General features: G+C 68.1%; 233 protein-coding genes, 8 tRNA genes, 1 other RNA gene and 1 CRISPR repeat array (2 of these 243 only partly in view). Of the genes, 127 read left to right on the top strand and 115 right to left on the bottom strand.

Annotated elements, in window-relative coordinates; all coding sequences use genetic code 11:
- Positions 1–95, bottom strand: partial view of a hypothetical protein gene (locus ACZ48Y_RS01540; RefSeq protein ID WP_464741483.1) — the start only. It extends 247 nt beyond the left edge of the window; only the first 95 of its 342 coding nucleotides appear in the window; its start codon is at positions 93–95; the stop codon falls past the left edge of the window.
- A gap of 49 nt (positions 96–144) precedes the next feature.
- Here ACZ48Y_RS01540 and ACZ48Y_RS01535 point away from each other — a divergent pair, with 49 nt between their 5' ends.
- The gene (locus ACZ48Y_RS01535; protein ID WP_464741481.1) at positions 145–465 is read left to right on the top strand and encodes a tRNA-binding protein; all 321 of its coding nucleotides are present in this window, start codon (positions 145–147) and stop codon (positions 463–465) included.
- Here the strand turns inward: ACZ48Y_RS01535 and ACZ48Y_RS01530 are convergent.
- Entirely contained in the window at positions 462–1,610 is a 1,149-nt protein-coding gene (locus ACZ48Y_RS01530; protein WP_464741479.1) for an aminotransferase-like domain-containing protein, read from the bottom strand. The two genes, ACZ48Y_RS01535 and ACZ48Y_RS01530, sit on opposite strands and share 4 nt — an antisense overlap.
- A 10-nt stretch (positions 1,611–1,620) precedes the next feature.
- Positions 1,621–2,382, bottom strand: a complete 762-nt coding sequence (locus tag ACZ48Y_RS01525) for an exodeoxyribonuclease III (protein WP_464741477.1) — start codon at positions 2,380–2,382, stop codon at positions 1,621–1,623.
- A 32-nt stretch (positions 2,383–2,414) separates the two neighbouring features.
- Between ACZ48Y_RS01525 and upp the strand changes: the two genes are divergently transcribed.
- Genes upp through wecB form a run of 3 tightly spaced genes read left to right on the top strand, consistent with a single transcriptional unit; the run spans position 2,415 to position 5,259 of the window.
- Positions 2,415–3,047, top strand: a complete 633-nt coding sequence (gene upp / locus ACZ48Y_RS01520; RefSeq protein ID WP_464741475.1) for a uracil phosphoribosyltransferase — start codon at positions 2,415–2,417, stop codon at positions 3,045–3,047.
- Positions 3,048–3,061: 14 nt separating this feature from the next.
- On the top strand, positions 3,062–4,147 hold the full coding sequence (locus ACZ48Y_RS01515) for an MraY family glycosyltransferase (protein WP_464741473.1): 1,086 nt from the start codon (positions 3,062–3,064) through the stop codon (positions 4,145–4,147).
- Between the two features lie 41 nt (positions 4,148–4,188).
- Entirely contained in the window at positions 4,189–5,259 is a 1,071-nt protein-coding gene (wecB, locus tag ACZ48Y_RS01510; protein WP_464742764.1) for a non-hydrolyzing UDP-N-acetylglucosamine 2-epimerase, read from the top strand.
- Here the strand turns inward: wecB and ACZ48Y_RS01505 are convergent.
- Genes ACZ48Y_RS01505 through ACZ48Y_RS01490 form a run of 4 tightly spaced genes read right to left on the bottom strand, consistent with a single transcriptional unit; the run spans position 5,240 to position 9,891 of the window.
- Positions 5,240–6,439 carry an MFS transporter gene (locus tag ACZ48Y_RS01505; protein ID WP_464741471.1) on the bottom strand — a complete coding sequence of 400 codons (1,200 nt, stop codon included), beginning with the start codon at positions 6,437–6,439 and terminating at the stop codon, positions 5,240–5,242. The two genes, wecB and ACZ48Y_RS01505, sit on opposite strands and share 20 nt — an antisense overlap.
- 9 nt (positions 6,440–6,448) lie before the next feature.
- The gene (locus ACZ48Y_RS01500) at positions 6,449–8,437 is read right to left on the bottom strand and encodes a TRAP transporter permease (protein ID WP_464741469.1); all 1,989 of its coding nucleotides are present in this window, start codon (positions 8,435–8,437) and stop codon (positions 6,449–6,451) included.
- Entirely contained in the window at positions 8,428–8,922 is a 495-nt protein-coding gene (locus ACZ48Y_RS01495) for a DUF1850 domain-containing protein (RefSeq protein ID WP_464741467.1), read from the bottom strand. The genes ACZ48Y_RS01500 and ACZ48Y_RS01495 overlap by 10 nt, the downstream gene beginning before the upstream one ends.
- 3 nt (positions 8,923–8,925) lie before the next feature.
- The gene (locus ACZ48Y_RS01490) at positions 8,926–9,891 is read right to left on the bottom strand and encodes a TAXI family TRAP transporter solute-binding subunit (protein ID WP_464741465.1); all 966 of its coding nucleotides are present in this window, start codon (positions 9,889–9,891) and stop codon (positions 8,926–8,928) included.
- A gap of 82 nt (positions 9,892–9,973) precedes the next feature.
- On the opposite strand from ACZ48Y_RS01490, the gene ACZ48Y_RS01485 reads away from it, so the two are divergent.
- Positions 9,974–11,131, top strand: coding sequence for an acyl-CoA dehydrogenase family protein (locus ACZ48Y_RS01485; protein ID WP_464741463.1), 1,158 nt, complete (start codon positions 9,974–9,976; stop codon positions 11,129–11,131).
- On the opposite strand, the gene ACZ48Y_RS01480 is transcribed toward ACZ48Y_RS01485, so the two are convergent.
- Entirely contained in the window at positions 11,128–13,326 is a 2,199-nt protein-coding gene (locus ACZ48Y_RS01480) for an HD domain-containing phosphohydrolase (RefSeq protein WP_464741461.1), read from the bottom strand. The two genes, ACZ48Y_RS01485 and ACZ48Y_RS01480, sit on opposite strands and share 4 nt — an antisense overlap.
- Positions 13,327–13,357: 31 nt before the next feature.
- Between ACZ48Y_RS01480 and holA the strand changes: the two genes are divergently transcribed.
- Both holA and ACZ48Y_RS01470 read left to right on the top strand, forming a co-directional pair.
- Complete coding sequence (holA, locus tag ACZ48Y_RS01475) at positions 13,358–14,236, top strand: DNA polymerase III subunit delta (RefSeq protein ID WP_464741459.1); 879 nt, start codon at positions 13,358–13,360, stop codon at positions 14,234–14,236.
- The gene (locus ACZ48Y_RS01470; RefSeq protein WP_464741457.1) at positions 14,233–15,216 is read left to right on the top strand and encodes a dipeptidase; all 984 of its coding nucleotides are present in this window, start codon (positions 14,233–14,235) and stop codon (positions 15,214–15,216) included. The genes holA and ACZ48Y_RS01470 overlap by 4 nt, the downstream gene beginning before the upstream one ends.
- A 49-nt stretch (positions 15,217–15,265) precedes the next feature.
- On the opposite strand, the gene ACZ48Y_RS01465 is transcribed toward ACZ48Y_RS01470, so the two are convergent.
- Genes ACZ48Y_RS01465 through ACZ48Y_RS01425 form a run of 9 tightly spaced genes read right to left on the bottom strand, consistent with a single transcriptional unit; the run spans position 15,266 to position 23,572 of the window.
- Positions 15,266–15,889, bottom strand: coding sequence for a V-type ATP synthase subunit D (locus ACZ48Y_RS01465; RefSeq protein ID WP_464741455.1), 624 nt, complete (start codon positions 15,887–15,889; stop codon positions 15,266–15,268).
- A 9-nt stretch (positions 15,890–15,898) separates the two neighbouring features.
- Complete coding sequence (locus ACZ48Y_RS01460; protein ID WP_464741453.1) at positions 15,899–17,308, bottom strand: V-type ATP synthase subunit B; 1,410 nt, start codon at positions 17,306–17,308, stop codon at positions 15,899–15,901.
- Between the two features lie 9 nt (positions 17,309–17,317).
- Entirely contained in the window at positions 17,318–19,054 is a 1,737-nt protein-coding gene (locus ACZ48Y_RS01455) for a V-type ATP synthase subunit A (RefSeq protein WP_464741451.1), read from the bottom strand.
- A 13-nt stretch (positions 19,055–19,067) separates the two neighbouring features.
- Positions 19,068–19,394 (bottom strand): V-type ATP synthase subunit F, encoded by a 327-nt coding sequence (locus tag ACZ48Y_RS01450; RefSeq protein WP_464741449.1) that lies wholly within the window; start codon positions 19,392–19,394, stop codon positions 19,068–19,070.
- Positions 19,391–20,368 (bottom strand): V-type ATPase subunit, encoded by a 978-nt coding sequence (locus tag ACZ48Y_RS01445; protein WP_464741447.1) that lies wholly within the window; start codon positions 20,366–20,368, stop codon positions 19,391–19,393. Before ACZ48Y_RS01445 ends, ACZ48Y_RS01450 begins: the two co-directional genes overlap by 4 nt.
- A gap of 2 nt (positions 20,369–20,370) precedes the next feature.
- Positions 20,371–20,937 carry a V-type ATP synthase subunit E gene (locus ACZ48Y_RS01440; RefSeq protein WP_464741445.1) on the bottom strand — a complete coding sequence of 189 codons (567 nt, stop codon included), beginning with the start codon at positions 20,935–20,937 and terminating at the stop codon, positions 20,371–20,373.
- A 35-nt stretch (positions 20,938–20,972) separates the two neighbouring features.
- The gene (locus tag ACZ48Y_RS01435; protein WP_464742762.1) at positions 20,973–21,269 is read right to left on the bottom strand and encodes a F0F1 ATP synthase subunit C; all 297 of its coding nucleotides are present in this window, start codon (positions 21,267–21,269) and stop codon (positions 20,973–20,975) included.
- A 21-nt stretch (positions 21,270–21,290) separates the two neighbouring features.
- Positions 21,291–23,261, bottom strand: a complete 1,971-nt coding sequence (locus ACZ48Y_RS01430) for a V-type ATP synthase subunit I (RefSeq protein WP_464741443.1) — start codon at positions 23,259–23,261, stop codon at positions 21,291–21,293.
- The gene (locus tag ACZ48Y_RS01425) at positions 23,258–23,572 is read right to left on the bottom strand and encodes a V-type ATPase subunit subunit G family protein (protein WP_464741441.1); all 315 of its coding nucleotides are present in this window, start codon (positions 23,570–23,572) and stop codon (positions 23,258–23,260) included. The genes ACZ48Y_RS01430 and ACZ48Y_RS01425 overlap by 4 nt, the downstream gene beginning before the upstream one ends.
- Positions 23,573–23,687: 115 nt before the next feature.
- Here ACZ48Y_RS01425 and ACZ48Y_RS01420 point away from each other — a divergent pair, with 115 nt between their 5' ends.
- Genes ACZ48Y_RS01420 through ACZ48Y_RS01385 form a run of 8 tightly spaced genes read left to right on the top strand, consistent with a single transcriptional unit; the run spans position 23,688 to position 31,039 of the window.
- Positions 23,688–24,833, top strand: a complete 1,146-nt coding sequence (locus tag ACZ48Y_RS01420) for a class I SAM-dependent rRNA methyltransferase (RefSeq protein ID WP_464741439.1) — start codon at positions 23,688–23,690, stop codon at positions 24,831–24,833.
- 4 nt (positions 24,834–24,837) lie between these two features.
- A complete protein-coding gene (locus ACZ48Y_RS01415; protein ID WP_464741437.1) occupies positions 24,838–25,050 on the top strand; it encodes a DUF3248 domain-containing protein in 213 nt (70 codons plus the stop codon).
- Positions 25,050–25,484 (top strand): DUF3809 family protein, encoded by a 435-nt coding sequence (locus tag ACZ48Y_RS01410; RefSeq protein WP_464741435.1) that lies wholly within the window; start codon positions 25,050–25,052, stop codon positions 25,482–25,484. Before ACZ48Y_RS01415 ends, ACZ48Y_RS01410 begins: the two co-directional genes overlap by 1 nt.
- 32 nt (positions 25,485–25,516) lie before the next feature.
- Complete coding sequence (locus ACZ48Y_RS01405) at positions 25,517–26,194, top strand: metal-dependent hydrolase (RefSeq protein WP_464741433.1); 678 nt, start codon at positions 25,517–25,519, stop codon at positions 26,192–26,194.
- Entirely contained in the window at positions 26,191–27,042 is an 852-nt protein-coding gene (locus ACZ48Y_RS01400; RefSeq protein ID WP_464741431.1) for a serine/threonine-protein kinase, read from the top strand. Before ACZ48Y_RS01405 ends, ACZ48Y_RS01400 begins: the two co-directional genes overlap by 4 nt.
- Positions 27,039–28,970 carry an AMP-binding protein gene (locus tag ACZ48Y_RS01395; protein WP_464741429.1) on the top strand — a complete coding sequence of 644 codons (1,932 nt, stop codon included), beginning with the start codon at positions 27,039–27,041 and terminating at the stop codon, positions 28,968–28,970. Before ACZ48Y_RS01400 ends, ACZ48Y_RS01395 begins: the two co-directional genes overlap by 4 nt.
- Complete coding sequence (locus ACZ48Y_RS01390) at positions 28,967–29,410, top strand: DUF123 domain-containing protein (protein WP_464741427.1); 444 nt, start codon at positions 28,967–28,969, stop codon at positions 29,408–29,410. The genes ACZ48Y_RS01395 and ACZ48Y_RS01390 overlap by 4 nt, the downstream gene beginning before the upstream one ends.
- Before the next feature lie 9 nt (positions 29,411–29,419).
- Positions 29,420–31,039 (top strand): dynamin family protein, encoded by a 1,620-nt coding sequence (locus tag ACZ48Y_RS01385; protein ID WP_464741425.1) that lies wholly within the window; start codon positions 29,420–29,422, stop codon positions 31,037–31,039.
- A 39-nt stretch (positions 31,040–31,078) separates the two neighbouring features.
- On the opposite strand, the gene ACZ48Y_RS01380 is transcribed toward ACZ48Y_RS01385, so the two are convergent.
- Genes ACZ48Y_RS01380 through sdhC form a run of 4 tightly spaced genes read right to left on the bottom strand, consistent with a single transcriptional unit; the run spans position 31,079 to position 34,299 of the window.
- Complete coding sequence (locus ACZ48Y_RS01380) at positions 31,079–31,780, bottom strand: succinate dehydrogenase iron-sulfur subunit (protein ID WP_464741423.1); 702 nt, start codon at positions 31,778–31,780, stop codon at positions 31,079–31,081.
- 8 nt (positions 31,781–31,788) lie between these two features.
- A complete protein-coding gene (gene sdhA, locus ACZ48Y_RS01375; protein ID WP_464741421.1) occupies positions 31,789–33,528 on the bottom strand; it encodes a succinate dehydrogenase flavoprotein subunit in 1,740 nt (579 codons plus the stop codon).
- 10 nt (positions 33,529–33,538) lie between these two features.
- Positions 33,539–33,934 carry a succinate dehydrogenase hydrophobic membrane anchor subunit gene (locus ACZ48Y_RS01370; RefSeq protein ID WP_464741419.1) on the bottom strand — a complete coding sequence of 132 codons (396 nt, stop codon included), beginning with the start codon at positions 33,932–33,934 and terminating at the stop codon, positions 33,539–33,541.
- 5 nt (positions 33,935–33,939) lie between these two features.
- Entirely contained in the window at positions 33,940–34,299 is a 360-nt protein-coding gene (sdhC, locus tag ACZ48Y_RS01365) for a succinate dehydrogenase, cytochrome b556 subunit (protein ID WP_464741417.1), read from the bottom strand.
- Between the two features lie 291 nt (positions 34,300–34,590).
- On the opposite strand from sdhC, the gene speD reads away from it, so the two are divergent.
- Entirely contained in the window at positions 34,591–35,031 is a 441-nt protein-coding gene (gene speD, locus ACZ48Y_RS01360; protein ID WP_464741415.1) for an adenosylmethionine decarboxylase, read from the top strand.
- Positions 35,032–35,073: 42 nt separating this feature from the next.
- Here speD and ACZ48Y_RS01355 read toward each other — a convergent pair whose 3' ends face one another.
- The 5 genes from ACZ48Y_RS01355 to gmk are packed head-to-tail and all read right to left on the bottom strand — an operon-like array spanning position 35,074 to position 38,390.
- Complete coding sequence (locus ACZ48Y_RS01355; protein WP_464742760.1) at positions 35,074–35,661, bottom strand: MarC family protein; 588 nt, start codon at positions 35,659–35,661, stop codon at positions 35,074–35,076.
- A 35-nt stretch (positions 35,662–35,696) separates the two neighbouring features.
- A complete protein-coding gene (gene argR / locus ACZ48Y_RS01350; RefSeq protein WP_464741413.1) occupies positions 35,697–36,155 on the bottom strand; it encodes an arginine repressor in 459 nt (152 codons plus the stop codon).
- Positions 36,156–36,190: 35 nt separating this feature from the next.
- On the bottom strand, positions 36,191–37,384 hold the full coding sequence (coaBC, locus tag ACZ48Y_RS01345; RefSeq protein ID WP_464741411.1) for a bifunctional phosphopantothenoylcysteine decarboxylase/phosphopantothenate--cysteine ligase CoaBC: 1,194 nt from the start codon (positions 37,382–37,384) through the stop codon (positions 36,191–36,193).
- A 3-nt stretch (positions 37,385–37,387) separates the two neighbouring features.
- Entirely contained in the window at positions 37,388–37,687 is a 300-nt protein-coding gene (gene rpoZ / locus ACZ48Y_RS01340; protein WP_464741409.1) for a DNA-directed RNA polymerase subunit omega, read from the bottom strand.
- A complete protein-coding gene (gmk, locus tag ACZ48Y_RS01335) occupies positions 37,668–38,390 on the bottom strand; it encodes a guanylate kinase (protein ID WP_464741407.1) in 723 nt (240 codons plus the stop codon). The genes rpoZ and gmk overlap by 20 nt, the downstream gene beginning before the upstream one ends.
- Positions 38,391–38,529: 139 nt before the next feature.
- On the opposite strand from gmk, the gene ACZ48Y_RS01330 reads away from it, so the two are divergent.
- The 3 genes from ACZ48Y_RS01330 (at position 38,530) to ACZ48Y_RS01320 (ending at position 43,914) form a co-directional block, all read left to right on the top strand.
- Entirely contained in the window at positions 38,530–41,427 is a 2,898-nt protein-coding gene (locus ACZ48Y_RS01330; protein WP_464741405.1) for an adenosylcobalamin-dependent ribonucleoside-diphosphate reductase, read from the top strand.
- A 94-nt stretch (positions 41,428–41,521) separates the two neighbouring features.
- Positions 41,522–43,810, top strand: coding sequence for a glutamine--tRNA ligase/YqeY domain fusion protein (locus tag ACZ48Y_RS01325; protein WP_464741403.1), 2,289 nt, complete (start codon positions 41,522–41,524; stop codon positions 43,808–43,810).
- 27 nt (positions 43,811–43,837) lie between these two features.
- A tRNA-Trp gene (locus ACZ48Y_RS01320) sits at positions 43,838–43,914 on the top strand.
- A 50-nt stretch (positions 43,915–43,964) separates the two neighbouring features.
- On the opposite strand, the gene ACZ48Y_RS01315 is transcribed toward ACZ48Y_RS01320, so the two are convergent.
- On the bottom strand, positions 43,965–44,330 hold the full coding sequence (locus tag ACZ48Y_RS01315; RefSeq protein WP_464741401.1) for a HesB/IscA family protein: 366 nt from the start codon (positions 44,328–44,330) through the stop codon (positions 43,965–43,967).
- 78 nt (positions 44,331–44,408) lie between these two features.
- On the opposite strand from ACZ48Y_RS01315, the gene ACZ48Y_RS01310 reads away from it, so the two are divergent.
- On the top strand, positions 44,409–45,545 hold the full coding sequence (locus ACZ48Y_RS01310; protein ID WP_464741399.1) for a M24 family metallopeptidase: 1,137 nt from the start codon (positions 44,409–44,411) through the stop codon (positions 45,543–45,545).
- Here ACZ48Y_RS01310 and ACZ48Y_RS01305 read toward each other — a convergent pair.
- Together ACZ48Y_RS01305 and ssrA are read right to left on the bottom strand one after the other, a co-directional pair.
- Complete coding sequence (locus ACZ48Y_RS01305; RefSeq protein ID WP_464741397.1) at positions 45,505–46,848, bottom strand: APC family permease; 1,344 nt, start codon at positions 46,846–46,848, stop codon at positions 45,505–45,507. The genes ACZ48Y_RS01310 and ACZ48Y_RS01305 overlap by 41 nt on opposite strands.
- A gap of 48 nt (positions 46,849–46,896) precedes the next feature.
- Positions 46,897–47,246, bottom strand: a transfer-messenger RNA (tmRNA) gene (ssrA, locus tag ACZ48Y_RS01300).
- Between the two features lie 102 nt (positions 47,247–47,348).
- On the opposite strand from ssrA, the gene ACZ48Y_RS01295 reads away from it, so the two are divergent.
- From ACZ48Y_RS01295 to ACZ48Y_RS01280, 4 genes are read left to right on the top strand one after another with little or no spacing between them, the layout of a single operon-like run.
- The gene (locus ACZ48Y_RS01295) at positions 47,349–48,368 is read left to right on the top strand and encodes a homoserine dehydrogenase (RefSeq protein WP_464741395.1); all 1,020 of its coding nucleotides are present in this window, start codon (positions 47,349–47,351) and stop codon (positions 48,366–48,368) included.
- A gap of 1 nt (position 48,369) precedes the next feature.
- The gene (gene thrC / locus ACZ48Y_RS01290) at positions 48,370–49,440 is read left to right on the top strand and encodes a threonine synthase (protein WP_464741392.1); all 1,071 of its coding nucleotides are present in this window, start codon (positions 48,370–48,372) and stop codon (positions 49,438–49,440) included.
- Between the two features lie 3 nt (positions 49,441–49,443).
- Positions 49,444–49,752, top strand: coding sequence for a hypothetical protein (locus ACZ48Y_RS01285; RefSeq protein ID WP_464741390.1), 309 nt, complete (start codon positions 49,444–49,446; stop codon positions 49,750–49,752).
- The gene (locus ACZ48Y_RS01280; protein ID WP_464741388.1) at positions 49,749–50,075 is read left to right on the top strand and encodes a hypothetical protein; all 327 of its coding nucleotides are present in this window, start codon (positions 49,749–49,751) and stop codon (positions 50,073–50,075) included. Before ACZ48Y_RS01285 ends, ACZ48Y_RS01280 begins: the two co-directional genes overlap by 4 nt.
- On the opposite strand, the gene ACZ48Y_RS01275 is transcribed toward ACZ48Y_RS01280, so the two are convergent.
- Both ACZ48Y_RS01275 and ACZ48Y_RS01270 read right to left on the bottom strand, forming a co-directional pair.
- Positions 50,002–50,997 carry a S41 family peptidase gene (locus ACZ48Y_RS01275; RefSeq protein WP_464741386.1) on the bottom strand — a complete coding sequence of 332 codons (996 nt, stop codon included), beginning with the start codon at positions 50,995–50,997 and terminating at the stop codon, positions 50,002–50,004. The two genes, ACZ48Y_RS01280 and ACZ48Y_RS01275, sit on opposite strands and share 74 nt — an antisense overlap.
- Positions 50,994–52,430 (bottom strand): ATP cone domain-containing protein, encoded by a 1,437-nt coding sequence (locus tag ACZ48Y_RS01270; protein WP_464741384.1) that lies wholly within the window; start codon positions 52,428–52,430, stop codon positions 50,994–50,996. Before ACZ48Y_RS01270 ends, ACZ48Y_RS01275 begins: the two co-directional genes overlap by 4 nt.
- Positions 52,431–52,490: 60 nt before the next feature.
- Here ACZ48Y_RS01270 and ACZ48Y_RS01265 point away from each other — a divergent pair.
- Both ACZ48Y_RS01265 and ACZ48Y_RS01260 read left to right on the top strand, forming a co-directional pair.
- Positions 52,491–52,565 (top strand) — tRNA-Cys (locus ACZ48Y_RS01265).
- 8 nt (positions 52,566–52,573) lie between these two features.
- Positions 52,574–52,650: transfer RNA gene (locus ACZ48Y_RS01260), tRNA-Val, on the top strand.
- Between the two features lie 39 nt (positions 52,651–52,689).
- Here the strand turns inward: ACZ48Y_RS01260 and ACZ48Y_RS01255 are convergent.
- Positions 52,690–53,181 carry a hypothetical protein gene (locus ACZ48Y_RS01255; RefSeq protein WP_464741382.1) on the bottom strand — a complete coding sequence of 164 codons (492 nt, stop codon included), beginning with the start codon at positions 53,179–53,181 and terminating at the stop codon, positions 52,690–52,692.
- Between the two features lie 120 nt (positions 53,182–53,301).
- On the opposite strand from ACZ48Y_RS01255, the gene ACZ48Y_RS01250 reads away from it, so the two are divergent.
- The 6 genes from ACZ48Y_RS01250 (at position 53,302) to ACZ48Y_RS01225 (ending at position 60,072) form a co-directional block, all read left to right on the top strand.
- The gene (locus ACZ48Y_RS01250) at positions 53,302–54,855 is read left to right on the top strand and encodes a S8 family peptidase (RefSeq protein ID WP_464741380.1); all 1,554 of its coding nucleotides are present in this window, start codon (positions 53,302–53,304) and stop codon (positions 54,853–54,855) included.
- 60 nt (positions 54,856–54,915) lie between these two features.
- Complete coding sequence (thrS, locus tag ACZ48Y_RS01245) at positions 54,916–56,865, top strand: threonine--tRNA ligase (protein ID WP_464741378.1); 1,950 nt, start codon at positions 54,916–54,918, stop codon at positions 56,863–56,865.
- Positions 56,866–57,633 (top strand): PaaX family transcriptional regulator, encoded by a 768-nt coding sequence (locus ACZ48Y_RS01240; protein WP_464741376.1) that lies wholly within the window; start codon positions 56,866–56,868, stop codon positions 57,631–57,633.
- Positions 57,634–57,674: 41 nt separating this feature from the next.
- The gene (locus ACZ48Y_RS01235; RefSeq protein WP_464741374.1) at positions 57,675–58,055 is read left to right on the top strand and encodes a MerR family transcriptional regulator; all 381 of its coding nucleotides are present in this window, start codon (positions 57,675–57,677) and stop codon (positions 58,053–58,055) included.
- 1 nt (position 58,056) lies between these two features.
- The gene (locus tag ACZ48Y_RS01230) at positions 58,057–59,664 is read left to right on the top strand and encodes an acyl-CoA dehydrogenase family protein (RefSeq protein ID WP_464741372.1); all 1,608 of its coding nucleotides are present in this window, start codon (positions 58,057–58,059) and stop codon (positions 59,662–59,664) included.
- Positions 59,665–59,886: 222 nt separating this feature from the next.
- Positions 59,887–60,072: a hypothetical protein gene (locus ACZ48Y_RS01225; protein ID WP_464741370.1), complete on the top strand. Its 186-nt coding sequence runs from the start codon at positions 59,887–59,889 to the stop codon at positions 60,070–60,072.
- A 17-nt stretch (positions 60,073–60,089) separates the two neighbouring features.
- Here ACZ48Y_RS01225 and gcvPB read toward each other — a convergent pair whose 3' ends face one another.
- The 5 genes from gcvPB to ACZ48Y_RS01200 are packed head-to-tail and all read right to left on the bottom strand — an operon-like array spanning position 60,090 to position 64,712.
- Entirely contained in the window at positions 60,090–61,541 is a 1,452-nt protein-coding gene (gene gcvPB / locus ACZ48Y_RS01220; RefSeq protein WP_464741368.1) for an aminomethyl-transferring glycine dehydrogenase subunit GcvPB, read from the bottom strand.
- Entirely contained in the window at positions 61,538–62,827 is a 1,290-nt protein-coding gene (gene gcvPA / locus ACZ48Y_RS01215; RefSeq protein WP_464741366.1) for an aminomethyl-transferring glycine dehydrogenase subunit GcvPA, read from the bottom strand. Before gcvPA ends, gcvPB begins: the two co-directional genes overlap by 4 nt.
- 2 nt (positions 62,828–62,829) lie before the next feature.
- Positions 62,830–63,216 carry a glycine cleavage system protein GcvH gene (gene gcvH / locus ACZ48Y_RS01210; protein WP_464741364.1) on the bottom strand — a complete coding sequence of 129 codons (387 nt, stop codon included), beginning with the start codon at positions 63,214–63,216 and terminating at the stop codon, positions 62,830–62,832.
- A gap of 3 nt (positions 63,217–63,219) precedes the next feature.
- Entirely contained in the window at positions 63,220–64,278 is a 1,059-nt protein-coding gene (gene gcvT, locus ACZ48Y_RS01205; protein WP_464741362.1) for a glycine cleavage system aminomethyltransferase GcvT, read from the bottom strand.
- A 17-nt stretch (positions 64,279–64,295) separates the two neighbouring features.
- Positions 64,296–64,712: an acyl-CoA thioesterase gene (locus ACZ48Y_RS01200; protein ID WP_464741360.1), complete on the bottom strand. Its 417-nt coding sequence runs from the start codon at positions 64,710–64,712 to the stop codon at positions 64,296–64,298.
- 50 nt (positions 64,713–64,762) lie between these two features.
- Between ACZ48Y_RS01200 and ACZ48Y_RS01195 the strand changes: the two genes are divergently transcribed.
- From ACZ48Y_RS01195 to mglA, 6 genes are read left to right on the top strand one after another with little or no spacing between them, the layout of a single operon-like run.
- On the top strand, positions 64,763–65,113 hold the full coding sequence (locus ACZ48Y_RS01195; protein WP_464741358.1) for a hypothetical protein: 351 nt from the start codon (positions 64,763–64,765) through the stop codon (positions 65,111–65,113).
- Positions 65,110–66,552 (top strand): 4Fe-4S binding protein, encoded by a 1,443-nt coding sequence (locus ACZ48Y_RS01190; RefSeq protein ID WP_464741356.1) that lies wholly within the window; start codon positions 65,110–65,112, stop codon positions 66,550–66,552. The genes ACZ48Y_RS01195 and ACZ48Y_RS01190 overlap by 4 nt, the downstream gene beginning before the upstream one ends.
- Before the next feature lie 14 nt (positions 66,553–66,566).
- Positions 66,567–67,130 carry a hypothetical protein gene (locus ACZ48Y_RS01185; RefSeq protein ID WP_464741354.1) on the top strand — a complete coding sequence of 188 codons (564 nt, stop codon included), beginning with the start codon at positions 66,567–66,569 and terminating at the stop codon, positions 67,128–67,130.
- A gap of 2 nt (positions 67,131–67,132) precedes the next feature.
- Positions 67,133–67,633 (top strand): preQ(1) synthase, encoded by a 501-nt coding sequence (gene queF, locus ACZ48Y_RS01180; RefSeq protein WP_464741352.1) that lies wholly within the window; start codon positions 67,133–67,135, stop codon positions 67,631–67,633.
- Positions 67,634–67,648: 15 nt separating this feature from the next.
- The gene (gene mglB / locus ACZ48Y_RS01175; protein ID WP_464741350.1) at positions 67,649–68,155 is read left to right on the top strand and encodes a GTPase-activating protein MglB; all 507 of its coding nucleotides are present in this window, start codon (positions 67,649–67,651) and stop codon (positions 68,153–68,155) included.
- Positions 68,152–68,742 carry a GTPase MglA gene (gene mglA / locus ACZ48Y_RS01170; RefSeq protein WP_464741348.1) on the top strand — a complete coding sequence of 197 codons (591 nt, stop codon included), beginning with the start codon at positions 68,152–68,154 and terminating at the stop codon, positions 68,740–68,742. The genes mglB and mglA overlap by 4 nt, the downstream gene beginning before the upstream one ends.
- On the opposite strand, the gene ACZ48Y_RS01165 is transcribed toward mglA, so the two are convergent.
- Positions 68,739–69,719, bottom strand: coding sequence for a tetratricopeptide repeat protein (locus ACZ48Y_RS01165; protein WP_464741346.1), 981 nt, complete (start codon positions 69,717–69,719; stop codon positions 68,739–68,741). The two genes, mglA and ACZ48Y_RS01165, sit on opposite strands and share 4 nt — an antisense overlap.
- Before the next feature lie 519 nt (positions 69,720–70,238).
- Between ACZ48Y_RS01165 and ACZ48Y_RS01160 the strand changes: the two genes are divergently transcribed.
- From ACZ48Y_RS01160 to ACZ48Y_RS01075, 18 genes are all read left to right on the top strand, one after another.
- A complete protein-coding gene (locus ACZ48Y_RS01160; RefSeq protein WP_464741344.1) occupies positions 70,239–71,639 on the top strand; it encodes an HD-GYP domain-containing protein in 1,401 nt (466 codons plus the stop codon).
- A 29-nt stretch (positions 71,640–71,668) separates the two neighbouring features.
- On the top strand, positions 71,669–72,112 hold the full coding sequence (locus ACZ48Y_RS01155) for a DUF5317 domain-containing protein (RefSeq protein WP_464741342.1): 444 nt from the start codon (positions 71,669–71,671) through the stop codon (positions 72,110–72,112).
- Complete coding sequence (locus tag ACZ48Y_RS01150) at positions 72,113–73,144, top strand: isocitrate/isopropylmalate dehydrogenase family protein (protein WP_464741340.1); 1,032 nt, start codon at positions 72,113–72,115, stop codon at positions 73,142–73,144.
- 47 nt (positions 73,145–73,191) lie between these two features.
- Positions 73,192–74,334 (top strand): type IV pilus assembly protein PilM, encoded by a 1,143-nt coding sequence (gene pilM / locus ACZ48Y_RS01145; protein WP_464741338.1) that lies wholly within the window; start codon positions 73,192–73,194, stop codon positions 74,332–74,334.
- Positions 74,327–74,962, top strand: a complete 636-nt coding sequence (locus ACZ48Y_RS01140; protein WP_464741336.1) for a flagellar protein FliT — start codon at positions 74,327–74,329, stop codon at positions 74,960–74,962. The genes pilM and ACZ48Y_RS01140 overlap by 8 nt, the downstream gene beginning before the upstream one ends.
- On the top strand, positions 74,937–75,518 hold the full coding sequence (locus ACZ48Y_RS01135; RefSeq protein ID WP_464741334.1) for a type IV pilus inner membrane component PilO: 582 nt from the start codon (positions 74,937–74,939) through the stop codon (positions 75,516–75,518). The genes ACZ48Y_RS01140 and ACZ48Y_RS01135 overlap by 26 nt, the downstream gene beginning before the upstream one ends.
- Positions 75,515–76,342, top strand: a complete 828-nt coding sequence (locus ACZ48Y_RS01130) for a hypothetical protein (RefSeq protein WP_464741332.1) — start codon at positions 75,515–75,517, stop codon at positions 76,340–76,342. Before ACZ48Y_RS01135 ends, ACZ48Y_RS01130 begins: the two co-directional genes overlap by 4 nt.
- Before the next feature lie 10 nt (positions 76,343–76,352).
- The gene (locus ACZ48Y_RS01125) at positions 76,353–78,320 is read left to right on the top strand and encodes a type II secretion system protein GspD (RefSeq protein ID WP_464741330.1); all 1,968 of its coding nucleotides are present in this window, start codon (positions 76,353–76,355) and stop codon (positions 78,318–78,320) included.
- 53 nt (positions 78,321–78,373) lie between these two features.
- Positions 78,374–79,525 carry a chorismate synthase gene (gene aroC, locus ACZ48Y_RS01120; RefSeq protein WP_464741328.1) on the top strand — a complete coding sequence of 384 codons (1,152 nt, stop codon included), beginning with the start codon at positions 78,374–78,376 and terminating at the stop codon, positions 79,523–79,525.
- Positions 79,525–80,067 carry a shikimate kinase gene (locus ACZ48Y_RS01115; protein WP_464741326.1) on the top strand — a complete coding sequence of 181 codons (543 nt, stop codon included), beginning with the start codon at positions 79,525–79,527 and terminating at the stop codon, positions 80,065–80,067. Before aroC ends, ACZ48Y_RS01115 begins: the two co-directional genes overlap by 1 nt.
- A complete protein-coding gene (locus ACZ48Y_RS01110) occupies positions 80,049–81,071 on the top strand; it encodes a 3-dehydroquinate synthase (RefSeq protein WP_464741324.1) in 1,023 nt (340 codons plus the stop codon). The genes ACZ48Y_RS01115 and ACZ48Y_RS01110 overlap by 19 nt, the downstream gene beginning before the upstream one ends.
- Positions 81,068–81,499, top strand: coding sequence for a type II 3-dehydroquinate dehydratase (gene aroQ, locus ACZ48Y_RS01105; protein WP_464741322.1), 432 nt, complete (start codon positions 81,068–81,070; stop codon positions 81,497–81,499). Before ACZ48Y_RS01110 ends, aroQ begins: the two co-directional genes overlap by 4 nt.
- Before the next feature lie 23 nt (positions 81,500–81,522).
- A tRNA-Asp gene (locus ACZ48Y_RS01100) sits at positions 81,523–81,600 on the top strand.
- A gap of 96 nt (positions 81,601–81,696) precedes the next feature.
- Positions 81,697–84,111: a DNA gyrase subunit A gene (gene gyrA, locus ACZ48Y_RS01095; protein ID WP_464741320.1), complete on the top strand. Its 2,415-nt coding sequence runs from the start codon at positions 81,697–81,699 to the stop codon at positions 84,109–84,111.
- Positions 84,112–84,429, top strand: coding sequence for a divalent-cation tolerance protein CutA (cutA, locus tag ACZ48Y_RS01090; RefSeq protein ID WP_464741318.1), 318 nt, complete (start codon positions 84,112–84,114; stop codon positions 84,427–84,429).
- Positions 84,430–84,496: 67 nt separating this feature from the next.
- Positions 84,497–85,108, top strand: a complete 612-nt coding sequence (locus tag ACZ48Y_RS01085) for a helix-turn-helix domain-containing protein (RefSeq protein ID WP_464741316.1) — start codon at positions 84,497–84,499, stop codon at positions 85,106–85,108.
- Positions 85,109–85,170: 62 nt separating this feature from the next.
- The gene (locus tag ACZ48Y_RS01080) at positions 85,171–86,181 is read left to right on the top strand and encodes an NAD(P)/FAD-dependent oxidoreductase (protein WP_464741314.1); all 1,011 of its coding nucleotides are present in this window, start codon (positions 85,171–85,173) and stop codon (positions 86,179–86,181) included.
- Positions 86,182–86,203: 22 nt separating this feature from the next.
- Positions 86,204–87,673, top strand: coding sequence for a bifunctional metallophosphatase/5'-nucleotidase (locus ACZ48Y_RS01075; RefSeq protein WP_464741312.1), 1,470 nt, complete (start codon positions 86,204–86,206; stop codon positions 87,671–87,673).
- 61 nt (positions 87,674–87,734) lie between these two features.
- Here ACZ48Y_RS01075 and glnA (ACZ48Y_RS01070) read toward each other — a convergent pair whose 3' ends face one another.
- Positions 87,735–89,153 carry a type I glutamate--ammonia ligase gene (gene glnA / locus ACZ48Y_RS01070; protein ID WP_464741310.1) on the bottom strand — a complete coding sequence of 473 codons (1,419 nt, stop codon included), beginning with the start codon at positions 89,151–89,153 and terminating at the stop codon, positions 87,735–87,737.
- 205 nt (positions 89,154–89,358) lie between these two features.
- Here glnA (ACZ48Y_RS01070) and glnA (ACZ48Y_RS01065) point away from each other — a divergent pair, with 205 nt between their 5' ends.
- The 10 genes from glnA (ACZ48Y_RS01065) to ACZ48Y_RS01020 all read left to right on the top strand — a co-directional run bounded on the left by glnA (ACZ48Y_RS01065) (position 89,359) and on the right by ACZ48Y_RS01020 (position 100,712).
- Entirely contained in the window at positions 89,359–90,699 is a 1,341-nt protein-coding gene (gene glnA, locus ACZ48Y_RS01065; protein ID WP_464741308.1) for a type I glutamate--ammonia ligase, read from the top strand.
- A gap of 133 nt (positions 90,700–90,832) precedes the next feature.
- Complete coding sequence (locus ACZ48Y_RS01060) at positions 90,833–92,005, top strand: branched-chain amino acid ABC transporter substrate-binding protein (RefSeq protein WP_464741305.1); 1,173 nt, start codon at positions 90,833–90,835, stop codon at positions 92,003–92,005.
- Positions 92,006–92,111: 106 nt separating this feature from the next.
- On the top strand, positions 92,112–93,269 hold the full coding sequence (locus tag ACZ48Y_RS01055; protein WP_464741303.1) for a branched-chain amino acid ABC transporter permease: 1,158 nt from the start codon (positions 92,112–92,114) through the stop codon (positions 93,267–93,269).
- Entirely contained in the window at positions 93,266–94,543 is a 1,278-nt protein-coding gene (locus ACZ48Y_RS01050; protein ID WP_464741301.1) for a branched-chain amino acid ABC transporter permease, read from the top strand. The genes ACZ48Y_RS01055 and ACZ48Y_RS01050 overlap by 4 nt, the downstream gene beginning before the upstream one ends.
- Positions 94,540–95,322 (top strand): ABC transporter ATP-binding protein, encoded by a 783-nt coding sequence (locus tag ACZ48Y_RS01045; RefSeq protein WP_464741299.1) that lies wholly within the window; start codon positions 94,540–94,542, stop codon positions 95,320–95,322. The genes ACZ48Y_RS01050 and ACZ48Y_RS01045 overlap by 4 nt, the downstream gene beginning before the upstream one ends.
- Positions 95,322–96,035 carry an ABC transporter ATP-binding protein gene (locus ACZ48Y_RS01040; protein ID WP_464741297.1) on the top strand — a complete coding sequence of 238 codons (714 nt, stop codon included), beginning with the start codon at positions 95,322–95,324 and terminating at the stop codon, positions 96,033–96,035. Before ACZ48Y_RS01045 ends, ACZ48Y_RS01040 begins: the two co-directional genes overlap by 1 nt.
- Before the next feature lie 85 nt (positions 96,036–96,120).
- Positions 96,121–97,692: an ABC transporter substrate-binding protein gene (locus ACZ48Y_RS01035; RefSeq protein ID WP_464741295.1), complete on the top strand. Its 1,572-nt coding sequence runs from the start codon at positions 96,121–96,123 to the stop codon at positions 97,690–97,692.
- Between the two features lie 58 nt (positions 97,693–97,750).
- Entirely contained in the window at positions 97,751–98,806 is a 1,056-nt protein-coding gene (locus ACZ48Y_RS01030; RefSeq protein ID WP_464741293.1) for an ABC transporter permease, read from the top strand.
- 9 nt (positions 98,807–98,815) lie between these two features.
- Positions 98,816–99,661, top strand: a complete 846-nt coding sequence (locus tag ACZ48Y_RS01025; RefSeq protein WP_464741291.1) for an ABC transporter permease — start codon at positions 98,816–98,818, stop codon at positions 99,659–99,661.
- A 16-nt stretch (positions 99,662–99,677) separates the two neighbouring features.
- Positions 99,678–100,712, top strand: coding sequence for a protease complex subunit PrcB family protein (locus ACZ48Y_RS01020; RefSeq protein WP_464741289.1), 1,035 nt, complete (start codon positions 99,678–99,680; stop codon positions 100,710–100,712).
- Between the two features lie 3 nt (positions 100,713–100,715).
- Here ACZ48Y_RS01020 and ACZ48Y_RS01015 read toward each other — a convergent pair whose 3' ends face one another.
- The 6 genes from ACZ48Y_RS01015 to ACZ48Y_RS00990 are packed head-to-tail and all read right to left on the bottom strand — an operon-like array spanning position 100,716 to position 106,994.
- Positions 100,716–102,485, bottom strand: coding sequence for an ABC transporter ATP-binding protein (locus ACZ48Y_RS01015; protein ID WP_464741287.1), 1,770 nt, complete (start codon positions 102,483–102,485; stop codon positions 100,716–100,718).
- Positions 102,482–104,203: an ABC transporter ATP-binding protein gene (locus ACZ48Y_RS01010; RefSeq protein WP_464741285.1), complete on the bottom strand. Its 1,722-nt coding sequence runs from the start codon at positions 104,201–104,203 to the stop codon at positions 102,482–102,484. Before ACZ48Y_RS01010 ends, ACZ48Y_RS01015 begins: the two co-directional genes overlap by 4 nt.
- A gap of 11 nt (positions 104,204–104,214) precedes the next feature.
- Complete coding sequence (locus ACZ48Y_RS01005) at positions 104,215–105,060, bottom strand: hypothetical protein (RefSeq protein WP_464741283.1); 846 nt, start codon at positions 105,058–105,060, stop codon at positions 104,215–104,217.
- Positions 105,057–105,344: a hypothetical protein gene (locus ACZ48Y_RS01000; protein ID WP_464741281.1), complete on the bottom strand. Its 288-nt coding sequence runs from the start codon at positions 105,342–105,344 to the stop codon at positions 105,057–105,059. Before ACZ48Y_RS01000 ends, ACZ48Y_RS01005 begins: the two co-directional genes overlap by 4 nt.
- A gap of 4 nt (positions 105,345–105,348) precedes the next feature.
- Entirely contained in the window at positions 105,349–106,344 is a 996-nt protein-coding gene (locus ACZ48Y_RS00995; RefSeq protein ID WP_464741279.1) for a M20/M25/M40 family metallo-hydrolase, read from the bottom strand.
- Complete coding sequence (locus ACZ48Y_RS00990) at positions 106,344–106,994, bottom strand: response regulator transcription factor (RefSeq protein ID WP_464741277.1); 651 nt, start codon at positions 106,992–106,994, stop codon at positions 106,344–106,346. Before ACZ48Y_RS00990 ends, ACZ48Y_RS00995 begins: the two co-directional genes overlap by 1 nt.
- Positions 106,995–107,114: 120 nt before the next feature.
- Here ACZ48Y_RS00990 and ACZ48Y_RS00985 point away from each other — a divergent pair, with 120 nt between their 5' ends.
- The 4 genes from ACZ48Y_RS00985 to ACZ48Y_RS00970 are packed head-to-tail and all read left to right on the top strand — an operon-like array spanning position 107,115 to position 110,054.
- Positions 107,115–107,525 (top strand): double-stranded RNA binding motif domain-containing protein, encoded by a 411-nt coding sequence (locus ACZ48Y_RS00985; protein WP_464741275.1) that lies wholly within the window; start codon positions 107,115–107,117, stop codon positions 107,523–107,525.
- Positions 107,522–108,847, top strand: coding sequence for a tRNA (N6-isopentenyl adenosine(37)-C2)-methylthiotransferase MiaB (miaB, locus tag ACZ48Y_RS00980; protein WP_464741273.1), 1,326 nt, complete (start codon positions 107,522–107,524; stop codon positions 108,845–108,847). Before ACZ48Y_RS00985 ends, miaB begins: the two co-directional genes overlap by 4 nt.
- A 2-nt stretch (positions 108,848–108,849) precedes the next feature.
- Positions 108,850–109,188: a hypothetical protein gene (locus tag ACZ48Y_RS00975; protein WP_464741271.1), complete on the top strand. Its 339-nt coding sequence runs from the start codon at positions 108,850–108,852 to the stop codon at positions 109,186–109,188.
- A gap of 2 nt (positions 109,189–109,190) precedes the next feature.
- On the top strand, positions 109,191–110,054 hold the full coding sequence (locus ACZ48Y_RS00970; protein ID WP_464741269.1) for an FAD-dependent oxidoreductase: 864 nt from the start codon (positions 109,191–109,193) through the stop codon (positions 110,052–110,054).
- On the opposite strand, the gene lon (ACZ48Y_RS00965) is transcribed toward ACZ48Y_RS00970, so the two are convergent.
- The 8 genes from lon (ACZ48Y_RS00965) to ACZ48Y_RS00930 all read right to left on the bottom strand — a co-directional run bounded on the left by lon (ACZ48Y_RS00965) (position 110,055) and on the right by ACZ48Y_RS00930 (position 117,610).
- Positions 110,055–112,424 carry an endopeptidase La gene (gene lon, locus ACZ48Y_RS00965; protein ID WP_464741267.1) on the bottom strand — a complete coding sequence of 790 codons (2,370 nt, stop codon included), beginning with the start codon at positions 112,422–112,424 and terminating at the stop codon, positions 110,055–110,057. It abuts the gene before it with no gap.
- 9 nt (positions 112,425–112,433) lie between these two features.
- A complete protein-coding gene (clpX, locus tag ACZ48Y_RS00960; protein ID WP_464741265.1) occupies positions 112,434–113,642 on the bottom strand; it encodes an ATP-dependent Clp protease ATP-binding subunit ClpX in 1,209 nt (402 codons plus the stop codon).
- Complete coding sequence (gene clpP / locus ACZ48Y_RS00955) at positions 113,629–114,213, bottom strand: ATP-dependent Clp endopeptidase proteolytic subunit ClpP (protein ID WP_464741263.1); 585 nt, start codon at positions 114,211–114,213, stop codon at positions 113,629–113,631. The genes clpX and clpP overlap by 14 nt, the downstream gene beginning before the upstream one ends.
- A gap of 88 nt (positions 114,214–114,301) precedes the next feature.
- Entirely contained in the window at positions 114,302–114,664 is a 363-nt protein-coding gene (locus tag ACZ48Y_RS00950; RefSeq protein WP_464741261.1) for a P-II family nitrogen regulator, read from the bottom strand.
- Positions 114,661–115,959 (bottom strand): ammonium transporter, encoded by a 1,299-nt coding sequence (locus tag ACZ48Y_RS00945; protein ID WP_464741259.1) that lies wholly within the window; start codon positions 115,957–115,959, stop codon positions 114,661–114,663. The genes ACZ48Y_RS00950 and ACZ48Y_RS00945 overlap by 4 nt, the downstream gene beginning before the upstream one ends.
- Before the next feature lie 193 nt (positions 115,960–116,152).
- Positions 116,153–117,370 (bottom strand): trigger factor, encoded by a 1,218-nt coding sequence (gene tig, locus ACZ48Y_RS00940; RefSeq protein WP_464741257.1) that lies wholly within the window; start codon positions 117,368–117,370, stop codon positions 116,153–116,155.
- Positions 117,371–117,406: 36 nt separating this feature from the next.
- Positions 117,407–117,492: transfer RNA gene (locus ACZ48Y_RS00935), tRNA-Leu, on the bottom strand.
- Between the two features lie 41 nt (positions 117,493–117,533).
- Positions 117,534–117,610, bottom strand: a tRNA-His gene (locus ACZ48Y_RS00930).
- Positions 117,611–117,678: 68 nt separating this feature from the next.
- Between ACZ48Y_RS00930 and ACZ48Y_RS00925 the strand changes: the two genes are divergently transcribed.
- Both ACZ48Y_RS00925 and ACZ48Y_RS00920 read left to right on the top strand, forming a co-directional pair.
- Positions 117,679–118,224, top strand: a complete 546-nt coding sequence (locus ACZ48Y_RS00925; RefSeq protein WP_464741255.1) for an apurinic/apyrimidinic endonuclease family protein — start codon at positions 117,679–117,681, stop codon at positions 118,222–118,224.
- Entirely contained in the window at positions 118,221–118,604 is a 384-nt protein-coding gene (locus tag ACZ48Y_RS00920) for a hypothetical protein (RefSeq protein ID WP_464741253.1), read from the top strand. The genes ACZ48Y_RS00925 and ACZ48Y_RS00920 overlap by 4 nt, the downstream gene beginning before the upstream one ends.
- On the opposite strand, the gene mutM is transcribed toward ACZ48Y_RS00920, so the two are convergent.
- On the bottom strand, positions 118,565–119,380 hold the full coding sequence (mutM, locus tag ACZ48Y_RS00915) for a bifunctional DNA-formamidopyrimidine glycosylase/DNA-(apurinic or apyrimidinic site) lyase (RefSeq protein WP_464741251.1): 816 nt from the start codon (positions 119,378–119,380) through the stop codon (positions 118,565–118,567). The two genes, ACZ48Y_RS00920 and mutM, sit on opposite strands and share 40 nt — an antisense overlap.
- 2 nt (positions 119,381–119,382) lie before the next feature.
- Positions 119,383–120,084 (bottom strand): 1-(5-phosphoribosyl)-5-[(5-phosphoribosylamino)methylideneamino]imidazole-4-carboxamide isomerase, encoded by a 702-nt coding sequence (hisA, locus tag ACZ48Y_RS00910; RefSeq protein WP_464741249.1) that lies wholly within the window; start codon positions 120,082–120,084, stop codon positions 119,383–119,385.
- Between the two features lie 23 nt (positions 120,085–120,107).
- Between hisA and ACZ48Y_RS00905 the strand changes: the two genes are divergently transcribed.
- Positions 120,108–120,266: a hypothetical protein gene (locus ACZ48Y_RS00905; protein ID WP_464741247.1), complete on the top strand. Its 159-nt coding sequence runs from the start codon at positions 120,108–120,110 to the stop codon at positions 120,264–120,266.
- Complete coding sequence (locus ACZ48Y_RS00900) at positions 120,263–120,682, top strand: hypothetical protein (protein WP_464741245.1); 420 nt, start codon at positions 120,263–120,265, stop codon at positions 120,680–120,682. Before ACZ48Y_RS00905 ends, ACZ48Y_RS00900 begins: the two co-directional genes overlap by 4 nt.
- A gap of 9 nt (positions 120,683–120,691) precedes the next feature.
- Here ACZ48Y_RS00900 and rocF read toward each other — a convergent pair whose 3' ends face one another.
- On the bottom strand, positions 120,692–121,585 hold the full coding sequence (gene rocF / locus ACZ48Y_RS00895; protein ID WP_464741243.1) for an arginase: 894 nt from the start codon (positions 121,583–121,585) through the stop codon (positions 120,692–120,694).
- 110 nt (positions 121,586–121,695) lie between these two features.
- Here rocF and ACZ48Y_RS00890 point away from each other — a divergent pair, with 110 nt between their 5' ends.
- The 8 genes from ACZ48Y_RS00890 to metK all read left to right on the top strand — a co-directional run bounded on the left by ACZ48Y_RS00890 (position 121,696) and on the right by metK (position 127,859).
- Positions 121,696–122,235 (top strand): YceD family protein, encoded by a 540-nt coding sequence (locus ACZ48Y_RS00890; protein WP_464741241.1) that lies wholly within the window; start codon positions 121,696–121,698, stop codon positions 122,233–122,235.
- Positions 122,236–122,302: 67 nt separating this feature from the next.
- Positions 122,303–122,494, top strand: coding sequence for a 50S ribosomal protein L32 (gene rpmF / locus ACZ48Y_RS00885; RefSeq protein ID WP_464741239.1), 192 nt, complete (start codon positions 122,303–122,305; stop codon positions 122,492–122,494).
- Entirely contained in the window at positions 122,495–123,472 is a 978-nt protein-coding gene (locus tag ACZ48Y_RS00880) for a beta-ketoacyl-ACP synthase III (RefSeq protein ID WP_464741237.1), read from the top strand. It abuts the gene before it with no gap.
- Positions 123,469–124,371 carry an ACP S-malonyltransferase gene (gene fabD / locus ACZ48Y_RS00875; protein WP_464741235.1) on the top strand — a complete coding sequence of 301 codons (903 nt, stop codon included), beginning with the start codon at positions 123,469–123,471 and terminating at the stop codon, positions 124,369–124,371. The genes ACZ48Y_RS00880 and fabD overlap by 4 nt, the downstream gene beginning before the upstream one ends.
- Positions 124,359–125,105 (top strand): 3-oxoacyl-[acyl-carrier-protein] reductase, encoded by a 747-nt coding sequence (fabG, locus tag ACZ48Y_RS00870; RefSeq protein WP_464741233.1) that lies wholly within the window; start codon positions 124,359–124,361, stop codon positions 125,103–125,105. The genes fabD and fabG overlap by 13 nt, the downstream gene beginning before the upstream one ends.
- 32 nt (positions 125,106–125,137) lie before the next feature.
- Complete coding sequence (gene acpP, locus ACZ48Y_RS00865; protein WP_464741231.1) at positions 125,138–125,371, top strand: acyl carrier protein; 234 nt, start codon at positions 125,138–125,140, stop codon at positions 125,369–125,371.
- Between the two features lie 4 nt (positions 125,372–125,375).
- Positions 125,376–126,617: a beta-ketoacyl-ACP synthase II gene (gene fabF / locus ACZ48Y_RS00860; RefSeq protein WP_464741229.1), complete on the top strand. Its 1,242-nt coding sequence runs from the start codon at positions 125,376–125,378 to the stop codon at positions 126,615–126,617.
- A gap of 63 nt (positions 126,618–126,680) precedes the next feature.
- Positions 126,681–127,859: a methionine adenosyltransferase gene (gene metK / locus ACZ48Y_RS00855; protein ID WP_464741227.1), complete on the top strand. Its 1,179-nt coding sequence runs from the start codon at positions 126,681–126,683 to the stop codon at positions 127,857–127,859.
- Here metK and ACZ48Y_RS00850 read toward each other — a convergent pair.
- The 4 genes from ACZ48Y_RS00850 to ACZ48Y_RS00835 form a co-directional block, all read right to left on the bottom strand.
- Positions 127,856–128,932 (bottom strand): GGDEF domain-containing protein, encoded by a 1,077-nt coding sequence (locus tag ACZ48Y_RS00850; RefSeq protein ID WP_464741225.1) that lies wholly within the window; start codon positions 128,930–128,932, stop codon positions 127,856–127,858. The two genes, metK and ACZ48Y_RS00850, sit on opposite strands and share 4 nt — an antisense overlap.
- A gap of 70 nt (positions 128,933–129,002) precedes the next feature.
- A complete protein-coding gene (locus tag ACZ48Y_RS00845; protein ID WP_464741223.1) occupies positions 129,003–130,355 on the bottom strand; it encodes an NAD(P)(+) transhydrogenase (Re/Si-specific) subunit beta in 1,353 nt (450 codons plus the stop codon).
- On the bottom strand, positions 130,352–130,648 hold the full coding sequence (locus tag ACZ48Y_RS00840; RefSeq protein WP_464742758.1) for an NAD(P) transhydrogenase subunit alpha part 2: 297 nt from the start codon (positions 130,646–130,648) through the stop codon (positions 130,352–130,354). Before ACZ48Y_RS00840 ends, ACZ48Y_RS00845 begins: the two co-directional genes overlap by 4 nt.
- Positions 130,648–131,790: a Re/Si-specific NAD(P)(+) transhydrogenase subunit alpha gene (locus tag ACZ48Y_RS00835; protein WP_464741221.1), complete on the bottom strand. Its 1,143-nt coding sequence runs from the start codon at positions 131,788–131,790 to the stop codon at positions 130,648–130,650. The genes ACZ48Y_RS00840 and ACZ48Y_RS00835 overlap by 1 nt, the downstream gene beginning before the upstream one ends.
- A gap of 63 nt (positions 131,791–131,853) precedes the next feature.
- Between ACZ48Y_RS00835 and ACZ48Y_RS00830 the strand changes: the two genes are divergently transcribed.
- Positions 131,854–132,813 (top strand): nitroreductase family protein, encoded by a 960-nt coding sequence (locus tag ACZ48Y_RS00830; protein ID WP_464741219.1) that lies wholly within the window; start codon positions 131,854–131,856, stop codon positions 132,811–132,813.
- On the opposite strand, the gene ACZ48Y_RS00825 is transcribed toward ACZ48Y_RS00830, so the two are convergent.
- Positions 132,785–133,999 carry a CaiB/BaiF CoA transferase family protein gene (locus ACZ48Y_RS00825; RefSeq protein WP_464741216.1) on the bottom strand — a complete coding sequence of 405 codons (1,215 nt, stop codon included), beginning with the start codon at positions 133,997–133,999 and terminating at the stop codon, positions 132,785–132,787. The two genes, ACZ48Y_RS00830 and ACZ48Y_RS00825, sit on opposite strands and share 29 nt — an antisense overlap.
- Before the next feature lie 9 nt (positions 134,000–134,008).
- Positions 134,009–134,941: an alpha/beta hydrolase-fold protein gene (locus tag ACZ48Y_RS00820; protein ID WP_464741214.1), complete on the bottom strand. Its 933-nt coding sequence runs from the start codon at positions 134,939–134,941 to the stop codon at positions 134,009–134,011.
- 71 nt (positions 134,942–135,012) lie between these two features.
- Here ACZ48Y_RS00820 and ACZ48Y_RS00815 point away from each other — a divergent pair, with 71 nt between their 5' ends.
- From ACZ48Y_RS00815 to ACZ48Y_RS00805, 3 genes are read left to right on the top strand one after another with little or no spacing between them, the layout of a single operon-like run.
- A complete protein-coding gene (locus tag ACZ48Y_RS00815) occupies positions 135,013–135,486 on the top strand; it encodes a redoxin domain-containing protein (RefSeq protein WP_464741212.1) in 474 nt (157 codons plus the stop codon).
- Between the two features lie 9 nt (positions 135,487–135,495).
- Positions 135,496–136,524, top strand: a complete 1,029-nt coding sequence (locus ACZ48Y_RS00810; RefSeq protein ID WP_464741210.1) for a zinc-binding dehydrogenase — start codon at positions 135,496–135,498, stop codon at positions 136,522–136,524.
- A 27-nt stretch (positions 136,525–136,551) separates the two neighbouring features.
- Positions 136,552–137,091, top strand: coding sequence for a LabA-like NYN domain-containing protein (locus tag ACZ48Y_RS00805; protein WP_464741208.1), 540 nt, complete (start codon positions 136,552–136,554; stop codon positions 137,089–137,091).
- 43 nt (positions 137,092–137,134) lie between these two features.
- Here the strand turns inward: ACZ48Y_RS00805 and rplQ are convergent, their stop codons facing one another.
- The 35 genes from rplQ to rpsL all read right to left on the bottom strand — a co-directional run bounded on the left by rplQ (position 137,135) and on the right by rpsL (position 156,014).
- Positions 137,135–137,518 carry a 50S ribosomal protein L17 gene (rplQ, locus tag ACZ48Y_RS00800; protein WP_464741206.1) on the bottom strand — a complete coding sequence of 128 codons (384 nt, stop codon included), beginning with the start codon at positions 137,516–137,518 and terminating at the stop codon, positions 137,135–137,137.
- A gap of 2 nt (positions 137,519–137,520) precedes the next feature.
- A complete protein-coding gene (locus ACZ48Y_RS00795) occupies positions 137,521–138,477 on the bottom strand; it encodes a DNA-directed RNA polymerase subunit alpha (protein WP_464741204.1) in 957 nt (318 codons plus the stop codon).
- A gap of 2 nt (positions 138,478–138,479) precedes the next feature.
- Complete coding sequence (rpsD, locus tag ACZ48Y_RS00790) at positions 138,480–139,109, bottom strand: 30S ribosomal protein S4 (RefSeq protein WP_464741202.1); 630 nt, start codon at positions 139,107–139,109, stop codon at positions 138,480–138,482.
- 7 nt (positions 139,110–139,116) lie between these two features.
- Positions 139,117–139,509 (bottom strand): 30S ribosomal protein S11, encoded by a 393-nt coding sequence (gene rpsK / locus ACZ48Y_RS00785; RefSeq protein ID WP_464741199.1) that lies wholly within the window; start codon positions 139,507–139,509, stop codon positions 139,117–139,119.
- 34 nt (positions 139,510–139,543) lie between these two features.
- Positions 139,544–139,924: a 30S ribosomal protein S13 gene (rpsM, locus tag ACZ48Y_RS00780; RefSeq protein ID WP_464741197.1), complete on the bottom strand. Its 381-nt coding sequence runs from the start codon at positions 139,922–139,924 to the stop codon at positions 139,544–139,546.
- Positions 139,925–139,929: 5 nt separating this feature from the next.
- Positions 139,930–140,043 (bottom strand): 50S ribosomal protein L36, encoded by a 114-nt coding sequence (gene rpmJ / locus ACZ48Y_RS00775; RefSeq protein WP_041438733.1) that lies wholly within the window; start codon positions 140,041–140,043, stop codon positions 139,930–139,932.
- A gap of 9 nt (positions 140,044–140,052) precedes the next feature.
- Positions 140,053–140,271, bottom strand: coding sequence for a translation initiation factor IF-1 (gene infA, locus ACZ48Y_RS00770; protein ID WP_464741195.1), 219 nt, complete (start codon positions 140,269–140,271; stop codon positions 140,053–140,055).
- 2 nt (positions 140,272–140,273) lie between these two features.
- Complete coding sequence (gene map / locus ACZ48Y_RS00765) at positions 140,274–141,029, bottom strand: type I methionyl aminopeptidase (protein ID WP_464741193.1); 756 nt, start codon at positions 141,027–141,029, stop codon at positions 140,274–140,276.
- A complete protein-coding gene (locus ACZ48Y_RS00760; RefSeq protein ID WP_464741191.1) occupies positions 141,029–141,604 on the bottom strand; it encodes an adenylate kinase in 576 nt (191 codons plus the stop codon). The genes map and ACZ48Y_RS00760 overlap by 1 nt, the downstream gene beginning before the upstream one ends.
- Entirely contained in the window at positions 141,605–142,924 is a 1,320-nt protein-coding gene (gene secY, locus ACZ48Y_RS00755) for a preprotein translocase subunit SecY (RefSeq protein WP_464741189.1), read from the bottom strand. It abuts the gene before it with no gap.
- 1 nt (position 142,925) lies between these two features.
- Positions 142,926–143,396 carry a 50S ribosomal protein L15 gene (gene rplO, locus ACZ48Y_RS00750; protein WP_464741187.1) on the bottom strand — a complete coding sequence of 157 codons (471 nt, stop codon included), beginning with the start codon at positions 143,394–143,396 and terminating at the stop codon, positions 142,926–142,928.
- Positions 143,393–143,575: a 50S ribosomal protein L30 gene (rpmD, locus tag ACZ48Y_RS00745; RefSeq protein ID WP_464741185.1), complete on the bottom strand. Its 183-nt coding sequence runs from the start codon at positions 143,573–143,575 to the stop codon at positions 143,393–143,395. The genes rplO and rpmD overlap by 4 nt, the downstream gene beginning before the upstream one ends.
- Positions 143,575–144,048 carry a 30S ribosomal protein S5 gene (gene rpsE, locus ACZ48Y_RS00740; RefSeq protein ID WP_464741183.1) on the bottom strand — a complete coding sequence of 158 codons (474 nt, stop codon included), beginning with the start codon at positions 144,046–144,048 and terminating at the stop codon, positions 143,575–143,577. Before rpsE ends, rpmD begins: the two co-directional genes overlap by 1 nt.
- Positions 144,049–144,059: 11 nt before the next feature.
- Complete coding sequence (gene rplR / locus ACZ48Y_RS00735; RefSeq protein ID WP_464741181.1) at positions 144,060–144,404, bottom strand: 50S ribosomal protein L18; 345 nt, start codon at positions 144,402–144,404, stop codon at positions 144,060–144,062.
- An 8-nt stretch (positions 144,405–144,412) separates the two neighbouring features.
- Positions 144,413–144,955 (bottom strand): 50S ribosomal protein L6, encoded by a 543-nt coding sequence (gene rplF / locus ACZ48Y_RS00730; RefSeq protein ID WP_464741179.1) that lies wholly within the window; start codon positions 144,953–144,955, stop codon positions 144,413–144,415.
- A gap of 2 nt (positions 144,956–144,957) precedes the next feature.
- Positions 144,958–145,377: a 30S ribosomal protein S8 gene (gene rpsH / locus ACZ48Y_RS00725; RefSeq protein WP_464741177.1), complete on the bottom strand. Its 420-nt coding sequence runs from the start codon at positions 145,375–145,377 to the stop codon at positions 144,958–144,960.
- Between the two features lie 64 nt (positions 145,378–145,441).
- On the bottom strand, positions 145,442–145,627 hold the full coding sequence (locus tag ACZ48Y_RS00720) for a type Z 30S ribosomal protein S14 (protein ID WP_464741175.1): 186 nt from the start codon (positions 145,625–145,627) through the stop codon (positions 145,442–145,444).
- On the bottom strand, positions 145,628–146,182 hold the full coding sequence (gene rplE, locus ACZ48Y_RS00715) for a 50S ribosomal protein L5 (protein WP_464741173.1): 555 nt from the start codon (positions 146,180–146,182) through the stop codon (positions 145,628–145,630).
- Positions 146,183–146,190: 8 nt separating this feature from the next.
- Positions 146,191–146,520: a 50S ribosomal protein L24 gene (gene rplX, locus ACZ48Y_RS00710; RefSeq protein WP_464741171.1), complete on the bottom strand. Its 330-nt coding sequence runs from the start codon at positions 146,518–146,520 to the stop codon at positions 146,191–146,193.
- Between the two features lies 1 nt (position 146,521).
- Positions 146,522–146,890, bottom strand: a complete 369-nt coding sequence (rplN, locus tag ACZ48Y_RS00705) for a 50S ribosomal protein L14 (RefSeq protein ID WP_464742756.1) — start codon at positions 146,888–146,890, stop codon at positions 146,522–146,524.
- Positions 146,890–147,180 carry a 30S ribosomal protein S17 gene (gene rpsQ, locus ACZ48Y_RS00700; RefSeq protein ID WP_464741169.1) on the bottom strand — a complete coding sequence of 97 codons (291 nt, stop codon included), beginning with the start codon at positions 147,178–147,180 and terminating at the stop codon, positions 146,890–146,892. The genes rplN and rpsQ overlap by 1 nt, the downstream gene beginning before the upstream one ends.
- 3 nt (positions 147,181–147,183) lie before the next feature.
- A complete protein-coding gene (rpmC, locus tag ACZ48Y_RS00695) occupies positions 147,184–147,384 on the bottom strand; it encodes a 50S ribosomal protein L29 (RefSeq protein ID WP_464741167.1) in 201 nt (66 codons plus the stop codon).
- Positions 147,371–147,796 carry a 50S ribosomal protein L16 gene (rplP, locus tag ACZ48Y_RS00690; RefSeq protein ID WP_464741165.1) on the bottom strand — a complete coding sequence of 142 codons (426 nt, stop codon included), beginning with the start codon at positions 147,794–147,796 and terminating at the stop codon, positions 147,371–147,373. Before rplP ends, rpmC begins: the two co-directional genes overlap by 14 nt.
- Entirely contained in the window at positions 147,783–148,523 is a 741-nt protein-coding gene (rpsC, locus tag ACZ48Y_RS00685) for a 30S ribosomal protein S3 (protein ID WP_464741163.1), read from the bottom strand. Before rpsC ends, rplP begins: the two co-directional genes overlap by 14 nt.
- Positions 148,513–148,854 carry a 50S ribosomal protein L22 gene (gene rplV, locus ACZ48Y_RS00680; RefSeq protein WP_464741161.1) on the bottom strand — a complete coding sequence of 114 codons (342 nt, stop codon included), beginning with the start codon at positions 148,852–148,854 and terminating at the stop codon, positions 148,513–148,515. The genes rpsC and rplV overlap by 11 nt, the downstream gene beginning before the upstream one ends.
- A gap of 11 nt (positions 148,855–148,865) precedes the next feature.
- Complete coding sequence (rpsS, locus tag ACZ48Y_RS00675) at positions 148,866–149,147, bottom strand: 30S ribosomal protein S19 (protein ID WP_464741159.1); 282 nt, start codon at positions 149,145–149,147, stop codon at positions 148,866–148,868.
- Positions 149,148–149,156: 9 nt separating this feature from the next.
- Positions 149,157–149,987, bottom strand: coding sequence for a 50S ribosomal protein L2 (rplB, locus tag ACZ48Y_RS00670; RefSeq protein ID WP_464741157.1), 831 nt, complete (start codon positions 149,985–149,987; stop codon positions 149,157–149,159).
- 10 nt (positions 149,988–149,997) lie between these two features.
- The gene (locus tag ACZ48Y_RS00665; protein WP_464741155.1) at positions 149,998–150,288 is read right to left on the bottom strand and encodes a 50S ribosomal protein L23; all 291 of its coding nucleotides are present in this window, start codon (positions 150,286–150,288) and stop codon (positions 149,998–150,000) included.
- Positions 150,285–150,908 carry a 50S ribosomal protein L4 gene (gene rplD / locus ACZ48Y_RS00660; protein WP_464741153.1) on the bottom strand — a complete coding sequence of 208 codons (624 nt, stop codon included), beginning with the start codon at positions 150,906–150,908 and terminating at the stop codon, positions 150,285–150,287. Before rplD ends, ACZ48Y_RS00665 begins: the two co-directional genes overlap by 4 nt.
- Positions 150,908–151,531, bottom strand: coding sequence for a 50S ribosomal protein L3 (gene rplC / locus ACZ48Y_RS00655; RefSeq protein ID WP_464741151.1), 624 nt, complete (start codon positions 151,529–151,531; stop codon positions 150,908–150,910). The genes rplD and rplC overlap by 1 nt, the downstream gene beginning before the upstream one ends.
- Positions 151,528–151,845 carry a 30S ribosomal protein S10 gene (rpsJ, locus tag ACZ48Y_RS00650; RefSeq protein ID WP_464741149.1) on the bottom strand — a complete coding sequence of 106 codons (318 nt, stop codon included), beginning with the start codon at positions 151,843–151,845 and terminating at the stop codon, positions 151,528–151,530. The genes rplC and rpsJ overlap by 4 nt, the downstream gene beginning before the upstream one ends.
- 8 nt (positions 151,846–151,853) lie before the next feature.
- A complete protein-coding gene (gene tuf / locus ACZ48Y_RS00645) occupies positions 151,854–153,071 on the bottom strand; it encodes an elongation factor Tu (protein WP_464740467.1) in 1,218 nt (405 codons plus the stop codon).
- A 7-nt stretch (positions 153,072–153,078) separates the two neighbouring features.
- The gene (gene fusA / locus ACZ48Y_RS00640; RefSeq protein WP_464741147.1) at positions 153,079–155,163 is read right to left on the bottom strand and encodes an elongation factor G; all 2,085 of its coding nucleotides are present in this window, start codon (positions 155,161–155,163) and stop codon (positions 153,079–153,081) included.
- Positions 155,164–155,165: 2 nt separating this feature from the next.
- Entirely contained in the window at positions 155,166–155,636 is a 471-nt protein-coding gene (gene rpsG, locus ACZ48Y_RS00635; RefSeq protein ID WP_464741145.1) for a 30S ribosomal protein S7, read from the bottom strand.
- A gap of 3 nt (positions 155,637–155,639) precedes the next feature.
- The gene (gene rpsL / locus ACZ48Y_RS00630) at positions 155,640–156,014 is read right to left on the bottom strand and encodes a 30S ribosomal protein S12 (protein ID WP_464742754.1); all 375 of its coding nucleotides are present in this window, start codon (positions 156,012–156,014) and stop codon (positions 155,640–155,642) included.
- 267 nt (positions 156,015–156,281) lie between these two features.
- Between rpsL and der the strand changes: the two genes are divergently transcribed.
- Positions 156,282–157,604 carry a ribosome biogenesis GTPase Der gene (gene der, locus ACZ48Y_RS00625; RefSeq protein WP_464741143.1) on the top strand — a complete coding sequence of 441 codons (1,323 nt, stop codon included), beginning with the start codon at positions 156,282–156,284 and terminating at the stop codon, positions 157,602–157,604.
- 57 nt (positions 157,605–157,661) lie between these two features.
- Positions 157,662–158,039, top strand: a complete 378-nt coding sequence (locus ACZ48Y_RS00620) for a type II secretion system protein (protein ID WP_464741141.1) — start codon at positions 157,662–157,664, stop codon at positions 158,037–158,039.
- Here ACZ48Y_RS00620 and ACZ48Y_RS00615 read toward each other — a convergent pair.
- Positions 158,036–158,758: an SIR2 family NAD-dependent protein deacylase gene (locus ACZ48Y_RS00615; RefSeq protein WP_464741139.1), complete on the bottom strand. Its 723-nt coding sequence runs from the start codon at positions 158,756–158,758 to the stop codon at positions 158,036–158,038. The genes ACZ48Y_RS00620 and ACZ48Y_RS00615 overlap by 4 nt on opposite strands.
- A gap of 27 nt (positions 158,759–158,785) precedes the next feature.
- Here ACZ48Y_RS00615 and ACZ48Y_RS00610 point away from each other — a divergent pair, with 27 nt between their 5' ends.
- Positions 158,786–159,823, top strand: coding sequence for a potassium channel family protein (locus tag ACZ48Y_RS00610; RefSeq protein WP_464741137.1), 1,038 nt, complete (start codon positions 158,786–158,788; stop codon positions 159,821–159,823).
- A gap of 23 nt (positions 159,824–159,846) precedes the next feature.
- Positions 159,847–161,337, top strand: coding sequence for an NAD(P)H-hydrate dehydratase (locus tag ACZ48Y_RS00605; RefSeq protein WP_464742752.1), 1,491 nt, complete (start codon positions 159,847–159,849; stop codon positions 161,335–161,337).
- A 118-nt stretch (positions 161,338–161,455) separates the two neighbouring features.
- A CRISPR array of direct repeats spans positions 161,456–162,304; the repeat unit is 30 nt; unit sequence GTTCCCAACGTTCCTTCTGGGATTTGAAAC.
- Between the two features lie 96 nt (positions 162,305–162,400).
- Here ACZ48Y_RS00605 and ACZ48Y_RS00600 read toward each other — a convergent pair.
- From ACZ48Y_RS00600 to ACZ48Y_RS00590, 3 genes are read right to left on the bottom strand one after another with little or no spacing between them, the layout of a single operon-like run.
- A complete protein-coding gene (locus tag ACZ48Y_RS00600) occupies positions 162,401–162,718 on the bottom strand; it encodes a hypothetical protein (RefSeq protein WP_464741135.1) in 318 nt (105 codons plus the stop codon).
- Positions 162,719–162,734: 16 nt separating this feature from the next.
- A complete protein-coding gene (locus tag ACZ48Y_RS00595; protein ID WP_464742918.1) occupies positions 162,735–163,415 on the bottom strand; it encodes an ABC transporter ATP-binding protein in 681 nt (226 codons plus the stop codon).
- A gap of 5 nt (positions 163,416–163,420) precedes the next feature.
- A complete protein-coding gene (locus ACZ48Y_RS00590; RefSeq protein WP_464741133.1) occupies positions 163,421–164,563 on the bottom strand; it encodes an ABC transporter permease in 1,143 nt (380 codons plus the stop codon).
- Between the two features lie 61 nt (positions 164,564–164,624).
- Here ACZ48Y_RS00590 and alaS point away from each other — a divergent pair, with 61 nt between their 5' ends.
- Complete coding sequence (alaS, locus tag ACZ48Y_RS00585; protein WP_464741131.1) at positions 164,625–167,309, top strand: alanine--tRNA ligase; 2,685 nt, start codon at positions 164,625–164,627, stop codon at positions 167,307–167,309.
- Here alaS and ACZ48Y_RS00580 read toward each other — a convergent pair.
- Positions 167,265–167,639: a DUF4388 domain-containing protein gene (locus ACZ48Y_RS00580; RefSeq protein ID WP_464741129.1), complete on the bottom strand. Its 375-nt coding sequence runs from the start codon at positions 167,637–167,639 to the stop codon at positions 167,265–167,267. The genes alaS and ACZ48Y_RS00580 overlap by 45 nt on opposite strands.
- Positions 167,640–167,679: 40 nt before the next feature.
- Between ACZ48Y_RS00580 and ruvX the strand changes: the two genes are divergently transcribed.
- Together ruvX and mltG are read left to right on the top strand one after the other, a co-directional pair.
- Positions 167,680–168,081 (top strand): Holliday junction resolvase RuvX, encoded by a 402-nt coding sequence (gene ruvX / locus ACZ48Y_RS00575; protein ID WP_464741127.1) that lies wholly within the window; start codon positions 167,680–167,682, stop codon positions 168,079–168,081.
- Between the two features lie 97 nt (positions 168,082–168,178).
- Positions 168,179–169,135 carry an endolytic transglycosylase MltG gene (gene mltG, locus ACZ48Y_RS00570; protein ID WP_464742916.1) on the top strand — a complete coding sequence of 319 codons (957 nt, stop codon included), beginning with the start codon at positions 168,179–168,181 and terminating at the stop codon, positions 169,133–169,135.
- Here the strand turns inward: mltG and ACZ48Y_RS00565 are convergent.
- Positions 169,110–169,700 carry a VOC family protein gene (locus ACZ48Y_RS00565; protein ID WP_464741125.1) on the bottom strand — a complete coding sequence of 197 codons (591 nt, stop codon included), beginning with the start codon at positions 169,698–169,700 and terminating at the stop codon, positions 169,110–169,112. The two genes, mltG and ACZ48Y_RS00565, sit on opposite strands and share 26 nt — an antisense overlap.
- A 35-nt stretch (positions 169,701–169,735) precedes the next feature.
- Here ACZ48Y_RS00565 and ACZ48Y_RS00560 point away from each other — a divergent pair, with 35 nt between their 5' ends.
- Both ACZ48Y_RS00560 and ACZ48Y_RS00555 read left to right on the top strand, forming a co-directional pair.
- Positions 169,736–170,812 carry a class II aldolase/adducin family protein gene (locus ACZ48Y_RS00560; RefSeq protein ID WP_464741123.1) on the top strand — a complete coding sequence of 359 codons (1,077 nt, stop codon included), beginning with the start codon at positions 169,736–169,738 and terminating at the stop codon, positions 170,810–170,812.
- A gap of 4 nt (positions 170,813–170,816) precedes the next feature.
- Entirely contained in the window at positions 170,817–172,016 is a 1,200-nt protein-coding gene (locus tag ACZ48Y_RS00555) for a zinc-dependent alcohol dehydrogenase (RefSeq protein WP_464741121.1), read from the top strand.
- Positions 172,017–172,026: 10 nt separating this feature from the next.
- Here the strand turns inward: ACZ48Y_RS00555 and ACZ48Y_RS00550 are convergent, their stop codons facing one another.
- On the bottom strand, positions 172,027–174,480 hold the full coding sequence (locus ACZ48Y_RS00550; RefSeq protein ID WP_464741119.1) for a TRAP transporter permease: 2,454 nt from the start codon (positions 174,478–174,480) through the stop codon (positions 172,027–172,029).
- 106 nt (positions 174,481–174,586) lie between these two features.
- On the bottom strand, positions 174,587–175,576 hold the full coding sequence (locus tag ACZ48Y_RS00545; RefSeq protein WP_464741117.1) for a TAXI family TRAP transporter solute-binding subunit: 990 nt from the start codon (positions 175,574–175,576) through the stop codon (positions 174,587–174,589).
- Between the two features lie 135 nt (positions 175,577–175,711).
- On the opposite strand from ACZ48Y_RS00545, the gene ACZ48Y_RS00540 reads away from it, so the two are divergent.
- Positions 175,712–175,788: transfer RNA gene (locus ACZ48Y_RS00540), tRNA-Met, on the top strand.
- A gap of 40 nt (positions 175,789–175,828) precedes the next feature.
- Positions 175,829–176,545 (top strand): type 1 glutamine amidotransferase, encoded by a 717-nt coding sequence (locus ACZ48Y_RS00535; protein WP_464741115.1) that lies wholly within the window; start codon positions 175,829–175,831, stop codon positions 176,543–176,545.
- Here the strand turns inward: ACZ48Y_RS00535 and ACZ48Y_RS00530 are convergent.
- The 4 genes from ACZ48Y_RS00530 to ACZ48Y_RS00515 are packed head-to-tail and all read right to left on the bottom strand — an operon-like array spanning position 176,542 to position 180,209.
- The gene (locus ACZ48Y_RS00530) at positions 176,542–177,495 is read right to left on the bottom strand and encodes an NAD-dependent epimerase/dehydratase family protein (protein ID WP_464741113.1); all 954 of its coding nucleotides are present in this window, start codon (positions 177,493–177,495) and stop codon (positions 176,542–176,544) included. The genes ACZ48Y_RS00535 and ACZ48Y_RS00530 overlap by 4 nt on opposite strands.
- 36 nt (positions 177,496–177,531) lie before the next feature.
- A complete protein-coding gene (locus tag ACZ48Y_RS00525; protein ID WP_464741111.1) occupies positions 177,532–178,110 on the bottom strand; it encodes a LutC/YkgG family protein in 579 nt (192 codons plus the stop codon).
- Positions 178,100–179,491: a LutB/LldF family L-lactate oxidation iron-sulfur protein gene (locus ACZ48Y_RS00520; protein ID WP_464741109.1), complete on the bottom strand. Its 1,392-nt coding sequence runs from the start codon at positions 179,489–179,491 to the stop codon at positions 178,100–178,102. Before ACZ48Y_RS00520 ends, ACZ48Y_RS00525 begins: the two co-directional genes overlap by 11 nt.
- Complete coding sequence (locus ACZ48Y_RS00515; protein ID WP_464741107.1) at positions 179,481–180,209, bottom strand: (Fe-S)-binding protein; 729 nt, start codon at positions 180,207–180,209, stop codon at positions 179,481–179,483. The genes ACZ48Y_RS00520 and ACZ48Y_RS00515 overlap by 11 nt, the downstream gene beginning before the upstream one ends.
- 153 nt (positions 180,210–180,362) lie before the next feature.
- Between ACZ48Y_RS00515 and ACZ48Y_RS00510 the strand changes: the two genes are divergently transcribed.
- From ACZ48Y_RS00510 to hisH, 20 genes are all read left to right on the top strand, one after another.
- Entirely contained in the window at positions 180,363–181,292 is a 930-nt protein-coding gene (locus ACZ48Y_RS00510; RefSeq protein ID WP_464741105.1) for a sugar ABC transporter substrate-binding protein, read from the top strand.
- 44 nt (positions 181,293–181,336) lie between these two features.
- Positions 181,337–182,359, top strand: a complete 1,023-nt coding sequence (locus ACZ48Y_RS00505; RefSeq protein WP_464741103.1) for an ABC transporter permease — start codon at positions 181,337–181,339, stop codon at positions 182,357–182,359.
- On the top strand, positions 182,356–183,153 hold the full coding sequence (locus ACZ48Y_RS00500) for an ATP-binding cassette domain-containing protein (RefSeq protein WP_464741101.1): 798 nt from the start codon (positions 182,356–182,358) through the stop codon (positions 183,151–183,153). Before ACZ48Y_RS00505 ends, ACZ48Y_RS00500 begins: the two co-directional genes overlap by 4 nt.
- Positions 183,150–185,039, top strand: a complete 1,890-nt coding sequence (gene iolD / locus ACZ48Y_RS00495; RefSeq protein WP_464741099.1) for a 3D-(3,5/4)-trihydroxycyclohexane-1,2-dione acylhydrolase (decyclizing) — start codon at positions 183,150–183,152, stop codon at positions 185,037–185,039. The genes ACZ48Y_RS00500 and iolD overlap by 4 nt, the downstream gene beginning before the upstream one ends.
- The gene (locus ACZ48Y_RS00490) at positions 185,036–185,929 is read left to right on the top strand and encodes a sugar phosphate isomerase/epimerase family protein (RefSeq protein ID WP_464741097.1); all 894 of its coding nucleotides are present in this window, start codon (positions 185,036–185,038) and stop codon (positions 185,927–185,929) included. The genes iolD and ACZ48Y_RS00490 overlap by 4 nt, the downstream gene beginning before the upstream one ends.
- Complete coding sequence (locus ACZ48Y_RS00485) at positions 185,913–186,968, top strand: tartrate dehydrogenase (RefSeq protein WP_464741095.1); 1,056 nt, start codon at positions 185,913–185,915, stop codon at positions 186,966–186,968. The genes ACZ48Y_RS00490 and ACZ48Y_RS00485 overlap by 17 nt, the downstream gene beginning before the upstream one ends.
- Positions 186,968–187,840: a transketolase gene (locus tag ACZ48Y_RS00480; protein ID WP_464741093.1), complete on the top strand. Its 873-nt coding sequence runs from the start codon at positions 186,968–186,970 to the stop codon at positions 187,838–187,840. The genes ACZ48Y_RS00485 and ACZ48Y_RS00480 overlap by 1 nt, the downstream gene beginning before the upstream one ends.
- Complete coding sequence (locus tag ACZ48Y_RS00475) at positions 187,837–188,769, top strand: transketolase family protein (protein WP_464741091.1); 933 nt, start codon at positions 187,837–187,839, stop codon at positions 188,767–188,769. Before ACZ48Y_RS00480 ends, ACZ48Y_RS00475 begins: the two co-directional genes overlap by 4 nt.
- On the top strand, positions 188,766–189,785 hold the full coding sequence (iolG, locus tag ACZ48Y_RS00470) for an inositol 2-dehydrogenase (protein ID WP_464741089.1): 1,020 nt from the start codon (positions 188,766–188,768) through the stop codon (positions 189,783–189,785). The genes ACZ48Y_RS00475 and iolG overlap by 4 nt, the downstream gene beginning before the upstream one ends.
- Positions 189,769–190,578, top strand: a complete 810-nt coding sequence (iolB, locus tag ACZ48Y_RS00465; protein ID WP_464741087.1) for a 5-deoxy-glucuronate isomerase — start codon at positions 189,769–189,771, stop codon at positions 190,576–190,578. The genes iolG and iolB overlap by 17 nt, the downstream gene beginning before the upstream one ends.
- Entirely contained in the window at positions 190,575–191,393 is an 819-nt protein-coding gene (locus ACZ48Y_RS00460) for a DeoR/GlpR family DNA-binding transcription regulator (protein ID WP_464741085.1), read from the top strand. Before iolB ends, ACZ48Y_RS00460 begins: the two co-directional genes overlap by 4 nt.
- 17 nt (positions 191,394–191,410) lie before the next feature.
- The gene (locus ACZ48Y_RS00455) at positions 191,411–192,727 is read left to right on the top strand and encodes an ABC transporter substrate-binding protein (protein WP_464741083.1); all 1,317 of its coding nucleotides are present in this window, start codon (positions 191,411–191,413) and stop codon (positions 192,725–192,727) included.
- Between the two features lie 58 nt (positions 192,728–192,785).
- Entirely contained in the window at positions 192,786–193,679 is an 894-nt protein-coding gene (locus ACZ48Y_RS00450) for a carbohydrate ABC transporter permease (protein ID WP_464741081.1), read from the top strand.
- 9 nt (positions 193,680–193,688) lie between these two features.
- The gene (locus ACZ48Y_RS00445) at positions 193,689–194,516 is read left to right on the top strand and encodes a carbohydrate ABC transporter permease (protein WP_464741079.1); all 828 of its coding nucleotides are present in this window, start codon (positions 193,689–193,691) and stop codon (positions 194,514–194,516) included.
- On the top strand, positions 194,513–195,565 hold the full coding sequence (locus ACZ48Y_RS00440) for an ABC transporter ATP-binding protein (RefSeq protein WP_464741077.1): 1,053 nt from the start codon (positions 194,513–194,515) through the stop codon (positions 195,563–195,565). Before ACZ48Y_RS00445 ends, ACZ48Y_RS00440 begins: the two co-directional genes overlap by 4 nt.
- Positions 195,566–195,573: 8 nt before the next feature.
- Positions 195,574–196,500 (top strand): glycerophosphodiester phosphodiesterase, encoded by a 927-nt coding sequence (locus ACZ48Y_RS00435; protein ID WP_464741075.1) that lies wholly within the window; start codon positions 195,574–195,576, stop codon positions 196,498–196,500.
- Between the two features lie 65 nt (positions 196,501–196,565).
- Positions 196,566–198,983, top strand: a complete 2,418-nt coding sequence (gene lon, locus ACZ48Y_RS00430; RefSeq protein WP_464741073.1) for an endopeptidase La — start codon at positions 196,566–196,568, stop codon at positions 198,981–198,983.
- Positions 198,984–199,055: 72 nt separating this feature from the next.
- A complete protein-coding gene (locus ACZ48Y_RS00425) occupies positions 199,056–200,126 on the top strand; it encodes a pyridoxal phosphate-dependent aminotransferase (protein ID WP_464741071.1) in 1,071 nt (356 codons plus the stop codon).
- Complete coding sequence (hisB, locus tag ACZ48Y_RS00420) at positions 200,107–200,691, top strand: imidazoleglycerol-phosphate dehydratase HisB (protein WP_464741069.1); 585 nt, start codon at positions 200,107–200,109, stop codon at positions 200,689–200,691. The genes ACZ48Y_RS00425 and hisB overlap by 20 nt, the downstream gene beginning before the upstream one ends.
- Before the next feature lie 6 nt (positions 200,692–200,697).
- Positions 200,698–201,300 (top strand): imidazole glycerol phosphate synthase subunit HisH, encoded by a 603-nt coding sequence (gene hisH, locus ACZ48Y_RS00415; RefSeq protein WP_464741067.1) that lies wholly within the window; start codon positions 200,698–200,700, stop codon positions 201,298–201,300.
- On the opposite strand, the gene ACZ48Y_RS00410 is transcribed toward hisH, so the two are convergent.
- Positions 201,297–202,220, bottom strand: coding sequence for a carbohydrate kinase family protein (locus ACZ48Y_RS00410; RefSeq protein WP_464741065.1), 924 nt, complete (start codon positions 202,218–202,220; stop codon positions 201,297–201,299). The two genes, hisH and ACZ48Y_RS00410, sit on opposite strands and share 4 nt — an antisense overlap.
- A 132-nt stretch (positions 202,221–202,352) precedes the next feature.
- Here ACZ48Y_RS00410 and ACZ48Y_RS00405 point away from each other — a divergent pair, with 132 nt between their 5' ends.
- Genes ACZ48Y_RS00405 through cydC form a run of 4 tightly spaced genes read left to right on the top strand, consistent with a single transcriptional unit; the run spans position 202,353 to position 208,016 of the window.
- Complete coding sequence (locus ACZ48Y_RS00405) at positions 202,353–203,741, top strand: cytochrome ubiquinol oxidase subunit I (RefSeq protein WP_464741063.1); 1,389 nt, start codon at positions 202,353–202,355, stop codon at positions 203,739–203,741.
- A 42-nt stretch (positions 203,742–203,783) separates the two neighbouring features.
- On the top strand, positions 203,784–204,770 hold the full coding sequence (gene cydB, locus ACZ48Y_RS00400) for a cytochrome d ubiquinol oxidase subunit II (protein WP_464741061.1): 987 nt from the start codon (positions 203,784–203,786) through the stop codon (positions 204,768–204,770).
- Positions 204,770–206,401: a thiol reductant ABC exporter subunit CydD gene (gene cydD / locus ACZ48Y_RS00395; protein ID WP_464741059.1), complete on the top strand. Its 1,632-nt coding sequence runs from the start codon at positions 204,770–204,772 to the stop codon at positions 206,399–206,401. Before cydB ends, cydD begins: the two co-directional genes overlap by 1 nt.
- Positions 206,391–208,016, top strand: a complete 1,626-nt coding sequence (cydC, locus tag ACZ48Y_RS00390) for a thiol reductant ABC exporter subunit CydC (RefSeq protein ID WP_464741057.1) — start codon at positions 206,391–206,393, stop codon at positions 208,014–208,016. Before cydD ends, cydC begins: the two co-directional genes overlap by 11 nt.
- On the opposite strand, the gene rsmA is transcribed toward cydC, so the two are convergent.
- From rsmA to ACZ48Y_RS00375, 3 genes are read right to left on the bottom strand one after another with little or no spacing between them, the layout of a single operon-like run.
- Positions 207,980–208,810, bottom strand: coding sequence for a 16S rRNA (adenine(1518)-N(6)/adenine(1519)-N(6))-dimethyltransferase RsmA (gene rsmA, locus ACZ48Y_RS00385; protein WP_464741055.1), 831 nt, complete (start codon positions 208,808–208,810; stop codon positions 207,980–207,982). The genes cydC and rsmA overlap by 37 nt on opposite strands.
- The gene (locus tag ACZ48Y_RS00380; RefSeq protein WP_464741053.1) at positions 208,803–209,549 is read right to left on the bottom strand and encodes a metallophosphoesterase; all 747 of its coding nucleotides are present in this window, start codon (positions 209,547–209,549) and stop codon (positions 208,803–208,805) included. Before ACZ48Y_RS00380 ends, rsmA begins: the two co-directional genes overlap by 8 nt.
- Positions 209,546–210,124, bottom strand: coding sequence for a Rad52/Rad22 family DNA repair protein (locus ACZ48Y_RS00375; protein ID WP_464741051.1), 579 nt, complete (start codon positions 210,122–210,124; stop codon positions 209,546–209,548). The genes ACZ48Y_RS00380 and ACZ48Y_RS00375 overlap by 4 nt, the downstream gene beginning before the upstream one ends.
- 56 nt (positions 210,125–210,180) lie before the next feature.
- On the opposite strand from ACZ48Y_RS00375, the gene ACZ48Y_RS00370 reads away from it, so the two are divergent.
- From ACZ48Y_RS00370 to ACZ48Y_RS00360, 3 genes are all read left to right on the top strand, one after another.
- Positions 210,181–210,254: transfer RNA gene (locus ACZ48Y_RS00370), tRNA-Gln, on the top strand.
- 43 nt (positions 210,255–210,297) lie between these two features.
- The gene (locus ACZ48Y_RS00365) at positions 210,298–210,684 is read left to right on the top strand and encodes a response regulator (RefSeq protein WP_464741049.1); all 387 of its coding nucleotides are present in this window, start codon (positions 210,298–210,300) and stop codon (positions 210,682–210,684) included.
- Entirely contained in the window at positions 210,681–212,873 is a 2,193-nt protein-coding gene (locus tag ACZ48Y_RS00360; RefSeq protein ID WP_464741047.1) for a transglycosylase domain-containing protein, read from the top strand. Before ACZ48Y_RS00365 ends, ACZ48Y_RS00360 begins: the two co-directional genes overlap by 4 nt.
- Here ACZ48Y_RS00360 and ACZ48Y_RS00355 read toward each other — a convergent pair.
- Entirely contained in the window at positions 212,830–213,276 is a 447-nt protein-coding gene (locus ACZ48Y_RS00355; RefSeq protein WP_464741045.1) for a Fur family transcriptional regulator, read from the bottom strand. The genes ACZ48Y_RS00360 and ACZ48Y_RS00355 overlap by 44 nt on opposite strands.
- Before the next feature lie 71 nt (positions 213,277–213,347).
- Between ACZ48Y_RS00355 and ACZ48Y_RS00350 the strand changes: the two genes are divergently transcribed.
- The gene (locus ACZ48Y_RS00350) at positions 213,348–213,629 is read left to right on the top strand and encodes an FtsB family cell division protein (protein ID WP_464741043.1); all 282 of its coding nucleotides are present in this window, start codon (positions 213,348–213,350) and stop codon (positions 213,627–213,629) included.
- Positions 213,610–213,885: a hypothetical protein gene (locus ACZ48Y_RS00345; RefSeq protein ID WP_464741041.1), complete on the top strand. Its 276-nt coding sequence runs from the start codon at positions 213,610–213,612 to the stop codon at positions 213,883–213,885. Before ACZ48Y_RS00350 ends, ACZ48Y_RS00345 begins: the two co-directional genes overlap by 20 nt.
- Position 213,886: 1 nt before the next feature.
- Here ACZ48Y_RS00345 and dnaE read toward each other — a convergent pair whose 3' ends face one another.
- On the bottom strand, positions 213,887–217,552 hold the full coding sequence (gene dnaE, locus ACZ48Y_RS00340; protein WP_464741039.1) for a DNA polymerase III subunit alpha: 3,666 nt from the start codon (positions 217,550–217,552) through the stop codon (positions 213,887–213,889).
- 22 nt (positions 217,553–217,574) lie between these two features.
- Here dnaE and ACZ48Y_RS00335 point away from each other — a divergent pair, with 22 nt between their 5' ends.
- Positions 217,575–217,873 carry the 5' portion of a hypothetical protein gene (locus ACZ48Y_RS00335; RefSeq protein WP_464741037.1) on the top strand. 232 nt of this gene lie beyond the right edge of the window, so 299 of the gene's 531 nt are visible here — the first part of the coding sequence; it begins with the start codon at positions 217,575–217,577; its stop codon lies off the right edge, out of view.

Genomic DNA, 217,873 nt, shown 5'->3' with positions numbered 1-217,873 from the left:
TCGATCATCGCCCGCGCCCCGGAGGCCCCCTCCTCGGGACGGGCCTCCAAGAGCCCCCGGGCGTAGTCGACGACCGCTTCAACGGAATCCCTCACCCACACCCCCCTAGGCCCGACGCCACGCCGCGAAGTATACCTAAAAGCGATGCAGCCCCTCGACGCCCTCGACCTCCGCGTGGGGCGGATCCTCCGCGCCGAGCCCCATGACAAGGCAAAGCAACCGGCCTACAAGCTCTGGATCGACTTCGGCCCCCTGGGGGTCAAGACCTCGAGCGCCCAGATCACCGCGCGCTACACCCCGAACGACCTGGCGGGCCGTCTGGTGGTGGCCGCGGTCAACCTGGGCAAAAAACGCATCGCCGGGTTCACCTCCGAGGTGCTGGTGCTCGGGGTCGCCGACGCGCAAGGGCGGGTGGTCCTCCTCGCCCCGGACGACGAGGTCCCCCTCGGGGGGCGGGTCTTCTAGGCCGAAAAGGCCTCCGCGAAGACCCGGGCGAGCCGCCGCACGCCCTCCTCGATGCCCGCCTCGTCGACGCTGGCGAAGGTCAGCCGGGCCGAGGGGTAGCCCCCTTGAGGGAAGAAGGCCTCGCCGGGCACGAAGGCCACCCCGGCGGCGAGGGCCCGCTCGAGGAGGGCCCGGGTATCGGTCCCTTCGGGCAGGCGCAGCCAGAAGAACATCCCGCCCTTGGGCACCGTCCAGCGCACGCCTTCGGGCATGTGTTCGGAAAGCGCCTCGGCCATGACGTCACGACGGCGGCGGTACAGGGCGCGGACACGCTCGGCCTGCGGCGACAGCGCCCCGGCCTCGATAAGCTCGGCGAGGATCGCCTGGCCCAGGATGTTGGTGTGCAGGTCGGCGGCCTGCTTGGCCTTGATCAGGTACTCGAGCAGCTCCGGACGGGCCACCAGGTAGCCGATGCGCAGGCCCGGCGCGATGAGCTTGGAGAAGGTCCCGGCGTAGATCACCGCCTCCGGGTTCCGGGCGAACAACGGGGGCGGGGGCGGCGCCTCGAAGTGGATGTGGCCGTAGGGGTCGTCCTCGAGCACGAAGGTCCCGCTGGCCCGGGCCCAGTCCAGCACCTGCGCGCGCGTCGCCTCGTCCCAGAGCGCCCCGGTGGGGTTTTGGAAGTTGGGCAGGAGGTAGGCGAGCTTCGCCCCCTCGGGCAGCGCCGCCACCCGCGGGCCGCTCGCCCCCAAAGGCACCGGAAGGAAGCGGACCCCATAGGGCCGCATCGCCAAGAGACCGCCCATGTAGGTCGGCGCCTCGACGACCACCGCGTCCCCGGGGTCCAAAAAGACCCGGGCCACGAGGTCGATCGCCTGCTGGCTGCCGGAGGTGATCAGGACCCAGTCCGGCTCGACCCCGAGCCGTTCGGCGACGTAGCGGCGGACGACCGGGTGGCCCTCGGTGGGGCTGTATTGCAGCGCCGCCGGGCCGTAGGCTTCAAGCGCCCGCTGGCTTGCGGCCTTGATCGCGTCCATGGGGAAGGCCTCGGGGGCTGGCACCCCACCGGCTAGGGAGATCACCCCGGGGCGACTTGCGAGCTTCAAAAGCTCGCGGATCAACGAACTTTCCATGCGTTGGGCGCGCTGGGACAGTCGTGGTTGCATCCTCTGCCTCCTAAAGATCGAGCTCGGCCACCGCGGGCACGTGGTCCGAGGCGTAGGCGTCGGTGAAAATATACGCGTTCTTCAGCCGCGGCAGCAGGTCCTCGGAGATGATCACGTAGTCGACGCGCCAGCCGATGTTCTTCTCCCGGGCGTTGAAGCGGTAGCTCCACCAGGTGTAGGCGCCGCTCGCGTCGGGGTGGAGGTAGCGGAAGGTGTCGATCCAACCCTTCTTCAAGAAGGCGTCAATCCAGGCCCGCTCCTCGGGGGTGAAGCCGGCGTTCTTGACGTTCTCCCTGGGCCGGGCCAGGTCGATCTCGCGATGGGCGACGTTGAGGTCGCCGACCAGGATGACCCCCTTCGTTTCGCGCAGGGACGCGAGGTAGGCCTCGATGGTACGGTTGAAGCTGAGCTTGAAATCGAGCCGGGGCAGCCCCCGCCCGGCGTTCGGAAAGTAGGCGTTGACGAGGTAGAAGGCAGGGTACTCGAGGGTCTGCACCCGCCCCTCGGCGTCGAACTCCGGCACCCCGAGGCCATTCTTGACCGAAAGGGGGGCCCTGCGCTCGAGGACCGCGGTCCCCGCGTAGCCCTTCTTCTCCCCCGGGTTCCAGTGCCAGCGGTACTCGGCGAGCTCGGAGGGAATCGCCACCGGCTCGCTGGCCTTGATCTCCTGGATTCCCAGGACGTCCGGGGAGAGCTTGTTGACCACCTCCCAAAACCCCTTGCGCACCGCCGCGCGAATCCCGTTGACGTTCCAGCTGGCGACCCGAAGCATGCCCTCACTATAGGGTGCTAGGCTTTTAGTCGATGGACGCGAAGGTGACCGTCGTCGACCACCCCCTGGTGCAGCACAAGCTGGCGCTTCTGCGCGACAAGCGCACCGGAAGCAAGGACTTCCGCGAACTCATGGCCGAGGTCAGCATGCTCATGGCCTACGAGGCCACGCGGGACCTTGAGCTCGTCGAGACCGTGGTGGAAACCCCGGTGGCCCCGGCCCGGGTGCGCGTGCTCGCGGGCAAGAAGCTCGCGCTGGTGGCCATCCTCCGGGCCGGTCTGGTCATGGTGGACGGGATCCTGCGCCTCATCCCCGCCGCCAAGGTCGGCCACATCGGGCTCTACCGCGACCCCAAGAGCCTCGTGCCGGTGGAATACTACGCCAAGCTCCCCGATGACATCGCTGCCCGGCGGATCTTCCTCACCGACCCCATGCTCGCCACCGGCGGCTCCGCGGTGAAGGCGCTGGACATCCTCAAGGCCAAGGGCGCCCAGCAGATCAAGCTGATGAACATCATCGCCGCCCCGGAAGGGATCGAACGCGTCCACCGCGCGCATCCCGAGGTGGAGATCGTGGTCGCGGCGGTCGATGAGCGCTTGAACGACAAGGGCTACATCGTGCCCGGACTGGGGGACGCCGGCGACCGCATCTACGGCACCAAGTAGGCGCCGGCTTGGGCATGTCTGACCTCCTTCACCAGCTGGGGGTGGCCGATCCCGGGGGAAGCGGCTGGAAGGTCGTCTTGCTGACCTTCGTCCTCGCCGCCTTTAGCACCTGGCGCTTCATCCCCAGGGTGCGGGCCTTCGCCCTGAAAGCGGGCTGGGCCGACGAGGGGGGCGGACGGCGGGTGCACCAGGGCCGGCTGCCCAACGCCGGGGGACTGGCGATCTTCGCCGGGGTGGTGGGCGCGCTCCTTTTTGCCGCGCTGCTCCGGCCGATCGTGGTGGACGACGTCCTGATCCAGCTCCTGGCCATCCTCTTCGGCGGCGCGCTGCTCGTCTTCGTGGGCTTCATCGACGACCAGTACGGCCTCTCGCCCGGATTTCGTCTGCTCGTGCAGAGCGCGGCGGCCCTCCTCTCCTACCTCGCCGGGGTGCGCATCGAGGCCGCGTTTGGCAGCCCCCTCGACCCCCTGCTCTCCCTCGCGCTCACCTGGGTCTGGATCGTCGGGGTGACCAACGCCCTGAACCTCATCGACGGGCTGGACGGCCTCGCCGGGGGGATCGCCTACATCGCCGCCCTGGGGATGCTCCTGGCCTCGGCACGCTACGAGACCCGGGCCGCGGCCACCCTCCTGCTGGCGGCGCTCGCCGGGGCGGCGCTGGGGTTTTTGCGGCACAACCTGCCGCCCTCGCGGATCATCCTGGGGGACGCCGGGGCCTACTTCTTCGGCTACGCGCTGGCCAACGCGGCGATCCTGGGCTACGTCAAGGTGACCACGGTCCTCGCCCTGGTGCCGGCGGGGCTCTTTTTGCTGGTGCCCATTCTGGACACCACCCAGGTCGTCGTCCGGCGGCTCCTGCAGGGGAAAAACCCCCTCGCCACCCCGGGGCAGGACCACCTGCACCACACCCTCTTTCGCCGCGGGTTGGGGCAGCGCCGGTCGGTCTTTGTGCTCTGGGGGCTGACCTTCGTCGCCAGCCTGATCGCCCTGGCCCTCCAGGGGTTGCCCCCGATCGCGCTCGGCGCGTACGCCGTTGGCGTCGTGGCCGGTCTGGGTTTTGCCCTTTGGCGCAGGGAGAAGGCCAGGAGGGAGGGGCGGTGAGGGTCGTCCTGGCCTTCGGCACCCGTCCCGAGGCGATCAAGATGGCCCCGGTCTACTTGGCGCTCAAGCGACGAACCGACCTCACCCCCCACCTCCTGCTCACCGGGCAGCATCAGGAGCAGCTCGAGGCCGCCCTTCGCCCCTTCGGCCTTAGCCCCGACGCCAACCTGAAGGCGATGCGCCCGGAGCAGGCGCTCCCGGCGCTCGCCGGGCGCATCCTCCCCGCCGCCGCCGAGGCGCTCGAGCGCCTCTCACCGGACTACCTGCTCGTTCACGGCGACACCCTCTCGACCTTTGCCGTGGCCTGGACCGGGTTCTTGCTGGGCGTCCCGGTCGGCCACGTGGAGGCCGGCCTGCGCAGCGGGAAGCTCAGCGAGCCCTTCCCGGAGGAGGCCAACCGCCGCTTGGTAGCGGTGATCAGCGACCTCGACCTGGCCCCCACCCCCGGGGCCAAGGCCAACCTGGTTCGAGAAGGAAAGCCCGAGGCACGGGTCGTGGTCACCGGCCAGACCGGGATCGACGCGATCCGGATCGTCGCCGAGCGGGCCCGTCCGCCCCAGGGCCTTGGCGAGGGCCCCTGGGTGGTGGTGACCCTGCACCGTCGGGAGAACTGGCCGGTGCTCGCGTCCCTCGCCGAGGCCCTGGCCGAGGTCGCCCGGACCTTTCCCGAGCGTACCTTCGTCTACCCCGTGCACAAAAACCCCGCGGTGCGCCGCGCGGTCTGGCCGGCACTGGCGCCGCTTCCCAACGTGCACCTCATCGAACCCCTCCCCTACGACGAGATGGCCGCGCTCTTGGCCCGGGCGGAGCTGATCGTGACCGACTCCGGAGGGCTGCAAGAGGAGGCCGCGGCGCTCGGGGTCGGGGTGGTCGTGGCCCGGAACGTCACCGAGCGGCCCGAAGGCCTCGCCGCTGGGGGGCTAGTCCTCGCCGGCAACCAGCCCGCCCGCCTCGCCGCCGCGGTGCGCGAGGCGCTCCGTTCCCCCGGTCGCCTGCGCTGGCGGTACAACCCCTACGGCGACGGCCGGGCCGGGGAACGGGTGGCCCAGGCCGTGGCCTGGCGGCTCGGCCTGGCGCCGCGCCCCGAGGACTTCATCCCCCCACCGGGGTGAGGGTCTTGGGCCAGGGCTTCAAGAAGAAGTACGCGGCGGGGAGTGCGGTCAGCCCCCCAAGGACCAAAGGGGCACTGGCCCCAAAAAGGTCGAAGGCCACCCCGGTCAGGTACATCCCCGGGGGCCCGGACCCCATGAGGACCAGGGAGTAGAGCGCCATCACCCGGCCCCTGAGCGCCTCCGGAACCAGGGCCTGAACCGTGGAGTTGGCGCTGATCAGGGTCACCACCATCGCCATCCCGGCGACGAACAGCGCCAGGGAGGCGGCGAGCGACGCCCGGGCAAAGGCGGTCGCGGCCAGCGAGGCGGCGAGCAACAACGCGCCCCGGGGCACCCACCAGGGGTGGACCCGGGTGGCCAGGGCGCTGATCGTCGCCCCGGCCAGGGAGCCGAGCCCGAGCGCGCTCATCAAGAAGCCGTACCCCTCGGCGCCTAGCCCCAGCACCAGCCGGGCGTAGGCGGGGATAAAGGCCTGGAAGTTGATGCCGAAGGTGCCGACCAAAAAGAGCATCAGCAGCACCCAGCGCACCAACGAGGTGCGGCGGACGTAGCGAAACCCTTCGAGCAACGCGGCCCAGGGGCTCTGGCGCAGCGTCGAGGGCGGATGGGCCGGAACCCGCAAGAGGAAGAGGAGCATGGGCAAAAAGGAAAGGGCGTTGATCAAGAACGCCGTGGCCAGCCCCGCGCGGGCGATCAAAAGCCCGGCCACGCCGGGGGCCAAGACACGGGAGACGTTGAAGGAAAACGAGCCCAGCGCGATCGCCCCGGAGATGCGTTTCCTGCCCGCGAGCTCGACGTTGTAGGCCTGGCGGGTGGGGACCTCGAGCGCGGAGAAGCTGCCGTAGACGAGCGCGAACAGCTTCAGGTCCCCATAGTCGACCTGCCCCCGCCAGACGAGGTAAAAAAGCGCCGCCGAACTCAGCGCCATCCCCAGCTGATAGACAAAGAGCAGCCGGGCCCGGGGAAAGCGGTCGGCGAGCGCCCCGGCGGGCAGGCTGAGGAGCAGCGAGGGCAGGAACAACAGCCCGAGGATCGTCCCCAGCCCCTCGCCGGTGCCGCTGACCTCGAGCGCCAGCCAGCCCAGCGCGGTGGCCTGCATCCAGGTGCCGAACTGGCTGACGAAGAGCGCGAGCCAGTAGCGCCGGTAGGCGGGGTCGTTGAGCAAGGCGAAGGCCGGCACCCCTCAAGCTTAGCGCACGTCTGACCGGCTGGTCACCCAGGCCAGGACGGCCGCCGCCAGGGAGAGCAACCAGGCCGCAGGCTGGGGGAAGAAGGCCAGGACCCCTGCGGCCAAAAGGAGGAGCCGTCCAAGACCGCTCACCGGGCGCAGGATGAAGCCCTCGAGCGCCCCGATGAAGGCCAAAAGCGCGAGCAGGCTCAGGCCCAGGTCGCGCAACACCGCCGCCGGCGAGCCAGCCAGCATCAACCCCGGCCGGTAGACCATCAAGAGCGGGATCAGGTAGAGCCCCTTGGCGTACTTCCAGGCCGCCACCGAAGCCTTCATCGGATCCGCCCCGGCCAGGCCCGAGGCGGCGTAGGCGGCGAGCGCCACCGGCGGGGTCACGTTCGAGTCCTGGCTAAGCCAGAAGACGACCATATGGGCGATCAAGAGCGGCACGCCGAGGTCCTGGAGGGCCGGCCCGGCGAGGATCACCAGCACGATGTAGCTGGCGGTGACCGGAAGCCCCATCCCCAGCACCAGGCTGGCCAGCGCGACGAGGAAGAGCGCCACCAAAAGCTGACCGCCAGAGGCGGAGAGCAAGAGGCCGGAGAACTTGAGCCCCAACCCGGTCAGCCCCACCACCCCGACCACGATCCCCGCGGCCGCGGTGGCCACCGAGACCGGCACCGCCGCCTTGGCTCCGTTGACCAGCCCCTCGATCAGCTGGGGCAGGCGAAAGGGACTCAAGGGCAGCGACGCGGAGACGAGGGCCCCGGCGATCAGGGCCTCGAACTGGTGCCAGGTCATCCCCTGCCGGCTCTGCAGGCCGACGTAGAGCAAGAACCCCAGGTAGGCGAGGTGGTAGGCGTAGTGCAGCGTCCGGAGCCCCGCCGGTCCGGGCCGGGCCCGGAGGTTGGTCGCGGCGATCACCGCGAGCACCCCGATGAAGCCCACCTTCATCGCGGAAACGCCCTTGGCCAGGTAGTAGACGAGGAGGCCCAGGGGCAGGAGGAAGTGCCAGCCCTCCCGTAGCACCTTGACGAGGACCGGCAGCTCCTCCTTGGGAAGGCCCAAAAGGCCCCGCTTGGCGGCGATCGTGTCCACGAAGAGGTAGACGGTCAGGAAGTAGAGCAGCGCGGGGATGATCGAGAGCTTGACGATCTCCAGGTAAGGGCGCTGGGTGTACTCGGCGATCAAGAAGGCTCCCGCCCCCATGATCGGGGGCATGATCTGCCCTCCGGTCGAGGCCGCGGCCTCGACCCCCGCGGCTTCCTCGGGCCGGTAGCCGAGCCGCTGCATCAGGGGAATCGTGAAGGCCCCGGTGGTGACCACGTTGGCGATCGCCGACCCCGAGAGGCTGCCCATGAACGCCGAGCTGAGGACGCTCACCTTGGCCGGCCCGCCGCGGGCCCGGCCGGCCAGGGCGTAGGCCAGGTCGATGAAGAACTTCCCCGCCCAGGTGGCCTCGAGCAACGCGCCAAAGAGGATGAAGATGAAGACGTAGGTCGCGGCCACCCCCAGGGGCAGCCCGAAGATCCCCTCGGTGGTCAGGTAGAGCTGGGTGAAGACGCGCTCCACCCCGTAGCCCTTGTGCGCGAGCACCCCGGGCATCCAAGGCCCGAAGAAGGCATAGAGCAAAAAGACCAGGGCGATCAAGGTCATCGGCCAGCCGATCGCCCGACGCGTGGCCTCGAGGACCAAAAGCGTCGCCACCACCCCCAGGGCGACGTCCGCCGGCGCCCACCAGCCGAACCGCTCCATGATCGCGTCGTACTGGGTGTAGATGTAGCCGATCACCCCCAGGGTGGCGAGGAGAAACGCCCCGTCCACCAGCCAACGCAGCCAGGCCGGGGCCCGGCGGGACACCGGCGTGAGCAAAAAGAGGATCGACAGCACGAAGCCCAGGTGAATCGAGCGCTGGAAGATCGCGCTCACCGGGGCATAACCCGCGGTGTAGATCTGAAAAGCCACCAGCATGAGCGCCAAAAGCGTGGCCAGATGGCGCGCTAGGGACACGAGAACCTCCCGAAGAAAAAGAAAACGCGGGGCCATTTCGCCACCCGCCAGGACAGGTGCCGGTGCGCCGCACAAGCGGAGAGGTCGTACCCCCTTCCCCCGATCACCAGGGTGTGGTGGATCTCCGGCCCCCCCACCAAGAGCCGAAAGCGGTCCGCCAGCTCGTGGATCCCGACCAGCGCCAGGCCGTGCCGCCCCTCGCCGACCAGCCGGCCCCGGCCCGGGACCTCCCCCAGCCCGGCGGCGAACCAGGGATTATGCGACTCCTCCAGCCAGAGATGGCGATCCGCGTAGACAAAAACCTCCCGGACCGGGATCCCGGAGACCGAGTGCACCCAGGTGAGGTGCACCACGCTACCCTCCCGAAGGGGAAAGCGCGCCACCGGCCGTCCGTCGATCGCGAGCAAGAGGCCGGGCTGCGGCCAGAAAAGCCAAAGGAGGAGGCCCGCCCCCAACGACGCCAGGACGAGCCTCCACCTTCGCATCGGTTACTTCTGGGGCTTGAGGTGGTCGGGAACGGTGTAGCCGGCCTCCTCGTAATAGCGGATCGCCCCGGGATGCAGGGGGATCAGCGTGGCCTTGAGGACGTACTCGGGGCTGATCGTCTTCGCCGCGGGATGGATCTTCTGGAGCGCGTCGAGGTGCTCGAAGAGCGCCTTGGTTAGCTGGTAGACCAGGTCCTCATCCATCGAGGCATTGACGAAGAGGACGTTCGGGGTGCCCACCGTAGGACAGTCGTAATCCACGCCCTTGTACGTCCCCGCAGGAATGGTAAAGGGGACGTAGTAGGGATGGGCGGCGTTGACCTTTTGCTGATCCTCGGGGGTCATGCAAAGGAGGACCATCTTCCTGGTGGTGGCGAGGTCGATCAAGGAGCCCGGCCCCAGACCCACCGACCAGGAGCCGACGTCGATCGTCCCGTCCTTCAGCGCGGCGACCTGCTCGGAGAAGGAGAGGTGGAACTCCTTGAAGTCCCTGCCGGGCTCGAAGCCGAGGGTCCTCAGGATGGCCCGGGTCATGACCTTGGTGCCGGAACCCGGGGCCCCGGTGGAAACCCGCTTGCCCTTGATCTCGGGGATGCTCTTGATCCCGGTCTCCGCCACGGTGACGAACTGCCAGGCGTTCGGATAGAGCGCTCCGATGGCCAGGATCGGCTGCGGGCGGCCCTTGAACTTGCCCTCGCCCTTGTAGGCCTGCACCACGACGCCGCTGGTGCCCAGCGCGACCTGGGCCTCGCCGCTCGCCACCAGCCGGACGTTTTCCACCGACGCCCCGGTGACCTCGGCGCTGGCCTTGACCCCGGGAACGTAGTCGCTCCAGATCTTGGCCAGGCCGCCGCCGAGGGGATAGTAGACGCCGCCGGTGCCGCCGGTGGCGATCGAGATCCGCTGGGTCTGGGCTAGGCCGAGGGATAGGACAAACGCGACCAGTGCGAACGCGAACTTTGCTTTCATAAACCCTCCTTTCAGGAAGATATTTTATGCACCAACCCCCACGTGGTCAAAGCGGTCGACGCAAAAGCGTTATGCTGTTCTCATGCTTGACTTCCTCGCCGTCCGCGAGCTCCTCGACGATGAGGCTCGCCAGGTGCAGGCCGCGGCGCGCAAGTTCCTCGAGGCCGAGGCGCTGCCCCACATCCGCGCGTGGTGGGAGGCCGGGCGCTTTCCCACCGAGCTGATTCCGAAGTTCGGGGAGATGGGGTTTTTGGGGGCGAACCTCCCCGCGGAGTACGGGGCCGCCGAGGTCACCAGCGCCGCCTACGGGATGATCATGTACGAGCTCGAGCGCGTCGACTCCGGGCTCCGCAGCTTTGCCAGCGTCCAGGGTGCGCTGGTGATGTACCCGATCTACGCCTACGGCTCGGAAGAGCAAAAGCGACGCTTTCTGCCCAAGCTGGCTTCGGGCAAGCTGGTCGGGGCGTTCGGCCTGACCGAGCCCGACGGCGGCTCGGACCCCGGGGGCAACATGCAGACCCGGGCCGTCCGCGACGGCGACGACTACGTCCTGAACGGCACCAAGATGTGGATCACCAACGGCACGATCGCCGACCTGGCGATCGTCTGGGCCAAGGACGAGGCTGGGGAGGTGCGGGGCTTCATCGTCCCCACCGACACCCCGGGGTTCTCCGCCCCGGAGATCAAGCACAAGCTGAGCCTTCGCGCCAGCGTCACCTCCGAGCTGGTCCTCGAGGACGTTCGCGTGCCCGCCGAGCTGATGCTGCCCAAGGCCAAGAGCTTAAAGGCCCCTCTCTCCTGCCTGACCCAGGCCCGCTACGGGATCGCCTGGGGGGTCCTGGGGGCGCTGGAAGCGGTCTACACCGAAGCGCTTGCGTTCGCCCAATCGCGCCGCACCTTCGGCGAGCCGATCGCCAAGAAGCAACTGGTGCAGGCCAAGCTCAGCGAGATGCTCGCCGACCACGCCAAGGGGCTGCTCTTAGTCTGGCGCCTCGCCCAGCTCAAGGACCAGGGACGACTGCACCACGCCCAGGTCTCCCTGGCCAAGCGTGACAACACCTACGCCGCGCTCAAGGCCGCGCGCATGGCCCGGGACATCCTCGGGGCCAACGGGATCACCCTCGAGTACCACGCGATCCGCCACATGCTCAACCTGGAAACGGTCTACACCTACGAGGGCACCCACGACATCCACACCCTGATCCTGGGCCGGGAGATCACCGGCCTGGCCGCGTTCTAGCCCGACGGGGGTAGCGAAAAGGCGCCGGCGTGCAGGGCCCGGATGAAGGCCTCGACCACCTCCGGATCGAGCGTCTTTCCAGCTTGACGACGCAGCTCGGCCAGCGCCCGCTCCTGGTCCCAGGCCTCCTTGTAGGGGCGGCTGCTCACCAGGGCGTCGAAGACGTCCACCACCGCGAAGATGCGCGCCTCCTTGGGGATTGCCTCCCCCTTCAGCCCCTCAGGGTAGCCGCTTCCATCCCAGCGCTCGTGGTGGTAGCGCACCACGTTCAGCGTCGCCTGGGGCAGGAAGCTCAGGTTCTTCAGCATCTCCACCCCGATCACCGGGTGGCGCTGGATGATCTCCCACTCGTAGTCGAGAAGGCTGCCCTGCTTTAAGAGGATGGCGTCCGGAAGCGCCAGCTTACCCACGTCATGGAGGTACGCCCCCCAGCGCAACGCATCGAGCCACTCCCCGCGATAGCCGAGCTCCCGCCCCAAAACGGTGACCAGGCGCACCACCCGGTCGGTGTGGCCACGGGTCTCCAAGTCGCGGTGCTCGAGCGCTAAACCAAAAGTGCGCAGCACCGCCTCCCGGGTTTCCGCAAGCTCCTTTAAGTGCTCGGCCCGCTCCAGCATCCGCGCCAGGCGCCGACCGGCGAGCTTAAAGACCTCCTGATCAGCGGGGGAAAGGCTGCGTTCGCCGAAGCTCAAGAGCTCGATCGCCCCGTAGGGCTTGCCCGAAAGCCAGATCGGGACCACCCCCACGCTCCTCACCCCGATCCCCTTAAACGCGGGGAGGGCCCGGGGCCAGCTCTGGTAGTCCTCGATCAACAGGAAATGGCCACTGGCCATCGCCTCCCCCACCGCCCCCTGCCCCAGCCGCGGGGCATCCTCTTCGTAGGCTTGAAGCATCTCCTTGGAAAAACCGCCGGTGAGGTACTTCGGTTGCAGGATGCCGTCCGTTACCCGGGTAAAGATCGCGGTGTCGCTCCGGGTCAGCCCCAGGAGGAGCTCGAGGGTCTCGACGATCAGCCGCTCGGTGTCGGTCTCCGACTCCAACACGTTGCTCAACGAAAGCAGCTGTCGGTAGGCGTTGCTCGTCCGCCGGGCACTGTAGAGCGCACGGTTGCGCGCGTGGGCCAGCTTCAGCCCTTCCAAAAAGGCCACGATGAACCCGTGAAAGCCTTCGGGAAAGCGCCCCTGCTTGGGAACGAGGCGCAACGCGTCGCGCGCGCCGGGGGGGCGGAGCAGGATCGTGTGTTCGCTGTAATGGAGACCCTGTTGCGCCAGCACCTCACGCTTCTCCTCCTGCAGGTCGGCCTCGTCGACGCGCGCGACGGCGAGCTCGGGGAACTCGCGCTGGAGCACCTTAGCGCTCCAGCGCAACAGGCCGCCGGATGGCATCCTTTGCAGGGCCTGGCCGATCCGGGCCACCCGCTCGGCCCAGCGGGCGCGCTCGCGCTCCCGCCTGGCGCGCAGCGACCGCTCGTAGACCGCGACCAGGCTCGCGGCCTGGCCGGCGAAGACCTCCGCGGCCTGAAAGGACCGCTCGCCGAACCCCTCGCCGTCCCGGAAGCGGTCCAGGTTGAGGTAGCCGTACACCCTGCCCTGGATCAGGATGGGCACCGAAAGGGTAGCCCGGATGCGGTGTAGCGCGGCTTTTTCCCTCAGCTCTCGGGGCAGACGCGTCGCCTCGGCAGGGGAACGGAAAAGGCGGGGGGCGGGCCCGCTGCCGCCGAACCAGTCCACCTGCGTCGCCTCCGGCACCCAAACCCCGAGAAGCTCGGGGTCAAAGCCCTTGAGCGCGACCAGGCGAAACCCCGAGCGCTCGCGCAGCCAAAAGCTCCCCGCCTCGGCCCCCGGGATGGCCCGAACCGCGGTTTCAACCAGGCCCTGATAGAGGGCCTCCGGGCTCTTGGCCGTGCTCAAGCGCTGGCGGAACTCGGCCATCGCCTCCAAGAGCAGGTCGCGCCAGTCGGTCTGGGGCAGGCGTTGAACCAGGAACACCGCTTTCAAGGGCGACGTAGCCACCGGGAAGAAGGAAAAGCGGTAGCGCTCGTCCCCGTGAAACGCCTCCCACTCCAATCCCCGCCCCTCGCGCAGCTGGGCGAGGCGGCTGCGCGCCTCATGCAAAAGCTCAGGCTTGTCCGCGAGCAAACCCTCCACGGCTTGGGGGCGATCCTCACCCTCGACGAGCACAGCGCGGCCCCACATGCCTCAGCATCTTACCGGTTAGACTGCGGGGATGCTCATCGTCTTCACTGGCGATCCCTACCTCGCCCGGCGGGCGCTGGAAAAAGAACGGCAGCTCAAGGGCCTGCCCCACCGCCTTTCGCCCCCGCAGGACCTGCCCGAGCTCCTCTCCCCCGGCCTCTTCGGGCCGGGCGGCGGGGCCGTCGATTTTCGCGATCTAGACGCGGCCACCTGGAACGAGCTCAAACCCCTGCTCGAGCACATTCCCGAGGCCACGTTGATCCTGATCCTGGACCCCAAGCCAAGCTCCGGGCGCGCCCGCTGGTACAAGCGCCGGGCCGAGGTGCGTCCGTTCCCCACGCCACGCTTTCGCGAGCGCGTGGCCTTCGTCCAGACCGAGCTCAAGCGCCACGGGGTCAAGGCCCCGGCCGCGGTGGCCCAGCTCCTGGCCGAGAGCGAGGCGGACACCGAGGGCCTGGTGCGGGAGGTGGAGAAGCTGGCCCTGGCCGAACCCCCGATCACCCCGGAGAAGGCCGCGGCCCTCCTCGCCGCGCCTCCGGCGACGACCGCCTTCGAGCTCCTCACCCCGTTGGCCCGGGGGGAGGTCGCGACCGCGCTCGAGGTCCTGCGCACCCTCCTGGAAAAGGGGGAGGCCCCGCTGAAGATCCTGGGGGCCCTCACCTGGCACTACACCAAGCTCTACGCCCTCTCCCTCGCAAACGCACGGCCGCGACGGGAAGAGGACGCGGCCCGGCTGCTCGGGGTTTCCCCGTTTGCCGCACGGCGGCTCCTGGAAGCCGCCGCCCGCATCGAGGCCGAACGCCTGGCGAGGAGCCTCGAGGCCCTGATGGCGGCGGAGCTTGCCATCAAGCAGGGGCGGGACCCGCTGCTCGCCCTGGACGCCCTCTTGGTTAAGCTGGCAAGGCGATGACCCCGATCGTCGACGCCCACCTGGACCTCGCCTACAACGCCCTGGAGCATGGCTGGGACCTGACGCTTCCCCTGGCGACGCTCAGGCGGCGGGCCCCGGGCCCCTACCGCCCTACGGTCAGCCTGCCGGCGCTCGAGGCCGCGGGGGTGGCGCTGGTCTTCGCCACCCTCTTCGTCGACCCCGAACGCCACCCCACGCCGGAGGCGTCCCAAAAGGCCGCGCTGCGGCAGCTCGCCTATTACGAGGACCTAGCGAGCAGGGGGTGGCTGCGGTTGGTCAAGGACCGCGCCGGGCTTTCGGCCCACCTCACCGCCTGGACGCGGGATCGGAAGGTGGGGGCGGTGCTCTTGATGGAAGGGTCGGAGCCGATCCGCGACCCGAAGGAGGTCGCCTTCTGGGCCCGGGCGGGGGTGCGCTTGATCGGCCCGGCCTGGAAGGACACCCGCTACGCGGGCGGCACCGGCGGGCAAAAGGGGCTCACCGCGGCCGGAAAGGACCTTTTGGCGGCGATGGCCGAGGCCGGGCTGGCCTTGGACCTCTCCCACCTCAGCGAGGCCGCGTTCTTCGAGGCGCTAAAAGCGTTTTCGGGGCCGATCGCGGTGACCCATGCCAACCCCCGGGCCCTGGCCCCTTCCGGAAACCGCCACCTCAGCGAGGCCCAGCTCGCGGCGCTGAGACCGCGCGACGTGGTCGTCGGGCTGGTGCTCTATAACCGCTTTCTGGACCCCGGCTGGCGCCCCGGCCAGCGCGTGCCCCTCTCCCGGGTTGGCCTGCACGCGGCCCACCTCGCCGAGCGGCTGGGCTGGTCATGGGTGGGGATCGGCTCCGACTTCGACGGGGGCTTTGGCGCCGAGGCCCTTCCCGAGGGGATCTCCGAGCCCGCCGACCTGCGGAGGCTGGAGGATGTCCTTCCGAAGGGGACCTTCGACGCCGTCCTCGGCGAAAACTGGCTCTCCTGGCTGCGCCGAGCGCTGCCCTAAGAAAGGGGGCGGGCCCTAGGGCCCGCCCCCTTGGCACAGGCAGAGGCCGTTAGCCGCGGCTTTGGGCCTCCATCTTGCTCTTGATCTTCTTGAGGCGGAAGTTGTCCTCGCGCTCGCGCTGCTCCAGAACCTGGCGGATGTAGCGCACCTGGTGGTCGAGGTCGGGGATCACCACCTGCTCGAGGGCGTTCACCCGGCGGGTGGTCTTCTTGATCTCCTCACCGATCCGCCGCAGCCGGGTCTCGGTGTTCGCCACCTCGACCAGGGCCTCGGCGAAGGCCCGGAAGGCCCGGGCCGCGGCCAGGGTCTGCCCGCCGGTGGCCACCGGGCTCACCCCTGCCCGCTCCGGCCAGGCGACGCGCAAGCGCGGGACCTTGGTGCCCCAGACGTTCTCCACCTCGGCCTCGACCTTGGAGACCGCGGGCACGCCGAGGGCGACCGCCTCCACCTCCTCCGGACCGTCGAAGGCCTTGGCCAGAAAGAGCGCCAGGTAGGCTTCCTTGGCCGACGCGGCCAGCGCCTCGCGGGCCTTGAGGGTGTCCCCGACCAGCTCGAAGAACTCCGAGACCAGCGCGTCGCGCTTTTTCTTCAAAAGGTCCGCCCCCTTCTCCGCCAGCTTCTTTTGATTCCGCTTTTGGAGAAGGGTCATGCGGGTGGGGCTGATCTGCTCCATACCCCCTCCCTAGGCCTCGGCGATCGCGAAGTCCTCGAGCTTGAACTTGCCGTAGTACTGCTCGATGTATTTCTTCGAGATGCGCGAGAGCGCGGACTCGGGCAGGATCGAGAGCAACGCCCAGGAAAGGTTGAGCGACTCCTCGATGCTGCGGTTTTGCTCCCTTTGGTTGAGGAAGTACTTCTCGAAGGCGTCGGCGAAGGCCAGGTACTTGCGGTCGGCCTCGGTCAGGGCGTCCTCGCCGATGATCGCCACCAGGCGGCGGATGTCCACGCCGGTGGCGTAGGCCGCGTAGAGCTGGTCCGCGACCTGCTTGTGATCGGCGCGGGTCTTGCCCTCGCCGATCGCGTTGTTCATCAGCCGCGAAAGCGAGGGGAGGGGATCGATCGGCGGGTAGATGTTCTTGCGGTGCAGCTCACGGGAGAGCTGGATCTGGCCCTCGGTGATGTAGCCGGTCAGGTCCGGCACCGGATGGGTGCGGTCGTCGTCGGGCATCGAGAGGATCGGGAACTGGGTCACCGAGCCCTCCTTACCCACGATCACCCCGGCGCGCTCGTAGATCGTCGCCAGGTCGGTGTACATGTAGCCGGGGTAGCCGCGGCGGCCGGGCACCTCTTCGCGCGCCGCCGAGACCTCGCGCAGCGCGTCGCAGTAGTTGAGCATGTCGGTGAGGATCACCAGCACGTGGTAGTCGTGCTCGAAGGCCAGGTACTCGGCGACGGTCAGCGCCATCCGGGGGGTGAGGATGCGCTCGATCGTGGGGTCGTCGGCCTTGTTGAGGAAGAGGACGCTGCGCGAGAGGGCCCCGGTGCGCTCGAACTCATTGACGAAGAAGGAGAGCTCGCGCTGCGTGATCCCCATCGCGGCGAAGACCACCGCGAACTGCACGTCCTCGCCGGGCACCGTCGCCTGACGCGCGACCTGCGCCGCGAGCTCGTTCGCGGGCAGCCCCGAGCCGGTGAAGATGGGCAGCTTCTGGCCGCGCACCAGGGTGTTCATCACGTCGATCGCGGAGATGCCGGTCTGGATGAACTCCTCGGGCTTGCGCCGGGCGACCGGGTTGATCGGCTGGCCGATGATCGGCAACCGCGCTTCCGGGGTGACCGGGGGGAGGCCGTCGATGGGCCGGCCGATGCCGTTGAAGCGCCGGCCGAGCATCTCCCTGGAGACGCCGAGCCGGGCCACGTCCTCCACCAGGCTGACCGTGGTCGTGGCCAAGTCCAGCCCAGTGGTCTCCTCGAAGACCTGGATCACCGCGAACTCTTCGGAGACCTCGATGACCTGGCCACCGCGCCGGTGCCCCTCGCCGTCCACGATCTCCACGATCGCGCCGTAAGCCAGGTCCGAGGCGTTTTGCACGAAGAGCAGCGGCCCCGAGATGTAGGTGGTCGAGGTGTATTCCTTTTTCAAAAGGTCCATGCTGCCTCCTTAGGCCGGGGTAGCAAACGCGGACTGGATCTCCGCGAGCACCTCGTCGCGGTAGGCGTCGAACGCATCCTCGGGCACGTAGCGAGCCCGGGCGATCTTCTCCACCACCGGCGACTGGAGGATCTCCTCGACGGGGGTGCCCGCGCGAATCGCAGCCTCCGCCGCCCGGTAGAACTCGAGGATCAGGGTCATGATCCCGTAGGCCTTCTTCAGCGAGCAGTAGGCGTCGACCGGATCGAAGGCGTTCTGCTGCAAGAAGCCCTCGCGGATCAAGCGCCCCACCTCGATGATCAGGCGCTCGGCGTCTTGGAGCGCGTCGGGACCGACGAGCTGGACGACCTCCTGGAGGTTGGCCTCGCGCTGCAGGAGCTCGCTGATCGCGGCCCGTTTCTCGGGGTAGTCCTCGGCGACGTGGGTGCGGTACCAGGCCTCGAGCGCCGGGGTGTAGAGCGAGTAGGAGCCACTCCAGTTGATCGCCGGGAAGTGCCGCCGGTAGGCGAGCGAGGCGTCCAGCCGCCAGAAGGCGCCGACGATCCGGAGGGTGGACTGGGTGACCGGCTCGGACATGTCGCCGCCCGGGGGGCTCACCGCGCCCACGATCGAGACCGCGCCCTGGTCACCGGCCAGGCTGATGGTGCGCCCCGAGCGCTCGTAGAAGGCCGCAAGGCGCGCCGCCAGGTAGGGCGGGTACCCTTCCTCCGCGGGCATCTCCTCGAGCCGCGAGCTGATCTCACGCAGCGCCTCCGCCCAGCGGCTGGTGGAGTCCGCCATCAAGGCCACCGCGTAGCCCTGGTCGCGGAAGTACTCGGCGATCGTCACCCCCACGTAGATGCTGGCCTCGCGGGCGGCCACCGGCATGTTCGAGGTGTTCGCGATCAGCACCGTGCGGTGCATCAGCGGGCCACCGGTCTTGGGGTCCTCGAGCTCGGGGAACTCGACCAGCACGTCGGTCATCTCGTTCCCGCGCTCACCGCAGCCGACGTAGATCACGACGTCGGCGTTGGACCACTTGGCCAGCGACTGCTGGGTCACCGTCTTCCCCGAGCCGAAGGGGCCGGGGATCGCCGCGGTGCCGCCCATCGCTAAGGGAAAGAGCACGTCGAGGATGCGCATCCCGGTCAGGAAGGGCTCGTCGGGGTCCAGCTCGCGGCGCACCGGGCGGGCCTTACGCACCGGCCAGGTGTGGTACATCTTCAGCTCGGTGCCGTCCTCGAGGACCGCGACGACCTCCTCGACGGTGTACTCCCCTTCGGGCTTGACCTCCTTCACCCGGCCGCGGACGCCTGGGGGCACCAGGATCTTGTGGGTGAACTGGAACTCGGGGACGGTGCCCAACACGTCCCCGCCACTCACCTCGTCGCCGGGCTTGACCTTCGGGGTCCAGGCCCAGGTCCGCTCCCGGTCCAGCGCCGGGACGAAGATGCCCCGCCCGATGAAGGCCCCGGTGCTCTCCTTGATCTTGTCCAGGGGGCGCTGCACGCCGTCGTAGATCGAGTTCAGCATCCCCGGACCCAGCTCCACCGAGAGGGGGATGCCCAGGCTCTGTACCGGTTCGCCAACCTGCAGGCCGGAGGTGTCCTCGTAGACCTGAACGAACGCGGTGTCGCCGTCCAGGCGGATGATCTCGCCAAGGAGGCCCTCCTTGCCCACCTTGACGATGTCGTACATCCGCGCCCCGTGCATGTTCTTGGCGATGACCGCGGGGCCGGCGATCTTCTTGATGATTCCTTGCTGCATCGTTCCTCCCATCCTAAAGCTTGACCTCGTAGCCGATCGTGGACTTGACGAGGCGGCGCATGTAGGCCTTCATGTCCTCGCCCTCCTCGCCGAAGGCGAAGCTAAGCGAGGGGAAGGGCAGCACCACCGGCAGGTCCCGGCCGCGCATCTCGCGGGCCACGGCGGCCAGCGGGTCTTTGATCAGGCCCTCGTCCACCGCCAAGAGGACCAGGTCCGTTTCCTGGACCAGGGCCTTCAGCTTCTCGAGCGCCTCCTCGGGGCTCGTGGCCTCGTACGCGGTAATCCCCGCCAGGCGGAAACCGGAGGCGCTTTCGGGATCGGTCAGCACCGCGAGCTTCACGCGCAGGTCACCTCCCCTTCCACCGCGGCCGCGGGCAGGGCGTAGTAGGCCCTGCGGGCCAGGAGCCGGACGCGCGCCCCCTCCCACTCCTTTTGGCGCACGTAGGCCAGCACGAACCCGGGACCCAGGGGGTCGAAGCGTCCCCGGCGCGCGCGCTCGAGCAGAAAGCAGCGGGCGAGCCGCTCGAACTGGGAGAGGTCCGCCACCTCCTGGAACGGGCTCAAGGGGGTGGTCGCGAGCTCGGAAAGCGCCCCGGTCTCCCCTTGCGCGACCCGGGCAAAGAGGGAAAGCCCCACGTAGACCCCGCCGGGCACGAAGTAGGCCTCGGGTTCCTCGGCGATACCCTGAGCCGCGAGCTTGAGCGCGGTGCCCAGGTTAAGCAGATCGACCTCGAGGCGGAAGTACGCGCTCAAGAAGTCAGAAATCCCCTTCGCCTGACGCACGGCCTCGGCGTAGAGCGCGCGGTCGAGGACCACCTCGGCCTTCTGAGGGTCGCCGATCTTCGCCGCCTCGCGGAGGGCCTTGGCCAGGGGGTGGCCCGGCAAGACCAGGAGCTGGGCCATCGTGGCCAGGTCCGGGGCCTCGAGCATGGCGTTGAGCAATACCTCCGGAAGGGTGCCGCCGATCAACCGGGCGCGCGCTTCCTCCGCGGGGCGACCCGCGACCTTGGCGCGCAGGATCGTCTTCAGGTTGAGCAGGTCCGCGCGCAAGAAGAGGAGGCGCACGGCCTCCCGGGCCTCGCCGCTGGCCAGCTTGGGGAGGTCCGCGACCCGCTCGGCGAAGTGGCGGCTGACCGCGTGGTCCACGTCCAAAAGCCCCTCGCCAGCCAGGTGCTGGCCGTAGGGGGTCTCCGCCAGGGAACGTAGAAAGTCCGGGTATTCGGCCCGAAGGGCTTCGCTAAAAAAGGTCTCCGGTAAGAGCTCGGCGCTCCTTGCGCGGACTCGGGCCCCCAAATACCCAAAGTCGTCGGCCACGGCTACCCCCACAGGAGCTTAGCCACCTTGGCAGCCAGCTCGTCCCAGCCCCGCTCAAGGCGCGCGGGGAGGGTGTTTTCCACGTAGGTGTTCGCAGAGGCGGACCAGACACGAACCCCCAAGCGAACCTCGGGGTTCGCCTCCAGGGTCAGCCCCTTGGTCTTCGCCCAGCCCTCGAGCCGGGCGACGTCCTCGGGGTGCGCCTCGACCTTCGCGGGTTCGGAAACGCCCCGCACCGCCTCCTCGGCGAGCTTTTCGAGGACCTCCCCGTAGGCGGGGTCGCGGTCGAAGGCCCGGATGCGCTCCAGGGCCTCTTCCCGCACCCGCTCGATGACCTCGCCCTTGGCCTGCATACGGGCGGTGGTCACCTTGAGCTCGGCGGCGCTTTCGGCCCGGGTCAGCGCCGCGCGGCGCTCCGCCTCCAGCTTGCGCTCGGCCTGGGCGATGATCCGCTGGGCCCGCGCTTCGGCCTCCGCGAGGATCGCCTTTGCCTTTTGTTCGGCCTCCGCGAGAATCGCTTCGATCTCGCGGAGGACCTCTTCCTGGAGGATGTTCTCCAGCTTAGACACGTTCGCTCCTTATGCGGCGCCTGAGGCGCCGGCGATTACATCTTGCCGAGGAGCAAGAAGGCCAAGAGGAAGCCGAAGATCACCAGGGTTTCCGGCAGCAGCAGGAAGATCAGGCCGGTACCGAACATGCTCGGCTTCTCCGCCACCGCGCCCACCGCGGCCGCGCCGATGCGCGACTGCGCCCAGCCGGTGCCCAGCGCGGAAAGGCCGATCGCCAGACCCACGCCGATCGCAATCAAGCCGTTGGAGCCACCGCTCGCCCCCGCGTTCTCCGCAGCGAAGGCCAGCGCACCGAGAACCATCATCCCAAAGAGCACCAAGAACTTTTTCATCATCGTTCCCTCCTTCTTTGCTTACGCACCCGCGTCGTTGCGGACCGACTTGAATGGCCGGTAAGGCCGTCCCGACTCGTCGTAGAAGCCGAACTTGGTGAAGAACTCCACCCAGATCAAACGTACGGGCTGGAGCACGTGGCCGATCAGGGTCAGGGTCAGGACCAGCGCGTGCACCAGCAGGCCGACGACGAGCCCCAAGAGGATGCCGAGCAAGCCAAGCTTGTCGGCAATGGCGAAGCCGAGGTCCGTGGAGAGGTTGGCCATGATGGCCCCGGTCACCCCCACGGCGTAGATACGCACGTAGCTGAGCATGTGACCGCCCTGGGTGGGAAGCTCGGCGACCATCAAGGGCATTCGCGCCAGGACCGCCCCCACCAAGAGCAGGGCGAAGCCCGCCCACATCACCAGCGAGAGCAACGGACCGCTGGCCCCGGTTTGGGACATGTAGGCGAGGACGATCAACCCCACCAACCCTCCGATGTAGCCCACCGCCTCCCAGAAATGACGGGGGTGGTGGTGCCGGTAGCCCAGCTGGGCGCGCACGGCGAGACCAAAGAGCACCATGAAGACGCCAAAGAGGATGCTGACCAGGATCAAGAGCCCGGCGGTGGTGGAAAGGGTCCTGGGCAGCAGGATCGGCAGGAGGCCGGCCTCGCCGTGGCCAGGGACGTAGAAGACACGGAGATGCTCCAGGAAGTTCCCGAAGAACTCGCCGTAGAGCACGCCGAAGACCACCGTCCAGGCGATCATCGGACGGAGGATACGGGTCACCTGATCGAGCAGGCTCGGGGGGAGCCGAAAGCCGAGGAAGTCCACCGCCAAGGTCTCTTTGCGCTCGACGTAGCCCTGTAAGAAGCGGTAGCCGAGGATGAAGAGCAGGGCGTAGCCGATGTCCCCGACGATCATCCCAAACCAAAGCGGGAAGAAGGCCCAAAGCACCCAGGTGGGGTCCCAGGTGCCGTACTTGGGAATGTTGAGGAAGGTGACCAGGAGCTCGAAGGGCTTGATCGCCGGCGGGTTGTCCAGGGTGACTGGGACGCGGTCCGCCTCGTGGTGTTCGTCGACCGGCTCGAAGGCGTAGACCACCTTGTCCTTCAAGCGATCGAGCGCCTCCTCGACCTTGGGCTTAGCCTTGACCGGTACCCAGCCAAAGAGGCCGAGGGAAAAGCGTCCGCTGGCCAGGACCTCGAGCGCCCGCAGCCGGTTGATCTCGTCCTTGGCCCGGGTCCAGATCGCGTTCAGCCGGGAGACCGCCTCCTTGCGCAGCCGCTCGATCGCGGCACGCACCTCTTCGAGCTCAACGGGGACGGCCTTGAGCCGTTCGGCGATCTTCATCTTGGCCTGACGCAGGGTGAGCCCCGCATAGGGCCCGCTCAGCTTGAACGCCGCGAGCCCAAGCTTGCTCAAGGCGCCTCGCGCGGCCTCGGCCTCTTTCTTGAGGACCACCACCACCGCGGCCAAGAACCCGTCAGCGGGGCCGTGGGCGAGGGCGTAGCGTTCGGGCAACGCCTCGTCGAGCGCAGCCTTGAGCTCGTCAAGGAGGGCTTCCTTCTCCAAGAGCACCGGGATCAGGGCCAGCCAGCGGCTCTCGTCCAAGCCCTGGCTGAGGTCGGCGAGCACCTCGACGGGCTTCGCGTAGAGCTGCAAGAACGCCTGCTCTTCCTCGAGCCGTTCCCGCTCGGCGGCCAGCCCCGCGGCCTTTTTTACGATCGGCCGGACCTCGGCCTCGAGGGCTTCAAAGGTTCCGGAAGCGGGCTTGGCCGGGGCGGCCTCCGCGCCGAGGAGCCGCAGCGTTTGCTCGATGTCGGAGGCGAGCCCCTCCCAGGCCCTGAGCGCCCGGCGCTCCTCTTCGGAGAGCCGGTAGCCCTGGAGCGCTTCGAGCCGCAGGGTGTCGAGGTGCACCACCCCGGCCCGCTGCAGCTCCACGAGAAGCTCGTGGGCCAGGCGCCTGGGCCCGGCAACCACCAGCTTCTCCATCGGAGCGATCACGGCAAAACCCCCTCCACCACGGCGTTGACCGCCTCCTCAAAGCGGGCCTCGGCCTCGGCCTTGATCTTCTCCGCCTCTGCCTCGGCCTTGGCCTCGGCTTCGGCGAGGATGCGCTCCACCTGTTTTTGGATCTCGGCGCGACCTTGCTCGAGCAGACGGGCCGCCTCCGCGTTCGCCTCCTCGAGTATGGCCGCGGCCTTCTCCTCGGCCTCGCGCACCTTGGCCTCAGCGGTACGACGGGCCTCTTCTAACTTTTGTTCAAGCTCGCGCTCGCGCTCCGCGAGACTCTTGATAAGTCCTAGGCCATGCATCGGGTCTCCTTCCCGGGCACAGAACCTGGCCCGATACGCCCCGGGGCATAATACTGGGGGCCCTCTTCAAGTGTCAACGCGCACAAGCGTCGTGCGCCGAGTAGACTGGCTCAGCGTGAGCATCGAGGTCAACGCCCGGGGTGCGCGGCGGCTCTTGGCCCGCCATCCCTGGGTCTTTCAAAGCGACGTGATCCGGGGCCCCGCGCGCCCCGGGCTCTACCCCGTTTTCCACCGTGGCCGCTTTTTGGCCCTGGCCCTCTTCAATCCCCAAACGACGCTGCAGGTCCGGGCCTACGCCTGGCGGCCCGGTGACCCCCTCGCGCGCTACCTGGAAAACCTGACCGCGGCCATCGCACGCCGCACCGTGCCCGAGGGTGAGGCCCGGCGCCTGGCCTTCGCCGAGGGCGACTTCGTGCCCGGGCTGATCGCCGACGCGTACGCCGGGCACGTCGTCGTGCAGACCTCGGCGGCGGCCCTCGAGCCCCACGCCGAGGCCTTGGCGAAAAAGATCGCCGAGCTGTATGGCGCCAAAAGCGTGCTTCTAAAAAACGACGCCCGGGGCCGCGCGCTCGAGGGCCTCCCCCGTTACGTGCGGGCGGTGAGCGGCGAGGTGCCGGACGGGGTCTGGGTGCGCGAAGGCACGCTACGCTACCGGGTCCGCCTGCGGGAAGGCCAGAAGACTGGGGCCTTCCTGGACCAGCGGGAAAACCGCCTCTACGCGGGGGCGCTGGCCGCAGCGCGGCGCCCCCGCCGGGCCCTCGACGTCTTCAGCTACGAGGGGCTCTTCGGCCTTCAGATCGCCCGCCACGCCGAGGCGGTCTGGCTGGTCGACCAGTCCCGGGAAGCCCTGGAGAACGCCCGCGCAAACGCCGCCGCCAATGGCCTTGAAAACCTCCACTACGTCGAGGCCAACGCCTTCGACTTCCTTCGCCAGCAACGGGGCCCCTTCGACCTCATCGTGCTCGACCCGCCGTCCTTCGTGCGCAAAAAGGCCGACCTGGAACGGGGCCTTGCGGCCTACAAGGAGATCAACCTGCGGGCCATGCGCCTGCTCGCCCCGGGCGGGATCCTCCTCAGCGCCTCCTGCAGCCAGCACGTGACGCTACCGCTGTTTGAGGAGACCCTGCGCCAGGCGGCCGGGGACGCGAAGCGCAGCCTGCGCCTCATCGCGCGCCGGATGCAGGCCGAGGATCACCCGGTCCTCCTGAACGCGCCGGAGACCGGCTACCTTAAGCTCCTGGTGCTCGAGGCCGTAGGATAAGGCCGTGAAGGCGACGATCGAACAGCTCCTCGAGCTCGGCGAGCATCTCGTCTGGCAGATCGGCAAGGCCGAGTCCGAGGACGTGCTGGTGGTGCGGGTAGGGACCGCTTCGAAAACCCCGAAGTTCGGCGAACTCCCCCGCCTGGCCTCGGTGCCCGAACCCGAGGCCGAGGCCCTCCTGAAGGCAGGGAAGCTTCGGGTGGAGTGGGTCGAGTAATGCGGCTCGAGCACCATTTTGGCTTCGAGGTCGAAGGCCCCGCCGAGCTCCTCGCCGCGCCGGAACGGGTCTTTGCCCGGCTCCCCGGCCTCGCCGACCTCAAACGCCAGGGCGAAGAGGTCTCCGGCAAGCTTTGCGGCGAGGCCCGGCTCCTGGGCAAGTTTTGCTTTCCCTTCAAAAGCCGGCTCGCCTGGGGCGAGCCGGTGACCCTCACCCCCCTCCCCCTCCCCGGCGAGCGATTTTGGGCCGAGCTCGGGGGCGAGGCCCGCGCCGAAGGCAGGCGCCTCGTCTACCAGGTGCGCCTGGTCCTCCACGCCGAGCTCCCCGAAGGGGAGAAATGGGGGGTGCGCGCCTTTCGGCGCATGGCCGAGGCGGCCCTGGAAAACGCCCTTGCACGCAGTTTATCCGCGCTCCCCAAACGCCTTCGGGTCTGATACAGTGCAAGACGAGGCTAAAGGAGGTCGTGATGGTGGAGGTTCGTTTTCTAGGGCACGCGGCGACTTGGATCAAGGGCGCGGGCGTCAACGTCCTGATCGACCCGTTCTTGAACGGCAACCCGGTGGCGGCGATCGGGCCCGAGGAGGTCGAGGCCGACTACATCCTCCTGACCCACGCCCACGGCGACCACTGGGGGGACACCGTGGCCATCGCCAAGCGCACCGGCGCCACGGTGATCTCGACCTTCGAGATCGCCACCTACGCGGCCAAACAGGGCGTCGAGACCTGGGCGATGAACATCGGCGGGCAGTACGCCCTTCCCGAGGGTCGCGTGAAGTTCTTCCCCGCCTGGCACTCCTCCTCCTTCCCCGACGGCACCTACGGCGGCATGCCGATGGGGGTGCTGGTGGAGCTCGAGGGCAAGCGGATCTACCACGCCGGGGACACCGCGCTCTTTTCCGACCTGCGCCTGGTCGGGGAGGAAGGCGTGCACGTCGCCCTGCTCCCGATCGGCGACACCTTCACCATGGGCCCGGACGACGCCCTCAAGGCGCTCGAGCTGATCCGCCCCCAGGGCGTGGTGCCGATCCACTACAACACCTTCCCGCCCATCGAGCAGGACGGCGAGGCCTTCGCTGAACGCGCCCAGGCGCTGGGCTTCGAGGCCTTCGCCCTGAAACCCGGGGAAAGCCTGCACCTGGAATGAGGCGCGACCTTCGCCGCCGGGACTTCCGGCTTGAGATGCTCCTGGGGCTGGGAAAGACCGCCCAGGTCTTCCTCGCCCGGGGTCCCGACGGCGAGGCGGTGGCCCTCAAGATCCCCCGCCGCGAGGTCAAGGAGGACCCCAAGCTGGCCGAGCGCTTCGCCCGCGAAGTGCGGCTTTCGATCGGGCTTTCTCACCCGCACATCGTCAAGGGCCTCGCCGGACGCCCCTACGGGAACGAGGCCTTTTTGGCGCTCGAGTACTTCCCCGAGGGCAGCCTGGAGGACCGGCTCAAGCGGGGACCGCTCTCCCGCGAGGAGGCGGTGCGCGTGCTCAAAGGGGTGGCCGCGGCGCTGAGCTACCTGAAGAAACTGGGCATCGTCCACCAGGACGTCAAGCCAGCCAACCTCTTCCTCGACGGACACACCGTCAAGCTCGGCGACTTCGGGGTGGCCTTCACCCGCGAGGAGATCCCCCTGGAGCGGGCGGGCAGTCCTTTTTACATGGCACCGGAGCTCTTTTTGGGCCAGCAAGCGAGCCCCGCTTCCGACGCTTACTCGTTTGGCGTTTTGGCCTTTGAGCTGCTCGTCGGCCGCCGTCCCTTCTACGGGGAAACCTTCGAGGAACTCAGGACCGCCCACCTCACCACCGTCCCCCGGCCCCCGAGCAGGCTGCCCAGCGAGGTGCAAAGGGCCCTGCTTGGCCTCCTGGAAAAAGACCCCAAGGCCCGGGCCCCGATCGAGGCCTTTCTCGGCGCCCTCAAGGCCCTAGATCAGCCCGCCCCGGCCAAGCCTGTAAACAAGCAACCCGAAAAACGCCGTCGCTTTCGTTTCTTTTGGAGGAAGCCATGAAACCCGTCTGGTACCCCTCGCCGGAATACACCGAAGGAAGTTGGCTCGAGCGCCTGATGCAAGCGCTCGAGGTCCAGGACTACGACGCCCTCTACCAGCGCTCGATCGAGGCCCCGGACCGGTTCTGGCAGGCCACGCTCGAGCAGATCGGCGTCGAGTGGTTCAAGCCTTACGCGCGCTTCGTCGACCTCTCGAAGGGCCCGGCCTGGCCGGAGTGGTTCGTGGGCGGCGAACTCAACCTGGCCCACGTCGCGGTCACCCAGCACCTCAAGCGCGGGCGCGCCCAGCAGCTCGCCCTGATCTGGGAGGGCGAGGACGGCGCGGTGCGGCGCTTCACCTACCGGGAGCTCGAGCTCGCGGTCAACCAGGCCGCGAACGCGCTGAGCAGCCTGGGCGTGGCGGCCGGCGATCGGGTTGGCCTCTACATGCCGATGATCCCGGAGACTGCGATCGCCGCGCTGGCGGTGGCCAAGCTGGGCGCGATCATCGTCCCCATCTTCTCCGGCTACGGGGCCAGCGCGGTGGCCACCCGCCTCGCCGACGCCGGGGCCAAGCTGCTGATCACCGCCGACGGCTTCTTCCGCCGCGGCCGCCCGGTGGAGATGAAGACCGCCGCCGACGAGGCCCGGCGGATGGCCAAAACGCCGCGGGCCCTGGTGGTCAAGCGGCTGGGCAGCGGGGTGCCCTTCGACGGCGAGCACGAAGTCTGGTGGCACGAGGTCGTCGACGGCCAGCCCAAGCGGTTCGAGAGCCGGCGCATGGGAAGCATGGACCCCTTCATGCTGATCTACACCTCGGGCACCACCGGCAAGCCCAAGGGGACGGTGCACTACCACGCCGGCTTCCCCTTGAAGGCCGCCCAGGACATGGCGCACCTTTTCGACCTGCGCCCCGGCGAGGTGATGTTCTGGTTCACCGACATCGGCTGGATGATGGGCCCCTGGGCGATCTTCGGCAGCCTCATCCTCGGGGGCACGGTCTTCCTCTACGAGGGAGCCCCCGACTACCCGGGCCCGGACCGGCTCTGGGCGATGATCGCCCGCCACGGGATCACCCACCTCGGCATCTCCCCCACCCTGGTCCGCGCCCTGATGCCCCACGGCCCGGAGCCGATCGCGCGCCACGATCTCGACGCGCTGCGCGTCCTGGGCTCGACCGGGGAACCCTGGAACCCCGAGCCCTACCTCTGGTTCTTCCGCCACGTGGGGCGGGAGAAGGCCCCGATCATCAACTACTCCGGGGGCACCGAGGTCGCCGGGGGGATCCTGGGGAACGTCGTCTTCCGGCCCATCAAGCCCGCCGGGTTCAACACCGCGGTGCCGGGGATGAAGGCCGCGGTCCTCGACGATCGCGGGCAGCCGGTCGTGGGGCAGGTCGGCGAGCTCGCGGTGCTCGCCCCCTGGCCGGGGATGACCAAGGGCTTTTGGAAGGATCCGGAACGCTACCTCAAGACCTACTGGAGCCGCTTTGAAGGCGTCTGGGTCCACGGCGACTGGGCGATGATCGACGAGGAGGGCCACTGGTTCATCCTGGGCCGCTCCGATGACACCCTGAAGGTCGCGGGCAAGCGGGTCGGGCCGGCGGAGATCGAGTCCGCGGCGGTCGCCCACCCCGCGGTCAAGGAGGCCGGGGCGATCGGCGTGCCCCACGAGGTCAAGGGCGAGACGGTGGTCCTCTTCGTGGTGCTCAACCCCGGGTACACCCCGAGCGAGGCCCTGGCCGAGGAGATCAAGCAAAAGGTCGCCGAGGCCCTCGGCAAGCCCCTCACCCCGGAGCGGGTGCTCTTCGTCCCCGACCTGCCCAAGACGCGGAACGCCAAGGTCATGCGCCGCCTGATCAAGGCCGCCTACCTGGGCGAGCCCACCGGCGACACCTCAGCGCTGGAGAACCCCGAGGCCCTCGAGGCCATCGCCGCCACCCGCGGGTGAGCGCCTACCTCCTGGGCCTGGCGGCGAAGGCGCCCCTGACGCTCTGCTACGGCGCCCGTCAGGAGCGCCTTTCGGCGGGCGAGCACCTCTATTTGGGCTCGGCCCGGCACAGCCTCGGGGCCCGGCTGAAGCGCCACGCCCTGCGCCTCGAGGGCCCGCCGCACCCGCTGCTCGCGGCCCTCCAGCGAGCCTTTCCCACCGCCAGCGCAAAAAAGGTCCGCCTCTTTTGGCACGTCGATCGGCTGACCGAGGCCCCGGAGGTGGCGGTGCTCGCCGCCTGGACGTTCCCGGAACTCGACGAGGCCGCGCTCTATCGCCAGCTGCTCGCGTGGGGCGGGGTCCCGGTCCTTCCTGGGTTCGGGGCCAGCGACCGGCCGGGGCACCGAAGCCACCTCTTCGCCCTGCCCTTCTTGCGGGTCCCCAGGGCGCCGATTGGGTAGGGTAAGGCCGTGGAGACCGTGGAACTCGCCCGCCGGGCCAGGGCCGTGCGCGAGCTGCTCACCTCGGGCCTGACCCGGCTCGCGCAAAGCGGGCTGGACCCGAGTCCCATCGCGCAAGCCCTCGAGGACCTCGAGGGCCCGTTCCTCATCGTGGTCGCCGGGGAGTTCAACGCCGGGAAGTCCTCGCTCTTGAACGCCCTCTTCCGGCGGCCCCTCCTCAAGGTCGGGGTGACCCCGACGACCCAGCGCCTCCTCCTTTTGGAATACGGCGAGACGCTGGAGGAGGCCCCCCTCGACGCGGACCTCGTGCGGCTCACGCTGCCCGAGCCCTTGCTGAAGACCGTGCGCTTCGTCGACACCCCGGGGACGAACGCCATCATCGCCCGCCACCAGCAGATCACCGAACGCTTCCTTCCCCGGGCCGACCTCTTGCTCTTCGTCACCAGCGCCGACCGCCCCTTTACCGAGAGCGAGCGCCGCTTCCTCGAACAGGTCAAGGCCTTCGGCAAGAAGATCGCCCTGATCGTCAACAAGATCGACCTGCTGGACGAAGCCGGCCGGGACGAGGTCGCGGCCTTCGTCCGCGAAGCGGCGGAGCGAACGCTCGGCCTGACCCCCCCGATCTTTCTGGTGAGCGCGAAGACCCTAGAGGGCCTCGAGGCCCTGGAGGAGCACATCCAGCGCCTTCTGGAAACCGAGGCCAGCCGGATCAAGCTGGGCGCCCCGCTCGGGGTGTTGGTCCAGCACCTTCAAGCGGCGGCGGCGCGGCTCGAGCAGCGACGCGCCGAGCTCGACGAGGCCCTCGCCCGCTGCCGTGCCCTGGAGGCCCTCTGGGAGCGGCACGCCCGCCAGACCGAGGAAACCTTCTCGGGGCAGCTGGCCGCGCTTGGCGAGGTCTTCCGCGAGATCGAGGCCCGGGGCGAGCGCTGGTTCGACGCGCACCTGCGCCTTTCCCGGATCCTCGAGCTCCTCAACGCCAAGGCGGTCGAGGCCAGCTTTCGCGAGGCGGTGATTGCCGACGCCGAGGCCCGCCTCTCGGGGGCGATCGCCGAGGCCCTGGCCTGGATGGCCCGGCGCGAGCGGGACCTCTTGGCCGCCGCGCTGGCCTTCCTCGAAACCCAGGCCCCAAGCCCGGACGCCACCGAGCCCGACGCCCTCACGCGGCGGGTGGAGGCGGCCCTCGAGGGCTTCTCCCCGACCAGCGAAGCCCGGCTCATCCAACAGGAGGTCGAGGCCGCGCTTCGCGCCACCGCCCTCGCCGAGGCCGGCGCGGTGGGGCTCGGCGCGGCGATCGCCCTCCTCTTGCACGGCCTGGCGGCCGACGTCACCGGGCTCACCGCCGGGCTGGCCGCCGCGGTGCTCGGGCTTTCCGTGCTCCCCCGGAGGAAGGCCCGGGCCCTGGCGCGCTTCAAGGAGCGGCTTGCCGCCGTCGAGGACGAGCTCCGGCGGGTGCTGCACGCGACCCTCGAGGAGGAACTGAGGCGCAGCAAGGAGCGCTACTTCGCCCTCTTTGCCCCGGTCTGCGAGGCCAAGGCCGCGGAACATCAGGCCCTGGCCGACCAGCTCGCCGCGATCGAGGCCCTGATCCAGCGCGCGAGGGCCTTAAAGGCCGAGCTGGAAAACGCCTGAGGGGCCGGGGCGCTGCCCCGGCCCCTCAGGTCAAGACGGCTACATCTCGCCGAACATGATCGCCCGCTTGACCTCCTCGATGAGCTGGGTCACCGGGATCTCCCGCGGGCAGGCCTCGGTGCAGTTGTAGGCGGTACGGCAGCGCCAGACCCCGCCGGTCGAGCCCAGCGCGGGGAAGCGCTCATAGGCCCCCTGGTCCCGGGAGTCGAAGATGAAGCGGTGCGCCTGCACCACCGCCGCCGGGCCGATGTAGGTGCCGTTGACCCAGAAGACCGGGCAGCTCGTGGTGCACGAGGCGCAGAGGATGCACTTCGTGCCCTCGTCGAAGATCGCCCGTTCCTCGGGGCTTTGCAGCCGCTCCCGCTCGGGGGGCGGCGCGTCGTTGATCAGCCACGGCTTGACCTGGCGGTAGGCCTTGAAGAACGGCTCCATGTCCACGACCAGGTCTTTTTTCACCGGCAGCCCGCGGATGGGCTGGACCTCGATGACGTCGCTGTTGAGGTCCTTGACCAAGGTCTTGCAGGCCAGGCGGTTGACGCCGTTGATCATCATGGCGTCGGAACCGCAGATCCCGTGCCCGCAGCTCTTGCGAAAGGCCAGGGTGCCGTCGGTCTCCCACTTCACCTTGTGCAGGAGGTCCAAGACCCGGTCCATCGGCTCGGCCTCGAGGCGGTAGCTCTCCCAGTGCGGCCGGGCGTCCTTTTCCGGGTTGTAGCGCAAGATCTTGAGCGTAATCTGCATCGCCCCTCCTAGTAGACCCGCGGCTTCGGCTCGAACTTGGTGATTACCACCGGCTTGTAGTCAAAGCGCACCTTACCGTTGCCTTCCTTGTAGACCAAGGTGTGCTTGAGCCAGTTCTCGTCGTCGCGCTCGGGATAGTCCTCGCGGGCGTGGGCCCCCCGGGACTCCGTGCGGTTCTTCGCCGAGTGCACCAGGGCCTCGGCGTTCTCCAGGAGGAACCCGAGCTCCAAAGCCTCGATGAGATCAGCGTTGTAGCGCATCCCCTTGTCCTGGATGACGACGTTCCGATAGCGCTCGAAGAGCTCCTTCAGGATCTCGACCTGCCGCCCCAGGGTCTCCTCGGTGCGGAAGACCGAGGCGTTGTCCATCATCGTCTCCTGCAGGTCCTTGCGGATCGCGAAGGGGCTCTCGCCCTTGGCCCGGGACTTGATGCGCTCGATCTCCTCCTTGGCCGGCTCGGCGGCATCCGGCGGCAGGTCCTCGAAGGGCTCCTTGAGCGCGTGGCGCGCCGCCGCCAGCCCGGCCCGACGGCCGAAGACCACCAGGTCACCGAGGGAGTTCGTGCCCAGGCGGTTGGCTCCGTGAAGGCTGACGCAGGCCGCCTCGCCCGCGGCGTAGAGGCCGGGGATCACGGTGTTCTGGCCGTCCTTGATGACCTCGCCGTCGAGGGTGGTGGGGATCCCACCCATCGCGTAGTGGGCCGTGGGGACCACGGGGATCGGCTCCTTGGTGGGGTCCACGCCCAGGTAGGTGCGAGCGAACTCGGCGATGTCCGGGAGCTTGACCTCGATGATCTCGGGGTCCAGGTGGGTCAGGTCGAGGCAGATGTAGTCCTTGTTGGGACCGCAGCCCCGGCCCTCCTTGATCTCGATGTACATCGCCCGGCTGACCATGTCGCGGGGGGCCAGGTCCTTGATCGTCGGCGCGTAGCGCTCCATGAAGCGCTCGCCGTTGGCGTTGCGCAGGATCCCGCCCTCACCGCGGGCCCCCTCGGTGACCAGGATGCCCAGGCGGTAGAGGCCGGTGGGGTGGAACTGGTAGAACTCCATGTCCTCCAGGGGGATCCAGCCCTTGCGGTAGAGGATCGCCTGGATGTCCCCGGTGAGGGTGTAGGCGTTGGAGGTGACCTTGAACATCCGGCCAAACCCGCCTGAGGCGATGACCACGGACTTGGCCTGGAAGGTGTGGAGCTCCCCGGTGGCGAACTCCAGCGCCACCGCCCCGATCGCCCGGCCGTCCTCGGAGAAGATCAGGTCCAGGACGTGGAACTCGTTGTAAAAGCGAATGCCCTGCTTGACCGACTGCTGGTAGAGGGTCTGCAGGATCATGTGGCCGGTGCGGGCGGCGGCGTGGCAGGCCCGGGCCACCGGGGCCTTGCCCCACTCCTTGGTGTGCCCGCCGAAGCGCCGCTGGGCGATGCGTCCATTGGGCAGGCGGTCGAAGGGGAGGCCCATGTGCTCGAGCTCGATCACCGCGTCGATCACCTCGCGGGCGAAGACCTCAGCCGCGTCCTGGTCGGTCAGGTAGTCCCCGCCCTTGACGGTGTCGAACATGTGCCACTCCCAGTGGTCCTCCTCGACGTTGCCCAAGGCCGCGCCGATGCCACCCTGGGCCGCGCCGGTGTGGGAGCGGGTGGGATAGAGCTTGGAGATCACGCCGACGTCGGCCCCGCGGTGCGCCGCGTAGAGCGCCGCGGTCAAGCCCGCACCGCCGGCCCCGATCACGAGTACGTCGTGTTGGTGCGCCATGCCTTCCTCCTTAGGCCGCGGGGCGGTACTGCCAGCCCCAGAGCGAGAGCGTGCCGAAGACCATCACCACGAAGATCAGCGTGTAGATCACGACCTTCGTCCAAACCCGGGCCCGGGGGCTCGCGACGTGATCGTCGATCACGTAGCGCAGCCCGTTGGTCCCGTGGAGCATGGCCAGCGAGAGCAAGAGCCAGTTGTAGAGCTTCCAGGTGACGCTCGAGAGGTTTTGCGCCACCACGTCGTAGCTCAGGTCGTGATGGAAGTTAAAGAGGACCGCGCGCCAGTAGAGGTGCCCTAGGACCAAGAAGACCAAGAGCACCCCGGAGACGCGCATGAAGACCCACCACGCGAGCTCGAGGTTGCTGGTGGAGAGGCGCTTGGCCTCCTCGAACTTCCGCGCCCGCATCGCCATCACTCACCCCCGGTGAATACGTGTTTGAGCATGATAAAGAGCATTGGAAACCCGATCACCACGTAGAGCGCCCAGACCCCGTACCAGAGCTGGCGCTGCAGGCGCACCCCCCAAGAGGTGAAATCCATCAGGATGATGCGCAGCCCGTTGAGGGCGTGGTAGAGCACCAGCGCCGCCACGCCGACGAGGCCCAGGCCGAAGATCGGGTTGGCCTCGAACGCGATCAGCGCGTTGAACCACTTGGGCCCGAACATCGCGCTGGAGATCTCGGTGACGTGCAGGATCAAAAAGAGCAGGATCGCGATCCCCGAGATCCGGTGCAGGTAAAACGCCCATTGGCCTTCTCTACCGCGGTACATATCGCCTCCTTTTCCGCCCCCTAGTTTAATCACCCTCATGCGAAAAATGTCCCCGACACACCCCGGGGGTGTATCCCGAAGGCCCGGGCAGATTTTTACGGGCCCCCGGAAAAATCTCAAAGCAAAACCGCGGCGGCCTCGTTTCCCGACCGATATCGTTCAAATTGCACTTTTCCTGGCCCCTCGCTCGCGAAGATTTTGACAATCCCGCCCAACGATCTTGACACCCCTACCCCGGGAATCGATAATGGGGTTCTGAGGGGCGACCGGCCCCGGAAGGGAGGCAGCGCGTTGGAGCTCTTTGGCTTCGGACCCCACCTGATGATCGACGGCTACGACGCCAACCCCGAGCGGTTGGCCGACAAGGACCTCATCTACCGGGTCCTTGACGAGCTTCCCGAAAAGATGGAGATGACCAAGGTGCTCCCGCCCTCGGTCTTCGAGTACCCGGGGCAGACCGAGGAGGACACCGGGCTGACCGGCGTGGTGATCATCGCCGAATCGCACATCGCCATCCATACCTTTCCCAAGAAGCGCTTCATCAGCGTGGACATCTTCTCCTGCAAGGACTTCGACCTGAAGACCGCCCTCGACGAGCTGGTCAAGGCCTTCGAGATCGGCCGCTACGAGACCTACCTGGTCAACCGGGGCAAGGAGTACCCCAAGGACGCCCAAGAGGCCCGGATGATCCTGGAAGGGGAGCGGGAGTACCTCGAGGCCCGCGTCGGCTAGCCCACGCGCGCGCCGGGTTGCGGGCCGTCGCGCCCGCTTTTTTTACGTCCAGAGCAGGAGCACCCCGTCGATCACGAACTCCACCGCCAGCGCCGCCAGGAGGATGCCGAGCACCCGGGTGACGACGTTCACCCCGGTGCGCCCCAGGACCCGGGCGATCCAGCGGCTGGCCAGGAGGGCGAGGTAGGCCAGGGCGAGCACCGAGAGCCCCGCCCCGATCACCAACCAGACCCCGAGCAGCGCCCTGCGCGCCTCGCCGGTCAGCACCAGCACGCTGGCCAGGGCACCGGGACCGACGAGCAGGGGAACCGCCAGGGGGAAGACGCTGATGTCCTCCCTGAGCCGGGCCTCGGCCTCCTCCTCCGGGGTTTCCCGCTCGCGATGGGCGAAGACCATGTCCACCGCGATCTTGAGCAGGAGCACCCCCCCCGCGATGCGAAAGGCTTCGAGACGGATCCCCAAATAGCGCAACAGCGGCTCGCCGAAGAATGCGAAGAGGACCAGGAGGGTGGCCGCGATCTGCACCGCCCGCCGGGCGATCTGAGCCTGCTCCCTCGGCGGGCGTCCGGCGGTCAGGGCGAGGAAGACCGGGGCCAGCCCGATCGGGTCCATGACCACGAAGAAGGTCATGAACGCCTTGACGAAGAGACCCAGCGGGTCCAACGCTAGACCATCATCTCGGAGAAGTAGTCCTCAAGGCGGCGGGCGGCCTCGAGGTTTCGCCCCACGACCAGGATCGTGTCCTCCCCGGCCAGCGTTCCCACCAGATCGTCGTTCTCCAGCCGGTCGATGAGGAGGGCGATCCCCGCCGCGTGACCGGGCGCGGTGCGGATGACCAGGATGTTCTCCCCGCGGTCCACGTCGCGCACGAACTCCTTGAAGCGCCGCCGGAGGTCGGCCTCGAGGTCCTCCTCCAGCTGGATCGGGGCCAGGGCGTACTTGTGCTTGCCCCGTCCCAGGGGCACGCGCACCAAGCGCAGCTCGCTGATGTCCCGGCTGACCGTGGCCTGGGTGACGTTGAACCCCTCCTCGCGCAGGCGGTCCACCAGCTCCGCCTGGGTGGCAATCTCCTCCTTGGCGACGATCTCACGGATCTTTTTATGGCGCAGTTCCTTGGTGGTCACGGAGTAGACCCTCCTATCCCGGGTTTTAAACAAGATTATACGCTCCCTTGCATAAGTCTAAGCAGCCGGTCCAAGAGCCAGTGCGAAATTTCGCGCTTCGTGGCCAGGCCCGAGGCCTCGGTCCGCCCGTCGGGATGGATGAGTACGACCTGGTTGGTCTCCCCGCCAAAGGCGGTGCGGGGATCGGTGGGGCGGTTAAGGGCGATCATATCCAGGTGTTTCTTCTTGAGCTTGGCGTAGGCCCGGTCCAGCCCCCGCTCGGTCTCCATCGCAAAGCCCACCAGCTTTTGATGGCGCTTTTTTTCGCCCAACTCGGCGAGGATGTCGGGGTTGGCGACGAGACGGAGCACCCGCGCCTTCCCGCCCTTGGCCTCCTTCTCCGCCGCCGTCCTCTCCGGACGCCAGTCGGCGACCGCCGCGGCCATCAGCACCGCGTCGACCTCGTCGAAGCGTTCGAGCACCGCCCGGTGCATCTCCAAGGCGCGCTCCACGCGCACCAGCTCGACGCCGAAGGGCGCAGGGAGCTGGGTGGGCCCGCTCACCAGGACCACCCGCGCGCCGCGATCGCGCGCAGCCTCGGCGAGGGCGTAGCCCATCTTTCCCGAGGAGGGGTTGGAGAGAAAGCGCACCGGGTCCAGGTACTCCCGGGTCGGCCCGGCGGTGACCAAGAGCGTCCTATTCGCCAGGTCCTTGGGGGTCAGGCAGAAGCGAACGTGCTCGACGAGGGCCTCGGGCTCGAGCATCCGCCCCTCCCCCGGGGCCTCGTCGACCGCGGCCATCGCCCCCACCGTGGGCCCGGCGACGCAGGCGCCGCGGGCCTTCAACGTCGCGAGGTGGGCCTGCACCGCGGAGTGCTGCCACATCGCGGGGTTCATCGCCGGAGCCAAGAGCAGCTTGGCCCGGCCCGCGATCAGGGTCGCCGCGAGGAGGTCGTCGGCGCTCCCCGTCGCGGCCTGGGCCAGGATGCGGGCGGTGGCCGGGGCGACCAGGATCAGGTCCGCCCAGTCGGCGAGCTCGAGGTGCAAAGCGCGCCCTTCCGGGGCGAACCAGCGCACGTCGGTCGCGACCGGCTCCCCCGCGGCCAGCGCCAGCGCGGTCTCGGTGGTGAAGGCCAGGGCCTTCTCACTGGCCAAAGCCCGCACCGAGAAGCCGGCCTCGCGCAGGCGCCGCAGCAAAAAGGGCGCCTTCATCGCCGCGGCCCCGCCGCCGACGGCCACCAGGACCCGCATCGCTTATGCCTCTTCTTCTTGCGGGTAGAGCTGTTCCAAGAGCTTGCTCAGCCGGTCCTCCGGGACGAGGTCCTCGCCGACGACCAGCCGTCCGGTGAGCAGCTCCTTCATTGCCCAGGTCACCGGGTTGGGGTCCGGGACCTCGCCCTCCAGGGTGCGCATCTTCGGCCACTCGCGGGGCTCCAGTACGGTGTTCTTGAAGTTGAACTGCAAGAGCTGCCGCGCCCGCTTGGCGACGACCACCGTCAGGCGGTACTTGGAGTCCACCTGTTCCAGAAGCTGGTCAATGCCCGGTTCCGCCATGTTGCACCATCCACCTTTCCATCTCGATCAGCTCTTCTTCCAGCAAGGGATCGGTCGCAAGGGCCCGATCCAGCCAGTCCGTCCGCTTGCCAAAGCGTAACCGCTCCGCCTGGACCACCGCCAGGAGGTCCGTGAGCGCGTCGTAAAGGACGTCGTTGACCACCAGGTAGTCGAAGCCCAGGGTCTTGGCCTTCTCAAGCTCGGTGCGAGCACGCTCAAGGCGCCGCTGGATCTCCTCGATCGAGGTCTCGTTGAGGACCCGGCTGCGCAGCAGAAGGCGCCGTTTCAGCTCGCTCAGCGAAGGCGGGGCGATGAAGATGAAGGCCCCGTGCCACTTGAGCTCGGCGACCCGACGCATGACCTGCTCCGCGCCCTGGATCTCGATCTCCAAGAGCACGTCCTCGCCGCGCATCAGCCGCTTTTCGACGGGCGCGAGGGGGGTGCCGTAGCGGTGGCCGACGTAGGTCGCGTGCTCGAGGAAGGCCCCGGCCTCGACCAAACGGGCAAAGGTCGCCTCGTCCACGAACCAGTAGTCGATCCCATGCCGCTCCCCGGCTCGGGGCGGCCGGGTGGTCATCGAGACCGAGTAATAGAGCTTGACGCGCTCCATCAACCGCTTGACCAGCGTGCCCTTGCCTACGCCGGAGGCCCCAGTGATCACGAACAAGGTTCCTTGCGCCACGCGCCCCTCCCAAGCGGCCATCCTAGCAGAGCCCGCCGCTTCCCGGGAAATCCCGGGTAGAATTGTGACGCATCGGCTTGTCCCCAACCCCTAGATCTTGTACCTTCTAGCAATAGGGAACCGATATGTAGTGCTATGAAGGTCCCGAGGAGGATGATCCATGTTTGACGAACACGCCATCGCCATCGCCAAACGCCAGTACATGCAGCCGGGGGATCGCGACGTCTACGGCATGTTCCGCCGGGTCGCCGACTGGGTCGCGCTGGCCGAGCCCGAGGCCGAGCGTGCGCGCTGGGCCCAGGCCTTTTACGAGCTCATGGCCAACAAGCGCTTCTGCCCCGGGGGGCGGGTGCTCGCCGGCGCCGCCACCGCCCATGGCAACGTCCTCAACTGCTTCGTCCAGGGGGCGACGCAACACCCACCGGAGCGCCTCGAGGGCATCATGGAGGTGGCCCGGAAGCTGGCCCTGGTGACCAAGGTCGGCGGCGGCAACGGCGTCAACCTCGACCCCTACCGCTCCGCGCCCAGGGCGCCGAGCCGGGACGCCTCGGTCCGGGGCTTCGCCTACATGCGCTCGGACCACAAGGACGTCGAGGACTTCATCCGCGGCCTGATGCGCCCCTCGACCAACCCCGACGGGGAGAAGGAGCCGCACGCGGTGCGCAACTGGACGCGGGTGATCTACGGTCCCCTCTCCCCGGAGATGGCGGCGCTGGCCCGGCAGCACGGGGTACTGACCGTGCGCGAGCGGCCCGCGGGCGTCATCGAGATCGAGGACGACATGGGCGGCATCATGGACGCCGCCGCCGAAGCCGTGCGCCGCGCGCTGGCGGGGGAAGAGCCCCACGTGGACTTCTCCAACCTCCGCCCCGAGGGCGCCCCGGTCAAGAGCTCCGGGGGCACCGCGAGCGGGCCCACCAGCTATCTGATCGAGATCTACGACAACTTCCTGGAATGGGCTTCCCTCGGCGGGCCGACGGCGGGGCCGGTGGCCACGCTGCGCTACGTCTACGCGCCGGTGCTGCGCGTGGTGCGCCAGGGCGGGACCCGTCGCGGCGCCGGGATGGCCACCCTCGAGGTCAACCACCCCGACCTCTTCGACTTCTTGACCGCCAAGGACCTCGACCGCGAGGCCGCCGAAGGGGACATCTCGACCTTCAACATCTCGGTGCTGATCACCGACCGCTTCGTCGAGGTGCTCGAGGCCGACGGCCTCTGGCCGATCCAGCCCCGGGAGATCCCGGGCAAGTACTACCCGGTCTTCTTGAAGGAGCCCTACCAGGGCCTGATCCCGGAGATGCCCGAACGCGCCGACGGTGCCCGGCCGATCCCGGTGTTCGAAGGCGGGGTGCCGGCGAAGTGGATCTGGCACGAGATCGCCTGGCATGCCTGGGCCACCGGCGAACCGGGACTCATCTTCATCGATCGGGTGAACGAGAAATCGGCCCTCAAGGGGCTGGGGGAACGCTGGCAGATCCGGGCCACCAACCCTTGCGGGGAGATCCCGCTGACCGTCGGCGAGCCCTGTGACCTGGGGGCGATGAACCTTGCGGCCTACGTCAAGGACGGCGGCTTCGACTTTGAGGCCTTCAGGCGCGACGTGCGCACTGCGGTGCGCTTCCTCGACGACGTGCTCGACGTCAACCACTTCGTCCTCGAGGACAACCGCGTCGCCTCGCAGACCCTGCGGCGACTGGGCCTCGGGGTGATGGGCCTCGCCGACGCCCTGATCAAGCTGGGGCTGCCCTATGACAGCGAGGAAGCCCGGGCGATGACCGGCCGGATCATGGACGCGATGCGCGAAGAGGCCACCGCGGCCTCCGAGGCGCTCGCCGAGGAACGCGGCGTCTTTCCGCTCTACGCCGAGCACGAGGACCACTTTAAAAGCTTAGGCATCCGCCCCCGGCGCAACGTCGCCCTCCTCACCGTGGCCCCGACTGGCACCACCAGCATGCTGATGGGCGTCTCCTCGGGAATCGAGCCGGTCTTCGCCCCCTTCGTCTGGCGCCGCATCGGCGGGGAGTACAAGGCCCTCGTCCACCCGCTCTTCAAGGAGCTCCTCGAGACCTACCCCCCGCACCCCGAGTTCGCCAAGGACGGGGGCTGGGACCTGGAGAAGGTGGTCGCCAGGATCCAGGAGAACCACGGCTCCCTGCAGGGGCTGGACTTCATTCCCCAGCCGCTACGCGACGTCTTCAAGGTCGCCCACGACATTCATCCCCTGGACCACGTGCGCATGCAAGGGGTGGTGCAGCGGGCCTTCGACCGCGAGGGCTACGTCGGCAACTCCCTCTCCAAGACCATCAACCTCCCCCACGAGGCCGGGGTTGAGGATGTCGAGGCCGCTTACACCGAGGCCTACGCCACCGGGTGCAAGGGCATCACCGTCTACCGCGACGGCAGCCGCGCCTTCCAGGTGATCAGCACCAGCAAGACCGAGGAAAAGAAGGCTGAGACGCCCGAGGCCCCCAAGGCCACCCCGCGCCCGGACAACCCGGCCCCCGCTGCCCGCCCCTTCGGCCAGCCGGTCTTCGAGCGCTCGGGGCGCCTCTTCGGCTTCACCGACATGGTCAAGCTCACCGCCTCCGACGGCACCCGCTACGGCTACCTGATCACCGTCAACATGCAGGGCGCGCACCCGGTAGAGGTCATCCTCACCACCGGTAAGGCCGGGGACGAGCAGAACGCCGACGCCGAGGCGCTCGGCCGGGTGGTCTCGATCGCCCTGCAATACGGGGTGCCGCCCGAGGCCCTCATCCACACCCTGCGGGGCATCAACGGCGGGCTCTACGGCAGCTACTTCAAAAAGTTCGTGGCCAGCAAGGGAGACCTGATCGCCCTGGCCCTGGAACAGGCGCTCAAGCTAAGCGGCGAGCATCCCATGGCCACGAAGGCCGAGGTCAAGCAGGAAGCGCCGGCCCCGGCGGTGAAGGTCGAGGTCCCCGCCGGCGGCCCCCAGGCCCACGAGGGGCCAAGCTGCCCCGAGTGCGGCGGCCCGGTCAAGGTCGAGGACGGCTGCCTGACCTGTGAGGTCTGCGGCTGGTCCAAGTGCGGGTAAAGGCCGCGCGCTTCCCAGGCACCGGCCCCGGGGCCGGTGCCTGGGGTTAGGCCCAAGGACCCCAGGCGTTCGCGGTTTTCGTTAACATACCGCTATGCCGCGCTCGCGGATTCCCTCCGATGAAGAACGCCTGGTCCCCAAGAACTTCCTCACCGAGATCCTCGACGCCGACCTGAAGTCCGGGCGCTACCACGAGATCGTCACCCGCTTTCCTCCCGAGCCCAACGGCTACCCCCACATCGGTCACGCGATCGCGAGCTTCATCGACTGCGGCCTGGCGAAGGACTACCGGGGGCGCTGCCACCTTCGCCTCGACGACACCAACCCCCTGACCGAGGACTGGCGTTACGTCGAGGCCATCATCCGCGACATGGGCTGGTTGGGCTGGCAGTGGCGGGAGCACCTCTACTTCGCCTCGGACTACTTCGAGCGGCTCTACGCGATGGCCGAGGACCTGATCCAGCGCGGCCTGGCCTACGTGGACTCGCTCTCCGAGGAGGAGATCCGGGAATACCGCGGCACCCCGGATCGCCCCGGCCAGCCCAGCCCCTATCGCGAGCGCAGTGTGGAGGAAAACCTGCGTCTCTTTCGCGAGATGCGCGCGTGCAAGCACCCCGAGGGCAGCCACGTGCTCCGCGCCAAGATCGACATGGCCGCCTCCAACATGAAGCTGCGCGACCCCGTGCTCTACCGCATCGTCCACGCCAGCCACTACCGGGCGGGGCCGGGCTGCCTTTATCCGATGTACGACTTCGCCCATCCCCTTTCCGACTACATCGAGGGGGTGACCCACTCCCTTTGCTCCTCGGAGTTCATCGAGAACCGCGCGGTCTACGACTGGCTGGTGGAGAAGCTCGCCGGCAGGGTGGGCCTGCCCGAGTGGCCGCGGCCCAAGCAGATCGAGTTCGGCCGCCGCAGCCTGGAGTACACCGTGGTCTCCAAGCGCAAGCTGATCAAGCTTGTGGAGCGGGGGCTGGTCTCGGGCTGGGACGATCCCCGGATGCCCACCCTCTCCGGCCTGCGCCGGCGCGGGGTGCGCCCCGAAGCGCTGATCCGCTTCGCCCAGCGGGTGGGGATCAGCCGCACCGACCGCACCGTGGACCTGGCGCTCTTGGAGTGGGCGATTCGCGACGACCTCAACCCCGTCGCCCCCCGGGTGATGGCGGTCAGCGAACCCCTCAAGCTGATCCTGGAAAACGTCGAGGGCGAGACCTGGCTCGAGGCCCCCTACTTTCCCCCCGACATTGGCAAGCCGGGGAGCCGCAAGGTGCCCTTTTCCCGGGAACTCTGGGTCGAGCGGGGGGACTTCGCGCTCCAGCCCCCCAAGGGATGGCGGCGGCTCGAGGTGGGCAAGGCCACCCGGCTGCGCCACGCTTACGTGGTGGTGATCGAACAAGCGATCCAAGACGAGGCTGGCGAGGTGGTCGAGCTCAGGGGGCGCATCCTCGAGGACACGCTGAACAAGAATCCCGAAGGCATCAAGGTTCAGGGCGCGATCCACTGGGTCAGCGCAGCGCACGCGCTGCCGGCCACGCTGCGCCTGGTCGACCGGCTCTTCAAGCTGCCGCACCCGGAGGCGCTCGACGACTTCCTGAGCGCCTACAACCCGGAGTCGCTGATCGTCAAGGAAGGCTTCGTCGAACCCAGCGTCCAGGACGACCCCAGGGACACCCGCTATCAGTTCGAGCGGCTCGGCTACTTCTGGCAGGACCCGGTGGACACCCGTCCCGATCGGCTGGTCTTCAACCGCATCGTCACCCTCAAGGACACCTGGGCCAAGCGCCGGGAGGCGGCGCTCAGGACGCCGGAGAAGCCCAAGGCCAAGGCCCAGGCGAGCCCCGGTAAAACGCCCCAGCGCACCCCCGAGGAAGCAGCGATCTACGAGCGCTACCGTGCGCTGGGTCTCGGCGAACAGGAGGCCTGGATCGTCGCCAAAGAACCCCGGATCCGGGCCTACCTCGAGGCCCTCGCCCCCCGCGTCCCCCCCAAACGCGCCGCGCCCTGGGTGGTGCACCTCCTCGGCCCCTGGTTGAAGAAGGACCGCGCGCTCTCCGTCGAGGCGATGCAACGCTTGATCGAGGCGGTGGAGGCGGGCGAGCTCTCCCGCAGCCGGGCCAAGGCGCTGATCGAGCGCGCGCTCGAGGCGGACCATCCCCTCGAGGCGCTCTTGGACGCAGAGCAAACCGCCGCACCCACCGAGGCCGAGCTGCTGGCGATCATCGAGGACCTGCTCGGCGCCCATCCCGACAAGGTCGCGGCCTACCGCGCGGGCAAACAGGGCCTGCTGGGGTTTTTCATCGGTCAGGTGATGCGCCGCACCGAGGGCCGGGCCGATCCCAAGGTGGTCCAAGCGCTGCTCAAACAGCGGCTGGACGAAGCCTAGACGACGTGTTAGAATCTCCCCTCGCGGGGGCCGTTAGCTCAATTGGCTAGAGCACCGGTCTCCAAAACCGGGGGTTGGGGGTTCGAGTCCTCCACGGCCCGCCAAAACGCTCCCCGAGGCAAGCGCCTCGGGGAGCGTTCGTTGGCCTTGGGGCCTAACCCGCGGTGGCCCCGTGCTCGTGGTGATGGTGGTGCCCACCGCAACCGCAGCCCCCGTGCTCGGAGGCCTGGGGCACCTCCTTGGCCCCCTGGATCACGAAGCCAGACCCCGACGGGGACTCGACGAAGTCCACCACCGCCCCTTCCAGGTAGACCACGCTCTTGGGGTCCACGACCAGCGTGAAGCCCTCGAACGCGATCACCTGATCGTCCTCGCGCACCTGGTCGTCGATCGCCATCCGGTAGCGCGAGCAGTTGCACCCCTTCTCCCTCACCAGGATGCGCACCGGCATCCCCTCCGCTTGCTGCTGGCGTAGCGTCTGCCGCAGCATTTCCATGGCCCGTTCGGTCACGTGGATCATACCTATACCCTAGCGTATCTTCGGCTCAAGGGCTACCCCCACCTTGCGCCCACCTCTCGCGCGGGAAAGACTAAGGCAATGTTCGAAGACGCAAGAGAAGCCCTTCGCGACGTCGCCGACGCCTGGCTGCTCGTCGACACCCCCGAGACCAGACGGCTTTTGGGGCTCGAACAGGTCCACCTGACCCGCCCCTTCTTCCTCTTCGTCCCCAGGAAGGACCCCCCGCGGTTGCTCGCCCACGCCCTCGAGCTCTCGAAGTTTCGGGGGCTCGACCTCGATCGCCAAGCCTTCACCACGCACCACGAACGGCGACGCCTCCTCGCCGAGGCCGTCGAGCGCTGGCCCCGCTTGGCCGTGCCCTACAGTCCCGCGGCGGCGATCCCCAGCCTCTCGCGCCTCGACCTCGGCACCGCGGAGCTCCTGCGCGGCCTGGGGGCGGAACTGGTCTCCGACGCCCTGGTGGCGCTCCCCTACGCGCGCTGGGACGCGGGCGCCCTCGCAGCCCACGAGCGGGCCGCAGCGGGGCTCTTGGCGGCGAAGGACGCGGCGCTCCGCTGGCTTTCCGCACGCCTGCCGGACGCCCCGCCGAGCGAGCTGGAGGTCCAGGCCCAGATCCTCCGGGTGCTCGACGATCGGGGCCTGGTCTACGACCACCCGCCGATCGTCGCCTTCGGCCCCCACGCCAGCGATCCGCACTACGCGCCGAGCCCGGAGAGCAACGCCACCTTGCGCCCCGGGGATGCGATCCTCATCGACCTCTGGGCCCGCGAGCCCCAGGGCCCCTACGCGGACATCACCTGGATGGCCGCCTGGCGACCCGGTCCCGAGGTCTACGCCGCCTTTGAGGCGGTGCGCGCCGCGCAGCAAGCCGCGCTGGCGCTGATCCGAGCCGCCCATACGGAAGGGCGCGTCCTGCGCGGCTTCGAGGTCGACCGCGCCGCCCGCGAGGTCCTCGAGGCCCGCGGCTATGGCCCGGCGATCCGCCACCGCACCGGGCATCACCTCGGCTGGGCAAGCCCCCACGGCCCGGGAACCCACCTCGACGACTACGAGACCAAGGACACCCGCCCGCTGATCCCGGGCCTGGCCTTCACCATCGAACCCGGGGTCTACCCCGGCCCGTTTGGCGTGCGGCTCGAGATCGACGTCTACCTCGACGCGTCCGGGCCCAAACTCACCACCGCCGTCGAAGAAGCGCTCGTGGCCTTCTCGTGAACCGCAGCTGGATGCGCCGCCCGGTGGCCCCGCGGTAGATCGCCTCGACGGCCAGGGCCAGGAGGTAGGCCGCCCAGGTGGCGGCCAACGCCGTCGGCCGCTGGCTGAGCTGCCAGTACTGGAGGATCCAAAACGCGGCGAACACCAACAAGAAGGCCGCGAGGATTAGCGCGGGACGGCCGGGGGCTTCTCCCCGCCGCCAGAGGCGGTAGTGGGCGGCGATCACGAAGAGGTAGATGACCATCATCACCGAGCTGGTGATCCCGGCGACGCCCCCGAGGTCGAAGAAGAGCGCGAAGAAAAGGCCCAGCCCGGCGGTGACGAAGAGGCCCTCGCTCGCGCCGAACCAGACCTTGCGCTCAAAGACGCGGGGGAGGTGTCCCTCCCGGGCCAGCGCGTAGGCGATGTTCGCCCCCCCGTAGAGCGTGGCGTTGGTCGCGGAGGCGATGGAAAAGAGCGCCCCCAGCGAGACCAGGAGGTACCCGTACTGCCCGAGGAAGGGTTTGGCGGCCTCGGCGAGCGCGTACTCCTCGGCGCGCACCAGCGCCTCGAGGGGGAGGTTCCCCACCGCGACCACCGCCACCAAGACGTAGATCACCCCGACGATCAGGATCGAGAGGTAGATCGCTCGCGGCACATTGTGCTCGGGGTCCTCGAGGTCCTCGCTGGCATTCGTCACCAGGCCAAAACCCATATAGGACAAAAAGAAGATCGCGGTGGCGAAGAGCGTTTGCTTCATGCTCACGGGATCGAAGCGGGGCAGGATCCACTCCGGCCGCACGCTCCAGATCCCCATCACCACGAAGACGCCGAGCACCGAAAGCTTGATCAGCACGATCCAGAACTCGGCCCGCCCCACGGCTTTGGCACCGAAGAAGTTTAACACGGTAAAGAACGCGATAAAGAGCACCTCGGCCACGCCCATCAGGGGCCCGTGCAAGGGCGCGCCGATCAAGGGCAGAAGGTACCCGGCGAACCCCTTGGCGAAGAGCGCCAGCGAGACCACGTAGCTGAACCACATCAGGATCGCCAGCGCCCCGGTCACCAGGCCGTCGCCGATCCCCCGCACGATGAACGCGATCGGACCGGCGTTGGACACGATGCGCGTGCCCAAACTGGCGTAGGAATAACCGACGGACAGCGCCAGCACACCGGAGAGCACGAACGCCAGGGGCAGGTTGTGCCCGGCGATCCTGGCCCCCAGGCCCAGCATGGTGAAGATGCTGGCCCCGATCATCGTACCCACCGCCAGCGAAACCGCTTCCCAAAGGCCGAGCTTGCCCGCTTTGGCCGCTTCGGTCATGGCCCGATCCTACAAAAGGAATGGGCCCAGCGTGCGCTGGGCCCTGTTTGGTGGAGGCGGCGGGACTCGAACCCGCGTCCGAGGCAGCCTCCGGTGGGCTTCTACGGGCGTAGTCCGTGTTTTGCGTGTCGCCCAGGCTTGGCCCACGGACAGGCGGCCTGGGCCGAGCCCCCTTAGATCTCGGCGAAGCTTAGGGGGCCTCGCTTCGCCCAGCCGGATTTAGGTCCGCCGCTGGCCGAGCCTCCGGCGGGGCTGACCAGGGCGGTGGCGGGGATTAAGCCGCCAGAGCGTAGTTGGTGTCGGCACTTATGCCGTTTGCGGGTTTTTTACGAGGCCACCCGCAACCTCGGCCCGCAACCACACCTTTGGCGTACCCCGTCGAACCCAGGATCGCCCCCACGTTGTTCCCCAGGGTTGACCCTTTGGGGCATACATTATATTAGCAAAATCCCCCGCCTTTGTCGAGTGCTGCAAGGGGCGTGGCCCTTATAATCGCGGGCATGGAGCGATTGCACCTCGCCCTCCTCGGCGCCGGAACCGTGGGTTCTGGCTTTTTGAAGCTTTTAAGCGAGCGCTACGCGCGCTTCGAGGCGCTGGGCGTGGACATCCAGCTCACCGGGATCCTGGTGCGCAGCCTGGAGAAGCCGCGCCCCGAATGGGTACCCAAGAACCTCCTCACCACCGATCCCAACGAGGTCTTGCAGAACGCCGACCTGGTGGTGGAGCTGATGGGCGGCCTGGGGCGCACCCTGGAGCTCGTCGACTACGCGCTCGGCGAGGGCATCCCGGTGATCACCGCCAACAAGCGCATGCTGGCCGAGGCCTGGGAGGACCTTCGACCCTTTGCGGAGGACGGCCTTCTCTACTACGAGGCCAGCGTGATGGCCGGGACCCCGGCGGTGGAGCTGATGTCCGGGTCGCTCCGCGGCAACTACCCGATCGAGCTGCACGGGGTGCTCAACGGCACCACCACCTACATCCTCTCCCGCATGGAGGCCGGGAAATCCTTCGCCGAGGCCCTCGACGAAGCCCAGAAGAAGGGCTACGCGGAGGCCGACCCGGTGTTCGACGTGGGCGGTCTGGACGCGGCCCACAAGCTCACCGTGCTCGCCCGGCTGATCGCTGACCCGGACCTTCCCTGGGAAGCGGTCAAGGCCAGCACCCGCGGCATCCAACACCTTCGGCCGGAAACGGTGATGGACGCCGCCGACCGCGGCCAGGTCATCCGTCTGGTCGCCAGCCTCTTCGGTGAGGGCGGGGTCTGGAAGGCCAAGGTGCGGCCGGTGAGGTTGCCCAAGGGCCACCCGCTCGCGGTCCAGGGCTCGCAAAACGCCCTGGCCTTCCGTGGCGACGCGGTCGGAGAGGTACAGGTCAAGGGGATCGGGGCCGGGGGGACGGCGACCGCCGCGGCGGTCCTCGCCGATCTCTTCCGCTTCCTGGAGGGCTACCCCGGGCATGCTCCGCTCCCCATTGCCACCCCGGCGCCGGCGGAGCCGGTCGAGGTCTTCGAAGAGGTCTGAGGTGCGCGTCCCGCTGATCGAGCGCTACCGCGACCGCCTCCCGGTGGGTCCGAGCACGCCGGTGGTCAGCCTCCTCGAGGGCTCGACCCCCCTCCTGCCCCTCAAAGGCCCCAAGGAGGCCACGGCCAAGGGCATCCAGCTCTACGCCAAGTACGAGGGATTGAACCCCACAGCCTCCTTCAAGGACCGGGGCATGACCCTCGCGGTCTCCAAGGCCCTGGAAGAAGGGGCCCGGGCGATCGCCGCCGCGAGCACCGGCAACACCTCGGCCTCCGCCGCGGCCTACGCCGCCCGGGCTGGCATCAAAGCGATCGTCGTCCTTCCCGCGGGCTACGTGGCGCTGGGCAAGATCGCCCAGACCCTGGTGCACGGTGCCCGGGTGGTGCAGATCGCGGGCAACTTCGACGACGCGCTGCGCCTGGTGCGAGCCCTGACCGAAGCCTACCCGGTGGCCCTGGTGAACTCGGTCAACCCCTACCGCATCGAGGGGCAAAAAACCCTGGCCTTCGAGGTCGTCGACGACCTCGGCGAGGCCCCAGACTACCACGCCCTGCCCGTGGGCAACGCCGGCAACATCACCGCCCACTGGAAGGGCTACAAAGAGCTCCTGGCCGACGGCGTCATCGCCCGGGCGCCCAAGATGCTGGGCTTCCAGGCCGAGGGGGCCGCGCCGATCGTTCGGGGCGCTCCGGTGGAGCGCCCGGAGACCATCGCCACCGCGATCCGGATCGGGCATCCGGCGAGCTGGGAAGGGGCGGTCCAGGCCCGGGAGGCGTCCGGCGGCGCCATCGAGGCGGTGAGCGACGCGGAGATCCTCGCGGCCTGGCACTACCTGGCGGCCGAGGAAGGCCTCTTCGTGGAACCGGCGAGCGCCGCGTCGCTGGCCGGGGTTTGGCGCTGGCTCAAGGAAGACCGCATCCCCCCGGAAAGCCGGGTGGTCCTCACCCTGACCGGCCACGGACTCAAGGACCCGGACACCGCCCAACGCGAGGCGCGCTTACCGAACCCCGTGCCGGCCACGCTGGACGCCGTCGCGAAGGCCGCAGGGCTCGAGGCAACGGGTAAACTCTAAGGCATGGACGCGAAGCCAAAGCAGCGTAAGGAACCCTTTCCCGGCGCCTACTTCCTGGGCCTGGCCATCACCCTTTTGACCCTCTACCTGGTGCTCGTCGTGACCAGCTTTCTGCCCCCGTTCTATGCCGGTCTCTTCGGCGCCTTCCTCTTGGGCCTGACCGCCAACCCGCGCTACGCGCTCTGGTTCCTGGCCGTGGGGCTGGTGAGCATCGTCCTCGGCTACGCCGCCCAGGAACCGATGGTCGCCGGGGGCGGGATCGGGCTCAGCCTGGCCGAGCTGGTCCTGCTCTTCCTCCGGAGGCGAGCTTGAAGCCGGCCTGGCTGGCCCGGGTGCTGGTCTGGGCCGGAGCCCTGCTCTTCGTCTACTGGGGCATCTTGAACAACTACGACCCGGGCGCGGCGTTCTCCGTGGGCGTGATGCTCGGGGCCGGCACCCTGGTCTACAACGGCCGCCCCCGGCCGGTGCCGCTGATCCTGGTGATCGCGGTGCTCGTCGGCGCCATCGAGTTCGCGATCCCCGCCCTCTTAAAGAACCGCACCGCGAACCCGCTGGAGTTCCTCACCGGCTACCTGATCGGGTTTCTCTCCCCGTACCTGGCGTGGCGTCTTCAAGGTAGCGAAGCGCAGCGTTGAGGGCCTCGTCGGAGGGAGCTTCGAGGTCCGGCTCGACGCCGCGCCCCTCCCAGGTCGGCCCGCTGAGCGGCGCCAGCACCCCGGTGGCGATCAAGGCCATCGCCCCTTCGGGAAAGCAGTAAGGCACCACGGCCTCGGTGTTCCCCGCGGTGCGCTCCCCGATTAAGACCGCGCGCCCCGCCTGCTTGAGCGCCCCCGCGAGGCCCTCGGCGGCGGAGTTGACGTTGCCGTCGATGAGCACCGCCAGCGGCCGGCCCGCGGTCGGCGGCTGGCCCCAAAAGGGAAGCGTGGGCAAGGGGATCCCCCCGGCCCCGCGGAGCACCAGCCGCCAGGGCCAGCCGCGCAAAAAGAGCGCGGCGGTGCGGGCCATCTCGTAGACCAGCCCGCCGGGGTTCCCGCGCAGGTCAAGCACGTAGCCCCGGGCCTCGGGATGGTCGGCGATCGCCTCGGCGAGGCGGTCGAAGTTCCCCGCGGCCACCAGGTTGGGCAGGTCGAGCACCAACGACCCCGCCTCCATCCGGGCCTCGACGGTGCCCCATACCCCGCCCTCCGCCTCTTCGGCGGGCGCCGGGGGCGGCACCGGAGGCGGTTCCTCCCAGACCTCCGGGTAGGGCACGCGGTAACAGGCCCCATCGGACAGGGCCCGGGCCTCCTCCGGGCCCAAGAAGGTGGTGTGACCGTCGCCGAGCTCGGCGTACATGCGGCGGATTAACGCGTAGACCTCGTCCCAACCCTTGGCCTGCGCCGCGCGCTCGAGGTAGCGCGCGCGCACCGCGTCCCAGTCCACGCCGTGAAGGTTCGGATCGTAGTAGAAGTCCTTGACCAAGCGCCAGGCCACCTCGACGCGCTCGGTGTAGGCCGCGGGCGTCGCGGCCAGCGCCATGCCCACCAACAGCCAAAGGATGCCCCAAAGCCGCTTCATGCTTCAGCCTCCAACGGGTAGACCTCCGAGATGCGCTCGGCAATGACCTCGAGCCCCTTCTCCACCGCCTTGTCGTGGTCCTCCCCGGGGATGACCGGGATGTCGGTGGCCTCGGCGAGCTCGATGAGGTAGTCCTGGATCCAGCGGATCTCGCGGAAGTGCTCGAGGTAGCGCGCCTTGGGACGCTTGGCGCCGGTCTCCCGCTCGCGATAGAGAAAGCGCGAGCGGTGCACCGCTTCGTCCTTCAAGACGACGATCATCGGCACCTCGATGATCGCCTCGTGGTGGTCGTGGGAAAGCTGCGGAGGGACGACGTGCACCCCCTCCATGACCAGGCTGGTGGCCTCCCGCGCGGAGCGCTCCTGGATCGCCCGCAAGCCCACCGCGACCCGGGCCGCCTGGTCCAAAAACCCCCGCACCACGCGCTTGGGCGTGGGGGTCTTGCGCTGTTCGTAGAACGCCAGCACCCGCCAGGCCTCGAAGGTCGAGACGTGGAGGCTGGGCACGAGCTCCCGGGGCACGGTGGCGCGCAGGATCTCGCGCACCGAGTCCGACCCCACCAGGCGGGTGATGCCCAGGCGCCAGGCCAGCGCCGAGGCCAGGGCGCTCTTCCCCACCCCGGTCACGCCCCCGATCAAGAGGTGCAGGGGCCGATCCAACCGGCGCGCCATGCGCAAGAGCAAATAGCGGCGGGCGAGGTCCTCGCCGGCCTCGGCCTTGATCCGCTGGTAGACCAGATCCCTGAGCTCCGGGCGGGTGATCACCCGCTTGCCCGCCTCCAAGAGGGCCCGCTCCACCTCCCGCGCCAGCCGGTAGGCCCGCTCCGGGGAGAGCCCGGCGCTCATCACCGATTGCGCGAGGATCCCCTTGGAGAAGGGGACCCGTGGCTCCCCCTCGGGCTCGGCGACGAAGAGCTCGCCCATCAGGTGGCGACGTTCGCGGTAGCGCCAAAGCGCCTCCTTCCCGGCGCGCTCGGCGATCGCCTCGGAGATCATGGCCTCGAGGACCGCCTCGGGCACCCGCCGCTGCCCCTCGCGGCGCAGCCGCTCCTCGATCGCCTTGGCGATGGCGAAGGCCTGGGGCAGGTCAAAGCCGGCCTCCTCCAGGCTGCGCGCCAACACCCCCTTGGAGAAGGGCCGCGATCCTTCTGGCCCTTCGACCAGGATCTCCTCGTAGCTCTGCACCTGGCGGGCCAGCCGCTTCGCCACGCGCTCCGCGCCCCGTTCGCGGAGCTTCTTCTGCAGCAGCTGCTTCAGCTCGTCGAGGGTGACCCGGGTCTGATCCCGGGCGAGGAGCTCGGCCTCCAACGCGCGCACCAGGGCCTCGGCGTCCTCGCGCTTGAGGCCGGCCCGAACCAGGGACTCGGCGACCAGCCCTCGGGAAAAGGGCCAGCGATAGCCTCGACGGGTGCGGATCTGAATCTCGGGTTCCATCGTGAAACCGCCGAAGTTGACGGCGTCCTAGGCGCATGCTAGCATGAAATCCGGCTGCGGGGCGCCGTAGCCAAGTGGTAAGGCAGAGGTCTGCAAAACCTCGATTCGCCGGTTCGAATCCGGCCGGCGCCTCCAAAACCCAAGGGCGCGTAGCTCAGGTGGCTAGAGCGCCGTCTTGACACGGCGGAGGTCAGAGGTTCAAGTCCTCTCGCGCCCACCAGAAGGCCCCCAAGCGGGGCCTTTTTCCTTATCGCGTCGGCTACCAGCGATAGCCCACGGAGAAGGCGGGAAGCATCGCCTCTTCGGAAAAGAGCACCGAGGCTTCAGCCCCGATCCCCCCAAACCAGTAGGTCAGGCCGGCTCCGCCAAGCCAAAGCGAACGCGCCGGCCCGTCACCAAGGCGCACCGGCGCCCAGATCAAGCGCCCGCTCAGGGTCACCGGGCCGGCATCCAAGAGCAAGGCGGAAGCCATCCAGGGGCCGGGGAGCCCCACCGTCCCGCGAAGGGCAAGCCCCGGTGCCAGGGCGAGCTTGGCGTAGGCCCCGACGCCGGTCTGGGCCACCAGGCCGAACTCCCGCCCACCGTCGCCCCAGGCCACGGCCACGTAGGGCAAGGGCGCAACCTCCTTGCCCACCGCCAGGGAGATGCCCGCCGTGCCCGCCGGACCCTCGACCGGTTGCGCGGGCATCAAGGTGGCCACCGGGGCGCATCCGGCAAGCAGCACCAGCAAGAGCAAGAACCCGCGCTTCATGGTCCTGCCATTTTAGCAAACCTTTGCCAAGGGCTTGACGTTCTGAACCCGGCACATAAAAATCGGGATCACCCGGAAAAACAATGTCTCCGGGAAAACGGCAAGGGAGGGTTTTTTGCTATGAAGCTAAGGTTCATCGGCGTTTTGTTGATGCTCGGTCTGCTCTTTGCCGGCTGCGGTCCGACGGGCCAGACCCCGGCCGGCCTCCCCCCCGGCGAGGCCACGGCGCGGGTGCTGGGACTCGACCAGCCGGATCGCATCGCCGGCCAGTACATCGTGGTCTTCAAAAAGGGGCGGGCCGGCCAGGTGCTGGCCGGCCTGAAGCAGGGCGCGGTGAGCGGCCTGAGCGCGCTGGGCGTGGATCCCACCGGGGTCGAGGTACAAAACGTCTACACCGCGGCGCTCGAAGGGTTCTCCGCCCGGCTGACCGACGAGGCGCTGAAGGCCCTGGCCGCGAGTCCAGTGGTCGCCTACATCGAGGCCGACCGGCGCATCTCGCTGGCCGCGACCCAGAGCGGGGCCACCTGGGGCCTTGACCGGATCGACCAGCGCGACCTTCCTCTGGACGGCGCCTACACCTACACCGCGACCGGGCAGGGGGTGCACGTCTACGTCATCGACACCGGCATCCGCACCACCCATCAGGAGTTCTCCGGGCGCATCGGCGACGGCTACACGGCGATCGACGACGGCTTCGGCGTCGAAGATCAAAACGGCCACGGCACCCACGTCGCGGGCACCATCGGAGGCACCACCTACGGCGTGGCCAAGGGCGTGACCCTGCACCCGGTGCGGGTCCTCGACGCGAACGGCTCGGGGACCACCTCCGGGGTCATCGCCGGCGTGGACTGGGTCGCGCAAAACCACCAAAGCCCGGCGGTGGCCAACATGAGCCTCGGCGGGGGGGTCAGCCAGGCGCTCGACGACGCGGTGCGGAACGCGATCGCTTCCGGCGTGACCTTCGCGGTGGCCGCCGGCAACGAGAACACCGACGCCTGCACCAAGTCCCCGGCCCGCGTCGCCGAGGCCCTGACCGTCGCCGCCAGCGACGACGCCGATACCCGCGCCTCCTTCTCCAACTACGGCAGCTGCGTCGACCTCTTCGCGCCCGGCGTCAACATCACCTCCGCCTGGAACACCGGCGACACCGCGACCAACACCATCTCCGGCACCTCGATGGCCACCCCCCACGTCGCCGGCGTGGCCGCGCTCTATTTGGAGACGCACCCCGGCGACAGCCCGGCCACGGTCAAGCAGGCGATCCTGGACAGCGCCAGCGCCGGGCGCATCAGCCAGACCAACGGCTCCCCGAACCGCCTCCTCTTTAGCGGGCTGACCCCGGAGACCGGTGGCGGTGGGGATAGCGCCCCCTGCACGGCCTGCGAGCACTACACCGGCAGCCTGGCCTACAGCGGCGACTACGAATACCAACCGAACGGTACCTACTTCTACTACGGTGGCGGGACGCTCGAGGGCTGGCTCGTCGGCCCCGCGGGCACCGACTTCGACCTCTACCTCTGGAAGTGGAGCGGCGGGCGCTGGCGCACGGTGGCCAGCTCGACCAGCTACACCTCGTCGGAGTCCATCCGCTACGCGGCCCGGGCCGGCTACTACGTCTGGCGCATCGAGTCCTACGCCGGCGCCGGCGGCTACGACTTCTGGATGAAGCGCTAAGCGCGCGTACGGCGGCCCCCGCCTCTGGGCGGGGGCCTTATTTTTGATAAAGTTCAGCGTATGAACGTCCGCCTCCCCGATGGCCGGAGCATCGAGCTCAAGGAAGGCGCCACCGCCCGCGACCTAGCCGAAGCCCTGGGCGGGCGCTGGCCCAAGGAAGCCGTGGGCGCGATCGTCGACGGCGAGCTCTACGACCTCTTCAAACCCCTCCCCGAAGGGGCCGAGGTGCGGCTGATCACCCGCAAGGATCCCGAGTACCAGCACCTCTTCCGCCACACCCTGGCCCACGTCCTGGCCCAGGCGGTGCGCGAGTTCTTCGAGAAGAAGGGCTACCCCGCGCATTCGGTCAAGCTCGGGGTGGGGCCGGTCATCGAGCACGGCTTCTACTACGACATCGACGCCCCGGAGCCGATCTCCGACGCCGACCTGCCGGAGATCGAGAAGCTCATGCGCGACATCCTCAAGCGTGACCTTCCCCTCCGGCGCTACGAGCTGCCGCGGGAAGCGGCGCTCGCCCGCTTTCAGGGCAAGGACCCCTACAAGGTCGAGCTCATCGCCGACATCCCCGAGGGCGAGCCGATCAGCTTCTACGAACAGGAGGGCTTCACCGACCTCTGCCGCGGTCCCCACGTGCCCCGGACCGGGATGATCCCACCCCACTTCAAGCTCACCCACGTCGCCGGGGCCTACTTCAAGGGCGACGCAACCAAACCCCAGATGCAGCGGGTCTACGGGGTCGCCTTCCGCAACAAGGAGGAGCTCAAGGACTACCTATGGCGCCTGGAAGAAGCCAAAAAGCGCGACCACCGGCGGATTGGACGCGAACTTGAGCTCTTCCTGATCGACCCCATGGTCGGCAAGGGCCTCGTCCTTTGGCTGCCCAAGGGGAACGTGGTGCGCGAGGCCCTCATCGCCTACATGCGCGAAGAGCAGCAAAAGCGCGGGTACCAGCTGGTCACCACCCCGCACATCGGGAGCCTCGAGCTCTACCGCACCTCCGGCCACTACCCCTACTACGCGGAGAGCCAGTTCCCCCCGATGCAGCTCGAAGAGGGCGAGGCCTACCTCCTCAAACCGATGAACTGCCCCCACCACATCCGCATCTACGCGGCGAGGAAGCGCTCCTATCGCGAGCTCCCGCTGCGCCTTGCGGAGTTCGGCACCGTCTACCGCTACGAGCAGTCCGGCGAGCTCCACGGCCTCACCCGGGTCCGCGGCTTCACCCAGGACGACGCCCACATCTTCTGCACCCCGGAGCAGGTCAAGTCCGAGTTTAAGGACGTGATCGACCTCACCCTGAAGGTCTTCGACACCCTGGGGCTGAAGGACTTTAGGGCCCGGATCGGGACCCGCGACCCGAGCTCGGACAAGTACGTCGGCGACGACGCCCACTGGGACTTGGCGGAACGCCAGATCCAGGAGGCGGCGACCGAGATGGGCTTGGCCTACACCGTCGAGGAGGGGGACGCGGCCTTCTACGGGCCCAAGCTGGACTTCGTGGTCAAGGACGCCCTGGGCCGGGAGTGGCAGCTGGGCACGATCCAGGTCGACTACAACCTGCCCGAGCGCTTCGGCATCGCCTACACCGGACCCGACGGGGCCGAGCACCGTCCGGTGATGATCCACCGCGCCCCCTTTGGCTCGATCGAGCGCTTCATGGGCATCCTCATCGAGCACTTCGCCGGCGAGTTCCCCCTCTGGCTGGCCCCGGTCCAGGTGGCGATCGTGCCCATCGCCGACCGCCACCACGCTTATGCCCGGACGGTCTGGGAACGGCTCACCGCCGCCGGCCTGCGCGCCGAGGTGGACACCCGGGCGGAGCGCATGCAGGCCAAGATCCGGGACTGGGAAACGCAAAAGGTCCCGGTCATCCTGGTCGTCGGCGACCGGGAGGCCGAGGAGGGCACGGTCGCGGTGCGCGACCGGCGCACCCAGACCCGGGAGACGAAGCCCCTGGAAGCGGTGATCGCGGACCTCGTCGAACGGGTTCGCACCCGGAGCTTGGTCTAGGTGCGCGCCCGCTCCACCCTCTTCACCCTCTTCGCCGAGTTCCTCCACGAAACCGGCGAGGCCCCGGTCGCGCTCCTGGTGCGCTGGATGCGCCTGCTCGGGTTCTCCGAGGCCGCGACCCGGGCGGCGATCTCGCGCAGCCTGGCCCGGGGCTGGCTGGAACGGGTGCCCAGGGAAAAGGGCCGCTACCGCCTCCACCCCCGGGTGCGCTGGCAGGTGGCCCAAGTCCGCCGCCGGCTCTATGGCAGCGAGCCACCCTGGGACGGGCGGCTTAGGCTCCTGCTCTACCACGTCCCCGAAGCCCGGCGTCCGGACCGCGACCGCTTTCGCAAGGAGCTCCTCTTGCTCGGGTTCGGCACCCCCTTCGCCGGCGTCTGGCTGACCCCGAGCCCCCGGCTCGACGCGGCCCGGGACCTGGTGCGCTTTTACCAGCTCGAAGCCTACGCCTTGCTCTTCACCGCCGAGGGCTACGGGGAGGTGCGGGCCCCCGAGCTGGTGGCCCGGAGCTACGACCTTGAGGCCGCCCGGCGGGCGCTCGAAGCCTTCCTCCAAACCCCCTTTGCAAACCCCGAGACCCCCGAGGCGGCGTTCGCCGAGCTGGTGCGCCTGGTGCATGCCAGGCGCAAGCTGCTCTTTTCCGATCCCGGCCTGCCGGAGGCGCTCTTGCCCGAGGGCTGGCCCGGGAAGGCCGTTCAGACCACCTTTCTCGCCCGCCGCGAGCAGCTGAGCGCGCTCGCCGGACCGATCCTCGGCGCGCGGGCCCCATAGAGGTTGCAGCTTACGTAAACGTAAGGTTACCCTCTCCTTACATGCCGGACGGCAAACCGCGTTACCGCATCGGTGACCTGGTGCGCGAGTTCGACGTCACCCCGCGCACGCTGCGCTATTACGAAGAGCTCGGCCTCCTCTCCCCCGAACGCAGGGGACAGGCACGCTACTACAGCGACCGCGACCGCGTGCGACTCCGGCTCATCCTTCGCGGCCGCCGCCTTGGGTTCAGCCTGGAGGAAATCGCCAAGGTCCTCGCTCTTTACGACCAGGACAGGTCCGGCAAGGCGCAAATCCGGGAGGTATTGAGGATGGGCAAACAAAAGCTGAAGGAGATCGAGGCCCAGATCGGTGAGCTCGAGGCTTTGAAGGCGGAGATCGAGGAACGGTCGCGGGTGTTGCGACGCCTACTGGAGGAGTGAGATGCAAGAGATTTCCTACGCGTACGGCAAAAACCATTACCTGGAGGACCCCGAACTGCGGGAGATCTTGCCCGGCTTTTGGCCAGAGGCGAAGGCGCACGAGGCGGAGCTTGCCGACTGGGGCGAGTGGATGGGCAAGGAGGTCTACGCCACCGCCTACCATATCGATCAGCAGGCCGGTCCGGTCCTGGTCATGCACGACCTCGACGGACGGCGCGTCGACCGCGTTCGGCTCTCCCCGGCCCAGGAAGCGGTGCTCAAACAACTGCGACCGATCAACCGTCCCCCCTACGAAGGGGGGCGCTGGCAGCACCACTTTGCGCTCGGCTATCTGCTCGCCGATCCCGGCCTCTACTGCATCCTCACCATCACCCACCAGGTGGCGTACCCCCTTCACAAGTACGCACCGGACCTCGTCGCGTGGGCAAAGGCGGTGCTCTACGGCGACGCCTTCGGCGCGACCTGGATGACCGAGATCCAAGGGGGAAGCGACCTCGGCGCGAACCGGACCACCGCCCGACGGGAGGGGGAGCACTGGCGGCTCTTTGGCGGGGACAAGTACTTCGCCTCCGGGGCCGGGCTGGCCGACGTCGCCATCACCACCGCCCGACCCAAGGGGGCCCCGCCCGGCCCCAAGGGCCTCGCCCTGTTCCTGCTGCCCCGGCTCGACCGCGAGGGCCAGCTCAACTTCCGGGTGCGCCGGCTCAAAGCGAAGAGCGGCACCCGGGCAGTGCCCTCCGGGGAGGTGGAGCTCGAGGGCAGCGAAGCCTACCTGATCGGTGAGGCCCAAAGCGGCATCTACTACACCCTGGAGACGCTCACGGTTTCCCGACTGGCCAACGCGGTGGCCGGGATGGGCATCGCGGCCAAGGCGCTTTTGGAAACCCGCGAGCGGGTCCGGCGGCGCACCGCCTTCGGGCGCCCCCTGATCGACCTGCCCCTGGTCCGTCGGGACCTGATCGAGCTTAGGTTGCGCCAGGCCGGCGGGCTGGCCCTGGCCTTCGCCGCGGTGGAGGCCTTCGACCGCGCCTGGCACGAAGTCCCGCCCTACTCCCAGGCCTACCACTACGCCCGCTTCCTCTCCCACCTGGCCAAAAACCGTACCGCCGACCACACCGCCGAGATCACCCGGCTGGCCATGGAGCTCTTCGGGGGTCTGGGGTTCCTAGAGGAATACGCGGTCGCCCGCTGGCACCGGGAGGCGCTGATCACCCCGATCTGGGAGGGCCCGAGCAACATCCAGGCGCTGGACATGCTCGAGGCCATGCAGAAGAAACGTGCCCACGAGCCCTACCTCGCCTTCCTGGAGGAGCGGCTGGCCACCCGCTCCGAGCCCGAGGCTGCACTCGCGCTGACCACCGCCCGGGACACCCTCGAGGCTCTAAGGGCCAGCGACCCCGAGGCCGCCGCCTTCCAAGCCAAAGACGCCCTGACGCGCCTTGCCGACGCCCTCACGGTGGCTCTGCTCTACGGGCTTGAGGCCAAGGCGGGACCGGTCTACCGCCAGCTCGCGGGGCTCTACGCGACCCGGTTCCTGGCCGGCGAACCGCTGCCCGCGTGGGCCCTGAAGGTCGAGGAACTCTACGACCCGGAGGTGGTGCGTGCGTAGCCTGGTGGTGCACGAGATCCTGCGGCGGGCGGCCGAACTCAACCCGAGGTCGAGCTGGTCGACCCCGCAGGCCGCGAAACCTACGCCGAGGCCTGGCAGAACGTCCTCCGCCTGGCCGACGCCCTGACCCGGCGAGGGGAACACCGCGATGTCGCTCAAGTGGCGGTGCTGGCGGCGCCCGACGAGCGCTGAGGAACGCGACCGATCGCGGTCATCCAGCCGGTGGCGGGACATGCGCTGGATAAAGCCGCGATCAAGGCCCACCTCGATCGGGCGGTGGCCGAGGGCCGGATCGCCCGCTACTGGGTCCCCGAACGCTACGTCTTCGTCGAGGAGATCCCGCTCACCAGCGCAGGACAGCTCAGCGAGGCCTTGCTCAGGAAACGCCTCGGCCTTGCCCTCGGCTGAGCCCCGGCCGAAGCCCCTCAGTCAGGAGACCAGCGCAGCACCGGGTGGCGGTTGGCCTTGACCTCGTCGAGCCGGCCGACCGGGGTGGTGTAGGGGGCGCCCTTGATCCAGTCGGGTTCCTTAAGCCCACGCTCGGCGATCCGTCCTAGCGCCTCGGCGAAGGCCTCCAAGGTCTCCTTGGCCTCGGTCTCGGTGGGCTCGATCATCATCGCCTCCTTGACGATCAGCGGAAAGTAGATCGTGGGCGGATGAAACCCCTTGTCGAGGAGGGCCTTGGCCACGTCCAGGGCCTTCAGCCCCTCCGGGGGCTGGGCCACGAACTCGTGCATCGTGGGGCCGTCGTAGGGGACGCGGTAGCCCTTTTGCTTCAAAAGCGCCTTGAGGTAACGGGCGTTCAAGACGCTGAGGGCGGCGGCGCGCTTCAGGCCCTCCAGCCCGAGCAGCCGGATGTAGGCGTAGGCCCGGACCAAGACCCCAAAGTTCCCGTAAAAGCTGCGCACCCGCCCGATGCTCTTTTCCCGGTCAAAGTCGAGCCGGTAGCCGTCCTTGGTCTTCTCGATCAGGGGCACCGGCAGGTAGGGCGCGAGGTGCGCCTTCACCCCCACCGGCCCGGCGCCGGGGCCGCCGCCGCCGTGGGGCGTGGCAAAGGTCTTGTGCAGGTTGAGGTGCACGACGTCGAACCCCATGTCCCCGGGACGCGCCCAGCCCAGGATCGCGTTCAGGTTGGCGCCGTCGTAGTAGAGCTGCACCCCGGCGTCGTGGGCGGCCTCGGTGAGCGAGAGGATGCGCCGCTCGAAGAGCCCCAGGGTGTTGGGATTGGTGAGCATGATCGCCGCCACGTGCTCCCCGAGCTCGCGCTTTAGGGCCGCAAGGTCCACCTCACCGTCGGCGTCGGAGGGGACCTCGCGCACCTCGAACCCGGCCATCGCCGCGGTGGCGGGGTTCGAGCCGTGGGCGGCGTCCGGCACCAGCACCACCCGGCGCCGGTCGAGCTCCCCGCGGTCGGCGTGGTAGGCCCGGATGACCAGCATCCCGGTCAGCTCGCCGTGGGCCCCGGCCGCCGGCTGGAGGGTGATCGCGTCCATTCCGGTGAGCGCCTTGAGGGCCTCGCCGAGGGCGTGCATCAGCTCAAGCGCCCCCTGGGCGCTCTCCGGATCCTGGTAGGGGTGCAGCCCGAGGAACTTCGCCGCCGCTGCCTCCAACGCCCGCGGGTTGTACTTCATCGTGCAGGAACCGAGGGGGTAAAAGGTCGTGTCCACCCCGATCTGCCGCCGCGAGAGGTTGGTGTAGTGGCGGACCACCTCGAGCTCCGAAACCTCCGGTAGCCTGGGCGGAGCCTCTCTGAGCAACGCGGGGTCGAAGAGCGCCTCGGCCTCAGCCTCGGCCCGAGGCGGCCGGGTGCCTCGCCGCCCGGCCACCGAGCGCTCGAAGATCAAGGGAACATCGCCGTCCGGCCAGCAGTAGCTCATAACACCTCCCAGAACGCGCGGGCAAAGGCCATGAGGTCGTCCTCGGTCATCCGCTCGGTGGCGGCGAAGAGCGCGGCGTGCTCACCGTAGTCGGGAAGCGGATAGGCGCCGTGGAAGCCGCGGCTGGCGAGCTCCCGGCGCACCGCCTCGGGGGGCCTGGGCAGCCTCAACGCGAACTCAGCGAAGAAGGGAGGCTGGGTGACCGGCTCGACCCCCGGAGCCTCCAGCAACAGCGCGTAGAGCTTGCGGGCGTTGGCCGCCGCGGCCAGCGCCGCCTCCCGCAGCCCTTCGGGTCCTAGCGCGGCCAGGTGGATCGCCGCCCTCAAGGCCATATTCTGACTGTTGGTGGTGATGTTGGACTTGGCCTTGGCGCGGCGGATGTGCTGCTCCCGAGCGGAGAGGGCGAGCACGAAGCCGCGCCGCCCCCGGTGGTCGGTGGTCATCCCCGCAAGGCGGCCAGGGAGCTGGCGCAACAGGTCGGCCTTGACCGCGATGAAGCCAAAGTGCGGCCCGCCGAACTGCATCGGGTTGCCGAGCGGCTGCCCCTCGCCGACCGCGACGTCCGCCCCAAAGGCCCCCGGCGGCTTCAAGAGGGCCAGGGCCAAGGGGTCGGTGACCACCACCAGCCGGGCCCCGGCATTCTTGGCCGCGTCCGCAACCGGGGAGAGGTCGCGGACCTCGCCGATCGCGTCCGGCGATTGCACCACCACCGCCCCCACGTCCTCGGGGACGGTATCGAGGGCATCGGTGACCTCGAGCGCGGCCCCCACCGCGTCCAGGTAGGTGGCGAGCACCGCGCGGTACTCGGGGTGCACCCGCGAAGCGGCCAGCACGCGCATCCGGCGGGTGGCCCTGAGGGCCAAGAGGACCCCCTCGGCCAGGGCGCTGGCGCCGTCGTAGAGAGACGCGTTGGCCACGTCCAGCCCGGTGAGCTCGGCGATCATCGTCTGGTACTCGAAGATCGCCTGCAAGAGCCCCTGGCTGGCCTCCGGCTGGTAGGGCGTGTAGGCGGTGAGGAACTCCCCCCGCGAGGCCAGCGCGTCGACGATCGCGGGGATGAAGTGGTCCCGCACCCCCCCGCCGAGGAAGACCTTGCCCGGCCGGTTCTTCGCCGAAAGCGCGTCCAAATGGCGCATCAAGGCGTCCTCGTCGAGCGCGGGTGGCAGCGCGATCTCGGGGTTTAAGAGCGCGGGATCGAGGTGGGCGTAGAGGTCCTCGAGGCGCTCGAGCCCGAGCGCCTCGAGCATCGCCTGGATCTCCGCGTCGGTGTGCGGGGTGTAGTCCATACCTAGCCTTCGGCCTCGATCAGCTTTCGGTAGGCCTCGGCGTCGAGCAGGGCCTCGAGCGCTGCCGGGTCCTTCGGCCGGATCTTGAAGAGCCAACCCTCCCCGTAGGGGTCCTCGTTGACCTTCTCGGGGTGTTCCTCGAGGGCCTGGTTGACCTCGACGATCTCGCCGGAGACCGGGGCGTAGATGTCGGAGGCGGTCTTCACCGACTCGATCACCGCGACCGCCTCCCCGGCCGCCACCTCGCGGCCCACCTCGGGCAGCTCGACGTAGACGACGTCGCCAAGCTCGCCCTGGGCGTAGTCGGTGATGCCAACGACGACGAGGCCGTCCTCCTCCTTGGCCCACTCGTGGGTCTCGCGGTATCTGCGGTCGTTAGGAACCTTCATACGCTACCTCCGAATAAAGGGTAAAGGAGAAACCTGCGCCGGGTAAGCCCGCCCGCGGATCTCCACCTCGAGCGGCGTGCCCTCCTCGGCGAAGGGGGCGTCCACCCAGGCCAGGGCGATGCCCTTTTTGAGCATCGGGGAGAGCGAGCCCGAGGTCACCGCCCCCACCGGCGCGCCGTCCCGCAACACCGGGTACCCCTCGCGGGGGATGCCCCGCTCCAGCACCAGGCCCACCAGCCGCCGCGGGCAGTCCGTGGAGAAGATCGCCTCCTGACCGTAAAAGGGTGGGGACTTCTCCTTAACCGCCCAGGCGAAGGGGGTGCAGCGCGGGTTGGTCGCGTCGGTGAGCTCGTGCCCGTAGAGCGGGTAGCCCATCTCCAACCGCAGGGTGTCCCGGGCGCCCAGCCCCGCCGGCCTGGCGCCGGCCTCGATCAGGTCAAAAAAGACCTTTTCCGCGTCCTGAGGTGCGAGGAAGAGCTCGAACCCGTCCTCCCCGGTGTAGCCGGTGCGGGCGACGAGGCATTCGGCCGCGTCGAGGCGCGCGGGGAAGACCGCGTTCTTCTTGACCCCGCTCAGGTCCTGTCCGATCAGGCCGGAAAGCAGCGCCTCGGCCTTCGGCCCTTGCAGCGCGAGCAGGGCGGTCTCGGCGTTCGCATCCCTCAGGCGCACGTCGAAGCCCTCCGCCAGGCGGTTTAGGTGGGCCCAGTCCTTTTCGATGTTCGCGGCGTTCACCACCAAGAGGTAGCGGTCCGCGTCCGGCCGGTAGAGGTAGGCGTCGTCCACGACCCCGCCCGAGGCGTTCGGAAGCATCGTGTACTGCGCCCTTCCCGGCTTGAGCCGGCCCGCGCGGTTGGTGGTCGCGTGCTCGAGGAAGGCCAGCGCCTCGGGACCCTCGATCCAGAACTCCCCCATGTGGCTGACGTCGAAGACCCCAGCCGTCTGGCGCACGGCGAGGTGCTCTTCGGTGATCGAGCCGTAGTGCAGGGGCATCCAAAACCCGGCGAAGGGCACCATCTTCGCGCCCAGCCGCCGGTGCGCCTCGGTCAGCGGTGTCGTGTTCACGCCCTTGAGCTTATCCCTTAGAGTCCCTCGACGGGAAGCACCTCGAACGCCCGGATCCGCTCGCGCACGACGTCGGGAAGGGGCGCCGGCCGCCAGTCCTCGCCGAGCCAGGCGTGCACCGTCTTTCCGAGCGCCGCGAGCGCCCCCCGGGCCTCGATCCGGTAGGCCATGGTAAAGCTGCGCTGGCCCACCCGCTCGACGCGCACCCCAACCAAGACCGGATCCCCGAGCTGGATCGAGCGCTTGTAGTCAACCTCGGCCCGCACCACCACCGGGCGAAACTTCTCCCCGGGGTAGACCTCGGCGAGCTTTTGGAAGTAGCTGACCCGGGCCTGCTCCATGTAGCTCAGGTAGACCGCGTTGTTGACGTGGTTGAAGGTGTCCAGGTCGCGGTAGCGGACCTCGATCGGGTGAACGACGGGAAACCCTTCCATGGTCTCCCATTAAACAAAACCGACACCCCGTGGGCGTATGATGTCAAGCCGTGCGAAGGGTGTTCTGGCTCTTTTTGGTGCTGTTGGTGGGCTGCGCGCCCAAGACCGGCCAGCCACTGGACGCCGAGGTTCGGGTCATTCCCGATCCCCCCACCGTCGGCAGGGCCGAGATCCGCATCAAGGTCGGCCCCAATCGATCGTTCCGAAGCGTCAAAGTGGTCGGGGACATGACCCATCCGGGGATGATCCCGGTCGAGGCCGTGGCCCATCCCGCGGGGCCCGGCCTCTGGCGGGTGGACGCCTTCGACTTCAACATGCGCGGCGACTGGGTCCTCACCATCACCGCGATCGACGATCAGGGCGAGAAGTACCAAAAGGAGGTGCGCCTCACCGTCCCATGAACTGGCTTGCCGCAATCAAGCAAGACCTCTTGGCCCTACCCCTCGTCGGACGCTTCCTGCGCTGGCGCTACAGCCGCTTCGTGCTGCAGCTGCCCCTCTTCTTGGTCGCGCTGCTCGCACTCTACGATGGGTTCTTCGGCCGCCAACTGGCGCCCAAGAACTTCGCCACGGTCTCGGTCTGGTTGCACTACCGCGGCCTGTTGGTGCTCGCGGTCGCGGTCGTCGGGAACCTCTTTTGCTCGGCCTGCCCGCTGATGCTGGTCCGGGGACCGACCCGCTGGGCCAAGCGCTACCTCCCCCAGTTCCAGTGGCCCCGGGCGTTGCGCAACAAGTACTTCGTCATCGCCCTGACGCTCGTTTACCTCTTCGCCTACGAATACTGGGACCTTTGGGCCAGTCCCTGGCTCACCGCATGGCTGATCCTCGGCTACTTCGGTGCCGCGTTCTTCGTCGACGCCTTCTTTCCCGAGGGCACCTTTTGCAAGTACGTCTGCCCGCTTGGCAACTTCAACTTCACCCTGAGCAGCACCAGCCCGACCCAGATCGCCGCCAAGGATCCGGCGGTGTGCCTTACCTGCGAGGGGAAGTACTGCGTCAACGGACGCGTGGAGACCGAAGCCGGTCGCTTCACCGCCAAGGACGCCCCGACCTCTGAGGGGGTCCGCTTCCCGGGTTGCGAGACCAAGCTCTACGTGCCTCAGATCCAGTCCAACATGGACTGCACGCTTTGCTTCAACTGCCTGCGCGCCTGCCCTTACGACAACGTCGCCCTCAAGCCCCGTTTCTGGGGCCTCGAGTGGCGCCGCGCCCGCTACCGGCTGGATTGGGTTTGGCTCGGGGTGCTTCTCTTCTTCGCCGGCTTCATGAACGCCTTCGCCATGGTGCCCGCCTACTACCGCCTGGCGGAAGGCCTCGCGGCGGTCCTCAACACCACCCAAGAGGGGGTGCTCCTGGGGCTGATCTTCGCGCTCTGGACCGGGCTGGCCCTGGTTCTGACCCTGGGCGCGGCCACGCTCAGCAGCCGCCTGGCGGGGTTTCGTGAAGCCCCGCGCGCGGCGGTGCGCCGCTGGGGCCCGGCCTTTTTCCCGCTGGCCTTCGCGATGTGGGCCGGACACTACGCCTTTCACTTCCTCACCGGGTGGGCGACGATCATCCCCGTGGCCCAGCAGGCGTTGATCCGGCTCGGGCTGCCGCTTCCGGAGCCGGACTGGACCCTGGCGGCGCTGGTTCCGGAAAACCTTCTCTACCCCCTGCAGGTCGTGATCCTTTACTTCGGCCTCGCCGGGGCCACGGCCACGTTGATCTTGCGCGCCCGCGGCGGCCGTTTGGCGGGCAAGCTCGTATTCTTCCTCGTGCTCTTTGCCCTGGTGGCCCTGGCGCTTTGGGTGCTCGCCCAGCCCATGGAGATGCGGGGAACGTTGCTCCTGCCCAAGACGTGATTAAGATGGCGGTTGTGAAGCGTCTTCTTACGCTCCTTGGGGCCCTCCTCCTGGGCCTCGCCGCCGCCCACGCCGAACCGGTGCAGGCGGTGATGACGCTCAAGGAGGTTCCGGGCTGGATCGAGGCCGAGGTGCGGCTGGTCGGCGAGGTGAGCACCCTTCCGATTCGCGGCGCGGTGCTCGAGCTCGCCCTCTACCGTGCCAACCCCCGTCTCGAGGCGATGATGCCCGACGGCGTCCTCTCGCGCACTGGCCAGGCCAAGCTCCCAGGGGAGAAGCTGTCGACCACGGCGCTCAAGGAGGACGCCACCGGGCGCTACACCGGCCGGCTCAAGGCCCCCGGCCCCGGCCGCTACGTCCTGGTCCTGGTGGACACCACCTTCAAGGGGGAGGCGACGATGACCGGCCTCGCCCTTACCCTCCCCCTCGAGCCCAACCCCCGCTACTTCACCGGGACGCTGCCGGAGACCAAGACCCCGAACCGCTACCTGGCCTACGCTTTGGCCGGGCTGGCGGTGCCCGCGATCATCGGCATCGTCTTCGTGATGCTGTCCCGCGCGGAGAAAACGGAGGACTAGCGATGGACGAGATCGAGGCCAAGCTCCAGGCCGAGCTCGAGCGCGCGCGGGCCCACACCCGGGAAGCGATCGAGTACATGGCCAGGTTTGGCGTCGCGCCTTCCGGCGAGGTGCGCCTCTTCTACCCGCCCTCGGCCCGCCAAAAGGCGATCGACCGCATCCCCTTCACCCGACCGGTCCGAGAGGTCGTCGTCTACCAAACCGAGCCCGGGGAGTTCTCCGCGGTCTGCCCTTTCTCGGGCCTGCCCGATTACGGGGTGCTGCGCGTCGAGTACGTTCCCGGCCGCTGGATTTTGGAGCTCAAGAGCTTCAAGTACTACCTGATCTCCTTCCGCCAGATCGGGGTCACCCAGGAAGAGGTCACCGCCCTCATCTACGAGGACCTCATGCGCCACCTCGAGGACCCCGCCTACCTCGTGGTGGAGACCGTCTACAACGTCCGCGGGGGCATCCGCACCACCGCCCGCGTGGACAGCCGGGAGCAGCCGGGAAACGCTTCGTGATAAGCTAAGCCCAACATGATCGAACCCTCGGTCGCCCTGTACGGGGATGCCTTCAAACAAGCCTCGCGCGTGCTTGCGCGTATGCTCGAGGATACCGGCGCGCGCTACGCCCTCCTCGTCGATCGCAAGGGCTTCGTGCTGGCCCACCAGGAATCCCTTTGGGCCCCGCCGCCCCCGGACCTGGACTCGATCGCGACCCTGGTCGCGGGCAACGCCGCCGCTACCCAGGCCCTCGCCGAGCTCCTCGGGGAGCCGCGCTTTTCCGAAATCCTGCATCAGGGGAAGAACCAGGGCCTCTACGTCGAGGAGATCGACGACAACGCGATCTTGGTCATCATCTTCGACCCCAGCGCGCCGGTGGGCCGCATCAAGATCGAGGCCAAGCGCAGCGCCACCGAGCTCCGCGGTATCCTCGAAAAGGCCGCCGCCGAGACCCTTGCCGACCGCAAACGCCTGGGGCTGGACACCGAGTACCGGGAGTCCGCGAGCGCGCTCTTGGACGATCTCTTTGGGGAAGCATGAGCACCATCAACTTCGCCAACCGCGAGATCAACTTCAAGATCGTCTATTACGGACCGGGGCTCTCGGGAAAGACCACCAACCTCAAGCACGTCTACGCGAACATTCCGGAAAACCGCAAGGGCGAGATGGTCTCGCTGGCCACCGAGGACGAGCGCACCCTCTTCTTCGACTTCCTTCCGGTGGACCTGGGCGAGGTCAAGGGATTCAAGACCCGCTTTCACCTCTACACCGTCCCCGGCCAGGTCTTCTACAACGCCTCGAGAAAGCTCATCCTGCGTGGGGTGGACGGCCTGGTCTTCGTCGCCGACAGCGCCCCCAACCGGCTCCGGGCCAACGCCGAGAGCATGCGCAACCTGCGCGAGAACCTGGCCGAATACGGGCTCAGCCTGGAACACATCCCGCTCGTCATCCAGATCAACAAGCGCGACCTGCCGGACGCCCTGCCGGTGGAGATGATCCGGGCGGTCATCGACCCCGAGGGGAAATACCCCTATTACGAGGCGATCGCGGTTGAGGGCAAGGGGGTCTTCGAGCCGCTACGTGAGGTCAGCCGGAGGGTGCTCGAGCGCCTGGCCTCCGAGGCCTAGACGCGAAACGGGGTGCGCATCCCGGCCTGGGCGATCTCCCGTGCCTCGGCCGGGGCCCAGCTCAGCGCGAGCACCCCGCGGTAGGCGCGAATCGCCCCTTCGCGGTCCCCCAAGAGGTCCCGAACCTGGCCCAGCCTGGCCAGCAGGTAACCGGGAAGGTAGCCGGGAGTGTGGAAGTCGCCCTTGACCGTTTCTTCTAGCAGAAACCGCGCCCCTTCCAGGTCCCCCGCCGCAAGGTAGACCTGCGCCGCGAGGTAGGCCGCCTCCGGCGTGCCGATCTCCTGGAGCTGTGCGACCAACTTGGCGAAGTCGTCGCCCTCGTCGAGCATCCAGGCCCGATCCAGCACCGCCCGGTCGCGTTCGGCCTCGGTGGGCGCGTGCGCGGGTGGGGGGCTGGCCCCGGGCAGGAGGTCCAGGAGCTCGGGGTAGTCGAAGAGGTCCACCCAGACCACGTAGCGGCCCTCCGGCCACGTGCTCAGCGCCTTCGCGACCAGCTCCATGCGAAGGCGGCGGAACCCGGTGGCCGGCCCCTCACCCCAGTTCGCCTTGACTTTGGCGAGGTAATCCCGGAGCGCGTCGAGGAGCGGCCCGCCCTGCCAGCTTTCCGGGGTAATCGGGGCCTTGAGCGCGGCCTCGACCGGCGCGCGCCAGCCGGCTTCGGCCTGGAGGTAGGCCTGGCCCTTTTCGACCTGGGCAAGGTAGTCGCGAAAGCGCTCGCCCTCCGCGCGCAGGTCCTCGGCGTCCTCCCCCACGGCCACGACCTCGACCCCTTCCCGTTCGGCCCAGGGCAAAAGGTGCCAGAGCCCGAGCTCCTCCTGATCCTTCCACGCCCCCGAGGCCAGGCCCTCCTCGGAGTAGGAAGCCAGCACCACGCGATCGGGACGCAGTGCACGGGTGAGCTCGAGCAGGGTCACCGCGTTGTAGCGGGGCTGGGTGACGTGCAAGGGGCCAAGGGTGGGCAAGAGCGTCCAGTCCACGAAACGACATGGTACCCCCATTTGAGGGCCCCCAAATGGGGGATGCGTTAAAATGCTCAACGTGCGAGACTAAAAGTTTTCCGGTGTTGCCACCGTTCATTTCCAGCTGGCTCGCATTTTTCGCGATGAATATCGCGAAAATCACAACCTTCTAACGTGTCCGGAGGGTTGGGGCTTTGTGGAGTGCCGCGCTGCTTCGTAAAAATGTTGTTCTAGTCGCATTTCTTTAGATATTAAACACAGATTTATCTATTGACCTTTGCTGCACTATAGTCTAGCATTAGGTCAGGTAAAAAGGAAAGGGGCGTTGCCCCTGAGGCCGATACGAGGAAGGGAAGGTGATGAGAATGAAGAAGACCTTTGCGAAACTGTTCGGGATCTTGATGAGCTTGGTGGCGATGGCGATCGCGGCGGGGGCTGTGGCTACCTACGATCCCTGAGCCATGAAAACTGAAAATAGATGGCGTGGTAAACCACGCCATCTATTTTCGTTTATTCGGTTATACTGTCGCATAGTTCATGCAGGAGAAACGCCCTTCCACTAGCTTTTTAAAAAAAGTGCGTGTATATAATACAGTTCTATTCCTTATACTATTGCCAATCGTTTTAACTTTATACCGCTTGGATCCGCACCCTGCTGGAAACTTGTTCGATCTGTTATTTTGGGGGTTACTTGTTTCTTGGGTGCAAAATACTCAAGTCAAACTACCCCTGAAAGCTATGATTTCTCAATTATTTGTAGTTTTGTTAGCTGCTCTTTTAGTTTTTCCATTATGGGTACCCCCAATACTTGCGGCTATTTTTTATTTTAATCCTCGTTTAGTTCGTGATCGCTCTTACCCGCTTTACGCAGAAGTATTTAATCGTCTTCAAGTAGCTTTAAGCATTTCTGTTGGTGCTTTAATTTTCCACGCCACGGGTAATATTTTGTCAGGTTTAAATAAAGACCTTGCTGATGGTCTCGCAGTCCTCACGGCAGGATTTATTCTCCATCTCGTAAACGTTTTTCTTGTTGCTTTAATTGTTTCGATGGATACGGAAAGCCCATTAATGGGTGTTTGGCGAGCCAATTTTAGCTGGCTTTCAATCAGCTACCTCATCCTCACCCCCGTCGCCCTGCTCTTCGGCCGGCTCTATACCGCCGATCCTCCGGTCCTCGGCGGCTGGGGGGGCTGGCCAATCCTGCTGTTTTTGGTTCCCCTTTACTACGCCCGCTTCCACTGGGACGAATACGTCAAGCTCAAAGACGCCTTCGCCCAAACCGCCGAAACCTTGATGGCCACCCTCGAGGCCAAGGACGCCCACACCCGGTTGCACTCCGAGCGCGTGGCGGCGATCGCCCACGACCTGGCGAAGGCCGCGGGCCTCGACGCGGTGGACCGGGAAAAGGTCCTCCTCGGGGCCCGGGTGCACGACATCGGCAAGATCGCGATCCCCGATCGCATCCTCTTAAAGCCCGGTCGGCTCACCGACGAGGAGTTCGAGGTCATCAAGCTGCACCCGCTCATCGGTGAGGCGTTGCTCGCGAACGCCCCGCTCTTCCGCGAGGTCCTCCCCATCGTGCGCAATCACCACGAGCGCTGGGACGGCCAGGGCTACCCCGACCAGCTCTCCGGAACCTCCAACCATCTCTGGGCGCGCATCGTCTCCCTGGCCGACGCCTACGAGGCGATGACCGCGGGCCGCCCCTACCGCCCGGCGAAAAAGCCCGAGGTTGCGCTCGAGGAGGTGCTGGCCAACGCCGGCAAACAGTTCGACCCCGAGCTGGTCAAGCTCTTTGAGAAACTCTGGTACCAGGATCCAGTCTGGCGCGACAGGGAGGTGTTCCTACGGAAATTTTCATCGCAGCAACCGCAGCTGGTTTCGCTCTTGCAATCGCTCGAGGCGTTGGCCTCCAAGACTACGCCCGGGCGGAGCTAAGACATCCGTGGACCTTCGTCCTGGCCTTCTTGATCGAGGCGCTCACGCGCAAGCTGGCCCTGGCGGGCAAGCTCGACCCGTTCACCTCGGGCAGGGGGCTCGAGCTCTTGGCCCTCGCGCTCCTGGCCTACGGGCTCTATAAAAACCGCCACCTCCGCGGCCTCTGGCTGGTGGGCGCGGGATTTTTGAGCAACACCCTGGCGATCCTGGCCCACGGCGGCCAGATGCCGGTCACCGCGGAAGCGCTCAGGCGCGCGGGCATCGAGCGGGCGATCCCCATCCTGGCCGAGCGCGGGGATGGGCTGCACGTGCTCGCCGGGCCGGGCAGCCCGCTTTGGTTTTTGGGAGACATCATCCCCTTGCGCCACATGGTCATCAGCGTGGGGGACGTGCTCATCCTGATCGGGGTCGCGCTCGCCACCTACGAGCTCGGTCGCCAAGGGCAAACGCGTAAGATGGACGCGGTGAGATAGATGCCCGAGAAACCCTACCGCATCACCCTGATTGAAGGCGACGGCATCGGACACGAGGTGGTTCCCGCAGCGCGGCGGGTGCTCGAGGCCACCGGCCTTCCCCTGGTCTTCTTCGAAGCCGAGGCGGGCTGGGAAACCTTCCAGAAGTACGGTACCTCGGTTCCCGAAGAAACGGTCGAGACGATCAAGAAGACCGACGCCACCCTCTTCGGGGCCGCGACCAGCCCCACCAAGAAGGTGCCCGGCTTTTTCGGGGCGATCCGGTATCTAAGGAAGCGCCTAGACCTCTACGCCAACGTCCGTCCCGCCAAGTACCACCCGGTCCCCGGCTCGGTCCCCGGCACCGACCTGGTCGTGGTGCGCGAGAACACCGAGGGGCTCTACGTCGAGCAGGAGCGGGTCTACGCCCGGGGCAAGGTGGCGATCGCCGACCGGGTGATCACCTACGACGCCTCCTACCGCATCGCCGAATACGCCTTGAAGCTCGCCGAGCGGCGGAAAAAGCATCTCTCCCTGGTGCACAAGGCCAACGTCCTGCCCCTTTCCGACGGCCTCTTTCTCGAAGCCGCCCACGACGCGGCAAAGCGCTTCCCCACGGTCAAGATCGACGAGGTCATCGTCGACGCCTGCGCCATGCGCCTGGTGCGCAATCCCCAAAGCTTCGACGTCCTGGTCATGGAAAACCTCTTCGGCGACATCCTCTCCGACCTCACGGCGGGGCTCGTCGGGGGGCTGGGCATCGCCCCCAGCGGCAACATCGGCGAGGAAGCGGCGATCTTCGAGCCGGTCCACGGCTCCGCGCCGGACATTGCCGGAAAGGGCATCGCCAATCCCACGGCGGCCATCCTTTCCGCGGCGATGATGCTCGACCACCTCGGCGAGTCGGAGGTGGCGAGCAAGATCGAGCAGGCCGTGGACACGGTGCTCGAAACGGGACCGCGCACCCCTGACCTCGGAGGAAAGGCCACCACCAACGAGTTCACCGACGCGGTCATTCGAGCGTTGGAAGAGATTCTCTCCCCCGAGTCCTAGAGCCATGTTAGGCTAGGTGCAGTCGAAGGCATTGGAGGGATCACCGCGTGGCGACGTTGATAAGCAACCTATTCCAACCCCGTATTCGTGCCATCGGTCTGGAAATTGGCGGCGCCAACTTGAAAGCCGTTGACCTCAGCCCGAGCCGTCAGCTTCTCGGCTACGCGGAGCTCGCGACCCCGGCCGGGGCGCTGCAGGACGGCCTGGTCAACGACCCCGAGGTCCTGGCCGAGGGCCTCCGCGAGCTCTACGCTCAGCTGCGCACGAAAAAGCGGCAGGTGGTCACCGCGTTGGCCAACGACGCCACGGTGGTGCGGGTGATTCGCGTACCCAAAATGAGCCGTCAGGAACTCAAAGAGGCGATCCGCTGGGAAGCCGAGCGCTACATTCCCTTCCCCATCGACGAGGTGGTCCTGGACTACGCCCTCCTCGACGATCCCGACGCGCTCGAGGAGCACAGCGAGATGGAGGTCCTGATCGCTGCCGCCCGCGAGGAGACGGTGATGCAGCTCATCGAGGTGCTGACGAGCGCCAAGCTGGACCCGGTGGTGATCGACCTCAAGCCCTTCGCCGGCCTGCGTCCGCTCGAGGACCTGCTCAAACCCCCAGAGGGGCAGGAACCGCCCACCACCCTCTACCTGGAGGTGGGGCACATCGCGACCTCCCTGGTCCTGCTGCGCGGGGAGCGCCCTCTGCTCACCCGCTCCATCGGCATCGCCGGCAAGGAGTTCACGCAAGCGATCGCGCGCAGCTTCAACCTTACTCCGGAAGAGGCCGAGGAAGTCAAGCGCGACTACGCCCACGCGACGCTCTCCACCGAGGACGAGGAGGCCCTTCTGGACTTCGCCGAAGAAGAAAAGAATACCCCCTCGCCGAGCGAGATCTACGCCGCGATCCGCCCGGTCCTCATCGACCTGAGCACCGAGGTGCGGCGGAGCCTGGAGTTCTTCAGCGCCCAAGGCGAGACCCCGACCCCCGATCAGGCCTTCATCGCCGGCGGGGGCAGCAAGCTCAAAGGCCTAAAGGGCGTGCTGAGCGACGTGCTCGGCATCCACTTTCAAGAGGCCGACCCCTGGGCCGCCCTCAACGTCGACGCCCACCGCTTCGAGCCCGCGCTGCTCGCCGACGTCGCCCCCGAGTTCGTCGTTCCGGTGGGTCTGGCCCTTCGGGGGGTGAGCCGCGTTGGTTAACCTGAACCTGCTTCCCGCCCACCTCCGGCGACGCGCGGGGCCGGACCTCTGGCGCACCGCGGCGATCGTCGTGCCGCTGCTCCTGGTCGCGGTCATCGGCTACCTGCACTGGACGACCGCGGCCAGGATCAACGCGCTCACCGCGCAGCGCGACACCTTGCAGGCCGAGGTCAACATCCTCAAGCCCTACATCGCCGAGCGCAACAAGCTGCTCCAGCGTAAGCGCCAGCTCGAGGCGATCGCCTCCGTCGCCCGTGAAGTCAAGGCCACCTTCCAACCCTGGTCGGACTACCTCGCGGCGTTCTTGCTGCGCCTCCCCAAACGCAGCCCGAACCGCTTGCTGGTCCGTCTCAACAGCCTGAGCGCCCGCACCATCAACCCCGATCAGGCCGAGAGCATCTACGGCAAACCGGTCAACGTCGAGTTCACCGTACGCGGCGAAGCCGACGGCAAGGAGGCGTTGGTTCGCTTCGTCCGACGCTACGAAACCGACCCCGCGTTCGGCATCAACTTCCAGAGCGCGACCTACAACCAGGAGACCGGGCTCTACAGCTTTAGCGCCAGCATCGGCATGCTGGCGCCCTCGAGCGAGGAGGTGCAAGGTGCAACGGCTCCGCAGCCTCGATAGCCGTAGTCTGGCGATCCTGGTTCTCGCCGTCTTCGCCCTTGCCGGGGCGCTCTGGTACGTCTTCTGGTACCGCCCGGCCCAGGCCAGGATCGCGGACCTCCAGGGTCAGATCGCCTCGCTCGAGGCCCGGCGGCGGGTGGGGCTCGCGGCGAAGCGCAGCCTGCCCCAGCTCAGGGCCCAGATCGCCGCCCTCGAAGCGGAGATCCAAAGCTTCCTCGCCGCCCTCCCGGAAGAAGAGAAGTTCTACGAGGTGCTCGACTTGCTCTCAGAGAGCGCGGAGAAAACCGGGGTGGTGCTGAACTCGATGAGCCGCAGCCGACCCCAGAGCGAGATCGAGAACGTGCGCAGCATCGACGTCGCGCTGCGCGCGGAGGCCCCCTTCCCCGAGCTCTACGCGTTCTTGAAGCGCCTTGAGGCCCTCAAGCGCTACAGTTCGATCAACGGCGTCAACCTCTCGCTGGCCAGCGGGGAAACGGAGGCCAACCCCAAGATCAGCGCCAGCCTTACCGTTCGCTTCTACGTCTATCGCGGGGCGCAGCCGGGAGGGAACGAATGACCAACCGCACCAAGATCCTAATCGCGATCCTGGCCCTTCTCGCCGCCGTCGCCGGCTGGTATTACCTCTACCGCGCTTCTTACGAACCCGCGCCCACGGTCACCGCGCCCCAACCCCCGCCGCCCGCGCCGGCGAGCGCCACCAGCCCCAGCGCCCGAGCGCTGGAGATCCTGCCCTTGCCCTTCCTGGTCACCGAAGCGCCGAAGGAGGTCCCCGCGACCGCGACCGGCAAGACGGGAACCGAGGCGGCCGTTGCCGCGGCCCCGGACGAGGCGCCTCCCCCGAACCCCTTCCTGCCGCTCAGGGCCCCCAAGCCCAAGGCCGCGCCGCCTCCCAAGCAACCCGCGCCGACGACGCAAAAACCGGTCGCGGTCAGCGCCGCCACCCCGCCCGAGCTGCGCTCCGTGCCCACCCCCAGGGTGCAGCCGCCCAAGACCCGGACCCCGGTCCTGCCCCCCAGCCCGACGCTCGGGGAGACGCTGCCGCTCCGCCTCGAGCCCCTCGCCGAAGCACCGGCGCCCCCGCCGAAGCACACCCCCGCCACCAGCCAACCCCGCCAGGCCGAAGCCAAGCCCGCGAACCAGCCCGCTCAGCCCTCGGGCCTTGCGGCCTGGTCCAAGGAAAAGGACCTGCGCCTCGCGGGCGTGGCCCTGGGACCGGTGGCGGTGGCCATCTTCAAGACCTCCGACGGCTTCGTCTCCCTCGCCGTCGGGGAACGCTTTCCCAAGACCGAAGTGGTTCTCAAACGGGTGGGTCCCGATTACGTGGTGCTGGAGCAAGGCCAAGAAACCCTGCGCATAGAAAAACATAAGGGCGGTGAATAAGGTGATGCGTATGAAGAAACGAGGTTATCGCCGGGTTATCGGCTGGCTGATCGGCGCCTGGCTTTTGGCCCTCTTGAGCCCGGCCCTGGCGGGGCAACTCCCCCCCAACCCCAAGTTCGATCAACCGGTGAAGCTCGAGCTCTTCAAGCCGGTGGCGGAAAAGGAAGCCACCCAGATCGCGCTCCCCCTCGACGTGGTGCTGGAGAGCCTCGCCAAGAGCGTCGGCTTGCAGCCCCTGATCTACCACGTCTACGGCACCCTGAACACCGCCGGCAGGGGGCAGGCGACCCACGAGCCGGACTGGCCCCTGGTGCGTGTGGACTTCGAGGGCAAGCCCTTTCGCGAGGTCTGGGACCTGCTCTTTGCCACCTACGGGGTGAAGTACCAGATCGACTACCTCTTCTTGCCTCCGGACACGCTCCTGGTCGCCCCGGTCAACCAGCTCCGCACCTTCAAGGCGCTCGGTGAGAAGACCGGGGAGACGGTCCTTAAGCACTACAAGATCACCGTCCCCCTGAACGTCTACCTCAGCGTCCAGGCCACCGGCGAAGGCGCCCAGACCGTCGACATCAGCCTGGACAAGGCCAAGGACTGGTTCAAGAACGAGTACCTGCCCCACATCATCGGGGAGATCGGCCCCGCGACCGCCAACTGGCTGGTCGTGCAGGACAGCGAGACCCGCACCTTCCAGGTGCCCACCAGCGCCGGGCCGGCCTCGGTCTCGATCAACCCCGCGGTGGTGCTCTTCTCCCTCTACGCCACCCCCAAACAGCACGAGGCCCTCGCCCGCTACATGCAGATGGCCGGGATCGGGTTCGAAAAGCTTAGCCCGCCGCCCCCACCCAAGGCGCTGGTGCGCCGTTTTTACGAGGTGCGCTACCTCGACCCAGAGAAGATCAAGGGCTTCCTGGTCCAGGAGGTGCCGGGGATCTCGGTCAACGTCGTTCCCGGCCAGAAACTGCTGGTGGTCAAGGGCACCGAAGCCCAGCAGGACCAGGTGGCGACGCTCTTGAAGGCCACCGACGTTCCACCTGAGGTCGGTCCGCCGGTCTTCCAGCGCACCTACCAGCTCTCCAACGCCAAGGCCGAGGACCTCGCCAAGGTCCTGCAGGAGGCGTTAAAGGCCAAGGGGGTGGCCGCGGCCCAGGGCGAGGCTCAACCCAGCAACACCGCAGTAAGCATCGTCGCCGACAAACGCACCAACACCTTGATCGTGACCGGCACCGCGGAGCAGCTGGAGATGGTCGAGCGCCTGATCCCCACCCTGGACAAACCGGTCGAGCAGGTCAACGTCAAGGTGCGCATCCAGGAGGTCTCGAGCAGCGTTCTGCGCAACCTCGGGCTCGACTGGAACATCGCCGGGGGCAACCTGGTCGCCGCGTTGGCCGACGCCGGGCTGAGCTTGATCTTCGACTCCACCCGCTCGCTCGCCGCCCTGAACATTGGGGCCACCCTCAACGCCCTGGAAAAACAGGGGCTCTCCAAGAAGATCAACGACTCCAACATCACGATGCTTAACAATCAAACCGGGCGGATCCAGTCCGGCTTCACCTTCTTCGTGCGCCGTGTCGTCGATGGCAAGGAAGAGAAAGTGCCCTACGACGCCGGGGTGATCGTCGAGGTCACCCCCCAGGTGACGAACTCCGGGGAGATCGTCCTCAAGATCCACACCGAGGTCTCCGACATCCTCGAGCGCAACCCCGTCGACGGCGACGTTGACAAGCTCTCCAAGCAGGTTTCCGACACCACCTTGCGGGTCAAGGACGGCCAGACGGTGGTCCTCGGTGGCCTGATCAAGCAAAGCGCCTCCCAGAACAAGCAGGGCGTGCCCTTCCTGCAAGACATCCCGATCCTCGGCTACCTCTTCTCCAAGACCACCTACAACGAGGAGAACTCCGAGCTGCTCATCGTGCTCAAGGCCAGGAGGGCCACCCCGACCACCTGCCCGGCGCCGCTTGAGACGAGCTGCAAACGCTAGGGCTCACGCCAAAAGGGCCGGCGCTACGCCGGCCCTTTTGCTATGCTTCGGGCATGCGTTTCCTCACCGCGGGCGAGTCCCACGGCCCGGCCCTGGTCGCAATCGTCGAGGGCCTACCGGCCGGTGTCCCGATCAGCGAAGCGGACTTCACCCCGCTCCTCAAGAAGCGGCAAAGCGGCTACGGCCGCGGGCGGCGGATGCAGATCGAAACCGACCGGGTGCGCCTCGTTTCCGGGGTGCGCGCGGGCCGCACCACCGGCGCCCCCCTGACCCTCTGGATCGAAAACCGCGACCATAAGAACTGGGCCGAGATCATGGACCCTGCACCCGGCAACCTCCCGAGGAAGCGCGCGGTGACCGCGCCCAGGCCGGGCCACGCGGACCTTTCCGGGGCGCTCAAGTACGGACACAGGGACGTGCGGGACGTGCTCGAGCGCGCCAGCGCCCGGGAGACCGCGATGCGGGTGGCGATCGGCGCGCTGGCCCTGAAGATGCTCTCCGAGCTTGGCGTCCAGGCCGCCCACCGCGTCGTCGCCCTCGGCGGCGTCGCGGATCCCACGCCGTTTTCCTGGGATGCCCTTCCCCGCATCGAGGCCAGCCCGGTCTTCGTCCAGGACCCCGCGACCGAGCGGGCGATGATCGAGACGATCGACGCCGCCAAGGCTGCCGGGGACACCCTCGGCGGCGTGGTCGAGGCGCGGTTCAAGGGGCTCGTGCCGGGGCTTGGGAGCCACGCCCACTTCGACCGCAAGCTCGACGGGCGGCTGGCCCAGATGGCGATGAGCATCCCCTCGGTCAAGGGCTTCGAGATTGGCGAGGGCTTCGCCAACGCAGGGCGCCCGGGCTCCGAGGTGCACGACCCCATCTACTGGGCAGAAGATCGGGGGTTCTACCGCAAGACCAACCGCGCCGGGGGGCTCGAGGCCGGGATGACCACCGGCGAAGAGCTCGTGGCGCGGGCGGCGATGAAGCCGATCGCCACCCTGATGCGGCCGCTACCCACCGTGGACCTGGTGACCAAGGCCCCGGCGGACGCCGCCCGGGAACGTTCGGACGTCACCGCGGTGCCCGCGGGGTCGGTGATCCTTATGGCGCTCTCGGCGATCGTCCTCGCCCAGGCCTACCTGGAGAAGTTCGGCGGCGACACCTGGGAGGAGGTGAAGGCACGGGTCGCGGACTACCGCGAGCGCGTCCGGCGGTTTTAATGCGACGGATCGAGGTCGAACGCCCCACCACCTGGGTCGCCCTCACCGGCTTCATGGGCGTGGGCAAGACCCGGATCGGCCGGGAGCTGGCCAAGGAGCTCATGCTCCACTTCATCGATCTCGATCGCTACATCGAGCGGGAAGCGGGCCTGACGATCCCCGACATCTTCCGTTACCTCGGCGAGGCCAGCTTCCGGCAGATGGAGGAGGCCGCGATCCGCGAGGTGGTGGGGATGGACCATCTGGTCGTCTCCCTCGGCGGGGGGACCTTCATGAACCCCGAAAACCGCCGGCGCCTGCTCGCGCGCGGGCCGGTGGTCGCGCTCTGGGCCAGCCCGGAGACGATCTACGAGCGGGTCCAGCGCCGCCCCGGCAAGCGCCCGCTGCTCGCCGAGGGGGATCCCCTGACCAGGATCAAGGCGCTCTTGAAGGAGCGCGAGGCGATCTACCGCGAGGCCCACCTGCACATCAGCAGCGAGGGCCGCAGCCCCAAGGAGACCACCGAGGAGATCGTCGAGAAGCTATGGGCGCTCAAACGCTGACCGTCCGCGAGCCCCCCTACCCGGTGGTGATCGGCCGGGGCCTGCCGGTGCCGGCCCCGTCGGGCCCGGCGGCGATGGTCTACGACCTCGCGGTCGCCGACCACGCCGAGGCCCTGGCCGAGGCCGCGGGAATCCGCCACCTGAAGGGCATCGCCGGGGGCGAGGGGGCCAAGCGCCTGGAGGTCTACGGGGCGTTGCTCACCTGGCTCGCCGAGCTTGGCCTGCCTCGGAACGCCGAGCTCTACGTCGTCGGCGGGGGAACCCTGACCGACCTCGGGGGCTTCCTCGCCGCGACCTACCTCCGCGGCATCGCCTACCGCAGCTTCCCCACCACCACCCTGGGGATCGTCGACGCCAGCGTCGGCGGCAAGACCGGGCTCAACCTGCCCCAGGGCAAGAACCTGGTCGGGGCCTTCCACGCCCCGCGTGGGGTCTACGCGGACCTCGAGGCCCTCGCCACCCTCCCCGAGCCCACCTTCCGCGAGGGGCTGGTCGAGGCCTTCAAGCACGGGCTGATTGCCGGGGACGAAGCCCTCCTCAAGCCTTTTACGCTCAGCGCCGCCTCGCCGGAGCTCGGCCCCTACCTGGCCCGGGCGGTCGCGGTCAAGATCGCGATCGTCGAGGCCGACTACAAGGAACGCGGGGAACGCAGAAAGCTCAACCTCGGGCACACCCTGGGCCACGCCCTCGAGGCCGCCTCCAGGCACGCCCTCCCCCACGGCCACGCGGTGGCCTACGGCCTGCTCTTCGCCGCGCTGGTCGGCCGGCGGCTGGGCGGCGAGGACCTCACCGGGCCGATCGAGGCCCTCCTCGACTGGCTCGCCCCCAAGCCGCCGCCGCGCTTGACCTGGACCGCGCTCCGGCCCTACCTGGCCCGGGACAAGAAAAAGCGCGGCGAGACCCTCCACTGGGTCATTCCCATGGAGCCGGGAAGGCTCTACGTCGGGCCCGTCGAGGCTGCTATCCTTGAAGCAGCCTATTCGGAGTTCTGGAGGCGGCTATGATCCTGGTCTTAAACGGCCCCAACCTCAACCTCCTGGGCCGGCGCGAGCCGGAGGTCTACGGACACCTGAGCTACGAGGGGCTGGAAGAGCGCCTCGAGGCCTGGGGACAGGAGCTCGGCACCGTCGTCGTCACCCGTCAGTCCAACCACGAGGGCCAGCTCGTCGAATGGGTGCAGCGCGCGGAGGCGGAGGGATTCTTGGGGATCGTGCTCAACCCCGGGGCCCTCACCCACTACTCCTACGCCCTGCTCGACGCGATCCGCGCCCAGCCCCTCCCGGTCGTCGAAGTACACCTCAGCAACATCTACGCCCGCGAGCCCTTTCGCAGCAAGTCGGTGACCGCTCCCGCGGCCAAGGGGGTAATCACCGGCCTCGGCGCCTACGGCTACCGACTGGCGCTCGAGTACCTCTTGGAAAACGGCACCTGACCGGCTATACTCGGGGGCGGCGGGGCCCCGTGGTGTAGTCTGGTTAGCACACCCGCCTGTCACGTGGGAGGTCGCGGGTTCAAGTCCCGTCGGGGCCGCCAAAAAGGCGCTTTGTGCGCCTTTTTTCTTTGCTCGTTCGGGTATACTGCCAAACGGGCCTTCGCCCAGCGCCCCCAAGGCAACAACCGAGGAGCATGATGGCTGAGATTCAACCTGTCGAGATCACCGAAGAGGTCAAGCAGAGCTTCATCAACTACGCGATGAGCGTGATCGTGGACCGCGCGCTGCCCGACGTGCGCGACGGGCTCAAGCCGGTGCAGCGGCGAATCCTCTTTGCCATGTACCAGGAAGGGCTCCTGCCCAACCGCAAGCACTCGAAGTCCGCCGGCGTCGTCGGCGAGGTGATCAAGAAGTACCACCCCCACGGCGACCAGGCGGTCTACGACGCGATGGTGCGCATGGCCCAGCCCTGGAACCTGCGCTACCCCCTGGTCGACGGCCAGGGAAACTTCGGCTCCATCGACGGCGACCCCCCCGCGGCCTACCGCTACACCGAGGCCCGGCTCTCGCCGATCGCGATGGAGCTCTTGAAGGACATCGACAAGGACACCGTCGACTTCAAGCCCAATTTCGACGGCACCTCGGAGGAGCCCGAGGTCCTTCCCGCGGGGTTCCCCAACCTGCTGGCCAATGGCGCCAGCGGGATCGCGGTGGGCATGGCCACCAGCCTGCCCCCGCACAACCTCACCGAGCTGATCGACGCCCTGGTCGCGATGATCGAGGATCCGGGGATCGACCTCGAGGGCGTGATGCGCCACCTCCCGGGCCCGGACTTCCCCACCGGCGGCCGGCTCAACGCCGCGGGGATCAAGGAGGCCTACGCGACCGGACGCGGCACCCTGCGCCTGCGCGCCAAGGTCCACATCGAGGAGAAGAAGGGCCGGCCGGTGCTGGTGGTGACCGAGATCCCCTACCAGGTCAACAAGGCCAGCCTAATCGCCCAGATTGCCGCCTTGGTGCGCCACAAGAAGATCGAGGAGATCGCCGCGCTTCGCGACGAGTCCGACCGCCGGGGCATGCGCATCGTCATCGAGCTCAAGCGCGGGACCAACCCCGACGTCGTGCTGAACAAGCTCTACAAGCACACCGCGCTGCAAAACACCTTCACCGTCAACCTGCTGGCGATCGTCGACGGCGAGCCCAAGGTCCTCTCCCTCCTGGAGATGATGCGGCTGTATCTGGACCACCGCCGCGTCGTCGTCACCCGCCGTACCCAGTTCGAGCTCAAGAAGGCCGAGGAGCGGGCGCACGTCCTCGAGGGCCTGCTCATCGCCCTCGACCACATCGACGAGGTCATCGCCCTGATCCGCGCCTCCAAGGACGCCGGCGAGGCGCGCCGGGGGCTGATCGCGCACTTTGCACTGACCGAGGTCCAAGCTCAGGCGATCCTGGACATGCGGCTGCAGCGGCTGGTCGGGCTCGAGCGCGAGCGCCTGACCGCCGAGTATGAGGAGCTCAAGGAGAAGATCGCCGACCTCAGGAGCATTCTCGAGGACGAGGCCAAGCTCTGGGGGGTGATCAAGGCCGAGCTGCGCGAGGTGCAGGCCCGCTACGGCGACGCCCGGCGCACGACGATCACCCGGTTCAGCGAAGGCTTCAACCCCGAGGACCTGATCGAAGACGAGCCGATGGTGATCACGATGACCGCCGCCGGCTTCGTCAAACGCACCCCGCTCGAGGCCTACCGCGCCCAGGGGCGGGGCGGGGTCGGGGTCCAGTCCGGCCGCGCCAAGGACGAGGACGAGGCCACCCGGGTCTTCGTCGCCCAGATGCACGACCAGCTCCTCTTCTTCACCAACCATGGCCGGGTCTACGGGATCAAGGTCTTCGAGCTCCCCGAGGCCCAGCGCACCGCCCGGGGCAGCCACGTGGCCAGCCTGTTGCCCCTCGGCGAGGGGGAGCGGGTCGCAGCGCTCTTGAGCATCCGCGACTTCAACGTCCCCGGCGACTTCGTCTTCGCCACCAAGCGGGGCATCGTCAAGCGCACCCCGATCACCGAGTACCAGAACCTGAACAGCGCTGGGCTGATCGCCATCAACCTGCAGCAGGGCGACGACCTGATCGAGGTGGCCACCGCCCGCGCCAACAGCGACCTGCTGATCGCCACCCGTCACGGGAAGACGATCCGCTTTGCGCTCGGCGAGGTGCGGCCCACCGGCCGGGCGAGCCAGGGGGTGCGGGGCATCCGGCTAAGAGAGGGCGACGAGGTGGTCTCCCTGGTCGTCATCCCCGAGGGCTGGGAGGGGGACCTCCTGGCGGTCGGCAGCCGGGGCTACGGCAAGCGCACCGAGGTCGGGGAGTTCCCGCGTCAGGGTCGCGGCGGTCAGGGGGTGATCGGGTTCAAGGTCAGCCCCAAGGTCGGGGCGCTGGCCACGATGCGGCCCGTGGAGGGCGACGAGGACCTCCTCGTGCTTTCGAAAAAGGGCCTCGCGATCCGCACCCGGGTGCGGGACATCCCCACCTACTCCCGGGCCACCTCTGGGGTCAAGATCATGAACCTCGCCCCCGACGACGAGGTGGCCTCGGCCTTCGTCATTCCCCAGGAGGACTAGATGAAAACCCACGTGGTGCTGATCACCGCCCCGGCGGACGGGGACGCCGCCAAGGCGCTGGCCAAGACCCTGGTGGAGGAGCGGCTTGCGGCGTGCGTGAACCTCGTCCCCGGGCTGACCTCGGTCTACCGCTGGGAGGGAAAGGTGGTCGAGGACCGGGAGGTGCTGCTCATCGCCAAGACCACCGAGGATCGCCTGGAGGCCCTGATGCGCCGCGTCCCCGAGCTGCACCCCTACTCGGTGCCGGAGGTGCTGGCGCTCGAGGTCAAGGCCGGCCACCCCCCCTACCTGGCCTGGGTCGCCGAGGCCACGCGCTAGGTTATTTTCATAACCTTAATGTTTACAAAACCCGCCCGGCGTGCTAGGCTGGGGGTGGAGGGAGATTGTGACCAAGTCCAGCATTAGCGAAACCCTGACCTTCGCCCCCGGCGAGGTGATCCTCTACCCCGGGGTGCCCGGTCCCGAGGACCGGCTTTTGCGGGTGCGGCGGGGCCTGGTCCGGATCCAGCTGGTCGACGAGGAGGGCAACGCCCTCAGCCTGCGCTACGTCGGCAAGGGCGAGTTCTTCAACGAGGAAGCCTTCACCGGGGCCGAGCGCGGCTACTTCGCCGAGGCCCTGGTCCCGACCGTGGTCGAGGCCTTTTCGCCCCAGGCGCTCGACGCCAAGGGGCTCGAGGCGCTGAACCTGAGCCTGGTTTCTGCCTTGCAGCAGACCTACCGGCGCATCGAACGCCTGGTCAGCCAGCGGCTGAAAAACCGCATCGCCGCCGCCCTGCTCGACTTCGCCAAGACCCCCCTCGCGACCACCGACGAGGCCGGTCAGACCACGATCCACATCACCCACGACGAGCTCGCCGCGGCGGTGGGCTCGGTGCGCGAAACGGTGACCAAGGTCGTCGGCGAGCTCGTCCGCGAGGGGCTGATCAAGTCCGGCTACGGCAAGATCACCCTGCTCAACCCGAGGAAGCTCAAGCGGATCGCCTCCGAACGCGAGTAATCCGAGTGCTATACTCGGAATAGGGCCCCCCGGTAAGGGGGGCTTTTTGAAGGAGGTGAGGTGTGCAAACAGGAACGGACCTGATCGTGGTCGGGGCGGGGCCCACCGGGCTGGCCGCCGCCTTCTACGCGGGGATGCGCGGGCTCTCGGTGCGCCTCGTCGACCCGCTGAGCGAGCCCGGCGGGCAGCTCGTCGCCCTTTATCCGGAGAAGTACATCTACGACGTGGTCGGCTTTCCCAAGATCAAGGCCGCGGACCTCGCGGCCCGGCTGCTCGCGCAGCTCGAGCCCTTCCATCCGATCTTCTCGATGGAAGAGCGCGCCGAGACGCTCACCCGGGAAGACGAGGCCTTCTTCTTGTCCACCGATAAGGGCCACACCTACCGGGCGAAGGCGGTGATCATCGCCTCCGGGCTGGGGGTGTTCGAGCCCCGCCGGGTGGGCGCGGAAAACGAGCAGGCCTTCGAGGGCCGGGGCCTCTTTTACGCGGTCAAGCACCCCGAGGAGTTCAAGGGCAAGCGGGTGCTGATCGTGGGGGGCGGGGACAGCGCGGTGGACTGGGCGCTGATGCTCAAGAACCTGGCCCAGGTCACCCTGGTCCACCGCCGCAGGACCTTCCGGGCCCACGAGCGCTCGGTGCAGCAGCTCCTCGCCGCCGCCGAGAACGGCGAGCTCACGGTGCGCACCCCCTACCGCCTGACCCGGGTCGACGGCGAGGACTGGGTTTTGGAGGCGGAGATCGAGGACCTCGAAAGCAACACCAAAACCCGGTTGCCGGTGGACGCGGTCCTGGTCCTCGCGGGGTTCCTCTCCAAGCCCGGCCCGCTCAGCCAGTGGGGGCTGGAAATGGACAAGGGGCGCATCAAGGTCAACTGCAAGATGGAGACCAACCTCCCCGGCGTCTACGCCGCCGGAGACACGGTGACCTACCCGGGCAAGCTCAAGCTGATCCAGGTCAACTTCGGCGAGGCGGCGATCGCCGCCAACCACGCCGCGGCCTTCATCACCGGGGAGAAGGCCCACCCCGGCCACTCCTCGGACCGCCCTGACCCTACGATGAACAAGGGTGCCTAGAATAAGGGGCGGAGGTGAAGGTATGAAGCGAAGCGCAACCCTGTTCGTCGCCCTGCTGCTAGGCGCGCTGGCCTGGGCCGGCCAATTCTCGATCGTCCACTTCAACGACGTCTACGAGATCCAGCCGGTCAAGCACGGCAAGTACGGCGGCGCGGCCCGGGTGGCCACCCTGATCAAGTCCCTCGGCGGCCAGGACAACCTGATCCTGTTCTCCGGCGACGCCTTCAGCCCCTCGATCATGTCCAGCGTCTTCAAGGGCAAACAGATGGTGGACGTCTTCAACCGCCTGGGGCTGGACTACGCGACCTTCGGCAACCACGAGTTCGACTTCGGTCCCGAGGTCGCCGCCGAACGGGTAAAGGAGTCCGAGTTCGCCTGGATCGCCACCAACCTCGTCGACAAGCGCACCGGCGAGCCCTACGTGGGGGCCATCCGCTGGGCGCTGGTGGACTGGAACGGGGTCAAGGTCGGGCTCCTCGGGCTGATCGAGGACTGGCTCGAGCTCACCAGCCCCGGCCCCAACGCCCAGTACCTGGACTTCGTCACCGAGGCGCGCAAGTACGCCCGCCTGCTCAAGCAAAAGGGCGCCGAGGTGGTCATCGCCCTCACCCACATGAGCATGGCCAACGACGAGAAGCTCGCCGAGAAGGTGCCGGAGATCGACCTCATCCTCGGCGGCCACGACCACGCCCCGATGTGGAAGGTGGTCAACGGCACCCTGATCTGGAAGACCGGCGCCGACTGGATCCACCTCGGGTACCTCAAGGTCTTCACCATCCCCGGGATGAAGCCGGTGGTCATCCCCACCGAGTACACCGTGGACCAGTCGATCCCCGAGGACCCCGAGATGGCTGCCGTGGTCGCGAAGTACGCCAAGGCCCTCGACAAGGCCCTGAACCAGGTGATCGGGAAGACCAAGGTGCCCCTCGACGCCCGGCGTAAGGTGGTGCGCCGCCAGGAGTCCAACCTCGGGGACCTGATCGCGGACGCGATGCGCGCCTACGCGAAGGCCGACGCCGCGATCCAAAACGGTGGCGGCATCCGCACCGACCAGGTCTACGGCCCGGGGCCCCTCACCCGCAAGGACATCTTCGCCATCCTGCCCTTCGGCAACGTGGTGATCAGCGTCAAGGTCGACGGCAAGACCCTCAAGGCCGCCCTGGAGAACGGCGTCTCCCAGTGGGAGCGCACCGCCGGCCGCTTCCCCCAGGTCTCGGGGATCAAGTACGTCTTCGACCCCAGCCGCCCCGCGGGGCAGCGGGTGCTCGAGGTCTACGTCAACGGCCAACCCCTAGACCCCAACAAGACCTACACCCTGGCGATCAACGACTACATGGGCCGCGGCGGCGACGGCTACAAGATGTTCAAGGGTGCCCCGCGGATCATCGACGAGCGCAACGGCAAGCTCCTCGCCCAGGTGGTGATTGACTACATCAAGGCCCACTCCCCGGTGGCGCCGAAGGTCGAGGGCCGCATCATCATTCGACGCTAAATCCACGGCCCAAAACGCTCTGGCCCCCGCGAACGCGGGGGCCAGAGCGTTCCGTGGCGCTTTAGAGATCGTAGTACATCTGGAACTCGATCGGCGTGGTGCGCAGGCGCACCTCGGCCGCCTCCTCGCGCTTTTTGGCGATCCACTCTTCAAGCAACGCCTCGGTGAAGACCCCGCCCTCGAGCAGGAAGTCGTGATCCTTTTCCAGGGCGTCGAGGGCCTCGTCGAGGCTTGCGGGCAGGGTCTTGATGCGCCGGGCTTCCCGCGCGGAGAGCGCATAGAGGTTCTTATCCACCGGCTTGGGGGGCTCGAGCTCGCGGCGAATGCCATCCAAACCCGCCATCAGCATCGCGGCGAAGGTCAGGTACGGGTTGCCCGAGGGATCCGGCGCGCGGTACTCGATGCGTTTGGACTTCTTGAACTCCGGACCGCTGAAGTACATCGGAATGCGGATGATCGCGGAACGGTTGCGGCGGGAGATGATCAGGTTGACCGGGGCCTCGTAGCCGGGCACAAGACGGCGGTAGGAGTTGACGGTGGGGTTGGTGATCGCGGCCAGCGCGGGCCCGTGGGCCAGGAGACCAGCAGCGTAGTGCATGGCCAGCTTGGAGAGCTCGGCGTACCCGTCTTCGTCGTAGAAGAGGGGCTCGCCGTTCTTCCAAAGCGACTGGTGGGTGTGCATGCCCGAGCCGTTGTCCCCATACAGCGGCTTGGGCATGAAGGTCACCGTCTTTCCTGCCTTCGCCGCGGTCTGCCGCACCGCGTATTTGTACTTGAAGACGTTGTCTCCGGTCCGGGTCAGGGTGTCGAAGCGAATGTCGATCTCGGCCTGCCCGGCGGTGGCCACCTCGTGGTGGTGCAGTTCGACCTGAACCCCGATGGCCTCAAGATTCTTGACCATCTCACTGCGCAGGTCCTGGTGCTTGTCCACCGGCGGTGCGGGGAAGTACCCCTCCTTGGGCCGGATCCAAAGGCCATCGCCCCCTTCACCGGAGTGCCAGTGCCCCTCCTCGGACTGCACCCAGAAGCCGGAGTTATGGGGCTCGATGCTGAAGCCAACCTGATCGAAGATGAAGAACTCGATCTCCGGCCCCCAGTAGCTGGTATCGGCGATCCCCGAATCCTTCAAGTAGGCCTCGGCCCGCTTGGCCACCCCGCGAGGGTCTTTGTCGTAGAACTTCTTTTCCACCGGGTCGAAGACGTCGGCGATCACCACCAGGGTGGGGTGCGCCGCGAAGGGGTCGACGAACGCCGTCCCCAGATCAGGCAAGAGCAACATGTCGGACTCGTTGATCGCCTGAAAACCCTGGATCGACGAGCCGTCGAAGCCTGCGCCGTTCGTAAATAAGTTTTCATCCGCCTCATGAGCCGGCACCGTGAAGTGCTGCCAGCGACCAGGCAGGTCCGCAAACCTTAGGTCTACGAAGGCGATGCCGTTCTCCTTGATGAACTTCACAGCTTCCTTGGCGTTCTTAAACACATCCCACCTCCGCAAAAACTTACGATGCGAAGTGTACCCTTATAAGCGAGCATCCGTCAATACCTTTCGCTACGAACTCCCGTTATTACGGGTTTTACCCCGTTGATTTTCCCCGGTCGCGTGCAAAACGTTCCGCAAACATTGCACACGCCCGCCGAGGGCCGCACGCCCCCTCTGCATACTCATAAGGCGGTATAATGCCCGGGTGGCGCTCTCCAAGGCAGAAATCCTGAAAGAGTTGAAGCGCAACGACGTTCGCTTTTTGCGGCTACAGTTCACCGACATCCTGGGGATCGGCAAGAACGTGGAGGTGCCCGCCAGTCAGTTTGAGAAGGCCCTGGACGGGGAGATCATGTTCGACGGCTCCTCGATCGAGGGGTTCACCCGGATCGAGGAATCGGACATGCTCCTCAAGCCGGACTACGCGACCTTCGCGATCTTTCCCGACCTGATCGAGGACCCCCATCGGGGCCGGGTGGCGCGGCTGATCTGCGACGTCACCTACCCCGACGGCACCCCCTTCGAAGGCGACCCCAGGCAGGTCCTAAAACGCCAGATCGAGGCCTTGAAGGCGCTCGGCTTCGACGACATGTACGCTGGTCTCGAGCCCGAGTTCTTCCTCTTCCTAAGGAGCCCCGAGGGCCTGCCCACCACCAGCACCCACGACGACGCCGGCTACTTCGACCTTGCCCCCTTGGACAAGGGGGAAGAGGCCCGCCGCGACATGGTCAACGTGCTCACCGCGATGGGCTTCGAGATCGAGGCCGCGCACCACGAGGTGGCGCCGGGCCAGCACGAGATCGACTTCAAGTACGCCAAGGCGCTGACCACCGCGGACAACATCGCCACCTTCAAGTTCGTCGTCAAGCGCGTCGCCCTGCTGCACAACCTGCACGCCACCTTCATGCCCAAGCCGATCGTGGGGATCAACGGCTCCGGCATGCACACCCACCTCTCCCTGTTCAAGAACGGGGAGAACGCCTTTTTTGACCCCAAGGGCGAGCACCAGCTCTCCCAGACCGCGCTTCGGTTCATCGCCGGGCTGCTGACCCACGCGGCGGGCATGGTGGCGATCACCAACCCCCTGGTCAACTCCTACAAGCGCCTCACCCCGGGCTACGAGGCCCCGACGAACATCGCCTGGTCGGTCTCCAACCGCTCGGCGATGGTCCGCATCCCCGCGCGCCGGGGGGTGGGGACCCGGGCCGAGCTGCGCATGCCCGACCCCAGCACCAACCCCTACCTGGCGCTCGCGGTGATGCTCGCCGCCGGCCTGGACGGGATCAAGAACGAGCTCGTGCCACCCCCGCCGATCCAGCGCAACATCTTCCAGATGGGCGTACGCGAACGCCGCCGGCACAAGATCCGGGAGCTTCCCGGCACCCTGCGCGAGGCCCTTGACGCGCTGGAAAAAGACCCGGTGATTCGGGACGCGCTCGGTGAGCACATCTACACCCACTACATGCGGGCCAAGCGCCTGGAGTGGGAGGACTACCGCATCACCGTGCACCCCTGGGAGCTCGAGCGCTACCTGATCAAGTACTGATCCACGGGCAGCAGCGCGGGCGGGCCGGATCGTCGGCCCGCCCGCCTTCGTGCATGCGCTTGACAGGAGCGCTGCATGTTTTTGTAGGATAGGTCTGGCGAGACCATCCATCTCGCACAGAAAGGAGGGGTATATGAGGAAGACCATCCTAGTTACCCTTTTTGCGGCAATCGCAGCGCTTGCACTGGCTCAGTCGGACAACGTTATTAAGATCGCGACCGTTTCCCCGCTCTCCGGTGAGCAGGCGGCGCTCGGCGAGATGATCAAGCTCGGCGCGCAGCTTGCTGTCGAGGAGGCCCAGCCGGAGTTTGAAAAGCTCGGGTTCAAGCTCGAGCTCTCGCCGCAGGACGACCAGGCCAACCCGGACGTCGGCGTCGCCGTCGCCCGCCGTCTGGTGACCGACCCCGACGTGCTGGCGGTGGTGGGCCACCTGAACACCGGCGTGGCCATCCCCTCGTCCGAGGTCTACAAGGACTACCAGCTGCCCATGGTCTCTCCGGCCAACACCGGCCCCGCGGTGACCGACCGCTGCTACCTCAACGTCAACCGCCTGGTCGGCCGTGACGACGTCCAGGGCCCGGCCGGTGCGGAGTTCGCGGTGAAGGAGCTCGGCGCCAAGCGGATCTTCATCGTCCACGACAAGACCACCTACGGCCAGGGCGTGGCCGAGCAGTTCAAGAAGAAGGCCGAGGAGCTCGGCGCTCAGGTGGTGGGCTTCGTTGGCACCGAGGAGAAGTCCAACTTCCAGGCGTTGATCCTGCAGATGAAGGCCAAGAAGCCCGACTTCGTCTACTTCGGCGGCATCTACAACCAGGGCGCGGTGCTCCTCAAGCAGATGCGCGAGCGCGGCATCAAGGCCACCTTCATGGGCCCCGACGGCCTTGACTCCTCGAAGTTCGTGGAAATCGCCGGCGAGGCCGCGAAGGGCGCCTACTACACCACCGTCGCCGGCCCCATTGACCGCTACCCCAAGGCCGCGGCGATGGTCAAGAAGTTCCAAGAGCGCTTCGGCAAGACCCCGGAGTCCTTCGCGATCTACGGCTACGACTCGGCGAAGGTCGTGATCCAGGCGCTCAAGGACTTCATCAAGTTCGCCAAGCGCAAGCCCACCCGGGCCGAGCTCTCGATGCTCATCCGGCAGACCTCCCTCGAGGGCGTGACCGGTTCCATCGCCTTCGACTACAAGGGGGACCGGAAGGTGGCGGACTACTTCGTCGTCCACCTCGAGGAGGCCAAGTACCCCGGCAAGGTGGTGAAGGTCATCTCCTTCCCCGCCCCGGCCACGGTCTGCAAGGCCATCCGCTAAGGTTCGGCACTGCGACGGGGAAGGGGGGCGGCCGCCCCCCTTCCCTTTGCTCTTGTGATAAGTTATTCGGCGTGATGCGAGTTTCTATCCCCCCGGGAGGTGTACCTTGCTGGACGTCCTGATACAGCTCTTACCCAGCGTCTTGCTCGAGGGCCTGATCCTCGGCTTCGTCTACGCGATGATCGCGCTCGGCTACACGATGGTCTACGGGGTCTTGGAGCTCATTAACTTCGCGCACTCGGAGATCTTCATGTCCGGCGCGATCGCCGGGGCGGAAACCTTCATCCTGCTCAAGGGCCTGATCGCCAACCCCTACCTCCTCCTCACCCTGGCGGTGCTGATCGGGGGCACGGTGGCCGCGGTCGTCGCCATCCTGGTCGAACGGCTGGCGTACCGCCCGCTGCGCAAACGGGGGACCACGAACCGCCTGGTCCCCCTGATCACCGCGATCGGGGTCTCGTTCTTCCTCCAAGACCTGGTGCGCCTGATCGAGGGCCTCTGGCACAACGCGTTCTACCGGCGCTATCCCACCTTCCCGGTGTTCGAGCAAAGCATCAATATTCCCAACTGGATCGGCTATCTGGTCATCCTGGCGACGCTGGTGCTGGTCTTTTGGACCTTGCTCTACCTCTTCTACTGGATCTACCGGCAGTTCGCCAAGGGTGCCGCGGCGTCGCCGGGGCGCGCGCTTTGGTGGGGCGCCGCCGGGCTCACCCTGCTCTTTGCCCTCCTCTATCGCGGGGCGATCTTCACCGATCTGGGGATGACGATCCAGGTCAAGTCCCTCCTGGTGATCGCGGTCAGCCTGCTGATGCTCTACGGGCTGAACTGGCTGGTGCACAAGACCAAGCTGGGCATCGCGATCCGCGCCGTGGCCCAGGACATGCAGACCGCGGCACTGATGGGGATCGACCCCGACACGATCATCTCCCGCACCTTCCTGATCGGGGGGTTCCTCGGGGGCGTCGCGGGGGTGCTCTTCGGCCTGCTCTACACCCTGGTGCACCCCTACGTCGGCTTCATTCCGGGCATCAAGGCCTTCACCGCCGCGGTCCTCGGCGGGATCGGGAACATTACCGGCGCCGCGGTCGGAGGGCTGGTGCTGGGCATGCTGGAAATGCTCGGCGGCACCTACCTGACCTTTTTGACCGACGGGGCCATGGGCACCGAGTACAAGGACATCCTGGCCTTTGCGATCCTGATCTTCATCCTGCTCTTCCGCCCGCAAGGCATCATCGGACAGCAGCTGGGGGAAAAGGTATGAAGCGGCTTCGAGAAAACCGCGCCCTCTTGAGCCTGGTCATCGCTGTCGCCGCGGTGGTCTTCGGCTACTGGCTCTTGCGCAACCCGACCAGCACCCTGGCCTTTTTGCTCACCCTGGGCACGCTGCTCGCGGCCTTCTTGCAGCCCATCCCACGCTGGCTCAAGGTCCTGGTCGGGGGCGCCATCCTGCTCCTCGTCCTGCCCGCGGCGGGCTTTAAGAACTCCTTCCTCTTCGAGCTCGGCATCCAGACCGGGATCTACGCCGCGATGGCCCTGGGGCTGAACGTGGTGGTTGGGATGGCCGGCCTCTTGGACCTCGGCTACGCCGCCTTCTTCGCGGTCGGGGCCTACACCTGGGCGATCTTCGGCTCGTCTCAGGCCAACAACTTCATGCCCTGGAAGATCTTCCCCCTGCCCGGGGAATACTTCTACCTCTTCATGTTCGTAGCGGTGGCGATGGCCGCGATCACCGGCGTGATCATCGGCTCGCCGGCGCTCAGGCTCAAGGGGGACTACCTGGCGATCGTCACCCTGGGCCTCGGGGAGATGGTGCGGGTGCTCGCGAACAACCTCGACCACCCGATCAACTTCACCAACGGCCCCCAGGGGATCACCCCGATCCAGCGCCCGCCGATCGACTGGTTCATCGCGCTGCTCGATCGCTTCGGGCTGCACCTGAGCCGCACCGAGGCCTACCCGCTCTTCTTCTACCTGCTGGTGCTGCTCATCATCGGCATCGTCACCCTGGTCAACATGAACCTCGACCGCTCGCGCTTCGGTCGGGCCTGGATCGCCATCCGCGAGGACGAGATCGCGGCCCGGGCGATGGGGATTCCCCTCTTGCCCACCAAGCTCCTGGCCTTCGCCACCGGCGCCAGCTTCTCCGGGGCGATGGGCGCGCTCTTCGCCGCGAAGCAGCTCTACGTTAGCCCGGAGTCCTTTACCCTGATCCAGTCGATCATGATCCTGGTGATGGTCATCCTCGGAGGAATGGGCTCGATTCCCGGGGCGATCCTCGGGGCGGCGACGGTGACGATCCTCAACGTGGACCTCTTGAAGACCGCCTCCGACTACCTCAACGACCTGCGCAACGCCGGGTTCGAGCTCAACCTGGGCTTTTTGAAGTACAACTTCGCCAACCTGCCCAACCAGCTTGAGCCGGCGAAGTACGAGCGTATGGTCTTCGGGCTGATCCTGATCCTGATGATGATCTACCGGCCGGAGGGCATCCTGCCCGAGCGGCGCCACGTCATCGAGATGAAGGAGGAGGCATGAGCGAGGCCATCCTCGAGGTTGACCACGTCACCAAGACCTTCGGCGGCCTGATCGCGGTCAACGACGTCAGCACCCGCGTGAACAAGAAGGAGATCTTCGCGGTCATCGGCCCCAACGGCGCCGGAAAGACGACGTTCTTCAACCTCATCACCGGAATCTACAAGCCCGACCGCGGCCACATCCGCTTCGACGGCGAGGAGATCACCGGCCGCGACCCGGCCTGGATCGCCAGCCGAGGCATGGCCCGGACCTTCCAGAACATCCGCCTCTTCGGCTCGATGACCGCCCTGGAGAACGTGATGGTGGCGCGCCACGTGCACACCCGAACCAGCTACTTCGACGCCCTGGTGCACACCCCGCGCCACCGCGACGAGGAAAAACGGGCCACCGAACGGGCGATGGCGCTCCTGGCCTACATGCAGCTCGAGCACCGGGCCACGGAGCTGGCCAAGAACCTACCCTACGGCGAGCAACGGCGGCTGGAGATCGCCCGGGCGCTGGCCCTGGAGCCCAAGCTCCTCCTCCTCGACGAGCCCGCGGCGGGGATGAACCCCCAAGAGACCGAGGACCTGCAGCGACGCATCGTCGGCATCCGCGACGACCTGGGGATCACGATCGTTCTCATCGAGCACGACATGAAGCTGGTGATGAGCATCTCCGAGCGCATCGCGGTGCTGGACTACGGCAAGAAGATCCTCGAGGGCAGCCCCGAGGAGGTCCGAAACGACCCCCGGGTCATCGAGGCCTACCTCGGCCGGGGCGCGGTGGAGGGCGCGTGATGGAACGGGTACTCGAGCTGCGAAACGTCCACACCTACTACGGCAAGATCCACGCCCTCAAAGGCATCAACCTCGAGGTCAACCAGGGGGAGATCGTCACCCTGATCGGGGCCAACGGCGCGGGCAAGACCACCACCCTGCGCACGATCTCGGGGATGATCCACCCCAAGGAGGGGGCGGTCCGCTTCGAAGGGGTCGAGATCCAGCATCTCCCGGCCCACCGCATCGTGCAAAAGGGGATCGGCCACGTCCCCGAGGGGCGGCGCATCTTCCCCCGGCTGACGGTCGAGGAGAACCTGGAGATCGGGGCCTACCTGACCAATGACCGCGAGGTGGTGGAAAAACGCAAGGCCGAGGTCTTCGAGCTCTTCCCCCGCCTGGAGGAGCGCCGGCGCCAGCTCGGGGGCACGCTCTCCGGCGGCGAGCAGCAGATGCTCGCGATCGGCCGGGCGCTGATGCAGGACCCCCGCATCCTGCTCCTCGACGAGCCCTCGATGGGCCTTGCCCCGGTGCTGGTGGACGCGATCTTCGACATCATCCAGGAGCTCAACCGGCGCGGCAAGACGATCCTCCTCGTCGAGCAGAACGCCCTCAAGGCGCTCCAGGTGGCCCACCGCGGCTACGTGCTGCAGACCGGAGAGATCATCCTCGAGGGCCCGGCGGAAGAGCTCGCGGCCAACGAAGAGGTGAAGCGCGCCTACCTGGGGGGCTAGGTTCCAGGCAGGCCGCGGCCCGGGGCTTGACCTGCCCCGGGTTTTTTGCGCTTATAATCGCCGTGTACACCCTAAGGAGGTGCGTATGAAGAAGCTTGCATTGGGATTGTTCCTGGCCTTCGGCCTCTTCGGTATGGGGCTGGCCCAGACCCTGATCTACGGGCAGTCGGGCCTTCCCGTGACCCTGGATTCCGCCGCCGCCCAGGACGGCAACTCGCTCCGGGTGGCGAAGCAGATCGTCGAAACCCTGGTGACCTTCGAGCCGGGCACAGTGAACCCCATCCCGGGCCTGGCCGAGAAGTGGGAGGCCTCGAGCGACGCCAAGGTCTGGACCTTCTACCTGCGCAAGGGCGTCAAGTTCCACGACGGCACCCCCTTCAACGCCGAGGCCGTCAAGTTCAACTTCGACCGCTGGAACGACAAGACCAACCCCTACCGCGGGGGCAAGGAGTTCGTGCCCTTCACCTGGGTCTTCGGCGGCTTCAAGGGCGAAGGCTCGGTGATCGACCGGGTCGAGGTCGTTGACCCGTACACGGTGCGCTTTTACCTCACCCAGCCGGTGGGCTTCTTCCCGCAGATGGTCGCCGCCAGCTACTTCGGCATCGACTCCCCCACCGCGGTCAAGAAGAACCCCGAGACCTACGGCACCCCCGAGGTCGGCGCGGTGGGCACCGGGCCCTTCGTCTTCGACAGCTGGAAGATCGGCGACAAGGTAATCCTCAAGCGCAACGAGAACTACTACGACGAAGCGCGCAAGGCTCACGTCGAGACCCTGGTCTTCCGCGGCATCCCCGAGCCCACCAGCCGGCTCGCGGAGCTCAAGGCGGGCTCGATCCACATCGCCAACAACCTCTCGCCCGAGGACCGCGGCGCGATCGAGCAGGACCCCAACCTGGTCGCGGTGGTGCAAAAGGGTCTGAACATCGGCTACGTCGCCTTCCACCAGAAGAACAAGCCCCTCGACGACCTGCGCGTGCGCAAGGCGATCGCAATGGCCGTGGACTGGGACGCGATCGTCGACGCCTTCTACGGCGGCCTGGGCGAGCGGGCCACGGAGTTCGTGCCCCCGGCGATGTGGGGCCGGGCCGGGGACATCAAGCCCTTCCCCTACGACCCCGCCGCGGCGAAGAAGCTCCTCGCCGAAGCCGGCTACCCGAACGGCTTTGCCACCGAGCTCTGGTACATGCCGGTCTCCCGCCCCTACTTCCCCGCGCCGCAGCCGATCGCCGAAACGATCGCCACCTACCTGGCCGATGTCGGCATCCAGGCCAGCCTGAAGACCGAGGACTGGGGCACCTACCTCTCCGACTACGACCAGGGCAAGTTCCCGATGTACATGCTGGGCTGGAGCCCCGACTACCCGGATCCGGACAACTACCTCTACACCTTCTTCGGCCCCACCTCGATCAAGACCAACCTGGGGTGCGAGACCGAGGCCTGCCAGAAGATCGCTGACCTGATCCACCAGGCCCGCGTCAACCCCGACCTCGAGGCCCGCAAGCAGCTCTACGCCGAGGCCCAGCGCCTGGTGCACGAGTACGTGCTCTCGATCCCCGTGGCCCACAACAACCCGCTGCACGCGACCAGCAAGAAGGTCAAGAACTACATCCCCAGCCCCCTGGGCTCGGAAGACCTCTACATGGTCGAGCTGAAGTAGCGTAGACGCCACGAAAACCGGGGCCCGTTGGGCCCCGGTTTTCGTATAGGCTAGGCGCGTGGCCGCCTACGCGATCCGCCGGTTCCTCAGCCTCATCCCAGTGCTCTTTGGCGTCAGCCTCCTGGTCTTCACCTTCGTCCACCTGATCCCCGGCGACCCGGCGCGGGTGATGCTCGGCCAGCGGGCCACCCCGGAGGCGCTGGCGCGCCTGCGCCAGGAGCTCAACCTGGACAAGCCGCTCTTTTTGGACCTCGAAGCCTTTCAAAAGACCGGCCGGGTCAGCGCCCTCTTCGACAGCCAGTACGCGACCTTCCTCGGCCGCATCCTCAAGGGCGACCTCGGCCGCTCGATCTTCTCCAAGGTCGACGTCGCCGCCGAACTCAAAGCCCGCTTCCCGGCCACCTTCGAGCTCACCCTGGGGGCGATGCTCATCGCCCTGATCATCGCGCTACCGGCGGGCATCGCCGCGGCGATCCGAAAGAACAGCGTCTTCGACATGCTGGTGATGACCGGGGCCCTCGTCGGGGTCTCGATGCCGATCTTCTGGCTGGGGCTCTTGCTGATCTACGTCTTTGCGGTCTACCTGCACTGGCTGCCCCCCTCCGGGCGGCTGGGCATCGAGACCAGCTTCCAGCCGCTCACCGGGTTGCTCCTCCTCGACAGCCTGCTCCGGGGCCGCCTCGACGTCTTCGTCGACGCCCTCAGGCACCTGATCCTCCCCTCGCTCGCGCTGGGCTCGATCCCCGCAGCGGTCATCGCCCGCATGATGCGCAGCTCGATGCTCGAGGTCCTCACCCAGGACTACGTGCGCACCGCCCGCGCCAAGGGCCTGCCGGAACGGGTGGTGATCTACAAGCACGCCCTCAAAAACGCGATGCTCCCGGTGATCACCATCATCGGGTTGTGGTTTGGGACCCTGCTCACCGGGGCGATCCTTACCGAAACGATCTTCAACTGGCCGGGCATCGGCAAGTGGCTCTACGACGCGATCCAGGCCCGCGACTACCCGATCGTCCAGGGCGGGACCCTCTTCATCGCCGCGGTCTACGTCGTGGTCAACGCCCTCGTCGACCTTTCCTACGGCTTTTTCGACCCAAGGATCCAGTACCGCTAGGAGGCCCTGATGCAGACCCCCCTGCAACGCGCCCTCAAACGCTTCTTTCGCTCCAGCTCGGGCAAGGCCGGGCTCGTGATCGTGGGCTTTTTCGTCCTCGCCGCGCTGCTTGCGCCCCTGCTCGCCCCCTACAACCCGCAAAAGGACCGCAACCTCAGGGCACGCCTCGAGCCCCCTTCGATCCAGCACTTCATGGGCACTGACGAGCTCGGCCGGGACATCTTCATCCGCGTCTGGCACGGGGCCCGCATCAGCCTGCGGGTGGGCGTGGTGGCGGTCGGCCTGGCGCTGGTGCTGGGCACCCTCTTGGGCCTGGTCGCCGGCTACTTCGGCGGTTGGGCGGACACCCTGATCTCCTGGCTGATCGACATCCTTTTGGCCTTCCCCTCGATCCTGCTGGCGATCGCCATCGTGGCGGTGATCGGCCCCAGCATCACCAACGCGATGATCGCGGTCGGGGTGGTGCAGGTCCCGGTCTTCGCCCGCCTGATGCGCAGCATGGTCCTCTCCCTCAAGGAGACCGAGTTCGTGGCCGCGGCCAAGGCCCTGGGCGCGGGGCACGGGCGCGTCCTCTTCCGCCACGTGCTCCCGAACGGCCTCTCCCCGCTCATCGTCCAGGCCACCCTCTCCATCGCCACCGCGATCCTCGACGCGGCGGGGCTCGGCTTCCTGGGCCTCGGGGCCCAGCCCCCGGCCCCCGAGTGGGGGGTGATGATCGCCCGCGGCTTTCAGTACTTCACCCGCGCCCCTTGGATCAGCCTCTTCCCCGGGCTCGCGATCATGCTCGCGGTGCTCGGCTTCAACCTCCTCGGCGACGGGCTTCGCGACGCCCTCGACCCCCGCGCCGCCCGCTAGCCCTAGAATGGGGGGCATGAAAAGGCTGGCCTGGCTCTTGCCCCTGCTCCTTGCGGGGTGCAGCTACCTGCTCCCCGAACACCCCTACTACCTCGCCCACGAGATCGAGCTCTTGACCCCGGACGCCAGCGAGCGCTGGGTGTACTTCTACGGCGACCCGATGGTCGTCACCCTGGACGGCGAAACCCTGACCCTGGAGAAGGCCGAGCGCCCCTCGCCCTGGAGCGTTCCCGACGCGCTCAGCGTCAACGGCCTGCCGCTTTATCGAGAGCTCCTGCCCCCGATCACCCCCCGGGTCTGGCTGCGGGAGAGCCCCTTTGGCTACCAGGTGGAGACCGAGACCGCGCTGCGCGCCAGCTGGCTCTATGATGGCAAGGCCTGGTTCCGGCTCACCGGCCCCCTGGATCCGGGGCAGTCGGTGGTGGCCCTGCCCGAACCGGCCCGGCCCAGCTTCGCCCGGCTCACCGTCGCCGAGAACCGGGTGATCCTCGACGAGCTCGAGGCCCGGGCCAAGGGCCGGCCGATCGCGGTCTTCGAGCGCGTCCGCCCGGCGCACCCGCCCTACCGCTTCTCCCCCGCCCCCTGGGTCTACCAGCGGGCGTCCTTGCGCGTGCAAACGGAGGTTCGTCTGGTGAAACACCTGCGGCCCTGGCGGGTCGTCCTCGAGGGCACCCAGTCCGCCTACACCGCCCGCACCCCCTACGCGACGCTGGCCTGCAGCCCGGACGCCAAGGCAGCGCTCTGGAACCTGGCCCAGGGCCGCCGCCGCCCCCTGCCCCCGCTCCCCCCTGAGCGCTACGCGAAGGGCTGCCTGGCCGGCTTCTTCTGGGGGCTCAAGCCCACCGGCGGCTACCGGGTCAAGGTGCGGGACGTGGCCTACCACCCCAACACCGCCTCGATCTACCTGGACCTGATCAGCCCCCCGCCCGGGGCGCTGGTCACCCAGCAGCTGACCAGCCCCTTCGTAATCGTCGAGCTCGCGCGACAGCCCCAGTGGGCCTACTTCTACGACCAGGGCGGGCGGCTCCTCGCCCGGGCCCAGGCCCAGTAGCCCCTAGGCGCTCATCGAAAGGGCGTAGAGCTTGGCGTAGTAGCCGCCCTGCTTGAGGAGCGCGTCGTGGGTCCCCTCCTCGACGAGCTCGCCGCGGCGGAAGACCAGGATCCGGTCGGCGTCCTTGATCGTCGAGAGGCGGTGGGCGATCACCAGCGTGGTGCGGCCCTCGGAGACCCGCTTCAACGCGTCTTGCATCTTCCTCTCGGTCTCGCTGTCCACGTTGGCGGTGGCCTCGTCGAGGATCAGGAGGATGTCCGGGTTGTGCAGCAGGGCCCGGGCCAGCGCCATCAGCTGCCGCTCGCCGGTGGAGAGGCCCGCCCCGCGCTCGCCGAGCCGGGTCAGGTAGCCCTCGGGACGGCGGCGAATCGCCTCCTCAAGCCCCACCATGCGCACCACCTCCTCGATCCGCTCCATGGGGATCGATTCGTCCCCCAGCCGCAGGTTGTCGAGGATGGTGCCGGAGAAGAGGAAGGGGTCCTGCATCACGATCCCCACCGCCCGCCGGAGGGCCTTTTGCTGCAGGTCGCGCACGTCCATCCCGTCGACCCGAACCGCCCCCTTTTGCACGTCGTAGAAGCGGGCGATGAGGTTGATCACGCTGGTCTTCCCGGCCCCGGTGTGGCCCACCAGCGCCACCTTCTCCCCTGGCCGCACCCGGAAGGAGACCCCCTTCAAGACCCAGTTCTCGGGCTCGTAGGCGAACCAGACGTCCTCGAAGGCGATCTCCCCCTTCAGGCGCGGCACCGGCTTCGCCCCGGGCCGATCCTGCACCTCCTCCGGGGTGTCCAAAAGGGCGAAGATGCGCTCTGAAGCGGCCATCGCCGACTGGAAGATGTTGAACTTGTCGGAGAGGTCGCGCAAAGGCTCGAAGAAGTTGCGCGTGTAATCGATGAAGGCCACCAAGAGCCCCAGGGTCACCGCGCCGTGGATCACGTCCTGGCCGCCCTTGTAGAGCACCGAGGCCACCGCCAGGTCGCCGAAGAAGGCCACCACCGGAAAGAAGGGGGCGAACCAGCGGATGACCTCGACGTAGGCGTCGAGGAGGCGGCGGTTTTTTCCCTCGAACTTGGCCTGCTGACGGCGCTCGCGGACGAAGAGCTGGATCGTCAGCACCCCGGCCAGGTTCTCCGCCAAGAAGGCGTTTAGCTCGGAGAGCCGCTGCCGCATGGCGCGGTAGGCCTCGCGCATCCGCACCCTGAGCCAGGTGGTGATGACCAGGAGCACCGGGATGACCCAGAACGCAACCAGGGCCATCCGCCAGTCCAGCCAGAGCATGAAGCCCATGATCCCGAAGAGCATGAAGAGGTCCGCGGCGAACCCCACCAGCCCCCCGGTGATGAACTGGTGGATCGCGTCGACGTCAGAGGTCATGCGGGTCAGGATGCGGCCGGTCGGGGTGCGGTCGAAAAAGCCCACGTGCAGCCGCATCAGCTTCTCGAAGAGCGCCCGGCGCAGGTCGAAGAGCACCCTTTGTCCGATCCAGGCCAGGGTGTAGGTCTGGCCGAAGCGAAAGCCCGCGTCGGTGAGCTTCAAGCCAAGGAAGAAGAGGGCAGCGAGGAAGAGGGCGTGCGTCCTGGCCTCCAGCGGCCGCGGCTCCCTCGGCGCCAGGGCCTCGTCGACCGCGAAGCGGAAGACCAGCGGCAGGAGGTTGGAAAAGATCGTGGTGCCGAGGATGAACACGAGGGCCAGCGCGACCTGCCAGCGGTAGGGCCGGACGAAGGCCAGCACCCGGCGCACCAGCTTCGGATCGAAGCGCCCCGCGTCCCTCACAGCGCCTCCTCCAAACGTTGCAGCCGCTCGATCTCGGCGTAGAGGCCGTTCTTCGCGAGGAGGGCCTCGTGGGTCCCCTCCTCGGCGATCCGCCCCTCGTCCAGGACCACGATCCAGTCCGCGTGCTTGAGCGCGGTCACCCGATGGCTGATGAGCAGCGTGGTCTGTCGGCCGAGGACCTCCTTGAGGCCCTCGAGGATCTTGGCCTCGGTCTCCGCGTCGACCGCCGAGAGGGCGTCGTCGAGGATCAGGATCTCGGGCTGCTTGGCCAGCGCCCGGGCCAGCGCCACCCGCTGCCGCTGCCCCCCGGAGAGGGTCACCCCGCGCTCGCCGAGGACCGTCTCGTAGCCCTTGGGAAAACGCGCGATCTCGTCGTGAATGCCAGCGAGCTTGGCGGCCCAGACCACCCGTTCGCGATCCGGGTGATCGAGGCCGAAGGCGATGTTCTCGAAGACCGTCTCGGAGAACAAGAAGGGCTCCTGGGGCGCCACGCCCTGGGCGCCGCGGAGGACCGCCAGGGGCACCTTCTTCGCGGGGTGCCCCCCGACCCGGACCAGGCCGCTGGTGGGGTCCAAGAGCCTGGGGACGAGCCTCGCCAGCATCGTCTTGCCACTCCCGGTCTTGCCGGTGATTCCCAGGGTCTGGCCGGGGCGCACGCGCAGCCGGATGGCCTCGAGGATCGTCCGCCCCTCGAGGGTCAGGCCGACGTCCTCGAAGGCCACCGCGCCCTCGAGGGTCCGGATCGTGGGATCGGTCTCCGGACCGTCGGCGATCGCCGGGCGGACCTCGAAGAGCTCCATCAGCCGCCGGTAGCTGGCCCGGCCCCGCTGGAACAGGCCCAAAATCCAGCCAAGCCCCAGGACCGGCCAGGTCAGGAGCGCCAGATAGGCGTTGAACTGCACGAACTCGCCGATCGTCATCCGCCCCGCGATCACCTCGTGCCCTCCCTTGAAGAGCAGGATCAGGACCGCAAAGCCCATGATCAGGCTCATCGCGGCGTGCATCGGGCCCTCGACCAGGGCCAGGGCGAGGTTCTTTTGGATGTATTCGCGGTTCAGGGCCTCGAAGCGAGCGAGCTCGCGGTCCTCGAGCGCGAACCCCTTGATCACCCGGATCCCCGCGATGTCCTCCTCGGTGCGCGCCCCGATGCGGTCGTAGACCTCCTGCACCGCGCGCCAGCGCCGCTCGACGAGCCGCATCAGGTAGCGGCTGACCGCGATCGCGGGGAGCGCCACCAGGCTTACCCAGAGCGCCAGGCCGGGGTTGACCCAGAACATCGCCGCGAACGCGCTCAGGATGAAGAGCACGATGCGAAACCCCATGTTCACCCCGGGGCCGAGCATGTCGCGCACCGCCTGCAGGTCGGCGTTGAGCCGGTTCATCAGGTCCCCGACCGGCTTGTCGTTGAAAAAGTGAAAGTCAAGGGTCAGCAGGTGGGCAAAGAGCGCCCGCCGGAGGTCGGCCTCGACCTCGCGGCTGGCCACGATCGAGAGCCGGCGCTGGGCCCAGGAGCTCAGCGCGGCGAACAGGGAGACCACGACCATTCCCACGACGAAGACCAGGTAGCCGGCACCCGCCTGGATGGCGTCGATCGCCTTGCGCAAGAAGAACGGCGCCGCGACTGAGCCCCCCATGGCCAGCACGGCGAAGCTCAGGCCGAGCGCGTACTTCCAGAGGTAGGGGCGGAGGTAGTGAATGACCGACCGGTCGGTTTGCACGGGGACCTAGTTTACACCCTGCCAAGCTCCGCCAACAGCGTCCTTGCGTCGGTTCCCAGAGGCACGACGAGCATCGGCTTGGGCAGCGCCTCGCGGATCCAGCGGGCGACGCGCAGCGCCCCCTGGCACTCGGGCTCGACCAGGGAGACCACCACCCGCACCGAGGCCCGCCGGGCCAGGTGGTGCGCCGCCCCGGCCCACTCCAGGTCGCTGGGCAGGCGTGCCCGCAGCCCCATCCGCCGCCCCTCCTCGCGCAAGAGGGCCGGGGGACGCTCGGCGACGTTGACCTCCAGGGGCACGAGGGCCTCGAGCAGGGGCGCGTACAGCCGGGGCTCCTCCAACAGGTAGGGCTCGGCGGCGAGGCCGATCTTTGGCGCGTCGGCCCCGCCGGGCAGGCGGAAGGCCTCGGGCGGACGCAGGAGGGCGCGGGTGCGCTCCAGCGCCAGCCGGACCTTGGGCGGGCTCTGGCTGACCTCCGCGCCGATCTCCGCGGCCAGGCCCACCACGTGCTCGGTGGGCTCGGTGGGGACGACGTAGAACGGCGGCGCCGAGGGCCTGAGGTGGCGCAGCGTCGCCGCCAGGTCGCGCACCCAGGGACACTGCCCGGCCCCGCGCTCGGAGTCCACCCCGAGCTGAGCGTCGGGGACGAGGATCCGGTCCACCTCAGGGGCGAGCTCGTCGAGCCGGCCGAGGACCGCTCTCAGTGGCGCGCTCGCCCAGTCCGGGGCCTCGGCCGCGAGGGCCTCGGAGAAGGGTCGCTGGGGCCGGACGACCTCGGCCCCGAGCTCGGCGAGGTAGGCGGTCCAAAACCCCAGGTAGCGCCGCGGCAGCCAGGTGTCGAGGACCCCGATCCTCATAGCGCGTCCCTGGGCACGCGGAGGGCCTCGCCGCTCTCCGGGTCGAAGTCGACGACCAGCCCGCGGGTCTCGGCGGGAAGGCCGAAGAAGAGGTCCGCGGGCGTGGGGAAGTAGCCGACCTCGGCGTCGAACCGCTCGGCGACGCGCCGGGCCAGGGCCTCCTCGGTGAAGGCGTAGAGGTAGAGGCCATCGTCGAGCGCGACCAGCGCGTACTCCGGCCCCTCGGGCCCCTCCTTGAAGAGGTAGAAGACCCCGTCCGCTTGGAGCTTCTCGATCACGTCCACCCCCTTAGGATAGCCGCTCGATCAGGGCCGAAAGCGCCGCCTGCCCCCGCTCCAGGGAAGCCGGGTCCACCCACTCGGCCTCGGTGTGCGCCCCGCCGCCGCGGTAGACCCCGAACCCGATCGCAGGCACCCCCCGCTCCAGGGCCGCGGCGGCGTCGGTGGAAGCGGCGATGCGACGGGGCGGGACGCCCACCGCCTCAAGCGCGGCGACGGCGGCGGCCTCGAGGACCTCGGTGGCGTGGCGGCCGGCGGGGCGGCGGCCGAGGACCTCGACCCGGTGGCCGACCCCGGCCCCCGCCGCGGCGGCCATCGCCGCCCTCCGCGCCGCGGCCTCGAGGGCCTCCAGGCGGGCCGTATCCCGGCCGCGCAGCTCGAGCCAGAGCCCCATCTCCCGGGGCACCGCGTTGATCGCCTCCCCGCCCCAGACCCGGGCCACGTTGAGCCGCTCGGCAGGCCCTAGCTCGAGGGCAAAGAGGGCCTGGATCACCGCCCCCAGCGCCTCTGCTGGCGAGGGGACCCGCGCCCCGTAGGCGTGCCCCCCGGGACCGGTGAAATGAAACGCCAGCCGGGTCGAGCCCACGGCCTCAAGGACCACGTCGCCGAGGTAGCCGTCAACGGCGACGAAGAGGTCCACGGGATGGGTGGCGAGCAGGTGCCGGGCGCCCTTGAGGTTGCCAAGCCCCTCCTCCCCCACGGTGAAGGCCAGCCGCCATCCGGGCGGAGGAGGCGAGAGCGCGAGCAGCACCGCGACCCCGCTCAGGTTGTCGCCGCTGCCCGGTCCCTGCCAGCGCTCGGGGCCCTTAAACACGAGGGCCGGGGGGAGCACGGTGTCGTAGTGGGCGGCGAGGACGCGCCGGCCCTCGCCGGCGATGACGTTGCCCACCGTGTCGACCCGCGGGGAAAGCCCCTTGGCCTCGAGGACCCGGAGGAGGTGGTCCCGCCGGTCCTCGACCCGGGGCCGCTGGAGCAGGGCCTCGAGGTGGTCGTGGGCCTCGGCCACTAGTCCTCGAAGTCGGCGAGCCCCTCGCGGATCGCGTAGAGCGCGGCTTGGGTGCGGTTGTTGAGGTGCAGCTTGGCGAAGATCTCGGAGAGCCGGTTGCGGACGGTCTTCTCGGAAATCCCCAGCTCGTCGGCAATCTCCTGGTTGGTCGCCCCTTGGGCCAAGAGTCGGAGGATCGCCACCTCCCGCTCGGTGAGGTCGGTGCGGTGGGCCGCGGGCATCTCCGCTTGCTTTTTTTTGAAGTCCTGGATGATTTCCTCGGCCATCTCCGCGTCGAGCAGGACCTCACCGGCGGCCACCCGGCGGATCGCGTCGATCAGGTCCTCGGCGGAGACGTCCTTCAAGAGGTAGCCCCGCGCCCCGGCCTTGACCGCCTCGAAGACGTAGGCGTCCTGGCGGTACATGGTGAGCATGATGACCTTGGCGTTGGGCATCTCCTTGAGGATCTCCCGGGTCGCCTTCACCCCGTCCAGCCCGGGCATCTGGATGTCCATGAGGATCACGTCCGGCTGGGTCTCAAGCGCGATGCGCAGCGCCTCGCGCCCGTCCTTGGCCTCGCCGATCACGTGAAAGTCGAGCTCAGTCTCCAGGAGGCTCTTCAGGCCCTCCCGGAAGAGCGCGTGGTCATCCGCTAACAAAATGCGTACCATTGCCCATACTATAGGACATTTGACCTTTGGCGTGCTAAAATGCCCCCGAGGCCTTAGGCCACGTTCCCCGAGGTGAACATGGATCATCCAAAGAGCGCGTTAAACGCCTATTGCCAGAAGATGGGCCTAGGCAAGCCGAGCTACGAGACGAAGAACGTCGGGGGCGACAAGGAGCCCCTTTACATCGCCGACGCGGTGATCAAGGACGAGGTCGTGGCCACCGGCCAGGGGCCCACCAAGCGCGAGGCCGAGCGGGTGGCCGCGGAGCTGGCCCTCGAGGCCCTCAAGCAGCGCTACGGAGAGCCCAAGAAAAAGACCCGGCGGCGCAAGAAGGAGGCGCCCGCCGAAGCGCCGTCCCCCTCCGGCAACGGCCAGTGGCCGGTCTTTCCCGAGCTCCTGGCGGAGTCGTTGCGCATCGCCCACCAGCGGATCCCCCAGGGGGTCAAGGGGCCGGAGGCCGCAGAGCAGGTGGTGAGGCTGGCCAGCGAGATCTACAAGGGGCTGATCGAGGAGATCGGGGTGGAGGCATGAGGGCGCACATCATCACCTACGGATGCCAGATGAACGAGTACGACACCCACCTCGTGGCCTCGGAGCTGGTCAGCCTCGGGGTGCAGATGGTGGACGCGGTCGAGGACGCGGACCTCGTCCTGGTCAACACCTGCGCGGTGCGCGGCAAGCCGGTGGAGAAGGTCAAGAGCCTCCTCGGCCAGCTGCGCAAGGAGAAGCAGCGCCGGGGCATTCTGATCGGCATGATGGGCTGCCTGGCGCAGCTCGAGGAGGGGCAGGCGATCGCCGAGAAGTTCGGCGTCGACATCCTGCTCGGCCCGGGGGCGCTGACCAACGTCGCCGAGGCGCTCAAGGGCCACGCGCGGTTCTGGGACCTGGCCTTCCACGAGGAGATCAACGAGCGCATCGTCCTCCCCCCGCCGGGCACCCTGGCCGCGCACGTGGCGATCATCCGCGGCTGCAACCACCGCTGCACCTACTGCGTCGTCCCCACCACCCGGGGCGGGGTCGAGGTCAGCCGGCCCCCGGAGATCATCCTCGAGGAGGTGCGCCAGCTCAAGGCGCGGGGGGTGCTCGAGGTCACCCTCCTTGGCCAGAACGTCAACTCCTACGGCAAGGACCAGCCCGGCTATCCCTCCTTCGCCGAGCTCCTGCGACGGGTCGGGGAGGTGGGGATCCCCCGGGTGCGCTTCATCACCAGCCACCCGGTGAACTTCACCGAGGACATCGTCCGGGCGATCGTCGAGACCCCGGCGATCACCCGCTACATCCACCTTCCGGTGCAGTCCGGCTCGGACCGGGTGCTGCGCCGCATGGCCCGGGAGTACCGCCGGGCGGACTACCTCAAGCGCATCGAAACGATCCGCAAGTATTTGCCGGACGCGGTCCTCTCCACCGACATCATCGTCGGCTTCCCCGGGGAGACCGAGGCCGATTTCGAGGAGACCCTGAGCCTCTACGACGAGGTCGGGTTCGACCACGCCTTCATGTTCATCTACTCCGCCCGGCCCGGGACCCCGGCCTACAAGCACTTCGAGGACCTGCCCCGGGAGGTCAAGGTCGAGCGGCTGCAGCGCCTGATCGAAAAGCAAAAGGCCTGGAGCCTGAAGAAGAACCGGGCCTGGGTGGGCCGCGAGGTCGAGGTCCTGATCCGGGGCACGGCCAAGGAGACCGGCTACGCCGAGGGCCACGACCGCGGCAACCACCCGGTGCTGGTCGAGGCCAGCAAGGTCAAGGGGCCGGGGCTCTACCGGGTGCGGGTGACCGAGGCCAGCCCCCACCTTCTCTTCGGCGAGGTCGTCGAGGCAATCCGGGTCCCCGAAGCGGCGCCGGTCGCGGGGTAGCGATGACCGGGCTCTTGGCGTTCGTCCTGGCGCTCGCCGCCTTCGGGCTGGGCTTCGCCCTCGCCTGGGCCACGACGCTGCACCTCGTGACCTCGCTGGCCGCAGGCGGCCTTTTGGCCTACGCCGTCGCCCGCTGGACGCGTAGGCTCGTCGCGCGGGGCCCGAACCCGGCCGCGCTCTTGGCCTGGACCCGGACCCTGCTCCTGCGCAAGGGAACGCTCAGCCCCTCCGAGCTTGCGTCCACGACCGGGGTCGGCGAGGCGGAAGCCAAAGCCCTCCTCGAGGAGCTCGTGGCCTCCGGCGAGGCGGTCCGGGACGGCGGACGCTACCGCCTTCCCTAGGCATGCAGACGGACGTCGTCGTCGTCGGCCAGGGCGTCGCCGGGAGCGTCCTCGCCCGCCTTCTGACCGATCGCGGAGCCAAGGTGCTGCTGGTCGCCGCCGGGACCGGGGCCAGCCACGCCCCGGCGGCGGTGGTCAACCCCATCCGGGCCAAGCGGGGCAAGGCGGTCCCCGACGCGCGGGAGAAGCTCGAGGCCGCGGCCCGGTTCTACGCCCGGTTTGCGCGGATCACCCCGGGGCTCGACCTCCATCCCCCCCAAGGGCAGGGCGAACGCTTCTTGCGCGCGGCCAAAGAAGCCGGCCTCCGCGCGCGCCTGGGCGGCGACCGGCTCCACCTGACGGAGGCCTTCTGGCTCCGTCCGAGGCGCCTGCTTGCCGAGATGACCCGGTCCATCCCGCGCGTTCAGGGCCGGGTGGTGGGGCTCGAGCGAGGGCGGGTCCACCTCGCCGACGGGCGCACCCTTCGGGGAACGGTGGTCCTCGCCGGCGGCGCCGAGGGAGCCGCCCTCGGCGGGGTGCGGGGGGCGATGAGCGCGGGCACCCTTTTGGGCCTCGACGCCGATCCCCCGCCCAGCGTCGCGGGCGCCTTCTTCGCCGGAGGCTGGACGGGGGGCACCTACCGGCCGCTGAGGCGCTTTGTCCACTGGAGCCCGACCGCCTCGGAGGTCGCCGAGCTTTTGGAGCGGGCCCGCGCGCATCTCGGGCAGACCCCGAGGGTCCTCGGGGCCTTCACCGGGGTGCGGCTTCGGCTCCCCGAGCGGATCGTCCCCCGACCCTATGGCTGCTTCTTCGGGGGCTTCGGGTCCACCGGGTTCCTCGAGGCCCCGCGCCTCGCCGAGCGCCTGGCCAAGGTCCTCCTCGGCTAGCTAGGCCCGGGGCCGGGGCCGGGTCACGGCCGGGGCCTCGCCGGGCGGAAGCAGGGCCACCGCGAGCACCTCGCCGACGTCCTCGACCGGGCGGATCCGGAGCCCCTCCCGGACCTCGTCGGGGACTTCGGCCAGCTGGGGCTGGTTCTCCTTGGGGATCAACACCTCCCGGATCCCGGCGTTGTAAGCGGCGAGGAGCTTCTCCTTCAACCCCCCGATCGCCAGGACCCGCCCGCGCAGGGTGATCTCGCCGGTCATCGCCAAATCGGGGCGCACCGGCCGGCCAAGGAGGGCGCTGGCCACCGCGGTGGCCACGGTGATCCCCGCCGAGGGGCCGTCCTTGGGCACCGCTCCCTCGGGGACGTGGACGTGCAGGTCGAGCTTTTCAAAAGCCCCCTCGTCCAGCCCCCAGGCCTCGGCGTGGGCGCGCAGGTAGCTGAGCGCAGCCTCCGCCGACTCCTTCATCACCTCGCCGAGGTTCCCGGTGAGCTTGATCCGCCCCTTGCCGGGCATCGCCAGGGCCTCGACGACGAGCAGCCGCCCCCCGGTCTCGGTCCAAGCCAGCCCGGTCGCCGCGCCGAGCATCGGCGCCTTCTCGCGCCGGTCGGGACGGTAGCGGGGCGGGCCGAGCAGGGGCTCGAGGTCCGCCTCGGTGAGCTCGCGCACCCCCTCCCAGGGCGCCTCGAGGTAGGCCCGGGCCATGCGCCGGGCCAGCTTGGCCAGGGTGCGCTCGAGGTTTCTCACCCCGGCCTCGTCGGTGTACTCGGCGATGACGCGGTCGATCGCCGCGTCGCTGACCGCGACCCGCTCCCGCACCCCGGCCTGCTTTGCGACCTTGGGCCAGAGATGCCGGATCGCGATCGCCCGCTTCTCCAGCGGGGTGTAGCCGGGGAGCTCGATGACCTCCATGCGGTCGAGGAGGGGCCGGGGGATGCCCGAGAGGGTGTTGGCGGTGGCCAGGAAGAAGACCTTCGAGAGGTCGTAGGGCACCTCCAGGTAGTGGTCCTGGAAGGCCTTGTTCTGCTCCGGATCGAGGACCTCGAGCAACGCCGAGGCGGGATCGCCGCGCCAGTCCGCCCCGAGCTTGTCCACCTCGTCGAGCAAAAAGACCGGGTTGACCGTGCCGGCCTTCTTCATTCCCTGGAGGATCTTGCCCGGCAGGGCCCCGACGTAGGTGCGGCGGTGGCCGCGGATCTCCGCCTCGTCGCGCACGCCGCCCAGCGAGACGCGAACGAAGCGCCGGTTCATGCTCTCGGCCACCGAGCGGCCGAGCGAGGTCTTGCCCACCCCGGGCGGCCCCACCAGGAGCAGGATCGGCCCTTTGCCCCCGGCCTCCCCGGCGAGCTTCTTGACCGCCAGGAACTCCAGGATCCGCTCCTTGACCTCGTCCAGCGCGTGGTGGTCGCGGTCCAAGATCGCCCGGGTGCGGGAGAGGTCCAGGATCTCCTCGCTGGCCTCCGCCCAGGGCAGGTCCAAGAGCCAATCCAGGTAGGTGCGCACCACCCCCGCCTCGGGGCTGCCGGGCTGCAGCCGCTCGTAGCGGGCGAGCTCCTTCAAGGCCTTCTCCTCGACCTCCTTGGGGAAGCCCTTCTTCTCGATGCGCTCCCTGAGCTCCTCGACCTCGCCGGCCAGGTCCGCGCCGCCGCCGAGCTCGGCCTGGATCGCCTTCATCTGCTCGCGCAGGTAGTACTCGCGCTGGTTCTGGTCCATCTGGGCCTTGACCCGGGCGGCGATCTTGCGGTCCAGGTCGAAGCGCTCGAGGTCCCTCAACAGCAGCGCGAGCACCCGCTCGAGCCGGGTCGAGACCACCGGCTCGGCGAGCAGCGCGGCCTTCTCCTCGGTCGTCCACTGCGCCTCCTGGGCCACCGCGTCGGCCAGCGCGGCCGGGTCGGCGGTGCCCAGGATGGCCTCGCTGCGGGTGCGGTCGAGGCGCAGGCCGCGGTTGGCCATCAGGTAGCGCTCGAAGGCCTGGCGCACCTCCTGCACCAGGGCCTCGATCGCCCGGGCCTCGCCCAGGGTCTCTTCCAGCACCCGGTGCTCGGCGAGCACCGGCTCGGCGCCGGCGAGCCCGAGGAGGGAGGCCCGCTCCAAGCCCTCGACGATCAGCTGCAAGGACCCGTCGGCCATGCGGGTCACGCGCTTGATCGCCGCGATCACGCCGACCGGGTAGAGGTCCGCTTCCCCGGGCCGCTCCACCCCGGGGTCGCGCTGGGTGGCGAGGAAAAGGCGCCCGTCCCCGGCCTGGGCGGCCTGAACCGCGGCCAGGGAGGCCGGGCGGCCCACGTCGACGCGCACCGTCGCCCGGGGGAAGACGACCAGGTCGCGCAGGGCCAGCAGGGGGAGGCGGGGGTTCCGGGAGAAAAGCCGCACCGTCACCTCCTAGCCCGCCTGCCGCAGGCCGCCGTCGCGAAGCGCCGCCAGGGGATCGTCGAGGTGTGGCAGGTCGAAGACCACCCGCCGCACGCCGGCCTCGGGCAGGGCGTACATCAGCTCCACCATCGCCCGCTCGACGACCGCGCGCAGGCCCCGGGCCCCGGTCCCCCGGGCCTTGGCCCGGCGAGCGATCTCCCGCAGCGCGGCGGGGGTGAAGCTGAGCTCGACCCCCTCCAGGGCAAAGAGCTTTTGGTACTGCTTGACGAGGGCGTTCCTGGGCTCGGTGAGGATGCGGACCAGGGCCTCCTCGTCGAGGTCCTCGAGCTCGACGATGACCGGCACCCGTCCCACGAACTCAGGGATCAGCCCGAACTTCACCAGGTCCTCGGGGATGACCTCGGGCCTGCCCTCGGCCTTCTTTTCGGCGGCGAAGCCGATCGGGTTCTGGTCCACCCGGGCCTTGACGATGCCCTCGAGCCCTTCGAAGGCCCCGCCGAGGATGAAGAGGATGTGCTTGGTGTTGACCGGGATCAGCTCCTGGTGCGGGTGCTTGCGCCCGCCCTGGGGCGGAACGTGGGCCACGGTGCCCTCGATGATCTTCAACAGCGCCTGCTGTACCCCCTCCCCGGAGACGTCACGGGTGATCGAGGGGCCCTCCGACTTGCGCGCGATCTTGTCGATCTCGTCGATGTAGATGATCCCCCGCTCGGCGGCCTCGACGTCGAAGTCCGCGGCCTGCAGCAGGCGCAGCACCACGTTCTCCACGTCCTCGCCGACGTAGCCAGCCTCGGTCAGGGTGGTCGCGTCGGCGATCGCGAAGGGCACGTCGAGCTTGCGGGCCAGGGTCTGGGCGAGCAGGGTCTTCCCGGTTCCGGTGGGGCCGATCAGGAGGACGTTGGACTTTTGGATCTCGACCTCCTCCTCATCCTCCAGCCGCAACCGCTTGTAGTGGTTGTAGACCGCGACCGAGAGGACCTTCTTCGCCGCCTCCTGACCGATCACGTACTCGTCGAGAAAGGCCTTGATCTCCGCGGGCCGGGGCAGCCGGGCCGGGCCCTTGAAGCGCTGCCGCTTGCGGTCCGCCTCCAAGAGCGACCAGGCCCGCTCCACGCAGTCCGCGCAGATGTAGACCTCGCCGATGGGGGCCTCGAAGAACCGCCCGACCTCGGGGCGCCCCCGGCCGCAAAAGCTGCAGACCGGCTCAGGCCGCTTCACGCCGAACCACCTTGTCCACGAGGCCGTATTCCGCCGCCTCCTCGGCGCTCATCCAGTAGTTGCGGTCGGTGTCCCGGGCCACCTTCTCCAGCGGCTGACCGGTGTGCTCGGCGAGGATGCGGTTGAGCTTCTCGCGCATCTTCAGGATCTCCTGGGCCTCGATGGCGATGTCCGCCGCCTGCCCCTGGGTGCCGCCCCAGGGCTGGTGGATCATGATTCGGGCGTTGGGCAGGGCAAAGCGCCGGCCCGGCTCCCCGGCGGCGGCGATCACCGCCCCCATGCTCGCGGCCAGCCCGACGACGATCGTGGAGACCGGGGGCTTGACGTACTGCATCGTGTCGTAGATGGCGAGGCCCGCGTCGATCTCCCCGCCCGGGGAGTTGATGTAGAGCTTGATCTCCTGGTTGGGGTTTTGCGCCTCCAAAAAGAGCATCTGGGCCACCACGGTGTTCGCCACCTGGGCGTTGATCGGGGTGCCCAGAAAGATGATGCGGTCCTTCAAGAGCCGCGAGTAGATGTCGTAGACGCGCTCGCCGCGCGCGGTTTGTTCGATTACGTAAGGGACCACCATGCTGGCCTCATTCTTACACCGACGCGCGGAGGAAAGGTAAGCAAAGGCCCAAGGGGGCGCCCCCTTGGGCCTTTGCCGCCAAAAAGGCCTAGGCCTCGCCCGGCCTGGGCGGGGTCACCGCCGCCTCGTCCTCCTCCCCGGTGCGGATGCGAATCACCTTCTCCACCGGAAGGACGAAGATCTTGCCGTCGCCGACCTCGCCGGTACGCGCCGCGCCCAGGATGGCCTCGATCGTGGGCTTGACGAAGGGCTCGGAGACCCCGATCTCGAGCTTGACCTTGTCGTAGAGCCCCATCTTGACCCGGGTGCCGCGGTAGGCCTCGACCCGCTCGGTGCCCCCGCCGTGCCCCAGCACCTTGGTGATGGTCAGGCCCCGCACGTCCGCCTTGAACAACGCCTCCAACACGTCGTTGAGCTTTTCCGGCCGGATGATGGCCACGATCAGCTTCATGCCGCACCCCCTTCATCCACCAGGATCGCGCCTTCGGCCACGGGGTAGGCCTCCTCCCCGTGCATCGCCGCGTCCAGGCCGATCGCCTCGTCCTTGGGCGCGACGCGGAGCGGGACGAAGAGGCCGACCAGCTTGTAGACCACCCAGCTCCCGACCAGGCTGTAGAGCCCCGCGGCGACGACCGCGACGAGCTGGATCCAGAGCTGGGTCGGGTTGCCCTCAAGCAGGCCCGGGGTGCCGCCCCAGGCCTTGGAGGCGAAGACCCCGGTCAACAGCGCCCCGGTGATCCCGCCCAGGCCGTGGGCGCCGAAGACGTCGAGGGCGTCGTCCAAGCCGAGCTTGGGACGGATGGTGATGAAGAAGTAGCTGGGAAGCGCGGCGATGGCCCCGATCCAGATCGCCCCCAGGGGGCCGACGTATCCGGCCGCGGGGGTGATCGCCACCAGCCCGACGACCGCGGCGGTGGCCAGGCCCACCGCGGTGGGGCGACCGTCCCGGAAGGCCTCGAGCAGCATCCAGACGAAGATCGTCGCCGCCGGGGCGAGGAAGGTGTTGGTGAAGGCCAGCGCCGCCGAGGCGTTGGCCCCGTAGGCGCTGCCCCCGTTGAACCCGAACCAGCCGAACCACAAGAGCCCCGCGCCGAGGAGGACGAAGGGAATGTTGTGCGGCAGGAAGGCGACGCGCCCGAAGTCCTTGCGCGGCCCCAGAACCAGGACCCCGACGAGCCCCGCGAGGGCGGCGTTGATGTGCACGACCGTGCCCCCGGCGAAGTCCAGCGCCCCAAGGTCCTTCAAGAACGCCGCGCCCTCGGGCCCCCAAACCCAGTGGGCCAGGACGGCGTAGACGAGGAGCGTCCAGAGCACGCTGAAGAGCACCCAGGCGGAAAAGCGCATGCGCCCGACCACCGAGCCGGAGATCAGCGCCACCGTGATCACCGCGAAGGTGCCCTGGAAGGCGACGTCGAGCAGGGCGGGCATGCTCCCGGAAAGGTCGATCTGTTTGAAGAAGAACATTCCCGTCCCGCCGACGTAGGGGCTGAGCGCGTCGTAGGCGATCGAGTAGCCGAAGAGCGCCCACGCCAGCGCCGCCGCCCCGAGCGCGGAAAAGCTCATCATCATCGTGTTCAGGACGTTCTTCTGCCCGACCATGCCGCCGTAGAAGAAGGCCAACGCGGGGGTCATCAACAGCACCAGCGCGGTCGAGGTCAGCATCCAGGCGGTGTCCGCGCCGTTCGTCTCCTCCGCGAGGGCAGCGCCGACGAGGGCCAGGGTCAACCAGGTCGCGTATCGCTTCATCTTCCTCCCTCCACGGGGACCAGGCTAGCGGATATTTATGCAAGGCGTCAAGAGGATATTGAACAAGCATCCAATTCTCGATGAACGCTTTGCACGATAACGCGGATTTTCGTGCGGAACGTTTTCGTGTTCTTGGTCAAGCGTTAAAAGAAAAGGGGACGGGGCATTCGCCCCGTCCCCGGGCGTGTCCCGGTTAGGCGGCGCTCAGCGCCTCCACCGCCTGGGTCAGCGCCTTGTCGTGGAGCCGCCGCACGTAGAGCCGGCGCAGCGCGGACGCGCCGACCGCGCGCTCGAACTCCTCGGGGGGCAGGCCGTAGCGCTTGGCCAGGGTCTCGAGGTAGGCGCGCCACTCGTCCTCGCTGAGCTCGGTCTTCTCCTCCTCGATCAGCTTGTCCAAGGCCAGCCCGCGGCGCACCCGCAGCTCGGCCCCCTTGCGAACGTCCTCCTTGAGGGCCGCAAGCTTCCCCTCGGCCTCGAGCTGCTTGAGGTAGTCCTCGAAGGGGATCCCCTTCTCCGCCAGGTCTTCGGCGATCTCCCGCCAGATCGCCCGCTCCTCCTCGGCGATCATCGAGGGCGGGACCTCGACCTCGAGCCCCTCCGCCAAGCGGTTCAAAAGCTCGGTCTTGCGGGCCTCGAGGGCCTCCTCGGCAGCGCGCCGCTCCAGCGCCTCGCGGATCTTTTCCCGGGCTTCCTCGAGCGTCTCGTAGCCCAGGGTCTTGGCGAACTCCTCGTCGAGGGCGGGGCGCCGCACCTCCTTGACCGCCTCGACCCGGCCCTTGACCTCGCCGGTCGGCGCGCCGTCCTCGTTCAAGAGGGGAAGCGTCACCTCGTCCCTGGCCCGCTTGCCAAGGAGCGCTTCGCGAACGGGCTGGGGCGCGCGGTCCAGGCGCACCGGCACCTCGCCCTGGTCGGTGACCACCACGACCAGGTCCTCGGGGCCGGCGGGGCGGTCCACGGTCTCGATCTCGGCGTAGCGCTCGCGCAGCTCCTCGAGCGCGGCCTCGACCGCCGCCTCGTCGATCTCCGGGGCCTCGGTCTCGAGGGTGAAGGCGCGCCAGTCGGGGAGCTTGACCTCGGGGTAGTTTTCCAGCGTGACCTCGAGCACCAGCGGCGCCCCCCGCTCCGGGGTGCCCTCGATCGAGAGGATCGCGACCGGGTTGAGCTCGAGCGCCTTGATCGCCTCGGGGAGCACCCGGTCCACCAGCCGGTCCTTGACCTCCTGGGCCAGCGCCTCAGGACCGATCCGCGCGATCAGCACCTTGTCCGGGGCCTTACCGGGTCGAAAACCGGGGACGCGCAGTCGCTTGCGGTAGGCGTCGAGGACCTCCTTATAGGTCCGCTCGACCTCGTCGGCCGGGACCTCGGTCTTGAAGCGGACCCGGTAGCCCTCTTGTTCCAGGATCTCTGCCATTCGGTTCACCTCGCATGAAAAACAGCGGTCCGGCCTTGGTGCGAGGAGCGGGACTTGAACCCGCACGGGTGAACCCCACCAGATCCTAAGTCTGGCGCGTCTACCAATTCCGCCATCCTCGCCTAGGCCGGCCGGACCGCCGGCGTGCCGCTTGCGCGGCGTCTGGGGTGAGCGATGGGACTTGAACCCACGACCCCCGGTTCCACAGACCGGTGCTCTAACCAGCTGAGCTACGCTCACCGCGCCCAGCAAACGCCATTTTAAGGAAAACCCCGGAGAGCGTCAACAAACGGTATCGTAAGGATGCTATGAAGCGAGCGATCGCCCTTATCCTCCTCGGCGCCCTGGCCCTGGCCCAGGGCTACCTGACTCCCGCGGCCCGCGCCGGGCTGATCGAGGCCCTGACCGGACGCGGCGGGGCCTATGAGAGCTACGCCTTTTACACTGCGGTCCTCGGCGCGCTGGGACCGGTGGAGCCCCTGCGCAGCATCCTCAACGGCGAGCGCCAAAAGCTCGAGGCCCTGCGCGCAAAGCTCGAGGCCTACGGGGTCACCTACCCCAAGCGCAACCCCTACCTCGGCCGCGTCCAGGTGCCGAGCGATCCGGACGCCGCCCGGCGCTTCGCGATCGCCCTGGAGACGAAGAGCATCTACCTGGAAAAGCGGCTGACCCGGGCGGTGGCCGGCAACGCCGACCTGGTCCAGCTCTTTACCGCCTTTCGGCTCGCTGACCACGCCCAGCGCGAGGCGCTGCGGATCCCCCTCACCGAGCGCCAGGACCTCCGGGAGCTGGCCCGCGCGCTCGGCGAGGCCTGCCCGTTCGCCTTCGGCCCCGCCTACTGCCCGGCCCGATGAGGCGCGCTCTCCTCGCCCTGCTCTTGATCCTGGGGCTCGCGCTCGGGGGCTTCTTGCTCTGGCGCTGGCTCTTTTCCCCGGAACGGCTGAACCTCGTCGGGCGCACGATCGGCACCACCTTCGGCTTCGACCACGGGGTCGTCGAGTTCTACTCGATGGGCCAGCTCAAGCACCGCTTTTTCGAGGTTGAAAAGCTCACCACCGCCAAGGGCACCTACGAGAACCAGACCCGTCCCTACCGCTTCGGCTACGGCTACCACGACCTCAACCTGAACGGGATCCTGGACCCCGAGGAGCGAGCCCTGGGCAAGGTCTACTTCGAGGTGCCGATCTACGCCGACTACCTCTTCTTCGACGCTAAGCGCCCCCCGGTCCGCTGACAGCGCGGGCAGAAATGGGCGCTCCGCCCGCCGATCCGAAGGCGCTGGATCGGCGTGCCGCAGACCGGACAGGGCGCGCCGGTACGACCGTAGACCGCGTGCTGGATCTGGAAGTAGCCGGGACGGGCGTCGGGGAGCCGGTGGCTTTGGTCCTTCAGGGTCGAGCCCCCGGCCTCGATCGCGGCCAGGAGCACCTCGCGCATCGCCTCGAGCAGCCGCGCCACGCGCCGCGGGCCCAGCGCCCGGGCGGGGGTGAGGGGGTGGATCCGCGCGCGAAAGAGCGCCTCGTCGCTGTAGATGTTGCCGAGGCCGGCGATCAGACGCTGGTCCATCAGCGCGACCTTGATGGGGCGCGCCGTGCCCGAGAGGGCCCGCTTCAAGGCCGCCGGGGTGAAGGCCGGGTCCAGGGGCTCAGGTCCCATCTCGGCGAGGAGGGGGACCTCCTCGGGGGAGCGCACCCAACGAAGCCGCCCGAACCGGCGGGGGTCGTGGAAGTAAAGCCAGGTCGCCCCCAGCTTCAAGCGCACCCGGGTGTGCGGGGTGGGGGCGAAGCGAAACCCGCCGCTCATCCCCAGGTGGGCGACGAGGTGGCCCGCGTCGAGGTCGAAGCGCAAGAACTTGCCGCGGCGATCCAGGGCGTGGACGCGCTGGCCCAGGGCGCGCTCGAGGTCCGGGTAGCGCTCGGGGTCCTCGTGGACGATGGCCTCGATCCGCCGCCCCACGACGTAGGGCAAAAGAATCCGTCGGGTGACCTCGACCTCGGGCAGCTCGGGCATCGCTAGACCCAGTTCACAAGGTCGATCCGCCCCTCGTAGAGGGCGCGGCCGACGATCGCGGCGTCGACCCCCAGGGAAGCGAGCCGCTCGAGGTCGGCCTCGGACCCCACCCCGCCCCCGGCGATCAGGGTTCCGGGCCAGGCCTCGCGCATCGCCGCCACCGGCGCCGGGTCCACCCCGCGCAGGGTCCCGTCCCGGCGCACGTCGGTGTAGATCAGCGTCCGGACCCCGTCCTCGAAGAGCCGGCGGGCGAGCGCGGGGGCCGCTTGGCCGGTCCCCTCCTGCCAGCCGGCGACGGTGACCGAAAGCCCCCGGGCGTCGACGCTGACCGCCACCCGTTCGGGGCCGAAGGCCTGGAGCATCTCCCGCAGGACCTCGGGGGCGCGGACCGCCACCGTGCCCACCACCACCCGATCCGCCCCAAGCCCAAGAAGGGCCTCGGCGGCCTCAAGGCTGCGCACCCCGCCCCCAACCTCGAAGGGCACGGCGAGCGCCTTGGCGATCCGGGCGATCGCCTCGCGGTTTTCGCCCCGCCCGGTGGCCGCGTCGAGGTCCACCAGGTGCAAGTACGTGGCGCCCTTTTCCTGCCAGGCGCGCGCGGCCTCGAGGGGATCCTCGAAGTAGACCGTCTCCCGTGCGGGATCGCCCTCGAAAAGGCGCACCGCACGCCCGCCCTGGATGTCCACCGCTGGAATCACCTGCACGGGGTCAGTTTAGACTATGAGCGATGAGACGACGCACCTGCGGGGCCTTTTCCGGGGCCTTCCTGTTGATCGGCATGGGGGTGGGGATGCTCTTTGGGAAGACCGGCGCGGGGCTCTTCATCGGCCTCGGGATCGGCCTTCTGCTCGACGCCCTGATCGGCTGCCGGAGGCGAAACGCGTGAAGCGGCTGGCCATCCTGCTGCTAGCGCTCACCGGGTTCGGCCTTGCGGCCGGGGGGTTCGTGCTCGGGATCACCTCCGGCGGAGGCCTCGAGTTCGGCGGCGGAGGGTTCGGCCGGATGGGCCGCCTCTATGCCGGGGGCCTGGGGGCCGGGGGCGATGACGGCGGCTACGGGCTTGGATTCCTCGGCTTCGAGGCCTACCGGGCCAGGCACGGCGCGGTTCGGATCGCGGTGGTGCCGCGGCTGGGTCTCGGCGGTGGGGCCGGCCCGGGATGGGCGGGAATGGTCGTCGAACCCGGCGTCTGGGTGCTCGCGGGGCCGCCCCGCCTGGCTCTGACCGCGTTCGCCGGCGGCCAGTGGACCCCCGGCCGGGCCCGCGCGCTCCTCCGGCTGGGCCTCGCCTGGGGGCGCTGGTAGCGGGTCGCCTCAGAGGATCCGCTTGCCGAGCAGGCTGGCCGCGAGCTCGACGGCGATCTCCGCGGTGCGGTTCCTGCGGTCGAGGATCGGGTTGACCTCGACGATCTCCATGCTGGTCACGATCCCCGAGGCGTAGAGGAGCTCCATCAAGAGGTGCGCCTCGCGGTAGGTCAGGCCGCCGGGGACCGGCGTTCCCACCCCCGGGGCGATCTCCGGGTCGAGCACGTCGACGTCGAAGGAGACGTGGACCGCGGGCAGCCCTTTCAACCGGGCCACCGCCTCGGCGGTTACCCGGGCGATCCCCATGCGGTCCACCTCGCTCATGGTGAAGACGCTGACCCCGCTCGCGCGGATCAGCTCGCGCTCCCCGGGGTCCAACGCGCGTACCCCGATCAGCACGACGTCCTCGGGCCGCAGCTTGGGCCCCGGGCCGCAGACCTCGACGAGCGGCGGCGCGCCGAAGCCCAAGAGCGCCGCGAGCGGCATACCGTGGACGTTCCCCGAGGGGCTGGTCTCCGGGGTGTTGAAGTCCCCGTGGGCATCCACCCAGATCAGCCCCGTGCGCTGTCCCCGGGCAACCCCGGGCACCGAGCCCAGCGCGATCGCGTGATCCCCGCCGAGGATCAGGGGGAAGGCGTCTTCGGGCAGGGCCTGAAGCCGCTGGCAAAGGCGTTCGGCGACCGCGGCGATCTCCGCCGCGTAGTAAGGGGGCCGCGCCGCAGTCCGGCGCCTTAGGGTCTCGACCACCGGGACCTCGAGGTCCCCGTGGTCCTCCACCCCGAGCCCGAGGGCCTCCAGGGTTTCCTGTAAGCGCGCGTAGCGCACCGCGCTGGGGCCCATGTCCACCCCTCGCCTTCCGGCACCAAGGTCCATCGGCACACCGAGGATGCCAACCCGTCGCATCACCCCGCCATGCTAGCACAACCTTTGCGTCCCCAACGCTTTTCTATATTTATGCATAGCCGCTCTCAAGGTTGACCTAAACCCCTTGCGCGGGCTAGAATCGGTCGGATATGGACAAGCACGAACCGCAAAGCATCAACCTCGCCGGCATCCTCAAGGAGCCCGGCGAAAAACGCGCCGAGGGGGTGATCAAGGGCGCGATCGGCGAGGGCGCGAGGGCGATCCCGCTTCAAGAGAAGGCCAGCTGGAAGGTCACCGTCTCCAGCTACGGCGGGGAGTTCTGGCTCTCCGGCGAGATCCACGGCACCGCGATGATGGAGTGCCGGCGCTGCCTGAAGCCGACCCCGGTGCCCATCCACGCCTACTTCCAGCACCTCCTGCACTACCAGCCCGGGGTCGAAGGGGTGAAGCTGGTCGAGGAACCCGAGGAGGACCTCTACCTCTTTGGCAAGCCCGAGCTCGACCTCTCCGGTTTCCTCAGCGAAGCCTTCGCCCTGGAGATGCCCCTGACCGCGCTCTGCCACGAGGCGTGCGCGGGGCTCTGCCCGGTCTGCGGCGCCGACCTCAACGAGACCGACTGCGGCCACGCCGCCCAGCTCAAGGCCAAGACCCCGTTCCTGGCGCTGCAAAACCTCCTCGAGGACCTCTAAGCCAAAGGTTTGCTATAATCGCCCTTCGGCCCGGCGAGCTGCCGGCGGAGGATGAAGGAGGAAGGACATGGCCAAGCACCCCGTACCCAAGAAGAAGACGTCGAAGTCCCGCCGGGACAAGCGGCGTAGCCACCACGCGCTCAGCGCTCCCACCCTCGTCGCCTGTCCCCAGTGCGGGGCGATGAAGCCCCCCCACGCGGTCTGCCCGGAGTGCGGCTACTACAAGGGCGAGAAGGTCCTGGACCTGCCGGAGGCCTAGATGCCGGCCGGCATCCTCGCCCTCGGGGCCTACGCCCCGGCCAAGGTCCTCACCAACGAGGACCTGGCTTCGTTTATGGACACCTCGGACGAGTGGATCCGCACCCGCACCGGGATCCGCCGCCGGCACGTGGCCGCGGAAAACGAGTTCACCTTTGACCTCGCCGAAAAGGCGGTCAGAGACCTGATCGCGCGCCACGGCGAAGAGGCGCTTGAAGGCGTCGAGCTGGTGATCGTCGCCACCAACACCCCGGACGCGATGTTCCCCAACACCGCGGCGCTGGTCCAGGACCGCTTCGGGCTCAAGGCCGCAGCCTACGACCTGCTCGCCGGCTGCCCGGGCTGGCTCTACGCCTTGGCCCAGGCCGCTGGACAGATCGAGGCGGGGATGGTGAAGAAGGCGCTGGTGATCGGCGCCGAGGTGCTCTCCAAGGCCGTGGACTGGCGCGATCGCGCCACCGCGGTCCTCTTCGGCGACGCCGCGGGGGCCGCGGTCCTGGGACCGGTCCCCGAGGGGCAGGGCTTTCGCTCGTTCGTCCTCGGGGCCGACGGCGCCGGCGGCCCCACCTTGCACATGAAGGCGCTGGCCGCCAGCCTCCCCGACGGCACGCGGATGAACGACCGCATCTACATGAACGGACGCGAGGTCTTCAAGTTCGCGGTCCGGGTCATGGACACCGCGACCCTCGAGGCCATCGAGAAGGCGGGGCTCAAAAAGGAGGAAATCCGCCTCTTCGTCCCCCACCAGGCCAACCTGCGCATCGTCGACGCCGCGCGTCAGCGGCTGGGGCTGGACTGGGACCGGGTGGTGGTCAACCTCGACGAGTACGGCAACACCTCGACCGCCTCGATTCCCCTGGCGCTCAAGGAGGCGCTGGACGCGGGCAAGGTGCGTCCTGGCGACCACCTCCTCTTCGTCTCCTTCGGCGCGGGGCTGACCTGGGCGGCGGCGGTGCACACCTGGGGAGAGGCGCCATGATCGCGCTCTTTCCCGGCCAGGGCTCGCAGCAGGTAGGGATGGCCCGGGCCTTCTACGAGGCCAGCCCGGCCGCCCGCGAGGTCCTGGACCGCGCCGAGGCCACCCTCCCCGGCCTGCTCAAGCTGATGTTCGAGGGGCCGATCGAGACCCTCACCCTCACCGAGAACGCCCAGCCCGCGCTCCTCGCCGCCGGCTACGCGGCCTACGCCGCGGCCCGCGCCGCGGGACTCCCCGCGCCCAACGCGGCGCTCGGTCACTCCCTCGGGGAGTGGACGGCCCACGTCGCCGCCGGAACCCTGCCCTTCGAGGACGCCCTGCGGCTGGTGCGGCTAAGGGGGCGCTACATGCAAGAGGCGGTCCCGGTCGGGGAGGGGGCGATGGCCGCGGTGCTCAAGCTTCCCCTGGAGGCGATCGCGCCGGTGGTCGACGCCATGGAAGGCGTCTGGATCGCCAACCTCAACGCCCCCGGGCAGGTGGTGATCTCCGGGAAGAAGGCCGCGGTCGAGGCCGCCGCGGAGGCGCTCAAAGCCAAGCGCGCCCGGGTCGTCTTCCTCAACGTCAGCGCCCCTTTCCACTCTCCCCTCATGGCCCCGGCGGCGGCGAGGCTGGCCGAGGCCCTGAACGAGGTGGCCTTCTCCGACCCCGCCTTTCCCGTCTGGGCCAACGCCACCGCCCGGCCGGTCACCGAGGGAGAGGCCGCAAGACGCCTCCTGATCGAGCAGATCACCGCGCCAGTGCGCTTTTCCGAAAGCCTGGCGGCGATCGGTCCCGAGACCTACGTGGAGTTCGGCCCGGGCAAGGTCCTCACCGGGCTGGTGCGGCGCACCCTCAAGGACGCCCGCGCGGCCAGCGTCGAGGACCCGGCCGGGCTCGAGGAGGTGCTGGGATGGCTGAGGTAAAAGGGGTTTTGGTCACCGGCTCCAGCCGGGGCATCGGGCGGGCGATCCTGCTCGAGTTCGCCCGCGCCGGCCACCGGGTCGCGGTGCACTACGGCAGGAACGCCGCCGCCGCAAAGGAGGTCGCCGAAGCCGCGCGCGCCCTGGGCGCGGCCCAGGTCGAGGTGCTCGGCGCCGACCTTAGCGACCTCGAGGCGGCCAAGCGCCTCTATCAGGAGGCCGAGGCCGCCCTCGGCGGGGTCGACGTCCTGGTCAACAACGCCGGCATCACCCGAGACAACCTCCTGGTGCGCCTCAAGGACGAGGACTGGCTCGCCGTCCTGCAGACCAACCTCACCGCCGCCTTCGTCCTCACCCGGGAGGCGATCAAGAAGATGATGCGGCGCAAGTGGGGCCGGGTGATCAACATCGCCAGCGTCTCCGGCCTCCTGGGGCCGGCGGGACAGAGCAACTACACGGCGGCAAAGGCGGGGCTGATCGGGTTCACCCGCTCCGCGGCCAAGGAGTACGCCGCCCGGGGCATCACGGTCAACGCGGTCGCGCCAGGGTTCATCGAGACCGACATGACCGCCGCCCTCCCCGAGGCGGTGCGCGAAGCCTATTTGAAGGAGATCCCCGCCGGGCGCTTTGGCCGCCCCGAGGAGGTGGCCAAGCTGGTGGCCTTTTTGGCCTCGGAAGACGCCGCCTACATCAACGGGCAGACGATCTGCGTCGACGGCGGGCTCACGCCCCATTAGGGGCATGTATAATCTCGCGTTGGAGGTACGTCATGGACGTTTTCGAAAAGGTCAAAGCGGTGATCGTGGAAAAGCTCGACGTGGAGCCCGAGAAGGTCGTCCCCGAGGCCCGCTTCATCGAGGATTTGGGGGCGGACAGCCTGGACATCGTCGAGCTGATCATGGGGCTCGAGGACGAGTTCGGCCTCGAGATTTCCGACGAAGAGGCCGAGAAGATCCGCACCGTCGGGGACGCGATCAAGTTCATCGAGTCGCGGGTCGGTTAGGGACGTGCGCCGCGTCGTCGTCACCGGGCTGGGGCCGGTCACCCCGATCGGGGTGGGGGCCGAGGCCTTCCACCGGGCCCAGCTCGAGGGCAAGAGCGGGATCCGCCGCATCACCCAGTACGACCCCGAGGCCTACAAGCTCCCGGTCAAGATCGCTGGCGAGGTCGACGTCGACATCAGCCAGTACCTGGACCGCAAGGAGGCCCGGCGGCTGGACCGCTTCGTCCACCTCACGCTGATCGCGGCCCAGCTCGCGCTCGAGGACAGCGGCCTTAAGCTCGACGAGGAAGACAAAACGCGCGTCGGCACCCTGATCGGCAGCGGGATCGGCGGGATCCGGACCTGGGAGGAGCAGTTCAAGATCTACTTCGAGCGCGGCCCGCACCGCCTCTCCCCCTTCTTCATCCCCATGGTGATCTCCAACATGGCCTCGGCCCACGTCGCGATGCGCTATGGCCTGACCGGGCCCTCGAGCACCGTGGTCACCGCCTGCGCCACCGGGACCGACGCGGTGGGCAACGCCTACCGGCTGATCAAGCAGGGCTTCGCGGAGGTGATGTTCACCGGCGGCGCGGAGGCCCCGATCACCCCCATGGCGGTGGGCGGCTTCGCGGTGATGAAGGCCCTCTCGACCCGGAACGACGCCCCGGAGAAGGCCTCGCGCCCCTTCACCAAGAGCCGTGACGGCTTCGTCATGGGCGAGGGGGCAGGGGTGCTGGTGCTCGAGTCCCTGGACCACGCCCTGGCTCGCGGCGCGAAGATCTACGCCGAGGTCGTCGGCTTCGGGCAGAGCGCCGACGCCCACCACATCACCGAGCCCCACCCCGAGGGCCTGGGCGCGGTGCTGGCGATGGAGCGGGCGATCGAAGAGGCCGGGATCGAGAAGACCGCGATCGGCTACATCAACGCCCACGGCACCAGCACCCCGCACAACGACCGCGTCGAGGTCAAGGCCATCAAGAAGGTCTTCGGACCCCACGCCTACCAGCTCGCGGTCTCCTCGACCAAGTCCATGACCGGCCACCTCCTGGGCGCGGCGGGCGCGGTCGAGGCCATCGCCACCGCCCAGGCCCTCGAACGCCAGATCCTGCCGCCCACGATCAACTACGACGATCCGGACCCCGAGCTCGACCTGGACTTCGTCCCCAACGCCCCGCGCCCGGCCGAGTTCGCGTACGCGCTCTCCAACTCCTTCGCCTTCGGCGGGCAGAACGCGGTTCTCATCCTCAAGCGCTATGCCCCCTAGGGGCGACGTTGTATACTCAAAAGCCGGCCATCGGGCCGGCTTTTTTCTCGGGAGGTCGGGACATTGAAAAAGCTCATCACCTCGGAATCGGTCACCGAAGGACACCCGGACAAGCTCGCGGACCGCATCTCGGACGCGATCCTCGACGCCATGCTGGCCCAGGACAAGGGGGCCCGGGTCGCGGCCGAGACCCTGGTCACCACCGGGCTGGTCTTCGTCGCCGGGGAGATCACCACCAAGGGGTACGTGGACATCCCCGGCCTGGTGCGCAAGACGGTCAAGGACGTCGGCTACACCCGGGCCAAGTACGGCTTCGACGGCGACACCTGCGCGGTGCTCACCGCGATCGACGAGCAGAGCCCGGACATCGCCGGCGGGGTCAACCTCTCCTACGAGGTCAGGGTGGAGAAGTCCACCGACCCCCTCGACCGCATCGGGGCCGGTGACCAGGGGCTGATGTTCGGCTACGCCACCACCGAGACCCCGAACCTGATGCCGCTCCCCATCACCCTCGCCCACGGGATCACGATGCGCCTCGCCGAGGCCCGGCGCAAGCAGGAGCTCCCCTACCTCAGGCCGGACGGCAAGGCCCAGGTCACCGTGGTTTACGAGGACGACCGCCCCCTTTACGTCAAGACCGTGGTCGTCTCCACCCAGCACTCCCCCGAGGTGGACCTGGAGACGATCCGCGAGGACGTGATCCAGAAGGTGGTGCGGCAGGCCATCCCCGAGGAGTACCTGAGGCCGGAGACCGAGTACCTGATCAACCCTTCGGGCAAGTTCGTCCTCGGCGGTCCCCACGCCGACACCGGCCTCACCGGGCGCAAGGTCATCGTCGACACCTACGGCGGGGTGGTCCCCCACGGCGGCGGCGCCTTCTCCGGGAAGGACCCCACCAAGGTGGACCGTTCGGCCAGCTACTACGCCCGCTACATGGCCAAGAACCTGGTCGCCGCGGGCCTCGCCGAGCGGGCCCTGGTGGAGCTCGCCTACGCGATCGGTAAGGCCCGGCCGGTCTCGATCCGGGTCGAGACCTTCGGCACCGGCAAGCTCCCCGACGACCGGCTAACCGCGATCGCCGCCGAGGTCTTCGATCCACGGCCGCTGGCGATCATCGAGGAGCTCGACCTCCTGCGCCCGATCTACACCCCCACCTCGGCCTACGGCCACTTTGGCCGTGAGGGCTTCCCCTGGGAGGCGACCCGCAAGGTGGAGGCGCTGCGCGCCGCCGCAGGCATCTAGGCCGAGAGCGTCTCATCGGGGGCCGGGGCCGGTTCGACCCGGCCCTTGCCCTTTTGCTTGGCGCGGTACATCGCCGCGTCCACCCGGCTGAGCAGGGCGGTGAGGCTTTCCGTCGGCATCCACTCGGCCACGCCGAAACTGGCGGAGAGCTTCGCCCCGTGCACGGTCATCCCCTTCAACGCCTCCGAGAGCCGCTCGGCCTGGCGGGCCGCGTCCTCGAGCCCCGCCCCGGGAAGCGCGACCAAAAACTCCTCCCCGCCCCAGCGCCCCATCCAGTCGCTGGCGCGCACCTGTCCTTTGAGCTGCCGCGCTGCCTGAACGAGCACCTCGTCCCCCACCCAGTGGCCCAGGGTGTCGTTGATCCGCTTGAAGTCGTCGAAGTCGAAGAGGATGACCGAAAAGGGCTCGCCATGGCGCAGCCCCCGCGCGTAGAGGTGCTCGAGCACCCGCTGCATCTGGCGGCGGTTGGCGAGGCCGGTCAGCGCGTCGAAGGCCGCTTCGCGCTGAGCCTCGGCGTACCAGCGACGGTGCAACCCGAGGAGGTGCCCAAGGCCCAGGGCGGCGAGGCCCGCGGCCTCAAACTGCAAGAGCGCGTTCGCGATCACCGGGTCTTGCAAGGCGAACCGCCCCCCCGCGAGGCCGAGCAGCCCCCAGGCCCCCAACCCCAGCCAGAACGCCGTGCGCGGGTTGAAGGCAAGCTGCGCACCCACGAAGAGGGGAAAGACCCAGTAGGTCACCTCGCTCAAGCGCCCGGCTTCAGGGACGAAATCGAAGAACTGATAAAGGCTTGCGGCGAGGATGTAGGCTCCGACCCAGAGAAAGACCGCACGGCCCACCCGCGGCACCTTCTCCGGACGCCGGTAGATCCAGAACGTGGCCAGCAACAGGCCCAAAAAGAGCAACGGCAGCCCGACCCGGTCCACCGGGCTTCGCACCGTGCCGTGGGCCCTCAGGTCCAGCCAGTAGGCCGCGGCGATCGCCAGCGCCGCCAGGGGAAAGACCACCAGCATCGCCCGGTACAACGTTTGGTGATGCCGCGCGACGGTCAGATCCGGTCCACCCAGCGGTCCCAACTGGCCTCCTAGGGCCAGTCTAACAACAAACGGGCGCCGGCCCTTGGACCGGCGCCCGGAAGGTCCCGGCTCAGTACTGCTTGATCGCCTGGACCAGCTTGGTCACGACCTCCTTGGCGTCGCCGAAGAGCATGCGGGTGTTGTCCATGTAAAAGAGCTCGTTTTCGATCCCCGCGAAGCCCTTCCCCCGACCGCGCTTGATCACGAAGACGTTCTTGGCCTTGTCGACGTCGAGGATCGGCATCCCATAGAGGGGGCTGCCCTCGCGCCGGGCGGCGGGGTTCACCACGTCGTTGGCCCCGATCACCAACGCCACGTCCGCGGACTCGAACTCGGGGTTGATGTCCTCGAGGTCGTAGAGCTTGTCGTAAGGCACCCCGGCCTCGGCGAGGAGCACGTTCATGTGCCCGGGCATCCGACCGGCGACCGGGTGGATCGCGAACTTCACCTCCACCCCGCGCTTTTCCAGCTCGTCCATCAGCTCCTTGATCTTGTGCTGGGCCTGGGCCACCGCCATGCCGTAGCCGGGGACGATGATCACCTTGTTCGCGTAGGCCATCGTCGCCGCCGCGTCCTCGATCGAGGTCTCCTTCATCTCCCCCTCGATCTCCGCCTCCTGCTCGACGGCCCCGAAGGCCCCGAAGAGGACGTTGGTCAGCGAGCGGTTCATGGCCTTGGCCATCAGCTGGGTGAGCAGCGTGCCCGCCGCCCCGACGACGGTGCCGGCGACCATCAGCGCGGGCTGGGAGAGCGCGATCCCCTCAAAGCCCACCGCCAGGCCGGTGAAGGCGTTGTAGAGGCTGATCACCACCGGCATGTCGGCGCCGCCGATGGGCAGGGTCATCAGCACCCCGAAGACCAGGGCCAAGAGGAAGAAGAGCAGGATCAGCGAGAGCGGCTGGGTGAAGACCAGCACCCCGCCAAGGACGACGGTCACCGCCAGCCAGGCCAGGTTGAAGACCTGCTGCCCGGGGAAGGTGATGGGGCGCTCGCGCATCAGCCGCTGCAGCTTGGCGAAGGCGATCATCGAGCCGGAAAAGCTCACCGAGCCGATCAGCCCGCCGAGCACCGCGAGCGCCGCCAGGGCGGGGGGCAGGTCCCCGCGCATGAGCTCGACCGCGGCGATCGTCGCCGCCGCGCCGCCACCCATGCCGTTGTAGATCGCCACCATCTGGGGCATGTCGGTCATGGCGACGACCTTGGCCCCCCACCAGGCGATCGCCGAACCGATGACCAGGGCCACGATCATCAGCCCCAGGTTGTGCATCCCCGGCCAGAGGAAGGTCGCCAGGACCGCCGCGGCCATCGCGTAGCCGGCGTAGACCACGCCCTGACGGGCGGTCTTGGGGTGGCTCATCTGCTTGAGCGCGTAGATGAAGGCCATCGCGGTGAGGAAGTAGATGGCCTGGATGACCTGGGTCATGCCTCGCCCCCCTTCTTGCGCTCGAACATCTCCAGCATGCGCTCGGTCACCGCGTAGCCGCCGGCGGCGTTGGCCGCCCCGAGCAGCACCCCGAGAAAACCGATCGCCTGCTCCAGCGGGGTGGTGGCGTGCCCCAGGGCGAACATCGCCCCCACCACCACGACGCCGTGGATGAAGTTCGACCCGGACATCAAGGGCGTGTGCAGGATGACCGGGACGCGGCTGATCACCTCATAGCCGGTGAAGGCCGCGAGCATGAAGATGTAGAGCGCGGGCCAAAACCCCAGTTCGATCATGCCGATCCCTCCTCCAGTCGAGCCTTGGTGGGTTCGTGCCGGACCTCGCCGTCCCAGACCAGGACGCTTTTGGCCAAAATCTCGTCCTCCCAGTCCGGGGCCAGGGTCGCCCCGTCCTTGGTCAGGAGCCCGACGAAGTTGTAGAGGTTCTTCGCGTACATCTCCGAGGCGTGCACGCTGAGCTCGGAGGGCAGGTTGACCGGGCCGTAGATCGTGACGCCCCGGTGCACGACCCGTTCCCCGGGCTGGGTGAGGGCCACGTTCCCCCCGGACTCCGCGGCGACGTCCACGATCACCGCCCCCGGGCGCATGCGCTCGACCATCTCCTGGGTGATCAGGAGGGGCGCCCGCCGCCCGGGGATCTGGGCGGTGGTGATCACCACGTCGGCCCGGGCCACCGCGTCGGCGACCATCTGCTTTTCCATCTCCTTCTCCTCGGGGGTGAGCTCGCGGGCGTAGCCGCCCTCGGTCTCGGCGTCGATGTCCAGCTCCAGGAACTTGGCCCCCAGGCTGCGCACCTGCTCCCCGGCAGCCCGGCGCACGTCGTAGGCCTCGACCACCGCCCCCAGACGGCGGGCGGTGGCGATTGCCTGCAGCCCGGCGACGCCGGCCCCGAGGACCAGGACCTTGACGGGGCGGATCGTCCCCGCGGCGTAGGTCAGCATGGGGAAGAACTTGGGCAGCAGGTCGGCGCCGATCAGGGCCGCCTTGTAGCCGACGACGGTGGCCTGGCTGGAGAGCACGTCCATCGCCTGGGCCCGGGTGATACGGGGGATGAGCTCGAGGGCGAAGGCGTTGACCTTCTTCTCCACCATCCGCTTCACCCGCTCAGGGTAGCGGTGAGGCTGCAAGAAGCCCACCACCACCGCCCCTGGCCGCATCAGGTCCACCTCTTCCTCGGCCGGGGGCTGCACCTTCAGGATCAGGTCCGCCTCCGGGTAGAGCGCCGCCTTGTCCGGGACGACCTCGGCCCCGGCCTTCTCGTAGTCGGCGTCCGCAAAGAACGCTCCCTCCCCGGCCCCGGCCTCGACCCTGACCTCATACCCCTGCTTGGCCATGCGGCCGGCCACCTCCGGGGTCACGGCCACCCGGCGTTCTCCGGGGACCGTCTCCTTGGGTACCGCTACGCGTATCGCCATGCTCTCCCCTCCTTAAACGTCCCTGGCGATTATATCGGGGCCGCTGCGGGGTAGATTGTCCCTATGGAGCTCTACGACCTCTACAAGACGCGCGCCAGCGTCCGCGCCTTCAAGCGCGACCCGATTCCCGAGGCCGACGTCGAGAAGATGCTCTTCGCCGCGCAACGCGCCCCGACCGACGCGACCGCCCAGCTCTACAGCATCCTTCGGATCAAGGACCCGGCGCTGCGCAAGCGCCTGGCCCACCTCGCCGGCGACCAGCGCCACGTGGAAGAGGCCGCGGAGTTCTTCGTGATCCTCGCCGACGTCTACCGCCTCGGCCGGCTCCTCGCCCACCGCGGCGAATCCCTCGGCCACTGGCCGCGCACCGCGCTGCACTTCGCGATCCTCGACGCGGCCCTCGCCGGGGCCAACCTGGCGACGATGGCCGAGGCGTTGGGGTACGGCATCTGCTGGATCGGCGGGGTGCTCAACCGGCCCGACGAGGTGCGCGATCTGCTCTCGCTCCCCACCGGCGTGCTGCCGATCTCCGGTCTGGTGGTGGGGGTGCCGGCGGAGACCCCCGCCCCCCGCCCCCGCCTGCCCCGGAAGGTCGTCGTGCACACCGACCGCTACCGGGATTACACGGACGCCGACCTCGCGGAGAGCTACGCGGCGATGGCCCCGGCAAGCCGCACCGGCGACTGGCTGAAGCTCCTCAAGCACTACTTCGCCCAGGGCGGGGTGATGGAGGCCAGGGACCCCCTCTACGGCGCGGTCAAGGCCCGCCAGGGCCTCGCCGACGACCTCGACGCCGAGGCCGCCGAGGCCCTCTTCGTTCGCGGGTTCTCGGTCGGATCCCTGGGCGAGGCGATCGCCGCCCTTTTGAAACAGGGCTGGCGCGGTGCGCTCTTTAAAGAAGGCACGTTCGGCGAGAGCGAGGTCTGGATCGAAAAGGAGACCGAGGCCCACCGGGGCGAGGGGAAGACCCCTGGCGCGGCCCTCGCCGAGGCCATCAAGGCCGCGTTTTTGAACGAGGGGTAAGGATCACCCCGTCCGCGGCCAGCGCGGCGAGGGCCGTCTCGTCCAGGCCGAGCACGTCTTTGAGCACCTCCTCGGTGTGCGCCCCCAGCACCGGGGGCGGGCCCTTCGGCACGGCCGGGGTGCGCGAGAACAAGCGCAAGGGATTGGCCACCGTCTTGAGCGGGCCGATCGTGGGGTGGGCGAGCGTCCAGACCACCCCCCGGGCCTCGGCCTGGGGATCGGAGAAGGCCTCCTTGAGGTCGTTCACCGGGGTCGCGGGGATGCCCGCGGCCTGGAGACGGGAGAGCCAATCCGCCCGCGGGGCGCACTTGAAGGCTTCCCGCAGCATGGGGATCAGGGCCTCACGGTGGGTCACGCGACCGGCGTTGGTGCGAAAGCGCGGGTCCTCGGCCCACTCCGGATGCCCGAGGAGGCCCGCCAGGCGGGCGAACTGGGCGTCGTTGCCCACGGCCAGGATGAACCAGCCGTCGGCGGCCTCGAAGGCCTCGTAAGGAACGATCTGGGGATGGGCGTTGCCCATCCGTCGCGGCGGCGTGCCGGTGACCAGGTAGGCCTGGGCCTGGTTGACCAGCGAGGCCAGGGCCACGTCCCAGAGGCTGAGGTCGAGGTGCTGGCCGCGGCCCGAGCGCTCGCGCTCGAGGAGGGCGGCGAGGATGCCGGAGACCGCCGCCCAGCCGGTGAGCACGTCGATCAACGCCACCCCGACCTTCATCGGGGGGCCGTCGGGCGCGCCGGTCAGGCTCATCAGCCCGGTGATGCCCTGCAGCGCGGCGTCGTAGCCAGGCTCGTGGGCCCGCGGGCCGGTCTGGCCGAACCCGGTGATCGAGACGTAGATCAGACCGGGATTCTCGGCGCTGAGCGCGGGGTAGTCGAGGCCGTATTTGGCGAGGCTTCCGGTCTTAAAGTTCTCGACGAGCACGTCCGCCCGCCGGGCCAGCGCGCGCACCAAATCCCTTCCGCGGGGGTCCTTGAAGTCGATCACGAGGCTCTTCTTGCCCCGGTTGGCGGAGAGGAAGTAGGCGCTCTCCCCGGCGACGAAGGGCGGACCCCAGGCGCGGGTGTCGTCCCCGCTGGGACGCTCGACCTTCCAGACCTCGGCCCCCAGGTCGGCGAGGACCTGGGTGGCGAAGGGACCCGCGAGGACGCGGGAGAGGTCGAGCACCTTGAGCCCCTGGAGCGGTCCCATGCGCCTACGTTAAAACGCCAGGTCCCGCCCCACCAGGTAGCGAAGTCCCGGGGCGATGCCCTGACGCCAGGTCACCCAGTTATGTCCGGAAGGACGCTCCCGGTAGCCGTGAGGCTGGCCTAGGTCGGCGAGGCGGGCGGCAAAGCGCCGAACCGGGGCCAAGAGCCACTCCAAAAGGCCGACCTCGAGGTAGGCCCGGCCCTCCACCGGGACCAGGGCGGAGGTCAGCCACTCCGGCTCGGTGTAGGCGTCGCGCCCCCCGGGGATGGCTTTGAGCGCGGGGGAGTGGGCCATCGCGAAGGCGGCGTGCCCCTGCTGCCAGAGCCAGAGCGCCATCAACCCGCCCAGCGAAGCCCCCCAGCTGCCCCAGACCAGCCCCCTGGCGAAGGCCGGAACGACCTCCTCGAGCACCAGGGACCGGTAGCCGGGGTCCATGCGGTACTCCCGGTCGCGGTCGCGGGGCTCGACGAAGACCAGACGCACCGGGTGGATCTCCCCCGCCTGGATCAAGGCCTCGGCGACCTCGGGCATCCGCCCGATGCGCGCGAACGCCACCCCGTCCTGGATCAGGATCACGGCCACCGGCGGCACCGGCGGCTCGTAGACGATCACCGGACGGCCGGAGGGGAGCCGCTCGCGAAGCAGCCGGTCCTTTGGCACCGCGGCCAGCGGCGGCGCCTCGTAGCGCCAGCCCGGGGTGGTGACCGCGCGGGCGTAGGGCCACCAGGGGTTCTCCGCGGCCATCGGGGCGCCGGGATCGGGGAAGGGCCGGCCCTCGGCGTCGAGGTAGGCGTACTCGATGTAGGCCCCTAAGGGAAACTCCAGGGTTACCGGGCCATTGAGCGGGAGCGGACGCCGCTTCCAGTCGGTGAAGTCGCCGATCAGCTGGCGCGCCCCGGGCGGGGGATCGAAGGTCACGAAGCGGCCCTTGACCTCGGGCATGGCCCTATTGTTGCACCGACCACCCTTTCGCCCCACCCGCTCAGGGGTAAACTTGGGCCGGGAGGTAAGGTATGGCGCTAAGCGTTGGTGATCGTGTTCCCAAAGCGGTGGTGTTCGACAAGGACCTTAACCCGGTCGACCTTTCCAGCTACGGCCGGGGCAAGCCCCTGGTGCTGCTCTTCTTCCCCGGGGCCTTCACCTCGGTCTGCGAAAAGGAGCTTTGCACCTTTCGCGACGCGCTGAACCAGTACGCCAGCGTGGGGGCCGACGTGGTGGGGATCAGCGTCGACACCCCCTTCTGCCAGGCCGCGTTCGCGGAAAAAAACCGGATCCCCTACCCGCTCTTTTCCGACTTCAACAAGGAGGCGATCCGCGCCTTCGACGTGGTGCTCCCCGAGCTCAAGGGACTGAAGGAGCTGGCCCAGCGCGCGGTCTTCGTGGTCGACGAAAACGGCGTGATCCGCTGGGTCTGGGTGGGCGAGAACCCGGGCCTCGAGCCCCCCTACGAGGAGGTCGCGAAGGCGGTGCAGGCCCTGAAAGGGTAGACTTGGGGCATGCGCGCGGTCTACATCGAAGGGTTTGGCGGTCCCGAGGTCCTGACCTTGGGCCCGCTGCCCGACCCCGAACCCGGACCCGGCGAGGTCCGGGTTCGCCTTAAGGCCGCAGGCGTCAACCACCTCGACGTCTGGGTGCGCCGCGGCGTGGCCAACCCCCGGCTCAGCTTTCCCCACGTTCCGGGCGCGGACGGCGCCGGGGTGATCGACGCCGTGGGCCCCGGGGTGAGCGAGGCGCGAATCGGCGAGGCGGTGGTGCTGAATCCCGGGGTCTCCTGCGGCCGCTGCGAGGCCTGCCTCTCAGGACGGGACAACCTCTGCCCGGCCTACGGCATCCTCGGCGAGCACCGGATGGGGACCTACGCCGAGTTCGTGGTGGTCCCCGAGATCAACGTGCTGAAAAAACCCGAGGGCCTCTCCTTCGAGGCCGCCGCGGCCTATCCCCTGACCTTCCTCACCGCCTGGCAGATGGTCGTGGACAAGCTCGCGGTCAGGCCCGGGGAGACGGTGCTGGTGATGGCCGCGGCGAGCGGCGTGGGGGTCGCCGCGATCCAGATCGCGAAGCTCTTCGGGGCCCGGGTCATCGCCGCCGCCAGCAACGAGGCGAAGCTCGAGCTGGCCAAACGCCTCGGCGCCGACGCAACGGTGAACTACAGCGAGCCCGACTGGTACAAGACGGTACGCAAGCTGACCGGGGGGCGCGGGGTGGAGGCGGTCGCCGACTCCACCGGGCAGGCCTACTGGGAAGGGGTCATCAAGGCCACCCAGAACGGCGGGCGGATCGCGCTGGTCGGCGCCACCAGCGGCTACGAGGCAAAGACGCCCCTGCACCACGTCTTCTTCCGGCAGCTGACGATCTACGGCTCGACGATGGCCCCCAAGGCGCGCCTCTTCGCGATCACCCGCTTCGTCGAGGCGGGCCGGCTCCAACCGGTGCTGGACACAGTCCTGCCGCTGGAGGCCGCCGCCGAGGCCCACCGGCGGCTGGAAGCCCGCGAAGCCAAGGGCAAAATTGTGCTTACAATCTAAAAAAATTCAGGTTAAGATGATCCGGACATGGATCGACTGGCAGTTTTTATCGACGGTTCCTACGCGTACGCCGCTTCTCGCCGCATGGGTTGGAACCTCGATCACCGCAAGACCCTCGAGCACTTTTCCCGCGATCACACCCTCTATAACGCCTTTTACTACGCACCGGTCACCGATCTGGCCGACGAACGTCAGAAGAAGTTCTTGAACGCGCTGGTCTTCATGGGCTACACGGTTCGCTGGCGCGAAGTGCACGCCGAACCCCGTTTTGACGCGGTCATCGCCACCGACCTCTTGCTGACCGCGCCGCGCTGGGACGTCGCCCTCTTGAGCGCCGCCCCGGCCGGCCTCGCCGCCCCAGTCGAGGCGGTACGGGCGATGGGCAAGGAGGTTTGGCTGCTGGGGCTGGAGGAAAACGTCGACCTCGACCTGCGCTCCGCGGCCGACCGCTTCATCGACCTCCGGGACCTGCGCGAGACGCTGGAGCGCGAGCCCGGGGGGCGCCGGGTCTACCCTACGATCCCGCTCGAAGAGGTCGAGGCCGAAGAAGCCGAGGAGGAGCTCTAAAAAAGCGGCGGGGCCAGGGGCCCCGCCGCCTCCTTTTGCGCCCTCAGGCCTCGGCCGTCTCCTCGACCCGGGCCTCAACCAGCTCGATCAGGGCCAGCTGGGTGCCGTCGCCCTTGCGGCGCTTGGCCAGCTTGAGGATCCGGGTGTAGCCTCCGGGGCGGTCCTGCATCCGCGGCGCGATCTCGTCGAAGAGCTTGCGCACCACCGCTTTGTCGTGGATGTCCTGTAGGACCCGCCGGCGGGCAGCGAGGTCGCCCCGCCGGGCGATGCTGATCAACGGCTCGACGAAGCTCCTGAGCTCCTTGGCCTTGGGAATCGTGGTGGTGATGCGGCCGTGCCGCAGGAGTTGGGTCGCCTGGTTGCGCAACAGCGCCAGGCGGTGGCTCGAGTGGCGGCCAAGCTTGCGTCCGGCCTTCCTGTGCCGCATGCTTATCCCTCCTTAAGCGCCAGGCCGCGCTGGGCCAGGGCCTCTTCGATCTCTTCGAGGCTGCGCTCGCCGATGCCCGGGACGCGCTTGAGGTCCCGCTTGGTCAGGGCGAGCAGGTCCTCGACGGTGTGGATGCCTTCTTCCTCGAGGTTGTGCAGGACACGGGTGGGCAGCCCGAGCTCGGCAAGCGGGGTGCGGGTGGGCTCGGGCTCGCTGGGCTCAGCGGGCGGCGCGACCTCAGGCTCGGCCACCGGGGCCTCGGCCCCGGCCCCGGAAAGGAAGTGGTCGAACTGCCCCTTGAGGATCTCAACCGCCTGGGTCAGCGCCGCCTGGGGGCTGATCGAGCCATCGGTCCAGATTCTGAGGGTGAGCTTGTCGAGGTCGGTGCGCTTGCCCAGACGGGTGTCCTCGACGTGGTAGGCGACGCGGCGCACCGGCGAGAAGAGGGCGTCGACGGGGATCGAGTTGATCCGGTCCTTGATGTTGTGGCGCTCCGCGGGGACGTAGCCCACGCCCCGGTCCACCCGGACCTCCATCACCAGCCGGGCCCCCTCGGCGAGGGTGGCGATGTAGAGGTCGGGGTTGACGATCTCGGCGTCGGAGGGGACCTCGAGGTCCCGGGCGTAGACCTCCTTGGGCCCCTCGGCACGCAGGCGCAGGGTCAGGGTTTCGATCCCCGGGTCCAGGAACCTGACCACCAGCTCCTTGAGGTTGAGGATGATCTGCACCACGTCCTCACGTACCCCGGGGAGGGTCTGGAACTCGTGCATCGCGTCCTCGATGTAGACGCTGGTGACCGCGGTCCCGGGGATCGAGGAGAGCAGGACCCGGCGCAGGGGGTTGCCGAGGGTGACGCCGAAGCCGCGCTCCAGCGGCTCGAGCACGAACTCCCCGTAGTTGCCCTCGACCTTGGCCTCGAACTTCGGGGTGCGGATGCGGCTGGTCTCCAAAGTCTCCATGCTCACCTCGAGTAGAACTCGATGACCAGCTGCTCGTTCACCGGCAGCGCGAGGTCCTCGCGATCCGGCAGACGGAGGAACTTACCCTCGAGCTTGCCGGCGTCGAACGCCAGCCAGGGGCTGCCCTTCCGACCCTTGGCCAGCTCGACGTTGGCCTGGATGACGTCGAGGTTCTTCGAGCGCTCGTGGACCCCGATCACGTCCCCGGGCTTGACCCGGTAGCTGGGGATGTCCACCCGCCGGCCGTTGACCGTGATGTGCCCGTGGCGCACCAGCTGCCGCGCCTGGCGGCGGCTCGAGGCCAGGCCCAGGCGGTAGACGACGTTGTCCAGGCGGGACTCGAGGAGGTGCAGGAACACCGTGCCGGTGACGCCCTTCTTCTTCGCGGCCTCCTCGAAGAGGTTGCGGAACTGGCGCTCGTTGAGGCCGTAGATGCGGCGCAGGCGCTGCTTCTCCCGGAGCCGCACGGCGTAGTCGCTAGGGCGGCGGGCGCGACGCTGGCCGTGCTGGCCGGGCGGGTAGGGACGGCGCTCGAGCGCGCACTTGGGCCCGTAGCAACGCTCGCCCTTGAGATAGAGCTTGATGCCTTCGCGGCGGCAAAGCCGGCAGACCGGTCCTCTGTACTTACCCATGGTTTACTTACCCCCGCCTTTTCTTTTTGGGACGGCAGCCGTTGTGCGGCACCGGCGTGTCGTCGACGATGGAACGCACCTGGAGCCCGGAGGCCTGCAGGGCGCGGATCGCCTGCTCGCGGCCGGCGCCGGTGCCCCGGACGATCACGTCCACCGAGTTCATGCCGAAGTTCTGGGCCTTCTTGGCCGCGTCCATCGCCGCCAGCTGGGCGGCGTAGGGCGTGCCCTTGCGGCTGCCCTTATAACCGATCACCCCGCCCGACGACCAGGTCAGCGGGTTGCCGTCGGGGTCGGTGATGGTGACGATGGTGTTGTTGTAGGTGGCGTGGATGTAGGCCTTCCCGTGCGCCACCTGACGCTTGGTCTTCTTTTTCGTAGTTTTGGCTTTTTTCTTGGCCATACTCTCCTCCTAGGAGTATCGACTGGCCGGAAGCTTACTTCCGGGGGGCCTTCTTCTTGCCCGCGACGGGCCGGCCCGGGCCCTTGCGGGTACGGGCGTTGGTGCGGGTGCGCTGGCCGCGCACCGGCAGCCCACGGCGGTGACGCAAGCCGCGGTAGCAACCGATGTCCATCAAACGCTTGATGTTCGCCTGGACCTCGGCGCGGAGCTCGCCCTCGAGCTTCCACGTGTTCTCCACGTACTCGCGGAGCTTGACCACCTCGGCGTCCGTCAGGTCCTTAACCCGGGTGTGCCAGTCCAGACCGACGGCCTCGACCGCCTCCTTGGCCCGCGTGCGCCCCACCCCGTAGATGTAGGTGAGCGCGATGCCCACCGGCTTGTTCCTGGGAATCTCAACGCCTGCGATTCTCGCCATCTACCTCACCCTTGCCGTTGCTTGTGCTTGGGGTTCTCGCAGATCACGTAGACCCGGCCGTGCCTGCGCACCACCTTGCACTTGTCGCACATCTTCTTGACCGATGCCCGTACCTTCATGCCCAAACCTCACTTCCGGTAAACGATCCGCCCCTGGGTGGGATCGTAGGGGGAGATCTCCACCACCACCCGGTCCCCGGGGAGGATGCGAATCCAGTGGCGGCGCATCTTGCCCGACACGTAGGCCAGGATCTCGGGGCCGGAGTCCAGCTTGACCCGGAAACGGGTGCTGGGCAGGGCCTCGAGGACCACGCCTTCGGTGCGGATGGTGTCTTTCTCCTTCGCCACAGCTACCTCCTCGTCGCCGTCAAAATCCGAGGACCGGCTTCGGTGATGGCCACGGTGTGTTCGTAATGGGCGGCGAGGTTGCCCCGTCCGGCGCTCGCCGTCCAACCATCTTGCAATACTACCACATTCGCCGGGAAAAGGGTAACCATCGGCTCGATCGCCAGGACCATGCCCGGCCGCAGCTTGGGCCCGGTCCCGGGACGGCCGAAGTTCGGCACCTGGGGCTCCTCGTGGAAGGCCCGCCCGATGCCGTGGCCGACGAACTCCCGCACCACCCAAAACCCCGCCTTCTCGACGTGCCGCTGGATCGCGTGGGCCACGTCCCCCACCCGCTTGCCCGGCTGGGCCTTCTCCAGGCCCTTGTAGAAGGCCTCCTCGGTAACCTTGATCAGGCGCCGGGCGCGGGGGCTGACCTCCCCCACCGGGAAGGTGCGGGCCATGTCCGCGGCGAAGCCCTCGTAGAAGAGGCCGAGGTCGATCGAGAGCAGGTCCCCGGGCTTGAGCGGGACCTTGCCGGGAATCCCGTGCACCACGACCTCGTTGACGCTGGCGCAGATCGTCGCGGGGTAGCCCTGATACCCGAGGAAGGCCGGCTTGGCCCCGGCCTTTTCGATCGCCTCGCGGGCGATCTCGTCAAGCTCGGCGGTGGTCACGCCGGGGCGGACGTGGGCGGCGACCCGCTCCATCACCCCGGCGAGCCGCCGCCCGGCCTCGGCCATGGCCTCGATCTCCTCGGGGGTCTTCAGGGGAATCGCCACTAGGCCTCCCCGATCGCCTTCAGGACGCAGTCGGTGATCGCCTCGATCTCCCCGACCCCCTGGACCCGGAAGAGGACGCCCTTTTTGGCGTAGTGGTCGACGACCGGCTCGGTGTCCTGGCGGTAGACCTCGAGCCGGCGGCGGATCGTGGCCTCGTTGTCGTCGGCGCGGCCCTCCTCCTGGGCGCGGCGCAGCAGCCGGGCGACGAGCTCGTCCTCGGGGACGTCGAGGAGCACCGCGGCGTCCACCCCGACCCCCAGCGCCTCGAGCAGCCGGTCCAGCGCCTCGGCCTGCTTGAGGGTGCGGGGGAAGCCGTCGAAGAGGACCCGGATCTCGGGCAGGGCCTCGAGCTCGGCCTTGATGATGGCCAGGATCAGCTCGTCGGGGACCAGGTCCCCCCGGGCCATGATCGGTGCCACCTGCTGGCCCAGCTCGGTACCCCGGCGCACGTGCTCGCGCAGGATGTCCCCGGTGGAGATCTTCTTCAACCCCAGCCGCTCGGCGAGGCGCGCGGCCTGGGTGCCCTTCCCCGCGCCCGGGGGGCCGAGCAGGATCAGGACCTTAGGCGCCGCCATCTAGAAGCCGCTCCTTCCCTTGATCCGGCCCTTGGAGAGGAAGCCCTCGTAGTTGCGCAGCATCAGCTGACTCTCGATCTGGCGCAGGGTGTCCAGGGCCACCCCCACGACGATCAAGAGCCCGATCCCGGAGAAGCTAAAGGCCTGCACCCCGGTGAGGTTCATGATGATCTGGGGCAGCGCCGTGACCAGACCCAAAAAGAGCGCCCCCCAGAGGGTAAGCCGGCTGATCGTGTGCTCCAGAAAGCGCACCGTGGGCTCGCCCGGGCGCACCCCGGGGATGAAGCCCCCGTACTCGCGCAGGTTGTCGGCGATGCGCTTGGGGTCGAACTGCACCGCGGTGTAGATGTAGGTGAAGAGGATGACCAGGATCACCTCGATCGTCAACCCGGTCACGGTGGTGGGGTTGAAGAAGTTGGCGATGGCCTGGGCCACCGGGTTGTCCCGGAAGGGGGCGGTGAGGAAGATCGGGATCTGGATGATCGCCGCGGCGAAGATGATGGGGATGACGTTGGCCGCGTTGAGCTTGATCGGCAGATAGGTGCTCTGCCCCCCGTAGACCCGCCGTCCCACGACCTTGCGCGCGTACTGCACCGGGATGCGGCGTTCGGCCATGGTCACCGCGACCATCCCCGCGATGGCCAGGACGATGAAGAGGAAGAAGAAGAGCACCTGCAGAAGGCTGAGCTCGCCCTGCTGCATCAGGCCGAACATGCGCAGGAGCTGGGGCATCCAGTTGGCCACGATCCCGGCGTAGATGATCAGGGAGACGCCGTTGCCGATGCCGTACTCGGTGATGCGCTCGCCCATCCAGAGCAAGAGCGCGGTCCCCGCGACCTGGGTGATCACGACCAAAAAGCGAAAGCCCCAGCCCGGCTCCCAGCCGGGGAGGAGGAACTGGCCGTTGCCGGACTCCAAGAAGGCCACCGAGAGGAAGAGGCCCTGAAACGCGGCCAGCGCCAGGCCGCCGACGCGGGTGTACTGCTGGATGATGCGCCGCCCCTCCTCGCCCTCGCGCTGGAGCTTCTCCAGGCTGGGCACCACGGTGACCAAAAGCTGCATGATGATCGCCGCGGTGATGTAGGGCATGATCCCCAGGGCGAAGATCGAGAAGTTGCGGAAGTTGCCCCCGGAGAAAAGGTTGATGATGTTGAAGATGCCCCCCGCCGGGCCGGCGACGAACTGGCGGATCTTCTCGATGTCCACCCCGGGCTGGGGAATGAAGGTCCCCAAGCGGAAGAACGCCAGCATGACCAGCGTGAAGAGGAGCCGCTGGCGCAGCTCGGGGATCACGAAGGCGTCGCGAAAGGCCCGGAGCATCCTAGGCCCCCTTGCCTAACAGCTCGACCTTGCCTCCAGCGGCCTCGATCTTCTCGATCGCACGCTTGCTCGCGGCGTCCACGCGGACGGTGTAAGCGGCCTCGACCTCGCCGGTGCCGAGCAGCTTGACCGGCGCGACCTTGCGCACCAGCCGGGCCTCGACCAGGGCCTCGACGGTGATCTCTCCACCCTCGGGGAACTTCCGGGCCAGGTCCTTGAGGTTGACCTCCTGGTAGACGGTTCGGGGGATCGCGCCGGGAACCTGCCCGCGCATGCCCCGCTTGGGGAGGCGCATCAGGAGGGTGGAGCGCCCGCCCTCGTGCTTGGCCGGGTTCTTCAGGCCCCCGGAGCGCGACTTCTGCCCCTTGTGGCCGCGGGTCGCGGTCTTGCCGTGGCCCGAGGAGGTGCCCCGGCCCACCCGCTTCTTGCGCTTGGTGGCACCCCGATTGGGTCGCAGATCGGTGAGTTTCATCGAACCTCCTCCACTTCCACCAGGTGGACGACCTTCCGGATCATGCCCCGGATCGCGGGGTTGTCCGGAAGCTCACGGGTCTTGTGCATCTTGGTCAGGCGCAGGGCACGCAGGGTGGCCTTCTGGTCCTTGGGGTAGCCGATGGGGCTCTTGACGAGCTTCACCCGCAGCTTCGCCATCAGCGCACCTCCTCCTTGCGCAGCCGCCGCACCTCGTCCCAGGTCTGGAGCTGCTTCAAGGCCTCCATGGTGGCGTAGGCGACGTTGATTGGGTTGCGGCTGCCGAGCTCCTTGGTGAGGATGTCGGTGTAGCCGGCGAGCTCGAGGATCGCCCGGGGCACCGCGCCAGCGATGACGCCGGTCCCCGGCGCCGCGGGACGCAGCACGATCTTGGTCGCCCCGTACTCGACCTCGATCTCGTGGGGGATGGTGCCGTTCTCGATCGGCACCTCGACGAGGTTCTTGCGCGCCACCGCCTGGGCCTTCTGCACCGCCAAAGGCACCTCCTTGGCCTTGCCTAGGCCCACCCCGACGCGGCCCTGGCGGTCCCCCACCACGGCCAGCGCCCCGAAGCGGAAGCGCCGCCCGCCCTGGTAGGTCTTGGCCGTCCGGCGGATCAGGATCATCTTTTCTTCAAAGTCGGTCTCCGGCATGTCCCCTCCTCTTAGAACTTGAGGCCGCCCTCACGGGCCCCCTCGGCCAGGGCCTTGACCCGGCCGTGGTACTTGTAGGGGCCGCGGTCGAAGACCACCTCGGTGATCCCCTTCTCGAGCGCCTTCTTCGCCAGGTCCCGGCCCACCTCGCGGGCCACGTCGGTCTTGCGCCCCTTGGCCTCGACCACCTGGCTGGAGCTCGCCACCAGGGTCACCCCCTGTTCGTCGTCGATGATCTGGGCGTAGATGTGCTTCAGGCTGCGAAACACCGAAAGGCGCGGCTTACCCCGCGCGGCGCGGCGGACGCGGTTGCGGGTGCGGAACTTGCGACGCTGGTATGCGTTGAGTCTGGCCATGGTTCCTCCTACTTGGTGGTGCCGGCCTTACCGGGCTTGAGACGGACCACCTCGCCGGCGTAGCGGATGCCCTTGCCCTTGTAGGCGTCGGGGGGACGGATGGCGCGGATGTTGGCCGCGACCTGGCCGACCTTTTGCTTGTCGATGCCGGATACCTTGATCTTGGTCGGCTCCGGCACCTCGATCTTGATGCCCTCGGGGGGCTCGAAGAGGACCGGGTGGGAAAAGCCCACCGAGAGCTCGAGCTTGTTTCCGGTCATCTTGGCGCGGTAGCCGATGCCCCGGATCTCGAGCTCCTTCTCGTAGCCCTTGGTCACCCCCTCGACCGCGTTGGCGATCAGCGTCCGGGTCAGGCCGTGCAGCGCGCGGTGGCGCCGGGCGTCGCTGGGCCGCCTGACCTGGATGACGTTGTCCTCGAGGACGATCTCCATCTCCGGGTCCACCGCGACCACCAGCTCGCCCTTGGGCCCCTTGACCTTCACCTCCCCGGGGCGAATCTCGACGGTCACGCCCTGGGGCAGCGGGATCGGCATGCGTCCGATTCGGCTCATCGCTACCACACCTCGCAAACGACCTCGCCGCCGACCTTCTGGCGACGGGCCTCCTTGTCGGTCATCACGCCCTTGGAGGTGGAGAGGATGGCGATCCCCAACCCCCGCTTGACCACCGGCACCTCGCTCGCCGAGACATAGACCCGGCGGCCGGGACGGGAGACGCGGCGGATGTGCTTGATCACCTGTTCGGGCTTGCGGCCCTTGGGGGTGCGCTTGATCGGGCCGTACTTGAGGAAGAGGCGGAGGATGGGCTTGCCATCGTTCTCGATGCGCTCGTAGCCCTTGAGGTAGCCCTCCTTGACCAGGAGCTTGACGATCTCTTCCTTGAACTTGGAGGCCGGCACGTCCACCTGGTCCTTGTAGACCATGGTGGCGTTCCGGATCCTGGTCAGCATGTCCGCGATCGGGTCGGTCAGCATTGTTCTTCTCCTTTTTCCTGACGTCGCGCGGGCGGTCTCGAGGGAAGCCCCTCGACCGCTCCCGCTACCAGCTGGCCTTTTTCACTCCCGGAAGCTGCCCCTTGTGGGCGAGTTCGCGGATGCAGATACGGCAGAGGCCGAAGTAGCGGTACACGGCCCGGCTGCGGCCGCAGCGGCTGCAACGGGTGTAGGCGCGAACCTTGAACTTGGGCTTGCGCTTGGCCTTTTCGATGAGGGCTTTTCTCGCCATCTACTTCTCCTTCTTGAAGGGAAAGCCGAGGAGCTCCAAGAGCGCCCTCGCCTCCTCGTCGGTCTCGGCGGTGGTGACCACGGCGATGTCCATGCCCCGGGTCTGGTCCACCATGTCGTAGGTCATCTCGGGGAAGACGAGCTGCTCGCGCAGCCCCAGGTTGTAGTTGCCGCGCCCGTCGAAGGCGTTGGGGTCGATCCCCCTGAAGTCGCGCCGGCGGGGCATCGCGACGTTGATCAGCTTCTCCAAAAAGATCCACATGCGGTCGCGGCGCAGCGTCACCTTGAGGCCGATCGGCATCCCCTTGCGCAGGCGGAAGTTGGAGATCGACTTGCGCGCCCGGGTGATGACCGGCTTCTGCCCGGTGATCAGGGCCAGCTCCTTGGCCGCCTTCTCCAGGATACGCACGTCCTCCTTGGCCTCGCCCAGCCCCTGGTTGACGACGACCTTCTCCAGGCGGGGGACCTGCATCTTGTTCTTGTACCCGAAGCGCTTGATCAGCTCGGGCACGACCTCTTCCTCGTACTTCCTCTTAAGCTTCACGTCGAGCGGCATGCTTCACCTCACGAATCCAGGGCGGCGCCGCAGTGGTTGCACACGCGGACCTTGGTGCCGTCCTCGAGGACCTTGCGCTTCACCCGCACGGGCCGGCCGCACTGGGGGCAGACCACGCGCACCTTGGCGGCGTGGATCGGGGCCTCCTGCTCGCGAAAGCCTCCCTGGGGGTTGTCCGGCGTGGCCCGGACGGCCTTCTTGACGATGTTCACGCCCTCGACCAGGACACGGAACTTCTTCGGGTAGACGGCGAGCACCTTGCCGGTCTTGCCCCGATACTTGCCCGAGACCACAACCACGGTGTCGCCCTTCTTGACGTGACGTACGCGGCCCTGCATCTTAGAGCACCTCCGGCGCCAGGGAGACAATCTTCATGAACTTCTTCTCGCGCAGCTCGCGGGCCACCGGGCCAAAGACGCGGGTCCCCCGCGGCTCGCCCTGGTTGTTGATGATCACCGCGGCGTTGTCGTCGAAGCGAATCGCGGAGCCGTCGGGGCGCTTGACCTCCTTCTTGGTGCGCACCACCACGGCCTTGACCACATCCCCCTCCTTGACCTGACCCCGGGGGATCGCCTCCTTGACCGTGGCCACCACCACGTCGCCGACGCTCGCGTACTTGCGGCCCGACCCACCGAGCACGCGGATCACCAGGATCTTGCGCGCGCCGGTGTTGTCGGCGACCTCCATCATCGTTTCCTGCTGAACCATCACGCCCCCCGTTTCTTACGCAGGAAGAAGCGCTCGACGAGGTCCATCCGGCCCTCTTCCAGGCGGCGCAGGACGCGCCAGCGCTTGCGCTTGGACACCGGTCGGGCCTCGACGATCTCCACCACGTCCCCCACCTTGTAGGCGTTCTCCTCGTCGTGGGCGAGGTACTTCTTCGAGCGGCGCACCACCTTGCCGTAGAGGGGGTGGGGGAACTGGCGCTCGACCAAGACCGAGACGGTCTTGTCCATCTTGTCGCTGACGACGACTCCGGTTAGGACTTTCTTCGGCATCGCTTACTCCCCAATCCCCAGTTCCTTCTCGCGCAGGATGGTGAGAAGGCGCGCGATCTCCCGCTTGGTCTCGCGGATGCGATGGTTCTGCGAGAGCTGGCCGATCGAGGCCTGAAAGCGCAGGTCCATCAGCTCGCGCTTTTTCTCCACCACCTTCTTTCGGATCTCCTCCGGGCTCAGATGCCGGATCTCATTGGGCTTCATCGTAGGCATCGCGTTTCACCACCTTGGTCTTGATCGGCAGCTTGTGGGAAGCCAGCCGGAAGGCCTCGCGGGCCGCCTCCTCGCTCACGCCGGCGACCTCGAACATGATGCGGCCGGGCTTGACCACCGCCACCCAGCCCTCGACGTTGCCCTTGCCCTTCCCCATGCGGACCTCGAGGGGCTTTTTGGTGTAGGGCTTGTCGGGGAAGATGCGGATGAAGATCTTGCCGCCGCGGCGGAAGTGGCGCACCATCGCCACGCGCGCGGCCTCGATCTGCTGGGCGGTGATCCAGGCGGGCTCCAGGGCCATCAGACCGAACTCGCCGAAGGCCACGTAGTGCCCGCCCTTGGTCGCGCCCTTCATCCGGCCGCGCTGCTGCTTGCGGTACTTGACGCGTTTAGGCATCAGCATCGGACTTGCCCTCCTTCTTCACCCGGCGACGCACGGTCGGACGGCGACGGCGCGGCCGCTCCTCGCGGGCCTTGGCCGCCTTCGCCGAGGCGCGATCGCCGATCTTCTCCCCGAGGAAGACGTAGGCCTTGACCCCCAGGACGCCGTAGGGGGTCTGCGCCAGGGCGAAGCCGTAGTCAATGTTGGCGCGGATCGTGTGCAGGGGCACGCGGCCGTCGGCGGCCCACTCGGTGCGGGCCTGCTCGGCGCCGCCGATGCGGCCGGAGACGATGACCTTGGCCCCCTGAGCCCCGGACTCGCGCACCCGCTGGACCGCCTGCTTGATCGCCCGGCGCACCGCGAAGCGGCGCTCGATCTGCTCCGCCACCCGCTGCGCGACCAGCGGCGCCGAGAGGTTGGGGTTCGGCACCTCCTGGACGTTGAGCATGATCGTGCGGTTGGGGAAGAGGCGCTCGAGGTCCGCGCGCAGGCGCTTGATCGTCTCCCCGCCGCGGCCGATGACCACCCCCGGCTTGGCCACGTGCACGGTGACGCTGACGTTGTCCGCGGCGCGCTCGATGTCGATGCGGGCAATCCCCGCGTGGGGCACCTCGCGCTCGATCAGCTCGCGGATCTTGCGGTCCTCCTCGAGGAGGTGCTTGTAGTCCTTCTTACCGGCGTACCAGCGCGACTCCCAGTCGCGGGTGATGCCCAGCCGGAACCCGACGGGATTGATCTTATTCCCCATGCCGCTCCTCCAAGACGATGGTGATGTGGCTGGTCTTCTTCTTGATGATGTCGGCACGCCCGCGGGCCCGGGGCAGGATGCGCTTGAACGCCGGCCCCTCGTCCACCCAGGCGGCCTTGACGTAGAGCGCGTCCTCGAGCATGTCGTGGTTGTTGACGGCGTTGGCCATCGCGCTCCTGAGGACCTTGCGCACCGGCCGGGCGGCGCGCTTGTTGAGGTAGCGCAGGATCTGGTCCGCCTCCTGGGCCTTCTTGCCCCGGATCAGGTCCACGACCAGCCGCGCCTTTCGCGGGGAGGTGCGGATGTAGCGGGCAGTAGCTTTCGCTTCCATGCCTGGCCTCCCTACTTCTTCTTCGTGGCCTTGGCGTCCTTGCCGTGGCCGCGGTAGGTGCGGGTGGGGGCGAACTCGCCGAGCTTGTGGCCGACCATGTTCTCGGTGATGTACACCGGGACGTGCTGGCGGCCGTTGTAGACGGCGATGGTGTGCCCCACCATCTCGGGAACGATCGTCGAGCGGCGGCTCCAGGTCTTGATCACCCGGCGCTCGCCCTTCTCGTTCATGGCGACGATCTTGGCGAGCAGGTGCTCGTCGACGAAGACGCCTTTTTTCAAGCTACGCGGCATGCTTCACCTCTACTTCTTCCTCCGCGCGATGATGAAGCGGTCGGAGGGCTTCCTCTTCTTGCGGGTCTTACGCCCCTTGGTCTGCCAGCCCCAGGGGGACGCGGGGGGACGGCCGCGCGGGGCCCGGCCCTCACCGCCACCGTGGGGGTGGTCGACGGGGTTCATCGCCGAGCCGCGCACGTGGGGCTTCCTGCCCAGCCAGCGGGTGCGACCGGCCTTGCCGATGACGATGTTCTTGTGGTCGGCGTTGCCCACCACGCCGACGGTGGCGTAGCACTCGGCGTGGATCTTGCGCAGCTCCCCCGAGGGCAGGCGCAGCACCACGTAGTCGCCCTCGCGGCCCTGAATCTGGGCCCCGGTGCCCGCGGAACGGGCCAGCTGGGCGCCCTTGCCGGGCACCAGCTCGATCGCGTGCACAGTGGTGCCCACCGGGATGAAACGCAGCGGCAGGGCGTTGCCCACCTGGATCGGCGCCTCCGGCCCGCTCACCACCTGCATCCCCGGCTTGAGCCCCTCGGGGGCGATGATGTAGCGCTTCTCACCGTCCACGTAGTGCAGGAGGGCGATGCGCGCGGAGCGGTTGGGGTCGTACTCGATCGCCGCCACCTTGGCGGGGATGCCGCTCTTGTCGCGGCGCTTGAAGTCGATGATGCGGTAGCGCCGCTTGTGGCCACCGCCGCGGAAGCGGATCGTGATCCGGCCTTGGTTGTTGCGCCCGCCGGTCTTCTTGAGCGGCTCGACCAAGGACTTCTCGGGCCTGGTCTTGGTGATCTCCGAGAAGTCGGCCACCGTCATGAAGCGGCGCGCGGGGGTGTAGGGTTTGAACTTCTTCACAGGCATCGTTCGTCTCCTAGATCAGGCCCTCGAGGGCTTCGATCTTCTGCCCCGGCTTGACGGTGACCACGGCCTTCTTGCGATCCGGGCGCTTGCCCTCGAAGCGGCCGAGGCGCTTCTTCTTGCCCCGGGTGTTCATCAGGTTGACCTTGACCACGTCCACCTTGAAGGCCATCTCCACCGCGTTCTTGACCTCGGTCTTGGTGGCGTCGGGGTGCACCCAGAAGGTGTACTTGCCCACCTGGTAGCCCTGGTAGGCCTTCTCCGAGAGCACCGGGGCCAGGATCACGTCGTAAGGCGTCTTCATGCCGCACCTCCCACGCCGGCGCGCTCGAGCGCCAGGGCGAAGGCGTCCTCGTCCATGACCAGGCGCTCGTGGCGCAGGATGTCGTAGACGTTGATGCCCTCGGGAGCGAGCACGCTCACCCAGGGCAGGTTCCGCGCCGCCCGGCGCACGCGCTCATCGGCGGTCACCAGCAGGGTCTTGGCGTCCGGGCCGAGGCCGTGGGCCTGGGCCCAGGCCAGGAACGCCTTGGTCTTCCCCTCGACGCCCTCGAAGGCCTCGACGACCAGGAGGTGGCCCTCCTTGGCGCGATCGGCGAGCGCCATCGCCAGCCCCTTCTTGCGGACCTTCTTGGGCAGGGTGTAGCCGTAGTCGCGGGGCTTGGGACCGAAGGCCACGCCCCCGCGCACGAAGATCGGCGCGCCGCGGTCACCGTGGCGCGCCCGCCCCAGCCCCTTTTGCGGCCAGAGCTTCTTGCCGGAGAAGCTGACCTCGCCGCGGGTCTTGGTGCTCGCGGTCCCGGCGCGGCGCTTGGCCAGCTGCCAGCGCACCACTTCCCAGAGGAGGTGGACGTTGACCTCGTCGGGGAGCGGCACCTCGCGGGTGGTCTTCCCGGACTTGGTGAGGACTTCGACGGCGGGCATTACTTCGCCTCCCTCTTGGTGGTCTCGCGGACGATGACCAGGCCACCGTTGGGACCGGGGATCGCCCCCTTGACCAGGATCAGGTTCTCCTCGGGGATGACCTGGACGACCTCGAGGTTCTGCACGGTGACCCGCTCCGCCCCGTAGTGCCCGGCCATCTTCTTGCCCTTGTAGACCCGCCCGGGGGTCTTGCGGTTGCCGATCGAGCCCGGGTGGCGGTGGATCTTGTGGGCGCCGTGGGAGTCCGGACCGCCGGCGAAGTTCCAGCGCTTCATCACCCCGGCGAAGCCGCGCCCCTTCGAGGTCCCGGTGACGTCGACGCGCTCCCCGGCCTTGAAGATCTCCACCGTCACCTCGTCCCCCTCGGGATCGAAGCCGCGGATCTCACGCAGGTACTTGACCGGCGCCACCCCGTGCTTTTTGAAGTGGCCCCGCATCGGGCGGTTGACCTTCTTCTCGGGCACCGGCCAGTAGCCGAGCTGCACCGCCTGGTAGCCGTCCTTTTCCGGCGTGCGCCGGGCCACGACCTTACAGGGGCCGGCGTGGATCACGGTCACGGGGATGGCCCGGTCGTCCTGCCAGATCTGGGTCATCCCGACCTTGGTGCCGAGAATCCCCTTCACCTGCCACCTCCCACGGTCTTGATCTCGATCTCCACCCCGGTGGGCAGATCGAGGGTCATCAGACTCTCGATCGTCTTCCTGTTGGGGTTGACGATGTCCACGAGGCGGTTGTGGGTGCGGATCTCGAAGTGCTCCCGCGAGTCCTTGTGCTTGAAGGGACCCCGGAGCACGGCGAAGCGCCGCACCCGCGTGGGCAGGGGCACCGGACCCTTGACCTGGGCACCGCTACGACGCACGGTCTCCACGATCTTCTGCGCCGAGGCGTCCAAGGTCTTGTGGTCGAAGCCCCTGAGCTTGATGCGAATCTTAGGCATGCCTCACCTCACTCCAGGATCTTGGTGACGACGCCGGCGCCCACGGTGCGGCCGCCCTCGCGAATCGCAAAGCGCAGCCCCTCCTCAAGCGCAATCGGCTTGATGAGCTCCACCGTGAAGTTCACGTTGTCCCCGGGCATCACCATCTCCACCCCCTCGGGCAGGGTGACCACCCCGGTCACGTCCGTCGTGCGAAAGTAGAACTGCGGCCGGTACCCCGAGAAAAACCCCGTGTGCCGCCCGCCTTCCTCCTTCGTCAGAATGTACGCCTGCGCCTCAAACTTGGTGTGCGGGGTGATCGTCCCAGGCTTCGCCAGCACCTGCCCCCGCTCCACCTCGTCCCGCGCAATGCCCCGCAGCAGCGCGCCGATGTTGTCCCCGGCAATCGCCTCCTTCAACACCTTGCGGTGCATCTCCAGTCCGGTCACCACCGTCTTCTGGGTGGGCCGCAGGCCGACGATCTCCACTTCCTCGCCCACCGTCAGCTTGCCCCGCTCCACGCGACCGGTGGCCACCGTCCCCCGTCCGGTGATCGTGAACACGTCCTCCACCGGCATCAGGAACGGCTTGTCCACCTCCCGCTGGGGCTCCGGAATGTACTCGTCCAGCGCGTCCAAAAGCTCCCAGATCTTGTCCACCCACGCGTTCTCCCCGCGCTTGGTGTTGGGGTTCTCGTGCAGCGCCTCCAGCGCCTTCAGCGCCGAGCCCCGGATCACCGGCACCTCGTCCCCGGGAAACTCGTACTGGTTCAGCAGGTCCCGAACCTCCATCTCCACCAGCTCGAGGAGTTCCTCGTCGTCCACCATGTCCACCTTGTTCATGAAGACGACGATGTAGGGCACCCCCACCTGACGCGCCAGCAGAATGTGCTCCCGGGTCTGCGGCATCGGACCGTCCGCCGCGCTGACCACCAGGATCGCCCCGTCCATCTGCGCCGCCCCGGTGATCATGTTCTTCACGTAGTCCGCGTGCCCCGGGCAGTCCACGTGGCTGTAGTGCCGCTTCGCCGTCTCGTACTCCACGTGCGCGGTGTTGATCGTGATCCCCCGCGCCTTCTCCTCCGGCGCCTTGTCAATCTGGTCGTAGTCCGCAATCTCGACGTTCGGGTTCTCCGCCGCCGCAGCAAACGTGATCGCCGCCGTCAGCGTCGTCTTCCCGTGGTCCACGTGCCCGATCGTCCCTACGTTCACGTGCGGCTTCGTGCGTTTGAATTCCTCTTTCGCCATGGTGCCATCACCCCTTCATGAGCTTCTCTTGGACTTGCTTGGGAACCTCGGCGTAGTGATCGAAGAACATCACGAACGAGGCCCTGCCTTGGGTCTTGGAGCGCAGGTCGGTGGCGTAGCCGAACATCTCGGCCAGGGGCACGAAGGCCCGCACCACCTGCGCGTTGCCGCGGGGCTCCATGCCGAGGATCTGGCCCCGGCGGGAGTTGAGGTCGCCGATGACGTCGCCGAGGTACTCCTCGGGAGTCACCACCTCGACCTTCATGATCGGCTCGAGGATCGCCGGCTGCCCCTTCTTGACCGCCTCCTTGATGGCCATCGAGCCGGCGATCTTGAAGGCCATCTCCGAGGAGTCAACCTCGTGGTAGGAGCCGTCGTAGAGGGTGACCTTGAGGTCGACGACCGGGAAGCCGATGAGCGGCCCGGACTGCATCGCCTCCTCGATGCCCTTTTGCACCGCGGGGATGAAGTCCTTGGGGATCACCCCGCCGACGATCGCGTTGACGAACTCGAAGCCACCGCCACGGGGCAGGGGCTCGGCCTTGATCTTGACGTGGCCGTACTGGCCGCGACCGCCGGTCTGACGGATGAACTTGCCCTCGGCGTCCACCGGGACGGTGATCGTCTCGCGGTAGGCGACCTGCGGCTTGCCGACGTTGGCCTCGACCTTAAACTCCCGCTTCAGGCGGTCGATGATGATCTCCAGGTGCAGCTCGCCCATCCCGGAGATGATCGTCTGGCCGCTCTCGGGATCGGTGTGCACCCGGAAGGTCGGGTCCTCCTCGGCCAGGCGCTGCAGCGCCACCGCGAGCTTCTCCTGATCGGCCTTGGACTTGGGCTCGATGGCAACGTCGATCACCGGCTCTGGGATGTCGATCGACTCCAGGATCACCGGGGGATCCTTTTCGCCAACCAGGGTGTCGCCGGTGATCGTGTCCTTGAGCCCCACCACCGCGCCGAGGTCGCCGGCCTGGAGCTCCTCGACCTCCTCCCGGTGGTTGGCGTGCATGCGCAGGAGGCGGCCGATGCGCTCCTTCTTGCCCTTGGTGGAGTTGAAGACGTAGGAGCCGGCGCGAATCGTGCCGGAGTAGACGCGAATGAAGGTCAGCCGGCCGACATAGGGGTCGGCCATGATCTTGAAGGCCAGCGCCGCCAGCATCCCCTCGGGATCCGGGCGCATCTCGACCTCGCGCCCGTCCGGCGTCGAGGCCTTGATCGGCGGCACGTCGAGGGGAGAGGGCAGGTAGTCGACGATCGCGTCCAAGAGGAGCTGCACGCCCTTGTTCTTGAGGGCCGAACCCAGAAAGACGGGGGTGATGTCCAGGGAGATGGTGCCCTTGCGGATCGCCGCCTTGATCTCGTCCTCACTGACCGCCTCGCCCTCGAGGTACTTCATCATGATCTCCTCGTCGAAGTCGGCGGCGGTCTCGATCAGCTTCTCGTGCCACTCCGCGGCCTGATCGCGGTAGTCCTCCGGGATCTCGATCTCGCGGATGTCGGTGCCCAGGTCGTTGCCGTAGGTGTAGGCCTTCATCCGCAGGAGGTCGATGATGCCGGAGAAGCTGTCCTCCTGGCCGATGGGGAGCTGCATCAGCACCGGTCGGGCGCCGACCCGCTCCTTCATCGAGTTGACCACCAGCCAGATGTCGGCGCCGGTCTTGTCCATCTTGTTGGCGAAGGCGATCCGGGGAACCCGGTACTTGTCCGCCTGGCGCCAGACCGTCTCCGACTGGGGCTCGACCCCCTGGCTGGCGTCGAAGACCACCACCGCGCCGTCGAGGACGCGCATCGAGCGCTCCACCTCGATGGTGAAGTCCACGTGACCGGGGGTGTCGATGATGTTGATGCGGTGTTCCTTCCAGAACGCCGTGGTCACCGCCGAGGTGATGGTGATCCCCCGCTCGCGCTCCTGCTCCATGAAGTCCATGGTGGCCGCGCCCTCATGGACCTCGCCGATCTTGTGGATCTTGCCGGTGTAGAACAGGATGCGCTCGGTGGTCGTGGTCTTGCCCGCGTCGATGTGGGCGGCGATCCCGATGTTGCGGGTCTTCTTCAGGTCGAACTTGGTGTAGTCGAAGGTCTTCTGCGCCATCGCTACCACCGGTAGTGCGCGTAGGCCCGGTTGGCTTCGGCCATGCGCTCGACTTCCTCGCGCTTTTTCACCGCGCCCCCCTTGCCCTCGGCGGCGTCGATGAGCTCGGCGGCGATGCGCTCGGCGGCCCGGCGCTCGGGACGGTTGTTCGCCGCCTGGACCAGCCAGCGCAGCGCCAGCGACTGCTGCCGGCGCGGGCTCACCTCGACCGGTACCTGGTAGTTGGAGCCGCCGACGCGACGGGAGCGGGTCTCCATACGCGGCTTGACGTTCTCCACGGCGGCCTTGAAGACCTTCAGGGGCTCCTGGCCAGTCTTCTCCTGGATGATGCGGCAAGCGTCGTAGAAGATCTTGGCGGCCAGGTTCTTCTTGCCGTCGCGCATGATGCGGTTGATGAACGCGGTCACGACGACATCGCCATAGACCAGGTCGGGGGGCAACTGACGAACTTCAGCTCTTCTTCTGCGTGCCATGGCTTACTCCTTCGGTCGCTTCGTGCCGTACTTCGAGCGGCTCTTCCTGCGGCCCTCGACCCCGGCGGCGTCGTACACGCCGCGCACGATGTGGTAGCGAACGCCCGGTAGGTCCTTGACACGGCCCCCGCGCACAAGCACCACCGAGTGCTCCTGAAGGTTGTGCCCCTCGCCAGGGATGTAGGCGGTCACCTCGTAGCCCGAGGTCAGCCGCACCTTGGCCACCTTCCGCAACGCCGAGTTCGGCTTCTTTGGGGTGACCGTGCGCACCACCGTGCACACCCCCCGGCGGAACGGGCTCCCCTTCAACGCCGGAACCTTCCCCTTCTTCGGTTTGACCTTGCGGCCGTTTCGCACCAGCTGGTTGATCGTCGGCAAAGCACCACTCCCTTCCTTCACATGCCCCGTCTTTCAAAGAGCCTTCGGGACAAAAGCCCAAGTCCCGATTTTAACCGCCTCCCACACGCCCGTAAAGGGCAGGAGGCGGCGGGGCCCAGGTCCAGGGTCCCCCTGGGCCAACCCAAGCCTTCAAAGTATAGGCCATCCAAAAGGCGCCCCGCAAGGGGTTGGCCCGTCGCCGGCTTTGAAACGCACCGCTTCATGAGGTAGACTAAGCGTTCGGTCAACGGGCCAGGAGGTGCTCCCATGAAAAAGGTCGTCATCGTCGGTCGTCCCAACGTCGGAAAGTCCAGCCTCTACAACCGCCTCATCGGGCGGCGCGACGCCGTGGTGGCGGACGAGGCCGGGGTCACCCGGGACGTCAAGGAGGGCGTCGTGGAGACCGACCTCGGCCGCTTCAAGCTGGTGGACACCGGCGGCGTCTGGTCCGGGGACAAGTGGGAGAAGACGATCCAGGAGAAGGTCGACCAGGCGCTCGAGGACGCGGACCTGGCCCTCTTTTTGGTGGACGGACGGGCGGAGCTCACCGAGGCCGACCACCGCGTCGCCGACTATCTGAGGAAGAAAGACCTCCCGGTCCTCCTGGTGGCCACCAAGGTCGACGACCCCAAACACGAGGCCTACCTCGGCGAGCTCTACGCGCTGGGCTTCGGCGACCCGCTCCCCACCTCGGCGGAGCACAACCGCGGCATCGGCGAGCTCAAGGAGGCGATCTGGGCGCGGCTCCCGGTCTACCAGGACGAAACCGAGAACGCGGTCGAGCCCCTGCGCCTTGCGATCATCGGCCGTCCCAACGCGGGAAAGTCCTCGCTTTTGAACGCGCTCCTGGGCGAGGAGCGGGTGATCGTCGCCGACGAGGCGGGGACCACCCGCGACGCGGTCGACGTGAGCTTCGACTTTGGCGGGCAGCGCTTCGTGCTGGTGGACACCGCGGGGATCCGCAAGCGTCCGGAGACCGCGGTCGAGTGGTTTGCGATCCAGCGGGCCAAGAACGTCATCCGCCACGCCGACGTGGTAGCCCTGGTCATCGACCCCTTCGAGGTCGGCGACCGCGAGCTGAAGCTGGCCAACGAGGCCCTGGACGCCGGGAAGCCGGTGATCCTGGTCATCACCAAGTGGGACCTGGTACCCAAGGAGGCGCGGCGGCGCGTGCGCCGTGCCCTCAAGGAACGGCTGGCCCACCTCGCGCACCTGCCGATGGTCTTCGTCTCCTCCAAGACCGGCGAGAACCTCACCAAGATCCTCGCCGAGGCCCAGCGCCTGCGCGAGGAGGTGCGCCGCCGCATCCCCACCTCCGAGCTCAACCGCTGGGTCCAGCTCTGGCTGACCCAGACCCGGGTGCCCAACTTCAAGGGCAAGCCGCTGAAGATCTTCTACGCCTTCCAGCCCGAGGGCACCCCGCCGACCTTCGTGCTCTTCGTCAACCATCCGGAGTTCGTGACCCGGGCCTTCGAAAACTTCATCAAAAACCGCATCCGCGAGGACCTGGGCTTTCGGGACGTGCCCTTCAAACTGGTTTGGAAGGGGCGCCGGGAAGAGGCTAAGGAAAAGAAGGTGCGCCGCCGCTAGGTGTCAACCCCCATTTGGGGGTCCCCATTTGGGGGCGGACGAGGCGAGACTGAGCGCGTGCGGCGCGCGGGCTTTACCCTCATCGAGCTGCTCGTCGTCCTCTTCGTGATCGGCGTTCTGGCCGCCGCGCTGCTTCCGGTCATGGCCAGCGCGCGCGCCCGCGCCCTGGACACCGCGGCGATGAAGTTCTTGCGCGAGGCGGCCCTGGCGGAGGTGGTCTACGCCCTCGATCACGGGCACTACACCGACGCGATCGACGCGCTGGAAGCCGTAGGGTTGACGAGGAACCCCGAGCTCGAGGTCCAAAGCCTCCCCCGCTCGGACGGCTTTTGCCTTTTCGCCAGGCACGCGCGCGGCCTGCGCTGGTTCGTGGTCTCCCAAAACGGCGGCCCCGTCCCCGCGGGCGCGACCCCGTCGCCGGAGGCCTGCCCCTAGTCCGGCAACAGGGCCCGCATCCCCTCCTCCGCCCCCATGCGCAACGACGCGTCGGCCAGGGGGGTCAGCGGCGTGGCCTCGGGGTTGATCTCGATCAGGTAGGCCCCCGCGTACTTGGCCACCCGGCCCAGGGAGGCGGCGGGCTCGACCACCGCCGAGGTACCGATGACGAGCGCCACGTCCGCCTGGGAAAACGCCGCGTGCGCGGTCTCGAAGGCCCCCGGCGGCAGCGGCTCGCCGAACCAGACCACGTCCGGCCGCATCAGCCCCCCGCAGCTAGGACAGGCAGGGGGAAGGGACTCGGGAGGCATCGGGGCGGTCTGCCCGCAACGGGTGCAGCGCATGCGGTGGATGCTCCCGTGGAGCTCGAGCACCCGCTCGGACCCCGCCTTCTGATGCAGCCCGTCGATGTTCTGGGTGACCAGCAGGAAGCCCAGGCCCTTGGCCGCTTCGAGCTCGGCCAGCTTGCGATGGGCCAGGTTGGGCTCGGCCTCGGCGATCTTCTTCCAGCGCCAGAGGTACCACCCCCAGACCCGCGCGGGATCCCGGAAAAACCCTTCCGGAGTTGCGAAGTCCTCGATGCGAACGTTCTCCCAAAGCCCGCCGGGGTCGCGAAAGGTGGGGATCCCCGAGGGCGCGCTCACCCCGGCCCCGGTCAGCACCGCAACCCGCTCGGCCTCCGAAAGCCGTTCCCTGGCCTCTTGGATGACGCCTTCCATCGTCTTTCATCGTAGACTTTCCAGCAGATGGAGACCTCGGCCCGGGAAAGCCTGCGCGAGCGCCTGCGCATTCCCATGTTCTTGCTGTTTTTGGTGGTGCTCACCGGCACCCTGGGGTACAAGCTTCTCTGGCGGGACCTGGGCGCGACCTGGCTGGACGCGATCTACATGGTCTTCATCACCGTCACCACGATCGGCTACACCGAGGTCTACCCGCTGGACACCCCTCTCGAGCGGATCTTCACCATGTACGTGGGCACCGCGGGCATCATGAGCCTCTTTTACGTCTTCACCGCCTACATGGACTACCTGGTCGAGGAAGGGGCGCTCGAACGTAGGCTAAGGATGATGAAAACGCGCATCAAAAAGCTGGAGCGGCACGTGATCGTGGTCGGCTACGGCCGCGTGGGGCGGCAGGCCACCGAGGCCCTGCGGGAAAACCACGTGCCCCACGTGGTCATCGAGAAAAACCCGGAGCGCGTCGCCCAGGCCGTGCAGACCGGGACGCTGGTGCTCGAGGGCGACGCCAGCGACGACGCGGTGCTGGAAGGCGCGAACCTCCCAAAAGCCCAGGGCCTGATCGTGGCCACGGGGTCCGACGCGGACAACCTCTTCATCGTGCTCACCGCGCGCGGGCTGAACCGCGAGCTCTTCATCGTCGCTCGGGCGGAGAACGAGGCGGTCATCCCCAAGATGCTCCGCGCCGGCGCCAACCGGGTCATTGACCCCTACGCGGTCGGCGGCCAGCGGCTGGCCAACCTGGTCATCCATCCGGCGGTGGTGGACTTCCTCGAAACGACCCTGCGCAAGGGCGGGGCCCCGCTCTCCATCGAGGACATCCTGGTCGAGCCGCATAGCGAGCTGGCCAACAAAAGCCTCGCCGAGCTCGACCTGCGAAGGCGCTTCGACGTCACCGTTCTGGCGGTGATCCGGGCCGGCGAACCGATCCTCAACCCTCCCGGGGAGTTCGTGCTCGAGCCCGGAGACCAGCTCATCGTGCTCGGCACCCGCGAGGCCCTGGGCCAGGTCGAGGCCCTCGCGCGGGCGAAAAAGGAGGTCTCGTGAAAACGCTCTTCACTCCGGAAGCGATGCGCGCCGTCGACGCCGAGGCGGTTCGCCTCGGCTACCCCAGCCTGCTCTTGATGGAGGCCGCGGGGCGGGCGGTCGCGGACGCCGCCCACCGGCTCGCCCCCGCCGCCCGCGTCGCGGTGCTCGCGGGCAAGGGCAACAACGGCGGCGACGGGTTCGCCGCCGCGCGCTGGCTCGAGCGCTTCGGCCACCCGGTCACGGTCTTCGCCGCCGAGGACCAGCGCGGCGACGCCGCGGTGATGCGCAAGGCGCTCGAGGTCCAGGGCACACCCGTGCTGCCCCTCTTCGAGGCCTTGGCCGGGTTCAGGGGGTTCGACCTCGTGGTGGACGCGCTCTTCGGCACCGGCCTGAGCCGCCCCCTCGAAGGCAGGTTCGCGGAGGTGGTGACGGCGGTCAACGCCAGCGGGCTTCCCGTGGTCGCGGTGGACCTACCCTCGGGCGTGCCCTACGACCCGCACGTCCAGGCCACGGTCACCGTGGCCCTCGCTGGCCTCAAAACCCCGCACCTCTTCTTCCCCTGGCGGGCCGCCTGCGGGAGGCTCGTCCTCGCCGACATCGGCATGCCGAAGGCGGCCTACGACGTCGCCACCAGCCTGCCGCGGGTGCCGGAGCCCGAGGATGCGCTCAGCCTGTTGCCCACCCGTCCGGGCAACGCCCACAAGGGTTCGGTTGGCCGCGTGCTGATCGCTGGGGGCTGGCCCACGTTCACCGGTGCCCCCGCCCTGGCCGCGCTCGGGGCCTACCGCGCCGGGGCCGGGCTGGTCACCGTCGCCTACCCCAACGACGCGAACCTCACCCTGCCCTTCGAAGCCGTGCGCCACCCGGTTGAGACCTGGGACGGGGCGACGCTGGAGGGCATCAAGGCCGAGGCCGTCGCGGTCGGCATGGGAGGCGGACCCGAAGGGCCCAAGGCGGCGATGCGCGTAAGCCGGCTCGGCCTGCCCACGGTGCTCGACGCCGACGCCCTTTGGGACGAAGTCGTTCGCACCTACGCCGACCTTGGCCTGCCCGCCGTGCTCACCCCCCACCCCGGCGAAGCCGCCCGATTGCTCGAAGCCCGCCCGCAAGACGTGGCCAGGGATCCCATCGAGGCCGCGAAAGCCCTCCACCACCGCTACAAGCTCACGGTGGTGCTCAAGGGCGGGCCTACGGTCGTCACCGGAAGCGAGGGAACGATCGTCAATCCCACCGGCAACCCGGCCATGGCCACCGGCGGCATGGGAGACGTTCTCGCCGGGGTCATCGCGGCTTTGCTTGCCGCAGGACGCGCGCCCTTCGAGGCTGCGTGGCTCGGCGTCTACCTTCACGGGCTGGCCGGCGACCTCCTGGGTAAAGTTGGGCTCCTCGCGTCCGACCTGGCCCACACCCTCCCCGAGGCAAGAACACGCCTTGAACAAGGCAAGGTCGAGCCTTTTTGGGAGCCCTGGCCGAGGAACGCCGCCCGCGACGTCGCCCCCCAATCGGTCAAAAACCCCGGGGGGTCGACGTAAGATGTGCTAAGCTGTAGGCCTAGGCCCCAAGGGCCTTGCTGGGCACACCTGTGATCCGGCGCGCTCTTTGACAGCTCGGGATGACATTCACATTCTCGATGCTCACGCTATTTTATGGGTTCCCAACGTTCCTTCTGGGATTTGAAACCACTACGAGCAATCGATCTCCATTTCGGAGATGTACGGTGTTCCCAACGTTCCTTCTGGGATTTGAAACGTGGCCAGCTCGGGGCCGATCGGGGTCACCTCGGCCTCGAGTTCCCAACGTTCCTTCTGGGATTTGAAACAACCTCCCCCGTTAGAGTAAGCGTGTCTCCCACGCTGTTCCCAACGTTCCTTCTGGGATTTGAAACGAGCAAACGCGTCGCGGGAGAACGATCCTGCAATGTTGTTCCCAACGTTCCTTCTGGGATTTGAAACTTCAGAGAAGGACTTGGAGGGGATACCGGGAAGCCGGTTGTTCCCAACGTTCCTTCTGGGATTTGAAACTCAGTAGCCCCGATGGCTAACTGCGCGTCCAATACCCGCCGGTTCCCAACGTTCCTTCTGGGATTTGAAACTTGTCTCAGGTCAAGGCGGTCGTCGCCGGCGCCGGCGGTTCCCAACGTTCCTTCTGGGATTTGAAACATGTTTTGAGCGCCAACGGGGTTTTGCGAATGAACTTGTTCCCAACGTTCCTTCTGGGATTTGAAACGCTTTCAGGTCTTTGCGCAAGCTCCCCACGTCCGCGGTTCCCAACGTTCCTTCTGGGATTTGAAACCGGCGAGTACGAGGCCGTATGAGACGGCGAAGAATAGAAGTTCCCAACGTTCCTTCTGGGATTTGAAACGCAAGGCATTACCAAGGCTTTACCAGACTTGCTCCGAAGTTCCCAACGTTCCTTCTGGGATTTGAAACCGTCTCCGAGGTCGAGCTTCGTCGGGTAGCCTTTCGCCAGGTTCCCAACGTTCCCTCTGGGATTTGAAACGCACGCCAGTTTGAAGGCAAGGTGATCTGATTTACGCATACGCAAAGCAGATAGGGCGGCCTTGCAGCCGCCCTATTCGGTTTTTTCGTTAAAGGCTCAAAGGTGCACCAAGCACGCGGCCAACCAAGCCAAGCTCACCAGACCGAACGCCAGGTAGAGCCCGCGCAAACGCGCGCCAACATAAGGGCGAGCATAGCTTAGGGCGAGGAGCAGAAAGAACCCGGCCAAGAGTCCCCGAGCCGGGTTCTTCTCTCGAAGCGCGAAGACACCCTCTAGCACGCCAGTAAGGACGAAGATCCAACCCAGGACGTGCTGCGCCCCTCGGGCGCGCGAGAACAGGCCGGGGTCGCGGCGAAGGGAAAGCGCGCCCCAGGCGGCTCCCGCGAAGACCATCGCGGTCAAGAAACAATCCATAACAAGATGCTACCCGTTAAGCGCTGCGGCGCTCCTCGATTTCGACGAGCTCCCCGTCGCGCAAGCGCAGCACCCGGTCGGCATGGCGCGCGATCTCCAGGTCATGGGTCACGAGGACCAAGCGCCTTTCCCCTTCGGCCAGGCGGAACAGGAGCTCGAGCACCTTGCCCCCGGTCCGGGTGTCCAGGTTCCCGGTGGGCTCGTCGGCGAACAGCACCAAAGGCTCGAGGACCAGCGCCCGCGCGATCGCCACCCGCTGCTGCTCCCCACCCGAGAGCTGGTTGGGGCGGTGGTTGGCGCGGTGCCCCAGCCCCACCGCCTCCAGCAGGGCGAGCGCCCGCTCCCGCCGCTCCGCGGCCGGTGCCCTGCGCAAGAGCAGGGGAAACATCACGTTCTCCAGCGCGGTGAGGGTGGGGAGCAGGTTGTAGTTTTGGAACACGAACCCCGCCGAGGCCAGGCGCACCCCGGCCCGGGCGTCCTCATCGAGCCGGGAGATCTCCTGCCCGGCCAGGAAGACGCGCCCCTCGGTGGGGAGGTCGAAGCCGGCCAAGAGGTTTAAGAGCGTGGTCTTCCCCGAGCCCGAGGGGCCGGTGATCGCGGTGGATCCTGGGGGGAAGTTGTAGGTGAACCCCTTCAAGGCCTCGACCCAGGCCTCGCCCTGACGGTAGCGCTTGATGAGGTTTTCGGCCCTGAGCACAGGCATCAGACCCTCCCCAACGCCTCGACCACCGGGATGCGGCTCGCCACCCGGGCGGGGATGGCCCCGGCGACCAGGCCCAGCGTGATGGCGATCATCAGCGAAAACAGCATCAGCCGCGGCGTCACCGCGCTCAACGCCAGCCCCACCGCGTCGGTGGTGTAGAGGTTGACCACGATCGAGCCGCCGTAGCCGGCGATCAGCCCCAAAACGCCCCCGGAAAGGGCGAGCAGCAAGGCCTCCAAAAGGACCAGGGAAAAGATGAAGCGGCGCTTGGCCCCGATCGCGCGCATCACCCCGAACTCGCGAATCCGCTCGTAGACCGACATCATCACCGTGTTCGCGACCAGGAGCCCGCCGACGATCAGGGCAATCAGGCTGATCCCGAAGCGGATCACGTCCCCGATGCGGATCGCGCGCTCGGCGTACTTGATCGCCTCGCTGGTGGTCTGGACCTCGACCCCCGGGATCAGGGCCTCGATGCGGCGGGCCACCTCGTCGACCTTGTGGCCCGGGCGCACGTAGATGAGCACCACCGAGTAGTTGCGGGTGTTCAGGACCGTTTGCATCGCCTTGAGCGGCACGAAGACGAAGGAGTCCACCAAGCCGCCCCCGGCGTCGAAGATCCCCACGATGGAAAGCTTGACGCTGCGGGAGAGCCGCAGCGTGTCGCCGAGCTCGAGCTTGTTGAGCTTGGCCTTTTGCAGGCCGACGACCGCGCCGTTCGGATGGGGATCGAGGCGCCCCTTGACCGGCTTGACGCTGGGGGCGAAGTCCTTCGGGGTAATGCCCTCGGGAAGGCCGTAGAAGAGGAAGGTCGTCGCCGGATCGAAGCCCGAGCCCCGCATCAGCACCACCGCCGGGAAAAAGCGCGCGATCCCCAGCTCGTCCTGATGCGCGGCCAGGATTTCGAGCACGCCGGGGTCGAGCTCGGGGTTGGGCACCCCGAAGGTCCCGGTCCCCTCGGCGACCAAGCGGATCTCCGGCCCGAACTTGGTCATCTCCGCGGCCAGGGCCTTGCGCAGCCCCTCCCCGAACGAGAGGAAGAGGACCATCGAGGCGGTGGCCACGGTCACCCCGAGCAGGGTGAGGATGCTGCGCACCGGCCGGGCGGTGAGGTTGCGAGCGATGAGGTGCAGGAGTTCCACGCCTCCAAACCTAGCACGCGTCGCGGTGAGAAAAGGGCCTCGAACGGCTATAATCCCCTCGATGACCACCGCGGAGATTCGCCAAAAGTTTCTCGACTTTTTCCGGGAAAAGGGCCACCTGGTCCTGCCCTCGTTCAGCCTGATTCCCGAAGACGACCCCAGCCTGCTCTTCACCAGCGCGGGCATGGCCCCGCTCAAGCCCTACTTCTTGGGGGCCAAGCCGGTCTTCCCGGGGCATGAGGGCGAACACCGCCGCGTGGCCACCTGTCAGGAGTGCCTGCGCGTGGGGGACATCGAGAACGTCGGGCGTACCGCGCGGCACAACACCTACTTCGAGATGCTCGGCAACTTCTCCTTCGGTGATTACTTCAAGAAAGAAGCCATCACCTGGGCCTGGGAGTTCTTGACCGACGAGCGCTGGCTGGGGCTCGACCCGGAGCGGCTCTGGGTCACCGTGTATCTGGACGACGACGAGGCCTACGCGATCTGGCGCGACGTGGTGGGGGTGCCCGAAGCGCGCATCCAGCGCTTTGGGGAAGACGAGAACTTCTGGCCGGCGAACGCGATCACCGAGGGGCCGAACGGCCCCTGCGGGCCCTCGAGCGAGATCTTCTACGACCGCGGCCCCGCGTTCGGCACCCCGGACGAGACCGGCCCCAACACCGGCTCTGGGGACCGCTTCGTGGAGATCTGGAACCTGGTCTTCACCCAGTTCAACCGCTCCGGACCCATCCCCGGAAAGGGCCTTCTTGAGCCCTTGCCGCAAAAGAACATCGACACCGGCATGGGGCTCTACCGCATCGCCGCGATCCTTCAAGACGTCGAGGACTTCTACAGCACCGACACCTTCAAGCCCCTCATCGATCAGGTCGCGGCCTGGTCGGGGGTCCCCTACGCCGGGGCGAGCTCGGTCAGCCACCGGGTCATCGCCGACCACATTCGCGCGGTGGTCGCTGCCCTCGCCGACGGCGCGGTCTTCTCCAACACCGGGCGGGGCTACGTGATCCGCCGCCTCTTGCGCCGGGCCTCGCGCCACGGCTACCTGCTCGGCTTGAAGGAGCCCTTCATGTACCGCCTGGCCCCGCTGGTCGCCGAGCTGCTCGGGGACACCTACCCGGAGATGCGGGAGAGCCTCCCCGCGATCGAGAAGGCGATCCGCGTCGAGGAAGAGCGCTTCCTCACCACCCTGGAGGCCGGGCTCAAGCGCCTGGAGGCGATCCTCGCCGAGCTCCCGGAGGGGGCGGTGCTCTCCGGGGAGGAGGCCTTCAAGCTCTACGACACCTACGGCTTCCCCTTCGACCTCACGCTGGAGATCGCCGCCGAACGGGGCATCCGGGTCGATGAGGAGGGCTTCAAGCGGGCGATGGAGGCCCAGCAGCGCCGGGCCCGGGAGGCCGCGGCCTTCAGCGACGAGATCTTTGCCAAGACCGCCGAGGCCCTGGACGAGCTGCTCGAGCGCCACGGGCTGCCCGAGTTCACCGGCTACGTCACCCTCGAGGACGAGGGCAAGGTGCTGCTCATCCTCCAGGGAGAGGAGGCGATCCAGGCCCTCCAGGCCGGAGAAAAGGCCAAGGTGGTCCTCTCCAAGACCCCCTTCTACGCCGAGGGAGGCGGCCAGATCGGGGACTTCGGGGTGCTCGAGTGGCCCGGCGGCCGGGCACGGGTGGAGACCACCACCAAGAGCCCCCAGGGCATCCACCTGCACCACGTCGAGGTCGAGGAAGGGGTGCTCGCCGTCGGCCAGCGGGTGCGGGCCAAGGTGGACCCGCGCCGGCGCGAAACCGAGCGCCATCACACCGCCACCCACCTGCTCCATGCGGCGCTGCGGGCGGTGCTCGGACCCCACGCGCGCCAGGCGGGCAGCCTGGTGGCTCCGGACCGGCTGCGCTTCGACTTCACCCACCCCGAGCCCCTGACCCGGGAGGAGATCGAGAAGATCGAGCTCTTGGTCAACCGCTGGATCCAGGCCGACTTCCCGGTCTCCTGGGAGCTGATGCCCCTGGAGGAAGCGAAGAAGGCCGGCGCGATGGCGCTCTTTGGGGAGAAGTACGGGGACGTGGTGCGCGTGGTCCGAGTCGAGGGGCCGGCCCCCAGCGCGGGGATCGTGGCCGGCGAGGTGCGCTCTCTGGAGCTCTGCGGCGGCTGCCACGTGCGCCGCACCGGGGAGATCGGCTACTTCGTGATCAAGAGCGAGGAGGGCGTCTCCGCCGGGGTGCGACGCATCGAGGCCCTCGCCGGCGAGGCCGCGGTGCGGTTTGCCCGGGGGCTCTACCACCGCGTCCTGGACCTCGCCGCCCGCCTCGGGGCGCCGGCGGAGGCGATCGAGGCCCGGGTGGAGAAGCTCGAGGAGGAGCTCAAGGCCAAAGCCCGCGAGATCGAGCGCCTCAAGCAGGCCCTGGCCCAGGCTCAGCTCGGCGGGCCCGGCGAGGTCGCCCCGAAGACCGCCGGTGAATGGCGCTACGTCGCCACCGAGCTCAAGGGGCTGGACATGGCCGGGCTGCGTCAGGCCGCCGACGCCCTGATGCAAAAGACCGACGCCGACCTGGTCGCGGTGGGCAACGAGGGCCTTTTGGTCCTCAAGGTGCACCCGAGGGCCCAGGAGAAGGGCCTGCACGCGGGCACGCTGATGCGGGCGCTGGCCGAAAAAAGCGGCGGTCGCGGCGGGGGCAAGGCGGCGCTGGCCCAGGGCGGCGGGTTCGACCTAGAAAAAGCGTTCCGAGCGCTCGCCGAGGAACTCGCGGGTTAGCCAGGCCTCCATCGCCTGGCGCATCCGGGCGGCGGGCCAGGCGAAGGGGCGCTGGCAGGGGGTCTTGAACCAGCGGGGGGCGAACTCGAAGCCCCCCGCGTTGCTTTCCGCAAGCCGCTTCAGGACGCGCTTGGCCTCGCCCGCCTCCAAGAACCCACCGGGCCCGCGAACGCAGCGCAGCGCTCCCCGCTTGAAGTAGAGGGTAAACGGGCCGCCCCAGCGCAGGCCGAAGACCTCGAGCATCCCGGTCTTATCGGCCACGATCAGGAGCAGGTCGAGGAAGGGCATGTCCCTGAGCGACCCGCTGAGCACGATCTCAGTGTAGGTCACGCCACGCGCCGGACCGGTTCAGATTGGTAGGATGCCTGGCGTGAAGCTTGCGGGGCTCGACGTGGGTGAGGCGCGCATCGGCCTCGCGGTCGCGGAGACCGGCCGTCCCTTCGCCTTCGGCCGGGGGCACCTCCGTGCCGACGACTGGCCCGCGCTGCTCGAGTTCTTACGCCGCGAGGGGGTCGAGCGGGTGGTCCTCGGTCTGCCGCTGCGGACCACCGGCGAGGAGGGGCCGGAGGCCCGACGGGTGCGCCAGCTGGGGGCGCGGCTTAAGGCCCAGGGCTTCGAGGTGGCCTACGAGGACGAACGCTTTTCGACCCGCCTCGCCGCCGAGCGCCTGCGCCACCTCCCCAAGAAGAAGCGACGCGAGAAGGGCCGGGTCGACGAAGCGAGCGCGGTGCTGATCCTCGAGTCCTACCTGGAGCGGACGCGTGGCGCTTGAGGGACTCCCCTACCCGGTGCGCCCGGCGCTGCCCCCACCCCGGCCGCGCCGAAGGCGCTGGCCAAAGCTTTGGCTCCTCGTCTTCAGCGGTCTCGTCCTGGCCCTGATCGCGGGGTTCGCCTGGCAGCGCCTCGCCGGCCCCACCGGTCAGGTAGCGATCGTCACCATCGAGAAGGGCCTAAGCGCCCGCGAGGTGGGCGCGCGCTTAGAAGAAAAAGGGGTCATCCGGTTCGCGCCGCTCTTCGCCCTTTTGGCCCGGCTCACCGGCGACGCCCAAAAGCTCAAGAGCGGCACCTTCCGCGTCGAAGGCAAGGGGACCCTGATGGTGATCAAGGCCCTGACCGAGGCCCGGCCGGTGACCGTGCGCCTGACCTTTCCCGAGGGCTGGCGGGCCAAGGATGACGCCCGTCGCCTCAGCGCCCACGGCTTCGACGGCGAGGGCTTTTTGGCGCTGGCGCTGAACCCGCCGGAAGCCCTCAAGCCACCCTACGACGAGGGCCCGACCCTCGAGGGCTACCTCTTCCCCGACACCTACACGATGCCCCTCGACGCCACCGCCGAGGACTGGATCCGGGTGATGCTGGCGCGCTTCGACCGCGAGGTTACCCCCGAGCGCACCCGGATCCTCTCGGTGCTCGGCCTCTCGGTTCACGGCTGGGTCACCCTGGCCTCGATCGTGCAGGCAGAGGCCGGGAACGAGGCGGAGATGCCCTGGATCGCCGGGGTCTTTTTGAACCGCCTGGAGATCGGGATGCCGCTGCAGTCCGACCCCACGGTGGCCTACGCGCTGGATAAGGACATGGACGAGCTCGACCGGCGGGCCGGGGACTTCGCGGTGGACTCCCCCTACAACACCTACCGTTACGCAGGCCTACCCCCCGGGCCGATCAACAACCCCGGTGCGGCCGCGCTCGAGGCGGTGCTCCACGCAAAGCGCCTCTCCCCGCGCAACAAGCCCTACCTCTACTTCTTCCACGCCCGGGGCCGGCTCTACCTCAACGAGACCTTCGCCGGCCACCTCAGGGACCTCAACCGCTACCGCTACGGTCCCTGAAGAGGACCGGGTTTCCCGCGGGATCGGCGAAGAGGGCGAGCTTCCCCCAACCGGTCGACCGGGTCCAAAGGGGCGTCTGGCCCAGGTCGGAAAGCCGCGCGACCTCGGCCCGGGCGTCCTCGGTGTCGAGGACCAAGACCCCCCGCCGCTCCTCGCCGGGCAGAAAGGAGAGCAACACCCCGAGCCCTTCCTCGGTCCCGAGCTCGGCCCAGTCCGAGGCCTCGTCGTAGAACACCAGCGGCAGGTCCAGTCGCTCGGCGTACCAGTCGCTCGAGTCCACCAGATCCACGACCCCGTAGAGCACGCCCACGATGCGCGCGGTGCCCCGAACGCGGGCGCTGATGGGTGGATGGCGGCGGTGCAGGTTGCCCTCGAGGTCGTAAAAGACCCGGGGCTCCCCCGGCCAGAGCAGCTCGGCCCCCACCCCCTCCGCCACCGGCTCGACGAGAAGGGCCTGCCCCAGGCGGTCGAAGAACGGCCCCTCGCCGGCGAACCCCAGCCCGCGGTAGAACGCCGCCAGGGCCCCCCTCGGCCCTCCCGTGATCCGAACCCCAAACGGTCGCACCGGGCTATATCCTAATAGAGAACAAGGAGGCCCCAATGCAGCCACAGACCGAAGCCGTGATCAAGTACCACGGGATCCCGTCCCCCAACCTCGAGCCCTTCGCCGAGGGGTTGAAGGCCGTCTTCCTGGCCAATGGCTACCGCTTCGATCCCGAGGCCGAGGCGCCCCGCCTGGTCCTCAACTTCATCCGCCCCGAGGCCCCGAAACCCTACCGGCGCCGCGCCAAGGGGACCTTCGTGGTCAGCGTCATGGAGCTGCCCGAGATGCCAAAGGAGCCGATCAAAGCCCTCTACCCCTACCTGGTGCGGGCGCTCTCCAACATGATGATCGCCTACACCCCCGGCGAGGGGGCGCACTTCCTCACCCTCGAGCTCGGCCACTACATGGAGCCCGAGGGGGACAACTTTTATGAACGGGTCTACGCGCGCATCAACCCCATCGCCTGCAGCGTCCTGGTCATCGACAACATCTTCGAGCCCACCCTGGAGCCCGAGCTCTGGCAGGGCGACGACCAGACCGAGGCCCTCTACCGGGCCGGGAAGAAGCTCGCCGAGTGGGACCTGCTGCCCGCCCCCTTCCCCATCGAGACCATCCTCCCCCCCGAGGACCTGCGCCACGTGAAGCGGCTCTACGGCATCGGGGGGCTCTCCTACGGCAACCTCTCGGCGCGAAAGGACCGGACGCGCTTTTGGATGAGCGCCTCCGGGGTGGACAAGTCCAACCTCAAGGAGATCGGCCGCGACGTCCTGATGGTCAAGGACTACGACCCGGAAAAGAACGCGATCGTCCTGCAAGTGCCCCCCAACGTCACCCCCAGGCGGGTCAGCGTGGACGCGATCGAGCACTGGATGATCTACCGCGAGCACCCCGAGGTGGGGGCGATCATCCACGTCCACGCCTGGATGGAGGGCGTGCCCTCGACGCCCTTCAACTACCCCTGCGGCACCTACCAGCTGGCGGAGGCGGTGGCGGAGAAGATCCGCGAGGCCCCGGACCCCAGCCGGGCCGTGGTGGGCCTGAAAAACCACGGCCTGACGATCACCGGCCGATCGATCGACGACATCCTCGAGCGCATCGACGGCAAGCTCATCCCCCAGGTCCCGATGAGCTAGGGGGATGAAGGCCCTCGTCTATCACCCCAACCTGCCCCGCTTCCTCGCGGCCCGAGCTCTAGGAAGGCGGTTTCCCACCGCCCTCGTCCCCCTGCGCCTGGCGCCCGCGCCCCTGGTGGACCCCCCGCCGGGGTTCGTGATGGCCCGGGTTCGCCTCTCGGGGGTCTGTGGCTCGGACCTGGCCCTTCTCTTCGGCAAGAGTTCCCCTTCCCTGGCGCCCTTTTTCTCCTTTCCCGCGGTCCTCGGTCACGAGATCCTGGCCGAGTACGGCGGCACCCGGGTCGCGGTCAACCCCTTGCTCACCTGCAGGGACCGCGGCTTCGACCCCTGTCCCGCCTGCCAGCGGGGCGAGGAGCCCCTGTGCGAGAACCTTGCTGCCGGCCGCCTGGCCCCGGGCATGCTCGGCTACCACCGCGAGCTCCCCGGGGGCTGGGGCCCCCAGGTCTGGGCCCGGCCGGAGCGCTTGGTGCCCATCCCCGACGCGGTTCCCGACGCCCGGGCGGTGCTCGCCGAACCCCTCGCGGTCGTCCTCCGGGGGCTCAGGAAGGCCTTCTTCCAGGATCGCTGGCGCTGGCCCGACCCGGTCCTGATCATCGGCGCAGGGACCCTCGGCCTGCTCACCCTGGCGGCGATGCGTGCCCTGGGGCACGACGGGCGCATCGCGGTGCTGGCCCGGCGCGACCTCCAGGCCGAGCTGGCCGAGAAGCTCGGAGCCAGCGCGGTCTACCGCAACCGGGACGAGGCGCTACGGGGCACCCGCGCGCGGGCCTTCAAACCGCCGATCGGACCCCTCGTCTGGCGCGGCGGCTACCCGGCGGTGGTGGACGCCGCGGGCAGCCAGAGCAGCCTTAACGACGCCGTCTGGAGCACGGACGAAGGCGGCAAGGTCTTGCTCCTCGGCGCGGCGGGCGAGCTGCGGCACGACTTTTCGCCGCACTGGTTCGGCGAGCTCAGCATGGTCGGCAGCTACACCTACAGCCCCTGGGAGTTCAAGGAGGCGGTGCGGCTCCTCTTAGCCCTCGAAGGGGCCGAGGCGATGGTCAGCCCCCCCTACCCCCTCGAGGCCTGGCGGCAGGCGATCGGCGCCGCCCGGACGAAGGCCTACGTCAAGGTGGTCTTCTCGCCAAGGGCCACGCTTTCCGAGCGGCTTCGAGCCTTCACCGAACAGCCGATCTCCGTCCCGTTGACCCTCCCCATCGAGTAGCGGGCGGGGGCTAGGCCCCCGCCGTGCTCGCCGCGGCCTCGCGGCCCCGCAGCCAGAGCTGCCAGAGGAAGACCACGCCCACGATCAAGAGCCCGAGCAGGTCGAAGGTCAGGTTGTGGGTCAAGAGCAGGTAGCCGGCGACCATCATCGCCAGGCGGGCAGCCCAGCCCAAGAGCCCGCGCATGTAGGTCAGGAAGTAGCCCTGGTTGCCGATGACGAAGGCCGCCATCCCCACGAACCCGGTGAGCACGACCAGGAGGCCGGAGAGGAAGGGAGGCAGGCTGACCATCGTCTGGAAGAAGTGCACCGGCTTGTCCAACTCAAGCAAGAGGAGCTGCGGGTAGAAGATGAAGACGTAGGGCAAGAGCGCGGTGCGCATGTCGTAGGCGAAGCCCTGGAAGCCGGTCTTCACCGGATCGGCGCGGGCGATCGCCGCCGCGGCGTAGGCCGCAAGTCCCACCGGCGGGGTGTCGTCGGCGAGGATGCCGAAGTAGAAGACGAAGAGGTGAATGGCGACGAGGGGCACGTCGAGGCCGTGGCTCTGGGCGATGTACTCCAGCACCGGCGCGACCAGCGCGGCCATCACGATGTAGTTCGCGGTCGTGGGCAGACCCAGCCCCAGGAGCAACGAGGCCAACATCGTGACCAGCAAGGCCACCAGGAGGTTGCCGCCGGAGATCGCCTCGACGATCTGGGTCAGGCCGTAGCCGACGTTGGTGATCGCCACCATGCCCACGATGATGCCCGCGGCGGCGGTGGCCACGGCGATCGTGCTCATGTTGCGCCCGGCGGACTCGAGCCCGGCCAGCACGTCGATGAAGAAGGCCTTGAGGACCTCCCCCAGCCGGACCCCCAGGCGCTTTTGAAACACGCCCACGTAGAGCACCCCGACGAAGAGCGCGAGCAGGGAGCTGTACATCACGTCGAGGTGCTCGAAGTCGATGAACACCCCCTTGGAGAGCTCGAGCTGAGTGTGCTGCAACCCGGGCACCCCGAAGAGGTAGAGGAACGCGGTGGCGAAGAAGACCAGCGTCGCCGCCACAAGGAGCTGAAGGCGGTTCTTGAAGGCGAACTGGAAGAACATCAGGGCCATCATCAAGAACATCGCGTTCAACGCCGAGCGCGACGGCGTGTGCTGCAACACCACCAGCTCATAGAGGAGCCAGACGATGGGCATCAGGTAGTGCAAACCGGAAAGAAGGGTGTCCTTGAAGGGCGGCAGCTCGCTCTTGGGCAGGCCCTTGAGCCCCAGCTTGATGGCTTCGAGGTGGACCACCAAGAAGAGCCCGAAATAGGTCAGCACCGCCGGCAGCAGGGCGTAGATGATCAACTTCGAATAGGCGATCTGCAAGAAGTCGGCCATGATGAAGGCCGCGGCCCCCATCACCGGCGGCATGAGCTGACCGTTCACCGAGGACGCCACCTCGGTGGCCCCGGCCTTCTCCGGGGGGTACCCGACCCGCTTCATCAGCGGAATCGTAAAGGTGCCGGTGGTCACCACGTTGGCGATCGACGAACCGGAGATGATGCCGGTGAGCATCGACGCAATCACCGCGGCCTTGGCCGGGCCCCCGCGAAACGAGCCCAGCCCGGCGTAGGCCAGATCCACCAGGTACTTGCCGGCCCCTGCCTTGTCGAGCAGGGCACCGAAGAGCACGAAGAGGTAGACGAAGGTCGCGGAGACCCCGAGCGGCACACCCCAAAAGCCCTGATCGGTGAGGTAGAGCTGCTGGATGATGTTGTCCCAGGTGGCGCCGTTGTGCAGGTAGAGGACGTCGGGAAGCTCGATCTTGATGATGCCCGCGGGGCCGGTGGCGGCGTAGAGGATCATCAACCAGGCGATCGCAACCAGCGCCGGCCCCACCACGCGCAACCCGGCGATGGTGAGCACGAAGAGGGTCAGGGTGCCCAGCACCAGGTCGCGGGTTGTCGGCACCCCGCCTTGGTAGACGATGATCTGCTCCAAAAACACCGGGATCGCCAGGGTGCCGAGCAGGCCGGCGATCAAGAGCGCCCAGTCGTACCAGGGGATGTAGCGCTCCGGTCCCTTGGGGGACGTGCGGCGGGTGAGCACCACGCCGAGGGCGATGGCCACGGCCAGGAAAAGCACCAGCGTGAGGCTGACGTCGTAGCCGGCGAAGTGAACGACCCCAAGGTTGAGCTGCTTGCCGACCCCCCAGTAGGCGGCGTAGGCCACGCCGATCAAAAACAGCCAGACGTCCCGCCGGGCATTCTTCGAAGGATAGGCGAGAAAGGCGATGGCGAAGGCAAAGGCCAGGTGTACCGCGCGAAGCACCAGGGGGTCGATCTTGCCGATCCAGGAGGCATAGAGCTGGAAGAGGGACCAGACGACCGCGACCAGAAAGATCAGCCGCTTTTGCCAGGGCCGCGGGTTACGCGCCCCGTACTCTACCTCCTCCATCAGCTTCTCGGCGTCGATATCCGGGACGTTCGTGGGCTTCATATCCTCGGGCATGGATCCTCCTATTCGGGACGCCTCAAAAAATCCACCCCATTTTAAACAAAGGGCACGGGGGCCAGAAGGCCCCCGTGCGCGCCTGGCACTGCGTTTACTCGGGCTGGGCGATGGCCGGGATCTCGATCCCGAGCTCCTTGTAGAGCTTCGCCGCGCCCGGGTGGAGCGGGATGGTCATCCCGTCCAGGGCCTTCTTCACGTCGAAGAAGGTCGAGAGCGAGGGGTGGATCTTCTTGAACTCGTCGACCTTGTCCACGAAGAGGAGCTTGGCGATCTTGTAGACCGCGTCCGCGGGCAGGTCCTTGTGCACGATGAAGGTCGCCTTCACGCCCACGGTGGGGACGGAGACGTCCTGGCCCTTGTAGCTGTTGGCGGGGATGATGACCTGGGTGTAGTAGGGGTACTTGTCGATCAGCTTCCGGATGACCTCGAGGGGGAGGGGCACGAAGTAGGCATCAGCGATCTCGGTGGCCTGCTGCATCGCCGCCGAGCCCAGACCCGCGACGTAGAAGAGGGCGTCGATCTTGCCGTCCTGCAGGAGCTCGACCGCCTGGCCGGCCTTGCCATGCACCGCCTGGGCGAGGTCGTCGAAGCTCATGCCCGCGGCCTCGAAGATCCGCTTCGTGGTCTGCTCCACGCCGGAGCCGATGTCGCCGACGTAGACCTTCTTGCCCTTGAGGTCATAGATCGACTTGATCCCCGAGCCGGGGCGGGCGAGGATGTGGGTGAACTCCGGGTAGAGCGCGGCGACGCCGCGGATGCTCTTCACCGGACGGCCCTTGAAGGTCTCGGTCAGGCCGTTGTAAGCGAAGTAGATCACGTCGTTCTGGGCCAGGGCCGCCTGGAGCTGCCCCTGATCGATCGCCTTGACGTTGAAGGCCGAGCCACCGGTGGAACGCGCGTTGGCCCGGATGCCCTCCTTGGACAGGTAGGTGTTGATCATCTTGGCGATGCCGGAGGCCACCGGGTAGTAGACACCGGTCACCGAGCCGGAGCCGATCGTGATGAACACCTTCTCCGCCATGGCGCCGCTCGCCAGGGCGAGGGCAAAGAGCGCTGCCAACAACCACTTGCCTTTCTTCATACAACCACCTCCTAGAGGTTTCTTTCCAGAGATGACGATACCCTTCGCGGTTTGTTTTTGTCAAGTTGGTTAAGCCAAAGGCGCATATTGACGCTGCCCCGAGCCCCCGCTAGGATAGGGGGCGGCACACCGCGGGGCGGTGTAGCTCAGCTGGTTAGAGCACGCGACTCATAATCGCGGAGTCGGCGGTTCGAGTCCGCCCACCGCCACCAGGACGGCCCCTTTTCGGGGGCCGGTTTTGCTTGTATGTTGATGGCCGTGCGTTTTCTCCTGCTCCAGGCCCGCAATCCGGGCGACCCCATCCGCCTTGAGGAACCCCGCCAGTTCGCGGCCCGGATGGGGGTTCCCGCGTCCGCGATCGTCCCCTTCGACCTGCTCGAGCGGGCCCCGAACTGGGCGGACCTCTCGGGGGTTTCCGCACTGCTCATCGGCGGCTCGGGGGAATACGACGTCTCCAAGGGCAACCTCCCCCATCTCCGAGAAACCCTTGGCTTCCTCGCCGAGGTCGTTGCCCGAAGCTTTCCCACCTTCGCCTCCTGCTTTGGCTTCCACCTCCTGGTCGCCGCGCTCGGGGGCGAGGTCATCCGCGACGAGGCCAACGCCGAGGTTGGGGCGGCCTGGGTCTGCTTGACCGAGGAAGGCAAGGTGGATCCGCTCTTTGGCCGGCTCCCGCCCTGCTTTTGGGTGCAAGCCGGGCACAAGGACCGGGCCCGCCGCCTGCCCGAAGGGGTAATCCACCTCGCCTTCTCCGAACGCGCCCCCTACCAGGCCTTCCGGGTTCCGGAAAAACCGATCTGGGCCACCCAGTTCCACCCCGAGCTGACCGAAGAGGACACCTTCGAGCGCTTTCGCCGCTACGCCCACGTTTACACCCCGGGGCTAAGCGAAGAGGCGATCCGGGCCCGGCTGCGCCCGAGCCCGGAGGCCAGCCAGCTGCTGCGCTGGTTCGTGGAGCTTCTCGAGGATTAGAGGGCGCCGGCGCGCATCGCCTCGCGAAACGCCGCGGCGGTCTCGGCGAGGCCTTCCTCGAAGGGCAGGCTTACCCGCCAGCCCTCGGCCATGAGCTTGGTCGGGTCGAGGACGCTGACCTCGAGGTCCCCCGGTCGCGGCGGGGCGAAGCGCACCTCTGGCTCCACCCCCAGGGCAGCGGCCAGGGTGCGCAGCACCTCCTCGGTGGTGTGGCCCTCCCCGGTGCCCACGTTGTAGACGCCGGTCAACCCCTTCTTGAGGGCCAGCTGGTGCGCCGCCACCACGTCCTGGACGTGGACGTAGTCGCGAACACCGCCGGGGTCCCCGGGTTCCTGCCGGGCGAAGAGGACCACCGGCTCCCCCTTCAAGAGCCGGGTCGCGAAGATCGCCACCACCCCAGCCTCGCCATGGGGGTTTTGCCGCGGGCCGTAGACGTTGCCGTAGCGCAGCGCGGTGTAGGCCAGACCATGGTTTTGCCGGTAGGCCTCGAGGTAGAACTCGAACCCCGCCTTGCTCGCGGCGTAGGGGCTTTTGGGCCGGGCCGGCCAGGCTTCGCTGGCCCGCTGTCCCTCCGGCACCTCGCCGTAGATCGCCCCCCCGGTGGAGGCGAAGATCAGGTGCGAAACCCCTACCTCCCGGGCCGCCTCGAGGACGTTGAGCCCGCCGATGACGTTGACCTCGGCGTCGTAGAGGGGCCGGCTCACCGAGACCGAGACCGAGGCCTGAGCGGCCTGGTGGGAGACCACCTCCGGCCTGAAGTCCTCGAAGGCCTGGACGACTGCGTTCCGGTCCCGGATGTCGAGGGGAATGAAGGCCGCCCCCTCGGGCACGTTGACCTCGCGCCCGGTCGAGAGGTCGTCGAGGATCAAGACCTCGTAGCCGTCCTTTAAAAGGGCCTCCGCGATGTGACTGCCAATGAACCCGGCACCGCCGGTGACGATCGCGCGCATGCCGGCATTGTACGCGCTCAGGGACCGGTCCCCCCTTCAGCCTTGACCCGCGTCGCCCACCAAGAGCACCCAAAGCACGCCCGGACCGTGGACCCCCTTGACCATGATCTGGCCGATGTCCGCGGACTTGCTCGGGCCCGAGTGCAACCCGATCGCGGCCTCACCCGAGGCCTTGACGGCGCGAAGGGCCTCGTGCAACGTGGGAAAGAGCCGGCCGGCCTCAAGCACGACGACGTGGGTCGGGGCGAGCAGCTGCCCCCGCCGCCCCTCGCTGGCGGGAAGCAACAGCGTCCCGGTCTCGGCAGCCCCGGCGAGGGCCAGCGAGACCGCGGCCTCGGCGGCCTCGGGCGCGGCGCCGCCCGCGCACCCCAGGGCTTCGGGCAGGAGGGGGCTGCACCAGACGCGTGGGTGATCCGCGAGGCGCTCGGCGAGCCAGGCCCGCGCCTCGGCCAGATTCCCGACCTCGATCAGCTGGGCCCCGGCGGCCGAAAGGCGCTGCGCGAAGCGCTCGAGGGGATCGGCGACCTCACCGACGGGCGGCTCGGGCAACCGGGCTTCGGCAACCCCATGCAGGGCCCGGCGAACCCGGGCCAGGATGCGATCCTTAGCGCTCATCCTTGATCTCCTCCCAGCGCTGGTGGAAGGGCTTGGGGCTTGGCTTGAGCCCTGCCCTGAGGCGGGTCCAGGCCCGCACGACGGGGAGGACCTCGTTGTCCAGCACCTTGGGGGTCGCCCGCAAGACCCGGGAGGCCAGGCGGTAGAGCGCGGGCCGGGTCATCACCTCCGCGTAGCTGCGAACAAGACCCCGCTCGTAGGACGGGCTGAGGCCCGAAAGGTCCGCCTCCCTGCGCCAGTGGAGCAAGAGCTCGGTGATCGGGATCTGCACCGGGCAGGCTTCGACGCAGGCCCCGCAGAGGGTGCTCGCGAAGGGCAGCGGTTGGGCCTCCTCGAGCCCCAAGAGCACCGGGCTGAGGATCTCCCCGATGGGACCCGAGTAGACGAAGCCGTAGGGATGGCCACCGGTCTGGCGGTAGACCGGGCAGGCATTCAGGCAGGCCCCGCAGCGGATGCAGCGAAGGACCCGGCGCGGCGCCTCCTCGGCCAGCGCCGCGCTCCGGCCGTTGTCCACGAAGACCACGTAGAGGGCCTCGGGGCCGTCGGGGTCGGCGGGCCGGGCGGGGCCGTCGATCAGGCTGACGAAGGTGCCGATCGGCTGCCCGGTCGCGGCCCGGGCCACGAGCTGCAAGAAGATCGCGAGGTCCGCGTGGCGGGGCAGGAGCTTCTCGATGCCGACGAAGGCCACGTGCACCCGGGGGAGGCTGGTGGTGAGGCGGATGTTGCCCTCGTTCTCGACCAGCGCCAGGGTGCCGGTCTCCGCGACCAGGAAGTTGGCGCCCGAGATTCCGAGCTCGGCGGTCAGGAACTTCTCCCGCAGAAAACGCCGGGCGGCGGCGGCGAGGGCCTCCGGGGAGGCGTCGAGGGGGGTGCCGAGGCGCTGGTGGAAGAGCGCGCGGATCGCCGCGAGGTCCTTGTGAATCGCCGGGCCCACGATGTGCGAGGGGGGTTCGTTCGCCAGCTGGATGATGAACTCCCCGAGGTCGGTCTCGTAGACCTCGACGCCCAGGGCCTCGAGCGCGGCGTTGACCCCGAGCTCTTCGCTGAGCATGCTCTTGGCCTTGACCGCGCGCCGCACCCCGTGGCGACGCACGATCGCCTCCAGGTGGCGGGCGGCGTCCTCCGGGCCCTCCGCCCAGAGCACCTGGACGCCGTTCTTCGAAAGCGCCTTCTCCGCGGCCTCGAGGTAGCGATCGAGGCGGCTCAGGACGTGATCCTTGACCGCCGCAGCATAGGTCCGCCAGGCCTCGATCGGCACCTCGGCGTAGGCCCGCTGGCGGGCGGCGTCGAAGTGCAGCGTGGCGCGGTAGACCGCCGCCCGGGTCTCCGGATGCTCACGGATGAGCCTGGCCGCGGCCCTGGGGTAGTCCTTAGGCCGCACTCCGGGCCTCCCACAGGAGCTCCGCGAGGTGACGGAAGGCGACGCGCGCTCCCCGCCGCGCCGCCCGGCCAGCGAGGTGCAAGAGGCAGCCCGCGTCGGTGGAGACGACCGCCTCCGGAGCCCCGGAAAGGGTGTTCAGCTTGCGGTCGGCCATGGCCACGCTGACCACCGGTAGCTTCACCGAGAAGACCCCGCCGAAGCCGCAGCACTCCCGGTCGGCCTCCCAGGGGACGAGCTCGGCCCCGGCGTTTTTCAAAAGGCGTTCGGGCTCCTCCCGGACCCCGAGCTCCCGCAGCGCGTGGCAGCCGTGATGGTAGGCCAGCCGCCGCCCCTTGAGGCCCGATCCCAGCGAGTCGACCCCGAGGACATGGACCAGGAACTGGCTGAGCTCGTAGGTGCGCTCGGCGAGGCGGGTGGCGCGGGTGCAGGCCGGGCCGTTGGCCGAAAAGAGCTCCGGGTAGTGCACCTTGATCATCGAGCCGCAGGAGCCGGAGGGAAGGACGACGTAGTCGTAGCCCTCGAGGACCGAGATGGTGTGCAGGGCCATCTTCCGGGCCTCCTCCCAATGACCGGCGTTGAAGGCCGGCTGCCCGCAGCAGGTCTGGCCCCGGGGAACGTCCACGTCCACACCCAGCGCCCTCAAGAGGCGCACCGTGGCCACCCCGGCCTCGGCGAAGAACTGGTCGAGCAAGCAGGTGGCGAACAACGCGACGCGCATGCCGGGTCCCTTCCTGCCCGCGATTATACGTGCGGCCGCGAACGCTGGCGCAGGGTCCGCAGGGTTTCGAATACGAAACCAAACGCCGGCCATGTGTTGACGAAACGTAACGTAGGGCGCTATATTCTGAGAGCAAGCGAAAGGAGGCGTGCGATGAAACGATTGATCGCGGTATCCTTGGCCCTTACCGTTTTTATTTTCGGCGGGGCGCTGGCCCAGCGGTTCGTGGTCGTCACCCATGGACAGGCCGCGGACCCCTTCTGGTCGGTGGTCAAGAACGGGGTGGACCTTGCCGCCAAGCAGGTCGGGGTCACCGTCGAATACCGTGCTCCGGAGACCTTCGACATGGTGCAGATGGGCCAGCTCATCGACGCTGCGGTGGCCTCAAAGCCCGACGGCCTGGTGGTGTCCATCCCCGACGCGGACGCCCTCGGCCCCCACATTCAGGCGGCGGTTCGAGCGGGCATCCCGGTAATCTCGATCAACTCCGGCGCTGACGTCTTCGAAAAGTTCGGCGTCTTGATGCACGTCGGTCAAGAGGAGTACATCGCTGGAAAGGGCGGCGGCGAAAAGATGCGCGCCATGGGCGTGAAAAAAGCGGTGTGCGTGAACCACGAGGTGGGCAACGTCGCGCTGGACCAACGCTGTCAGGGGTTCAAGGACGGGCTGGGCCCAGGGGCCAGCGTGGAGGTGCTCGCGGTCCCCACGGACTTTACCGAGGTGCGTAACGCGATCCTCGCGTACCTGCAAAAGCATCCCGACCTCGAGGGCATCCTCACCCTGGGTCCGGTGGGCGCCGAGCCGACGCTTCAGGCCCTGGAAACCTCGGGGAAGGTGGGCCAGCTGGTGTTTGGCACCTTCGATCTCTCGCCGGCGATTCTGCAGGCCTTGGTCGAGAAGAAGATGGCCTTCGCCATCGACCAGCAACAGTTCTTGCAGGGCTACCTGCCGGTCGTCTTCTTGGCCAACTACGTCCGCTACGGCCTGCTCCCCGCCAACAAGGTGGTGCTGACCGGGCCCGGCTTCGTCACCCCGGACAACGCCGCCCAGGTCATCGAGCTGTCCAAAAAAGGCATCCGCTAACCGCTTCCTAGGGGCGGGCCCGAGCCCGCCCCACCTCCCCAACGATGAACGCTCCAAGCGAACGCACCCTTAAGGTCTCCCCCCTCCGCAAGCTGATGGCCATGCCCGAGTTCGGCGCGCTGGCGGGGGTGGGGCTGGTCTTTGTCTTTTTCGCCCTGGCCGCGGGAAACCGCGGCTTTCTAACGCCCCAAGGCACCCTCAACTACCTGGAGGTCGCGGCGCAACTCGGGCTGCTTGCCGCGACGGTGAGCCTGCTGATGATCGCCGGCGAGTTTGACCTCTCGATCGGTTCGATGATCGGCGCAGCGGGCATGGCGCTGGCGATCCCGGTCGCGGTCTGGGGCTGGCCGATGTGGGCGGGCATCCTGCTGGCCTTTGCTTTTGCCGCTGCGTTCGGGTACCTCAACGGCTACCTGGTGGTGCGCACCGGCCTGCCTTCCTTTATCGTCACCCTGGCTTCGCTCTTCGTGCTGCGAGGGGCGACGCTGGGCTTCACCCGCTGGATCACCAGCCGCACCCGCGTCTCCGGGCTCCACGCCCACGCCCAGGGAGATCCCCTGGCCATCCTCTTTTCCGGCGAGCTCTTGGGGATTCCGATCTCCATCTGGTGGTGGGTGCTCCTCACCTTGCTCGCGAGCTACGTTCTCTTGCGCACGCCCTTTGGCAACTGGATTTTCGGAGCCGGCGGCGACCCCAAGGCCGCCCACGCGGTCGGCGTTCCGGTGGCCCGGGTCAAGATCACGCTCTTCATGGCCACCGCCTTGAGTGCGGCCCTTTTAGCGGTCATCCAGGTGCTCGACACGGGCAGCGCGGACGTGTTGCGCGGTGAGCTCAAGGAGCTGGAAGCGATCGCCGCCGCGGTCATCGGGGGCAACCTGCTCACCGGCGGCTACGGCTCGGTGATCGGCGGTTCCCTGGGGGCGCTGCTTTTGGGCATGGTCAAGCAGGGGATCTTCTTCACCGGAATCAACACCGACTGGTTCAAGGTTTTCCTGGGAACCCTTTTGCTCGCGGCGGTGCTCTTTAACGACTACCTCCGCAGGAAGGCGCTGGAGGCACCGAGGTGACCCCGCTCATCGAAGCCAAAGGGATCAGCAAGTACTTCGGCCCGGTGGTCGCGCTTAAGGACATTTCGATGCGCGTGGAGGCCGGTCAGGTTCACTGCCTGCTTGGCGATAACGGCGCGGGGAAAAGCACCCTGATCAAGATCTTTTCCGGAGTGTTCCCCCCGGACGAGGGGGAGCTTTGGGTGCTGGGCCACCCGGTGCGCTTTAAAAGCCCCAAAGAAGCCATGGATATGGGGATCGCCACCGTTTATCAGGATCTGGCGATGATCCCCTTAATGAGCATCGTGCGCAACTTCTTCCTCGGCCGCGAACCGACCGTGGGTCGCGGCCCTTTCAAGCGATTTGACCTCAAGACCGCAGAAGAGATTGCCCGGCGTGCGTTGGAGGAAATCGGCATTCAAGTCCGCGACGTCCACCAGGCCGTGGGCACCCTCTCCGGGGGTGAACGCCAATCGGTCGCGATCGCCCGTGCGGTGCACTTCGGAGCCAGGGTTCTCATCCTTGACGAGCCGACGAGCGCCCTGGGCGTCAAGGAAGCAGCGGTGGTGTTGCGCTACATCGTCGAGGCCAAAACCCGGGGCGTTGGGGTGGTCTTCATCACCCACAACGTTCACCACGCCTGGGCAGTGGGGGATGTCTTCACCCTCTTGAACCGGGGACGAAGCATGGGCACGTTCAAACGGGAAGAAACCACACGGGAAGCGGTCTTGCAAATGATGGCTGGCGGAGAGGAGCTGGCCAACCTCGAGGTCGAACTGGCCGAGATCGCGCGCAGCAAGAGGAGCAAGGCATGACCAAGATTCGGATGACGACGGCTCAGGCGCTGGTGCGCTTCCTGTCCAACCAGTTCACGGAACACGATCACCTCCGCCAGCGCCTCGTGGAGGCCGTCTTGGGGATCTTCGGACACGGTCAGGTCGCCGGGCTCGGGGTGGCCCTCGCGGAGCGACCGCAGGACCTGCGCTACATACGCGTACAAAACGAGCAGGCCGGCGTGCACGCGGCCATCGCCTACGCCAAGCATCGGCGCCGGCGCGCTACCCTAGCGGTGACCAGCTCCATCGGCCCCGGCGCCACCAACCTGCTGACCGGCGCCGCCGCGGCCACCGTGAACCGTCTGCCCGTCTTGCTCTTGCCCTCGGACTACTTCGCCAACCGCATCCCCGACCCGGTCTTGCAGCAACTCGAGCACCCCACGCTCCACGACGCCAGCGTCAACGACGCGTTCCGACCGCTGTCCCGCTTCTTCACCCGGATCAGCCGCCCCGAGCAGCTCCTGGACGCCCTTCCCCACGCGATGCGGGTGCTCACCGATCCGGTGGAGACCGGCGCGGTCACCCTCAGCCTGCCGGAAGACGTCCAAGCGGAAGCCTTCGAATGGCCGGCCGAGTTCTTCAAGCCTCGGGTCTGGCGCATCCGCCGCCCCCCTCCGGAGGCCACCGCGCTGTCCAGGGCGCTCCCCCTTATCCAGCGCGCGCGGCGCCCCTTGATGATCGCCGGAGGTGGGGTTCGCTACAGCGAAGCGGAACCTGCCCTTGCGGCGTTCGCCGAGGCGTTCGGCATCCCGGTCGCGGAAACGCAAGCGGGCAAGGGCGCCCTGCCCACCGATCACCCGATGAACGTGGGGCCACTCGGCGCCAACGGCGGCCTCGCCGCCAATCGGCTGGCGCGGGATGCGGACCTGGTGATCGCCGTGGGGACCCGACTCGGCGACTTCGTCACCGCCTCCAAGTCCGCCTTTCAGAACCCTGAGGTGCGCTTCATCGGGCTGAACGTCGCCCCCTTCGATGCGGTGAAGCTCGGGGGCTTGATGCTGGTGGCCGACGCCCGTTCCGGCCTCGAGGCGCTCAAGGCCGCGCTCGAGGCCCAGGGATATCCGGGCACCGACCCCGAGTACCGGGACGCGGTCCAGCGGCTACGCGAGGCCTGGGCTCGGGAGGTCGACCGGCTCACCGCCCCGGGCGATGGACCCCTTTCCCAAGCCCAGGCAATCGGGATCGCCAACCGCGTCTATGGCCAAAACGCCGTGGTGATCTCGGCCGCGGGCAGCCTTCCCGGCGACCTGCTCAAGCTCTGGCGCACCAACAATCCCCTCGGTTATCACCTCGAGTACGGGTACTCGACGATGGGCTATGAGCTGGCCGCGGGCGTTGGCGTCACCCTCGCCGACCCCCAGGCCGAGGTGCTGGTCCTGGTCGGCGACGGCTCCTACCTGATGATGAACTCCGAGATCGTGACCGCGATTGCCGAGGGACGTTCGTTTAGCATCCTGCTGATCGAAAACCAGGGCTTCCAGTCGATCCACGGGCTGCAGCGGTCGGTGGGCAGTCCTTCGTTCGGAAACGAACGGCGCTTCCGCAACCCCGAGACCGGTCTGCTCGACGGACCCGTCGTCCCCGTCGACTTCGCCCAGCACGCGGCGAGCATGGGGGCCAGGACCTGGGTTGCGAAAACCGCCTCGGAGCTCGAGGCGGCCCTGGCCGAGGCCAAATCGGCGAGCGGGGTGCGGGTGGTGGTGGCCGAGGTCGACCCCGAGGCCCGGGTGCCCAACTACGAAGGGTGGTGGGACGTTCCGGTGCCCGAGGTCAGCGCGTTTTCAGAGGTCCAGAAGGCCCGGGAAGCCTACGAGACCGCGCGCGAGCGCCAGCGTCCTGTCCTGCCCCCGGCGGAGGAAGCGTGACACCCGCGACCAGCCCGATCAACTGGAACAACGAGGACGTGCCGGACTACCGTCCTTGGCTGCCCTACCCCGCGATCCTCGACGCGATCAAGGCGGCCGGTTATCACGCCACCGAGTGGTCCCGTAGTCTGCCCGAGGACCTCGATCGGTTGAAGGGCGATCTTGCCGCACGCGGCCTGCAGGTTATCGGGGCCTTCGTCGCGCTGGAGCTCAAAGATCCCGCGCGCCACGCGGAGGAGATCGCGCGGGGCCTGGCCAAGGCCCGCTTCCTGCGCGCCTTGGGGGCCCGCCATCTGGTGGTCGCCGACCCCGGGGACCCGCGCCGCCGCGCGCTGGCCGGACACGTTCCTCCTGAGGAAACCCTTAAGGGCCCGGCCCTCACCGCGCTCGCACGCGGGCTGGAGGCGCTGGCCGCACAACTTCGGGACCTCGGGGTCCGCCTCGTTTTTCATAACCACGTCGGCACCTACGTGGAAACCGCGGAGGAAATCGCGCGGCTCTTTGAAGCCACGGATCCGGAGCTCGTAGGCTGGTGCTTGGATACCGGGCATCTGGTCTACGGCGGCGGGGACCTGCTCACCCTGCTCGAGCGCTTTGATCGTCGCGTCGCCTACCTCCACCTCAAGGACGTGGACCCCGACGTCCTGGCGCGCGCCCGCGCCGAGCACTGGGCCTTCGAGACCGCGCTGCGCAACTACATCTTTGCCCCCCTCGGCCAGGGCATGGTGCCGCTCAAGCCGGCGCTCAAGCGACTGCTCGACGCGGGCTACCGGGGCTGGGCGGTGATCGAGCAGGACACCACCCCCGACGACCCCACCGAGGTGGCGCGGGACAACCGTGTTCGCTTGCTCCAAATGTTACGGGAGCTTGGCCATGAAACGGCGCTATAGCATCGCCCTCATTCCCGGCGACGGCATCGGCCAAGAAGTCCTGCCTGAGGGGGTGCGCGTGCTCCGCGCGCTGGCCAGGCGGCACGGCTTCGAGCTCGAGTTCACCTCTTATCCCTACGGCACCGACTACTACCTCGAGCACGGGGTCATGATCCCCGAGGAAGGCTTCCACGTGCTCCAGCAGCACGATGCGATCTACCTCGGCGCCGTGGGCGACCCCCGCAAAGCCCCCGACCACGTCACCCTGCGCGGCCTCTTGATCCCGCTGCGACAGCGCTTCGACCTCTACGTCAACCTTCGCCCTGCGAAGGCTTTGAAAGGCGTCCCCACGCCCTTGAAGGGTGACCCGGCCTTTGACTTCGAGGTGGTTCGGGAGAACACCGAGGGCGAGTACGCCGGCGCTGGCGGCCGTCTCCGCGGAGAGGTCGCGGTGCAGACCGCGATCTTTACCCGCAAAGGGACCGAGCGGATCGCCCGCTTCGCCTTCGAACGGGCGACCAAGCGCCGCGCCCGGCTCACCGTCGCCACCAAATCCAACGCCCTTCAACATGGCCTGGTCTTTTGGGACGAGGTGGTTCGAGAGGTGTCGTCGGCCTACCCCGGGGTCGGCCTCTCCTTCATGCACGCCGACGCCCTGGCCGCGGCCATGGTGAAGGATCCGCGCTCCCTCGACGTCATCCTGGCCACCAACCTGCTCGGCGACCTGCTGACCGACCTGGCCGGGGCCCTTCAAGGGAGCCTCGGCATCCCCGCCAGCGCCAACCTCAACCCTGAACGTCGCTACCCCTCGATGTTCGAGCCGGTCCACGGCTCGGCGCCGGACATCGCCGGTAAAGGTATCGCGAACCCCATCGCGACCTTCTGGGCGGGGGCGATGATGCTCGAGTTCCTGGGAGAGGAAGAAGCCGCAAAAACGCTCATGCGCGCGGTGGAAGCGGTTACCGCGGAGGGGCGGGTCCGGACCCCGGACCTCGGGGGCTCGGCAAGAACGCAAGAGGTCACCGACGCGGTTTTGCAGCGACTGGAGGTGAATGCCTGATGCTTACGGAAGAAACCCGCGAAACGCTCGAACAAACCGCGCGCCTCGCCCGCTACCTGGTCCTGCGCACGGTGCAGCGGTCGGGCGCGGGGCACATCGGAGGACCGCTTTCAGCGATCGAGTTGCTCGTGGCCCTCTACTTCAAGGTGCTTCGAATCGACCCCCAAAACCCCAACTGGCCGGACCGCGACCGCTTCATTCTCTCCAAAGGGCACGCTGCGGTCGGGCTTTACGCGGTAATGGCCTTAAGAGGCTACTTCCCCATCGAAGAACTCCTCACCTTCGACAAAGGGGGTTCCCGTCTCCAGGGGCACCCCGACATGACCCGGCTTCCAGGGCTGGACATGTCCTCGGGTTCGCTCGGCCAGGGGCTTTCCCCGGGCGTGGGGTTCGCCCTGGGGGCGAAACAGCTGGGAAAGGACTTCCACACCTGGGTACTGCTCGGGGACGGTGAGCTGCAAGAGGGCATGGTCTGGGAAGCCGTGCACACCGCGCGCCGCTACCGACTCGGCAACCTCACCGCGATCGTCGATTACAACGGCCTTCAGCAGTTCGGATGGCGAGGCGCGGACCGCGGCGACCGCGCGGATCCCTGGCGGGACTTCTCCCTGGCCGCGATGTTCCAAAGCTTCGGATGGCGCGTCATCGAGATCGACGGCCACGACTTCGACGCGATCGTGGGCGCGGCGACCGTCGCCAGAAAAAACGCCCGCGGCGATCAACCCACCGCGATCATCGCCTGGACGACCAAGGGCAAGGGGCTCTCCTTTACCGAAGGCAAGCACGCCTGGCACTCCAAGGTCCCCAGCGAAGCCGATGTGGAGAAGGCGCTGGTCGAACTCGGCCTCCGTCCCGAGGAGGTGCCGCTATGAACCAGGTTGCGCTCCGGGAGGTCTTCGGCGAAACCCTGGTCGAGCTCGGGGGCGAGTACGACAACCTCTTGGTCCTCGACGGGGACCTCGCGAACTCGACCAAAGCCGACAAGTTCGAGGCCGCTTTTCCCGACCGCTTTCTGGAAATGGGCATCGCCGAGCAAAACATGATGGGGGTGGCGGCGGGCCTCGCCCACCTGGGATTCATTCCCTGGCTCTCCTCCTTCACCGTTTTCTTCACCCATCGCGCGGCCGATCCCTTGCGCATGCTGGTGGCCCAGACCAAGGCCAACGTCAAGATCGGCGCCGCCTACTCCGGGCTCCTGACCGGCTACACCGGAAAGACCCACCAGGACGTGGAGGATCTGGCCATCGTCCGGGCCATGCCGGACATGGTCGTGCTGGCCCCCGTCGATGCGGTGGAGGCACGGCAAATGATGCGCTGGGCCACCGCCTACGAAGGGCCGGTTTACCTGCGCCTGACCCGGGACCCGAGCCCGGTGGTGCTGCCGGAGGATCACCGCTTCATCCCCGGCAAGACGCTTGAGCTTCGGCGAGGCAAAGACCTCGCCCTGGTGGGCACCGGGGTGCAGACCACGCGGCTTCTTGAGGCCGCCGAACTGCTCGCCGAAGAAGGACTGTCCGCCGGGGTCTACCACGTGGGGTCGATCAAACCCCTGGACGAGGCAGACCTCGTGGAACGCCTCTCCCCCTACCCCCGGGTCTTCACCGCCGAGGAACACTCAATCTACGGCGGACTTGGAAGCTTGGTGGCCGAGGTGCTCAGCCGCCACGACCCCAAGCCCCTGATACGGATCGGGATCGAGGACCGCTGGGGGGAGTCCGCCCCCAACGACTGGCTCCTCGATCATTTCGGTCTCTCGCCGCGAAGGATGGTTGAACGGGTGCTCAAGGAGGTAGGCGCGTGAGACGGTTAGGCATCGCTTTGCTCGGCGCGGGAAGGATGGGGCAGGAACACGCCAAAGCGCTGGCAGGCATTCCGGAGGCCCGGGTGGTTGCGGTCGCCGATCCCCGCGAGACCGCCCGTGAGCAGGCCCGCTTCCTGGCGAAGGCGGAGCGGAGCTACGCGGAGGCGCACGAGGCGATCAACGACCCCGAGGTCGAGGCCGTGGTCATCGTCACCCCCACCGCGACACATGCCCCGCTGATCGAGGCCGCGGCAAAGGCTGGCAAGGCCATCTTTTCCGAAAAACCCGTTGCCTTGGACCTGGCCTCCACGCGACGCGCCCTGGACGCCGTCCGTCAAGCTGGCGTGCCCTTTCAAATCGGGTTTCAGCGCCGCTTTGACCCCGGTTATCGCCGGGCCCGTGAGCTGCTGGACCAGGGGGCGGTCGGCACCGTCGATCAGTTCCGCGCGGTGGGGCGGGATCCCGCCCCCCCTTCGCTCGACTACCTCAAGACCAGCGGGGGACTCTTTCTGGATATGGCGATCCACGACTACGACCTGGCCCGGTTCCTGGTCGGCGAGGTGGAGAGCGTGCTGGCCCACGGAACGGTGCGGGTGGATCCGAGGATCGGCGAGATCGGCGACGTGGACACCTCGGTCACCCTGCTTTGGTTCACCAACGGCGCGCAAGGGGTAGTGGAGAACAGCCGTCGGGCCGTGTACGGCTACGACATTCGCACCGAGGTCTTTGGGGAGCGGGGCAAGGTCGTGGTCGAGGCGGTCCCGAAGACCCCAGCCTGGTACTTCCGTGAAGGCGGTTTCGAAGCCGATCACTACGCATTCTTCATGGATCGCTTCAAGGAGGCCTACCGCGCCGAGCTCGCGGCCTTCGTGAACGCCGTTTTGCAGGGAACCACCCCCTCACCGGGACCGGAGGACGCGCTGGCCTCGCTCGCGATCGCCCTGGCGGCCACGCAAAGCGCACGGGAGGGGCGACGCGTCTCGCTCAAGGAGGTGCTCGATGGAACTGCTGCGTAAGCCCGCGACCCCACCGGTACGGATCGCGGTCACCCCCGCCTCGGCGGGGTGGCGCTACCTTAGCTTCTACGCGGTGGAGCTCGCCCCCGGCGAAGGCCACCGCTACCAGCCCCCAGGGGAAGAGACGGCCTTGGTGCCGCTTTCCGGCACCGCCCGGATACGTCTTGGCGATCAAACCTTCACCACCTCTCGGCGGAGCGTCTTCGAGGAGCTGCCCGAGGTGTTCTACGCCCCGCCGGGCACCCCCTTGGAGGTTGAGGCCCTTTCGCCGTTCGCCTTCGCGATCGGCAGTGCGCCCGCCGAAGGTCGGCTGCCTCCGCGCCGTGTCCTTCGCGAGGAAATCCCGGTGGAGATGCGCGGCGGAGCCAACGTCACCCGCCAAATCAGCCACGTGCTCGCGCCCCCGCTTCCCGCAGAGCGGCTCTTGCTCTTCGAGGTCTACACGCCGAGCGGCAACTGGTCCTCCTGGCCGCCACATCGCCACGACGGTCGCATGGGCTCTCCCTACCTGGAGGAAGTCTATTACTATCGCATCGCGCCGGCCAAAGGCTGGGCGGTCCAGCGGGTTTATGCCGAGGACCTGGATGCGCTTTTCCACGTTCAAGACAGCGAGGCGGTCCTCGTTCCTCGGGGCTACCATCCGGTGGCCGCGGCTCCCGGCTCGAACGTCTACTACCTCAACTACCTCGCCGGCGACGAGCGCACCACCCGGGTGGTGGACGATCCGGACTGGGCCTGGATGCGCGAGGACTGGACCGGTCGTGCGCTTCGCCTGCCGCTGGGGCGTTCATGAACGCGCCCGAACGCCGCGCCCGCATCCTGGAGCACCTCGCTCGGTCGGGAATGGTGCGCACCGAAGAGCTCTCGCGCGCGCTTGGGGTGAGCGAGGTCACCATCCGCAAGGACCTGGCAGCCTTGGCCAATGAAGGCCTACTGCACCGGGTCCACGGCGGCGCGGTGCACCGCCCGCGAGCCCTCTTCAACCCCTCCTTTGAGGAAAAACGGCATCACCACGTGGAGGCCAAGCGGGCCATCGCACTGGCGGCGCTGGAGAGAATCGAGGAGAACGACGTGCTGATCTTCGACGCCGGCACCACCACGCTGGCGCTCGCCCAGCAACTCAAGAAGCGCTTCCGTCGCCTTTTCATCATCACCAACTCGGTTCCCATCGCGCTCGAGCTCGCGGACACGCGCTTTGAAGTCATGCTCACCGGGGGAACGGTGCGCCACCACTCCGGGGCCCTGATCGGTCCGGCCGCGGTGGCGACCCTCGAGGGGCTCCACGCGGACAAGGCGTTCCTCGGCGCGACCGGCGTTTCCTTGGAAAAGGGCTACACCACCCCCAACCCCCTCGAAGCCCAGACCAAGCAAGCCATGCTGCGCTCGGCGAAAGCCCGTTTCGTCCTCGCGGACGGCAGCAAGCTGAACTGGGTGACGCTGGCCCGGTTTGCTAGACTAGATGAGATCGATCTTCTCATCACCGACGCCAGTGCGCCCGAAAGCTTTCTTTCAAGCTTGGCCGAACGGGGTCTTCAGGCGATGGTCGCTGACATTCCCCCGAAGACCCCGAGGCAGAGTGGAAGAAGGGTAAGGGAGGAGAAGGTATGAGAGGATTGCGGCTAATCTTGGCACTGCTAGCGGTTTTCGGTCTGTCTTGGGCACAAAAGACCATCGTCATCAAGGCCTGGACGATCGGTCCCGACGACCCCTCGATCACCCGGCTGAAAAACCTGGAGGCGGCCGTGGAGCGGCTCAACGCCCTCCTGGCCATCGAGGGCGCGGACTACCGGGTGAAGCTCGAAGGCGACTTTGACACCACCGACTGGGACCCCTACCTAAGGCGCGTGCTCTTGGCCTTCCAGTCCGGATCGGCCCCGGACATCGTTCAGGCTTCGGCAGCGCCCCTGATCGGAGTTTGGGCCACCGCCGGCTACATCGCCCCCCTGACCGAGGCGACCAACGCCTACGGCACGTTCAAGGACGTCTTCCCCACCCTTTGGAACGCGGTCACCTTTAAAGGCGAGGTCTTCGGCGTTCCCCAGGACACCGAGGCCCGGCCGCTCTACTTCAACAAGACCTTGCTAAAAAAACTCGGCTGGTCCGACGCCAAGATCAACGCGCTGCCGAAGATGATCGCGCGCGGCGACTTCACCTGGGACGACATGCTCGCGGTGGCCAAGGAGGCCCTGGACAAAGGGGTCATCGAACGCGGTAAGGGTTACTATCACCGGCCGAAGAACGGCCCGGACTTCCTGATGTGGTACCGGGCCTTTGGCGGCACCGCTTATGACCCCGCCTCCGGCAAGCTGGTCTTCGATCAGGCTGCGGCGTTACGCTACTTCACCTGGCTGAGGAAAGCCGTGGACGCCGGGGTTCTGGAAAAGGACCGGCTGGACGGGAACTGGAGCCGCTTCCACCAGAACGTGACCGATGGCAAGGTGCTCTTCTTCTCCGGGGGGACCTGGAACTGGGCGGAGTGGAAGAATCAGTGGGTGAAGGACAAGGGCGGTGAGGACTGGCTCTGGCAGCACTTCGGCTTCGCCCCGCAGCCGGCGTACAAGAAGGGCGGCAAACCGGTCACCCTCTCCAACCCCCAGGCCTACATGATCAGCGCCAACTCCAAGCAAAAGGCCCTCGCCGCCAAGGTGCTGGCCTTCGCCATGATGCCCGACCTCGACGCGCGTCACGCGGTGGGCTCGGGCCACCTTCCGGTCCTTCAGGCAACGGCGAGCCTGACCGATAACCGCTTCATTCGCGAGGTCAGCTACCTGCTCAACTACACGACCTTCGCGCCCCAGCACCCGGACTTCCCCAAGTGGCAGGACGCCCTGTATCGCGGGGTCAGCGCTGTGGAATCGGGTCAGGTGAGCCCGGAGGAAGCGGTCAAGGTGGTGGCCGCAGAGATGAAACGCGCGCTCAAGGACGAGATCGTGATCCGCTAGACGCATGGCCCCCGGCGCATGCGCCGGGGGCCGCCCTACTTTCCAAAAGGAGCGGATGATGCGGCGCTACCTGACCCCCTTCCTTTTTTTGAGTCCCGCGACGCTGCTGATCTTCCTTTTCTTTTTTGTCCCGGTGGTGGCCACGGTCCTTTTGTCCTTCACCGACCTCTCGACCACGACCTTTCGAAACCCCAGCTGGGTTGGCTTGGAAAACTACCGCGAACTGCTGAGCGACCCGTTTTTGAAAAAGATCTTTTTCAACACCGTCAAGTACGTGGGGCTCACCTTGGCCTTCAACGTGGGCATGGGCCTGCTGCTCGCCCTGCTCACGAGCCTCGTCCCCCAGCGCTTCGGGGACCCCGCCCGGGCGCTCTGGCTCTTGCCCCGCATCCTTCCCCCGGTGGTCTACGTCTTCATCTGGCAAGGCTTGCTGGCGGAAGCACCGATGGGGCTCGTTTCGGACCTACTTGGCGTTTCGAAAAACTGGCTGGTCGCTGCCCCCTGGGCGACGATCGTTCTGGCCAACGGCTTCGTCGGGGCCAGCTTCGGCATGCTCATCTTCACCTCGGCCATCCGCGCGATCCCACGCGAGCTGTTTTACGCGGCGGCGGTGGACGGGGCCACCACCTGGCAGACGATCCGCCGGGTGATCCTGCCCTTGCTGTCCTGGCCGATTCTGTTCGTCACCGCTTACCAGACCCTCTCTTTGCTCACCTCCTTCGAATACATCCTGCTGCTCACCGACGGCGGTCCTGGGTTTTACACCACCGAGGTTTGGTCGCTCAGGGCCTACCACCTGGCCCTGTCCAACTACTTCGGCAACGTCGAGTTCGGCCTTGGCGCGGCCATGGCCGCGGTGCTGGTGGTGATCGGGGTGATCGTCAGCCTCTTCTATCTAAAGATCTTCAACTTCAAGGCCCTGGTCACCGAACCCAAGATCGAGATCACCTAGGAGGTTTCGATGCCCCTGCTGCCCAAAAACTGGCCCCTTTGGCTCCTCGCGCTGGCGCTGATCACCCTGCCGATCGGGGTGGGGCTGATCTGGCTCTTCCTCACCGCGCTCTTCGACCAGGTCCACGGGCTGCGGCCGGTCGGGGATTTCTCCCCCGAGAACTGGCGCTTCCTCACCGAGGGCTCCGTGGGCGGGCGCCCCTCAATCTGGGTGGCGCTGAAAAACTCGGTGCTCTTCGCCACCGCCGTGGCCGCGCTCGAGGTCCTGATCGCCTCGATGGCCGCGTACGCCATCAGCCGGATGAAGTTCCCCTTGCGCACGCCCTACTTGGGGATGATCCTGGTCCTGCACGCCTTCCCTGCGGTCAGCCTGCTGATCGCGATCTACTACATCCTGCGCGTCTTGGGGCTTTTCGACACCCTCGTCGGGGTCATCCTGGTCAAGGCCTCGCTCGAGCTCCCGCTGGGCATTTGGCTGATGAAGGGCTTCTTTGACCAGCTCTCCTGGGACATGGAAATGGCCGCGCTGGTGGACGGAGCGAGCCGCTGGATGGTGTTCTGGCGAGTGGCCCTGCCGCTGGTCCGGCCGGGGATTCTCGCACTCGGCACCTTCGCCTTGCTCTCGGCCTGGGGGGAGTTCATCCTTCCCTTCACCTTCATCGTCTCCGGAAAAAGCTGGACGCTGGCGCTCTACATGCAAAGCTTTTTACGGGAAGCCTTCGTGGATTACGGGCTGATGGCCGCGGTTGGGTTGTTTTACGCCGCCCCGGTGCTGATCCTCTTCCTGCTGGGTCAGCGCTACCTGCTCAACATCTACTCGGGAGGGGTGAAGGGATGAACAAGGGCACTCCGGTTCGCCTCGAAGGTCTCTCAAAGCGCTTTGGCACCGTCGAGGCAGTCAAACGCCTGGACCTCGAGATCAAGGCTGGTGAGCTCGTGGCGTTCCTCGGTCCTTCGGGATGTGGCAAGACGACGACGCTGCTGATGATCGCCGGGATCTACCGGCCGACGACCGGGGCGATCTACTTCGGCGAAGATCGGGTCGATCACCTGCACCCCAAGGACCGAGACGTGGGCATGGTCTTCCAGTCCTACGCCCTCTACCCCCACCTCACCCTTTTCGAAAACATCGCCTTTCCCCTGCGCCTTAAACGCATCCCCGACCAAGAGGTGCGAACCCGGGTGCAAACGACCGCCGACCTTCTGGGGATCGGTCAAATCCTCGACCGCAAACCCGCGCAAGTGTCCGGCGGGCAGCAGCAGCGTGCCGCCCTGGCGCGGGCGCTGGTCAAGGAGCCCCGGGTCCTGCTCCTCGACGAGCCCCTCTCGAACCTGGACGCCCAGATCCGGCTTTCCGCCCGAGCTGAGATTCGCAGGCTTCAACGCGATCTCGGGGTAACGTCGATTCTGGTCACCCACGACCAGGCCGAGGCCCTGGCGATGGCCGACCGGGTCGCGGTCTTCTCGATGGGCGAGCTGCAGCAGTACGCCTCGCCCGAAGAGCTCTACCACCGCCCCAAAAACACCTTCGTCGCGGGCTTCGTCGGATCACCCCCGATGAACCTGATCAAGGGGGCGTTTACCGGCGAGGGCTTTCGCGCCGACGACCTGGTCCTGAACTTCCCCGGCGCGCCTAAGGGACAGGGCTGGCTGGGCATCCGCCCCGAAGACCTGCGCCTTGGCGAGGAGGGGACGCCCGCCGAGGTCATGGTCGTGGAACCGCTTGGCCGGGAGGTGCTGGTGGTCGTGGAGATCGGCTCCATCCGGCTCCAGGTCCTGCTCCCGGAAGGCCAGCGGCCGGAGATGGGCGAAGTGGTGCGCGTCGTCTTTCCCCTGGACCGCCTGCACTATTTCGACGCCCGAGGGCGACGGATCGGGCCCGACTGAGGACGGCGATGCGCTCCCTGCCAAGTTACCTCGAGTATCAGGGCCGCCAGGTCCTCCTCAAGTACCACCGGGCCCAAACCGGCGAACACGCCCACCCGCCCAACGCCCTCTCCGCGATTCGGGAGATCCTCGATCACGGCGTACGCGCACTGGAGTTCGACGTGGGCATCACCCTGGACGGCGTCTTCATCCTCCTTCACGATCCGCACCTGGAACGGGAGACCACGGGCGTGGGGCCGGTCCGTCTCACCACGCACCGCGAGATCAAAAAGCTCCACCTGCGGGGTTCCAAGGAGCGCGTGGCCACGCTCTCGGAAGTGGTGGAGCTCATCCTGGCCTCCAAGACCCCATTAAAGGTCCAGGTCGACCTCAAGGAAACCATCCCCCTTTCCGAGGAGGAGGCGCGCTGGCTTTGGACGACGCTCGCCCCCCTCAAGGAAACCGCGGGCGTGGAAGTGGTGGTCGGCAGCCTCGCCGACTGGAACCTGCGCACGCTGCGCCGGGTCGCCCCGGACCTCCCCCTGGGGTTCGACCCCTCCTATTACCTCGACGTCCCGACCGGGGAATTCTTGAGGCTTCCGGTGCGCACGAACGCGTATGGCTACCTCGACGACCACCCCCTTGGCTTTCGCAAGGTGCTTCCCACGCCTCGCTACCTGGCGGATCGCGTGGAAGCGATCAGCTACCAAGTGCCCGGGGCGAGGGAGTTCTACCTGCACAAGAGCTTCGTGCTGAACGCGCTGGATGACGGGTTCAATCCCGTCGAACTGCTCCACCGGCTGCACCCCGAGGCGCTCGTCGACGTCTGGACCCTTGACGCCAACGAGGAAGGAGCTCGGGAAAAGCTCTTTCGCCTCCTGCGAGCAGGCGTGGACCAGATCACCACCAACACCCCCATCGCCCTGGCGCGTCTCTTCGAACAGGTTGCCCCCTAGACTTGGCGCCTAATATTCATTAAAATTGATATCGGTAAACTCATGCTATGGGAAAGGAGGACCCCATGAACATTCCTGAAAAACTCCCGGTCGTGCCTGTGCGCGGCTCGGTGATCTACCCCACGATGGTGATGCCCATCGACGCCGGGCGCAAGCTGAGCGTCCGCGCGATCGACGAGGCGATCAACCGGGACCGGGTGGTGCTCATCGTCGCCCAGCGGGACAAGGAGGTCGACGCGCCCAAGCCCGACGACCTGCACCCGGTGGGAACGGTCTGCAACCTGCTGCGAATCCGCAAGAACCCCGACGGCTCGGTGCAGGCCCTGGTGCAGTGCTTCGCCCGGGCCCGGGCGAAGCACTACGCCCTCGAGGGCGACCACCTCGAGGCCGAGGTCGAGCCGATCCGCGACCAGGTGGAGAACGCCCTCGAGGTCCAGGCCCTCTTCCGCGAGGTCAAGGAGCGCTTCGCCCAGCTCCTCAAGGAGGGCAAGTACGTCTCCCCCGACGTCGCGCAGTTCATCCAGAACCTCGAGGACCCCGCCCAGCTCGCCGACTACATCGCCTTCCACATGGACTTCAAGCTCGAGGACAAGCAGAAGATCCTCGAGCTGGAGAACGTCGCCGACCGGCTGCGCCGGGTGCTGGCGCTGCTCAACACCGAGCTCGAGCTGATCGAGACCCAGCGCCGCATCCAGCAGCAGGTCAAGGAGGAGATCGACCGCAACCAGCGCGAGTACTTCCTCCGCGAGCAGATGAAGGCCATCCAGCGCGAGCTCCACGGCGAGGAGGGCGAGGCCGAGGTCGAGGAGCTGCGCGAGAAGATCGAGGCGCTGAACCTCCCGGAGACGGTCAAGAAGGAGGTGGACCGCGAGCTCGGGCGGCTGGCGCGGATGCACCCCGACTCCGCCGAGGCGGCGGTGATCCGCACCTACCTGGACTGGATCATCCACCTGCCCTGGAACACCCGCACCGAGGACAACCTGGACATCCAGCGGGCCAAGCAGATCCTCGACGAGGACCACTACGGCCTGGAGCGGGTCAAGGACCGGGTGCTCGAGTACCTCGCGGTGCGCCGGCTCAAGGCCGAGCGGGCGAAACGCGGCGAGCTCCCGGAGGAGGAGATCAACAAGGGCCCGATCCTGCTCTTCGTGGGCCCGCCGGGGGTGGGCAAGACCTCGATCGCCAAGTCCATCGCCCGGGCGCTGGGGCGCAAGTACGTGCGCGTCTCCCTGGGCGGGGCCCGCGACGAGTCGGACATCCGCGGCCACCGGCGCACCTACATCGGCGCCATGCCCGGCCGCATCATCCAGGGGCTGCGCCAGGCGGGGACCAAGAACCCGGTCTTCCTGCTCGACGAGATCGACAAGATGGGCCAGAGCTTCCAGGGCGACCCGGCGGCGGCCCTCCTCGAGGTCTTGGACCCCGCCCAGAACAAGGAGTTCGTAGACCACTACCTGGGCGTGCCCTTCGACCTCTCCGAAGTGATGTTCATCGCCACCGCCAACTTCCCCCAGCTCATCCCGGCGCCGCTGATGGACCGCATGGAGCTGATCGAGTTCACCTCCTACCTGGAGGATGAAAAGCTCCAGATCGCCAAGCGCTACCTCCTGCCCCGGCAGCTCAAGGAGGCCGGGCTCTCCGAGAAGCAGGTCAAGATCACCGACCCCGCCCTGCGCCGGCTGATCACCCACTACACCCGGGAGGCCGGGGTGCGCAACCTCGAGCGCGAGATCGGCGCCCTCTTGCGCAAGGCCGCCAGGCGCATCCTGGAGGAAGGCAAGAAGCGGGTGCGCATCACCGAAAAGGACCTGGAGCGCTACCTCGGGCCGCCGCGCTTCCTGCCCGAGACCGAGGCCCGCGAGCCCCAGATCGGGGTGGCCACCGGGATGTACTACACCCCGGTGGGTGGGGACATCATGTTCGTCGAGGTGAGCGTGATGCCCGGCAAGGGCCAGCTCATCCTCACCGGCCAGCTCGGCGACGTGATGAAGGAGTCGGCGCGGGCAGCGCTCAGCTACGCGAAGAAGAACGCCGACCGCTTCGGCATCCCGCTCGAGCGCTTCGAGAAGTCCGACATCCACATCCACGTCCCCGCAGGGGCGATCCCCAAAGAAGGCCCCTCCGCCGGGGTGGCGATCACCAGCGCCCTGGTCAGCGCCCTCACCGAGGTCCCAGTACGCCACGACATCGCGATGACCGGCGAGATCACCCTCACCGGCCGGGTGCTCCCGATCGGCGGGGTGCGGGAGAAGGTCCTCGGGGCGAGGCGCGCGGGCATCCGCGAGGTGCTCTTGCCCAAGCAGAACGAGCCCGACCTGCGGGACATCCCGCGGCACCTGCAAAAGGACATGACCTTCCACTTCGTCGACCACCTCGACCAGGTGCTGGACCACGCGATCGTCGGCGGGCTCAAGGCGCTCGAGGCCAAGGCCAAGAAAAAGCCCCAAGGGCGCAAGAAGACCCAGCCCGTGGCCCACGCCTAGGGCGCGGGGGCGAAAGGGGGGCAAAAGCCCCCCTTTCGCCATGGCGCGCCAGGCTTGGGTAAAATCAGCTTCGTGCAGGCCTTCAAACCCCACGTCTCGGCGCTTCCCGCCTACCCCTACGCGCAGCACCGAGCGCCCATCAAACTCGATCAGAACGAAAACCCCTACGACCTCCCGGAGGCGTTGAAGGCCGAGATCGTCAAGGCCGTCGCGGGCACCCCGCTGAACCGCTACCCGGAGATGGACGCCGAGGGGCTGGCCAAGGCCATTGCCACCTTCGAGGGCTGGCCGGTGGAAGGGGTCGTCGTCGCCCCGGGGTCGAACGTCCTGCTCACCGCTTTGGCCCAGGCCGCGGTCAAGGTCCTGGACCTCGTCCCCTCCTTCTCGCTCTACCGCTGGGCCGCGGAGCTCAGCGGCACCCCCCGCGACACGGTTCCTCTCGGACCCGAGTTCGAGCTGCCCGCCCAGGTCCTCGAGGCCCGGCTGCGCGAGGCGGGCCCTGGGGTCTTCTTCTTCGCCAACCCCCACGCCCCCACCGGCCGCTTTTGGACCCCGGAGGTCACCGCCAGCCTGGCCGAGGCCGCGGCGCAGGGGGGCTGGCTGATGGTGGTCGACGAGGCCTACTACCAGTTCGCCCCCGCGGACTTCAAGAGGGAGGCTCGGGAGCGCCCCCACGTGGTGCTCTCCCGCACCTTCTCCAAGGCCTGGGGGCTCGCCGGGGCGCGGGTCGGCTACATGCTCGGCGCGCCGGAGGTGATCGGGGAGGTCAAGAAGCTCCTCCCCCCCTTCCGCGTCCCCACGCCCAGCCTGATCGCCGCGAAGGTCGCGCTCGAGCACCCCGGCTACATGACCGAGGCGGTGGAGAAGATCCGCCGCGAGCGGGAACGGGTCTACCTGGAGCTGGTCGGGCACCCCAGCTGGAAGCCCTACAAGAGCCACGCGAACTTCCTCTGCGTGCGCACCCCGGACGCCGAGGCAGCGTTCCAGGGCCTCCTTTCCCGGGGCATCTTGGTGCGCCGGATCGACGGCCAGCCGGGGCTTGCGGGCTGCATCCGGGTCACGATCGGCACGCCGGTGGAGAACGACGCCTTCTTGAAGGCGGCCTTTGAGCTGGGAGGGGACGATGCGCAGGGCGAGGGTTGAGCGGGTCACCGAAGAGACCGAGATCCGGCTGGCGCTGGGCCTGGACGGCCCCCCGAAGGCCGAGGTCGACACCGGGATGGGCTTCGTCGACCACATGCTGCGGGCCCTCGCCAAGCACGGCCGTTTCGACCTCCTGGTCGAGGCCAAAGGGGATCTGGAGACCGGCCCCCACCACCTGATCGAGGACCTCGGGATCACCCTGGGGATGGCGTTGGACCAGGCACTCGAGACCCGCGCGGGGATCGAACGCTACGGCGAGGCCACCGTGCCCATGGACGAGACCCTGGTCCAGGTCGCCCTCGACCTCTCCGGGCGCGCCTACCTGGGCTTTTTCCCCGAGGCCCTCGAGGTCCGCGGCGAGGCCGGGGGCATGGACGTCTTCCACCTGCGCGAGTTCTTACGGGGCCTCAGCCAGCACGGCCGGCTCACCCTGCACCTCCGGCCCCTGGCCGGCGTCGAGGCCCACCACCTGATCGAGGCCAGCTTCAAGGCCCTCGGCCGGGCCCTCTACCAGGCCACCCGCCTCACCCGGGAGGACCTGCCGAGCACCAAGGCCCTCCTCTAGCCGGCGATGAAGACCCTGCTCATCGACTACGGTTCGGGAAACCTGAGGAGCGCGGCCAAAGCCCTCGAGGCCGCGGGCTTTGCGGTGGAGGTCGTCAGCGACCCCGCCCGCGCGAAAGGCAAGGACCTCTTGGTCCTCCCCGGCCAGGGGCACTTCGGCCAGGTGATGCACGCCTTTCGCCGCTCCGGCTTCGTCGAGGCGGTCCGGGCGCACCTCGACCAAGAACGCCCTTTTTTCGGCATCTGCGTGGGGCTGCAGCTCCTTTTTGAGGGCTCCGAGGAGGCCCCGGAGGTCCCCGGCCTGGGCCTGATCCGTGGCCAGGTCCGGCGCTTTCAAACCCGCAAGGTGCCCCAGATGGGCTGGAACCGGGTAGGCTTCTCCGAGAACTCGCCCTTCTTCCCCCTGAACGGGCGGCACTTCTACTTCGTGCACTCCTACTTCGCCCCCGTCGTCCCCGAGCTCGACGGCCTCGCGCACTACGAGGGCGTACCCTTTGCCGCGGGGATCCGACGGGGTCCCTTGGTCGCCACCCAGTTCCACCCGGAGAAGTCGAGCCGCGCGGGGCTCGACTTCCTGAGACGGCTCAAGACCTACTACGCCTCGCTCTAGGAGGCGAGGGCGCGTTCCAGGTCCTCCCGGGTGACCAGCCGACCCTGGGCCCCCACCGCGGTGGTCGCCAGCGCCCCGGCCACGTTCCCCATCCGCGCCGCCTCCACCAGGCCGTGGCCGGTCATCACCGCGTGGGCGAAGGCCGCGGTGAAGGCGTCGCCGGCGCCGGTCGTGTCCACCACCTCGTCGACCTCGTAGGGTTCAACCAGCGCCTCCTCCTCGGGGGTGGCGACGATCGCCCCCATCGGCCCCACCTTGATCACCACCCGCTCGATCCCGGCCTCGCGCAGCCGGGCGAGGCCGTCGCTGATCGAGGCTTCTCCGGTCAGGGCCAAGAGTTCGCCCTGGTTCATCAACAGGTAGTCGGCCTGGGCCAGGGTGGGCAGCATCGCCGCCCCCGCCTCCCGCACCGCCCCGCTGCCCAGGTCGATGAAGACCGGCAGGCCGCGCTTTTTCGCAGCCCCCAGCGCCTTGAGCGCGTAGGCCCGCTGCGGCCCCCCGATGAGCCCGTAGGCGGAAAGGACGAAGGCGTCGATCGTGTCCAGGCTGCGCGGTTTGAAGGCCTCGGCGTCGAGGTTGCGGCTGGCCCCGGCGTGGGCCACCATGCTGCGTTCGCCCCCGGGCAGGAGGAAGACCAGGATCGAGGTCGTCGCCGCCTCCGGGTCCTCCTGCAGGTGCTTGAGCTCTACACCGGTGGCGCGCACCGTGGCCAGGGCCAGCTCGCGAAACGGGCCGGTCCCCACCCGCGAGGCCAGGAAGGCGGTGTGGCCGAGGCTGGCGAGGTGGGCGGCCATCGTCGCGCCCGCCCCTCCGGGCCGGAACAGCGCCCGCCGGGCCAGCGTCTCCTCCCCCGGCGAGGGGAGCCGGTCGACGAGGTAGATCAGGTCAACGGATACGTCCCCAACGACAAAAAAGCGCATCTACGCCTCCCGCTTTGACTTGCCCCACTATACCCGGTTTCCGGCGCGGTCACGATGCCGAGTACACCGATAAAGATACTTAGGATTTTTGTCCCTGGGCAAAATCAGGAATGAGAAGTATTTCTACTCCCGGTGATACCTGTGGATGCCCTCTCGCTCGCGAGGTTTCAGTTCGCCAGCACCACGACCTACCACTTCTTTTTCGTCCCCCTCACGATGGGGCTTTCCTTGCTCGTGGCCTGGATGGAGACCCTCTACGTCCGGCGCAAGGACCCCCACTACCGCAGCCTGGCCAAGTTCTTCGGCCACCTCTTCATGATCAACTTCGCGCTGGGGGTGGTCACCGGGCTGGTCCAGGAGTTCCAGTTCGGCATGAACTGGTCGGAATATTCGCGGTTCATGGGGGACATCTTCGGCGTGCCCCTGGCGATCGAGGCCCTGCTCGCCTTTTTCCTTGAGTCGACCTTCCTGGGGCTGTGGTTCTTCACCTGGGACAAGGTGCCCAAGGCCCTGCACGCGGCCTTCATCTGGCTCGTGGCCATCGGCTCCAACCTCTCGGCGCTTTGGATCTTGATCGCCAACTCCTTCATGCAGCACCCGGTCGGCTACCGCCTGGAAGGGGGGCGGGCCCTGCTCGAGGACTTCCCCGCGCTGGTCCTCAACCCCCACGTCTGGCTGCAGTTTCCGCACACGTTCTTCGCTGCGCTCGCAACCGCAGGGTTCTTCGTCGCCGCGGTCTCGGCGTGGCATCTTTTGCGCGCGCATCGCGTGGAGCTCTTCACCCGCGCGATGCGCCTGGGCTTAGGTGCTGGGCTCCTGGGCACCCTTTTGGTCATCGCGATCGGGCATTTCCAAGCGGACTTCATCGTGCGCCACCAGCCGATGAAGTTCGCCGCGATGGAGGCGATCTGGGAGGACAGGCCGGAACCCGCGGCCTGGACCTTGCTGGCGGCGATCGACGAACGCGAACAGCGCAACACCTGGGCGCTGGAGCTCCCCGGGGTGCTCTCCTGGCTCGCCCACGCTCCAAAAAACGCCCAAGGGCAACGCGTCTTCCGGGGCATCCGCTCCTTGCAAGCGGCGTACGCCGCGCGCTTTGGCCCGGGCAACTACGTCCCCCCGGTCAAGCTGACGTTCTGGAGCTTCCGCACCATGGTGCTCAGCGGGCTGCTGATGCTGGTCCTCGCCGCCTGGGGCCTCTGGCTGCTCGCGAAGGGGCGCCTTGAGCGGGCGAGCGGCACCCTCAAGCTGCTCCTCTGGACGGTGCTCTTGCCCTACATCGCCAACACCGCGGGGTGGTGGACCACCGAGTTCGGCCGTCAGCCCTGGATGGTGCAGGACCTCTTGACGATCTACCAGGGGGTGACGCCGGAGAGCGTGGTGCCCGCCAGCATGGTCCTGATCTCCGCCGTTGGGTTCACCTTGCTCTACCTGATCCTGGGCGTGATCGACGTGGGCCTGCTGATCAAGTACGCCAAGCAAGACCCCGAGGCCGGCGAGGCGGCCACGGTCAGCTACTAGCGACGAGAGGAGCGTGCCATGGACTTGAACACGATCTGGTTTGTGCTGGTAGGCGTCCTTTTCATGGGCTTTTTCTTTCTCGAGGGCTTCGATTACGGCGTGGGCATGTGGCTCCCCGGCCTGGGCAGGAACGACGCCGAGCGCCGCGCCCTGATCAACACCATCGGTCCGGTCTGGGACGGGAACGAGGTCTGGATGATCACCGCCGGAGGGGCCATCTTCGCCGCCTTTCCCCAGTGGTACGCGACGATGTTCTCGGGCTTCTACCCGGCGCTCTTCATCATGCTCGTCGCGCTCATCCTGAGGGGCGTCGGGTTCGAGTTTCGCTCGAAGTCGCCCTCGCCTTCATGGCGGACCTTCTGGGACGGGATGATCTTCACCGGATCCCTGGTCCCCGCCCTGCTCTGGGGCGTCGTCGTGGCCAACCTGGTTCACGGCGTTCCCATCGGACCCGAGATGCACTACAAAGGGAACCTTCTCTCATTGCTCCATCCCTACGGCCTCCTGGGCGGGATCACCGCCGTGGCGGTCTTTCTCGTTCACGGAGCCAACTTCCTGGCCCTCAAGCTTGAATCGCCCTTGCGCGAGCGCGCCCAACGCGCCGCTCGAATCAGCGTTCCGATCGCGCTGGCCCTGGCCGCGGTCTTCCTGCTCGCGGGGGGCGCCTACGGGCTCTATGCCCGCGACGCGGCGGGCATCGCCCAGGTGCTGGCCATCGCGGCCGCCCTGGCGCTGGCGCTGGGCCTCTATGCCCGGAGGCGCGATCACGACGGCCTGGCCTTCTGGAGCATTGGAGCCGGCGTGCTCCTGGCCACCGCCGCCGTGTTCGCCGGGCTCTATCCCAATGTCATGCCCTCCAGCTTGAACCCCGCGTGGAGCCTCACCGTGTACAACGCCGCGGCCAGCCCCTACACGCTGCGGGTGATGACCTGGGTCGCCCTGGTCTTCACGCCCTTGGTCTTGCTCTACCAGGGCTGGACGTACTGGGTGTTTCGCGGTCGGGTCGGCCTGGGAGGCGACGGGTATTAGTGGCCTACCTGCTGCCCAAGCTCACGCGTAGGCCCTTGCTCTTGACCCTGGCGCTGGGGGCCCCCCTGGTCGCCGGGGTCCTGACCGTGGCTCGGGCCTGGCTCCTCGTCCAGGGCGTGCAGGCAGCCTTCCTCCTGGGGAGGCCGGCGGAAGCCTTGAAGGGGTATGCCGGGGCTTTGTTGCTCGCCAGCCTCGGTCTTGCTCTGGCCCGAGGCCTGGGCCACGGCGCCGCCGGGACCCTCGCCGCCCGGGTCAAGGCAGACCTCAGGGCGGGCCTTAGCGCCCACCTGGTCAAGGTGGGCCCCGAACGCGTGGCCCGCGGTCCGTCCGAGCTGGCGATCACCCTCACCGACGTGGTGGAGGGCGTCGACGCCTACGTGCGCGGCTACCTCCCCGCGCTCGTGGAGGCGGGGGCGATCCCCCTGGCCCTTTTGATCTTCGTGTTCAGCAAGGAGCCGCTGAGCGCGGTGGTCTTGCTGATCACGGCCCCCTTGATCCCGGTCTTCATGATCCTGATCGGGCGGTGGGCGGAAGGGGTCACCGCGCGTCAATGGCGGGCCCTCTTCGCCTTGGGCAACTACTTTTCCGACGCGATCAAGGGCCTGACCACGCTGCGGGCCCTCGGCGCGGAGCGGCTCGCGCTGGAGCGGCTAAAGCAGCTTTCCGAAGCCCACCGCGAGGCGACGCTGAGCGTGCTGCGGGTGGCGTTCCTCTCCGCCCTGGTCCTCGAGCTGTTGGCCACGCTGTCCACCGCGGTGATCGCGGTCGAGGTGGGCCTCAGGCTCCTCGCGGCGAAGCTGGACTACGCGACCGCGTTCTTGATCCTGCTCCTGGCCCCGGAGTACTACGGGCCGCTGCGCAACCTCGGCGCCCAGTTCCATCCGGCGCAGTCGGCGAAGGACGCGACGAAGCGGCTCCAAGCCCTGGAGGTGCTTCCTGCCCCTTCCCCGGCCCGTCGCTGCGCCGCCCCCCCTCAGGCCGGGCTCACCCTGACCGACGTCAGCTTCCGCTACCAGGAGAGCGGTCTGGCCCTGCGCTCGCTTTCCTTGAGCGTGGCCCCGGGGGAACTGGTCGTGCTGACCGGTCCGAGCGGGGCAGGAAAATCCACCCTTTTGAAGCTCATTCTGGGGCTTTTGGACCCTGAAACCGGGGAGGTTTGCCTGAACGGCCGCCCGGTCCACCCCGAACGCTTCGCCTTCATGCCCCAGACCCCCTTCCTCTTCCGAGGAACCCTGCGCGACAACCTGCGCCTGGCCCGGCCCAGCGCCAGCGACGAGGAGCTCGAGGAAGCCCTGCGCCTGTCCGGGCTCATCGAGGTCGTGGCCCGGCTCCCCGAGGGCCTCGACACCCCGATCGGGGAGGGTGGCCTCGGCCTTTCCGGAGGCGAACAACAGCGGCTTTCACTGGCACGGGCCTTTCTCAAACGCCCTGAGGCCATCCTGCTCGACGAGCCCACCGCCCACCTCGACCCCGAGAGTGAACGCCGGGTCCTCCTGGGCCTCAAGGCGCTCAAGCGTCGCAACGTCCCCATCCTCGCCGTAGCCCACCGGGACGCGCTCATTCGCGCCGCGGACCGGCGGCTCAGCTTGGTCGACGGCAGGCTCCAAGAAGAGGTGCCCCATGCGCGCTAACCCCGCCACCTGGATGATCGCCGCCGTCGCGGCGACGCTCACCGTGCTCGCCAGCGTCGGGCTGATGGCCACGGCGAGCACGCTTTTGGCGCTCGCCGCGCTGCATCCTCCCCTCTACACCCTGATGCTCTGGGTCACCGGGGTGCGGTTTTTTGGGACCTTTCGAGGGGTCTTCCGCTACGCCGAACGCCTCTTTGCCCACGACGCCACGTTTCGTTACCTGGCCGCGCTGCGGGTCCGGGTGTTCTCCCGGCTTGCCCCCCTCGTCCCCACCGCGGCCAAGGGCCTGGCCAGCGGCGACCTGCAAGAGCGGATGCTCGCCGACGTCGGCCGGCTCGAGCCCCTTCCCGTGCGCGTGCTCATCCCGATGATCGCGGCCATCGGCACCGGCCTCCTGGTCAGCCTGGCCTTGATCCACTGGGGCGGCGCGGAGCTGGCCCTCGCCTTCGGGATCCCCTACGGCCTGACCCTCGTCGGCCTCCCCTTCCTGGGCTGGCGCCTCGGCGTGGCGCCGGTTCACAAGCGCCACGCCGCAAGCCGCGCGCTCCGCCAGGCCGCCTTTCAACTCACCGAGGGGCTCACCGAACTCCTGGTCGCTGGCCGGGCCGAGGAGCAGCAAAGGATCGTCGAGGCCCAGGCCGAGAAGATCGCCCGTCTGGAGCAGCGCGAAGCCTGGATCAAGGGAGCGCTGGAGGGAGGGCTGGAGCTGGCCGCCGGCGCGGCACTGGCCTGGCTCTTCTTCGCTGGCGCCGAGGCGGTCTCCCTGGGAACGCTCCCGGCGCCCTGGCTGCCCGGGGTGGCGCTCGCTGGCTTCGCGGCCTTCGAGGCCCTTCGCCCCCTCGCCGGAGCGGGGCCGCTGATCGCGGAGGCGGAACGGGCTTGGCGAAGCGTGCGCGAGCTGCTCAGCCTCCCTCTGCCCGCGCCCGACCCGCAAACGCCTGCACCGCCGCCCAAGGGCCACGCGGTGCGCCTCGACGCGCTTTGGGCGCGCTACCCCAACGCGACGGCGCCCACGCTGAAGGGCGTCGAGCTCGCGCTTCCCGAAGGACGGCAGGCGGTGGTGGTAGGCCCCAGCGGCGCTGGCAAGAGCACCCTCGCGTGGACCCTCCTGCGGTTCCTCCTGCCGGAGCAAGGACAAGCGCGCATCGGGGGCGTTCCGGTCGCCGACCTACGTGGAAAGGACGTGCGCGCGCGGGTGCTCTACCTCGACCAGCGACCGGCGATCTTCACCGGCAGCCTGCGCGACAACCTGGCGCTGGGACGCCCGGACGCCGACGACGCGACGCTCTGGCGCGCCCTACGGCGCGTCGCCCTGGATCGCTGGGCGAAGACGCTCAAGGAAGGGCTCGACACCTGGATGGGACCCGGCGGGGTGGTGCCCTCCGGGGGCGAGGCGCGGCGCCTGGCCCTGGCGCGGGCCCTCCTCAAGGACAGCCCCATCTGGATCCTCGACGAACCCACCGAGGGCCTCGACGCCGAGACCGAGCGCGCCGTCCTCGGCACCCTGCTCCCCTCCCTCGCGGGCAAGAGCGTGCTGTGGATCACCCACCGTCCGCTCCCGGGCGTCGAAGCGCCCCGCTATGCGTTCGAAGACGGACGGCTGAGGCGGGTATAGAGCGCCTTCAACGCCTCGGGGGACAGGGCCTCGGCCCGCACCCGGGGGTCCAGGCCCAGCTCGGCCAGGGCCTCCAGGACCCTCTCGCGGGGATAGCCCGCGGCCTCGAGGTTCTTTCGCAGGGTCTTCCTTCGCTGGGCAAAGGCCTGGTCCAGGAAACGGGCGTACCCGAAATCGAGCTCGGTTCCCTTGGGCCGAAGCCGCACCACGCTCGAGGTCACCTTGGGGGGCGGGTAAAAGCTCCCCGGAGCGACGTCGAAAAGACGCTCGGCCTCGGCCAGGTGCTGGACTTTGAGCGTCAGCGGGCCATAGGCCTTGGTGCCAGGGCGGGCCACCAGCCGGTCCGCGACCTCGCGCTGGAGCATCGCCACCAGGGTGCGAAAGCGCCCCGACGCCAGGGCATCGAAGAGGATCCGGGTGCCCGCGTTGTAGGGGAGGTTGGCGACGAAGAGGCTGCCCTCGGGAACCGTCTCCCAGGGGAAGGCACGGGCGTCCCCGGGGACGAGCTCGAGGTCCGCCTCGGCAAAGCGCGCGCGCAGGTGGGGCAAGAGCGCCTCGTCCTTCTCGATGGCGACGACCCGCGCCCCAGCCTCGACGAGGCTCTGGGTGAGCCCGCCGAGCCCGGGGCCGACCTCGTAGACCCGGTCCCCCGGGCGCACCCCGGCGGCCTCGAGCATCCGCGCGTAGACCGCGGGCTCGACGAGGAAGTGCTGGCCCAGCGCCTTCTTCGCCCGGCCACCGAGCCGGGCCAAGAGGGCCCGGGCGCCGGCGCGGGTGCGGGGGTCCTCAGGCAAAGCGCACCGCCCGGTAGCGCAGGGCCTCCCCGAGGAAGACCTCGAAGAACTGGCCGCGCTCGAGCGCGTCGGCGAGGACCACCCCGTGCGCCTCGTCGATCAGGATCTCGTCCACCGAGGTGTGACCGTAGACCCCGAGCCGGTAGCCCCGGCGGGCGACGTAGTCGGGGGTGCGCCGCCACCAGGTCTTGGCGTCGTCGCTCTGATAGAAGTAGGGGTCGTAGGTGTTCATCCAGGGCAGGGGGCCGACGTGGGCGAAGTGCACCCGCTCGATCTCGTGCTCCAAGGGGAAGGAGAGGAACCAGTCGGCGATCCCCGGGGGAAGGGGTTGCCCGCCGTAGTGGGGGTCGAACTCCCGGTGCTCGATCCCGTGCGCGTTGCCGAGGAGGACGTCGTGGTGCACCGCGGCGTGGTCGTGGTTACCCATGAGGATGACCACCCGGCCCGCGGCCTCGGCGGCGAAGCGCTTGAGGCGCAAGAGCTCGGCGATCTGGGCGCGGGCCGCGCGTTTCAAGTGCTCGGGGTTGCGAAAGTCGTAATCGGGTAGGCCGGTGAGCCGCACGTAGGCGTCGTGGGTCTTGGGGTGAACCAGATCCCCGAGGAGGACCACCTGGATGCGCCCCTCCTTGAGGGCCGGCGTGGGCCGGCCTTCGGCGTCGGCGGCGTAGGCCGCCCGCAACGCCCCCCAGAGCTTGTCGAACGCGGCGTGAACGTCCCCGATCGCGACGACCTTGATCATTCCTTCAGGCGCGCTCGCAGCTCGCGGTAGAGCTCGCGGGCCTCCTCCGGGGTGCGGCCGTAGCCGCCGTACTTCTGGATCAGCTTCGCCGCCTCCGCGCCCTTGCCCTTGGCCCGCAGGGCGTCCACCAAGCGGTCGATCAGCTCCTTAGGGTCTGGCTTTTTCTCCACCGGCTTGGGGGGCGTAAAGCGGCCGGTCGTCTCGTCGTAGTCCACCCAGGCCTTGCCGATGCGGTAGAGGTGGCGCCCGACGCCGAACTTCACCGCGGCCCGCTTCAGGGCATCGGAGAACGCCGCCTTGAGGGAGTCGCCCTCGCCGACGTCTTCCTTGGTCACCCCCAGGACGCTGAGCCGGCACTTCGCGGCGAAGAGGCGCTCCTTGGCCAGGAGCACCTCATAGGCGTCGGTCCAGTGCTCCGGCCCCACGACCTGGTCCAGGCGATCCAGCACCGCCCGGGCGTCGACGTAGGGGACCACGAGCGCGCGCTTTTTGTCCTTGGAAAGGGCCTCCACGCGCCACTGGATCTCATCCGCGGGAAAGGGGGCGGCGAGCGCAGCCCAAACGTCTTCGGCCATCCCGTTCATTCTAGCATTGACAGGAAAAACCCCCTTTCCTATGATGAACACGGCTTTGGGGCGTCGTCTAATGGTAGGACAGCGGACTTTGGATCCGCCGGTCGTGGTTCGAGTCCACGCGCCCCAGCCATCTTTTTTAACCCCCCTTCACCAAGTCGCGGTAGAGTAGAGGCGTGGAGGCGTTAGTGGTCAGCGCCAAGGGCACCTTTCGCGCCCTGCTGGAGATCTCTTTGGAGTCCGAAGGGATGCGCGCCACCTCGGTGGCCGGCGCCAAGGAAGCGCTGACCTACCTCAAGGAGCACACCCCGGACCTCATCGTCATCGACGAGGAGATCAAGGGCGAGCTCGGGCCGCTGGACCTGGCCTGGCGGATCAAACGCGTCAGGCGGCTGCGCGACGTGCCCGTGGTCTTCCTCACCAGCGCCAAGAACGAGCGTCTGGAGATCGCCGCCCGCATGGCCAAGGTGGACGCGGTCCTCGAGAAGCCGATCACCGGTCGCAGCTTCGCCCGCTTCGCCCGCCGCACCATCGAGCACCATCCGCCCCACCAGCGAGAATGAGCCGACCGCTGCGCATCGCCCTCTACGCCCTCGCCGCCGTGATCACCGGACTGGTCCTCGGCGGCCTCCTGGTGGCCTGGCGCTGGAGCCGCGACCTCCCCAGCATGGTCGCGTTCGAGTCCCTGCGCCTGACCTCGACCACCACCCTGATGGCCCGCGACGGGACCCCGATCGCCACCCTGGCCTCGGTCGAGGAAGGGCGGGCCTTGCGGCGCCGCCTGGTGGCCCTCGACGAGGTCTCCCCGGCGGCGATCGCCGCGGTGGTAGCCAGCGAAGACCGGCGCTTTTTCCAACACCACGGGATCGACTGGGTGCGCTTTTTAGGGGCGCTCTGGCGCACCCTGCAGGGCGACCTGCAAGGGGGCAGCACGATCACCACCCAGGTGATCAAGAACACCCTCCTCAAGGAACTCGCCACCCGGCGCTCGATCGAGCGCAAGTTCAAGGAGTTCCTGCTGGCCATCGAGCTGGAGCGCCGCTACACCAAGGAAGAGATCCTCGGAATGTACCTCAACGTCGCCTTTTGGGGCGGCAACCTGACCGGGATCGCCGCCGCCAGCGAGGCCTACTTCGGCAAGGACCCCAGCGCCCTCTCCCTCGCCGAAGGGGCCTACCTGGCCTCGCTCATCCCCGCCCCCAACGCCCGCTACCGCGACCTCGCGGGCACCCTGCGCCGCAGCCGCCACCTGATCCGCCAGATGCTGGCGGAAGGCTGGATCAGCCGCGAAGAAGCCGCGGCCGCGCTCAAGGCCCCGCTCGTTCCCCGCGGCTGGACGGCCAAGTACGACGACGCGGGGCGCCTCCTCGAGGCCAAGCTCACCGACCCCAAGGCCCAGGTCCTCCCCGACCTGGCCGCGGAGATCGCGCCCCGCTTCGTCCTCGAGGTGCGCAAGGCGTTGATCCGCCGCTTCGGCCGCGAGCGGGTCTTCGGCCAGGGCGGCCTGAAGGTGATCACGACCCTGGACCTGGGGATGCAAAACGCCGCCGAAAACGCTGCCCGCTACGCGCAGAAGGCAGGGCTTTTGGCCGATGGCGCGCAGCTCGCCCTGGTGGGGATGGACCCCGAGAGCGGGGAGGTGCTGGCGATGCTGGGGGCGCTCCCCGACACCAAGGGGGAGTACAACCGCGCCACCCAGATCGAGCGCTCCCCGGGGTCGGCGGTCAAACCCTTCGTCTACGCGACCGCGATCGAGGCCGGATGGACCCAGGCCAGCCCGGTCTGGGACCGCGAGGTCGAGTTCAAGGACCCCAGCCAGCCGGACGGCGTGTGGAAGCCCAAGAACTTCTCCGGCACCTTCCTGAACCGCCCGGTCACGGTGCGCTACGCCCTGGACCGCTCGCTCAACATTCCCGCGGTGCTCACCGCCGAGGCGATCGGGGTGCCCCGGCTCGCGGCGAAGCTAACGGCGCTGGGCTTCAAGCTCCCTCCCCACCCCAGCCTGGCGATCGCGATCGGCGCGGTGGGGGCCAACCCCTTGCAAATGGCGAGCGCCTACGCGGCCTTCCTCGAGGGCGGCAAGGTGCCCAACCCCGAGCTCCTGCGGCGCGTCGAGGACCAAAACGGCCACCTGCTCTACGCAGCGCATCCGGTGCGGAAGCAGGTCTTCGACGAAAAGACCGCCTATATCGGCTGGGACCTGCTCAAGGGCTACGTCTACGACCCCGATCCCTTCGGCAAGAAGAGCCTGGCCTGGCGGGCGCGCATCCCCGGGCGGGTGGTCGGGGGCAAGACCGGCACCTCGAACGAGGCCCGGGACCTCTGGTTCGTCGGGGGCACGCCGGGCCTGGTCGCCGCGGTCTGGATGGGCCGGGACGACAACGAGCCCCTGCGCTGGAACGGCAAGGAGCCCTCCTCCTCGGTCCTGGTTCCACCGATCTGGCGGCGCTTCGTCGAGGAGGCGATGCGTGGCCGACCAGCAGCGGAGCCCGAGCCACCCCCGGGGCTGACCAGGGTAAAGATAGACCTGTTGGACGGGGTCCCCAGGCCGGGTGGCGTGGCCGCCTACTTCCGCACCGGACGCGAACCGGTGGCGGTGCTGCCCAGCGGCCGCTACGCCTGGGTACCCTTGGACCCCGAGCGGGGCTGCGTCCTGGACCCGCGGACGCCGCTGATCGACGCCCGCTGGGTGCCCCTGGATCAGGCGGCTAGGCTTCCCCTTTGCAGCGCGGGCACAGGCCCCAGTAGGTGATCTGCGCGTCCTCCAACCGCCACTGGGTGGCGGCCTCGAGCGCCTCCTTCTCGGCCAGGGGGTCGGGCGCAGCCTCCGCCGGGAGGTCCTCCACCCGGCCACAGCTGCGACAGAAGAGGTGGTGATGCGGCTTGGACCAGCCGTCGTAGCGGGTGACTCCCTTGGGATCCTTGAACTCGCGCACCAACCCCACGTCGCGGAGGACGTGCAGGTTGAGGTAGATCGTGGAGAGCCCGATGTCGAAGCCCTTCTTGCGCAGCCCCCGGTAGAGTTCCTCGGGCGTGGGGTGCACGTTCTTGCGGTCCAAAAAAGCCAGGATGCGCTCGCGCGGCTGGGTGTGGCGCAGGCCCCTTTGCTTCAAGCGCTCCCGGTAGACGTCACGCTTTTCCCTAATGCGTGGCACGGAATACACCTCCAATCCATTCCAGCATAGCGCACGAAGCAACGAGGCAGATGAGGGCTATAGTAAGGAACATGCGCGGCACCCGACCCGGTCACCGCCTGATGCGCCTCTTCTTCGCCCTGGGCGTTCTCCAGGCGGTGGGGCTGATCGGCCTCGAAGCCTGGCGCTGGTGGATGCTGGAGCGCTCGATTCAAGCGCTGGAGGCGAAAAACGCCGCCCTCTGGGCCGAGGTCCGGGAGCTGCGCGCGGAGCTGGCCCACGCCGACGACCCCGAGTACCTCGAAGGCCTGGTGCGCAGCCGGCTCGGCTGGGTGCGAAAGGACGAGATCCTCTATGCTCGAACACCTCATTGACGCCCTGCTCGAAGACGAGTCCCTCACCGAGGGTCTGAGCGACGCAGACGCCCAGGAGCTCGTCAGCTGGCTGATCGGCCTGCTCGAGGAGGAGTACGACGACCGCGGCGCGGCCTTCGTGCGGGCGCTGGGCAAGCGCATCGCCCGGCTCGCCCGCCAGCACCGGATCCCGGTCGAGGCCCTGATCGAGCTGGTCGAACTGGCCTGGGAGGACGGCCTCTTTCCGGAGCACGAGGACCGGCCGCTGAACGCCTAGGTCAAAACGGCACCGCGGCCTCCCCGCCGGTCTCGCGACGGGCGAGGAGCGCCTCGCGGTTGGGCAGGAAGCGGGCCTCGACCCCCTGTTCCCTGAGGGCCGAAAGCGCCGACGCCGCCACCCGCACCTCGGCGGCCTCGAAGAGCGCCCAGCCCCCCGGACCTTTGAGGCGGATCTCCAGCGGATGGGGGCCGGGGTGCAGATCGAGCAGGCTGCGCAGGTCGATCATGCGCGCCTCGGTCAGCGCCTCCAGGGAGAGCTCCAGCCGCAAGACCTGGGGCAGGCCCTCGAGCTCGTCGGCGTGGATCAGGTCCTCGGCGATCACCCGGAAGCTCTCTCCCTCGGCCTCGGGCTCAACGCTGGCGACGACCGCCACCGGCTCGTCCTCCTTGAGGCGCGGGGAGATGCGCTCGTAGGCCCGGCCGAAGGCCACCACCTCGACCGCCCCGCTCTCGTCCGCGAGGCGGAACTTGGCCATCATCCCCCCGGACTTGGTGGGCTTGCGGCTGACGTCCTCGACCATCCCCGAGAGCACCAGCCGCAGCCGGCGTCCACCTTTGGCCTCCCTGGCGTAGTACGCGGCGAGGCCGGCGATCGGGGTGGAGGCGGCCTCGCTGAGCCCCGGGTAGTGCTTGAGGGGATGGCCGGTGACGTAGATCCCGAGGGCCTCCTTTTCCATCTTCAGCCGCTCCACCTCGGGAAGCGGCGGGACCTCGGGCAGAGGGGGTTCGAGCGCGTCGTCGAACAGGCCCGAAACGCCCATCTGACCCCGGGTCTGCTCCGCCGCGGCCCACTTGAGCAGGTCCTCGAGCCCGGCCAGCATCGCCCCCCGCTCGCCGAAGGCGTCGAAGGCCCCGGCGCGGATCAGGGACTCGACCGCGCGCTTGTTGACCTGCTGCAGGTCGACCCGCTTGAGGAAGTCGGCGAAGCTCTTGAACGGCCCGCCGCGCTCGCGCTCCTTCAAGATCGCCTCCACCGCCCCCTCCCCGACGTTCTTCACCGCCGAGAGGCCAAAGAGGATCTCCCGTCCCTCGACGCGGAAGTCGAAACCCGAGCGGTTGATCTCCGGGGGGCGCACGGGGATGCCCATCACCCGGGCGTCGCGGATGTACTCGGCGACCTTGTCCGAGTTCTTGCGCTCGACCGTGAGCAGCGCGGCCATGAACGCCACCGGGTAGTGGGCCTTGACGTAGGCGGTCTGGTAGGCGATCAAGGCGTAGGCCGCAGCGTGGGACTTGTTGAAGCCGTAGTTGGCGAAGGCCTCGAGCATGTCGAAGAGACGCCCGGCCTCCTCCTCGGGCACCCCCCGCTCCGCCGCGCCGCGCAAGAAGCGCTCGCGGTGGGCCTTCATCTCCTCGACCTTCTTCTTGCCCATGGCCCGGCGCAGGAGGTCCGCCTCACCCAGGCTGTACCCCGCGACCCGGGAAGCGATCTGCATGATCTGCTCCTGATACACGGGGATGCCGTAGGTCTCCTCGAGGATCGGCCGCAGGTACTTCTCGGCGTGGGGGAACTCGCGGTAGCTGACCGGCTCCTTGCCGTGCTTGCGGCGCAGGTAGGTGGGGATGTTGTCCATCGGCCCCGGCCGGTAGAGGGCGAGGATCGCGATCAGGTCGTGGATGCGCTCCGGCTTGAAGGCCTTGACGGTGGCGGTCATCCCCGAGCCCTCGAGCTGGAAGACGCCCTTGGTCTCCCCCCGGGTGAGCATCTCGAAGGTCGCCCGGTCATCGAGGGGGAGCCGGTCGTAGTCCAGCACGTCGCCCTCCGACTCCCGCACGATGCGCGCCGCCTCCTCCAAGAAGGAGAGCGTCCTCAGGCCCAAGAAGTCCATCTTCAAGAGCCCCAGGGCCTCGACCGCGTTCATGTCGTACTGGGTGATGATCTTCTCCCCGCCCCCGGTCTCGCGCATCAGCGGGACCAGTTCGGTCAGGGGCTCCTCGCCGATCACCACCCCGGCGGCGTGCACCGAGGCGTGGCGGTTCAGGCCTTCGAGGCGCATCGCGATCTCCAGGACCCGGCGCACCTCGGGGTCGTTCTGCATCATCGCCCGCAGCTCGGGGACGGTCTCGATCGCCTCCTTCAAGGGGATTGGGCGGCCGAACTTGGTGGGGACCAGCTTGGCGATCTCCTCCGCCCGCTTGTGGGGGATCCCGAAGACCCGGGCCACGTCCTTGATCGCCGCCTTCGAGGCCATCGTCCCGAAGGTCGCGATCTGGGCCACGCGGTCCGCGCCGTAGCGCTCGCGCACGTACTCGATCACCTCGTCGCGGCGGACGTCGGAGAAGTCGGTGTCGATGTCCGGCATCGAGACCCGGGCGGGGTTCAAAAAGCGCTCGAAGAGCAGGTTGAAGGCCAGGGGGTCGATGTTGGTGATGCGGGTCGCGTAGGCCACCAGGCTGCCCGCGGCGCTCCCCCGCCCCGGCCCCACGCTAATGCCCTTGGACTTGGCCCAGTTGATGTAGTCCTGGACGATCAGGAAGTAGCCGGGAAAGCCCATCTCCTCGATGACCCGGAGCTCATACAGGGCCCGGGCCAGGATCGCCGCCTTGGGATCCGCCTCGGCCCGCGCGGCGAGCCGCCGCTCAAGGTCCTCCAGCGCCTCCTTGCTCAAGGTGGCAAGCGCCTCGGCCAGGACCCGGCGGTCGCCGTGGGGCACCGCCCGGCCCGCCTCGCGAAGAAGGGCCCGGAAGTCGTCCTCGGTCAGCTGCCCCGGATAACGGTCCAAGAGGCCCAGGAAGGTGAGCTCGCGCAGGTGCTCGATGTCCGACTTCCCCCCGGGGACCGGGTACCTGGGAATGCGGTAGCGCTTCTTGTCGTCGATCGGGAGCTCGACGTTGGCCTGCTCGGCGATGAAGACGGTGTTGTCGAAGACCTCGTCGCCCCACACCTCGGGGGGCAGGGCCTTGCGCATCTCCTCCGGGCTCTTGACGTAGAACTCGTCGCAGGGGAACTTCCAGCGTCCCGGGTCGTCCCAGGTGGACTTGGACTGGATCGCGAGCAGGACCTCGTGGGCCTCGGCGTCCCGCTTCTCGACGTAGTGGCCGTCGTTGGTGGCCACCATCCCGATCCCGTACTTCTTGGCGAAGGCCTTGAGCACCTCGTTGTTCTTCTTTTGTTCCTCCAGGCCGTGGTTTTGGATCTCGATGTAGAAGTCGTCCTTGAAGATCGAGAGGTACTCGTTGAGCCGGGCCTCGGCGAGGTCCTCGCGGTCGGCGAGGAGGAACTGGTTGATCTCCGAGCCCAGGCAGCCGGAGAGGACGATCAGCCCCTCGGCGTGTTCGCGGAGCAGCTCGCGGTCGATGCGCGGCTTTTCGTAAAAGCCCTCGAGGTAAGCGCGGCTGGCCAGCTTGACCAGGTTCTGGTAGCCCTTGAAGTTCTTGGCCAGCAGGGTGATGTGATAGTAACCGCCGTCCAGCCCCTGGCGGCGCTTGCGGTCGAACCGGCTCTCGGCGGCGACGTAGGCCTCGTAGCCCAAGATCGGCTTGACCCCCACCCGGTGCGCCAGGCGGTAGAAGTCCACGGCCCCGAAGAGGTTGCCGTGGTCGGTGATCGCCAGCGCGGGGTACTCGGGGCTGACCCGCTTGACCCACTCGAGCAGGTCCTTGAGCTTGGCCGCCCCGTCCAGGAGGGAAAACTGGGTGTGCTGGTGGAGGTGCGCGAACTTCACCCTTTTAGCATAGGCTATGGCCGTGAAGCCCGGCGTGCTCCTTTTCGCCCTGGGGTTGGCGCTGGCCGCCGCCCCCCCGAACCCGGCGCACCGCCTCGCCGGGCGGCCGCGCCCTTGGACCCAAGCCGCCCGCGCGCTGGTCAGCGCGCCCAAGGCCCACCACCCGAACCAGATCGCGCGCCTTCCGGCCACGGACCGGCGTCCGGCGCTCCTCCTCTTTGCGTTCGTCCACCTCAAGCTCGAGGACCGCACCTTCGAAAGCGTTGTCCTGGCCCGGGCCGAACAGGATCCCGAGGACTGGCTCCTCGAGCTCACCCCCGG

It is taken from the genome of Rhabdothermus arcticus, from assembly GCF_055382915.1.
This window is presented reverse-complemented; position numbering and strand designations above follow the sequence as displayed.

Excerpts from the sequence above, each read along its gene's own strand:
- ACZ48Y_RS01235 (WP_464741374.1), top strand. The coding sequence starts at position 57,675 with ATGCCGGACGGCAAACCGCGTTACCGCATCGGTGACCTGGTGCGCGAG.
- ACZ48Y_RS01515 (WP_464741473.1), top strand. The coding sequence starts at position 3,062 with ATGTCTGACCTCCTTCACCAGCTGGGGGTGGCCGATCCCGGGGGAAGC.
- ACZ48Y_RS00950 (WP_464741261.1), bottom strand. The coding sequence starts at position 114,664 with ATGAAGCTGATCGTGGCCATCATCCGGCCGGAAAAGCTCAACGACGTG.
- fabD (WP_464741235.1), top strand. The coding sequence starts at position 123,469 with ATGATCGCGCTCTTTCCCGGCCAGGGCTCGCAGCAGGTAGGGATGGCC.
- ACZ48Y_RS01530 (WP_464741479.1), bottom strand. The coding sequence starts at position 1,610 with ATGCAACCACGACTGTCCCAGCGCGCCCAACGCATGGAAAGTTCGTTG.
- ACZ48Y_RS01400 (WP_464741431.1), top strand. The coding sequence starts at position 26,191 with ATGAGGCGCGACCTTCGCCGCCGGGACTTCCGGCTTGAGATGCTCCTG.
- ACZ48Y_RS01040 (WP_464741297.1), top strand. The coding sequence starts at position 95,322 with ATGGAACGGGTACTCGAGCTGCGAAACGTCCACACCTACTACGGCAAG.
- mglB (WP_464741350.1), top strand. The coding sequence starts at position 67,649 with ATGATCGAACCCTCGGTCGCCCTGTACGGGGATGCCTTCAAACAAGCC.
- rplE (WP_464741173.1), bottom strand. The coding sequence starts at position 146,182 with ATGCCGCTCGACGTGAAGCTTAAGAGGAAGTACGAGGAAGAGGTCGTG.
- upp (WP_464741475.1), top strand. The coding sequence starts at position 2,415 with ATGGACGCGAAGGTGACCGTCGTCGACCACCCCCTGGTGCAGCACAAG.
- ACZ48Y_RS01355 (WP_464742760.1), bottom strand. The coding sequence starts at position 35,661 with ATGACCTTCTTCGTGGTCATGGACCCGATCGGGCTGGCCCCGGTCTTC.
- cutA (WP_464741318.1), top strand. The coding sequence starts at position 84,112 with ATGAAAACCCACGTGGTGCTGATCACCGCCCCGGCGGACGGGGACGCC.
- ACZ48Y_RS00825 (WP_464741216.1), bottom strand. The coding sequence starts at position 133,999 with ATGGGACCGCTCCAGGGGCTCAAGGTGCTCGACCTCTCCCGCGTCCTC.
- ACZ48Y_RS01460 (WP_464741453.1), bottom strand. The coding sequence starts at position 17,308 with ATGGACCTTTTGAAAAAGGAATACACCTCGACCACCTACATCTCGGGG.
- ACZ48Y_RS01050 (WP_464741301.1), top strand. The coding sequence starts at position 93,266 with ATGAAGCGGCTTCGAGAAAACCGCGCCCTCTTGAGCCTGGTCATCGCT.
- ACZ48Y_RS00375 (WP_464741051.1), bottom strand. The coding sequence starts at position 210,124 with ATGGCCGAAGACGTTTGGGCTGCGCTCGCCGCCCCCTTTCCCGCGGAT.
- ACZ48Y_RS00925 (WP_464741255.1), top strand. The coding sequence starts at position 117,679 with ATGAAGCGAGCGATCGCCCTTATCCTCCTCGGCGCCCTGGCCCTGGCC.
- rplO (WP_464741187.1), bottom strand. The coding sequence starts at position 143,396 with ATGAAACTCACCGATCTGCGACCCAATCGGGGTGCCACCAAGCGCAAG.
- rplX (WP_464741171.1), bottom strand. The coding sequence starts at position 146,520 with ATGCAGGGCCGCGTACGTCACGTCAAGAAGGGCGACACCGTGGTTGTG.
- rocF (WP_464741243.1), bottom strand. The coding sequence starts at position 121,585 with ATGCGACGGGTTGGCATCCTCGGTGTGCCGATGGACCTTGGTGCCGGA.
- ACZ48Y_RS01330 (WP_464741405.1), top strand. The coding sequence starts at position 38,530 with ATGTTTGACGAACACGCCATCGCCATCGCCAAACGCCAGTACATGCAG.
- rpsG (WP_464741145.1), bottom strand. The coding sequence starts at position 155,636 with ATGGCACGCAGAAGAAGAGCTGAAGTTCGTCAGTTGCCCCCCGACCTG.
- ACZ48Y_RS01325 (WP_464741403.1), top strand. The coding sequence starts at position 41,522 with ATGCCGCGCTCGCGGATTCCCTCCGATGAAGAACGCCTGGTCCCCAAG.
- ACZ48Y_RS00890 (WP_464741241.1), top strand. The coding sequence starts at position 121,696 with ATGGACAAGCACGAACCGCAAAGCATCAACCTCGCCGGCATCCTCAAG.
- thrS (WP_464741378.1), top strand. The coding sequence starts at position 54,916 with ATGAACGTCCGCCTCCCCGATGGCCGGAGCATCGAGCTCAAGGAAGGC.
- ACZ48Y_RS00475 (WP_464741091.1), top strand. The coding sequence starts at position 187,837 with ATGAACCAGGTTGCGCTCCGGGAGGTCTTCGGCGAAACCCTGGTCGAG.
- ACZ48Y_RS00615 (WP_464741139.1), bottom strand. The coding sequence starts at position 158,758 with ATGGAAGGCGTCATCCAAGAGGCCAGGGAACGGCTTTCGGAGGCCGAG.
- ACZ48Y_RS00535 (WP_464741115.1), top strand. The coding sequence starts at position 175,829 with ATGGCCGTGCGTTTTCTCCTGCTCCAGGCCCGCAATCCGGGCGACCCC.
- rpsQ (WP_464741169.1), bottom strand. The coding sequence starts at position 147,180 with ATGCCGAAGAAAGTCCTAACCGGAGTCGTCGTCAGCGACAAGATGGAC.
- ACZ48Y_RS00945 (WP_464741259.1), bottom strand. The coding sequence starts at position 115,959 with ATGAAGCGATACGCGACCTGGTTGACCCTGGCCCTCGTCGGCGCTGCC.
- rpsJ (WP_464741149.1), bottom strand. The coding sequence starts at position 151,845 with ATGCCTAAGATTCGCATCAAGCTCAGGGGCTTCGACCACAAGACCTTG.
- ACZ48Y_RS00810 (WP_464741210.1), top strand. The coding sequence starts at position 135,496 with ATGCGCGCGGTCTACATCGAAGGGTTTGGCGGTCCCGAGGTCCTGACC.
- holA (WP_464741459.1), top strand. The coding sequence starts at position 13,358 with ATGCTCATCGTCTTCACTGGCGATCCCTACCTCGCCCGGCGGGCGCTG.
- ACZ48Y_RS00815 (WP_464741212.1), top strand. The coding sequence starts at position 135,013 with ATGGCGCTAAGCGTTGGTGATCGTGTTCCCAAAGCGGTGGTGTTCGAC.
- ACZ48Y_RS00550 (WP_464741119.1), bottom strand. The coding sequence starts at position 174,480 with ATGAAGCCCACGAACGTCCCGGATATCGACGCCGAGAAGCTGATGGAG.
- ACZ48Y_RS01005 (WP_464741283.1), bottom strand. The coding sequence starts at position 105,060 with ATGAGGATCGGGGTCCTCGACACCTGGCTGCCGCGGCGCTACCTGGGG.
- ACZ48Y_RS00830 (WP_464741219.1), top strand. The coding sequence starts at position 131,854 with ATGGAGCTCTACGACCTCTACAAGACGCGCGCCAGCGTCCGCGCCTTC.
- ACZ48Y_RS00510 (WP_464741105.1), top strand. The coding sequence starts at position 180,363 with ATGAAACGATTGATCGCGGTATCCTTGGCCCTTACCGTTTTTATTTTC.
- ACZ48Y_RS01035 (WP_464741295.1), top strand. The coding sequence starts at position 96,121 with ATGAAGAAGCTTGCATTGGGATTGTTCCTGGCCTTCGGCCTCTTCGGT.
- cydC (WP_464741057.1), top strand. The coding sequence starts at position 206,391 with ATGCGCGCTAACCCCGCCACCTGGATGATCGCCGCCGTCGCGGCGACG.
- ACZ48Y_RS00350 (WP_464741043.1), top strand. The coding sequence starts at position 213,348 with ATGCGCGGCACCCGACCCGGTCACCGCCTGATGCGCCTCTTCTTCGCC.
- ACZ48Y_RS00880 (WP_464741237.1), top strand. The coding sequence starts at position 122,495 with ATGCCGGCCGGCATCCTCGCCCTCGGGGCCTACGCCCCGGCCAAGGTC.
- ACZ48Y_RS00545 (WP_464741117.1), bottom strand. The coding sequence starts at position 175,576 with ATGAAGAAAGGCAAGTGGTTGTTGGCAGCGCTCTTTGCCCTCGCCCTG.
- ACZ48Y_RS00410 (WP_464741065.1), bottom strand. The coding sequence starts at position 202,220 with ATGCGCTTTTTTGTCGTTGGGGACGTATCCGTTGACCTGATCTACCTC.
- ACZ48Y_RS01075 (WP_464741312.1), top strand. The coding sequence starts at position 86,204 with ATGAAGCGAAGCGCAACCCTGTTCGTCGCCCTGCTGCTAGGCGCGCTG.
- ACZ48Y_RS00380 (WP_464741053.1), bottom strand. The coding sequence starts at position 209,549 with ATGATCAAGGTCGTCGCGATCGGGGACGTTCACGCCGCGTTCGACAAG.
- rplP (WP_464741165.1), bottom strand. The coding sequence starts at position 147,796 with ATGCTGATGCCTAAACGCGTCAAGTACCGCAAGCAGCAGCGCGGCCGG.
- ACZ48Y_RS00555 (WP_464741121.1), top strand. The coding sequence starts at position 170,817 with ATGAAGGCCCTCGTCTATCACCCCAACCTGCCCCGCTTCCTCGCGGCC.
- rpsS (WP_464741159.1), bottom strand. The coding sequence starts at position 149,147 with ATGCCGCGTAGCTTGAAAAAAGGCGTCTTCGTCGACGAGCACCTGCTC.
- rplN (WP_464742756.1), bottom strand. The coding sequence starts at position 146,890 with ATGGTTCAGCAGGAAACGATGATGGAGGTCGCCGACAACACCGGCGCG.
- ACZ48Y_RS01455 (WP_464741451.1), bottom strand. The coding sequence starts at position 19,054 with ATGCAGCAAGGAATCATCAAGAAGATCGCCGGCCCCGCGGTCATCGCC.
- ACZ48Y_RS00905 (WP_464741247.1), top strand. The coding sequence starts at position 120,108 with ATGAGACGACGCACCTGCGGGGCCTTTTCCGGGGCCTTCCTGTTGATC.
- ACZ48Y_RS00835 (WP_464741221.1), bottom strand. The coding sequence starts at position 131,790 with ATGGCGATACGCGTAGCGGTACCCAAGGAGACGGTCCCCGGAGAACGC.
- ACZ48Y_RS00720 (WP_464741175.1), bottom strand. The coding sequence starts at position 145,627 with ATGGCGAGAAAAGCCCTCATCGAAAAGGCCAAGCGCAAGCCCAAGTTC.
- ACZ48Y_RS00985 (WP_464741275.1), top strand. The coding sequence starts at position 107,115 with ATGGGCCTAGGCAAGCCGAGCTACGAGACGAAGAACGTCGGGGGCGAC.
- der (WP_464741143.1), top strand. The coding sequence starts at position 156,282 with ATGAAAAAGGTCGTCATCGTCGGTCGTCCCAACGTCGGAAAGTCCAGC.
- ACZ48Y_RS01115 (WP_464741326.1), top strand. The coding sequence starts at position 79,525 with ATGCGACGGATCGAGGTCGAACGCCCCACCACCTGGGTCGCCCTCACC.
- ACZ48Y_RS00665 (WP_464741155.1), bottom strand. The coding sequence starts at position 150,288 with ATGAAGACGCCTTACGACGTGATCCTGGCCCCGGTGCTCTCGGAGAAG.
- ACZ48Y_RS01255 (WP_464741382.1), bottom strand. The coding sequence starts at position 53,181 with ATGAAGCGCGGGTTCTTGCTCTTGCTGGTGCTGCTTGCCGGATGCGCC.
- fusA (WP_464741147.1), bottom strand. The coding sequence starts at position 155,163 with ATGGCGCAGAAGACCTTCGACTACACCAAGTTCGACCTGAAGAAGACC.
- rplQ (WP_464741206.1), bottom strand. The coding sequence starts at position 137,518 with ATGCGGCACAGGAAGGCCGGACGCAAGCTTGGCCGCCACTCGAGCCAC.
- ACZ48Y_RS01295 (WP_464741395.1), top strand. The coding sequence starts at position 47,349 with ATGGAGCGATTGCACCTCGCCCTCCTCGGCGCCGGAACCGTGGGTTCT.
- hisB (WP_464741069.1), top strand. The coding sequence starts at position 200,107 with ATGCGCAGGGCGAGGGTTGAGCGGGTCACCGAAGAGACCGAGATCCGG.
- ACZ48Y_RS01495 (WP_464741467.1), bottom strand. The coding sequence starts at position 8,922 with ATGCGAAGGTGGAGGCTCGTCCTGGCGTCGTTGGGGGCGGGCCTCCTC.
- ACZ48Y_RS00505 (WP_464741103.1), top strand. The coding sequence starts at position 181,337 with ATGAACGCTCCAAGCGAACGCACCCTTAAGGTCTCCCCCCTCCGCAAG.
- ACZ48Y_RS01160 (WP_464741344.1), top strand. The coding sequence starts at position 70,239 with ATGCAGGAGAAACGCCCTTCCACTAGCTTTTTAAAAAAAGTGCGTGTA.
- gmk (WP_464741407.1), bottom strand. The coding sequence starts at position 38,390 with ATGGCCGCTTGGGAGGGGCGCGTGGCGCAAGGAACCTTGTTCGTGATC.
- ACZ48Y_RS00480 (WP_464741093.1), top strand. The coding sequence starts at position 186,968 with ATGCTTACGGAAGAAACCCGCGAAACGCTCGAACAAACCGCGCGCCTC.
- hisH (WP_464741067.1), top strand. The coding sequence starts at position 200,698 with ATGAAGACCCTGCTCATCGACTACGGTTCGGGAAACCTGAGGAGCGCG.
- rpsK (WP_464741199.1), bottom strand. The coding sequence starts at position 139,509 with ATGGCCAAGAAAAAAGCCAAAACTACGAAAAAGAAGACCAAGCGTCAG.
- ACZ48Y_RS01150 (WP_464741340.1), top strand. The coding sequence starts at position 72,113 with ATGCCCGAGAAACCCTACCGCATCACCCTGATTGAAGGCGACGGCATC.
- ACZ48Y_RS00450 (WP_464741081.1), top strand. The coding sequence starts at position 192,786 with ATGCGGCGCTACCTGACCCCCTTCCTTTTTTTGAGTCCCGCGACGCTG.
- ACZ48Y_RS00445 (WP_464741079.1), top strand. The coding sequence starts at position 193,689 with ATGCCCCTGCTGCCCAAAAACTGGCCCCTTTGGCTCCTCGCGCTGGCG.
- ACZ48Y_RS01275 (WP_464741386.1), bottom strand. The coding sequence starts at position 50,997 with ATGAAGCGGCTTTGGGGCATCCTTTGGCTGTTGGTGGGCATGGCGCTG.
- wecB (WP_464742764.1), top strand. The coding sequence starts at position 4,189 with ATGGCCCCGGTCTACTTGGCGCTCAAGCGACGAACCGACCTCACCCCC.
- gcvH (WP_464741364.1), bottom strand. The coding sequence starts at position 63,216 with ATGAAGGTTCCTAACGACCGCAGATACCGCGAGACCCACGAGTGGGCC.
- gcvPA (WP_464741366.1), bottom strand. The coding sequence starts at position 62,827 with ATGGACTACACCCCGCACACCGACGCGGAGATCCAGGCGATGCTCGAG.
- rpoZ (WP_464741409.1), bottom strand. The coding sequence starts at position 37,687 with ATGGCGGAACCGGGCATTGACCAGCTTCTGGAACAGGTGGACTCCAAG.
- ACZ48Y_RS00920 (WP_464741253.1), top strand. The coding sequence starts at position 118,221 with ATGAGGCGCGCTCTCCTCGCCCTGCTCTTGATCCTGGGGCTCGCGCTC.
- ACZ48Y_RS01310 (WP_464741399.1), top strand. The coding sequence starts at position 44,409 with ATGTTCGAAGACGCAAGAGAAGCCCTTCGCGACGTCGCCGACGCCTGG.
- ACZ48Y_RS01045 (WP_464741299.1), top strand. The coding sequence starts at position 94,540 with ATGAGCGAGGCCATCCTCGAGGTTGACCACGTCACCAAGACCTTCGGC.
- rpsC (WP_464741163.1), bottom strand. The coding sequence starts at position 148,523 with ATGGGGAATAAGATCAATCCCGTCGGGTTCCGGCTGGGCATCACCCGC.
- ACZ48Y_RS00435 (WP_464741075.1), top strand. The coding sequence starts at position 195,574 with ATGCGCTCCCTGCCAAGTTACCTCGAGTATCAGGGCCGCCAGGTCCTC.
- rpsH (WP_464741177.1), bottom strand. The coding sequence starts at position 145,377 with ATGCTGACCGACCCGATCGCGGACATGCTGACCAGGATCCGGAACGCC.
- ACZ48Y_RS01305 (WP_464741397.1), bottom strand. The coding sequence starts at position 46,848 with ATGACCGAAGCGGCCAAAGCGGGCAAGCTCGGCCTTTGGGAAGCGGTT.
- ACZ48Y_RS01380 (WP_464741423.1), bottom strand. The coding sequence starts at position 31,780 with ATGCAGATTACGCTCAAGATCTTGCGCTACAACCCGGAAAAGGACGCC.
- aroC (WP_464741328.1), top strand. The coding sequence starts at position 78,374 with ATGCGTTTCCTCACCGCGGGCGAGTCCCACGGCCCGGCCCTGGTCGCA.
- ACZ48Y_RS01130 (WP_464741332.1), top strand. The coding sequence starts at position 75,515 with ATGACCAACCGCACCAAGATCCTAATCGCGATCCTGGCCCTTCTCGCC.
- ACZ48Y_RS01480 (WP_464741461.1), bottom strand. The coding sequence starts at position 13,326 with ATGTGGGGCCGCGCTGTGCTCGTCGAGGGTGAGGATCGCCCCCAAGCC.
- rpmJ (WP_041438733.1), bottom strand. The coding sequence starts at position 140,043 with ATGAAGGTACGGGCATCGGTCAAGAAGATGTGCGACAAGTGCAAGGTG.
- ACZ48Y_RS01425 (WP_464741441.1), bottom strand. The coding sequence starts at position 23,572 with ATGCATGGCCTAGGACTTATCAAGAGTCTCGCGGAGCGCGAGCGCGAG.
- alaS (WP_464741131.1), top strand. The coding sequence starts at position 164,625 with ATGACCACCGCGGAGATTCGCCAAAAGTTTCTCGACTTTTTCCGGGAA.
- fabG (WP_464741233.1), top strand. The coding sequence starts at position 124,359 with ATGGCTGAGGTAAAAGGGGTTTTGGTCACCGGCTCCAGCCGGGGCATC.
- ACZ48Y_RS01060 (WP_464741305.1), top strand. The coding sequence starts at position 90,833 with ATGAGGAAGACCATCCTAGTTACCCTTTTTGCGGCAATCGCAGCGCTT.
- ACZ48Y_RS00820 (WP_464741214.1), bottom strand. The coding sequence starts at position 134,941 with ATGCCCGAGGTCAAGGGCCGCTTCGTGACCTTCGATCCCCCGCCCGGG.
- ACZ48Y_RS00795 (WP_464741204.1), bottom strand. The coding sequence starts at position 138,477 with ATGGAGACTTTGGAGACCAGCCGCATCCGCACCCCGAAGTTCGAGGCC.
- ACZ48Y_RS00440 (WP_464741077.1), top strand. The coding sequence starts at position 194,513 with ATGAACAAGGGCACTCCGGTTCGCCTCGAAGGTCTCTCAAAGCGCTTT.
- ACZ48Y_RS01190 (WP_464741356.1), top strand. The coding sequence starts at position 65,110 with ATGAACTGGCTTGCCGCAATCAAGCAAGACCTCTTGGCCCTACCCCTC.
- rpsD (WP_464741202.1), bottom strand. The coding sequence starts at position 139,109 with ATGGGTAAGTACAGAGGACCGGTCTGCCGGCTTTGCCGCCGCGAAGGC.
- queF (WP_464741352.1), top strand. The coding sequence starts at position 67,133 with ATGGACGAGATCGAGGCCAAGCTCCAGGCCGAGCTCGAGCGCGCGCGG.
- ACZ48Y_RS00515 (WP_464741107.1), bottom strand. The coding sequence starts at position 180,209 with ATGCGCGTCGCGTTGTTCGCCACCTGCTTGCTCGACCAGTTCTTCGCC.
- acpP (WP_464741231.1), top strand. The coding sequence starts at position 125,138 with ATGGACGTTTTCGAAAAGGTCAAAGCGGTGATCGTGGAAAAGCTCGAC.
- ACZ48Y_RS01285 (WP_464741390.1), top strand. The coding sequence starts at position 49,444 with ATGGACGCGAAGCCAAAGCAGCGTAAGGAACCCTTTCCCGGCGCCTAC.
- ACZ48Y_RS01465 (WP_464741455.1), bottom strand. The coding sequence starts at position 15,889 with ATGGAGCAGATCAGCCCCACCCGCATGACCCTTCTCCAAAAGCGGAAT.
- ACZ48Y_RS00460 (WP_464741085.1), top strand. The coding sequence starts at position 190,575 with ATGAACGCGCCCGAACGCCGCGCCCGCATCCTGGAGCACCTCGCTCGG.
- ACZ48Y_RS00845 (WP_464741223.1), bottom strand. The coding sequence starts at position 130,355 with ATGACCCAGGTCATCCAGGCCATCTACTTCCTCACCGCGATGGCCTTC.
- rpsE (WP_464741183.1), bottom strand. The coding sequence starts at position 144,048 with ATGCCGGAGACCGACTTTGAAGAAAAGATGATCCTGATCCGCCGGACG.
- rplF (WP_464741179.1), bottom strand. The coding sequence starts at position 144,955 with ATGAGCCGAATCGGACGCATGCCGATCCCGCTGCCCCAGGGCGTGACC.
- ACZ48Y_RS00610 (WP_464741137.1), top strand. The coding sequence starts at position 158,786 with ATGGAGACCTCGGCCCGGGAAAGCCTGCGCGAGCGCCTGCGCATTCCC.
- ACZ48Y_RS00525 (WP_464741111.1), bottom strand. The coding sequence starts at position 178,110 with ATGAGCGCTAAGGATCGCATCCTGGCCCGGGTTCGCCGGGCCCTGCAT.
- ACZ48Y_RS00560 (WP_464741123.1), top strand. The coding sequence starts at position 169,736 with ATGCAGCCACAGACCGAAGCCGTGATCAAGTACCACGGGATCCCGTCC.
- ACZ48Y_RS01200 (WP_464741360.1), bottom strand. The coding sequence starts at position 64,712 with ATGGAAGGGTTTCCCGTCGTTCACCCGATCGAGGTCCGCTACCGCGAC.
- ACZ48Y_RS00600 (WP_464741135.1), bottom strand. The coding sequence starts at position 162,718 with ATGGATTGTTTCTTGACCGCGATGGTCTTCGCGGGAGCCGCCTGGGGC.
- ACZ48Y_RS00345 (WP_464741041.1), top strand. The coding sequence starts at position 213,610 with ATGCTCGAACACCTCATTGACGCCCTGCTCGAAGACGAGTCCCTCACC.
- ACZ48Y_RS01435 (WP_464742762.1), bottom strand. The coding sequence starts at position 21,269 with ATGAAAAAGTTCTTGGTGCTCTTTGGGATGATGGTTCTCGGTGCGCTG.
- ACZ48Y_RS01230 (WP_464741372.1), top strand. The coding sequence starts at position 58,057 with ATGCAAGAGATTTCCTACGCGTACGGCAAAAACCATTACCTGGAGGAC.
- rplV (WP_464741161.1), bottom strand. The coding sequence starts at position 148,854 with ATGGAAGCGAAAGCTACTGCCCGCTACATCCGCACCTCCCCGCGAAAG.
- ACZ48Y_RS01315 (WP_464741401.1), bottom strand. The coding sequence starts at position 44,330 with ATGATCCACGTGACCGAACGGGCCATGGAAATGCTGCGGCAGACGCTA.
- rpmC (WP_464741167.1), bottom strand. The coding sequence starts at position 147,384 with ATGAAGCCCAATGAGATCCGGCATCTGAGCCCGGAGGAGATCCGAAAG.
- sdhA (WP_464741421.1), bottom strand. The coding sequence starts at position 33,528 with ATGGCGCACCAACACGACGTACTCGTGATCGGGGCCGGCGGTGCGGGC.
- ACZ48Y_RS01110 (WP_464741324.1), top strand. The coding sequence starts at position 80,049 with ATGGGCGCTCAAACGCTGACCGTCCGCGAGCCCCCCTACCCGGTGGTG.
- mutM (WP_464741251.1), bottom strand. The coding sequence starts at position 119,380 with ATGCCCGAGCTGCCCGAGGTCGAGGTCACCCGACGGATTCTTTTGCCC.
- ACZ48Y_RS01250 (WP_464741380.1), top strand. The coding sequence starts at position 53,302 with ATGAAGCTAAGGTTCATCGGCGTTTTGTTGATGCTCGGTCTGCTCTTT.
- ACZ48Y_RS00760 (WP_464741191.1), bottom strand. The coding sequence starts at position 141,604 with ATGGCGGCGCCTAAGGTCCTGATCCTGCTCGGCCCCCCGGGCGCGGGG.
- ACZ48Y_RS01405 (WP_464741433.1), top strand. The coding sequence starts at position 25,517 with ATGGTGGAGGTTCGTTTTCTAGGGCACGCGGCGACTTGGATCAAGGGC.
- ACZ48Y_RS01410 (WP_464741435.1), top strand. The coding sequence starts at position 25,050 with ATGCGGCTCGAGCACCATTTTGGCTTCGAGGTCGAAGGCCCCGCCGAG.
- ACZ48Y_RS01270 (WP_464741384.1), bottom strand. The coding sequence starts at position 52,430 with ATGGAACCCGAGATTCAGATCCGCACCCGTCGAGGCTATCGCTGGCCC.
- ACZ48Y_RS01525 (WP_464741477.1), bottom strand. The coding sequence starts at position 2,382 with ATGCTTCGGGTCGCCAGCTGGAACGTCAACGGGATTCGCGCGGCGGTG.
- gcvPB (WP_464741368.1), bottom strand. The coding sequence starts at position 61,541 with ATGAGCTACTGCTGGCCGGACGGCGATGTTCCCTTGATCTTCGAGCGC.
- ACZ48Y_RS00530 (WP_464741113.1), bottom strand. The coding sequence starts at position 177,495 with ATGCGCGCGATCGTCACCGGCGGTGCCGGGTTCATTGGCAGTCACATC.
- secY (WP_464741189.1), bottom strand. The coding sequence starts at position 142,924 with ATGCTCCGGGCCTTTCGCGACGCCTTCGTGATCCCCGAGCTGCGCCAG.
- coaBC (WP_464741411.1), bottom strand. The coding sequence starts at position 37,384 with ATGCGGGTCCTGGTGGCCGTCGGCGGCGGGGCCGCGGCGATGAAGGCG.
- ACZ48Y_RS00360 (WP_464741047.1), top strand. The coding sequence starts at position 210,681 with ATGAGCCGACCGCTGCGCATCGCCCTCTACGCCCTCGCCGCCGTGATC.
- ACZ48Y_RS00605 (WP_464742752.1), top strand. The coding sequence starts at position 159,847 with ATGCGCGCCGTCGACGCCGAGGCGGTTCGCCTCGGCTACCCCAGCCTG.
- miaB (WP_464741273.1), top strand. The coding sequence starts at position 107,522 with ATGAGGGCGCACATCATCACCTACGGATGCCAGATGAACGAGTACGAC.
- ACZ48Y_RS01125 (WP_464741330.1), top strand. The coding sequence starts at position 76,353 with ATGAAGAAACGAGGTTATCGCCGGGTTATCGGCTGGCTGATCGGCGCC.
- rpsM (WP_464741197.1), bottom strand. The coding sequence starts at position 139,924 with ATGGCGAGAATCGCAGGCGTTGAGATTCCCAGGAACAAGCCGGTGGGC.
- ACZ48Y_RS00990 (WP_464741277.1), bottom strand. The coding sequence starts at position 106,994 with ATGGTACGCATTTTGTTAGCGGATGACCACGCGCTCTTCCGGGAGGGC.
- lon (WP_464741073.1), top strand. The coding sequence starts at position 196,566 with ATGAACATTCCTGAAAAACTCCCGGTCGTGCCTGTGCGCGGCTCGGTG.
- clpP (WP_464741263.1), bottom strand. The coding sequence starts at position 114,213 with ATGGTGGTCCCTTACGTAATCGAACAAACCGCGCGCGGCGAGCGCGTC.
- rplR (WP_464741181.1), bottom strand. The coding sequence starts at position 144,404 with ATGGCCAGACTCAACGCATACCAGCGTCGCAAGTTCCGCACCCGCAAC.
- tuf (WP_464740467.1), bottom strand. The coding sequence starts at position 153,071 with ATGGCGAAAGAGGAATTCAAACGCACGAAGCCGCACGTGAACGTAGGG.
- ACZ48Y_RS01370 (WP_464741419.1), bottom strand. The coding sequence starts at position 33,934 with ATGCGGGCGCGGAAGTTCGAGGAGGCCAAGCGCCTCTCCACCAGCAAC.
- rplB (WP_464741157.1), bottom strand. The coding sequence starts at position 149,987 with ATGCCTGTGAAGAAGTTCAAACCCTACACCCCCGCGCGCCGCTTCATG.
- ACZ48Y_RS00485 (WP_464741095.1), top strand. The coding sequence starts at position 185,913 with ATGAAACGGCGCTATAGCATCGCCCTCATTCCCGGCGACGGCATCGGC.
- mglA (WP_464741348.1), top strand. The coding sequence starts at position 68,152 with ATGAGCACCATCAACTTCGCCAACCGCGAGATCAACTTCAAGATCGTC.
- iolB (WP_464741087.1), top strand. The coding sequence starts at position 189,769 with ATGGAACTGCTGCGTAAGCCCGCGACCCCACCGGTACGGATCGCGGTC.
- ACZ48Y_RS01535 (WP_464741481.1), top strand. The coding sequence starts at position 145 with ATGCAGCCCCTCGACGCCCTCGACCTCCGCGTGGGGCGGATCCTCCGC.
- sdhC (WP_464741417.1), bottom strand. The coding sequence starts at position 34,299 with ATGTACCGCGGTAGAGAAGGCCAATGGGCGTTTTACCTGCACCGGATC.
- ACZ48Y_RS01395 (WP_464741429.1), top strand. The coding sequence starts at position 27,039 with ATGAAACCCGTCTGGTACCCCTCGCCGGAATACACCGAAGGAAGTTGG.
- ACZ48Y_RS00975 (WP_464741271.1), top strand. The coding sequence starts at position 108,850 with ATGACCGGGCTCTTGGCGTTCGTCCTGGCGCTCGCCGCCTTCGGGCTG.
- tig (WP_464741257.1), bottom strand. The coding sequence starts at position 117,370 with ATGGCAGAGATCCTGGAACAAGAGGGCTACCGGGTCCGCTTCAAGACC.
- gyrA (WP_464741320.1), top strand. The coding sequence starts at position 81,697 with ATGGCTGAGATTCAACCTGTCGAGATCACCGAAGAGGTCAAGCAGAGC.
- rpmF (WP_464741239.1), top strand. The coding sequence starts at position 122,303 with ATGGCCAAGCACCCCGTACCCAAGAAGAAGACGTCGAAGTCCCGCCGG.
- ACZ48Y_RS01020 (WP_464741289.1), top strand. The coding sequence starts at position 99,678 with ATGAAAAGGCTGGCCTGGCTCTTGCCCCTGCTCCTTGCGGGGTGCAGC.
- rplD (WP_464741153.1), bottom strand. The coding sequence starts at position 150,908 with ATGCCCGCCGTCGAAGTCCTCACCAAGTCCGGGAAGACCACCCGCGAG.
- ACZ48Y_RS01470 (WP_464741457.1), top strand. The coding sequence starts at position 14,233 with ATGACCCCGATCGTCGACGCCCACCTGGACCTCGCCTACAACGCCCTG.
- ACZ48Y_RS00970 (WP_464741269.1), top strand. The coding sequence starts at position 109,191 with ATGCAGACGGACGTCGTCGTCGTCGGCCAGGGCGTCGCCGGGAGCGTC.
- ACZ48Y_RS01490 (WP_464741465.1), bottom strand. The coding sequence starts at position 9,891 with ATGAAAGCAAAGTTCGCGTTCGCACTGGTCGCGTTTGTCCTATCCCTC.
- iolD (WP_464741099.1), top strand. The coding sequence starts at position 183,150 with ATGACCAAGATTCGGATGACGACGGCTCAGGCGCTGGTGCGCTTCCTG.
- rpmD (WP_464741185.1), bottom strand. The coding sequence starts at position 143,575 with ATGGCGAAGCTGCGGGTGAAGCTCGTCAAGAGCCCCATCGGCTACCCC.
- ACZ48Y_RS01025 (WP_464741291.1), top strand. The coding sequence starts at position 98,816 with ATGCAGACCCCCCTGCAACGCGCCCTCAAACGCTTCTTTCGCTCCAGC.
- aroQ (WP_464741322.1), top strand. The coding sequence starts at position 81,068 with ATGATCCTGGTCTTAAACGGCCCCAACCTCAACCTCCTGGGCCGGCGC.
- ACZ48Y_RS00805 (WP_464741208.1), top strand. The coding sequence starts at position 136,552 with ATGGATCGACTGGCAGTTTTTATCGACGGTTCCTACGCGTACGCCGCT.
- ACZ48Y_RS01485 (WP_464741463.1), top strand. The coding sequence starts at position 9,974 with ATGCTTGACTTCCTCGCCGTCCGCGAGCTCCTCGACGATGAGGCTCGC.